At 66.8% G+C, this 218,567-nt stretch carries 202 protein-coding genes, 11 tRNA genes and 2 pseudogenes (1 of these 215 running past the window's edge); 82 read left to right on the plus strand and 133 right to left on the minus strand.

Annotated elements, in window-relative coordinates; genetic code table 11:
- The 4 genes from tig to SZ55_RS16345 form a co-directional block, all read right to left on the minus strand.
- Positions 1 to 76, minus strand: the start of a protein-coding gene (tig, locus tag SZ55_RS16330) for a trigger factor (protein ID WP_044408344.1). The gene continues 1,235 nt to the left of window position 1, outside the view; 76 of the gene's 1,311 nt are visible here — the first part of the coding sequence; it begins with the start codon at positions 74 to 76; its stop codon lies off the left edge, out of view.
- A gap of 369 nt (positions 77 to 445) precedes the next feature.
- Positions 446 to 530, minus strand: a tRNA-Leu gene (locus SZ55_RS16335).
- Between the two features lie 55 nt (positions 531 to 585).
- Positions 586 to 661 (minus strand) — tRNA-His (locus SZ55_RS16340).
- 34 nt (positions 662 to 695) lie between these two features.
- A tRNA-Arg gene (locus SZ55_RS16345) sits at positions 696 to 772 on the minus strand.
- A gap of 273 nt (positions 773 to 1,045) precedes the next feature.
- Here SZ55_RS16345 and folD point away from each other — a divergent pair.
- The 4 genes from folD to SZ55_RS16365 all read left to right on the plus strand — a co-directional run bounded on the left by folD (position 1,046) and on the right by SZ55_RS16365 (position 5,379).
- Complete coding sequence (gene folD, locus SZ55_RS16350) at positions 1,046 to 1,900, plus strand: bifunctional methylenetetrahydrofolate dehydrogenase/methenyltetrahydrofolate cyclohydrolase FolD (RefSeq protein WP_044408347.1); 855 nt, start codon at positions 1,046 to 1,048, stop codon at positions 1,898 to 1,900.
- Between the two features lie 148 nt (positions 1,901 to 2,048).
- Positions 2,049 to 2,705, plus strand: coding sequence for a gamma-glutamylcyclotransferase (locus SZ55_RS16355; protein WP_044408349.1), 657 nt, complete (start codon positions 2,049 to 2,051; stop codon positions 2,703 to 2,705).
- Between the two features lie 152 nt (positions 2,706 to 2,857).
- On the plus strand, positions 2,858 to 4,834 hold the full coding sequence (locus SZ55_RS16360; RefSeq protein WP_044408351.1) for a TonB-dependent receptor plug domain-containing protein: 1,977 nt from the start codon (positions 2,858 to 2,860) through the stop codon (positions 4,832 to 4,834).
- Between the two features lie 2 nt (positions 4,835 to 4,836).
- Positions 4,837 to 5,379 (plus strand): molybdopterin-dependent oxidoreductase, encoded by a 543-nt coding sequence (locus tag SZ55_RS16365; protein ID WP_052807620.1) that lies wholly within the window; start codon positions 4,837 to 4,839, stop codon positions 5,377 to 5,379.
- Between the two features lie 89 nt (positions 5,380 to 5,468).
- Here the strand turns inward: SZ55_RS16365 and bchE are convergent, their stop codons facing one another.
- Positions 5,469 to 6,995 (minus strand): magnesium-protoporphyrin IX monomethyl ester anaerobic oxidative cyclase, encoded by a 1,527-nt coding sequence (bchE, locus tag SZ55_RS16370; protein WP_044408354.1) that lies wholly within the window; start codon positions 6,993 to 6,995, stop codon positions 5,469 to 5,471.
- A gap of 130 nt (positions 6,996 to 7,125) precedes the next feature.
- A complete protein-coding gene (locus tag SZ55_RS16375) occupies positions 7,126 to 7,470 on the minus strand; it encodes a cupin domain-containing protein (RefSeq protein WP_044408357.1) in 345 nt (114 codons plus the stop codon).
- Between the two features lie 252 nt (positions 7,471 to 7,722).
- On the opposite strand from SZ55_RS16375, the gene SZ55_RS16380 reads away from it, so the two are divergent.
- Entirely contained in the window at positions 7,723 to 8,538 is an 816-nt protein-coding gene (locus tag SZ55_RS16380; RefSeq protein ID WP_044408360.1) for a DUF4344 domain-containing metallopeptidase, read from the plus strand.
- 55 nt (positions 8,539 to 8,593) lie between these two features.
- Here SZ55_RS16380 and SZ55_RS16385 read toward each other — a convergent pair whose 3' ends face one another.
- Complete coding sequence (locus SZ55_RS16385; RefSeq protein WP_044408363.1) at positions 8,594 to 9,352, minus strand: SDR family NAD(P)-dependent oxidoreductase; 759 nt, start codon at positions 9,350 to 9,352, stop codon at positions 8,594 to 8,596.
- 112 nt (positions 9,353 to 9,464) lie between these two features.
- On the opposite strand from SZ55_RS16385, the gene SZ55_RS16390 reads away from it, so the two are divergent.
- Both SZ55_RS16390 and SZ55_RS28885 read left to right on the plus strand, forming a co-directional pair.
- A complete protein-coding gene (locus SZ55_RS16390) occupies positions 9,465 to 10,385 on the plus strand; it encodes a LysR family transcriptional regulator (RefSeq protein WP_044408366.1) in 921 nt (306 codons plus the stop codon).
- Positions 10,386 to 10,492: 107 nt separating this feature from the next.
- Positions 10,493 to 10,675, plus strand: a complete 183-nt coding sequence (locus SZ55_RS28885) for a PSPA7_2676 family Cys-rich small protein (protein ID WP_082078258.1) — start codon at positions 10,493 to 10,495, stop codon at positions 10,673 to 10,675.
- Here the strand turns inward: SZ55_RS28885 and SZ55_RS16395 are convergent.
- Positions 10,608 to 11,495 carry a LysR family transcriptional regulator gene (locus SZ55_RS16395; RefSeq protein ID WP_236692443.1) on the minus strand — a complete coding sequence of 296 codons (888 nt, stop codon included), beginning with the start codon at positions 11,493 to 11,495 and terminating at the stop codon, positions 10,608 to 10,610. The two genes, SZ55_RS28885 and SZ55_RS16395, sit on opposite strands and share 68 nt — an antisense overlap.
- A 99-nt stretch (positions 11,496 to 11,594) precedes the next feature.
- Here SZ55_RS16395 and SZ55_RS16400 point away from each other — a divergent pair, with 99 nt between their 5' ends.
- Both SZ55_RS16400 and SZ55_RS16405 read left to right on the plus strand, forming a co-directional pair.
- Entirely contained in the window at positions 11,595 to 12,293 is a 699-nt protein-coding gene (locus tag SZ55_RS16400) for a CTP synthase C-terminal region-related (seleno)protein (protein ID WP_044408372.1), read from the plus strand.
- Positions 12,290 to 12,646 (plus strand): antibiotic biosynthesis monooxygenase family protein, encoded by a 357-nt coding sequence (locus SZ55_RS16405; RefSeq protein ID WP_044408374.1) that lies wholly within the window; start codon positions 12,290 to 12,292, stop codon positions 12,644 to 12,646. The genes SZ55_RS16400 and SZ55_RS16405 overlap by 4 nt, the downstream gene beginning before the upstream one ends.
- On the opposite strand, the gene SZ55_RS16410 is transcribed toward SZ55_RS16405, so the two are convergent.
- From SZ55_RS16410 to SZ55_RS16420, 4 genes and pseudogenes are all read right to left on the minus strand, one after another.
- Positions 12,610 to 13,230 (minus strand): tRNA-uridine aminocarboxypropyltransferase, encoded by a 621-nt coding sequence (locus SZ55_RS16410; RefSeq protein ID WP_044408377.1) that lies wholly within the window; start codon positions 13,228 to 13,230, stop codon positions 12,610 to 12,612. The genes SZ55_RS16405 and SZ55_RS16410 overlap by 37 nt on opposite strands.
- A 76-nt stretch (positions 13,231 to 13,306) precedes the next feature.
- Entirely contained in the window at positions 13,307 to 14,347 is a 1,041-nt protein-coding gene (locus tag SZ55_RS16415) for a methyl-accepting chemotaxis protein (RefSeq protein ID WP_373870807.1), read from the minus strand.
- A gap of 213 nt (positions 14,348 to 14,560) precedes the next feature.
- Positions 14,561 to 14,872: pseudogene (locus SZ55_RS29125) on the minus strand (PAS domain-containing protein); the annotation flags it as partial.
- Positions 14,873 to 15,021: 149 nt separating this feature from the next.
- The gene (locus SZ55_RS16420; RefSeq protein WP_044408384.1) at positions 15,022 to 15,915 is read right to left on the minus strand and encodes a LysR family transcriptional regulator; all 894 of its coding nucleotides are present in this window, start codon (positions 15,913 to 15,915) and stop codon (positions 15,022 to 15,024) included.
- Positions 15,916 to 16,196: 281 nt separating this feature from the next.
- Here SZ55_RS16420 and speB point away from each other — a divergent pair, with 281 nt between their 5' ends.
- From speB to SZ55_RS16475, 11 genes are all read left to right on the plus strand, one after another.
- The gene (gene speB, locus SZ55_RS16425) at positions 16,197 to 17,156 is read left to right on the plus strand and encodes an agmatinase (RefSeq protein WP_044408387.1); all 960 of its coding nucleotides are present in this window, start codon (positions 16,197 to 16,199) and stop codon (positions 17,154 to 17,156) included.
- A gap of 1 nt (position 17,157) precedes the next feature.
- Positions 17,158 to 17,565 (plus strand): nuclear transport factor 2 family protein, encoded by a 408-nt coding sequence (locus SZ55_RS16430; RefSeq protein WP_044408390.1) that lies wholly within the window; start codon positions 17,158 to 17,160, stop codon positions 17,563 to 17,565.
- A 21-nt stretch (positions 17,566 to 17,586) separates the two neighbouring features.
- Positions 17,587 to 19,098 (plus strand): purine-cytosine permease family protein, encoded by a 1,512-nt coding sequence (locus tag SZ55_RS16435; protein ID WP_044408393.1) that lies wholly within the window; start codon positions 17,587 to 17,589, stop codon positions 19,096 to 19,098.
- 134 nt (positions 19,099 to 19,232) lie between these two features.
- Positions 19,233 to 20,621, plus strand: a complete 1,389-nt coding sequence (locus SZ55_RS16440; protein WP_044408396.1) for a sodium:solute symporter — start codon at positions 19,233 to 19,235, stop codon at positions 20,619 to 20,621.
- 98 nt (positions 20,622 to 20,719) lie between these two features.
- Positions 20,720 to 22,321 (plus strand): 5-guanidino-2-oxopentanoate decarboxylase, encoded by a 1,602-nt coding sequence (locus tag SZ55_RS16445; RefSeq protein ID WP_044408399.1) that lies wholly within the window; start codon positions 20,720 to 20,722, stop codon positions 22,319 to 22,321.
- A gap of 179 nt (positions 22,322 to 22,500) precedes the next feature.
- On the plus strand, positions 22,501 to 23,226 hold the full coding sequence (locus SZ55_RS16450; RefSeq protein WP_044408401.1) for an MBL fold metallo-hydrolase: 726 nt from the start codon (positions 22,501 to 22,503) through the stop codon (positions 23,224 to 23,226).
- Between the two features lie 326 nt (positions 23,227 to 23,552).
- Positions 23,553 to 24,125 carry an FMN reductase gene (gene msuE, locus SZ55_RS16455; protein WP_044408403.1) on the plus strand — a complete coding sequence of 191 codons (573 nt, stop codon included), beginning with the start codon at positions 23,553 to 23,555 and terminating at the stop codon, positions 24,123 to 24,125.
- A gap of 17 nt (positions 24,126 to 24,142) precedes the next feature.
- On the plus strand, positions 24,143 to 25,330 hold the full coding sequence (locus SZ55_RS16460; RefSeq protein WP_044408406.1) for an acyl-CoA dehydrogenase family protein: 1,188 nt from the start codon (positions 24,143 to 24,145) through the stop codon (positions 25,328 to 25,330).
- 9 nt (positions 25,331 to 25,339) lie between these two features.
- A complete protein-coding gene (locus tag SZ55_RS16465) occupies positions 25,340 to 26,440 on the plus strand; it encodes a sigma-54 interaction domain-containing protein (protein ID WP_044408409.1) in 1,101 nt (366 codons plus the stop codon).
- A 74-nt stretch (positions 26,441 to 26,514) separates the two neighbouring features.
- Positions 26,515 to 27,645, plus strand: a complete 1,131-nt coding sequence (ssuD, locus tag SZ55_RS16470; protein WP_044408412.1) for an FMNH2-dependent alkanesulfonate monooxygenase — start codon at positions 26,515 to 26,517, stop codon at positions 27,643 to 27,645.
- A complete protein-coding gene (locus SZ55_RS16475) occupies positions 27,642 to 28,487 on the plus strand; it encodes an amidohydrolase family protein (protein WP_044408415.1) in 846 nt (281 codons plus the stop codon). Before ssuD ends, SZ55_RS16475 begins: the two co-directional genes overlap by 4 nt.
- 9 nt (positions 28,488 to 28,496) lie before the next feature.
- On the opposite strand, the gene dmeF is transcribed toward SZ55_RS16475, so the two are convergent.
- Entirely contained in the window at positions 28,497 to 29,516 is a 1,020-nt protein-coding gene (gene dmeF, locus SZ55_RS16480) for a CDF family Co(II)/Ni(II) efflux transporter DmeF (protein ID WP_044408418.1), read from the minus strand.
- A gap of 66 nt (positions 29,517 to 29,582) precedes the next feature.
- On the opposite strand from dmeF, the gene SZ55_RS16485 reads away from it, so the two are divergent.
- Positions 29,583 to 29,858, plus strand: coding sequence for a metal/formaldehyde-sensitive transcriptional repressor (locus SZ55_RS16485; RefSeq protein WP_044408421.1), 276 nt, complete (start codon positions 29,583 to 29,585; stop codon positions 29,856 to 29,858).
- Positions 29,859 to 30,004: 146 nt separating this feature from the next.
- Here SZ55_RS16485 and SZ55_RS16490 read toward each other — a convergent pair whose 3' ends face one another.
- From SZ55_RS16490 to SZ55_RS16500, 5 genes are all read right to left on the minus strand, one after another.
- Positions 30,005 to 30,535: a chalcone isomerase family protein gene (locus SZ55_RS16490; protein ID WP_044408424.1), complete on the minus strand. Its 531-nt coding sequence runs from the start codon at positions 30,533 to 30,535 to the stop codon at positions 30,005 to 30,007.
- Positions 30,536 to 30,638: 103 nt separating this feature from the next.
- The gene (sfnG, locus tag SZ55_RS16495; protein WP_044408427.1) at positions 30,639 to 31,742 is read right to left on the minus strand and encodes a dimethylsulfone monooxygenase SfnG; all 1,104 of its coding nucleotides are present in this window, start codon (positions 31,740 to 31,742) and stop codon (positions 30,639 to 30,641) included.
- Positions 31,743 to 32,024: 282 nt separating this feature from the next.
- A complete protein-coding gene (locus SZ55_RS28455) occupies positions 32,025 to 32,165 on the minus strand; it encodes a PA1414 family protein (protein WP_164707369.1) in 141 nt (46 codons plus the stop codon).
- A gap of 142 nt (positions 32,166 to 32,307) precedes the next feature.
- Entirely contained in the window at positions 32,308 to 32,466 is a 159-nt protein-coding gene (locus SZ55_RS28315; RefSeq protein WP_160298844.1) for a hypothetical protein, read from the minus strand.
- 120 nt (positions 32,467 to 32,586) lie between these two features.
- Positions 32,587 to 33,219 (minus strand): cysteine hydrolase family protein, encoded by a 633-nt coding sequence (locus SZ55_RS16500; protein ID WP_232060868.1) that lies wholly within the window; start codon positions 33,217 to 33,219, stop codon positions 32,587 to 32,589.
- 122 nt (positions 33,220 to 33,341) lie between these two features.
- On the opposite strand from SZ55_RS16500, the gene SZ55_RS16505 reads away from it, so the two are divergent.
- The gene (locus SZ55_RS16505) at positions 33,342 to 34,298 is read left to right on the plus strand and encodes a GlxA family transcriptional regulator (protein ID WP_044408432.1); all 957 of its coding nucleotides are present in this window, start codon (positions 33,342 to 33,344) and stop codon (positions 34,296 to 34,298) included.
- A gap of 40 nt (positions 34,299 to 34,338) precedes the next feature.
- Here the strand turns inward: SZ55_RS16505 and ptrR are convergent, their stop codons facing one another.
- Complete coding sequence (ptrR, locus tag SZ55_RS16510) at positions 34,339 to 35,211, minus strand: putrescine utilization regulator PtrR (RefSeq protein WP_044408434.1); 873 nt, start codon at positions 35,209 to 35,211, stop codon at positions 34,339 to 34,341.
- Between the two features lie 105 nt (positions 35,212 to 35,316).
- Here ptrR and SZ55_RS16515 point away from each other — a divergent pair, with 105 nt between their 5' ends.
- On the plus strand, positions 35,317 to 36,486 hold the full coding sequence (locus SZ55_RS16515) for a YbfB/YjiJ family MFS transporter (RefSeq protein ID WP_044408436.1): 1,170 nt from the start codon (positions 35,317 to 35,319) through the stop codon (positions 36,484 to 36,486).
- Between the two features lie 47 nt (positions 36,487 to 36,533).
- On the opposite strand, the gene map is transcribed toward SZ55_RS16515, so the two are convergent.
- The 9 genes from map to SZ55_RS16560 all read right to left on the minus strand — a co-directional run bounded on the left by map (position 36,534) and on the right by SZ55_RS16560 (position 44,511).
- Positions 36,534 to 37,337 (minus strand): type I methionyl aminopeptidase, encoded by an 804-nt coding sequence (gene map, locus SZ55_RS16520; protein WP_044408439.1) that lies wholly within the window; start codon positions 37,335 to 37,337, stop codon positions 36,534 to 36,536.
- A complete protein-coding gene (locus tag SZ55_RS16525) occupies positions 37,334 to 37,552 on the minus strand; it encodes a ParD-like family protein (RefSeq protein ID WP_044408442.1) in 219 nt (72 codons plus the stop codon). The genes map and SZ55_RS16525 overlap by 4 nt, the downstream gene beginning before the upstream one ends.
- 222 nt (positions 37,553 to 37,774) lie before the next feature.
- Positions 37,775 to 38,863: an extracellular solute-binding protein gene (locus SZ55_RS16530; RefSeq protein WP_044408445.1), complete on the minus strand. Its 1,089-nt coding sequence runs from the start codon at positions 38,861 to 38,863 to the stop codon at positions 37,775 to 37,777.
- On the minus strand, positions 38,860 to 39,900 hold the full coding sequence (locus SZ55_RS16535) for a histone deacetylase family protein (protein ID WP_044408449.1): 1,041 nt from the start codon (positions 39,898 to 39,900) through the stop codon (positions 38,860 to 38,862). The genes SZ55_RS16530 and SZ55_RS16535 overlap by 4 nt, the downstream gene beginning before the upstream one ends.
- 284 nt (positions 39,901 to 40,184) lie before the next feature.
- Positions 40,185 to 41,204, minus strand: coding sequence for an AraC family transcriptional regulator (locus SZ55_RS16540; RefSeq protein ID WP_044408452.1), 1,020 nt, complete (start codon positions 41,202 to 41,204; stop codon positions 40,185 to 40,187).
- A 153-nt stretch (positions 41,205 to 41,357) separates the two neighbouring features.
- Complete coding sequence (locus tag SZ55_RS16545) at positions 41,358 to 42,125, minus strand: SDR family oxidoreductase (protein WP_044408455.1); 768 nt, start codon at positions 42,123 to 42,125, stop codon at positions 41,358 to 41,360.
- A 24-nt stretch (positions 42,126 to 42,149) separates the two neighbouring features.
- Entirely contained in the window at positions 42,150 to 43,220 is a 1,071-nt protein-coding gene (locus tag SZ55_RS16550) for a phosphotransferase family protein (RefSeq protein WP_044408457.1), read from the minus strand.
- Positions 43,221 to 43,429: 209 nt separating this feature from the next.
- Positions 43,430 to 43,744: an SCP2 sterol-binding domain-containing protein gene (locus SZ55_RS16555; protein WP_021221784.1), complete on the minus strand. Its 315-nt coding sequence runs from the start codon at positions 43,742 to 43,744 to the stop codon at positions 43,430 to 43,432.
- Positions 43,745 to 43,800: 56 nt separating this feature from the next.
- On the minus strand, positions 43,801 to 44,511 hold the full coding sequence (locus SZ55_RS16560) for a histidine phosphatase family protein (protein WP_044408474.1): 711 nt from the start codon (positions 44,509 to 44,511) through the stop codon (positions 43,801 to 43,803).
- A 210-nt stretch (positions 44,512 to 44,721) separates the two neighbouring features.
- On the opposite strand from SZ55_RS16560, the gene sohB reads away from it, so the two are divergent.
- Both sohB and SZ55_RS28320 read left to right on the plus strand, forming a co-directional pair.
- Positions 44,722 to 45,747, plus strand: a complete 1,026-nt coding sequence (sohB, locus tag SZ55_RS16565; protein ID WP_044408482.1) for a protease SohB — start codon at positions 44,722 to 44,724, stop codon at positions 45,745 to 45,747.
- 231 nt (positions 45,748 to 45,978) lie between these two features.
- Entirely contained in the window at positions 45,979 to 46,152 is a 174-nt protein-coding gene (locus tag SZ55_RS28320) for a hypothetical protein (protein WP_160298845.1), read from the plus strand.
- Positions 46,153 to 46,174: 22 nt separating this feature from the next.
- On the opposite strand, the gene aceK is transcribed toward SZ55_RS28320, so the two are convergent.
- Together aceK and SZ55_RS16575 are read right to left on the minus strand one after the other, a co-directional pair.
- On the minus strand, positions 46,175 to 47,905 hold the full coding sequence (aceK, locus tag SZ55_RS16570) for a bifunctional isocitrate dehydrogenase kinase/phosphatase (RefSeq protein WP_044408484.1): 1,731 nt from the start codon (positions 47,903 to 47,905) through the stop codon (positions 46,175 to 46,177).
- Between the two features lie 113 nt (positions 47,906 to 48,018).
- Positions 48,019 to 48,933, minus strand: a complete 915-nt coding sequence (locus SZ55_RS16575; RefSeq protein ID WP_044408487.1) for a LysR family transcriptional regulator — start codon at positions 48,931 to 48,933, stop codon at positions 48,019 to 48,021.
- A gap of 106 nt (positions 48,934 to 49,039) precedes the next feature.
- On the opposite strand from SZ55_RS16575, the gene SZ55_RS16580 reads away from it, so the two are divergent.
- Both SZ55_RS16580 and SZ55_RS16585 read left to right on the plus strand, forming a co-directional pair.
- Positions 49,040 to 50,782, plus strand: coding sequence for an amidohydrolase (locus SZ55_RS16580; RefSeq protein ID WP_044408489.1), 1,743 nt, complete (start codon positions 49,040 to 49,042; stop codon positions 50,780 to 50,782).
- A gap of 101 nt (positions 50,783 to 50,883) precedes the next feature.
- The gene (locus SZ55_RS16585; protein WP_044408492.1) at positions 50,884 to 51,627 is read left to right on the plus strand and encodes a TorF family putative porin; all 744 of its coding nucleotides are present in this window, start codon (positions 50,884 to 50,886) and stop codon (positions 51,625 to 51,627) included.
- Between the two features lie 153 nt (positions 51,628 to 51,780).
- Here the strand turns inward: SZ55_RS16585 and SZ55_RS16590 are convergent, their stop codons facing one another.
- The gene (locus SZ55_RS16590) at positions 51,781 to 52,866 is read right to left on the minus strand and encodes a polyamine ABC transporter substrate-binding protein (protein WP_044408495.1); all 1,086 of its coding nucleotides are present in this window, start codon (positions 52,864 to 52,866) and stop codon (positions 51,781 to 51,783) included.
- A gap of 308 nt (positions 52,867 to 53,174) precedes the next feature.
- On the opposite strand from SZ55_RS16590, the gene SZ55_RS16595 reads away from it, so the two are divergent.
- Together SZ55_RS16595 and SZ55_RS16600 are read left to right on the plus strand one after the other, a co-directional pair.
- Positions 53,175 to 53,696 carry a GNAT family N-acetyltransferase gene (locus SZ55_RS16595; RefSeq protein WP_044408498.1) on the plus strand — a complete coding sequence of 174 codons (522 nt, stop codon included), beginning with the start codon at positions 53,175 to 53,177 and terminating at the stop codon, positions 53,694 to 53,696.
- Between the two features lie 210 nt (positions 53,697 to 53,906).
- Entirely contained in the window at positions 53,907 to 54,578 is a 672-nt protein-coding gene (locus SZ55_RS16600; protein ID WP_044408501.1) for a TIGR04211 family SH3 domain-containing protein, read from the plus strand.
- A gap of 39 nt (positions 54,579 to 54,617) precedes the next feature.
- On the opposite strand, the gene SZ55_RS16605 is transcribed toward SZ55_RS16600, so the two are convergent.
- From SZ55_RS16605 to SZ55_RS16630, 6 genes are read right to left on the minus strand one after another with little or no spacing between them, the layout of a single operon-like run.
- Positions 54,618 to 55,346, minus strand: coding sequence for an alanyl-tRNA editing protein (locus SZ55_RS16605; protein ID WP_044408503.1), 729 nt, complete (start codon positions 55,344 to 55,346; stop codon positions 54,618 to 54,620).
- A 4-nt stretch (positions 55,347 to 55,350) separates the two neighbouring features.
- Entirely contained in the window at positions 55,351 to 56,337 is a 987-nt protein-coding gene (locus SZ55_RS16610; RefSeq protein ID WP_044408505.1) for a serine O-acetyltransferase, read from the minus strand.
- A gap of 23 nt (positions 56,338 to 56,360) precedes the next feature.
- A complete protein-coding gene (locus tag SZ55_RS16615) occupies positions 56,361 to 57,275 on the minus strand; it encodes a PLP-dependent cysteine synthase family protein (RefSeq protein ID WP_044408507.1) in 915 nt (304 codons plus the stop codon).
- A gap of 9 nt (positions 57,276 to 57,284) precedes the next feature.
- Entirely contained in the window at positions 57,285 to 58,700 is a 1,416-nt protein-coding gene (gene moeB, locus SZ55_RS16620; RefSeq protein ID WP_044408510.1) for a molybdopterin-synthase adenylyltransferase MoeB, read from the minus strand.
- A 26-nt stretch (positions 58,701 to 58,726) separates the two neighbouring features.
- Complete coding sequence (locus SZ55_RS29130; protein WP_044408514.1) at positions 58,727 to 59,179, minus strand: Mov34/MPN/PAD-1 family protein; 453 nt, start codon at positions 59,177 to 59,179, stop codon at positions 58,727 to 58,729.
- A gap of 3 nt (positions 59,180 to 59,182) precedes the next feature.
- Positions 59,183 to 60,121, minus strand: a complete 939-nt coding sequence (locus SZ55_RS16630) for a DMT family transporter (RefSeq protein ID WP_044408517.1) — start codon at positions 60,119 to 60,121, stop codon at positions 59,183 to 59,185.
- A 98-nt stretch (positions 60,122 to 60,219) separates the two neighbouring features.
- Here SZ55_RS16630 and SZ55_RS16635 point away from each other — a divergent pair, with 98 nt between their 5' ends.
- A complete protein-coding gene (locus SZ55_RS16635) occupies positions 60,220 to 61,644 on the plus strand; it encodes an aminotransferase-like domain-containing protein (RefSeq protein ID WP_044408520.1) in 1,425 nt (474 codons plus the stop codon).
- On the opposite strand, the gene SZ55_RS16640 is transcribed toward SZ55_RS16635, so the two are convergent.
- From SZ55_RS16640 to SZ55_RS16655, 4 genes are read right to left on the minus strand one after another with little or no spacing between them, the layout of a single operon-like run.
- Positions 61,645 to 62,169, minus strand: a complete 525-nt coding sequence (locus tag SZ55_RS16640; protein ID WP_044408523.1) for a DUF2937 family protein — start codon at positions 62,167 to 62,169, stop codon at positions 61,645 to 61,647.
- Positions 62,170 to 62,182: 13 nt separating this feature from the next.
- Complete coding sequence (locus SZ55_RS16645; protein ID WP_044408526.1) at positions 62,183 to 62,956, minus strand: class II glutamine amidotransferase; 774 nt, start codon at positions 62,954 to 62,956, stop codon at positions 62,183 to 62,185.
- A gap of 3 nt (positions 62,957 to 62,959) precedes the next feature.
- Entirely contained in the window at positions 62,960 to 63,406 is a 447-nt protein-coding gene (locus tag SZ55_RS16650) for an HIT family protein (protein ID WP_044408529.1), read from the minus strand.
- A 39-nt stretch (positions 63,407 to 63,445) separates the two neighbouring features.
- Positions 63,446 to 63,937, minus strand: coding sequence for a hypothetical protein (locus tag SZ55_RS16655; RefSeq protein ID WP_044408532.1), 492 nt, complete (start codon positions 63,935 to 63,937; stop codon positions 63,446 to 63,448).
- A 99-nt stretch (positions 63,938 to 64,036) separates the two neighbouring features.
- On the opposite strand from SZ55_RS16655, the gene SZ55_RS16660 reads away from it, so the two are divergent.
- Both SZ55_RS16660 and SZ55_RS16665 read left to right on the plus strand, forming a co-directional pair.
- Complete coding sequence (locus SZ55_RS16660) at positions 64,037 to 66,073, plus strand: S9 family peptidase (RefSeq protein ID WP_044408535.1); 2,037 nt, start codon at positions 64,037 to 64,039, stop codon at positions 66,071 to 66,073.
- On the plus strand, positions 66,070 to 66,399 hold the full coding sequence (locus SZ55_RS16665; protein ID WP_044408538.1) for a low molecular weight protein tyrosine phosphatase family protein: 330 nt from the start codon (positions 66,070 to 66,072) through the stop codon (positions 66,397 to 66,399). The genes SZ55_RS16660 and SZ55_RS16665 overlap by 4 nt, the downstream gene beginning before the upstream one ends.
- On the opposite strand, the gene SZ55_RS16670 is transcribed toward SZ55_RS16665, so the two are convergent.
- A complete protein-coding gene (locus SZ55_RS16670; protein WP_044408541.1) occupies positions 66,396 to 66,713 on the minus strand; it encodes a hypothetical protein in 318 nt (105 codons plus the stop codon). The genes SZ55_RS16665 and SZ55_RS16670 overlap by 4 nt on opposite strands.
- A gap of 82 nt (positions 66,714 to 66,795) precedes the next feature.
- Between SZ55_RS16670 and SZ55_RS16675 the strand changes: the two genes are divergently transcribed.
- Positions 66,796 to 67,266 carry a DUF1456 family protein gene (locus SZ55_RS16675; protein ID WP_044408542.1) on the plus strand — a complete coding sequence of 157 codons (471 nt, stop codon included), beginning with the start codon at positions 66,796 to 66,798 and terminating at the stop codon, positions 67,264 to 67,266.
- 98 nt (positions 67,267 to 67,364) lie between these two features.
- The gene (locus SZ55_RS16680) at positions 67,365 to 68,045 is read left to right on the plus strand and encodes a type 1 glutamine amidotransferase domain-containing protein (RefSeq protein ID WP_044408544.1); all 681 of its coding nucleotides are present in this window, start codon (positions 67,365 to 67,367) and stop codon (positions 68,043 to 68,045) included.
- Between the two features lie 452 nt (positions 68,046 to 68,497).
- Here the strand turns inward: SZ55_RS16680 and SZ55_RS16685 are convergent, their stop codons facing one another.
- The 13 genes from SZ55_RS16685 to SZ55_RS16745 all read right to left on the minus strand — a co-directional run bounded on the left by SZ55_RS16685 (position 68,498) and on the right by SZ55_RS16745 (position 87,055).
- Positions 68,498 to 70,981 carry a TonB-dependent receptor gene (locus SZ55_RS16685; protein WP_082078260.1) on the minus strand — a complete coding sequence of 828 codons (2,484 nt, stop codon included), beginning with the start codon at positions 70,979 to 70,981 and terminating at the stop codon, positions 68,498 to 68,500.
- A 124-nt stretch (positions 70,982 to 71,105) separates the two neighbouring features.
- On the minus strand, positions 71,106 to 72,065 hold the full coding sequence (locus SZ55_RS16690; protein ID WP_044408547.1) for a FecR family protein: 960 nt from the start codon (positions 72,063 to 72,065) through the stop codon (positions 71,106 to 71,108).
- Complete coding sequence (locus SZ55_RS16695) at positions 72,062 to 72,595, minus strand: sigma-70 family RNA polymerase sigma factor (RefSeq protein WP_044408550.1); 534 nt, start codon at positions 72,593 to 72,595, stop codon at positions 72,062 to 72,064. Before SZ55_RS16695 ends, SZ55_RS16690 begins: the two co-directional genes overlap by 4 nt.
- Positions 72,596 to 72,793: 198 nt before the next feature.
- Entirely contained in the window at positions 72,794 to 75,169 is a 2,376-nt protein-coding gene (locus tag SZ55_RS16700; protein WP_044408553.1) for an efflux RND transporter permease subunit, read from the minus strand.
- 18 nt (positions 75,170 to 75,187) lie between these two features.
- Positions 75,188 to 76,273, minus strand: coding sequence for a WD40/YVTN/BNR-like repeat-containing protein (locus SZ55_RS16705; RefSeq protein WP_044408555.1), 1,086 nt, complete (start codon positions 76,271 to 76,273; stop codon positions 75,188 to 75,190).
- A gap of 201 nt (positions 76,274 to 76,474) precedes the next feature.
- Positions 76,475 to 77,842 carry a DUF1329 domain-containing protein gene (locus SZ55_RS16710; RefSeq protein WP_044408558.1) on the minus strand — a complete coding sequence of 456 codons (1,368 nt, stop codon included), beginning with the start codon at positions 77,840 to 77,842 and terminating at the stop codon, positions 76,475 to 76,477.
- A 61-nt stretch (positions 77,843 to 77,903) separates the two neighbouring features.
- Positions 77,904 to 79,883 (minus strand): DUF1302 domain-containing protein, encoded by a 1,980-nt coding sequence (locus tag SZ55_RS16715; protein WP_044408560.1) that lies wholly within the window; start codon positions 79,881 to 79,883, stop codon positions 77,904 to 77,906.
- 513 nt (positions 79,884 to 80,396) lie between these two features.
- Positions 80,397 to 83,057, minus strand: a complete 2,661-nt coding sequence (gene pepN, locus SZ55_RS16720) for an aminopeptidase N (RefSeq protein WP_044408564.1) — start codon at positions 83,055 to 83,057, stop codon at positions 80,397 to 80,399.
- A gap of 70 nt (positions 83,058 to 83,127) precedes the next feature.
- Complete coding sequence (locus tag SZ55_RS16725) at positions 83,128 to 83,964, minus strand: DUF2797 domain-containing protein (RefSeq protein WP_044408567.1); 837 nt, start codon at positions 83,962 to 83,964, stop codon at positions 83,128 to 83,130.
- A 14-nt stretch (positions 83,965 to 83,978) separates the two neighbouring features.
- Positions 83,979 to 84,239: a YeaC family protein gene (locus tag SZ55_RS16730; RefSeq protein WP_044408569.1), complete on the minus strand. Its 261-nt coding sequence runs from the start codon at positions 84,237 to 84,239 to the stop codon at positions 83,979 to 83,981.
- Positions 84,240 to 84,330: 91 nt separating this feature from the next.
- Entirely contained in the window at positions 84,331 to 85,194 is an 864-nt protein-coding gene (locus SZ55_RS16735; protein ID WP_044408571.1) for a rhomboid family intramembrane serine protease, read from the minus strand.
- Positions 85,191 to 86,165, minus strand: a complete 975-nt coding sequence (locus SZ55_RS16740; RefSeq protein ID WP_044408574.1) for a metallophosphoesterase — start codon at positions 86,163 to 86,165, stop codon at positions 85,191 to 85,193. The genes SZ55_RS16735 and SZ55_RS16740 overlap by 4 nt, the downstream gene beginning before the upstream one ends.
- On the minus strand, positions 86,165 to 87,055 hold the full coding sequence (locus SZ55_RS16745; RefSeq protein WP_044408577.1) for an NAD(+) kinase: 891 nt from the start codon (positions 87,053 to 87,055) through the stop codon (positions 86,165 to 86,167). Before SZ55_RS16745 ends, SZ55_RS16740 begins: the two co-directional genes overlap by 1 nt.
- A gap of 96 nt (positions 87,056 to 87,151) precedes the next feature.
- On the opposite strand from SZ55_RS16745, the gene SZ55_RS16750 reads away from it, so the two are divergent.
- The gene (locus tag SZ55_RS16750) at positions 87,152 to 88,090 is read left to right on the plus strand and encodes a DUF1853 family protein (protein ID WP_044408579.1); all 939 of its coding nucleotides are present in this window, start codon (positions 87,152 to 87,154) and stop codon (positions 88,088 to 88,090) included.
- Between the two features lie 18 nt (positions 88,091 to 88,108).
- Here SZ55_RS16750 and SZ55_RS16755 read toward each other — a convergent pair whose 3' ends face one another.
- The 5 genes from SZ55_RS16755 to SZ55_RS16775 form a co-directional block, all read right to left on the minus strand.
- Entirely contained in the window at positions 88,109 to 89,212 is a 1,104-nt protein-coding gene (locus tag SZ55_RS16755) for a cyclic nucleotide-binding domain-containing protein (RefSeq protein WP_044408582.1), read from the minus strand.
- The gene (locus SZ55_RS16760) at positions 89,209 to 90,183 is read right to left on the minus strand and encodes a 1-aminocyclopropane-1-carboxylate deaminase/D-cysteine desulfhydrase (protein WP_442963701.1); all 975 of its coding nucleotides are present in this window, start codon (positions 90,181 to 90,183) and stop codon (positions 89,209 to 89,211) included. Before SZ55_RS16760 ends, SZ55_RS16755 begins: the two co-directional genes overlap by 4 nt.
- A 62-nt stretch (positions 90,184 to 90,245) precedes the next feature.
- Entirely contained in the window at positions 90,246 to 91,616 is a 1,371-nt protein-coding gene (locus tag SZ55_RS16765) for a chromosome partitioning protein ParA (RefSeq protein WP_044408587.1), read from the minus strand.
- Positions 91,617 to 91,826: 210 nt separating this feature from the next.
- On the minus strand, positions 91,827 to 92,258 hold the full coding sequence (locus tag SZ55_RS16770; protein WP_044408590.1) for a nuclear transport factor 2 family protein: 432 nt from the start codon (positions 92,256 to 92,258) through the stop codon (positions 91,827 to 91,829).
- Positions 92,259 to 92,323: 65 nt separating this feature from the next.
- Positions 92,324 to 94,354, minus strand: coding sequence for an NADPH-dependent 2,4-dienoyl-CoA reductase (locus tag SZ55_RS16775; RefSeq protein ID WP_044408593.1), 2,031 nt, complete (start codon positions 94,352 to 94,354; stop codon positions 92,324 to 92,326).
- A gap of 205 nt (positions 94,355 to 94,559) precedes the next feature.
- Between SZ55_RS16775 and SZ55_RS16780 the strand changes: the two genes are divergently transcribed.
- Complete coding sequence (locus tag SZ55_RS16780; protein ID WP_044408595.1) at positions 94,560 to 95,630, plus strand: carbon-nitrogen hydrolase family protein; 1,071 nt, start codon at positions 94,560 to 94,562, stop codon at positions 95,628 to 95,630.
- Positions 95,627 to 96,664 carry an AraC family transcriptional regulator gene (locus SZ55_RS16785; RefSeq protein WP_044408597.1) on the plus strand — a complete coding sequence of 346 codons (1,038 nt, stop codon included), beginning with the start codon at positions 95,627 to 95,629 and terminating at the stop codon, positions 96,662 to 96,664. The genes SZ55_RS16780 and SZ55_RS16785 overlap by 4 nt, the downstream gene beginning before the upstream one ends.
- Positions 96,665 to 96,980: 316 nt before the next feature.
- Here the strand turns inward: SZ55_RS16785 and SZ55_RS16790 are convergent.
- From SZ55_RS16790 to gspE, 12 genes are all read right to left on the minus strand, one after another.
- Positions 96,981 to 97,057, minus strand: a tRNA-Asp gene (locus tag SZ55_RS16790).
- Positions 97,058 to 97,161: 104 nt separating this feature from the next.
- Positions 97,162 to 97,238 (minus strand) — tRNA-Asp (locus tag SZ55_RS16795).
- A 37-nt stretch (positions 97,239 to 97,275) separates the two neighbouring features.
- Positions 97,276 to 97,351: transfer RNA gene (locus SZ55_RS16800), tRNA-Val, on the minus strand.
- Between the two features lie 139 nt (positions 97,352 to 97,490).
- Positions 97,491 to 98,012, minus strand: a complete 522-nt coding sequence (locus SZ55_RS16805) for a type II secretion system protein M (RefSeq protein WP_044408599.1) — start codon at positions 98,010 to 98,012, stop codon at positions 97,491 to 97,493.
- Positions 98,009 to 99,151, minus strand: a complete 1,143-nt coding sequence (gspL, locus tag SZ55_RS16810) for a type II secretion system protein GspL (RefSeq protein WP_044408601.1) — start codon at positions 99,149 to 99,151, stop codon at positions 98,009 to 98,011. The genes SZ55_RS16805 and gspL overlap by 4 nt, the downstream gene beginning before the upstream one ends.
- Positions 99,148 to 100,122, minus strand: a complete 975-nt coding sequence (gspK, locus tag SZ55_RS16815; RefSeq protein ID WP_044408603.1) for a type II secretion system minor pseudopilin GspK — start codon at positions 100,120 to 100,122, stop codon at positions 99,148 to 99,150. Before gspK ends, gspL begins: the two co-directional genes overlap by 4 nt.
- The gene (gene gspJ, locus SZ55_RS16820) at positions 100,119 to 100,802 is read right to left on the minus strand and encodes a type II secretion system minor pseudopilin GspJ (protein ID WP_044408605.1); all 684 of its coding nucleotides are present in this window, start codon (positions 100,800 to 100,802) and stop codon (positions 100,119 to 100,121) included. The genes gspK and gspJ overlap by 4 nt, the downstream gene beginning before the upstream one ends.
- On the minus strand, positions 100,799 to 101,188 hold the full coding sequence (gene gspI / locus SZ55_RS16825) for a type II secretion system minor pseudopilin GspI (RefSeq protein WP_044408608.1): 390 nt from the start codon (positions 101,186 to 101,188) through the stop codon (positions 100,799 to 100,801). Before gspI ends, gspJ begins: the two co-directional genes overlap by 4 nt.
- Positions 101,185 to 101,730, minus strand: coding sequence for a type II secretion system minor pseudopilin GspH (gspH, locus tag SZ55_RS16830; RefSeq protein WP_044408610.1), 546 nt, complete (start codon positions 101,728 to 101,730; stop codon positions 101,185 to 101,187). Before gspH ends, gspI begins: the two co-directional genes overlap by 4 nt.
- Positions 101,730 to 102,116 (minus strand): type II secretion system major pseudopilin GspG, encoded by a 387-nt coding sequence (gspG, locus tag SZ55_RS16835; protein WP_044408614.1) that lies wholly within the window; start codon positions 102,114 to 102,116, stop codon positions 101,730 to 101,732. Before gspG ends, gspH begins: the two co-directional genes overlap by 1 nt.
- Positions 102,117 to 102,165: 49 nt before the next feature.
- Positions 102,166 to 103,383, minus strand: a complete 1,218-nt coding sequence (gene xcpS / locus SZ55_RS16840) for a GspF family T2SS innner membrane protein variant XcpS (RefSeq protein ID WP_044408617.1) — start codon at positions 103,381 to 103,383, stop codon at positions 102,166 to 102,168.
- Positions 103,384 to 104,871 (minus strand): type II secretion system ATPase GspE, encoded by a 1,488-nt coding sequence (gene gspE, locus SZ55_RS16845; RefSeq protein WP_082078262.1) that lies wholly within the window; start codon positions 104,869 to 104,871, stop codon positions 103,384 to 103,386. It abuts the gene before it with no gap.
- Between the two features lie 340 nt (positions 104,872 to 105,211).
- On the opposite strand from gspE, the gene SZ55_RS16850 reads away from it, so the two are divergent.
- Together SZ55_RS16850 and gspD are read left to right on the plus strand one after the other, a co-directional pair.
- Complete coding sequence (locus tag SZ55_RS16850) at positions 105,212 to 105,778, plus strand: type II secretion system protein N (RefSeq protein WP_236210278.1); 567 nt, start codon at positions 105,212 to 105,214, stop codon at positions 105,776 to 105,778.
- A 4-nt stretch (positions 105,779 to 105,782) separates the two neighbouring features.
- Positions 105,783 to 107,717 carry a type II secretion system secretin GspD gene (gene gspD / locus SZ55_RS16855; protein WP_044408626.1) on the plus strand — a complete coding sequence of 645 codons (1,935 nt, stop codon included), beginning with the start codon at positions 105,783 to 105,785 and terminating at the stop codon, positions 107,715 to 107,717.
- A gap of 57 nt (positions 107,718 to 107,774) precedes the next feature.
- On the opposite strand, the gene SZ55_RS16860 is transcribed toward gspD, so the two are convergent.
- The 16 genes from SZ55_RS16860 to leuC all read right to left on the minus strand — a co-directional run bounded on the left by SZ55_RS16860 (position 107,775) and on the right by leuC (position 125,950).
- Positions 107,775 to 108,551, minus strand: coding sequence for an SDR family oxidoreductase (locus SZ55_RS16860; protein ID WP_044408629.1), 777 nt, complete (start codon positions 108,549 to 108,551; stop codon positions 107,775 to 107,777).
- The gene (locus SZ55_RS16865; protein WP_044408633.1) at positions 108,551 to 109,762 is read right to left on the minus strand and encodes an O-succinylhomoserine sulfhydrylase; all 1,212 of its coding nucleotides are present in this window, start codon (positions 109,760 to 109,762) and stop codon (positions 108,551 to 108,553) included. The genes SZ55_RS16860 and SZ55_RS16865 overlap by 1 nt, the downstream gene beginning before the upstream one ends.
- An 83-nt stretch (positions 109,763 to 109,845) precedes the next feature.
- On the minus strand, positions 109,846 to 111,351 hold the full coding sequence (gene purF, locus SZ55_RS16870) for an amidophosphoribosyltransferase (RefSeq protein WP_044408636.1): 1,506 nt from the start codon (positions 111,349 to 111,351) through the stop codon (positions 109,846 to 109,848).
- 84 nt (positions 111,352 to 111,435) lie between these two features.
- Positions 111,436 to 111,948, minus strand: a complete 513-nt coding sequence (locus SZ55_RS16875) for a CvpA family protein (protein WP_044408639.1) — start codon at positions 111,946 to 111,948, stop codon at positions 111,436 to 111,438.
- Positions 111,949 to 112,042: 94 nt separating this feature from the next.
- Positions 112,043 to 112,699: an SPOR domain-containing protein gene (locus SZ55_RS16880; RefSeq protein ID WP_236692445.1), complete on the minus strand. Its 657-nt coding sequence runs from the start codon at positions 112,697 to 112,699 to the stop codon at positions 112,043 to 112,045.
- A 14-nt stretch (positions 112,700 to 112,713) separates the two neighbouring features.
- Positions 112,714 to 113,991, minus strand: a complete 1,278-nt coding sequence (gene folC, locus SZ55_RS16885) for a bifunctional tetrahydrofolate synthase/dihydrofolate synthase (RefSeq protein WP_044408645.1) — start codon at positions 113,989 to 113,991, stop codon at positions 112,714 to 112,716.
- Entirely contained in the window at positions 113,988 to 114,878 is an 891-nt protein-coding gene (accD, locus tag SZ55_RS16890; protein ID WP_044408648.1) for an acetyl-CoA carboxylase, carboxyltransferase subunit beta, read from the minus strand. The genes folC and accD overlap by 4 nt, the downstream gene beginning before the upstream one ends.
- A 272-nt stretch (positions 114,879 to 115,150) precedes the next feature.
- The gene (locus SZ55_RS16895; protein WP_044408652.1) at positions 115,151 to 115,774 is read right to left on the minus strand and encodes a phosphoribosylanthranilate isomerase; all 624 of its coding nucleotides are present in this window, start codon (positions 115,772 to 115,774) and stop codon (positions 115,151 to 115,153) included.
- 58 nt (positions 115,775 to 115,832) lie between these two features.
- On the minus strand, positions 115,833 to 116,693 hold the full coding sequence (gene truA, locus SZ55_RS16900; protein ID WP_044408655.1) for a tRNA pseudouridine(38-40) synthase TruA: 861 nt from the start codon (positions 116,691 to 116,693) through the stop codon (positions 115,833 to 115,835).
- A gap of 3 nt (positions 116,694 to 116,696) precedes the next feature.
- Entirely contained in the window at positions 116,697 to 119,519 is a 2,823-nt protein-coding gene (locus tag SZ55_RS16905) for a FimV/HubP family polar landmark protein (protein ID WP_044408657.1), read from the minus strand.
- A 152-nt stretch (positions 119,520 to 119,671) separates the two neighbouring features.
- A complete protein-coding gene (locus SZ55_RS16910; protein WP_044408911.1) occupies positions 119,672 to 120,676 on the minus strand; it encodes an aspartate-semialdehyde dehydrogenase in 1,005 nt (334 codons plus the stop codon).
- Between the two features lie 104 nt (positions 120,677 to 120,780).
- Complete coding sequence (gene asd, locus SZ55_RS16915; RefSeq protein WP_044408660.1) at positions 120,781 to 121,893, minus strand: aspartate-semialdehyde dehydrogenase; 1,113 nt, start codon at positions 121,891 to 121,893, stop codon at positions 120,781 to 120,783.
- Between the two features lie 57 nt (positions 121,894 to 121,950).
- Positions 121,951 to 123,033, minus strand: coding sequence for a 3-isopropylmalate dehydrogenase (gene leuB / locus SZ55_RS16920; RefSeq protein ID WP_044408913.1), 1,083 nt, complete (start codon positions 123,031 to 123,033; stop codon positions 121,951 to 121,953).
- Between the two features lie 51 nt (positions 123,034 to 123,084).
- Positions 123,085 to 123,849, minus strand: a complete 765-nt coding sequence (locus tag SZ55_RS16925) for a class I SAM-dependent methyltransferase (protein WP_044408663.1) — start codon at positions 123,847 to 123,849, stop codon at positions 123,085 to 123,087.
- A 20-nt stretch (positions 123,850 to 123,869) separates the two neighbouring features.
- Complete coding sequence (gene leuD / locus SZ55_RS16930; RefSeq protein ID WP_044408667.1) at positions 123,870 to 124,511, minus strand: 3-isopropylmalate dehydratase small subunit; 642 nt, start codon at positions 124,509 to 124,511, stop codon at positions 123,870 to 123,872.
- An 11-nt stretch (positions 124,512 to 124,522) separates the two neighbouring features.
- A complete protein-coding gene (gene leuC, locus SZ55_RS16935) occupies positions 124,523 to 125,950 on the minus strand; it encodes a 3-isopropylmalate dehydratase large subunit (RefSeq protein ID WP_044408670.1) in 1,428 nt (475 codons plus the stop codon).
- A gap of 205 nt (positions 125,951 to 126,155) precedes the next feature.
- Here leuC and SZ55_RS16940 point away from each other — a divergent pair, with 205 nt between their 5' ends.
- Together SZ55_RS16940 and SZ55_RS16945 are read left to right on the plus strand one after the other, a co-directional pair.
- Positions 126,156 to 127,037: a LysR family transcriptional regulator gene (locus SZ55_RS16940; RefSeq protein ID WP_044408673.1), complete on the plus strand. Its 882-nt coding sequence runs from the start codon at positions 126,156 to 126,158 to the stop codon at positions 127,035 to 127,037.
- 117 nt (positions 127,038 to 127,154) lie between these two features.
- Positions 127,155 to 130,826: a PAS domain S-box protein gene (locus SZ55_RS16945; RefSeq protein ID WP_044408676.1), complete on the plus strand. Its 3,672-nt coding sequence runs from the start codon at positions 127,155 to 127,157 to the stop codon at positions 130,824 to 130,826.
- A gap of 60 nt (positions 130,827 to 130,886) precedes the next feature.
- On the opposite strand, the gene SZ55_RS16950 is transcribed toward SZ55_RS16945, so the two are convergent.
- Entirely contained in the window at positions 130,887 to 131,342 is a 456-nt protein-coding gene (locus SZ55_RS16950; protein WP_044408679.1) for an Hsp20 family protein, read from the minus strand.
- A gap of 109 nt (positions 131,343 to 131,451) precedes the next feature.
- Between SZ55_RS16950 and SZ55_RS16955 the strand changes: the two genes are divergently transcribed.
- Complete coding sequence (locus SZ55_RS16955) at positions 131,452 to 132,198, plus strand: SDR family oxidoreductase (RefSeq protein ID WP_044408682.1); 747 nt, start codon at positions 131,452 to 131,454, stop codon at positions 132,196 to 132,198.
- On the opposite strand, the gene SZ55_RS16960 is transcribed toward SZ55_RS16955, so the two are convergent.
- Positions 132,156 to 133,151, minus strand: a complete 996-nt coding sequence (locus SZ55_RS16960) for a tRNA dihydrouridine synthase (RefSeq protein WP_044408685.1) — start codon at positions 133,149 to 133,151, stop codon at positions 132,156 to 132,158. The two genes, SZ55_RS16955 and SZ55_RS16960, sit on opposite strands and share 43 nt — an antisense overlap.
- Before the next feature lie 132 nt (positions 133,152 to 133,283).
- Here SZ55_RS16960 and SZ55_RS16965 point away from each other — a divergent pair, with 132 nt between their 5' ends.
- Positions 133,284 to 133,655, plus strand: coding sequence for a hypothetical protein (locus SZ55_RS16965; protein ID WP_052807621.1), 372 nt, complete (start codon positions 133,284 to 133,286; stop codon positions 133,653 to 133,655).
- Between the two features lie 2 nt (positions 133,656 to 133,657).
- Here the strand turns inward: SZ55_RS16965 and SZ55_RS16970 are convergent, their stop codons facing one another.
- The 8 genes from SZ55_RS16970 to SZ55_RS17005 form a co-directional block, all read right to left on the minus strand.
- A complete protein-coding gene (locus tag SZ55_RS16970) occupies positions 133,658 to 134,095 on the minus strand; it encodes an acyl-CoA thioesterase (RefSeq protein WP_044408688.1) in 438 nt (145 codons plus the stop codon).
- Positions 134,095 to 134,742 carry a bifunctional 4-hydroxy-2-oxoglutarate aldolase/2-dehydro-3-deoxy-phosphogluconate aldolase gene (locus tag SZ55_RS16975; protein WP_044408691.1) on the minus strand — a complete coding sequence of 216 codons (648 nt, stop codon included), beginning with the start codon at positions 134,740 to 134,742 and terminating at the stop codon, positions 134,095 to 134,097. Before SZ55_RS16975 ends, SZ55_RS16970 begins: the two co-directional genes overlap by 1 nt.
- A 272-nt stretch (positions 134,743 to 135,014) precedes the next feature.
- A tRNA-Glu gene (locus SZ55_RS16980) sits at positions 135,015 to 135,090 on the minus strand.
- 66 nt (positions 135,091 to 135,156) lie between these two features.
- Positions 135,157 to 135,232, minus strand: a tRNA-Ala gene (locus tag SZ55_RS16985).
- A 50-nt stretch (positions 135,233 to 135,282) separates the two neighbouring features.
- Positions 135,283 to 135,358: transfer RNA gene (locus SZ55_RS16990), tRNA-Glu, on the minus strand.
- Positions 135,359 to 135,403: 45 nt separating this feature from the next.
- Positions 135,404 to 135,479 (minus strand) — tRNA-Ala (locus tag SZ55_RS16995).
- A 232-nt stretch (positions 135,480 to 135,711) separates the two neighbouring features.
- A complete protein-coding gene (gene gltX, locus SZ55_RS17000) occupies positions 135,712 to 137,196 on the minus strand; it encodes a glutamate--tRNA ligase (protein ID WP_044408694.1) in 1,485 nt (494 codons plus the stop codon).
- Between the two features lie 25 nt (positions 137,197 to 137,221).
- A complete protein-coding gene (locus SZ55_RS17005) occupies positions 137,222 to 138,145 on the minus strand; it encodes a LysR family transcriptional regulator (protein ID WP_044408697.1) in 924 nt (307 codons plus the stop codon).
- A 104-nt stretch (positions 138,146 to 138,249) separates the two neighbouring features.
- Here SZ55_RS17005 and SZ55_RS17010 point away from each other — a divergent pair, with 104 nt between their 5' ends.
- The gene (locus SZ55_RS17010) at positions 138,250 to 139,287 is read left to right on the plus strand and encodes an HlyD family secretion protein (RefSeq protein WP_044408700.1); all 1,038 of its coding nucleotides are present in this window, start codon (positions 138,250 to 138,252) and stop codon (positions 139,285 to 139,287) included.
- A 62-nt stretch (positions 139,288 to 139,349) separates the two neighbouring features.
- Positions 139,350 to 140,846: an MDR family MFS transporter gene (locus tag SZ55_RS17015; protein ID WP_162484939.1), complete on the plus strand. Its 1,497-nt coding sequence runs from the start codon at positions 139,350 to 139,352 to the stop codon at positions 140,844 to 140,846.
- A 7-nt stretch (positions 140,847 to 140,853) separates the two neighbouring features.
- Here SZ55_RS17015 and uvrB read toward each other — a convergent pair whose 3' ends face one another.
- A complete protein-coding gene (gene uvrB, locus SZ55_RS17020; protein ID WP_044408703.1) occupies positions 140,854 to 142,869 on the minus strand; it encodes an excinuclease ABC subunit UvrB in 2,016 nt (671 codons plus the stop codon).
- A gap of 186 nt (positions 142,870 to 143,055) precedes the next feature.
- Here uvrB and SZ55_RS17025 point away from each other — a divergent pair, with 186 nt between their 5' ends.
- Positions 143,056 to 144,252 carry an amino acid aminotransferase gene (locus tag SZ55_RS17025; protein WP_044408706.1) on the plus strand — a complete coding sequence of 399 codons (1,197 nt, stop codon included), beginning with the start codon at positions 143,056 to 143,058 and terminating at the stop codon, positions 144,250 to 144,252.
- A gap of 69 nt (positions 144,253 to 144,321) precedes the next feature.
- Positions 144,322 to 144,397 (plus strand) — tRNA-Asn (locus tag SZ55_RS17030).
- 133 nt (positions 144,398 to 144,530) lie between these two features.
- Here SZ55_RS17030 and SZ55_RS17035 read toward each other — a convergent pair.
- From SZ55_RS17035 to mtnA, 14 genes and pseudogenes are all read right to left on the minus strand, one after another.
- Positions 144,531 to 144,848: a ComEA family DNA-binding protein gene (locus SZ55_RS17035; protein WP_044408709.1), complete on the minus strand. Its 318-nt coding sequence runs from the start codon at positions 144,846 to 144,848 to the stop codon at positions 144,531 to 144,533.
- 58 nt (positions 144,849 to 144,906) lie between these two features.
- Positions 144,907 to 146,904 (minus strand): polysaccharide biosynthesis protein, encoded by a 1,998-nt coding sequence (locus SZ55_RS17040; protein WP_044408712.1) that lies wholly within the window; start codon positions 146,902 to 146,904, stop codon positions 144,907 to 144,909.
- Between the two features lie 39 nt (positions 146,905 to 146,943).
- Positions 146,944 to 147,957: an MraY family glycosyltransferase gene (locus SZ55_RS17045; protein WP_177329733.1), complete on the minus strand. Its 1,014-nt coding sequence runs from the start codon at positions 147,955 to 147,957 to the stop codon at positions 146,944 to 146,946.
- Positions 147,957 to 148,937, minus strand: a complete 981-nt coding sequence (locus tag SZ55_RS27530) for an NAD-dependent epimerase/dehydratase family protein (protein WP_082078264.1) — start codon at positions 148,935 to 148,937, stop codon at positions 147,957 to 147,959. Before SZ55_RS27530 ends, SZ55_RS17045 begins: the two co-directional genes overlap by 1 nt.
- A gap of 504 nt (positions 148,938 to 149,441) precedes the next feature.
- On the minus strand, positions 149,442 to 149,726 hold the full coding sequence (gene ihfB, locus SZ55_RS17050) for an integration host factor subunit beta (RefSeq protein ID WP_044408715.1): 285 nt from the start codon (positions 149,724 to 149,726) through the stop codon (positions 149,442 to 149,444).
- Between the two features lie 146 nt (positions 149,727 to 149,872).
- Positions 149,873 to 151,011 (minus strand): annotated as a pseudogene (locus tag SZ55_RS27535) (IS3 family transposase).
- Between the two features lie 87 nt (positions 151,012 to 151,098).
- Positions 151,099 to 152,778 (minus strand): 30S ribosomal protein S1, encoded by a 1,680-nt coding sequence (gene rpsA, locus SZ55_RS17055; protein ID WP_044408718.1) that lies wholly within the window; start codon positions 152,776 to 152,778, stop codon positions 151,099 to 151,101.
- A gap of 122 nt (positions 152,779 to 152,900) precedes the next feature.
- On the minus strand, positions 152,901 to 153,584 hold the full coding sequence (gene cmk / locus SZ55_RS17060) for a (d)CMP kinase (RefSeq protein WP_082078265.1): 684 nt from the start codon (positions 153,582 to 153,584) through the stop codon (positions 152,901 to 152,903).
- Positions 153,584 to 155,812, minus strand: a complete 2,229-nt coding sequence (locus tag SZ55_RS17065) for a bifunctional prephenate dehydrogenase/3-phosphoshikimate 1-carboxyvinyltransferase (protein ID WP_082078266.1) — start codon at positions 155,810 to 155,812, stop codon at positions 153,584 to 153,586. Before SZ55_RS17065 ends, cmk begins: the two co-directional genes overlap by 1 nt.
- A 4-nt stretch (positions 155,813 to 155,816) precedes the next feature.
- A complete protein-coding gene (gene hisC / locus SZ55_RS17070) occupies positions 155,817 to 156,929 on the minus strand; it encodes a histidinol-phosphate transaminase (protein ID WP_044408725.1) in 1,113 nt (370 codons plus the stop codon).
- Between the two features lie 87 nt (positions 156,930 to 157,016).
- Positions 157,017 to 158,111: a prephenate dehydratase gene (pheA, locus tag SZ55_RS17075; RefSeq protein ID WP_044408729.1), complete on the minus strand. Its 1,095-nt coding sequence runs from the start codon at positions 158,109 to 158,111 to the stop codon at positions 157,017 to 157,019.
- Positions 158,111 to 159,196: a 3-phosphoserine/phosphohydroxythreonine transaminase gene (gene serC / locus SZ55_RS17080; RefSeq protein WP_044408924.1), complete on the minus strand. Its 1,086-nt coding sequence runs from the start codon at positions 159,194 to 159,196 to the stop codon at positions 158,111 to 158,113. The genes pheA and serC overlap by 1 nt, the downstream gene beginning before the upstream one ends.
- 95 nt (positions 159,197 to 159,291) lie before the next feature.
- Positions 159,292 to 162,054, minus strand: a complete 2,763-nt coding sequence (gene gyrA, locus SZ55_RS17085) for a DNA gyrase subunit A (protein WP_044408732.1) — start codon at positions 162,052 to 162,054, stop codon at positions 159,292 to 159,294.
- A 218-nt stretch (positions 162,055 to 162,272) separates the two neighbouring features.
- Positions 162,273 to 163,349 (minus strand): S-methyl-5-thioribose-1-phosphate isomerase, encoded by a 1,077-nt coding sequence (mtnA, locus tag SZ55_RS17090; RefSeq protein WP_044408735.1) that lies wholly within the window; start codon positions 163,347 to 163,349, stop codon positions 162,273 to 162,275.
- 119 nt (positions 163,350 to 163,468) lie between these two features.
- On the opposite strand from mtnA, the gene SZ55_RS17095 reads away from it, so the two are divergent.
- The 5 genes from SZ55_RS17095 (at position 163,469) to SZ55_RS17115 (ending at position 168,195) form a co-directional block, all read left to right on the plus strand.
- On the plus strand, positions 163,469 to 164,794 hold the full coding sequence (locus SZ55_RS17095; RefSeq protein ID WP_044408738.1) for a TRZ/ATZ family hydrolase: 1,326 nt from the start codon (positions 163,469 to 163,471) through the stop codon (positions 164,792 to 164,794).
- Positions 164,795 to 164,819: 25 nt separating this feature from the next.
- Positions 164,820 to 165,518 carry a bifunctional 2-polyprenyl-6-hydroxyphenol methylase/3-demethylubiquinol 3-O-methyltransferase UbiG gene (ubiG, locus tag SZ55_RS17100; RefSeq protein WP_044408741.1) on the plus strand — a complete coding sequence of 233 codons (699 nt, stop codon included), beginning with the start codon at positions 164,820 to 164,822 and terminating at the stop codon, positions 165,516 to 165,518.
- Entirely contained in the window at positions 165,515 to 166,195 is a 681-nt protein-coding gene (gene mupP / locus SZ55_RS17105) for an N-acetylmuramic acid 6-phosphate phosphatase MupP (protein ID WP_164707460.1), read from the plus strand. Before ubiG ends, mupP begins: the two co-directional genes overlap by 4 nt.
- Positions 166,196 to 166,282: 87 nt before the next feature.
- On the plus strand, positions 166,283 to 167,023 hold the full coding sequence (locus tag SZ55_RS17110) for a YciK family oxidoreductase (RefSeq protein ID WP_044408745.1): 741 nt from the start codon (positions 166,283 to 166,285) through the stop codon (positions 167,021 to 167,023).
- 242 nt (positions 167,024 to 167,265) lie between these two features.
- Positions 167,266 to 168,195, plus strand: a complete 930-nt coding sequence (locus tag SZ55_RS17115; RefSeq protein WP_044408748.1) for a GGDEF domain-containing protein — start codon at positions 167,266 to 167,268, stop codon at positions 168,193 to 168,195.
- A gap of 63 nt (positions 168,196 to 168,258) precedes the next feature.
- On the opposite strand, the gene rluB is transcribed toward SZ55_RS17115, so the two are convergent.
- The 6 genes from rluB to SZ55_RS17145 form a co-directional block, all read right to left on the minus strand.
- On the minus strand, positions 168,259 to 169,554 hold the full coding sequence (gene rluB / locus SZ55_RS17120) for a 23S rRNA pseudouridine(2605) synthase RluB (RefSeq protein WP_044408751.1): 1,296 nt from the start codon (positions 169,552 to 169,554) through the stop codon (positions 168,259 to 168,261).
- 87 nt (positions 169,555 to 169,641) lie between these two features.
- Positions 169,642 to 169,821 carry a DUF1289 domain-containing protein gene (locus SZ55_RS17125; protein WP_044408754.1) on the minus strand — a complete coding sequence of 60 codons (180 nt, stop codon included), beginning with the start codon at positions 169,819 to 169,821 and terminating at the stop codon, positions 169,642 to 169,644.
- A gap of 9 nt (positions 169,822 to 169,830) precedes the next feature.
- Positions 169,831 to 170,634, minus strand: coding sequence for an SMC-Scp complex subunit ScpB (gene scpB / locus SZ55_RS17130; RefSeq protein WP_044408757.1), 804 nt, complete (start codon positions 170,632 to 170,634; stop codon positions 169,831 to 169,833).
- Positions 170,635 to 170,637: 3 nt separating this feature from the next.
- Positions 170,638 to 171,336, minus strand: coding sequence for a segregation and condensation protein A (locus SZ55_RS17135; RefSeq protein WP_160480578.1), 699 nt, complete (start codon positions 171,334 to 171,336; stop codon positions 170,638 to 170,640).
- A gap of 119 nt (positions 171,337 to 171,455) precedes the next feature.
- Positions 171,456 to 172,091, minus strand: a complete 636-nt coding sequence (locus tag SZ55_RS17140; RefSeq protein ID WP_044408763.1) for an L-threonylcarbamoyladenylate synthase — start codon at positions 172,089 to 172,091, stop codon at positions 171,456 to 171,458.
- Positions 172,092 to 172,104: 13 nt separating this feature from the next.
- The gene (locus SZ55_RS17145) at positions 172,105 to 172,980 is read right to left on the minus strand and encodes a PHP domain-containing protein (RefSeq protein ID WP_044408766.1); all 876 of its coding nucleotides are present in this window, start codon (positions 172,978 to 172,980) and stop codon (positions 172,105 to 172,107) included.
- A 66-nt stretch (positions 172,981 to 173,046) separates the two neighbouring features.
- On the opposite strand from SZ55_RS17145, the gene SZ55_RS17150 reads away from it, so the two are divergent.
- The 6 genes from SZ55_RS17150 (at position 173,047) to SZ55_RS17175 (ending at position 177,051) form a co-directional block, all read left to right on the plus strand.
- The gene (locus SZ55_RS17150; protein ID WP_044408769.1) at positions 173,047 to 173,637 is read left to right on the plus strand and encodes a septation protein A; all 591 of its coding nucleotides are present in this window, start codon (positions 173,047 to 173,049) and stop codon (positions 173,635 to 173,637) included.
- A gap of 8 nt (positions 173,638 to 173,645) precedes the next feature.
- Positions 173,646 to 173,945 (plus strand): YciI family protein, encoded by a 300-nt coding sequence (locus SZ55_RS17155; RefSeq protein ID WP_044408772.1) that lies wholly within the window; start codon positions 173,646 to 173,648, stop codon positions 173,943 to 173,945.
- 35 nt (positions 173,946 to 173,980) lie between these two features.
- Entirely contained in the window at positions 173,981 to 174,418 is a 438-nt protein-coding gene (locus tag SZ55_RS17160; protein ID WP_044408775.1) for a hypothetical protein, read from the plus strand.
- A 16-nt stretch (positions 174,419 to 174,434) separates the two neighbouring features.
- Positions 174,435 to 175,112 carry a response regulator transcription factor gene (locus tag SZ55_RS17165; RefSeq protein WP_044408778.1) on the plus strand — a complete coding sequence of 226 codons (678 nt, stop codon included), beginning with the start codon at positions 174,435 to 174,437 and terminating at the stop codon, positions 175,110 to 175,112.
- Between the two features lie 123 nt (positions 175,113 to 175,235).
- Positions 175,236 to 175,667: a Spy/CpxP family protein refolding chaperone gene (locus SZ55_RS17170; protein WP_044408780.1), complete on the plus strand. Its 432-nt coding sequence runs from the start codon at positions 175,236 to 175,238 to the stop codon at positions 175,665 to 175,667.
- Positions 175,668 to 175,737: 70 nt separating this feature from the next.
- Positions 175,738 to 177,051, plus strand: coding sequence for a sensor histidine kinase (locus tag SZ55_RS17175; protein ID WP_044408782.1), 1,314 nt, complete (start codon positions 175,738 to 175,740; stop codon positions 177,049 to 177,051).
- Positions 177,052 to 177,081: 30 nt separating this feature from the next.
- On the opposite strand, the gene SZ55_RS17180 is transcribed toward SZ55_RS17175, so the two are convergent.
- Positions 177,082 to 177,639: a nitroreductase family protein gene (locus tag SZ55_RS17180; RefSeq protein ID WP_044408785.1), complete on the minus strand. Its 558-nt coding sequence runs from the start codon at positions 177,637 to 177,639 to the stop codon at positions 177,082 to 177,084.
- A gap of 167 nt (positions 177,640 to 177,806) precedes the next feature.
- Between SZ55_RS17180 and SZ55_RS17185 the strand changes: the two genes are divergently transcribed.
- Positions 177,807 to 179,261, plus strand: coding sequence for a TrkH family potassium uptake protein (locus tag SZ55_RS17185; protein WP_044408788.1), 1,455 nt, complete (start codon positions 177,807 to 177,809; stop codon positions 179,259 to 179,261).
- A gap of 94 nt (positions 179,262 to 179,355) precedes the next feature.
- Complete coding sequence (locus SZ55_RS17190) at positions 179,356 to 180,810, plus strand: TrkH family potassium uptake protein (protein WP_044408791.1); 1,455 nt, start codon at positions 179,356 to 179,358, stop codon at positions 180,808 to 180,810.
- A gap of 63 nt (positions 180,811 to 180,873) precedes the next feature.
- Here the strand turns inward: SZ55_RS17190 and SZ55_RS17195 are convergent, their stop codons facing one another.
- On the minus strand, positions 180,874 to 181,878 hold the full coding sequence (locus SZ55_RS17195) for an AraC family transcriptional regulator (protein WP_044408793.1): 1,005 nt from the start codon (positions 181,876 to 181,878) through the stop codon (positions 180,874 to 180,876).
- Positions 181,879 to 182,259: 381 nt separating this feature from the next.
- On the opposite strand from SZ55_RS17195, the gene SZ55_RS17200 reads away from it, so the two are divergent.
- From SZ55_RS17200 to SZ55_RS17215, 4 genes are all read left to right on the plus strand, one after another.
- Positions 182,260 to 182,469, plus strand: a complete 210-nt coding sequence (locus SZ55_RS17200; protein ID WP_044408796.1) for a cold-shock protein — start codon at positions 182,260 to 182,262, stop codon at positions 182,467 to 182,469.
- 74 nt (positions 182,470 to 182,543) lie between these two features.
- Positions 182,544 to 183,206, plus strand: coding sequence for a class I SAM-dependent methyltransferase (locus SZ55_RS17205; RefSeq protein WP_044408799.1), 663 nt, complete (start codon positions 182,544 to 182,546; stop codon positions 183,204 to 183,206).
- Positions 183,207 to 183,321: 115 nt separating this feature from the next.
- Positions 183,322 to 183,639, plus strand: a complete 318-nt coding sequence (locus SZ55_RS17210) for an Mpo1-like protein (RefSeq protein WP_044408802.1) — start codon at positions 183,322 to 183,324, stop codon at positions 183,637 to 183,639.
- 156 nt (positions 183,640 to 183,795) lie between these two features.
- Positions 183,796 to 185,184, plus strand: a complete 1,389-nt coding sequence (locus SZ55_RS17215; protein WP_044408805.1) for an adenylate/guanylate cyclase domain-containing protein — start codon at positions 183,796 to 183,798, stop codon at positions 185,182 to 185,184.
- 274 nt (positions 185,185 to 185,458) lie between these two features.
- On the opposite strand, the gene SZ55_RS17220 is transcribed toward SZ55_RS17215, so the two are convergent.
- Complete coding sequence (locus tag SZ55_RS17220) at positions 185,459 to 186,505, minus strand: glycosyltransferase family 4 protein (RefSeq protein WP_044408808.1); 1,047 nt, start codon at positions 186,503 to 186,505, stop codon at positions 185,459 to 185,461.
- Complete coding sequence (locus SZ55_RS17225; RefSeq protein WP_044408811.1) at positions 186,502 to 187,332, minus strand: UDP-2,3-diacylglucosamine diphosphatase; 831 nt, start codon at positions 187,330 to 187,332, stop codon at positions 186,502 to 186,504. The genes SZ55_RS17220 and SZ55_RS17225 overlap by 4 nt, the downstream gene beginning before the upstream one ends.
- A gap of 135 nt (positions 187,333 to 187,467) precedes the next feature.
- Between SZ55_RS17225 and SZ55_RS17230 the strand changes: the two genes are divergently transcribed.
- The 3 genes from SZ55_RS17230 (at position 187,468) to SZ55_RS17240 (ending at position 189,525) form a co-directional block, all read left to right on the plus strand.
- Positions 187,468 to 188,220: a helix-turn-helix domain-containing protein gene (locus SZ55_RS17230; RefSeq protein WP_082078268.1), complete on the plus strand. Its 753-nt coding sequence runs from the start codon at positions 187,468 to 187,470 to the stop codon at positions 188,218 to 188,220.
- Between the two features lie 82 nt (positions 188,221 to 188,302).
- Entirely contained in the window at positions 188,303 to 188,641 is a 339-nt protein-coding gene (locus SZ55_RS17235) for a tRNA-binding protein (RefSeq protein ID WP_044408814.1), read from the plus strand.
- Entirely contained in the window at positions 188,638 to 189,525 is an 888-nt protein-coding gene (locus tag SZ55_RS17240; RefSeq protein WP_044408817.1) for a DMT family transporter, read from the plus strand. Before SZ55_RS17235 ends, SZ55_RS17240 begins: the two co-directional genes overlap by 4 nt.
- Here the strand turns inward: SZ55_RS17240 and SZ55_RS28415 are convergent.
- Positions 189,518 to 190,024 carry a hypothetical protein gene (locus tag SZ55_RS28415; RefSeq protein ID WP_044408820.1) on the minus strand — a complete coding sequence of 169 codons (507 nt, stop codon included), beginning with the start codon at positions 190,022 to 190,024 and terminating at the stop codon, positions 189,518 to 189,520. The genes SZ55_RS17240 and SZ55_RS28415 overlap by 8 nt on opposite strands.
- Positions 190,025 to 190,142: 118 nt before the next feature.
- Positions 190,143 to 190,427 (minus strand): SelT/SelW/SelH family protein, encoded by a 285-nt coding sequence (locus SZ55_RS17250; RefSeq protein ID WP_044408823.1) that lies wholly within the window; start codon positions 190,425 to 190,427, stop codon positions 190,143 to 190,145.
- Positions 190,428 to 190,498: 71 nt separating this feature from the next.
- Between SZ55_RS17250 and SZ55_RS17255 the strand changes: the two genes are divergently transcribed.
- A complete protein-coding gene (locus SZ55_RS17255; RefSeq protein ID WP_044408826.1) occupies positions 190,499 to 192,691 on the plus strand; it encodes a patatin-like phospholipase family protein in 2,193 nt (730 codons plus the stop codon).
- 65 nt (positions 192,692 to 192,756) lie between these two features.
- Here the strand turns inward: SZ55_RS17255 and SZ55_RS17260 are convergent, their stop codons facing one another.
- From SZ55_RS17260 to recQ, 6 genes are all read right to left on the minus strand, one after another.
- Positions 192,757 to 194,961 (minus strand): FimV/HubP family polar landmark protein, encoded by a 2,205-nt coding sequence (locus tag SZ55_RS17260; RefSeq protein ID WP_052807622.1) that lies wholly within the window; start codon positions 194,959 to 194,961, stop codon positions 192,757 to 192,759.
- 252 nt (positions 194,962 to 195,213) lie between these two features.
- Positions 195,214 to 196,617 (minus strand): DHA2 family efflux MFS transporter permease subunit, encoded by a 1,404-nt coding sequence (locus SZ55_RS17265; RefSeq protein WP_044408829.1) that lies wholly within the window; start codon positions 196,615 to 196,617, stop codon positions 195,214 to 195,216.
- Entirely contained in the window at positions 196,617 to 197,051 is a 435-nt protein-coding gene (locus SZ55_RS17270; protein ID WP_044408832.1) for a MarR family transcriptional regulator, read from the minus strand. Before SZ55_RS17270 ends, SZ55_RS17265 begins: the two co-directional genes overlap by 1 nt.
- A 79-nt stretch (positions 197,052 to 197,130) precedes the next feature.
- Positions 197,131 to 198,141, minus strand: coding sequence for a DUF2804 domain-containing protein (locus tag SZ55_RS17275; RefSeq protein ID WP_044408835.1), 1,011 nt, complete (start codon positions 198,139 to 198,141; stop codon positions 197,131 to 197,133).
- Positions 198,142 to 198,240: 99 nt separating this feature from the next.
- Positions 198,241 to 199,410, minus strand: coding sequence for a GGDEF domain-containing protein (locus tag SZ55_RS17280; RefSeq protein ID WP_044408838.1), 1,170 nt, complete (start codon positions 199,408 to 199,410; stop codon positions 198,241 to 198,243).
- 175 nt (positions 199,411 to 199,585) lie between these two features.
- A complete protein-coding gene (gene recQ / locus SZ55_RS17285; protein ID WP_044408841.1) occupies positions 199,586 to 201,712 on the minus strand; it encodes a DNA helicase RecQ in 2,127 nt (708 codons plus the stop codon).
- Positions 201,713 to 201,850: 138 nt separating this feature from the next.
- Here recQ and SZ55_RS17290 point away from each other — a divergent pair, with 138 nt between their 5' ends.
- The 8 genes from SZ55_RS17290 (at position 201,851) to SZ55_RS17325 (ending at position 212,010) form a co-directional block, all read left to right on the plus strand.
- Positions 201,851 to 202,435, plus strand: a complete 585-nt coding sequence (locus SZ55_RS17290) for a UPF0149 family protein (RefSeq protein WP_044408844.1) — start codon at positions 201,851 to 201,853, stop codon at positions 202,433 to 202,435.
- Between the two features lie 8 nt (positions 202,436 to 202,443).
- On the plus strand, positions 202,444 to 202,845 hold the full coding sequence (locus SZ55_RS17295; protein ID WP_044408847.1) for a YbaN family protein: 402 nt from the start codon (positions 202,444 to 202,446) through the stop codon (positions 202,843 to 202,845).
- 145 nt (positions 202,846 to 202,990) lie between these two features.
- The gene (gene lapG, locus SZ55_RS17300) at positions 202,991 to 203,632 is read left to right on the plus strand and encodes a cysteine protease LapG (RefSeq protein WP_044408850.1); all 642 of its coding nucleotides are present in this window, start codon (positions 202,991 to 202,993) and stop codon (positions 203,630 to 203,632) included.
- Between the two features lie 3 nt (positions 203,633 to 203,635).
- A complete protein-coding gene (lapD, locus tag SZ55_RS17305) occupies positions 203,636 to 205,582 on the plus strand; it encodes a cyclic di-GMP receptor LapD (protein WP_044408853.1) in 1,947 nt (648 codons plus the stop codon).
- Positions 205,583 to 205,755: 173 nt separating this feature from the next.
- Positions 205,756 to 206,685 (plus strand): transcriptional regulator FeaR, encoded by a 930-nt coding sequence (gene feaR / locus SZ55_RS17310; protein WP_044408855.1) that lies wholly within the window; start codon positions 205,756 to 205,758, stop codon positions 206,683 to 206,685.
- Between the two features lie 169 nt (positions 206,686 to 206,854).
- Positions 206,855 to 208,969, plus strand: coding sequence for a PQQ-dependent dehydrogenase, methanol/ethanol family (locus tag SZ55_RS17315; protein ID WP_044408858.1), 2,115 nt, complete (start codon positions 206,855 to 206,857; stop codon positions 208,967 to 208,969).
- A gap of 82 nt (positions 208,970 to 209,051) precedes the next feature.
- Complete coding sequence (locus SZ55_RS17320) at positions 209,052 to 209,906, plus strand: transporter (RefSeq protein ID WP_044408861.1); 855 nt, start codon at positions 209,052 to 209,054, stop codon at positions 209,904 to 209,906.
- 103 nt (positions 209,907 to 210,009) lie between these two features.
- Positions 210,010 to 212,010: a TonB-dependent receptor family protein gene (locus SZ55_RS17325; protein ID WP_044408864.1), complete on the plus strand. Its 2,001-nt coding sequence runs from the start codon at positions 210,010 to 210,012 to the stop codon at positions 212,008 to 212,010.
- Between the two features lie 6 nt (positions 212,011 to 212,016).
- Here SZ55_RS17325 and SZ55_RS17330 read toward each other — a convergent pair whose 3' ends face one another.
- Positions 212,017 to 212,733, minus strand: a complete 717-nt coding sequence (locus SZ55_RS17330; protein ID WP_044408867.1) for a UTRA domain-containing protein — start codon at positions 212,731 to 212,733, stop codon at positions 212,017 to 212,019.
- A 302-nt stretch (positions 212,734 to 213,035) separates the two neighbouring features.
- Here SZ55_RS17330 and SZ55_RS17335 point away from each other — a divergent pair, with 302 nt between their 5' ends.
- From SZ55_RS17335 to SZ55_RS17360, 6 genes are all read left to right on the plus strand, one after another.
- Positions 213,036 to 214,094 (plus strand): ABC transporter substrate-binding protein, encoded by a 1,059-nt coding sequence (locus SZ55_RS17335; protein WP_044408870.1) that lies wholly within the window; start codon positions 213,036 to 213,038, stop codon positions 214,092 to 214,094.
- Between the two features lie 63 nt (positions 214,095 to 214,157).
- Positions 214,158 to 214,964, plus strand: a complete 807-nt coding sequence (locus SZ55_RS17340; RefSeq protein WP_044408873.1) for an alkaline phosphatase family protein — start codon at positions 214,158 to 214,160, stop codon at positions 214,962 to 214,964.
- Positions 214,961 to 215,803, plus strand: a complete 843-nt coding sequence (locus SZ55_RS17345) for an ABC transporter permease (RefSeq protein ID WP_044408876.1) — start codon at positions 214,961 to 214,963, stop codon at positions 215,801 to 215,803. The genes SZ55_RS17340 and SZ55_RS17345 overlap by 4 nt, the downstream gene beginning before the upstream one ends.
- Positions 215,790 to 216,587: an ABC transporter permease gene (locus SZ55_RS17350; RefSeq protein WP_044408879.1), complete on the plus strand. Its 798-nt coding sequence runs from the start codon at positions 215,790 to 215,792 to the stop codon at positions 216,585 to 216,587. The genes SZ55_RS17345 and SZ55_RS17350 overlap by 14 nt, the downstream gene beginning before the upstream one ends.
- Positions 216,584 to 217,570 (plus strand): ABC transporter ATP-binding protein, encoded by a 987-nt coding sequence (locus tag SZ55_RS17355; RefSeq protein WP_044408881.1) that lies wholly within the window; start codon positions 216,584 to 216,586, stop codon positions 217,568 to 217,570. Before SZ55_RS17350 ends, SZ55_RS17355 begins: the two co-directional genes overlap by 4 nt.
- On the plus strand, positions 217,570 to 218,223 hold the full coding sequence (locus tag SZ55_RS17360; RefSeq protein WP_044408884.1) for an HAD family hydrolase: 654 nt from the start codon (positions 217,570 to 217,572) through the stop codon (positions 218,221 to 218,223). The genes SZ55_RS17355 and SZ55_RS17360 overlap by 1 nt, the downstream gene beginning before the upstream one ends.
- A 6-nt stretch (positions 218,224 to 218,229) precedes the next feature.
- Here the strand turns inward: SZ55_RS17360 and SZ55_RS17365 are convergent.
- Positions 218,230 to 218,567: TOBE domain-containing protein (locus SZ55_RS17365; protein ID WP_044408887.1), on the minus strand; the 338-nt coding region annotated here is incomplete at its 5' end.

The following is a 218,567-nucleotide window of genomic DNA, read 5'->3' on the forward strand; positions in this document are numbered from 1 at the left end:
TCTCGATCCGCTCGGCCGGCACACCAACGGTCATACGGCGCTCGAGAGCGGAGGTGCTTTCAACAGAAACTTGCATGGATATTCCTCGTTGCAGACATTTGCCGGCCGGACCGGCCCCATAATCAAGGGTCGGCATTCTATTAGAGGAAAATGCAGAAGTCACCCCGCCAACCCATCGCTCTTCGCGCCCCTGCCTACAAGAGCCGACACCAATGGATTCGCACCTTATATAAGGAAGGACCGCCCTACCCGGCCAACATCCCTGCCCGATGCCTACGGCCGGGCGGGCAGCGCTCCGGCAGTACAGCACGCCCAAGGCCGGACGGCACTGCGGCCGGATGCCGCAAATGCAGACCCCGGAACGACGAAAGGCAGCCCGAAGGCTGCCTTTTCATTCCCTACCCGGTTCTTGCAAGTAAACCCAGGGGCAAGGGTCATCGAATAATGGTGCGGACGGAGAGACTCGAACTCTCACACCTTGCGGCGCCAGAACCTAAATCTGGTGTGTCTACCAATTTCACCACGTCCGCTTTCGACGCTGGAAACAAAAACGCCAGGCACTTGGCCTGGCGTCTTCGCAGAATATGGGGTGGACGATGGGAATCGAACCCACGACACCAGGAGCCACAATCCTGTGCTCTACCAACTGAGCTACGCCCACCATATTTCACTTTGCTTGTGCCAAGACTGCCAAATGGCACGCCCGGCAGGACTCGAACCTGCGACCATCCGCTTAGAAGGCGGATGCTCTATCCAGCTGAGCTACGGGCGCTCGATCATCTACCGGAGCAGACTCTTCGAAGCTTTCGGCTTCAGCAGAAGCCTTGAGACTTCTACGTTTGCCGTCTTACCCAGCTAGTGGCTGTGCTCGACAAGCGGGGCGCATGTTATAGCTGCCCCCACTACCCGTCAACAAAAAAATGAAAAAAATTTAGAAAGATAAAGGGGTTACGGGAAAATGCCCGGCAGCCGCCTTTGCCCCGCAGGCACGCCATGCGAGAATACGCGCCCTTTTTCGCTCCTTCCTAATGGTTAATCACGCGTCATGACCGCACAACTGATCGACGGCAAAACGATCGCCGCCCGCCTCCGCCAGCAGATAGCCCAGCGAGTAGCTGAACGCCGCCAGCAAGGACTGCGCATTCCCGGCCTGGCCGTGATCCTGGTGGGCAGCGATCCCGCCTCGCAAGTCTATGTTGCGCACAAGCGCAAAGACTGCGAGGAAGTCGGTTTCATTTCCCAGGCCCATGACCTGCCCGCCAGCACCCGCCAGGACGAACTGCTCGCCCTGATCGACCGCCTGAACCAGGACCCGGCCATCGACGGCATCCTGGTCCAGCTGCCCCTGCCCGCGCACCTCGATGCCTCCCTGCTGCTGGAGCGCATCAGCCCGGACAAGGACGTGGACGGCTTCCACCCCTACAACATCGGCCGCCTCGCCCAGCGCATCCCGCTGCTGCGCCCCTGCACCCCAAAGGGCATCATGACCCTCCTTGAAAGCACCGGCGCAGACCTCTATGGCATGGACGCGGTGGTCGTCGGCGCCTCCAACATCGTCGGCCGCCCCATGGCCCTCGAACTGCTGCTCGCCGGATGCACCGTCACCGTCACCCACCGCTTCACCAAGGACCTCGCCGGCCACGTCGGCCGTGCCGACCTGGTGGTGGTCGCCGCCGGCAAGCCCGGCCTGGTGAAAGGTGAATGGATCAAGGAAGGCGCCATCGTCATCGACGTCGGCATCAACCGCCAGGAAGACGGCAAGCTGGTCGGCGACGTCGAGTACGAGCCCGCCCTGCAGCGCGCCAGCTGGATCACCCCGGTTCCCGGTGGCGTCGGCCCCATGACCCGAGCCTGCCTGCTGGAGAACACCCTGCACGCCGCCGAGCACCTGCACGACTGACGCGAGCGCAAGGCACCGAACGGCACCCCAGGGTGCCGTTCTTCGTTTGGTCATGCAGAAAGCTGACGAACGTCATTCCCCAACCCCCTCCCGGCCTGCTAAAACGGAACCCGTATCGCTCCACCGCACCACCGAGGCCATCCACGCCATGCCCGGCCGCCCCGACGCCCCGCCAGCCCCCTACCCGCCCCAGCTCGAACAGCCGGTTCACCTAACCGCCGGCGAACTCCAGGCCTCCCTCGACGCCACCATGGCCCAGCACAAGGGCGGCCCAGTCTGGCTGTTCGCCTACGGCTCGCTCATCTGGCGTCCGGAATGCCCTGCCGTCGAACGCAGCCGCGCCCGCATCCACGGCTATCACCGCGGCCTCTACCTGTGGTCGCAGATCCACCGGGGCACCCCCGACGCCCCCGGCCTCGTGCTCGGCCTCGACCGTGGCGGCTCCTGCTCCGGCTTCGCCTACCGCCTGCCCGACGAACACCTCGAGCGACACCTGCTCGCACTCTGGCAGCGGGAGATGCCCGACGCCGCCTACCAGCCGCGCTGGCTGGACTGCCGCCTCGAAGACGGCCGGCGCGTCCAGGCCCTCGGCTTCGTCCTGCGGCGCAACTTCGCCTGCTACGCCGGCGCCCTGCCGGATCACGTCCTCACCCACGTCTTTGCCCGTGCCTGCGGCCATTACGGCACCACGCGCGACTACGTCGAGCAGACCGTCAACAGCCTGCGCGCCCACGCCATGCCCGACCGCCGCCTGGAGTCCGCCCTCCTGCGCTGCAGCAAGCAACCCCATCTCGATCTCGACTGACCATCGCTATACACAAAAATATATAGCGATTGGCGAAGCGCTCGGATAACCTGCGCCAGCCAGACGCCAACGCCGGCAAGAGACGCCCAGGCGAATGCCCGATGCGTCCCGTCACGCCCATCGCTATATAAAAAAACACACAGCGAGCAACCATGAACCTTCTCACCACACGCCTCCCCCTCCTGGTCCTGGGTGCCCTTGGCGCCGTCCTCCCTCCGCAGCCGGCCAACGCCGCCAGCCAGGTCTTCAGCCTGGGCGAACTGCTGATCAGCGCCCCCTCCAGCCAGGCCAGCGACTTCGGCGACCAGGTCGCCTCCTCGGTCGACGCCCGCGACATGCAGCGCTTCGAGCGCCACACCGTCACCGACGCCCTCAACCTGCTGAGCGGCATCAGCACCAGCACCAACGCCCGCAACGAAGGCACCATCAGCCTGCGTGGCTTCGACGCCCGCCAGGTGCCGATCTTCGTCGACGGCATCCCCGTGTACGTCCCCTACGACGGCTACGTCGACCTCGACCGCTTCACCACCAGCGACCTCGCCGCCATCCAGGTCGCCAAGGGCATGAGCTCCACCCTCTATGGCCCGAACACCCTCGGTGGCGCCATCAACCTCATCACCCGCCGCCCCGACAGCGCCTTCGAAGGCGACGCCAGCCTCGGCACCGGCACCGGCGGCCTGCAGCGCAAGAGCGTCAACCTCGGCACCAACCAGGGCAGCTGGTACCTCCAGGCCTCCGCCTCCCAGCACGAAGCCGACTACTACCGGCTCTCAGACGACTTCCGCAGCACCGTCCGGGAGAACGGCCACCACCGCGAGAACAGCGACTACGACGACCGCAAGCAGTCCCTGAAGATCGGCCTCACCCCCAACGAAACCGACGAATACGCACTCGGCTACGTCCGCCAGGACGGCCAGAAAGGCCAGCCCCCCAGCACCGACCCCGGCGCCACACAGCGTTACTGGCGCTGGCCCTACTGGGACAAGGAGAGCTACTACTTCATCGGCAACCACGCCCTCAGCGACTACGAGACCCTGCGCCTGCGCGCCTACGCCGACCACTACACCAACGGCCTCGACGGCTACACCAACGCCACCTACAGCCGCCTCGCCACCAGCGGCAACAACCCCCAGTCACTCTCCAGCACCGGCAGCAGCAACTACGACGACCACGTCATGGGCGGCTCCCTGCAACTGCAGACCGACCGCCTCGACGCCCACCAGATCAAGCTGCAGTACGCCTACAAGCAGGACCGCCACGAAGAGGACGACGGCCAGCGCACCACCAAGCGCCTGGAAGACCGGCTCACCTCCGTCGCCGTCGAGGACTACATCCGCCTCGAAGAGCGCTGGCACCTGGCCCTCGGCGCCAGCCGCGACACCCTCACCCCGGTGGACGCCGACACCTACGCCCGGCCCGACACCCAACACGCCAACAACTGGCAGACCGCCCTGTACTTCGATCCCACGCCGGACCACCGCCTCTACGCCAGCATCGCCCGCAAGAGCCGCCTGCCCACCCTCAAGGACCGCTACTCCCTGCGCTTCGGCACCTTCATCGAAAACCCCGACCTCGCCCCCGAGCACGCCACCCACTACGAGCTCGGCTACCAGGGCCAGCCCTGGGCCGGCGCGCACCTGGAGGCCGCCGTCTTCCGCAGCGACATCGACGACCTCATCCAGCGCGTCCGCAACGTCCAGCCCGGCCGCGACCAGATGCAGAACATCAACGAAGCCCGCCACCGCGGCGCCGAACTGAGCCTCAAGCAGCGAGTCGGTGAAGGCCTGGAGACCGGCTTCGCCTACACCTACCTCGAACGGCGCAACCTCAGCTCCCGCACCCGCCTCACCGACACCCCGCGCAACAAGCTCAACACCTGGGTCGACTACGCCCCCATCGAGCGCCTGCACCTCATCGCCTTCATCGAGCACGCCGACCAGCGCTGGTCCTCCGACACCGCCCAGGTCTCGCCCTTCACCCGCATCGACCTCAAGGCCAGCCTCGACCTCACCCACGGCGTCAGCGTCGAAGCGGGCGTCAACAACCTCAGCGACGAAGACTACGAACTGTCCGACGGCTACCCCGAGCCCGGCCGGCAGTACTTCACCAACCTGCGCTACGAGTTCTGACCATGACCCACCGACCGCTCCTGCCCCTCGCCCTCGGCCTGCTGCTCAGCCCAGCCCTGCACGCTGCCGCGTTCGTCCCAGACGACCCGTCCACCTACGTCACCGACACCCTGCAGGTCACCGGCGAGGTGCAGCACGCCCTCACCCTCGACGTCGACGCCCTGCGCACACTCCCCGCCCACGACTACGTCGACGTCGCCAAGGCCTGTGGCGGTGATGTCGCCAACGCCGAGTACAAAGGCTACCGAGGCGCCCTGCTGCGCGACGTGGTGCAACGGGCCGCCCTCGCCGGCGATGACCCCAAGGCCTGGAAACGCGCCTACCTCGTCGCCCACGCCAGCGACGCCTACATCGCCCTGTTCAGCTGGAACGAGCTGCTCAACACCTCAGTCGGCGACGGTGTCCTGGTGGTGTACGCCCAGCACGGCCAGCCCCTGCCGCCCGAGGTCGGCCACATCGCCCTGGTCTCCGGCTGCGACCGCCACCCCGGCCCGCGCCACGTCAAATGGCTCAAGGCCATCGAACTGAAGACTGTCCCGCTCTGATCCCCGAAGGGCTCGGTGGAGGCCGCCCCACAGCCACGCCTCCATCCCTTTTCAGGCCGTCCTCGCGACGGCCTCTTTTTGCCTCCCCGTCAGCGCACCTCCACCGGCTCCGCCCGCGCACGCTTGCGCACATCCAGCACGTACTCCCGCTCGGCCAGCGACGCCCCGAGAAACGCCTTGAGCGTCGGCCCGCGCCGCAGCAAGCGCGGCCCCAGTAGGAATTCCGCCACCTCGTGGAACCACACCCGCCGGCCGATGCGCGTGTACCAGCGCATCGCGTGGCGCACCTCGGCATCCCGGTGGAACAGCACCCGCCACAGCGCCTTGGGCCGCGCCTGCATCCCCAGCTCGATCAGCTTGAACCAGAGGAACACCCGCCACGCCGGCACCTGCCGCACCGCCAGCACCTGGTGCTTGTAGTCCCAGCGGCGGGTGTCGGTCTGGATCACCTCCCGCGTTTCGGCCAGGGCATAGAACGGCGTCCAGCGGTGCGGCGTGACGTACAGCAGCTGGATCTGGTCCGGGTCGTAGCGCAGCAGATGGCGGAACGAGCGCCAGTAGTCGCCATCCCGCTCCTCCTGGAACCCCACCACATAGGTCGCCATCGACACGATGCCGTGCTGGCGCAACAGGCGGATCGCCTGCTGGTCCTCCCTGGGCGTCGCCCCCTTGCGGATGGCCTTCAGGGTCGCCTCGTCGTAGCTCTCGATCCCCAGCAGGAAGCGGATCACCCCCGCCTGGCGATACAGGTGGAGGATGTCCGCATCGCGCACGATGTCCCCGGCACGGGTGGACCCCACCAGCAGCAACGGCACCTGCTCGGCGATCAGCGCTTCGAGGAAGGCCCGCCAGGCCTTGCGTGAACCGGTGGGCAGCTCGTCGGCGAAGTTCACCAGCTCCACCCCCTTCTCCCGGTGCAGCCAGGCCAGCTCGCGGGCCAGCCGCACCGGATCGCGATGGCGCCAGCGCGTCCAGAAGCCGCGCTGCCCGCAGTAGTTGCACAGGTGCGGGCACCCCCGGGAGAACTGCACCACCACCGCTCGCTTGCCACCCCAGTAGCTGTAGTCCGCGTGGTTGATCAGCTCCCAGCCCACCCGGTAGTCGTCCAGGTTGCGCAGCATCGGCGCATCCGCCGTGGCCTGCGGCACCCCGGCCACCAGCAGGGCGATGCCCGGCACCGCCTCCAGAGGCAGCCCAGCCGCCAGGGCCTGCATCAGCGACAACGCCGTCTGCTCGCCCTCGCCGCGCACGATCAGGTCGATCGCCTCCACCTCCCGGAGAATCTCGTCCCAGTGATAGGTCGGGTGCACCCCGCCATAGATGATGCGCAGCCCCGGCAACACCGCCTTCAGCGCCCGGCAGATCGCCACCACCGTCACATGGGCCGAACTGGAACCGGAGTGCCCCAGCATCACCACCGCCGGCGCCAGGTCCACCACCCGCGCCACGATGGCCGGCAGCGCCAAACCCTCCCGGTCGGCATCCAGCAGGCGCACGGCAAAGCCCGCATCCAGCAACGGGCCGCCCACGCTGAGCAGGCCGAGGGGCGGCAGGTGCTCGCGGGGCATGCGGCTGCCGATGGCGGTATGGGGCGGGTTGAGCAGCAGTACATCCATGGGAACACCCAGCGTCGGAAGAAGATGCGGGTGTTATCGCGCGCGCCTGTGAACGGCGCAGGGAGAGGGTGTGGGCATTGCGTGGCGATTGTGTGGCAGGCCGGACGCAGGACGCGTCCGGCCCGGTGGATCAGGCGAAGACGAAGTACTTGCGCACCGTCTCCACCACCTCCCAGGTGCCCTTCAGGCCGGGCTCGATGACGAACACATCACCGGCCCGCAGGTGCACCGGCGCCTCGCCTTCCGGCGTGATGATGCAGTAGCCATCGAGGAAGTGGCAGTACTCCCACTTCTCGTAGTTCACCTCGAACTTGCCGGGGGTGCAGATCCAGGTGCCCATGATCTTGCTGCCATCGGCCGAGGTGTAGGCGTTCAGGTTCACGGTGTGCGGGTCGCCGCCGATGCGCTTCCACTTGGTGGCGTCGAGCACGGGCGTCGGGCAGGTTTCACGCAGGACAGTGATGAAATCGGACATGAGCACTCCAGGCAGTGGGGAATCGAACACCCACCCTAGGGCCCCCGCACCCTGCCGGCTTGTCTGATACCGCCCCCCGCCTGTCCAGAAGCGCAGCCACCGGGCGCCCCCACATCAACCGTGACGGCCTTCCGGCCAGGCGCAGCCTGCGATAGACAGCCCACCACCTCCTCCCACTAGAATTCGCCACGCCCCCGGGAGCCCCCGGCTGGCGCCCCTTCCGAACCTCATCGCCTGCGGAGCCACCACGCAATGCGCGCCCTGTGTAGAAACGCCCTCGCCGTCCTCATGCTCAGTCTCGCAGGGCTCCCGGGTCCCGGTGGCCATTCGGCTGCAAGCACCCGGGAACCGGCTCGCACCGCCAAGCCGGACAGCGCCTCCGCCGGCCGCTTCATCCCGGTCTACAAGGCCGCCAAGCAGGACGACAACAAGGCGGAAGCGCGGCAGTGGCGCGAATGGAAGATTCTCGAAGACTTCAGCGAGGCCATGAACGACTACATCCGGATTCCCGACGACATCCAGGTGGTCGCCGAAGAGTGCGACGAGCCGAACGCCTTCTACCAAGCCAACGTCATTTCCCTGTGCTACGAGCTTGGCGTCAGCGAACGCGAGATGTTCACCCAGGCCGACAACGACGCCGACGAAGTCAACGACGAGCTCTACAAGAGCCTCATGGGCACCCTGTTCCACGAAGCCGGCCATGCCTTCATCGACGTCCTGGAGCTGAAGATCACCGGCAAGGAAGAAGACGTCGCCGACCAGCTCGTGGCCTACATGCTGACCAACGACGAGGTGGGCGAGGACTACCTGATGACCGTCTCCTACGCCTACAGCCTGTCCGCCGAGCAGGCCAGCTCCCTGGACGACCTGCCCTTCTACGACGCCCACTCGCTGGACGCCCAGCGGGCCGTCAACTTCCTCTGCTACATCTACGGCTCCAATCCGGCCAAGTTCCAGTACTTCGTCGACGACGAGCTGCTGCATGAAGACCGCGCCGCCGGCTGCGAGGGCGAGTACCGCCAGATGGTGGACGCCTGGGATGCCCTGCTCGAAGGCAAGGTGAAATAGCCTCCACACCGTGTGGCACAAGGGCCGGTCACCGCAACCGGCCCTGGCTCCGCCGTCAGAGGAACATGCCGCCCGAGGCCTCGATCCGCTGGCCGGTGATCCAGCCCGCCTCTTCCGCCAGCAGCAAGGCGACCGCCTGGCCGATGTCGTCCGGCAGGCCGACCCGCCCCAAGGCGGTGTTGGCGGCCACGAAGGCATTCACCTCGGCGTTGTCCCGCACCACCCCGCCGCCGAAATCCGTCTCGATGGCGCCCGGCGCCAGCACGTTCACCCGGATGCCGCGCGGCCCCAGCTCCCGGGCCAGGTAGCGGGTCCAGACCTCCACCCCACCCTTCATCGCCGCATAGGCGCCATACCCCGGCAGGCTGAAGCGGGCCAGGCCGGTGGACAGGTTGAGGATGCGCCCACCGTCGGCAAGCAGCGACAGCAAGTGCTGGGTGAGGAAGAACGGCCCCTTCAGCTGGATGCCCAGCAACTGGTCGAACTGCGCCTCGGTGGTCTCCGCACAGGGGGCATGGATGCCGATGCCGGCGTTGTTCACCAGGGCGTAGAGGCGCGCCCCGCCGAAGCGCTGTTCCAGGCATTCGGCCACCTGGCGGGCGAAGGCGGGGAAGCCGGACACGGCTCCCACATCCAGCTGCAGCATCTCGGCCCGCCCGCCCAGGCGCGCCACTTCATCCGCCACGGCCCGGGCCTCGTCCTGGCGCGAATGGTAGGTGCCGATCAGGTCGAAACCCCGGGCGGCCAGTTGCAGGGCGGCGTTGCGGCCCAGGCCACGGCTGGCACCGGTGATGAGTACGATCTTGCGGGTCATGGCGAAGTCCTCGGTTGGATGGAAAGGACTCCAGGCTATTGTTCGCGATTGATCAGATAAACACCGGAAAACCGCACATACTGATCGCCATCCACGAACAGAGAGCACCGCCATGGACACCCTCGACCTGCTGCGTACCTTCATGCGCGTCACCGAACTGTCGAGCTTCACCCAGGCCAGCGCCAGCCTCGGCCTGCCCCGCTCCAGCGTCTCCGAACAGGTACAGGCACTGGAGCAGCGGCTGGGCGTGCGCCTGCTGCAGCGCACCACCCGCCAGGTCCGCGCCACCCAGGACGGCCTCGCCCTCTATGAACGCAGCCAGTCCCTGCTGGCCCAGGTGGACGACCTCGAAGGCATGTTCCGTGAAGGCGGCGGCGCCCTGGCCGGCCGCCTGCGGGTGGACCTGCCCAACCGCATCGCCCGCCAGTGGGTGATGCCGCGCCTGGCCGAGTTCCTCCACGGCCACCCGGCCCTCGAACTGGAGCTGAGCTGCACCGATCGCCGTGTCGACCTGGTGCGGGAAGGCTTCGACTGTGTGCTGCGGGTCGGCGAGCTGATGGACCCGAGCCTGATCGCCCGCACCCTCGGCCAGTTGCCCCTGGTGAACTGCGCCAGCCCCGCCTACCTCGCCCGCCACGGCACGCCGCAGACGGCGGAAGACCTGGCCCGGCACCACCTGGTGCACTACCAGCCGGTACTGGGCGCGCGGCCGGTCGGCTTCGAATACCAGCAGGACGGACGCCTGGTGCGCCTGCCCATGGGCGGCTGCCTCACGGTGAACAGCACCGACGCCTACGAAGGCGCCTGCCTGGGCGGCCTCGGCATCATCCAGGCCCCGCGCCTGGGCCTGGCCGAGCTGCTGGCCAGCGGCGAACTGGTGGAAGTGCTGCCCCAGCTGAGCGCCCCGCCACTGCCCCTGAACCTGCTCTACGCCCACCGCCTGCAGCCCCGGCGGGTGCGCGCCTTCATGGACTGGCTGGACGACCTGCTGGCTCCCCACATCGACAGGCGCCCGCACCGTTCACCGGTTTAGGTTGTCGATTCTAGAGCGCCTCCACGAGTCTCCCGGGCACGGCATACAACCCCAACAACGCCGCATCACGCCTGATCATCGACGGGGGCCCTGCCCCGGGAGGTTCCATGCGACTGCACTGTTTCCTGCTCGGCTGCGTCTGGACGGACGGCTACGAAACCGAGGTCGGCGCCGAGCCGATGCTCTGCCAGCGTTGCCAACGCTGCGGCAGCCACCGCTACGTCAAACGGGCCGATCCGCCTCATCTGGCGACAGCCGCAGGTGCCGAGCCAGCTCGTCGAACAACGTGACCACCGCCCGCAGCCCCCGGCAGTCGGGCCGTGTCAGCAGCCACAGGGCACTGCCGCAGCCCTCGACCGGCAGGTCCAGCGGTTGCAGGCGCGCATCCAGCAGGAAGCGCGGCAGCACCGCCACCCCCAGCCCGGCGCGGGCCAGCTCCGCCACCGAGAGCATGCTGTTGCAGCGGTAGGCCGGCACCAGCGCCGGGAAGCGCTGACGGCGCCAGGCCACGCTGGCGTGGTCGGGCAGGAAGTCGTCCGGGGCGATCCAGGCCATCTGCGCCGGGTCGCTGCCGGCCTGGCTCGCCAGGTAGGTCGGGCTGGCACAGACCACGTAGGGCACCTCACCCAGGCAGCGGCCCACCAGGTGCTGCGGCGGCGAGCGGGTCAGGCGCACGGCGATGTCAGCGTCGCGCCGGCTGAGGTTGGCGAAGTCGTTGGAGGTGGCCAGCTCCAGGCGCAGCGCCGGGTAGGCCGGCATGAAGCGCGCCAGCACCGGCAGCACCAACCCCTGCAGCACCGTGTCCGTGCAGGTCAGCCGCACTGTCCCGCTGAGCACCTCGCGCCCCTGCTCCAGGGCCAGCTGTGCCGCCTCCAGGGCCTGTTCCGCCTGCTCGGCCTGTTCCGCCAGCAGCAGCGCCGCCGCGCCGGGCACATAGCCGCCACGCCCCTTCTGGAACAGTTCGCTGCCCAGGGCCTGCTCCAGCCGGCGGATGGAGCGGAACACCGTGGAAACGTCCACACGCAGCAGTTCGGCGGCCCGCGCCAGGCTGCCGCCGCGCACCAGCGCGAGCACCAGTGCCAGGTCGTCCTGGGCCAGCTTGTATTGCATCGGTGCAATCTTCATCGGTACGAATGCCCATTCTGCGTGCTGAAACGCAAGCATATAGTCCGTCCTGCCTGACACAAGGCCTCTCGACAAGGATCGGACATGATCGGCACCGCCCCCCTGCACATCGCCCTGCTGGGCGAACACGACCCCGCCATCACCGCCCACCGCGCCATCCCCCTGGCCCTGGAGGACGCCGCGGAGCGCCTCGGCATCCGCGTGCGCGCCGAGTGGATCGGCACCCAGGGCCTGGAACCCCGTCACCTCGCCGGCCATCACGGGCTCTGGTGCGTGCCCGGCAGCCCCTACGCCGACACCGAGGGCGCCCTGCGCGGCATCCGCCATGCGCGGGTCAGCGGGCTGCCATTCCTCGGCACTTGCGGCGGCTTCCAGCACGCGGTGCTGGAACACGCCCGCAACGTGCTCGGCTGGGTGGAAGCGGCCCATGCCGAGACCGACCCAGAGGCCGGCCTGGCGGTGGTCTCGCCGCTCAGTTGCGCCCTGGTGGAATGCATCGAGGCCATCCACCTGGCGCCCGGCTCCCGGCTCGCCCGCGCCTACGGCAACGCCATGGCCTTCGAGGGCTACCACTGCCGCTATGGCGTCACCCCGGACCTTCAACCGGCCTTGCTGAGCGCCGGGCTCAGCGCCTCCGCACACGGCAGTGAAGGCGCCCTGCGCGCGGTGGAGCGGGACGACCACCCGTTCTTCGTCGCCACCCTCTTCCAACCCGAGCGCGCCGCCCTGGCCGAGCGGCCGGCGCCCCTGGTGCAGGCCTTCCTGCGGAGCTGCGCGGCATGAGCGCCGCCACGCCACGGGCACAGCTGCCGGAACCGCCCTACTACGTGGTGATGTTCATCTCGCAGCGCACCGAGGGCGACGACGGCTACGCCGCCATGGCCGATCACATGGTGGAGCGCGCACGGCGGCAGCCGGGTTTCCTCGGAGTGGAGTCGGTGCGGGATGCCCAGGGCCTGGGCATCACCCTGTCCTATTGGCGCAGCGAGGCGGACATCCTCGCCTGGAAGCAGGACACGCCTCACCGCGACGCCCAGGCCAAGGGGCGCGCACAGTGGTACAGCCGGTTCGAGGTGCGCGTCGCGCGGGTGGAGCGCAGCTACGGCTTCGCGGCGGAAGGCCCGGCCCCGGCGTGATTGCGCTGGTAGGTCTCCGCCCCCATGGCGGAGATCTGCCCCTCGATCAGCGCCTCGAACGGGCGCAGCAGCGCCTCGAAGCAGGTGGCGGGCTCCAGCAGCTCCAGCGCGCGGGTGATGGCCTCCAGGGTGGACAACGCACCGGGGCCCGGCGCCTTGCGCAGGCGATAGCGGGAGGGCTCGCCCTCGGGCAGCGTCACCCGGGGCAACGTGGCCAGCGCCGGGTTGAGGTGCAGCAGCTTGCGCGCCTTGCGCCAGGTGCCGTCAGGCACCACCAGCAGCAGCGGGCGGGGCGCGTCCACCAGGCCGGCCGGCAGCACCTGGGCCTCCTCGCCGGGGAACAGCAGCCGCGCGTCCACCTCGGGGTCGGCCAGGCGCGCCGGCAGCTCCGCGAACACCTCGCCCACCCACAGCTCCGCCTGCTGCAGCCCGAGGGCAGCGAAGCGCGCGGTATTCAGGGCATGCCCGGCCTCGCTCGGGTGCTGCAACACGAGCACACGGGTGCGGCTGTCCAGCCGGGGGATCAGCGGGCACAGGCACAGGCGTTCGGGGCGTTGGCAACGGGGGCATTGGGGGCGTGACATGGGCGCGGATTCTGCCACAGCCGCAGGCGGGCTCCGAGCCCGGTGAGTGCCGTCCACTGGCACCCTGCGTGTGGAATCAGCGGTTGAAGCGTTCGGCCAGGCTGTGCAGGTACTCGGCCATGTGCTCCAGATCCTGGCTGATCTGGGCCCCTTCCAGGGCCTGGTTGGTGCTGTTGTCGGAAAGCTGGGCGATGCGGGTGATCTGCCGGCTGATGTCGTCCGCCACCTGGGTCTGCTCCTCGGCAGCGGCGGCCATCTGCTGGCTCATGCCGGTGATGCGCGTCACCGCACTGCTGATCCCCTCCAGCGCCTCGCGCACGGCCTCGACGCTGCCGACGCTGTCCCGGGAGATTTCCTGGCCACGGCTGGCGGTGACCACCGCACGGTCCGCACCGGAACGCAGGGAGGCGATGATCTGGTGGATCTGCTCGGTGGACTGGCGGGTGCGCGAGGCCAACGAACGCACCTCGTCCGCCACCACGGCGAAGCCCCGGCCCTGCTCGCCGGCCCGGGCCGCCTCGATGGCCGCATTCAGCGCCAGCAGGTTGGTCTGCTCGGCGATGGAGGTGATCACGTCGGCCACGCTGCCGATGGACTGGGTCGACTCCGCCAGCTCGTTCACCGCCTTGCCGATCTCGCTGACCGCATTGGCCATGTGCTCCATCGCCTCCAGGCTGTCGCCGGCAAGCGTACGGCCACGCTGGGCCAGGCGGTCGGCCTCCTCGGCTGCGTGGGCGGTGTTCTGCACGTTGGTAGAGACTTCCAGGATGGTGGCCGCCATCTCGTTGATGGCCGTGGCGGACTGGTCCGTCTCGCTGCGCTGCTGCTCCAGCAGGTCGGCGCTGGAGGTGGCCAGCCGGGACGAATCCATCGCCCGCGTGCGCACGCCGCTGGCGGCATCCTCCAGCCGGGTGAGCGCCGTCTGCAGCCGTGCCTCCTCGCTGATCATCGCCATGTCCAGCAGCGCCTGCTCACCCTTGTTGGTGGAATAGGTCAACGCCACCAGGCCGCTGGTGAAGGCCTTCGGGTGCTCGGCCAGGGTGCGGCGGATGGTCTGGCGCTTGTCGTAGCGCTGGAAGGCCGCGAGCACGAACATGGTCACCGCCATCAGCACCATCAGCCACGGACCTTTGACGATGTAGTGCCCGCCCAGGACGATGGCCGTGGCCAGGATCAGCGGCCAGGAATGCAGCGTGTCGTAGGCCCAGTAGTCGTACCAGGGCACCGGCGATTTGCCGGCCCGCAGCCGCGCATAGAGGGCATCGGCACGGCGCACCTGGTCACGGGTCGGCACCGAGCGCACCGACTCGTAGCCCACAACTCTGCCCCCCTCGTAGACCGGGGTGACGTAGGCGCTGACCCAGTAGAAATCGCCGTTCTTGGAGCGGTTCTTCACCAGCCCCATCCACGGCTTGCCCTGCTTGAGGGTGTCCCACATGTGCGCGAACACCGCCGGCGGCATATCCGGGTGGCGCACGACGTTGTGGGGTTGGCCCACCAGCTCCTCGCGTGAAAAACCACTGATTTCCACGAAGGCGTCGTTGCAATAGGTGATCTTGCTGCTGAGATCGGTGGTAGAGATCAAACGCTCGCTAGGAGAAAAAGTGCGCTCTCGTTGCGTCACGGGGAGGTTCTGGCGCATCGGTTGACGTTCTCTGGTGGTTGGAACGCGGCGGGCTTGTCACATCACCCTTGAATAACGGTCTAGCACAGTGATGGCGCGCCGCCAGAGGCGACGCACGAATCTTTTGACGTGGCTCAACACCCGTCGGGCTGGAGGTGATGGGGCGTTCAGCGCAGGTTCAGCTGGGCCCGCAGCAGGTCACGGAAGGTGACGATCAGGGGCTCCCGCGCCCGCCCGCGACGCAGGATCATCGAGAACGGCGCCTGGTAGCCGAAGGTCGCCGGCGACAGCGCACGCAGGCGCTGCTGGTCCACCCAGGGCTGGGCGTAGTGCTCAGGCAGGTAGCCGATGTAGGCGCCGGAGAGCACCAGGATCAGCTGCGCCTCCATCGACTCCACCGTCGCCGCGCTGTGCTTGAAGCCGTGCCGCGCCAGTTCCGCCTGGCTCCAGTAGCCCCGGCCGACCATGCGCTGCTGGGTGATGACCTCCGCCGGGATGCGCCGGTCGCTGAACAGCGAATGCCGGTCGCTGCAGTAGAGCCAGTGCTGCTCGCGGTACAGCGGCTGGTAGGCCAGGCCGTTCATGCGCGTGGAGAAGGCCCCGATGGCCAGGTCCAGGCGGTTGTCCAGCACCCCCAGCTGCAGGTCGTAGGGGCTCATCACCGACAGGTGCAGGTGCACGCCGGGGTGTTCGCGGCTGTAGGCGCCGATCACCTCCGCCAGGGGCAACGCCGGGTCGCTGACGGTGGAGTCCAGCACCCCCAGGTTGAGCGTCCCCCGCAGCTCTCCCTTCAGCGAGGCCGAGTAGCGCTCGAAGCTCTCCAGCTCGCCCAGCAGGCGCAACGCCTCCTGGTGGAACAGCTCGCCCTTGCTGGTCAGGCTGAAACCGCCCCGCCCCCGGTGGCACAGGGTGATGCCCAGGTGCGCCTCCAGCTGGCTCATGTAGGTGCTGATGGCCGAGGTGGACAGGTTCAGCTCCTGCTGCGCGGCGGCGAAGCCCTGGTGGCGTACCACGGCAGCGAACACACGCAGCAGCTTGAGGTCGGGAAGGGTGTTGGACATAGGGCTCCGGCAAAACTATCGACGACAGGGCTCCGTGGGAGCGAATTCATTCGCGATGCGGGCCACAGGCCCGCCAATCCGCCGCCAGGCGCCGCTTCGCGGCGTTTCGCGGATGAATCCGCTCCCACCACAACGGTGCTACTGCGACAGATCGGCGCAGTCTACCCGTTGCGGATAGTTTAGAAATCCTTGAAGTGATTATTTGCCCGTGGGGATTCTTCCCCCGCTGCCCACTCACCAGAATCGCCCCACGACAACCACAACAACCGTGAGGCCACCCCGTGGACAAAAAACTCCACCAGCCCCTGGGCGGCAATGAAATGCCCCGTTTCGGCGGCATCGCCACCATGCTTCGCCTTCCCCACATCCAGACCCCTGCCGAGCTCGACGCCCTCGACGCCGCCTTCGTCGGCGTGCCGCTGGACATCGGCACCTCGCTGCGCTCCGGCACCCGCTTCGGCCCCCGCGAGATCCGCGCCGAGTCGGTGATGATCCGCCCCTACAACATGGCCACCGGCGCCGCCCCGTTCGACTCGCTGAACGTGGCCGACATCGGCGACGTCGCCATCAACACCTTCAACCTGCTGGACGCCGTGCGCATCATCGAGCAGGAATACGACCGCATCCTCGGCCACGGCATCCTGCCGCTGACCCTGGGCGGCGACCACACCATCACCCTGCCGATCCTGCGGGCCATCAAGAAGAAGCACGGCAAGGTGGGCCTGGTGCACATCGACGCCCACGCCGACGTCAACGATCACATGTTCGGCGAGAAGATCGCCCACGGCACCACCTTCCGCCGCGCGGTGGAAGAGGACCTGCTCGATTGCGACCGCGTGGTGCAGATCGGCCTGCGCGCCCAGGGCTACACCGCCGAGGACTTCAACTGGAGCCGCAAGCAGGGCTTCCGCGTGGTGCAGGCCGAAGAGTGCTGGCACAAGTCCCTCGAACCACTGATGGCCGAGGTGCGCGAGAAGGTCGGCGGCGGCCCGGTGTACCTGTCCTTCGACATCGACGGCATCGACCCGGCCTGGGCGCCCGGCACCGGCACCCCGGAGATCGGCGGCCTGACCACCATCCAGGCGATGGAGATCATCCGTGGCTGCCAGGGCCTGGACATCATCGGCTGCGACCTGGTGGAGGTCTCCCCGCCTTACGACACCACCGGCAACACCTCGCTGCTGGCGGCCAACCTGCTGTACGAGATGCTCTGCATCCTGCCCGGCGTGGAGCGTCGCTGACATGGACGCCCGCCGCCAGGTCCTGGAGGCCGCCGATGCCCTGGTGGCGGCCTTCGCCCGCAACGACACCGAGGCCTACTTCGCCGCCTTCAGCGAAGACGCCACCTTCATCTTCCACACCACCCCCGGTGTGCTGGAGAGCCGCGCGGCCTACCGCGCGGTCTGGGACGGCTGGCAGCGCGACGGGCTGCGGGTGCTCGAATGCCGCTCCAGCAACCGCCACCTGAGCCTGCTGGGCCCGGTGGCCATCTTCACCCACGACGTCGCCACCCGCCTGCTGCTGGGCGGCGAAACCGTGGACAGCCTGGAACGGGAGACCATCGTCTTCCGCCAAGAACAAGAAAACGCCCCATGGCTCGCCTGCCATGAACACCTGTCGGCCATGCCGGACCATCTGCCCCCAACCTGACGCGTTCCCCGGGAGATGAACATGCATAACAACAACAATGAACACAGCCTGACGCGCATCGAGACATTCGGGGTCGAACAGATCCCGGACCACGAGCGCAACGCCGGACCGATCGATCTGTTCCGCATGATCTTCGGCGGCGCCAACACCTTCGCCACCGCCGTGCTCGGCAGCTTCCCCGTACTCTTCGGCCTGTCCTTCCAGGCCGGCGTGTGGGCCATCCTGCTGGGCGTCGTGGTCGGCTCGCTGATCCTCGCGCCGATGGGCCTGTTCGGCCCGCTCAACGGCACCAACAACGCGGTCTCCTCCGGCGCCCACTTCGGCGTCCACGGGCGGATCGTCGGCTCGTTCCTCTCGCTGCTCACCGCCATCGCCTTCTTCTCCCTCTCGGTGTGGAGCTCGGGCGATGCCCTCATCGGCGGCGCCAAGCGCCTGATGGGCCTGCCGGAAACCGACCTGACCCTGGGCCTGGCCTACGGCCTGTTCGCCGTGCTGGTCCTGACGGTGTGCATCTACGGCTTCCGCTTCCTGCTGTGGGTCAACAAGGTCGCGGTGTGGAGCGCCAGCGCGCTGTTCCTGCTGGGCATCTTCGCCTTCGCCGGGCCCTTCGACGCCAGCTACGCCGGCTCCGTGCAACTGGGCAGCCCGGGCTTCTGGGCCGCCTTCATCGGCGCCGCCCTGCTGGCCATGAGCAACCCGGTGTCCTTCGGCGCCTTCCTCGGCGACTGGGCGCGCTACATCCCCCGCGAGGCGAGCAAGGGCCGCATCATGGCGGCGGTGATCGGCGCCCAGCTGGCCACGCTGATCCCGTTCTTCTTCGGCCTGGTCACCGCCACCATCGTCGCCGTCCAGGCGCCGGACTACATCGCCCAGAACAACTACGTCGGCGGCCTGCTGGCCGTCTCGCCGACCTGGTTCTTCCTGCCGGTGTGCCTGATCGCGGTGATCGGCGGCATGTCCACCGGCACCACCTCGCTGTACGGCACCGGCCTGGACATGTCCTCGGTGTTCCCGCGCCTGCTCAACCGCGTGCAGGCCACGGTGATGATCGGGCTGATGTCCATCGCCTTCATCTTCATCGGCCGCTTCGCCTTCAACCTGGTGCAGAGCGTGTCCACCTTCGCCGTGCTGATAATCACCTGCACCAGCCCCTGGATGGTGATCATGATCCTCGGCCTGGTGATCCGCCGCGGCTTCTACTGCCCGGACGACCTGCAGGTCTTCACCCGTGGCGAGACCGGCGGCCGCTACTGGTTCCACAACGGCTGGAACTGGCGCGGCATGGGCGCCTGGATCCCCAGCGCGCTGGTGGGCCTGTGCTTCGTCAACCTGCCGGGACAGTTCGTCGGCCCGCTGGGCGAACTGGCCGGCGGCATCGACGTCAGCCTGCCGGTCACCCTCGGCATGGCCGCCCTGCTCTACCTGGCGCTGCTCAACCTGTTCCCCGAGCCGGCCGAGGTGTACGGTCCGCGCGGCCCGCGCTGGGTGCGCCTGAAACGCAGCGTCGCGCCCCTGCGGGCCGAGGCCGCCTGACCCTGAACCCACCGGGGCCCGGACGGCCCCGATCCTTGCGATGAATGGACCGGCCACGCGGCAACGCCGCGCGGCTACGCACGTCCCCGGATGCCCGTCCGGACTACAACAATGAGAAAGAGAGAGCTGATCTTATGGCCCTGGATATCTTCGTCGTACTGCTCTACGCCGCTGGCATGCTGGCCCTCGGCTGGTATGGCATGCGTCGCGCCAAGACCCGTGACGACTACCTGGTCGCCGGGCGCAACCTCGGCCCGGGTTTCTACCTCGGCACCATGGCTGCCACCGTCCTCGGCGGCGCCTCCACCATCGGCACCGTGCGCCTGGGCTATGTCCACGGCATCTCCGGCTTCTGGCTCTGCGGCGCCATCGGCTTGGGCATCGTCGGTCTCAGCCTGTTCCTCGCCAAACCGCTGCTGAAGCTGAAGATCTACACCGTCACCCAGGTACTGGAGCGCCGCTACAACCCGGCCGCCCGCCAGTCCAGCGCGGTGATCATGCTGGTGTACGCGCTGATGATCGGCGCCACCTCCACCATCGCCATCGGCACCGTCATGCAGGTGCTGTTCGGCCTGCCGTTCTGGGTCGCCATCCTCGTCGGCGGCGGTGTGGTGGTGCTCTACTCCACCATCGGCGGCATGTGGTCGCTGACCCTCACCGACATCGTGCAGTTCCTGATCATGACCGTCGGCCTGGTGTTCCTGCTGATGCCCATGTCCATCGCCGACGCCGGCGGCTGGAACGCCCTGGTGGAGAAGCTGCCGGCGCGCTACTTCGATTTCACCGCCATCGGCTGGGACACCATCGTCACCTACTTCCTGATCTACTTCTTCGGCATCTTCATCGGCCAGGACATCTGGCAGCGCGTGTTCACCGCCCGCAGCGAAGGCGTGGCCAAGGTGGCCGGCACCGCCGCCGGCCTCTACTGCGTGCTCTACGGCCTGGCCGGTGCCCTCATCGGCATGGCCGCCAAGGTGCTGCTGCCGGACCTGGAGAACGTCAACAACGCCTTCGCCAGCGTCGTCGAGCACAGCCTGCCCAACGGCATCCGTGGCCTGGTGATCGCCGCCGCCCTGGCCGCGCTGATGTCCACCGCCAGCGCCGGCCTGCTGGCCGCCTCCACCACCATCACCCAGGACCTGCTGCCGCTGCTGCGCGGCGGCCGCACCAGCGGCAACGGCGACGTGCATGAAAACCGCATCGCCACCCTGCTGCTGGGCGTGGCCATGCTCGGCATTGCCCTGGTGGTGAGCGACGTGATCAGCGCCCTGACCGTGGCCTACAACCTGCTGGTGGGCGGCATGCTGGTTCCGCTGATCGGTGCCATCTACTGGAAGCGCGCCACCACCGCCGGCGCCATCGCCAGCATGACCCTGGGCTTCCTCACCGTGCTGGGCTTCATGTTCAAGGACGGCCTGGACGCCAACACCCCGATCTACTACAGCCTGGCGGTCGGCCTGGTGAGCTTCGTGGTCATCAGCCTGGTGACCCGTCGCCCGGCCAGCCACACCAGCCTGGCCTGATCTTCCCGACTGGTCGCGGCCCACTCCCGTGACCCTTCTGAGCCCGGCAGGCCACCCTGCCGGGCTCGTTTTACACCCAGCCCAACAAGGAACCTGCCATGACCACCTGCGGTGAATTCCTCGTCAAGCAACTGGAAGCCTGGGGCGTCGACACCGTGTTCGGCATCCCCGGCGTGCACACCGTCGAGCTCTACCGTGGCCTGCCCGGCAGTCGCATCCGCCACGTCACCCCGCGCCACGAACAGGGCGCAGGCTTCATGGCCGACGGCTACGCCCGCGTCACCGGCAAGCCCGGCGTGTGCTTCATCATCACCGGCCCGGGCATGACCAACATCCTCACCGCCATGGGCCAGGCCTACGCCGACTCCATCCCCATGCTGGTGATCTCCAGCGTCAACGAGCGCCATCGCCTCGGCCTCGGCAACGGCTACCTGCACGAACTGCCGGACCAGCGCGGCCTGGTGGCCGGCGTCGCCGCCTTCAGCCACACCCTCATGAGCGTCGACGAACTGCCCGCCGTGCTGGCCCGCGCCTTCGCCGTGTTCGACGGCCAGCGTCCGCGCCCGGTGCACATCGAGCTGCCGCTGGACATCATCACCGCCCCCGCCGACCACCTGGAGCTGCGCCCCCGCGTGCGCCTGCCGCGTCCTGCCGCGCCCCTGGCGCAGCTGCGCGAGGCCGCCCAGCGCCTGCGCGCCGCCCAACGACCGCTCCTGCTGCTGGGCGGCGGTTGCGTCGAAGCCCAGGTGGAGGCCCGCGCCCTGGCCACCGCCCTCGACGCCCCCACCGCGCAGACCATCAACGCCAAGGGCCTGCTCCCCGGCGACCACCCGCTGCTGCTGGGCAGCAACCAGTCCCTGGTGCCGGTGCGCCAGCTGGCCGCCGACGCCGACCTGGTGCTGGCCATCGGCACCGAGCTGGGCGAGACCGACTACGACGTGGTGTTCGACGGCGGTTTCCGCATCGGCGGCGAGCTGATCCGCATCGACATCGACGCCCAGCAACTGGTGCGCAACCACGCCCCGGCCATGGCCATCCACTGCGATGCCCGCCAGGCCATGCGCGTGCTGCTGGCCGAGCTGCCGCCGCGCCAGGCCGACGCCAACAGCCCCGGCGCCCGTCGCGCCGCCGAAGCCCGCGCACAACTGGCCGAAGGCTTCGCCGGCTGGGAGCATTACCGTCGGTTGTTCGATTGCATCCTCGAGGTGCTGCCCGACGCGCGCTTCGTCGGTGACTCGACCCAGACCGTCTACAGCGGCAACCACCTGGTGGAGCTGGACGGCGCCCGCCGCTGGTTCAACGCCTCCACCGGCTACGGCACCCTCGGCTACGGCCTGCCGGCGGCCATCGGCGCCAAGCTGGCCGAACCGGGGCGCCCGGTGATCAGCCTGATGGGCGACGGCGGCATCCAGTTCACCCTGCCGGAACTGGCCAGCGCCGTCGAAGCGCGGGTCGGGGTCATCGTCCTGCTGTGGAACAACCAGGGCTACGGCGAGATCAAGCGCTACATGGAGCGCCGCGACATCACCCCGCTCGGCGTGGACATCCACACCCCGGACTTCATCACCATCGCCCGCGGCTTCGGCTGCCAGGCCGAGAAAGCCCGCGACCACGCCCACCTGCAGGAGCTGCTGCGCAACGCCCCGGAGGACCGCCCGCTGATCATCGAAGTGGCCGAAGCCCCGCCCTTCGCCCCGTGAACCCAACCCCGTAGCCCGGGCCAGCGCCCTGCCAGACCGTAGCCCGGACTTCAGTCCGGGACGCTTCAACCCGCAACCCCCGGGCTGAAGCCCGGGCTACGGATCGGAAGTCGCCCCTGCAGGTGCGGCGGGGCGCCGCCAGGTATGCTGCGCCCACAACCACAACAAAGGAGCCTCCGATGAAAATCGTCAGCCGAGACCGCTGGTTCGAGGTGGAGCACCTCTACGACGGCGTCAGCCTCATCAGCGAGCCCTACGTGCGGCCCTTCTACCGCTGCAACCTCTGGCACATCCAGGGGCGCGACCGCGACGTGCTGGTGGACTCCGGCTCCGGCCTGGTCAGCCTGCGCGAACAGCTGCCCTGGCTCACCCAGCGCCCGCTGCTGGCCGTGGCCAGCCACACCCATTTCGACCACATCGCCGGCCACCACGAGTTCGACGAACGCCTGGTGCACCCCGCCGAGGCCGACATCCTCGCCCGTCCCGACGGCGACAACACCCTGGCCCGCGCCTTCGTCGACGACGCCATGTTCGAAGCCCACCCCGACTGCCCGCTGTGCTACGCCGAGTACCGGGTCAAGGCGGCCCCGGCCACCCGGCTGATCGAGGAAGGCGACGTCCTCGACCTGGGCGACCGCGTGCTGGAGGTGCTGCACACCCCCGGTCATTCCCCCGGCGGCATCAGCCTCTGGGAGGCCCGCACCGGCACCCTGTTCAGCGGCGACATCATCTACGACGGCCCGCTGATCGAGGACGCCTACCACTCCAACCTCGACGACTACGCCCGCAGCCTGGCGCGTCTGCGCGAGCTGCCGGTGCGTACCGTCCACGGCGGCCACTTCCCCAGCTTCTCCGGCGAGCGCCTGAATACGCTGATCGACGACTGGTTCGCGCAACACGATTGATCCTGCCCGGGCGCCGTCCTGGCGCCCGACCCGCCCTCGGCGGCCCGCCACGCCTGGCTTATCCCTTATTTGAATAAGAATATTTATTCAAATTCCTTCACAGAATAAGACGCAGCGCCTAAAACGGCTTCAGCAGGCCGCCACTGTCCGCCGGGCAACAGCCGCTCCACTGCCCGCCAGGCAACAGCGCATCAACAGTTCGCTGGCCTGGCAGCAGCACCGCCCAGCGCCATGGCCTTCCAACTCATTGATAAACAACGCTTTACCGAACTGGAACGGGACTTGCTGAACCCTGGCTCCCACAGCACGCCAAAGGAACACCAACCATGAGCACTGCCCTCAACGTCGTCGCCGTCTCCGGTGGAGCCTACCGCCCGTCCCGCACCCTGGTGCTCACCGAAGCCCTGGTCGCCGCCCTGGGCGAACGCCTGGAGTTCAACGCCCGCATCATCGAACTGGGCGACATCGCCCGCCCCGTCGGCGGCGCCCTGTCCCGCAAGGAACTGCCGGACGACGTGGAAGCGCAACTGCGCGCCATTGAGGAGGCCGACCTGCTGGTGGTGGCCGCACCGGTGTACCGCGGCTCCTACCCCGGCCAGTTCAAGCACCTGTTCGACCTCATCGACCTGAACGCCCTGATCGACACCCCGGTGCTGCTGGCCGCCACCGGCGGCAGCGAACGCCACGCCCTGGTGCTGGATCACCAGCTGCGCCCGCTGTTCAGCTTCTTCCAGGCCCTGACCCTGCCCATCGGTGTCTACGCCAGCGAGGCCGACTTCCAGGACTACCGCATCACCAGCGCCCCGCTGCAGGCCCGCATCGAGCTGGCCGCCGAACGCGCCGCCGACCTGCTGCACAGCACCGCCGCCGGCAGCCGCCCGCTGCGCAAGATCGCCTGAGCCAGCGGGACGACACCATGAGCGCCCATCCGCAAACCACCGTCCTCGACCCGCTGCTGAGCGCCCGCCAGCTCGCCGCGCAGTTCGCCGAAAGCGCCGTCGAGCGCGACGCCCAAGGCGGCACGCCCAAGGCCGAACGCGACGCGCTGCGTGCCAGCGGTCTGCTGGGCCTGGCCATTCCCCGCCAGTACGGCGGCCTCGGCGCCAGCTGGAGCGAAACCCTGGCCGTCACCCGCGAATTCGCCCGGGTCGACAGTTCCATCGCCCACGTGTTCGGCTTCCAGCACCTGATGCTCGCCACCGTGCGGCTGTTCTCGCGGCCCGAGCAATGGCAACCCTGGTTCGAACAGACCGCCCGCAAGAACTGGTTCTGGGGCAATGCCCTCAACCCCCTGGACACCCGCACCCTGGTCAAGCGCTTCGACGGCTGGTGCGAGTTCTCCGGCAAGAAGAGCTTCTGCTCCGGCGCCAGCGACTCCGAGATGCTGATCGCCTCCGCCGTCGACGAAGGCAACGGCGGCAAGCTGCTGATCGCCGCCATCCCCAGCGGGCGCACCGGCATCACCCTGCACGGCGACTGGGACAACATCGGCCAGCGCCAGACCGACAGCGGCAGCGCCACCTTCGAGCGGGTGCGCGTGGAGCAGCACGAACTGCTGCTCGACCCGGGCCCGCTGAGCACGCCGTTCGCCTGCCTGCGCCCGCTGATCGCCCAGCTGCACTTCGCCAACCTGTTCCTCGGCATTGCCGAAGGCGCCTTCGACGAGGCCCGCCAGTACACCCTGCACGAGAGCCGCCCCTGGTTCCGTTCCAGCGCCCGCCACAGCGGCGAGGACCCGTACGTCCTGCGCCACTACGGCGAATTCTGGGTCGGCCTGGAGAGCACCCGCCTGCTGGTGGAGCGCGCCGCCGAGCAGCTGGACGCGGCCTGGGCCAAGGAACACGCCCTGAGCGCCGAGGAGCGCGCGCGCCTGGCCCTGGCCATCGGCACCGCCAAGGTCGCGGCGACCCGCAACGGCCTCGACATCTGCAACCGCCTGTTCGAAGTCACCGGCGCCCGGGCCACCCACGCCTCCCTGCGCTTCGACCGGCACTGGCGCAACCTGCGCACCCAGACGCTGCACGACCCCGTGGACTACCGCATCCACGAGCTGGGCGACTGGGCGCTCAACGGCACGCGCCCCACTCCGTCCTTCTACTCGTAAGGCAAGCCCATGCACCTGCTGACCCTCCCCCCGTCCCCGACACTGGCCACCTCGATCCGGGCGACCGCACAGGTCTTCGAAGACCCGCGCTCCCAGGCCCTGCTCGCCCACCTGCAACAGGTCGCCCCCAGCGAGGCGAGCGTGCTGATCATCGGCGAGACCGGAACGGGCAAGGAGCTGGTCGCGCGCCACGTGCACAACCTCAGCGGCCGGCGCAACGGCCCCTTCGTCGCGGTGAACTGCGGCGCCTTCTCCGAATCCCTGGTGGAGGCCGAGCTGTTCGGCCACGAGAAAGGTGCCTTCACCGGCGCCCTGGCCGCCAAGGCCGGGTGGTTCGAGGAGGCCAACGGCGGGACGCTGTTCCTCGACGAGATCGGCGACCTGCCGATGCCCATCCAGGTCAAGCTGCTGCGCGTGCTGCAGGAGCGCGAAGTGGTCCGCCTCGGCTCACGCAAGAGCATCCCCATCAACGTGCGGGTGCTGGCGGCCACCAACGTGCACCTGGAGAAGGCCATCAACGCCGGGCACTTCCGCGAGGACCTCTACTACCGGCTGAATGTGGTCAGCCTGCAGCTGCACCCGCTGCGCGAGCGGCCCGGCGACATCCTGCCGCTGGCCCGTCACTTCGTCGCCGAGTACAGCCGGCGCCTGGGCTACAGCGACGTCACCCTCAGCGAGGACGCCGCCCGCCGGCTGGCCAGCTACGACTGGCCGGGCAACATCCGCGAGCTGGAAAACGTCATCCACCACACCCTGCTGATCTGCCGCGACAAGCTGATCCGCGCCGAGGACCTGCACCTGTCCAACCTGCGCATCGAGCGCCCGGACGACAGCCGGCCCCGCGAGGAAAGCGCCGACGACCTGCTGCTGCGGGCCTTCGAGCGCCTGTTCGAGGAGCAGAGCGGCGCCCTCCACGAGAAGGTCGAGGACGCCCTGCTGCGCGCCGCCTACCGCTTCTGCCACCACAACCAGGTGCACACCGCCAGCCTGCTGGGGCTGTCGCGCAACATCACCCGCGCGCACCTCATCCGCATCGGCGAGCTGGTGGTGAACAAGCGCCGACCGGCCCAGAGCGCCCAGGGCGGACGGGTCATCAACCTGTCGATCTGAATTCCAACGACAACGACGCCACGCGTGCACCCAACGCCCTGACGGGCAACGACGATGGCAACGAGGACAACACCATGAGTCTGGATATCTTCTGGTTCCTGCCGACTTCCGGCGACACCCGCTACCTGGGCCACTCCGCCAGCGGCCGCCCGGCCACCAATGCCTACATGCGGCAGATCGCCGTGGCGGCGGACCAACTGGGCTACGACGGCCTGCTGATCCCCACCGGCGCCAGCTGCCTGGACCCCTGGGTGACCGCCGCTAGCCTGGTGCCGGTGACCCAGCGCATCAAGCTGCTGGTGGCCCTGCGCACCTCCCTCGGCAACCCCACCGCCTCGGCCCGCCAGGCCGCCACCCTGGACCAGGCCAGCGGCGGGCGCCTGCTGCTCAACGTGGTACCCGGCGGCGACGCCACCGAGCTGGAGGCCGACGGCGTGTTCCTCGCCCACGACGAGCGCTACGCCGCCTCCGACGAGTTCCTCAGCATCTGGCGACGCCTGCTGCAGGGCGAAACGGTGGACTTCGACGGCCAGCACCTCAAGGTCAAGGGCGCGCAGAACTTCTTCCCGCCGGTGCAGCAGCCCTACCCGCCGCTGTACTTCGGTGGCTCCTCCCCCGCCGCCCACGAGCTGGCGGCCAAGCACGTGGATGCCTACCTGACCTGGGGCGAGCCACCGGCGGCCGTCGCCGAGAAGATCGCCGACGTACGCGCCCGCGCCGCTCGCCATGGCCGCAGCGTGCGCTTCGGCGTGCGCCTGCACGTGATCGTGCGGGAGACCAACGCCGCCGCCTGGGCTGCCGCCGACGAGCTGATCAGCCACCTGGACGACGCCACCATCGCGGCCGCCCAGGCCAACTACGCGCGGATGGACTCCGAAGGCCAGCGACGCATGGCCGCGCTGCACGGCGGCGACCGCAACAAGCTGGAAGTGGCGCCCAACCTCTGGGCCGGCGTCGGCCTGGTACGCGGCGGCGCCGGCACCGCCCTGGTGGGCGACCCCGAGACGGTGGCTGCGCGCCTGCTGGAGTATGCGCAGCTGGGCGTGGACAGCTTCGTGCTGTCCGGCTACCCGCACCTGGAAGAGGCCTACCGCTTCGCCGAGCTGGTGTTCCCGCTGCTGCCCGGCAAGGGCAAGGTCACGGTGGACGGTGCCTTCACCGGCGGCGCCTTCGACATTCGCGCCGGCAAGGAGAAAGTCGCGTGAAGATCATCGACATGCGCTGCCGCCCGGCCTACCTGCACCCCTTCTTCGGCGGGGCGCCGGGCACGCCGGAACATGACACGGCCCGCTGGCTGAACCGCCGCGTGGGCACGCGGGGCGCGGACAACCACTTCGAGCGCTCGCTCACGCCCGAGGGCTTCCTCGCCGAGGTGCGCGACGCCGGGCTGTACCGCGCCGTGGTGGTGGGTCGGCATACCCCCTCCCAGCATCTGCCCAACGAACGCATCCAGGCCATCGTCCAGGGGCACGAGGCACTGATCGGCATCGGTTCGGTGGAGCCGGCCCTGCAGGGCATCGACGCGGCGCTGGCAGAGGTGGACCGCGCGGTGGACCAGCTGGGCCTGGCCGGCATCGACCTGGAGCCGGGGTTCGGCGACCCCGCCCGGCACCCGGACGATCCGCTGTACTGGCCGCTCTACGAGCACCTGCAGGCGCGCGGCATCCCGCTGTTCCTGATGAGCGGGCCGACCACGCCGGACCCGGCCTACAACGACCCCGGCCGCCTGGCAGCCGTGGCCCGGGCCTTCCCGCAGTTGCCCATCGTGGTCTACCACGGCTGCTGGCCCAACGTGCAGCAAGCCCTGGGCGTGGCCTTCCGCTACCCGAACATCCACCTGGTGCCGGACATGTACCTGTTCCTGCCCGGCAGCGAAGGCTACGTGCAGGCGGCCAACGGCTTCCTCGCCGACCAGTTGCTGTTCGGCTCGTCCTACACCTTCCGGCCGATCCGCCAGAGCATCGAGGATGCCCAGCGCCTGGGCCTGCGGGACGAGGTGCTGGAGAAGTTCTTCCACGGCAACGCCGCGCGCCTGTTCAACCTCTGAGCCGGCGCCTCAGGCTGGCAGCACGTGGTTGATCTCCACGGTCACGTGCGCCAGCTCCTCGTGCACGGCCAGGGCCGCCCGGACCTGGTCGGGCGCCAGCTCGCCGGACGTCGCCAGGCCCAGCACGCAGGCGTACTGGGCCTGGCCGACACGCCACAGGTGCAGGTCGGTGATCGCCGCCGGAACCGGCAGGCCCGCCACCACCTCGCGCACCTCCTCCACCAGCGGCGCATCCATCTCCGCATCCAGCAGCACCCGCGCGCTGTCGCGCAGCAGGCCCTTGGCCCACATCCCCACCAGCACCGCCCCCACCAGGCCCATCGCCGGATCCAGCCAGGCGGCGCCCCAGTACTTGCCGGCCAGCAACGCGATGATCGCCAGCACCGAGGTGGCCGCGTCGGCGATCACGTGCAGGTAGGCCGAGCGCAGGTTGAGGTCCTGGTGGGCATGGGCATGGGCATGGGCATGGGCATGGGCATGGGCATTGCCATGGTCGTGGTCGTGGTCGTGGTCGTGGTCGTGGTCGTGGTGATGATGATGGTGATGGTCGTGACCCGGGTGGCCGTGGTCATGGGGCGCGTCCTTCAGCAGCCAGGCGCAGAGCAGGTTGACGCCAAGGCCGATGGCGGCGATGGCGATGGCTTCGTCATAGTGGATCGCCCCCGGCGCCCACAGCCGCTCGGCCGACTGCACCGCCATCAACCCCGCCACGCCCAGCAGCAGGATGGCGCTGGAGTACCCGCCCAGCACCTCGATCTTCCAGGTGCCGAAGGCGAAGCGCCGGTCCTGCGCCAGGCGCCGGGCCACCGCATAGGCCAGCAGCGAAAGCCCCAGCGCCAAGGCGTGGGAGCTCATGTGCCAGCCGTCCGCCAGCAGCGCCATGGAGTTGAAGTACCAACCCCCGGCGATCTCCGCGACCATCATCACCGCCGTCAGCCAGACCGCCAGCCGGGTCCGCCGCTCGGCCCCGAGGTTGCCCTGGTGAAAGTGGTGGGTGTGTTGCCAGTGTTCCGGATGCTGGGCGGCCATGGCTATCATGCTCCGTATCGGTGAGATGCATACTATACCCCAGTATACCTAGCAGAGAGGATCACCATGGCCCACACGCTCAAGGGCAAGAAGCAATTGCTGACCCGCATCCGCAAGATCAAGGGCCAGGCCGGCGCCCTGGAAACCGCACTGGAAGAGGAACGGGACTGCCTGGCGATCCTGCAGCAGATCGCCGCCATCCGCGGGGCGGTGAACGGGTTGATGGCCGAGGTGATGGAGGGCCACATCCGGGATCACCTCGGTGATGACAGCCTCAGCGCCGAGCAGCGCCAGGTGGAGGTGGAACAGATCGCGACGCTGCTGCGCTCCTACATGCGCTAGGGCCTGTACGAAAAGTCGTCGAGCGAAGGTCAGGCAAGGCGAAAACGTTCGAAGAAGCGCAGTTTACGCGCTGTAAATGAGCATTCTGAGAGCGTTTTCAACGCAGCATCACCGAGCGCAGGCACTTTTCGTATAAGGCCTAGGGCTTAGCGCGAGGCGAGGCCCAGTAGTTCCTCGCGACGCTCCGGCTCGCGGGTGCGGGGCGAGAGCCAGATGTCGAAGAAGGCCCGGGCGAAGGCGCGGTCGTCGACGGCGTGGGTGAGCCGGTCGCCGAAGTAGAAGCGCGCGCCCTGCCCCGGCAGGAACACCCCGGTGATGCGCTGCCCCGGCTCCACGTCGACGAAGGCCTGGCGCATCTGCTCGGCCCAGGCCTGCAACTGCGCCTCGCTGACCCGATCCCCCGCCGTCCGGCGGATTTCCTTGAGGCTGGCGGCCACCAGGTCATCGCGCTCGATAGTGCGGTGGTAGGTGAGCTCCAGGGCGAACGGCGCGTCCGCCGCCAGCGGCGCCGTTGGCGACCACAGGCGGGCGCTGTAGAGGCGGAAGCCGAAGAAGCTGTAGTCCGCACTGCCCACCAGGCGCGCCTCGGGCAGGGCTTGGCGCCAGTCGGCCTGGGCCAGGCCGGTGGCAGTCAACAGGCAGCAGGCCAGCACGGCCCGGCGAAAGAAAGGATGCATGGCGTCACTCCGGTTAGGTGACGGCCAATATTGTACAAACTGACTATTTGTACAAGAACAACCGATCAACGCGGCAGCGCCTCCCGGCGCCGCCGCCCTGTGATCAGGCCACGGCCCTGGACTCGCGCTCGGCGGCGGCCTCGGCCTCCAGCTCGCGAACCAGTGGCAGCACGTGCTGGCCGAAGTACTCCACCTCCTCCTGGAAGTGCAGGAAGCCGGAGAGGATCAGGTCCACCCCCACGGCCTTGAGGGCGAGGATGCGCTCGGCGATCTGCCGGGGCGTCCCGATCAGGTTGGTCTTGAAGCCGTCGTTGTACTGCACCAGGTCCTCGAAGGTGGACTTGGCCCAGTTGCCTTCGTGCTCCGGGCTGGCCGCGCCGGCGTGCTTCACCTCGGCACCGAAGGCGTTGACTGCCTCGGGGTTGGCCTTGTCGATGATCTCCTGCAGCACCGCGCGGGCCTCCTCCTCGGTATCGCGAGCGATGATGAAGGCGTTCACCCCGATCTTCACGCTGTGCCCGTTGGCGGCGGCCTTGGCGCGGATGTCGTCCACCTGGGCCTTGATCCCCTCCACCGTGTTGCCGTTGGTGAAGTACCAGTCCGACACCCGGGCCGCCATGTCCCGCGCGGCTCGCGAACTGCCGCCCTGGAAGATTTCCGGGTGCGGTTGCTGCAGCGGCTTGGGCTTCAGGCTGTAGTCGCGGAAGCGGTAGAAATCGCCGTTGAAGGTGAAGCTGTCCTCGGTCCAGATGCCCTTCAGCGCGCGGATGAACTCCTCGGAGCGGCGGTAGCGTTCGTCGTGGTCCAGCCAGGGCTCGCCGATGGCGTGGAATTCGCCCCGGAACCAGCCGGACACAACGTTGATGGCGATGCGCCCGCCGGTGAGCTGGTCGATGGTCGCCAGCTGCTTGGCCGCCAGGGTCGGGTTCCAGGGCCCCGGCAGGATGGCCGCGATCACCTTGAGCTTGTCGGTCGCCGCCAGCAGTGCATGACTGATGGCCACCGACTCGTGCTGGTACTCGGCGCCATAGCCGGCGGTGAAGCGGATCTGCGACAGCGCGTACTCGAAGCCGGCCGCCTCGGCCGTGCGGGCCAGGGTGCGGTTGTAGTCGATGTCCCAGCGGGTGCGCTGCTCGATGGTGCTGACGACGAGGCCGCCGCTGACGTTGGGGACCCAGTAGGCGAACTTGATCGGTTGCTGGCTCATGGCTTCTCTCCTGTGCGAACGGACGGATGGCCGCACCGGCGGCCAGTTGCACAAGGTCTTCAGCAGCAACCATGCCAGGAGAAAAAAGCCTTTCCGAACAAAGAGTTGTATCAATCGGCAGACAACGGATGGCTGCCCGGACGAGGACAACCTGCTGATGCACTGTTGCCCGACCAACAGCCTTTCGGCCGTCAGCCACACGCAGGCAGCCGCCCGGCGCGAAGGCGCCGGGGGTGGCTGGGTCAGGTCATGACGGCGCGGGCAGAACGCCCCGCGCCAGGTTCACGGACGGCGCTGGCGCCGGGCCTCGGCCAGGCGACGCTGCTCGTCACTGCGGACAGGGATGGGTTGCAGGCGCGGGCGCTCGATCAGCCCAAGGGTCACGGACAACTGCCAGGCGAAACGGCTCAGCCAAGCTTTCATGGTCCCCTCCTCATCAGGACAGGCGGCGGAAGGATTCCGCTGCCAATTACAGCGTAGACCTGCCCCGGAAAGGGCGAACTGCGCTGAATCAAAATTTACAGGAGCCGGTCAGACGCCAGGAGCGGCCAGCGTAGGAAGCCGACTAACGGAGCCCGCCGGACGGAACCGCCTCGGCGCCACAGCACGCGGCGGGAAACGGGCCAGGGAACGGTTCGCCGCGCGCGTAGCCGGCCATGATGATGGCCAGGAACAGCACGGCCACTGCGCTGAACAGCACATTGAGGGGGTTGGGCTCGCCCATGGGTCAGTCCTTCGAGGTCAGGGAGCAACACAGGATCGACCGGCACCACGGGCAAGGGTTCAAGCATTTTTCACCGACGCTGAACGGCCACCGACCTGACGGACGGTCGCCACCGCAGGGTCAGCCGCGCGCCGCCACCGCGCGCTGGTTGGACGCCAGGATGTTGTCCGGCTCCAGCGCCCGGCCCGCCTCCACCGCCGCCAGCCAGTCCTGAGTGCTGGCCACGGCGCCGAAGCCGGCATGCAGCACCACGGTGACCACCCGATGGATCTCCTCGGCGGTGACCGAACCGGCGGCGTTGGCGTAGGGCAGCGAGCCGGTGGCGTCGTTCAGCAGCTCCACTGTCCAGCCCTCGTGGGCAGCCTGGCGCACCGTGGAGTCGTCGCAGTGGTGGGTCATGTAGCCGACCACCGTGAGGGTGTCCACGCCACGGGCACGCAGCCAGTCACCCAGGCCGGTGCCGTACAGGGCGCTGGCCTCCTCCTTGTCCACCAGCAGGTCATGGGGGCGACGGGCGATCTCCGGGTGCAGTTCGGCGGTGGCGCTGCCACGGGCGAAGATCGGCGTGCCTTCCGGGGTCAGGTGCCGCACCACCACCACCGGGATGCCGGCAGCGTGGGCCGCATCCATGGCGCGGGTGATGTTGGGCAGCGACTGGCTCACCGGCGGGTACTCGATCAGCAGGCTGCCGTTGAAGTACTCGTTCTGCACGTCGATGACGATCAGGGCGCGTTTCGGGGACTGGGACATCAGGGGCTCCTCGCAAGCTCAGGCAGTGAAGGTGGCGAGGATTGTTGGCCAGCCCCCCTGCGACGCACGAGCGGCCCAGTTGCCAAGTTCCGCTAAGATCGGGCCAAGCCAACCGGAGCCCCTCCATGCCAGCCCCCGTGATCGCCGTGGTCGCCTTCGACCACATCAGCCCCTTCCACCTGTCCGTGCCCTGCCTGGTATTCGGCGAGATGCAGCCCGATGCGCCGCCCTTCGAGCTGCGCGTCTGCGCGGCGGAAGACGGCCCGCTGCGCACCAGCGCCGGTTTCCAGATCAGCGTCAGCCACGGCCTGGAGGCCCTGGAGGACGCCCACACGGTGATCGTCCCCAGTTGGCGCGACCCCGACGAACGCCCGCCGCAGCCCCTGCTGGATGCACTGCTCGCCGCCCACCAGCGCGGCGCCCGCCTGGTGGGGCTGTGCCTGGGGGCCTACGTGCTGGCCGAAACCGGGCTGCTCGACGGCCAGCGCGCCACCACCCACTGGGCCTGGGCGCGGGACTTCAGCGCCCGCTACCCGGCCGTCGACGTGGACCCGGACGTGCTCTACCTGGAAGCCGGCAACCTGCTCACCTCCGCCGGCACCGCCGCCGGGCTCGACTGCTGTCTGCACCTGCTGCGCCAGCACTGCGGCGCCGAACGGGCCAACCGCGTGGCCCGGTTGCTGGTGGTGGCGCCCCACCGCAAGGGTGGCCAGGCGCAGTTCATCGAACAGCCGCTGCCCGCCAGCGCCCGCGATGACCGCCTCGCCGGGCTGCTCGACTGGGTGCGCGCCAACCTGCGCGAACCCCACAGCCTGGACAGCCTGGCCGAGCGCGCGCTGATGAGCCGGCGCAGCTTCACCCGGCACTTCCGCCAGCTCACCGGCACCACCCTGGGCGACTGGCTGCTGGCCGAGCGCCTGGCCCTGACCCAGCGCCTGCTGGAGAACACCGACCAGAGCGTGGAGCAGATCGCCACCCTCGCCGGCTTCGGCTCGCCCGCCTCCCTGCGGCACCACTTCGGTCGTCACTTCGGCGTCTCGCCGTCGGCCTGGCGACAGAGCTTCCAGGGGAGCGCTTCGTAGCAGCGCGGCCGGCATCCCCGGGCTGAAGCCCGGGCTACGGTCACGCCTGGGGTTTGGGCTGCAGGTCCATCAGCTCGATCCAGGCCTTCAGGTTCGCCCCCAGCATGCCCTTGCGCCACATCAGCCAGGTGGTGGCGGTGGCGAAGGGTTCGGCCAGCGGGTGAATCGTCACCGCCTCGCGCCCCGGCATGCTCTGCAACATGGAGCGCGGCATCAGCGCCACCCCGCCACCGGCCACCACGCAGGCCAGCATGCTGTGGTAGGACTCGATCTCCATCACCCGGCCCATGGCCACCCGCGACTCGGCGAACCAGCGCTCCAGGCGCTTGCGGTAGGAGCAGCGCGAGCGAAAGGTGTAGACCGCCGCCCCTGCCACGTCCGCCGCGCTGGCCACCGGCCCATGGCCGAGGGCGGTGATCAGCACCAGCGCCTCGTCGAACAGCGGGATGCCGTCCAGGTCGGCGTATTCCAGCGGGCCGTCCACCAGCGCCGCGTCCAGTCGACCGGCCACCAGCCCCTCCACCAGTTCGCCGCTGGGCTGCGTCTGCACCTGCAGGTTCACTGCCGGCCAGGCCCGGTGGTAGCGCGCCAGCATCGGCGGCAGGTGGATGGCCGCCGTGCTGTACATCGAGCCGATGAGGAAGTCCCCCGCCGGCTCGCCGACCTTGATCGCCGCCTCCGCCTCGGCCTGCAGGGCGAACAGCCGCTCGGCATAGCCCAGCAGCACCTTGCCCGAGGCCGATAGCTGCAAGCGCTGGCGCTCCCGCAGGAACAGGTCCACGCCCAACTGCTCCTCCAGTTGCCGCAGCCGCGTGGAGAGGTTCGACGGCACCCGGTTGAGGCGCTCCGCCGCGCGGGCGATGGAGCCGGATTCGGCCACCGCCTGGAAGATGCGCAACTGGCTGAATTCCATGGCATGCATTCTCTTTTGCTGAATGAGTTGTTCTTTATTATTCGTTTTTTATGAACACCGCAACGCCCTAGCATGGTCTTCCGATGTCCTGCATGGAGCCCTGCCATGGCCCCCTCGATCCGCATCCTCGCCAGTCTCCTGGCCCTCATCGCCGCCATGGGGATCGGCCGCTTCGCCCTGACCCCGCAGCTGCCGCACCTGATCGCCGAAGGCCAGGTGGACCTCACCGCCGCCGGCCTGGTAGCCGCCGCCAACTACCTCGGCTACCTGGTGGGTGCGCTGGACGCCCTGCGCGCCACCACCGCCCAGCGTGCCCGCCGACGCCTGTTCGGCGGGCTCTGGGTGGGCGTGGCGATCACCCTGGCCTCGGCCTGGGCCGAAGGCTTCTGGGCCCATGCCCTGTTGCGCTTCGCCGCTGGCGTCACCAGCGCCTGGGTGCTGGTGGTGGTGACCGGCCTGGCCGCCCAGGTGGCGGCAGACGCCGGACGGCCGCGCCTGGGCGGGCTGATCTTCACCGGGCCCAGCCTGGGGGTGATCCTCACTGGCCTCATCGCCCTCGGCCTGAACCTGCAAGGAGCGGGTTCGGCCCAGGCCTGGCTGGCCTTCGGCAGCGTGGCGCTGGTGCTGGCGGCCATCGCCCACCCGTTGCTGCCGCGTCCGCGTGCCGCCTCGGCGACTGGCGCGATGCAGGCCGGGCCGCGTCCGGCGGCCTTCTACCCGCTGCTGGTGGCCTACAGCCTGGTGGGGATGGGCTACATCCTGCCGGCCACCTTCCTTTCGCAGATGGCCGCCAGCCAGTTCCACGGGCACTGGCAGGCAGACCTGTTCTGGCCGGCCTTCGGCCTGGTGGCGACCCTGGGGGTGCTGCTGGTAAGCCTGCGCCGCCCCGGCATGGGCAGCACCGGTCGCTGGCTGGTGGGGGCGCTGTGGCTGCAGGCGCTTGGCGTGCTGGCCTGCCTGTTCCCGGGCATGACCGGGCTGGCCCTGGGCGTGGTGCTGTGCGGTGCGCCCTTCCTCGCCAGCATGTTGCTGGTGATGCAGCGAGCGCGGGAAATCGACCCCCAGGGCCACGCCCGCAACGTCGGCCTGCTGACTGCCGGCTTCGCCCTCGGCCAGCTCAGTGGCCCGCTGCTGGCGGCCCTGAGCAGCCACTTCAGCGGCGGCCTGCGCCCTGCCCTGCTGCTGGCCGCCGGCGCCCTGCTGCTGGCGGGCGGGTTGATGCTGAAGGCGCGGGAAGCCGTGAAGGTGAACAGCGTTGCGACGTGCCGGGGTTGAGCCGCAGGGCCCGGGTGCCACCTGACGGTCCCGGGCTGAAGCCCAAGCTACGCAGGGAGTACAGGATCAGCCGGGAAGGCCTCGCGCTCTTCCTCACGCAGGGTCAGCACGCGGAAGCCGGTCTCGGTGACCAGCACGGTGTGCTCGAACTGGGCGGAGAGGCTGCCGTCGCGGGTGATCACCGTCCAGCCGTCGGCCAGGGTGCGCACCTGGCGGCGGCCCTGGTTGATCATCGGTTCGATGGTGAAGGTCATGCCCGGCTCCAGGCGCAGCCCCTGGCCGGGCCGGCCGACATGCAGCACCTGGGGGCTTTCGTGCATCTGCCGGCCGATGCCATGGCCGCAGAACTCCAGCACCACCGAGTAGCCCATGCGCTCGGCGTGGGTCTGAATGGCATGGCCGACGTCCCCCAGGGTCGCGCCCGGGCGCACCACGCGGATGGCGTCGTACAGGCACTCGCGGGTCACCCGCACCAGCCGCTTGGCGTCCTCGCTGATGCGGCCGACGGCGTACATCCGGCTGGTGTCGCCGTAGTAGCCGTTCTTGATGACGGTGACGTCCACGTTGACGATGTCGCCCTCCTTCAGCACCTCGCTGGCCGACGGCCAGCCGTGGCAGACCACGTGGTTCACCGAGGTGTTGACCGTGTACGGGTAGCCGTACTGGCCCTTACTGCCGGGGATGGCGTCGAGGGTCTCGACGATGTAGCGCTCGCAGAAGGCGTCGATGTCCATCGTGGTGATGCCGGGCACGATGAACGCCTCCAGCGCCTCCAGCACCCGCGCGGCGAGCCGCCCGGCCACGGCCATGCGCGCGATCTCGTCGGCGGTCTTGATCGTCACCTTGCTCATTGCACCGCCTCTTCCGCTGCACCGGCGCCTTCCAGCTCGCGGGCCTCGCTCATCAGCCGGCGGATGATGTCGGCGTAGGTCAGCTCGGGATGCGCCTCGGCGAGCATGCCGATGCGCATCCAGTGCTCGGCCTGGGCGTTGATGGAACGGGACATGGCCCGGCAGGCGACGCGGGCCTCCTCGTGCAGGGAATCCGAGATCTTGACGATGCCCATGGCAAATACTCCATATACGAAATGCTACATAACATAGCACTTCGGATTGGCCCATGGGGTACACGCAACGATGAAACGAGGGCAGTCCGGCGCAGCCAGACCCGCCACCTTCTGGCCCCGAAACTCGCCAGGCCAGGCGAACCAGGCGGCCTCGGCTGAACCCGCGAATCAACCACTCACGGAATGAAAGGGCCGCATAGCGGCCCTTTTGCACTGCCCTGCTCAGGTCCCGGTCTTGATCTTGGTCCAGGTCCGCGTGCGGATGCGCTCCATCTTCGGCGGCAGCATCTCCACGGAGAACAGCTTGGCCTGCACCTCGGCCGGCGGGTACACGTTGGGGTTGTCCCGCAGCTCGGCCGACGTGAGCGCGTCGGCAGCCTGGTTGGGGTTGGCGTAGGCCACGTGGTCGGAGATCGGCGCCACCACTTCCGGCTGCAGCAGGTAGTTGAGGAAGGCGTGGGCCTGCTCGACGTTCTGCGCGTCCTTGGGGATGGCCAGGACATCGAACCAGGCGGCGGTGCCTTCCTTGGGAATGCGGTATTCCACCTTCACCCCGTTGCCGGCCTCGCGGGCGCGGGCGGCGGCCTGCATGGCGCCGCCGGACCAGGCCAGGGCCACGCACACCTCGCCGTTGGCCAGGTCGCTGACGAACTTGGAGGAGCTGAAGTAGCGCACGCTCGGGCGCAGCTTCTCCAGCAGCGCTTCGGCCTTCTTGTAGTCCTCCGGGTTGCGGCTGTTGGGCGGCAGGCCCAGGTAGTGCAGCACCTCGGGAATCACCTCGGTGGGCGAGTCGAGGAAGGCCACGCCACACTGCTTGAGCTTGGCCAGGTTGTCGGGGTTGAAGATCAGGTCCCAGGAGTCCACCGGGGCGTTGTCGCCGAGCACCGCCTTCACCTTGTCGACGTTGTAGGCGATGCCGTTGGTGCCCCACATGTAGGGCATCACGTACTGGTTGCCCGGGTCCTTGGCGGCCAACACCTTGAGCAACGCCGGATTGAGGTTCTTCCAGTTGGGCAGCTTGCTCTTGTCCAGTGGCTGGAACACACCGGCCTTCATGTAGTTGGGCAGGAAGCCGTCGCTGGGCACCACCAGGTCATAGCCGGAGTGGCCGGACAACAGCTTGGCCTCCAGCACCTCGTTGCTGTCGTAGACGTCGTACTTGGGCTGGATGCCGCTGGCCTTGTGGAAGTTCTCCAGGGTGTCGGGGGCGATGTAGTCGAACCAGTTGTAGATGCGCACCACCGGCTCGGCGGCCACGGCATTCAGCGAGGCGCCCAGGAGGGCGCCGGCGAGCAACAGGCGGGCGCTCATCGGGCAGCCCCTTCGTAGCCCTGCAGCACGTTCACCGCGTTGACGCCGATGGCCTCGACGGCGTAGCCGCCTTCCATGATGAACAGCGTCGGCAGACCGAGGGCGGCGATGCGCTGGCCCATGCGCAGGTAGTCCGGCGAATCCAGCTTGAACTGGGAGATGGGGTCGTCCTTGTAGGTGTCCACGCCGAGGGAGATCACCAGTGCGTCCGGGGCGTAGGCGGCGATGCGCTGGCAGGCATCCTCCAGCGCGGAGGACCACCCGTCCCAGGCGGTGCCATGGGGCAGCGGGTAGTTGACGTTGAAGCCCTCCCCCGCGCCCTCGCCGCGCTCGTCGGCATGGCCGAGGAAGTAGGGGTACTCCACCAGCGGGTCGCCGTGGATGGAGGCGAACAGCACGTCGTTGCGGGTGTAGAACAGCTCCTGGGTGCCGTTGCCGTGGTGGTAGTCCACGTCGAGGATGGCGACCCGCTTGGCGCCCTGGTCGAGGAAGGCCTGGGTGACGATGGCGGCGTTGTTGAAGAAGCAGTAGCCCCCCATGAAGTCGCTGCCGGCGTGGTGACCCGGCGGACGGCACAGGGCGAAGGCGGTGCGGGCGCCCTGGCGCATGTGGTCCTGGGCGGTCAGCGCCACCTGGGCGGAGCTGTACACGGCCTGCCAGGTGCCGGGGGTGATGGGCGCTTCGGTGTCGAAGCTGTAGTGGCCCAGCTCGCCCATCAGTGCGGTGGGGATGGGGCCGTCGCGACGCAGGCGACGGGCCGGGAAGGTGGTGGAGACCAGGTCGCCGCTGTGGCCTTCGGCCTCCCAGCGGGCCCAGGCGCCCTGGAGGAACTTCACGTAGCCGGCGTCATGCACACGGAGGATGGGGTCGAGGCCGAAGTCACGCGGCTCGATCACCTCGCCCAGCGCCTGCTGGCGCACGCGGGCGAGCACGGTGTCGGCGCGGCTGGGCATTTCGAAACAGGGCTGGAGCTTGCCGTCGACCAGTTCGGACTGGCCGAAGTGGAGGCGATGATCGTCGCTGTACACGGTCAGCATGGGGGCGTACCTCATCGGGGTTCTTGTTGTTGGTGAGCCCGATTCTCGGCCGCCGCCCCCGCTTTGAGCAGTGGGGGTAATGGCCAATAGGGGATCGAAATGGCCAACATGGCTGGCCACGTCAGGTCTTATACCCCGCCTACGGACCGGCTACCGCCCGTAGGATGCGGTGAGCTCGGCGAACCGCATCGAGCCCGCGTCGCACGGCCAACGATGGGCTTCGCACAGCTCAGCCCATCCTACGGTTGCCGTCGTAGCCCCATCGCCGGCCGGGTCGTGAGTCGTCAGCCTCGGAAGTGGCTGGGTGGCTGGCCGCTCCAGCGCTGGAAGGCGTGGCGGAGGCTGGCGGTTTCGCTGAAGCCGAGGATTTCGGCGATGCGGTAGATGGGCAGGTCGCCTTCGCGCAACAGGGCCTTGGCCCGTTCGAAGCGCAATTCGTCGAGCAGTTGCTGGTAGCTGGTCTGCTGCTGGGCGAGGTGGCGGCGCAGGCTGCGGGTGGAGGTGTTCATGGCGCGTGCGAGTTCGTCGAGCCCGGGCGGGGTGGCGAGGCGCTGGGCCAGGAGATCGCGCACCCGCTCCAGCCAGGCGCGGCGGGCGGCGAATTCAGCGTTCTGCCGGCGGCACTGTTCGAGCATTTCGCTGTGGGTGACCGGGTCGGCCAGGGGCAGCGGCCGGTCGAGCCAGGCGGCGGGGAAGCCGAACCCGCTGCGACCACGGGCGAAGCGCGGGGCGCGCTCGAATACGCGGCGGTAATAGGGCGCGGCTCCAGCCGGTTCGGGGTAGTCCAGCTCCAGGGCGGACACGGGCAGCGGCTGACCGAGCAGGTCGGCGCAGATGACCCGCAACGAGCCCAGGCACAGCTCGGTGTTGAACGGGCGCAGGGCTTCGTCCTCGCCGTAGCCGCTGGCCAGCAGCCAGGCCAGCTCGCCTTCGCGCTCCAGGCGCAGGTGGAAGTAGGTGCCGAGCAGCACGGGGTAGCCGAGGCCGATGCGCAGGGCGTCGCCGAGGGTCGGGGCGGAGAGCAGTGCGTAGCCCAGCAGGCCATAGGCGGAGATGCGGGTACGCTGCCCCAGCTCCAGCCCGAGGGCGGGCGAGCCGGCCAGGCGCACGGCGTTGGCGAACACCTGCTGCTCCTGCCCGGGGTTGATCAGCCGACGCAGGTCGCGCAGGTCGTCGACAGTGATGCCGCTGCCCTCCAGCACGGCATCGGCCGCCACGCCGCGCTCGGCCATGCAGGCGACGGTGAGGGTGGACATGTGCAGGGAGTTGAGCCAGCTGGCGCGGGAGAAGAGGGTCTCGGCCATGGCATCAGGTTTCGCGGGGCGGGTGGGCGTACGGCATGCAGGCATTCCAGGTGGGCTGGCGCTGTTCTGTATGCGTTTTCGCCGGGCAAGTCAAAGGGCCGGCCACGAAAAAGGGAGCCTGGCGGCTCCCTCTTCTGGCGGACCGGGCGGGGATCAGGACAGGAAGCCGCCGTCCACGTTCAGGGCCACGCCGGTGGTGTAGCTGGAGGCTGCGCTGGCCAGGTAGAGCACGGCGCCGGCCATTTCGCTCGGGTCGGCCACGCGCTTGAGCGGGATGCGCTGCAGGGCGACGTTGAGAATGGCGTCGTTCTTGGTCAGCGCCGAGGCGAACTTGGTGTCGGTCAGGCCCGGCAGCAGGGCGTTGCAGCGGATGCCGTACTGGGCGCATTCCTTGGCGAACACCTTGGTCATGCTGATGACCGCGGCCTTGGTGACGGAGTAGATGCCCTGGAACTCGCCGGGGGATACGCCGTTGATAGAGGCGACGTTGATGATGCTGCCGCCACCGTTCTGCTTCATCAGCTTGCCGCCTTCGATGGACATGAAGTAGTAGCCGCGGATGTTGACGTCGACGGTCTTCTGGAAGGCCGACAGGTCGGTGTCCAGGACGTTGCAGAACTGCGGGTTGGTGGCGGCGTTGTTGACGAGGATGTCCAGGCGACCGAACTGCTCGCGGATCTGCGCGAAGACGTTCTGGATCTGCTCCATTTCGCCGATGTGGCAGGCGATGGCGGTGGCCTTGCCACCTTCGGCGACGATGGCATCGGCCACGGCCTGGCAGCCGTCGATCTTGCGGCTGGAGACGATCACGTGGGCGCCCTGCTGGGCCAGCAGCTTGGCGATGGCTTCGCCGATGCCGCGGCTGGCGCCGGAAACGAAGGCGATCTTGCCGTCGAGGTCGAACAGTTGGGTCTTGGACATGGGGTTCCCCTTGTAGTGGTCCGGTTACAGCCGGGATTGGCCGATCACCTGGAGGCTCATCTGCTCCAGCAGCTTGTTCATGTGGATGAACTGGGCGAAGCGCTTGTCCTGGGTCTGGCCGTGGAAGAAGCGGTAGTAGATCTGCTGGACGATGCCGGCCAGGCGGAACAGGCCGTAGGTGTAGTAGAAGTCCAGGTTGTCGATGGGCGGCAGGCCGGCGCGCTCGGCGTAGTAGTCGGCGAATTCGCGGCGAGTGAGCATGCCCGGCAGGTGGCTGGGCTGGCGGCGCATGAGTTGCACCGGGGCCGGGTCCTTGGCCTCGATCCAGTAGGCCAGGGTGTTGCCCAGGTCCATCAGCGGGTCGCCGATGGTGGTCAGCTCCCAGTCCAGCACGCCGATGATCTTCAGCGGGTCGCTGGGGTCGAGGATGACGTTGTCGAAGCGGTAGTCGTTGTGGACGATGCCGGGCTTGCCGTGGTCGGCAGGCATCTTGTCCTTGAGCCAGGCGCGAACCGCTTCCCAGGTGGGCGCGTCGGGCGTCATGGCCTTCTCGTAGCGGTCGCTCCAGCCTTCGATCTGGCGGCGCACGTAGCCGTCGGGCTTGCCGAGGTCGCCCAGGCCGCAGGCGTTGTAGTCGACGTTGTGCAGTTCGACGAAGCGGTCGATGAAGGTCTTGCACAGGGCGCGGGCACGGGTTTCGTCCAGGCCCAGCTCGGCCGGCGCATCAGCCCGCAGGATCACGCCCTTGACCCGCTCCATGACGTAGAACTCGGCGCCGATCACCGAATCGTCGGTGCAGTGCACGTAGGCCTTCGGGCAGTACGGGAAGCCGGCATTGAGCTGGTTGAGGATGCGGAATTCGCGGCCCATGTCATGGGCGGACTTGGCCTTGTGCCCGAACGGCGGGCGACGCAGGACGAACTCCTGTTCGGGGTATTCCAGCAGGTAGGTCAGATTCGAGGCGCCGCCGGGGAACTGGCTGATGCGCGGGGTGCCGCTGAGCCCGGGGATGTGCGCCTTGAGATACGGGTCGATGGCCGCGGCATCGAGCTCTTCGCCGTCGCGGATGCGGGTGGACTGATCTGTAAGCGTCATGCTTATCCCTTCTACTTATGATTAGGACCCATGATTATTCGCAAGCCTAATGCCGCCGAGGGGGCGCCTCAAGCACGAACAACCGTTATAGGCAGGCGTGTTGCCACTCGATCAGGCTGCCTGATTGGCCCGGTGCAGAGCCTTCCGGGCGAAAAAAAACCGGAGCCCAGGGACTCCGGTTTCGGGTGTTTCCGGTTCGGCCTCGCCGATCAGACCGGGAACAGCTCGCCGAGCTTCATGGCGAGCATCATGTCGCCTTCGGCGCGCAGCTTGCCGCCCATGAAGGCCTGCATGCCGTCGGTTTCACCGGTCATGATGCCGACCAGGGTCTCGGTGCTCATGATCAGGGTGACGTTGGGGTTCGGGGCATCGCCCTGCTGTACGTCGCAGGTGCCGTCCTTGACGACCAGGTAGTGGTTGTCGCCGTCTTCGATGTTGAACTGGAATACCAGGTCCAGGCCAGCGGCAGCACCGGCGTTGAACTTGGACTGCATGTTTTTGACGATGTCAGCAACGGTGGTCATGGTTCGATCCTTTGTTTTTCAGGTTTTATAACGGCCTTGCGGCCGGTGGGCCGGGCTCATCGGTAGGTGATGAGTTCCGGCGCCCTCAACAGCTCCAGATGCACATGACTGTTGAAGGAAGCCAGCGCCACATCCCGCCCCCGGAACTTCAGGCGCGAGAGGGAAGTATTGACGATCTGCCAGTTGAGCTCGAACGCCCGGTCGGCCGGCACACCGGCCACCAGGTGGAGCAATGCGGTGATGGTGCCGCCGGAGGTGAACACGGCGATGTTCTGCTTGCTGTCCGCCCGCTCCAGCACCCGCTCCAGACCGCTGCGCACCTGGTCGACGAAATCGACCCAGCTCTGCAGCTGCGGGGCGTCGTAGTCGCCGGCCACCCAGCGCAATACCAGGCTGGAGAATAGCCGCTGGAACTCGGCACGGTTCTGCGCGGCGTTGCGCATGATGTGTAGCGCCTCGGGCTCCTGCTCCAGCACGCTGGGCAGCAGGGCGCGGATCACCGCATCGGCATCGAATTCATTGAAGGCGGGGTCGACGTCCACCTCGGGTGCGGCCAGGCCGGCGGCCCGCAGGCGCTCCAGGGCGGATTCGGCGGTGTGGCGCTGGCGCTGGAGGCTGCCGGCGACGCATCGATCCAGGCGCACGCCGAGGCGGGCGAAGTGCTCGCCGAGGACTTCGGCCTGGCGAACTCCGACGCTGGAAAGCACGTCGTAGTTATCGGCGCCGAAAGAGGCCTGGCCATGTCGGATCAGGTAGATGCTGCCCACGTACGCTGCCGTCCCGGGACGTTGAAAGTTTCGCGAGGTTATGGGGAAGCACAGGGGCTGTCAACGAAAAAACATACGCTTGTTTGAATGCATTCCCGCTGTTTATGACGCCGTTTTTCAGTTGCTGGTGGAGCCCTGCGCGGGGCGGGTATGCTTGGCCGGTTTTCGCGCCCGCAGACGGGGCGCGTGTCGATTCCTGAAGGGGGTTATGTGGAGTTCCTAGCCGATTACGCGGGCTTTCTCGCCAAGACGGTCACCGTGGTGGTGGCCATCCTGATCGTTCTGGTGATGCTTGCCGCACTGCGTGGCCGGGGCCGTCGTGGTGGCGGTGGCCACCTGGAAGTGACCAAGCTCAACGACTTCTATAAAGGCCTGCGCGAGCGCCTGGAGCAGAGCCTGCTGGACAAGGACGCGCTCAAGGCCCAACGCAAGGCCGAAGCCAAGGCGGAGAAGGCCGCGCGCAAGAATCCCCAGGCCAAGCCCCGGGTGTTCGTGCTGGACTTCGACGGCGACATCAAGGCCTCCGCCGCCGACCAACTGCGCCACGAGATCACCGCCCTGCTGACCCTGGCCACGCCCAAGGACGAGGTGGTGCTGCGCCTGGAAAGCGGCGGCGGCATGGTGCACAGCTACGGCCTGGCCGCCTCGCAACTGGCGCGCATCCGCCAGGCCGGCGTGCCGCTGACGGTGTGCGTGGACAAGGTGGCGGCCAGCGGCGGCTACATGATGGCCTGCGTGGGGGATCGCATCCTGGCGGCGCCCTTCGCGATGATCGGCTCCATCGGCGTGGTGGCCCAGTTGCCCAACGTGCACCGCCTGCTGAAGAAGCACGACGTGGACTACGAAGTGCTCACCGCCGGCGAGTACAAGCGCACCCTCACCGTGTTCGGCGAGAACACCGAGAAGGGCCGGGAGAAGTTCCAGGAAGACCTGGAGAGCATCCACGACCGCTTCAAGGACTACGTGGCGCAGTACCGCCCGCAGCTGGCCATCGAGGACGTGGCGACCGGCGAGGTCTGGCTGGGCACCGCCGCCCGCGAGAAGGCGCTGGTGGACGACCTGCGCACCAGCGACGAGTACCTGGCCGAGCGCGCCCGCGAGTCGGAGCTGTTCCTGCTCAGCTACGTGGAGAAGAAGAGCCTGCCGGAGCGTTTCGGCATCGCCGCCAGCGCCAGCGTGGATCGCCTGCTGATGAACTGGTGGGGCCGCCTGCAGCAGCAGCGCTTCTGGCAGTGAACCCTGCCCTCCCCGCCTGAATGAAGAACGCCGCGTTGATCGCGGCGTTTTTTATGAGCGCCTGCATCATCTAAGTGCCACACCTCCTTCACCGTGGTGGCTGCGCATAGCATTGCGCTGGGTGCTCATATTGGGTGGGGCGGGGGAAATTGCCCCTTCAGGAGGCCGAGCGGAGTCATTGCAAAGGGGATTGAGCGGCATGGATGCCGCGAAAGGAGCGCCAGGCCATGGATGGCCTGGCGCGACGCTCCCCGGCGCGATGATGAAGCGAGGGAAGTTTGGCGCAGCCAAACCCGCATGCAGGGGCGAGCCTTTTTGGTTTCTTTTTTGGCGACTGAAAAAAGAAACTCGCCAGGCAAGGCGAAACAAAGGCTGTCAGCAAAACGCGGCAATCAACTTGGCTAAGCGACTGCCGCCGCCCAGCAGATCACTGGATCGTGTCATCCCGCCCCTTGCGCCGGTACGGGAACACGTCGATCACCTTGCCCGCCCGGATGGCCTCCTGCAGGGACTTCCAGTACGCCGCGTCGTACAGCTCGCCATGCAGCTTGTTGAACAGCCGCCGCTGGCCGATGTCGGCGAACAGGAAGCGCGGGAACTCCTCGGGGAAGACGTCGTTCGGCGCCACCGAGTACCAGGGCTCGGCGGCCATCTCGTCCTCGGGGTAGCGCGGCGGCGGGATGACGCGGAAGTTCATCTCCGTCAGGTAGCCGATCTCGTCGTAGTCGTAGAACACCACCCGCCCGTGGCGGGTGACGCCGAAGTTCTTCAGCAGCATGTCGCCGGGGAAGATGTTGGCCGCGGCCAGCTGCTTGATGGCCAGCCCGTAGTCGTCCAGCGCTTCCAGCACCTGGGGTTCGCTGGCGTTCTCCAGGTAGATGTTCAGCGGGGTCATGCGGCGCTCGGTCCAGCAGTGGCGGATGAGCACGGTGTCGCCTTCCAGCGCCACGGTGGAGGGCGCCACCTCCAGCAGTTCGGCAAGGCAGTCCGGGTCGAACTTGGCGCGGGGGAAGCGGAAGTCGGCGAACTCCTGGGTGTCGGCCATGCGCCCGACGCGGTCGACGTTCTTCACCAGCCGGTACTTCTCGATCACGGTGTTGCGGTCCACCGTCTTGGCGTGGGCGAAACGGTCCTTGATGATCTTGAACACCGTGTTGAAGCCCGGCAGCGTGAACACGCTCATGACCATGCCGCGCACACCCGGCGCCATCACGAAGCGGTCGTCGGTGTTGGCCAGGTGGTTGATCAGCGCCCGATAGAACTCCGACTTGCCGTGCTTGTAGAAGCCGATGGAGGTGTACAGCTCGGCGATGTGCTTGCCCGGTAGGATGCGCTTGAGGAAGCCGACGAACTCCGCCGGCACGGCCACGTCCACCATGAAGTAGGAGCGGGTGAAGGAGAAGATGATCGACACCTCAGCCTCGTCGGTGATCAGCGCGTCGGCCTGGATGCCCCTCCCCTCGCGGTGCAGCAGCGCCACCACCAGCGGCCACTGCTCGTCACGGTTGTAGATGCGGCCCACCAGGTAGGCGCCCTTGTTGCGGTAGAGGGTGGAGGAGAACAGCTCGATGCACAGCTCCGGGTCCTTGATGACCCAGTCGGGCAGGCTCTCGCGCAACTGCTCCACCAGGCGGTCGAGGTCGCGCTCCATGTCCTCGAAGGGCACGTCGAAGCAGTAGTCGGCAAAGACCTCGCGCAGCACTTCGCGCAGATCACCGCGCGGGTGATAGCTGCGGGTCTGCGGGGCACGCTCCTGGCTGCGCAGGGAGGGCCGCGTGGTGTGGATGAACATGCAGCCGTCGCTGATCAGGTCGTGGCTGAAGAGGCTGCAGAAGATGGAGTTGAACCAGGTCTCGGCCAGTTCGTCGTCCAGGCGCAGGTCGATCTGCTTGATGTAGGCGCTCTTGACCAGCGGCCAGAGCTGCACGTCCAGCAGCACCTCGTCGTCGAAGGTGCCGCGCAGGCGTTCGCTGACTTCGCTGACCTTGTCTTCGTAGAGGGCGATGCGTGCCGCGGCGGCGCCCTGGATCTCCTGCCACTGGGCCTGCTCGAAGCGGCTGCGCGCGCCGTCGGTGATCTGGCGGAAATGCTCCCGGTAGTCGTCGAACCCTTCGAGGATCAGGCGCGCGATGTCGGCGGCCGGCCATTGCTGCGTCATGGACTCACACTCGGCTGTGGTGTCGGAACAGCGAGCTTAGCCACAGGCCGGGCCGAAAAAAAGCGCCGCCCCGGACTGACTCGCGGGTCGCGTTGCAGCCAGGCGAAGGGGGCTCAGGCCAGCCCGCGGTCGCGCAGGTAGGCCGCCAGGTAGTCGATGAAGGCCAGCACCTTGCCGGTGGCCCGGCGGTGACTGGGGTAGACGGCGAGGATGCGGTCGCCGAAGGCATCCGGGTCGATCTCGTGATCCGGCAGCAGGTTCACCAGGCGCCCGTCGGCCAGGTAGGGAGCGGCGCTCCACAACGGCGCGTGGATCACCCCCATGCCTGCCAGGGCGTTGGCCAGCAGCAGGTCGTAGTTGTCGCTCTCCAGCCGCGACACGCTCGGGTGCAGCAGGCGGGTGCGCTGGCCATCACGCTCGACCCACCAGAACTGCCGGCTCAGGGCCGGGTGGCGGTAGCTGAGCCAGTCGTGGGCGTCGATGGCGTCCAGGCTGAAGGGGCCGCGCCGCGCTACGTAGTCGGGGCTGGCGCAGAGGGCGATGCGGTTGCACCCGACCGGGCGGGCGATGAGCCCCGGCAGGTCGCAGGGGCCTTCGCGCAGGGCCAGGTCGTAACCGGCCTCTACCAGGTCGACGAAGGTGTCGGTCAGGTCCACCCGCAGGGTGATCTGCGGGTAGCTGGCGAGGAAGCCGGCGCACACTTCGTCGAGGAAGGCGCGGCTGAAGGCCAGCGGCGCGGTCATCCGCAGGCTGCCCTTGAGCCCGTGTTGCAGCTGGCCGATCTCTTCGCCGACATCGTGCAGGCGCTGCAGCAGCTGCCGCGCCGTTTCCAAATAGAGCCGCCCGGCCTCGGTGAGCACGATGCGCCGGGTACTGCGCTCGAACAGGCGCGCGCCCAGTTCCGCTTCCAGGTGGCTGACGGCCTTGGTCAGGGCCGAGGGGGTCTTGCCCAGGTGCTCGGCCGCCCGGCTGAAACTGCCGTGGTCGGCGGTGGCGACGAACATCGTGATGGCACCGAGCTTATCCATGGGACTTTTCCAACGGGGCAAAAGCGTTTTGCGTGACCTCGCCGTTATCCACGGCGGAACGAGCCGCTAGTCTCGCCGCCACACCTACAAAAACAAGGGGGCTCCCGTGAAAAACTTCGTTCCTCGACTCCTGGCCACGGCACTGGCTTTTGCCTCGTGGGAAGCCATGGCCGGCGCCGACATGGTGCTGCTCAACGGCAAGGTCTTCACCGCCGACAAGGCCCGGCCGATGGCGCAAGCCCTGGCCGTGGCGGACGGCAAGGTGCTGGCGGTGGGCAGCGATGCGGAAATCAGCGCCCTGGCGGACGCCGGCACCCAGCGCATCGACCTGGGCGGCAAGGCACTGATGCCGGGGCTGATCGACACCCACGCCCACGCCATCTTCGGCGGCCTGGAGATGTCCACCGCCAACATGGGCGATGAGCAGGTGGGCCTGGACGAGCTGGAGAAACGCCTGCGGGCCTGGCGTGACGATGGCACTGCGCGCCGGGGCGATGCGCTCTACGTGGGCGGGATGACCTCGGCCTACTGGGCTCAGGCCGAAGCGTTGGGCCAGCGCTTCGACCGGGGTGAGTGGGCCGGGGTGCCCATCGTCTTCGTCGGCAGCGACCACCACACCGCCTGGGCCAACGCCGCCATGCGCCAGCGCGCCGGCATCGACGCCAAGCTGCTGGCCAGCCTGCCCGAGGCCGAGCGCGGCACCATCGGCCTGGGCAAGGACGGCGCGCCCAACGGCTTCCTGGTGGATGCCGGCTGGGACCGCGTGGCCGCCGTACTGCCACCGCTGGAAGCCGCGACCCTGCTGCGGGCGGGCGAAAACGCCGTGAACACCTTCAATAGCCTGGGCGTGACAGCCTGGATGGACCCGGCCGCCAACGGTGCCCCGGGTGAGCCGCTGTTCGCCCTGAAGCCCACGGAGAAGTCCGTCGGCGTGCTGCCGGTGTACAAGGCCCTGGCGGACAAGGGCGAGCTGACCGCCCACGTCGCCGCGCTGCTGGTGGCCCACCCGAAGAGCCGCCCCGCCGACCTGGACACCCTGGACAAGGTGCGCCAACAGTTCCAGGGCATCGACAACCTGAGCCTGCCGGGGATCAAGGTCTTCGCTGACGGCGTGCTGGAGTACCCGGCGCAGAGCGCGGCGCTGATCGACCCGTACAGCAACAGCCACAAGCAGGGCGAACTGCTGATCGACCCGGCGCACTTCGGCGAACTGGTCAGCGCGGCGGATGCACGCGGCTGGCTCGTACACATCCACGCCATCGGCGACCGTGCGGTGCGTGAGGCGCTCAACGGCATCGAGCAGGCACGCCGAGACCGGCAGAGCGGCATCACCCACTCGATCACCCACCTGCAACTGGTGAACCCCAGGGAGTTCGCGCGCTTCAAGCCGCTCGACGTGATCGCCTCCATGCAGCTGCTCTGGGCCGCCGGGGACGACTACACGCTGGACATGGTCAAGCCCTACGTCAGCGCCTTCGCCTTCCGCTACCAGTACCCGGCGCACTCGCTGCTGAAGCAGGGGGCAACCCTCGCCGGCGCCAGCGACTGGCCGGTGTCCTCGCCCAACCCCTGGGCCGCCATGGCCCAGGCCGTGACCCGCGAGGGCGAGAAAGGCGTGCTCAATGCCGATGAGCGCCTGGACCGGGAGACGATGTTCTACGCCTACACCCTCAACGCCGCCCGAGCCATCGGCCAGGAGCAGCGCATCGGCTCGCTGGCCGTCGGCAAGCAGGCCGACTTCATCCTCCTCGACCGCGACGTGTTCACCGTGGACACCAAGGCCCTGGCCGAAACCCGGGTGCTGAAGACCTGGTTCGGCGGCCGCGAGGTCTACACCGCCGCCCGATAACAACACCGCTCCACCGCTGATGCCTGGCTCCCGCTGCATGGGAGTCGGGCGAAGCCTTGCCCTTCATCTGCCCATAACAATCACAAGATCGGGAATCCACCATGAAGCGTTCCACCACCCTCCTCCTCGCCGGCCTCGCGCTGGCCCCGCTGTGCAGCCAGGCCGCCTTGCCGATCAGCGAGGACCTGGCCGTCGAGATCGACCTCAAACTGACCAGCGACTACCGCACCCGGGGCATCTCGCAGACCCAGAGCGACCCGGCCGCCCAGGCCGGCGCCACGCTGCTGCACTCCAGCGGCCTCTACGCCGGTGCCTGGACCTCCAACGTCGACTACGGCTTCGGCCTCAAGACCCGCCAGGAGGTGGACTACTACGCCGGCTGGTACTGGCAGGCCACGGACGCGGTGAGCCTGGACCTGGGCGTGATCAAGTACGCCTACCCGAAGGAAAGCCAGTTCAACCAGAGCGAGGTGTACGCCGTGCTCGATGCTTACGGCTTCAAGGCCGCCGCCTACTATTCGGCCGATGCCCCGAACGCCATCGGCGAGGACCAGGACACCCTCTACACCTGGGTCGGCTACGAAACCCGGCTGCCTCTCGATGTCGGCCTGGAGCTGCGCTACGGGCGCATGGACTTCAAGGACCCGCTGCTGTGGTCCCGCAGCGGCACCGGCAGCGAGTCGTACCGCGAGTGGGAAGCCAAGCTGACCCGCGACTTCCTCGGTGTCACCTGGGGCCTCGCCTACGTCGACACCGACCTCTCGGAAAGCCAGTGCGCCAGCAACTACGGCTTCACCGACACCTGCAGCGCAACGGTGGTGGCAAGCGTCAGCAAGACGTTCTGAGGGCCGGGTGCAAGGTGGGCCACGCTTCATCGGTCCACCATCGGGGCCATCCGCAACGCCGCTGGTGGACGCTACGCATCGAGCAGCGCCCAATCTCGGCCCTCGTAACGAAAACGCCCCGGCAAGCCGGGGCGTTTCGGGTTCGGGTGCGGATTACTTGCCGGTCTTCACCGTGCTCCACACGCGGGTGCGGATGCGGTCGAGCTTCATGGGCATGGCTTCGAGGGCGAACAGCTTGGCCATGACCTCTTCCGGCGGGTAGATGGTCGGGTCGGCCTTGATGTCCGGGTTCACCTGGGCATCGGAGGCGCTGTTGCCGTTGGCGTACTTCACGTAGTTGCTCACGCCGGCGATCACTTCGGGGCGCAGCAGGTAGTTCATGAAGGCGTAGCCGGCCTTCTCATTCGGGGCGTCGGCGGGCATGGCCACCATGTCGAACCACATGGGCGAGCCTTCCTTGGGAATCGAGTACTTCACCTCGACGCCGTTGCCGGCCTCCTTGGCGCGGGTGGCTGCCTGGAGGATGTCGCCGGAGAAGCCGACGGCCACGCAGATCTCGCCGTTGGCCAGGTCGCCCACGTACTTGGAGGAGTGGAAGTAGCGCACGTAGGGGCGCACTTTGAGCAGCGCGGCCTGGGCGGTCTTGTAGTCATCGGCCTTCTGGCTGTGGTGCGGCAGGCCGAGGTAGTTGAGGGTGATGGGCAGCAGCTCGGGGCCGTTGTCGAGGATGGCGACGCCGCACTTGGCGAGCTTCTCCATGTACTCAGGCTTGAAGATCAGGTCCCAGGAGTCCAGCGGGGCGTTGTCGCCCAGCACGGCCTTGACCTTGGCGGGGTTGTAGCCGATGCCGGTGCTGCCCCACATGTAGGGGAAGCCGTGCTCGTTGCCCGGGTCGTTCACTTCCAGCGCCTTCATCAGCACCGGGTTGAGGTTCTTCCAGTTGGGCAACTGGGACTTGTCCAGCTTCTTCAGGGCGCCGGCCTGGATCTGCTTGGCCATGAAGTGGTTGGAGGGCACCACGATGTCGTAGCCGGATTTGCCGGTCATCAACTTGCCGTCGAGCGTCTCGTTGCTGTCGTACACGTCGTAGACGGCCTTGATGCCGGTCTCCTTGGTGAAGTTGGCGACAGTGTCGGGGGCGATGTAGTCGGTCCAGTTGTAGATCTTCACCGTATCCGCTGCCTGGGCCACACCGGATACGGCGAGGGTCAGGAGCATGGGCGCGAAGGAACGTCTCATTGTGGTTATTTCCTGGCTGTAGAAAGGGTGAACGAGGCACCGCAAGCGTAGAACGATACCGGCGTGTCGCCAGCTTCATCCGCAGGATGGGGACGAGACAATGTCTGCGCGGGGCCCATCCTTCCCTGCGGGCCCGCTGGCAAGAATGCGACTGGCGCGGGCGGCCTACAAGTACTTGCCGGCAGCCTGGCGCGCGGGCCGCGATACCCCGGCCGGGCCGACGCCGCGCCCTGCGGCGATTCGGGCGTTTACCGCCGGCTCGACCGCGACGAAAATACGCACCCCGCCTTCACTGCCACGAGTGCCCGATGCGCGACCTGCCTCCCTTCTCCGCCCCTGTCGTCGAGCTGGTCCAGACCGGCCCGGACCAGGCCGACCTGATCCGCAACCTCTACCAGTTCTATGCCTATGAGTCCTCGGACTGGGAGCAGGAGGACGTGGAGGCCGACGGCCGCTTCTACCTCCATGAAGAGCACCTGGTGCGCTACTGGCAGGAGCCCGACTGGAGCGCCAACCTGCTGCTGGTGGACGGCTTCATCGCCGGGTTCCTGCTGGTGGAGGCCAGCGAGCTGCCGGGGATGGACGCGCTGGAGCTGGCGGACCTGTTCATCCTCAAGAAGTACCGGCGCCAGGGCCTGGGGCGCGCACTGGTCACCCAGGTGCTGACCAGCGGGGAGCGCGATTGGCTGGTGCGCTTCTACCAGGACGATGCCACCGCCCTCGCCTTCTGGCAGGCCGTGCTGCAGGACCTGCCCCGCGCCGTTCAACAGATCGAGCTGGCGGACGAGCCACTGCTGCTGAACTACCGGGTGGTGCAGGCCACTCATTGAGTCACGGACGGGGCTGGAACGACGGGGCCAACCGTCTCGCTTTCCGGCCCTGAGTGAACTCCGGTGGGTCGCGAGCTGTCAGTTCGCTGTCGGCTCGCCGGGTGGACGGCATGGCCATGGGCCATCCGGACGCGGCTCTCCTGCGACAGGGAGCCGGCTTCCGTCATGCCCGCCCGGCGGGCCCGTCCATCACCCTATGAAGATTGCGCCATGTCCCGACCCCGTCCCCCGTTCGCCTTCCGCTCCCTGCTCTCCCCGCGCCTGCTCGGCGCCAGCCTGGCCACCGGCCTGCTGCTGGCCGGCAGTGCCGCCCTGGCCGAGGAGGAGAAAGCCGGCAACGTCCGCTGGATCAGCGACAGCCTGACCACCTACGTCCGCAGCGGCCCCACCGATGGTTACCGCATCGTCGGTACGCTGACCTCGGGGCAGAAGGTGGAGCTGCTCTCGACCCAGGGCGACTACAGCCAGGTACGGGGGGAGAACGGCAGCGCCGTGTGGATTCCCAGCCGCGACCTGCAGGAGGTGCCCGGCCAGGCCGAGCGGCTGCCACAGCTGGAACAGAAGGTGGCCGAGCTGAGCACGCAACTGGCCGGCATTGACGACACCTGGAAGCAACGGGTGCAAGGCATGCAGGAGACGCTGGATTCACGCAAGGCGCTGATCGACGAACTCCAGGCGGCCCGCGCCTCGCTGGACAGCGAGCTGAGCCAGGCCCGTTCGGACCTGCGCGAGACCCAGGCGCAGCTGGGGGATGAGAACAAGCAGGTGCTGATGCGCTACATGGTGTACGGCGGCAGCATTGCCGGTGCCGGCCTCCTGGCCGGGCTGGTACTGCCGACGCTGCTGCGGGTCAGGCGCAAGCGCAACGACCAGTGGATCTGAGGCGGGTGTTGGCCCGAGTCCATCCGGGCCGCTCGCGCTTCACGCGAAGCGCAGGGTGACACGCCGGTTGTGCCGGCTCTTCTTCTCGATCTTGTCGCAGACCACCTGGCCGACCTCGGCGGTGTTCTTCACATGGGTGCCGCCGCAGGGCTGGATGTCGACACCGGGAATGTCCACCACCCGCACCATGCCCTGCATGACCGGCGGCGCCACGGCCTGGGTGCGGGTCATCTCCAGCACGGTCTGGTAGTCGCTGGACGGCAGCATGTGGACGCGTACGTCCAGGGCGCCATTGACCAGCTCGTTGAGGCTCTGGGTGATCACCTCCTTGTCGAGGGTGGACTCGGGCAGGTCGAAGTCCAGGCGCCCCTTCTCCGCACCGATGCTGCAGCCGGTGACCGGTGCATCGATGATCGAGCAGAGCAGGTGCAGGCAGGTGTGCATGCGCATGTGCTGGTAGCGGCGCTCCCAGTCGAGGCAGCCCTGCAGCTCCATGCCGGTGGTGACCACCGGCGCGCCCTCCTCCAACTGGTGCCAGATGATCGACTTGAGCAGCGGGTCGCGCTGGGTGCCGATCACCGTCGCCACTGAGCCATCGGGCAGCAGGAAGTGCCCCTGGTCACCCGGCTGGCCGCCGCCGGTGGGATAGAACAGGGTCTGGTCGAGGGCCACGCCCTGCTCGCTGACGGCGAGGACGCGGGCAGTGAAGGTGCGCTGGTAAGGCGCCTCGTCGAACAGGGCATGGGTATGCAGGGTGAATACCGACATGAGGTCAGCCTCCTATGCTGATGAGGTGGGGTTGCAGCACGGACCTGACCAGGGCACAGAGGCCCGGCGGGTCCAGCAGGGTGATGTCCTGGACCGGCCCGACGATGCGCAGGTTCAGGGGGTAGCGCGGGGCCGGCACCACGGCGCCGAGGTTGCGCAGGCGGTACTGGCGGTGGTGTTGCTCGCTGAGGGTGCATTCCAGGGATAGGCAGCCGAGGCGGCGGTGGTCGGCGTCCAGCACCATCACCTCGCCCGACTCGGGCAGCTCGCCCACCAGGTGCAGGCGCTCGCCGAGGACGAACGCACCGAGGAAGCCGCAGCTGGACGACATGCTGGCCCGCTGCATCTGCAACTGGTTGACGATGCTCACCCGGGTGTTGGCGGGCACGTCCCGGGTGATGACGCAGGCGGGGCTGATGAACACGTTGTCGCCGATGCTCACCGCGCCGAGGATGCGCGCGCCGGCGCCGATCTCCACCCCATTGCCGAGCCGAGGGTGGCGCTTTCCGCCGGGGTTGTCGGCGATGCCGCTGGCGCCGAGGGTGACGCCCGCCAGCAGGTAGCAGTCGTCGCCGATCTCGCAGGTTTCGCCGATGACGGTGCCGAAACCATGATCCAGCACGAAGCGCCGCCCGATGCGCGCAGCCGGGTGGATCTCTGCGCCGGATTGCAGCTTGCCGACGCTGGCGAGCTTGTGGGCGATGATCTCGCGCTCGGCCAGCCCGCCATGGAGCCACACCTGGTGGGCCAGCCGATGGAAGAGGATGGCCTTGAACGACGCATAGGTCTCGAGGATCAGCCCGGTGCGCCCGCAGGACGCGGGGTCGCGCGCGGCATAGGCCTGGAGGTCCTCGGCCACCTGCTGCACGGCCACTTCCATGATGCCGTCGAGGTGCGGCATGAGCACACCCAGCTCATCGGAAGACAGGATGCGGACCAGGTGGTCCAGCAAGCCGTCATAGAGTTTCAACCGATCGAGATATCCCCACATGCTGTTAGCCCTCCCCTGGCTGGTCATTCGAAATGTGGCAGGTAGCTGTCGACACCGTCGTACACCAGAGTCAGGACCCGGGTGCCGGTGGGCAGCTCATGGGCCAGCTCGGCGATAGCCACGAGGTTGGCCGCCGAGGACAACCCCAGGCTGATGGCGTCGGTGCGCATGGTGTGGCGCACCCGCTCCAGGCAGGCGGCCTTGGAGACCTTGAGCATGCCGTCCAGCACATCAAAGTTGAGGATGCGCGGCACCAGCCCGATGGACAGGCCCTGGATCTCATGGGGGGCGTGGCGGTCGTTGAGCAGGTCGCACTGCTCCGGTTCGACGCCGAACACCCGCAGGTGCGGCCAGCGTGCCTTGAGGGTCTCCCCCAGGCCGGTGATGTGCCCACCGGTGCCGATGCCGGCCACCAGGCAATCCAGCGGCCGGTCGTCGAAGTCCCGGAGGATTTCCTGCGCAGTGGTGCGCCGGTGAATCTCCGGGTTGGCCGGGTTGCGCTGCTGGTTGAGCATCACGTAGCCGGGGTTCTCCAGCTGCAGTTCCATGGCCTTCTCGCCGTGGGAGTTGTTGCCACGGCGACTGTCGGAGAGCACCACCTCGGCGCCGTACAACCGCAGCAGCTTCTGCTTCTCGGGGCTGTAGTTGTCGGGGATGACCAGCACCACGCGGTAGCCGAGCAGGTTGCCGGCCATGGCCAGGCCGATGCCGGTGTTGCCGCCGCTGGGTTCGATGATGGTCTGCCCGCTGCCGGGCACCAGGATGCCGCGCGCCTCGGCGTCACGGACCATGGCCAGGGCGATGCGGGCCTTGTGGCTGCCACCCGGGTTGAGGGACTCCAGCTTGGCGTAGACCTCCAGACCGGTTTCGGCACTGAAGGCAGCGAGGCGGACGATGGGTGTCTCGCCGATAGCCTGAAGCAGCGATTCGTGGATCATCTCGGTCCCTCAGTACAGCGGCATGTCGTGGTCGACATCCCGGGCCCAGGCCTTGATGCCGCCTTGCAGCACCCGCAAGCCGGTGAAGCCGGCACTGAGCAGCAGCTGGGCGGCGCGCTCGGCACGCGTGCCGCCGTAGCAGACGATGCACAGCGGGCGTTCGCGATCGAGTTCAGCGAGGCGGGCTTCCAGCTCGCCCAGGGGCAGGTTGAGGCTGCCGGGCAGGCGGCACACTTCCAGTTCGTTCGGCTCGCGCACATCGAGCAGTTGCAGCTTCTCGCCCCGGGCCAGGCTCAGCTGCAGTTCGCGCGGGCTGACGAAGAAGTCGGCGGGCAGGGTCGACTCGCTCATCTGGCTGGAAGCACAGACCACCGGCTCCTCCACCTGCAGCTCGCGGTCGGTGCGGCTTGGCGAGCAGGTGGGGCAGTCCGCGCGGCGCTTGAAGCGGATTTCGGAGAACTTCATCGACAGCGCGTCGAAGCGCATCAGGCGGCCCACCAGGGGTTCGCCGATGCCGAGGATGAGCTTGATGGCCTCGGTGGCCTGGATCAGCCCGACCACGCCCGGCAGTACGCCGATGACGCCGCCGGCATTGCAGTTGGGGGCGAGTTCGGCAGGCGGGCTCTTGGGAAACAGGCAGCGGTAGCATGGGCCGTCCTGGTGGTTGAACACGCTCATCTGCCCGTCGAAGCGATGCAGAGCGCCGTACACCAGCGGCCGGCGCAGCAGCACGCAGGCATCGTTGAGCAGGTAGCGGGTGCCGAAGTTGTCGGTGCCATCCACCACCAGGTCGTAGTCCCCGACCAGGCGCATGGCATTGTCGGGGGTGATTGCGCAATCGTGGGCGTGGATCTGGATGCTGGGGTTGAGGTCCTCCAGGCGGCGCCGGGCGGACTCCACCTTCGGCAACCCGAGGGTGGAGGTGCCATGCACCACCTGGCGCTGCAGGTTGCTGCTTTCCACCCGGTCGAAATCCACCAGCCCTAGGGTGCCGACGCCGGCTGCCGCGAGGTAGAGGCTCACCGGAGAGCCCAGGCCACCGGTGCCGACCACCAGCACGCGGGACTTCTTCAGTCGCAGCTGCCCCTGGCGCCCAACGTCCGGCAGGGTGATGTGGCGCACGTAGCGCCGCACTTCGTCGTTGCTCAGCTCGTCGACATCCAGCCCGCCGGAGGTGGCGAGCATGATGTCCAGCTCGACGCCCGGGGCCAGTTCGCTGTCCACGTCCACCAGCTCGCCGTTGGCGGTGAGCAGGAAGTGCTCCTTGATCTGGGCGTTGCCGTAGAACAGGTGCTCGCGCAGGGCGGCATGCTGCTCGCAGATGCCCTCCACCAGCTCGCGCACCGTCCGGCCCTCGCCTTCCACCCGCGCGGCGGGCAACTTGGCGACCCGCGCCAGTACGTCGGGGAAGATCACCACATTCATAGCCAAACTCCTTTTCTTGCAGGTCGTTATGGGTTGCCGGGGAATTCCCGGCTGCAGACGAATCCTTCGCCGTTCCATTCGAATAACTTGGCGCCCATCGCCTCGCCGGCGCGCACGTCCACCACGAGGTAAGTCACGGGGTGGATGGGCTGTCCCATGAACAGCGCCTTGTCCTCGTCCTCACGGCTGAAATAGGCCCCCACGTCCGGGTGGGAGTGGTAGATGACGCGCACCGGGTTGTCCCCGCGCAGGCTGCGGTTGAGCAGCAGCGTGTCGGCGACCGCGAAGGTGTAGCCGTTGGCGGCACTGCGCCGATACACCTCGGGGCTGCGCTCGTTGAGCTGGTTCTGGATGTTCTCGCCACGGTGCACCCGGGCATCGGCGAACACGAAGCCACAGCACTCTTCGGGGTAGGTCTCGGCGGCATGGCGGTAGATGGCGCCGAGGACCTCGGCGCTGAAGACGTCCTGGTCAGCCATGGGTCAGTCCTTCTTCGCCAGGAACTTTTCCATGGGCACCTTGGTGATGGCGAAGCCGATCAACAGCAGCGAGGAATAGAACGCCAGGTCACGGGAGATGGTGTGGCCTTCGTACCAGGCCCCGATGATCACCGCGAACACCGGGAAGATGATGAAGACGAAGGACAGGATCACCGGGTTGAGGCGCTTGAGCAGGAAGAAGTACACGATGAAGCCCCCCACCGACGCGCACAGCCCCAGGTAGGCCAGCGCCCCCCAGGAACGACCGCTGATGGCGCCGAAATCCGGCTGCTCCACGCCCAGCCCCACGAGGAACAGCATCAGGCCGGCCAGGCCGATGGGCAGGGTGTTGTAGGTGATGACGCTGATCTCCGCGCCCTTCTTCTTGGTCACCACGTAGCACAGCGCATGCATCACGGCCGCCGCGAGGATGGCCAGCACGCCGACGGCCTCGGAGTGTTCCAGGCTCAGCCCCTGCCCGCGCAGGATCATGAACAGGCTGCCGAAACCGATGGCGATGCCCACCACCTGGGAGAGGTAGATGCGCTCCTGCAGGAACAGCGAGGAGAAGATCAGGATGAACACCGGCATGCAGCTGAACAGCAGCGCGGTGAGCCCGGAGGAGACGTGGGTCTCCCCGTAGTTGAGCAGGTAGTACGGCACGCTGAAGTAGCACAGGGTGACGAACACGAAGAAGCCGAAGCTGCCCCGGGGGAAGAAGATCGAGTCGCCACGGATCAGGGCGAAGCAGAGGAACAACGGGAAAGCGATGAGGAAGCGCAGGCCGGAGGCGGTGAGCGGTGGCACGGTTTCCACGGCGATCTTGATGCCCAGCCAGGTGGTGCCCCAGCTGAGGCACACGGTCAGGAACAGCAGGCTGGTGACCAATGCCCCCAGCCATTGCTTCCTGGATTTGCTGGTGTTTTCAATTACCGCGGACATTGGCATGATGACAATCCTTCGTAGTTGCTAAATTGACCCCTAAAATCCAGGTATCAATCACTGATTGACACGGCTCAATCAGGCTATTAGGACGAAAAATGGCTGTCAAACCAATTATTGACACGGTGTCAATCTTGAAAGACGCACTGAATTCCGGACAGGGCGCCAAGTACAAGCGCCTCGCCGGAGCGATGGAGATCAGGATCCTGGAAGGGACGATCGAAGGCGGCTCCAAGCTGCCGCCCCACCGCAACCTGGCGGACCGGCTGGGGGTCACCATCGGCACGGTGAGCCGCGCCTATGCCGAGCTGGAGCGAATGGGGCTGGTGGTGGCGCGGGTCGGAGACGGCACCTTCGTGCGGCGTCGCGGCCTGGAGCGCAAGCGCGACGAGGGCTTCCGCAACTTCATCGAGGAGGCGCCGGAGCTGTACGACATGAGCCGGAACATGCACATCCCCGGCCCTGAAACCGCCTTCCTCGCCCAGAGCCTGATGGACCTGGCGCGGGACCCGCAGACCCTGCGGGAACTGGCGCTCTATACGCCGGACGCCGGCTTGCCGCGCTACCGCCAGGCGGGCGCGCACTGGCTCGGCCACGGCGACTTCCAGCCCCAGGCGGACCAGGTGCTGTGCGTGAACGGCGGCCAGCACGGCCTGCTCTGCACCCTGATGGCACTGGTGCGGGCCGGGGACACCATCGTCACCGAGCAGCTCACCTACCCCGGACTGATCACCGTGGCGCGCATGCTCGGCATCAAGCTGCTGGGCGTGGACATGGACGAGGAAGGGCTGGTCCCGGAATCCCTCGACGAGCTGTGCCGCAGCAACCGGGTGTCGGCGCTGTACTGCACGCCGACCATCCAGAACCCCACCACGGCGGTGCTCTCACCGCAGCGGCGGGAGACCATCGCGCGGCTGTGCCGCGAGCACAACCTGCTGATCATCGAGGACGAGGCCCACGCCGTGCTGGTGGAGGACCGCCCGCCGCCGATGACCCACTACGCGCCGGAGCGCTGCATCCTCATCAGCAGCCTGAGCAAGGCGGTGGCGGCCGGGCTGCGGGTGGGTTACCTGCATGCACCGACCACGCTGGTCAGCCGCATTGCCGCCGCGTTGCGTGCCACCTGCTGGATGGCCACGCCCCTGGCGCTGGAGCTGTCCACCCAATGGATCGAAAACGGCACGGCGAGCAAGTTGCTGCACCAGCAGATCGCCGAGATCGGCCGGCGCAAGGCACTCGTGGAAGGTTTGCTGGACGGGCTGCAATACCGTACCCACCCACAGAGTCCGCACTTCTGGATCGAGGTGCCGGAGGCCTGGCGCGCCTCCGACGTGGAGGCCGACCTGAAGCTGCGCAACTACCTGATCACTGCCGCCGAAACCTTCGCCGTCGGCCGGGCGGCAGTGCCCCAGTACGTACGCGCCAGCGTCAGCAATGCCTCCACCAGCGACCAGTTGCTGTACGACGGTTTCCTCGCCCTCGCCAGCACCCTGCGCCACGGGGCGGAACGTTTCGAAGCCTGATCAGCGCCAGTGGCGCTGCTGAACCTTGCGGGCGCGGCCGACACCGGCCAGGCGCCCCAGGCCCAGCGCCAGGCTCTCCAGCAGCCAGGCCAGGAGGAAGGCGCAGGCCAGGCCCCAGCCAATGGCCTCGGGCACCAGCAGCACCTGGTAGCTGTAGGCATTGGCGGTCTCCAGCAGCAGCTCGCGGTCGGCCCCACTCAGCACGTGCCAGGTGCGTGCGTACCAGGCCCCTTGCATGGCCTGCCATTCCCGCTGCAGCAAGGCATCGCGGTTGACCAGGGTGGCGACGCTGTCGGCGTCGCTGCGCATCACCGGGTCGTCGCTCTGGCGGTAATGCGCCACCAGGGCGTCTAGGTTGCCGTCGAAGAAGCGCTTGGCCGTCTCGCGGAACCCGGCCAGGGCACGCTCCGCTTCCAGTCGGTGGGCCTCCACGCGCTTGGCGTAGTCATCGACGAAGCCGGGAACCTGCACGCCGACCAGCAGCCCCAGGGTGAACAGCACCAGCCTCAGGTAGCTCCTCAGCATCGCCCCTCTCCTCTCAGGTCTGGCCCGAGGCCAGGCATTCGCCGCGTCGCCACAGGGCCCAGGCCCCGGGCTGGTAGCGCGTCCAGGTTTCGTTGTCGGTGAGCGGCTCGGTGGCGATCACCGTCACCACGTCGTCCGGGGTGGTCTCGGCCTGGAAGTCCACCGTCAGGTCGGCGTCCTTCAACCGCGCCGGGCCGAAGGGCGCACGGCGGGTGATGTGGGCCAGCTTGGTGGAGCAGAAGCAGAACAGCCAGTCGCCGTCGCTGACCAGGGCATTGAAAACGCCCCGGGTGCGGTACTCGGAACAGGCCTGCACCAGCACCGGCAGCAGCACCTCCACCGGCACCGGCTCCGGGAAGCCCTGGCGCACCCGGTTGAGCAGGTCGCAGAAGGCCGCCTCGCTGTCGGTGTCGCCCACCGGGCGGTAGAAGCTGGGAGCGGGCTGGAAGTCGGCCAACTGGCCGTTGTGGGCGAAGCACCAGTTGCGCCCCCAGAGCTCCCGCACGAAGGGGTGGGTGTTGGCCAGGCAGACCTTGCCGACGTTGGCCTGGCGGATATGGCCGATGACGGTCTCGCTCTTGATCGGGTAGCGCTGCACCAGGCGCGCCACCTCGGAATCGACGCTGGCCGACGGGTCCTGGAACAGGCGCAGCCCCCGTCCCTCGTAGAAGCCGATGCCCCAACCGTCACGGTGGGGCCCCGTGCCGCCGCCACGCTGCATCAGACCGGTGAAGCTGAACACGATGTCGGTGGGGACGTTGGCACTCATGCCGAGCAGTTCGCACATGGATCAAGGCTCTCGTTTCATGGCCCGCCGCAACAGGTCGGCTTCCCGTTCCAGGCGCCCCTGGAGCGCAGTGCGCCCCAGGGGCAGGAAACGGGTCAGCGCCCGCCACAACAGGCCCGCCAGGTCACCCCGACGTCTTGGAATCAGGTGGAGGTGCAGGTGGGGCACGTGCTGGTTCGCATCCGGCCCGTCGTTCACCAGCATGTTGATGCCCTGTTCGCCAAGGCCAGCCCGGCGCATCGCCGCCATCAGCTCATCGGCCAGGGGCAGCAGGCGCGTGCGGGCGCTCTCGGGCAGGTCATGGAGATACGGCGCATGCTGCCGGGCGACCACCAGGACGTGGGCCGGGCGCAGGGGGAAGATATCCAGCAGCACCAGGAAATCCGCTTCCTCGTGCAGCACATGAGCCGGCGCATGGCCACCGGCGATGGCGCAGAACACGCAATCCATCGGGCACTCCCTGGCGAATGAAAGGGTCCTGCTGCGTGGCTAGAGGCGCGGTTCGATCCGCAGGCGGCGGTCGCCACGGGCATCGGTGCGGGTGTCGAAGCGGGCATCCCCTTCGCGCTCCATCAACTGGCGCAGGGTGGGCTCCTCATCGTCCACGGGCTCCTCGGCCGGCCGCTCGCGGGCCGCACGGCGAGCCTTGATCGCCCGCTCGATGGGCCAACGGATGGCCACGAAGACCAGGTACAGCACGAAGCCGATCATGCCGTACATGGCCAGGTCGGAGACCGCCTTCCAGGCGTTGTTGCCCACCTTGAACACCATGTCCAGCGCCGTCACCGCTACGGCGGGGGCGTACAGGTCGCGACCCGGGTCCACCGGCGTCGGGGTCAGCAGCAGCACCGCCACTACCAGGCGCACCGGCTCGCGCAGCCAGCGCCACATCCAGCCGGTCGCACGGAAGCACACCAGCAGGCAGCCGAGGGCCGCCACGGCGTAGGCACCCCAGGCAAGTAGGTAGTCGTGTTCGTTCATTGGCTTCCGTGGCATGGCGGGCAAAGGGGCGCTTATGATAGCGACTTTTCCCCGCTCCGGCGTCCCCCCGCCGTCGCCCGCCGCACCCGAGAGGACCTCATGTCACACGCCCCCATCGCCCGAGCCCAGGATGGCGCCGATCCCTACCGCTGGCTGGAAGAACGCGACGCTCCCGAGGTGCTGGATTACCTGAAGGCCGAGAACGCCTGGCTGGACGAGCAACTGGCCGACCAGGCCGACCTGCGCGAGCGCCTGTTCCAGGAAATCCGCGGCCGCATCCGCGAGACCGACCTGTCCCTTGCCACGCCCTGGGGCCCCTACCTTTATTACCAGCGCACCACCGCCGGCGATGAATACCCGCGCCACTACCGCTGCGCGCGCCCACAGGACGGCTCGCTGGACATCGACCCGGCCACCGAGCAGTTGCTGCTGGACCCGAACGCGCTGGCGGACGGCGGCTTCCTCTCGGTCGGCGCCTTCAGCGTCAGTCCTGACCACCGCCTGCTGGCCTACAGCCTCGATACCAGCGGCGACGAGGTCTACCAGTTGTTCGTCCGCGACCTCGTGGACGGCACCCTGCATGCCCTCCCCTTCGAGGACTGCGACGGCAGCATGACCTGGGCCAACGACAGCCGCACGCTGTTCTTCGGCGAGCTGGACGAGACCCACCGCCCCTTCCGCCTGCACCGTTACCGCCTGGGCGAGGCCCATGCTGAACAGGTCTTCGAGGAACCGGACGGACGCTTCTTCCTCGGCTGCCACCGAGCCAGCTCCGAGCGCCAGTTGCTGCTGGACCTGTCCAGCAAGACCACCAGCGAAACCTGGGTGCTGGACGCCGGAACGCCCGATGCCGACTTCCGTTGCATCGCCCCCCGCGAGGAAGGTCACGAGTACTACGTCGACCACGGCCAGGTCGACGGACGCTGGTGCTGGCTGATCCGCAGCAACCAGGCCGGCATCAACTTCGCCCTCTACCTGGCGGAGGAGGCGGACCCGAGCCGCGAGCACTGGCAGGAGCGTATCCCTCACGATCCGGAGCGCATGCTGGAGGACCTCAGCCTCAACAGCAGCGCCCTCACCCTCAGCCTGCGCGAAGGCGGCCTGCCGGTGATCGAAGTGCACCCTGCCGGCGGCACCGCCTACCGCGTGCAACTGCCGGATGCGGCCTACAGCCTCTACGTGCAGGACAGCCTGGAGTTCGACAGCCCGGTGATCCGCCTGCGCTACGAAGCCCTCAACCGCCCCGCCCAGGTCCGCGAACTGCGCCTGGCCGACGGCGAGCAGCAGGTGCTCAAGCAGACGCCGGTGGAAGGCCCGTTCGACGCCGATGCCTACGTCAGCCAGCGCCTCTGGGCAACGGCAGCGGATGGCACGCGCATCCCCATCAGCCTGGTCGCCCGCCGCGAAACCCTGGGCCGCCCGGCGCCGCTCTACCTCTATGGCTACGGCGCCTACGGCGCGAGCCTCGACCCCTGGTTCTCCCATGCCCGCCTGAGCCTGCTGGACCGTGGCTTCGTCTTCGCCATCGCCCACGTACGCGGCGGCGGTGAGCTGGGCGAAGCCTGGTACCGCGCCGGCAAGCTGGAGCACAAGGCCAACACCTTCGGCGACTTCATCGCCTGCGCCGAGCACCTACTGGCGGAGGGCCTGACGACCCGCGAACAGATGGTCATCAGCGGCGGCAGCGCCGGCGGACTGCTGATCGGCGCCGTGCTCAACCAGCGTCCGGAGCTGTTCGCAGCGGCCATCGCCGAAGTGCCCTTCGTCGACGTGCTCAACACCATGCAGAACCCCGACCTGCCGCTCACCGTCACCGAGTACGACGAGTGGGGCGACCCGAACCAGCCCGAGGTGTTCGAGCGCATCCGCAGCTATGCCCCCTACGAGAATGTGAAGCCCCAGGCCTACCCGGCGCTGCTGGTGGTGGCCGGCTACAACGACTCGCGGGTGCAGTACTGGGAAGCTGCCAAATGGGTGGCGAAGCTGCGGGCGACCCGCACCGACGACCACCTGCTGCTGCTCAAGACCGACCTCGGTGCCGGCCACGGCGGCATGAGCGGGCGCTACCAGGCGCTGCGCGACGTTGCCCTGGAATACGCCTTCCTGTTCAAGGTGCTGGGGCTGGCTGCTGCGTGAAGGTCCAGCGCCTGCTGTTCATCTGCGGCCAGAATCGGCTGCGCAGCCCCACCGCCGAGCAGCTGTTCGCCAGCTGGCTCGGCGTGGAAACCGACTCGGCCGGCCTCAAGGCCGAAGCGGAGACCCCGGTAACGCCCGAGGCCCTGGCCTGGGCGGACCTGATCCTGGTGATGGAGAGCAGCCATCGGCGCAAGCTGGCCGCACGCTTCCCCGCCGCGCTCAAGGGCAAGCGCGTGGTCAGCCTGGATATCCCCGACGAGTACGACTACATGGACCCGGCCCTGGTGGCGCTGCTCCAGGCCCGGGTACCGCCGCTGCTGCGCTAGGGCGCCGGCTTCTTCTCGCCGTTGCCCAGCCCCTTGCTGTTGCGGTCGAGCTGTTCCTGCAGCAGCGGGATGCGTTCATCACGCGGGTCTGCCTGGCGCGTGGTCGGCGGGTTCACCAGCAACGGCGGGCTGCCCGGCGGGGCGGCAGACGGAAAGCTCGGCGGACTGGGCTGGGAATAGGGCTGCGGCGTGGCGGTACCGGGCGAACCGGGTGCCGGCGTGCCGGGCGAGCGCAACAAGGGCGGCTGCTGGGCCTGGGCGGCGCAACTGATCGCGACCAGCGCGGAAAATGCGAGCACAATGGCGCGCTTCATCTGGACCTCCTGCCTTTCGGCATCGACGCCCCCAGTCTAACGGCCAGCTCACGGCTGCCCGACCACTCCGACGGAATGCCCCATGACCAACAACGACATACTGCGCAGCCTGCGCTACCTGCTGGACATCAGCGACGCCCGGGTGGTGGAGATCATCGGCCTGGCCGACCAGGAAGTGAGCCTGCAGGAAGTGGCAGCCTGGCTGGCCCGCGAAGATGAGGAGGGCTACCACGCCTGCAGCGACCGGCGCCTGGCCGGCTTTCTCGACGGGCTGGTCTACGCCATGCGCGGCAAGGACGAGAGCCGCCCGCCCTTCCCCCTCGAACTGCCGATGAGCAACAACCAGGTGCTGAAGAAGTTGCGCGTGGCCCTGGAGCTGCGCGAGGACGACATCCTCGACATCCTCCGCGAAGCCGACCTGCCCATGACCCGTGCCGAGGTGGGGGCGCTGTTCCGCAAGAAGGACCACAAGAACTACCGCCCCTGCGGCGACCAGGTGCTGCGCAACTTCCTCCGCGGCCTCACCGCCCGACGGCGACCTACACAGGGCTGAGAACCTGCATCGGCGCGTCTAGAATTCATCGGCCGGCCACCGGAACCTTGCCGTAACGGCGCCAGTCACACCCCTCGATGACCTCTAAGGAGTAGCCGATGAAAATCCTCATGGTGCTGACCTCGCATGACCGCCTGGGCGATACCGGCCAGCCGACCGGCTTCTGGCTGGAAGAGTTCGCCGCGCCCTATTTCGCCTTCCGTGATGCCGGCGCCGAGGTGGTGCTGGCCTCTCCCCGGGGCGGCCAACCGCCGCTGGATCCGAAGAGCGACGACCCGGCCGCGCAGACCGAAGCCACCCACCGCTTCCGCAGCGACCCGCAGGCCCAGCAGGCGCTGGCCAACACCCTGCCGCTGGCGGGACTGGTCTCGGCCGACTACGACGCCCTCTTCTACCCCGGCGGCCATGGCCCGCTGTGGGACCTGGTGGACGATCCCTTCTCCATCCGCCTGATCGAAGACCTGCACAACGCCGGCAAGCCGGTGGCGGCGGTGTGCCACGCCCCTGCCGTGCTGAAGAATGCCCGCGCCGCCGATGGCAACCCGCTGGTGCAGGGATGCGCGGTGACCGGCTTCTCCAACTCCGAGGAAGCGGCGGTGGGCCTCACCGAGGTGGTGCCCTTCCTGGTGGAGGACATGCTCCGCGACCTCGGCGCCCACTACTCCAAGGTGGCCGACTGGCAACCCCATGTGGTCGCCGACGGCCACCTGATCACCGGACAGAACCCGGCCTCCTCGGAGCCCACCGCCGCCGCGTTGTTGCAGTTGCTCGGGGAGTGAAGTCACGCCCGGTGAGCTGGCTTCAGCCACCTCGTCCGGGCGGATCTCAAGCACTTTGCGAGCAGACCTCGCTCCTACAGACCAGCGTGTCTTCGGTCGGGGGCGTCGGGTGGATGGCGCTTTTTCCATCCACCAATGACGTTCGCCGAGAGCCCACATGGTGGACCGATGAAGCGCACTCCACCCTACGTCCTGGCACGGATCACCTTTGCCGTCATGAGAAATCAGAAGCCCTATCTGACCTCGCGTCGCCACAGCAAATTGACATGGGATCTCCTGCGGAATGCACGAAGGGACAGGCCGTAGGGTGGGCTTCAGCCCGCCGCATCCAGGCGACTCATGGATGAGATGGACAGCGGTAGGCCCGTAGCCACATCACCTACACAAGCCAGAGCCACCTCAGAGTTCTGAACGCATCCCAGTCAACTCGTCGTTGCCGATGCCCTGTGTTTTCAGAAGAACTGCGAAACACTCAATTTTACGTTCCGCCCCACTCCCGAGACGGCTTCGCCAAGGTAGGGGTAGTACTCACGATTGAACAGGTTATCGACTGCCAACCTCGCTTCGAAGCCCTTGGCAAAGCGGGGCTTCCAACTGGCGAACACACCATGCAGGGCGTACCCCTGGCTTTCCGGCAGACTCCAGAGCGCGGCCCGGGGATCGTCGTCCGCTGGCGATCGGTCCTGCTTACGCACGAAGTTGCCGGTCCATCCCAACGCAAGATCTGCTTCAGGCACCTTCACCCCCAACGTAGCCACTGCCTTGCGCGGAGGAATTTCCGCGATCCATGTTTCAGAGCCCCACGGGTTAGATGGAGAGGCGTCGCGCTGGCCGCGGATGTAAGAGACCGAGAGACTGCCAAACACCCGGGCGCTATCGTAGAACGATTCGACCTCCAGCCCCTCAATGGTGTAGCCCGGCAGGTTGCGGTTGTTGGTGAGGGTACCCGGACAGTCGGCGCTGCTACTGAGCTTCTCGGCGCAATAGACCCCGGTCCGCTTGAAGATTTCATCCTTGCCACGGTTACGGAACAGAGTGGTGCGTATCTGCAGGCTGTCGCTGTCAACAAGCAGCCGGTCCACGTTGAAGATGCTGCCCAGGCGAATACCCGTGATGCGCTCGGGATCAAGGTTACGACTCGTACCCGGGACACTGCTGATCGCACTCTGCACTTCATACAATTCGTCGATCAGAGGCGCACGCCAGGTTTTGCTGTAGTCGGCGAACAGTGCCAGGTTCTCCGTTGCGGTCCAGAAGACGCCTAACCTCGGCGACCAACCGGTATAGCGGACCTGACTGTAGTCATGCCCAACCTTCGGATCAGGATTATTGAAGCGAGGTGCCAAGCTAGGCTCCCCCTTGCTGATTACCTGGTCGTAGCGCAGAGCAGGTGTAATGGTCACCGAGCCGATAGTGATCGCATCCTGCAGGAAGCCACTCCGCGTCTCCTGCTCACCAGAGGGCATGTAATAAGGCTGGTACAAGCCGAAGTTGTAGGCTGCATCACGAGTCTTGCTGAGGTCCTTCATCAGCGTATCGCGCTCATGCCCATGCCACTGCACACCCACCGTTGCGACATGAGCAAACGGCCCCGTATCGAACCGACTTTCGTTCTTCAACTCCGCCAGGCGATCGGTGTAGTTGACCCAGCTTTCATTGCCCAACGACGCTGCAAATCCGGGTGTGGCGTTGTCCGGTCGCTTGTCATGCTGATCGGTCTTGGAATAGGCGTAGCTGGCTGTGACGTTGATCCAGGGGTTGTCGAGTGGTGCGTAGTTCCATTTGAGGGAGTAGTTCTCATCGTCCTGGTCGCGGTAGACCAGCTTGCGCTTCCACGCACCATCCAACCCGTAGCGAGCGATCTCGGCCGCCGTGGGTGCGGCCATTTCATCGCGCTTGGCTGCGAACGGCTCCCAGGCCTGGCTTCCGGACTGCATCGCAGAAAGGGTGAGCACATGCTCTTCGTTGAGGCGCAGGTTGCTCTTGAACAGAAAGGCATCAAGCTGATTCTCGGAGTACACGAAGCGCGTGCCATCGGGACGCTTGATATTCCCACCGTCACGCCAGTTCATGAACAGCAGGCTGTCGAGCATCTTATCTTCGGTCTGGCCGTAGACGGCCCCGCTGTATATCTCCTGGCGGTCGTTGGTGTGGTAGCCGTACTTGATGAAAGCCCCGACGTCACGCCCCTCCTGCAGCAGGTCGGCAGGGTCCTTGGTGTCCACCTTGATCACCCCGCCGAAGCCGCCATTGCCGTAGAGCGTACTGTGGGGCCCCTTGTCGACCTCGACGTTCTTGATCAGCTCCGGCTCGATGAACACCGAGCCCTGGCGATACTTCTCGAAGCCCTTTGGGGCCCCATCGAGGATCACCTTGACGTCCTCGACATCCCCCATGCCCCAGATATTCAGGGTTTGCCCACCCGGCCTGGGCGAGCCGCTGGAGCTGACCCCAGGCAACGTATCCAATAGTTCGCCAATGTTGTCGGCCTGCTTGCGGTCGATGTCTTCCTGGGTCAGCACCGAGCGCCCCACAGTGCTGCTGTCGATGGCATCCCCCATGATGCTGGTGCTGCCCAGGTTGAGGACATTGTCATTAGCAGGTGCCTGATCGTTTCCCGGCAAGCGCCGTACCACGAACCCATCCCCCGCTTCCACCAGCTCCAGCCCCGTCCCCGAGAGCAACCGCTCCAGGGCCAGACGCGGGCTGTAGCGCCCCTTCAACGCCGGCGCACGCACATCGCGCAGCTGGGCTTCATCGAACAGCACCTGCAGTTGCCCCTGCTGGGCAAGGCTGGTCAGGGCGCTGGCCATGGGTTGGGCCGGCAGGTCGAAGTCGTGGTCCTGGGCCAGTGCCGAGGCGCTGGCCAGCCAGGTCGCCAGGGCGCTGCCGGCAACGAGCCGGCGCAGGACGAAGCGGGTGGTACGGGTGTTCATGCAGGTCTCCCCTTGTGCTGCAGGACCGCCACGGCAACTGGCGGTTACCGGGAGGAAGACGCACAGACGAGAAAAACCCACATATGCGAATGAAAAATATTTTTATTTGTAGCGAGCTAGGCCTTCAGCGCGGATGGATCAACGCCCGCCCATCCGCCAGGTACTCGACCTGGACCGGCAGCAACTGCGGCAAGGCAGCGAGGAAGGCATCCGGGTTGGCGAGGTTGAGGCTGCCGGAGACACGCCGCTGGGCCAGTCTCGGGTCCGCCAGGCCCACCGGGGCCGAGCGATAGCGCGACACCTCGTCGAGCAGCTGCGCGAGGGGGCGGTCCCGGAAGACCAGCTGCCCTCTGCGCCAGCTGGCGATCTCCTCAGGCCGGCGGTGGCCTTGTTCGAGGGTGGCGGTGCGGTAGTCGTAGTCGAGGCTGTCTCCTGCCAGCAGTTCCAGCGGCTGCGCCGTTCCTGGATGCGGCTCGACGGCCACGTGACCACTCTCCACTGCCACATCGAGCCGCTGCTCGCCGCGTCTCACGCTGAAGCGGGTGCCCAGTACCCGCACCCGCCCGTCTCCGGCGGTGACATCGAAGGGACGGGTTTCATCACGGGCAACGGCGAAGAAGGCTTCGCCTTCCAGCAGGTCCACCTCACGGTGGTCGTCATACAGGCGAACGCGCAGGCGCGTGGCACGGTTGAGGTCGATGCGGGTGCCGTCGGCCAGGGTCACCTGCTGCGTGGCGCTAAGGGGGCTGGCGAAGGTCTCGTCTACCTCGGGCCCACCCCGGGAGACCAGCACCAGGGCGCAGGCCACCAGCAAGGACGCAGCGGCAGCCAGGGGCAGGCGCCAGCGTCGCGGGCGCAGGGGCACCACCGGTGCTGACAGGCTCGGGCGCGGTACGCGATCGAGTTCTGCCCAGATCTGCTGCATCTCGGAAAAGGCGCGGGCATGCGCAGGGCTGGCGGCCAGCCAGGCCTGCAACTCGGCTTCGTCCCGCGTGCTGAACTGGCTACCTGAGCGCCGCGCCTGCCAGGTCGCGGCCTGCTCGTCGATCGAGGGGCGTGCTTCCATCCACGTGTTCTCGTTCATGGCACGTCCTCCTGTCCCGCATCGAGCAGGCGCTGCCTGCAATGCAGGAGGGCACAGGCGACGTGCTTCTCCACCATGCTGAGGGAAATCCCCATGCGCTCGGCGACTTCGGCCTGGGAGAGCCCGTCGAACTTGTGCAGGACGAAGGCCTCTCGCCGGCGCGGCGGCAGATCATCCAGCGCCCGGGCCAGGTGATGCAAGCGCTGGTGTTGCTCGGCCTTGTCCTGGGGGCCTGGGGCGGCATGCTCGAACAGCGCCTCATCGTGCTCGACAGGGGCCGGCTCCATCCCTCCCCTCACCTGCTGGCGTCGCCAGTGGTCGCGCAGGAGGTTGCGAGCGATCTGGAACAGGAAGGCGCGGGGCTGCGCCACGCGGGCGCGATCGCGGGAGCCCAGCCACTGGGCGAAGGCGTCCTGGGCGAGATCGGCCGCATCGGCCTGGCTGCCCAGGCGCTTGCCGAGGAACTTCAGCAGTTCGGCATGGAAGGCCCGGTAGGCGCCCGAGACGGTGCCACGGAACTGCTCATCCACGGCGGGCTTTCCCACCGGCCAGACCTGACTTCACGACACCCCCGACTGAAGGTGCTTCCCGCCCGCTCAAGGCTGACAGATAACGGGAAGCAACAAATGAGAATGCATATCATTAGATGTCAGACTTTTTCCGGCGTCAAGGCCAGCACCCAGAAACGAAAAACCGCGGCCGAGGCCGCGGTTTTCGAAGAGCACCGATCAGTGCGCGAGGAGTGAGCCCCCGGTCTTGCCGGCGAGCTTCTCGGGCTTGATCAGGAAGCGGGCCAAGGCCGGCAGCAGCCAGAGCGCGCCGAACATGTTGACGATGAACATGAAGGTCAGCATCAGGCCCATGTCGGCCTGGAACTTGATCGCCGAGAACATCCAGGTCGCCACGCCGATGGCCAGGCACAGGCCGGTGAAGAGCACGGCTTTGCCGGTGGACTTCAGCGTCTGGTAGTAGGCCTCCTGCAAGGTCAGGCCGGCGCGCAGGAAGCTTTCCAGGCGGCTGTAGATGTAGATGCCGTAGTCGACACCGATACCCACGCCCAGTGCCACCACCGGCAGCGTCGCCACTTTCACGCCGATGCCGAGGAAGGCCATCAGGGCGTTGCCCAGCACCGAGGTGAGGATCAGCGGGATGACGATGCAGATGGTCGCCGGGATCGAGCGGAAGGTGATCAGGCACATGGCCGCGACGCAGATGTACACCAGGATCAGGATGGTCAGCTCGGTCTGGGCGATCACCTCGTTGGTGGCCGCTTCGATACCGGCGTTACCGGCGGCGAGCAGGAACTCCAGCCCGTCCTTGTTGTGCTCCTGGGCGAAGCCCTGGACCGCCTTGACCGCGCGCTGCAGGGTCTCGGCCTTGTGGTCGTTGAGGAACACCAGCACCGGTGCGAGGGAGCAGTCGGTGTTGTACAGGCCGTCGGCGCGGCTGATGGAGTTGTTCAGCACGTCCTGGTTGCGGGAGAGGGTTTCCCACTTCAGGTTGCCTTCGTTCATCCCTTTGATCACCTGCTTGGAGACGGTGACCATGGAGATGGCGGACTGCACGCCCTGGGTGTTCTCCATCGTCCACATCAGCTCGTCGATGGGGGCCAGCGCCTCGTGGGTGGAGCACCCTTCAGGCTTGGTCTTGACCATCACCACGAGCACGTCGGAGCTGGTGGAGTAGTTGCTGATGATGAAGTTGTTGTCCTTGTTGTAGCGCGAGTCCGGACGCAGCTCCGGCGCGCCCTGGTCGAGGTCGCCGATCTTCAGGTGCTTGCCGTACCAGAGGCCGCCGCCGAAGGCCATGATGGCGATGACCACGGAGATGGGCGCCACGGTGGGGTGCGCGAAGTTGGACAGCAGGCGCCAGAACGGGTGCTCGCGGGTCGCGTCCTTCTTGCTGCGGTCGATGGCCTTCTTGCTGATGCCGACATAGGAGATGGCGACCGGCAGCAGGATCAGGTTGGTGAAGACGATCACCGCCACGCCGATGGAAGCGCCGATGGCCAGCTCGCGGATCACGCCGATGTCGATGATCAGCAGGGTGATGAAGCCCACGGCGTCAGCCAGGATGGCGATCATCCCCGGCAGGAACAGCTGGCGGAAGGTGCGCCGGGCCGCGGTCAGGGCGTTGTCGGCGTCGCTGGATTGCAGGGCGATACCGTTGATCTTCTGCACCCCGTGGGAGATGCCGATGGCGAAGATCAGGAACGGCACCAGCATGGAGTACGGGTCGAGGCCGAAGCCCACCGAGTGCATCAGGCCCAGCTGCCAGATCACCGCCACCAGGGTGGTGGAGAGCACGGCGATGGTGCTGCGGATACACCAGGTGAACCAGTAGAGCAGCACCAGGGTGGTGAGGAAGGCGATGCCGAAGAAGGCCACGACCATGATCAGGCCGTCGATCAGGTCGCCGACCTTCTTGGCGAAGCCGACGATGTGCACCTGGACGTTCGGGTTCTGGGCCTGGTACTTGTCGCGGATCTTCTCTTCCAGCTCATGGGAGAACTGGCGGTAGTCGAGCTTCAGCAGCTTGCCCTGGTCGTTGGGGTCCGGGTAGGACTCGAGCAGCGGCACGTCGATGATGCTGGACTTGAAGTTGTTGGCCACCAGGCGGCCGATCTGGCCGGACTTGAGCACGTTGTTGCGCAGCTCTTCCAGGCTGTCGGCGGAACCGTCGTAGGTTTGCGGGATGACCTCGCCGCCGGCGAAGCCTTCCTCGGTCACTTCGGTCCAGCGAACGCTGGGACTCCACAGGGACTTCAGACCGGAACGATCGACGCCGGGAATGTAGAAGACCTCATCATGGATCTGGCGCAGGGTCTCCATGTAGTCCTTGCTGAAGATGTCCCCGTCCTTGGCTTCCACCGAGATGCGCACGGTGTTGCCCAGGTTCGCCAGGTCGTTGCGGTGCTCCATCATCTTCTGGATGAAGGGGTGGTGCAGCGGAATCATCTTCTCGAAGCTGGTGGACGGGCGCACCTGGGTGGCCTGCCAGAAGAGGAAGATGCTGACCAGCAGGCAGATGACGATCACCGCCGGCCGGTTGTTGAAGATCAGGCGCTCCAGGAAGGTCGCCTTGTCCTGGTGATGGTTACTCATCGAAACTCCCCCACCTTGTTATTGTTGGCCCAGCTCGGCGCCAGTCGGCGAGGCGACACGCGCCCCACCCTGTCCCACCAGGATCAGGTTGCCCTTGCTGTCGACCGTGGCACTGGCCAGCGACAGACGATCAGCGCGGTTGACCACGCTGAAGGTGCGGCCAGCATCGGTGCTCTTCAACACGCTGCCGCCATGGCCGACCACCAGCAGGGTGCCGTCCTCGAGCAGGGTGCCGCCGGAAAGACCGAACTCCAGGGTGCCACCACGGGCGTTCTTGAGCGGGATGGTTTCCCAGGTCGTGCCGAAATCGGCGGAGCGGAACAGGTGGCCACGCAGGCCGTAGGCGATCACGACGCCGGGCTCTGCGGTACCGGACACGCCGAACAGCGAGCCCTCGTAGGGCCCTTCGAGGCGTTCCCAGGTCTGGCCCCAGTCGGGGGAGCGGAACATGCTGCCCATCTCGCCGACGATGAACAGGCCAGAGTCCTTCACCGCCGCAATGGCATTGATGTGGTACTGGTCTTCGTTGTCGAGGCGGTCGCTGACGTCTTCCCAGTTCTTGCCACCGTCTTCGGTGGCCAGCAGGGCGCCGTAGGAGCCAACGGCGAAGCCGGTGCTGGCGTCCTTGAACCAGACGTCCAGGAGCGGGGCTTCACGCTGCAGGTCTTCGAACTGGAGTGTCCAGGTCGCCCCGCCATCCTCACTGGCGAGAATCTGCGCGTCGTGACCGACGGCCCAGCCCTTCTTGTCGTCGACGAAGTAGACGGCGGTCAGCATCTGCCGGGTCGGCACCTTGGCCTGGGTCCAGCTCGTGCCGTCGTCGTCGGAATAGAGAATGTGGCCACGATCCCCCACGGCAACCAGGCGCTTGCCGGCGTGGGCAACGTCCAGCAGCAGGCTGGTGATGGCCTTGGGTGATTCGATGGAGTAGACCGGTGCTGCCTCGGCGGCATGCACGGTGGGCACCATGGCGGAAGTCAGGATGGACAGCACACTGAACAGCGAGAGCGCTTTGGCCAGCGGCGAGTGGAAGCGGAACGCCGGCTGGGCGGAATGACGCGCGCCACGACCGGACTGGGTGCGCCGCATGACGGGCTCACTCATACACCTTTCCCCCTTATTGTTATAGGTGGTCCTGCCCCTCAGGCAGGCGACTAATGCTATCCAGCTTTGGAAAGCGCTGACAATCGGCGGGACGTTATGTTTTGTTAAGCCAAACCCGCGTGATTGAGCCCTTATCAGGGCCTCTGATGAATGAAAAAGGCCGCTACCAGAGTAGCGGCCTTTTTCTGTCCTGCGAATCGATCAGCGAGTACCGCGACGACGCAGGGCAGACGGCTTGAAGTAGCCGTCGTCCGGGATCGGCTGGGTGAAGTCGATGGTGCTCGGCTCCTCGTTGTCGAGGTTCTGCACGTGGTAGCGGCGGGCCTGCAGATCATGGAACACGTCCAGCGCGGACCAGGTGGTCGGCAGGTCGTAGTAGTTCTTCAGGTAGGCCACCGAGACACGCCACAGCTCACCGCGACCGTCGTACTGGTCGACCACGGCAGCTTGCCAGCTGTCCTCGTCGAGGAACAGGGTGCGCTTGGAGTAGATGTGGCGGGCGCCCGGCTTCAGGGTGCCTTCCACGACCCACACGCGGTGCAGTTCGTTACGGGTGACGGCCGGGTTCAGGTGACCGGGCTTGAGCAGGTCCTTGTACTTAACCTCAGGGCTGGAGACCTTGTAGTTGTTGTACGGGATGTAGATTTCCTTCTTGCCCACCAGCTTCCAGTCGTAGCGATCCGGCGCACCGTTGAACATGTCGGTGTCGTCGGCGGTACGCAGGCCGTCGGCGGCAGCGATGGGGGTGTCGTAGGCCAGGTTCGGCGCGCGGCGAACGCGACGCTGGCCAGCGTTGTAGCCCCAGGCCTGACGCGGCTCCTTCACCTGGTCCAGGGTCTCGTGCACCAGCACGGCGCCGCCCGCCAGGCGAGCCGGGCTCTTGGTGAAGGACAGGTAGTAGAACAGAATGTTGTTCAGGTCAGCGTACGAACCCTTCGGGTTGTAGTACTTGAACAGGGCTTCCTGCTGCGAGGTGACCAGGGAGTAGTCGCCATTGCGCTGCACGGCCACTTCGGAAGCGCGACGCACGATGTAGGAACCGCGGTAGCGAACGATGTGGTTCCACAGCGCCTCGACGCCGTTCTGCGGGATCGGGAAGGGAATGCCGCCGTAGGCATCCGCAAAGCCGTTGCCGCCATCCAGCAGCTTGGCGGTGGTGGCGTTCTTGACGGTGTTGTCATAGACCCACTGCGGCGCGGAGCCAGAGCGACGGGTCGGGTAGACCGGCATCTGGAAGGTGTCCGGGTAGGCATTGAACAGGGCGATCTGACCGGGGGTCAGGTTGGCCTTGTACTGGTCCAGGTTGGCCTTGGTGATGGTGAACAGTGGCTTGTCGCCCGGGAACGGATCGACATGGTGCTGGCCCGGCTTGTAGCCGGCCGGGGCCTGGGTGATGCCACCGGTCCACTCGGGAATGGTGCCGGCCGCGTTACCGGCCTTCTCGGCACCGAAGGGGGTCAGGCTGGTGCCCAGCTTGGCGGCTTCCTGGGCGGACACTGCCGCCAGCGCGCTACCGGCGGACAGTGCGAACGCAACTGCCGCGCCAATCAGCGAAAGCTTTTTCAGCATGTTGAATCTCCGTGAGGGTTCAGCGGCGGGAGCCCATGAAGGCCCCCGCGTTCTTTTCTAGTTAGAAGGAGTACTTGACGTTGACGCCGATGTTGTCGCGGTCGCGGACAGAGTTGTTCTGGCCACCCCCGAAGAACTCGGTGTACTGGATCTCGCCTTCCAGGCTGTTCAGGTAGGTCGCCTTCAAGCCCAGGGTGTAGGCCTTGCGCCCTTCGATGAAGTTACCGGTCTGGTAGGAGTTGCCCTCGAAGTCATCCTTGTAGACAACGAACGGGGAGACGTTCACACCGGCGTACACGTCGTTCCAGGTACCGGACAACACCAGGGTATAGCCGTAGGCGTTCTTGTTGACTTGGTCATCACGATCACCACCGGACACGTAGGAGCTGTTGCCCCGACCGGAGTAGTAGCGAGTGCTGCCGTCATAGGCGGTGTACTTCAGGCTGCTGCCACGCAGGTGCTCAGACGCCAGCTCAGCCACACCGATCAGCGAGTCGAACGACATCGACGGGCCGAAGTTGTAGATGGTGCCCAGAGAGGTGTTGTAGGCCTCTACGCGCTCGTAGTTGTGGATGGAGTCGCCCAAGTGAACATTCTGACCACCGATATTAACTGTACGGCCACTACCCAACGCTGGGGCCTGGAGCAGCAGGTCACCCAGCAAGTCGTTCGTGGTCGCGACGCCAATAGGCAGGTTGGGACGATAGGCCAGCTCACCAAAGACAGATGCGTCACCGACCGTGGTATTGAAGCTGAAACCATACATGCGGATATCTTCCGCATATTCCCGGCGGGCATTGACCTGGTTGGCAACGTCTACCGTTGCAGCGCCACCCACAAGGCCCAGAAGCCTCTGGAGAGTCTGGTTATTAGGAGCACCGGCGGCCGCAGCAGCCAAACTGGAATAAGACGTGAAAGCCCCACTAGATGCAACTTGAGTAATGGTATCGAGATTAATGCCTTGGTAAGCACCGAGATCCGCATAAATCGTCGGTTCTTTAGCGTGGTAGTTCACGAAGTAGGCGCCAAACTCCGTAGAGTTCAGTTGCTCCGCGATATAACGGAAGGCCACACCAAATTGCCCATCATTCTTGGCATTCAGATCACTTCCTATGGAGGCAACCTTGAATACTCCGTTTGAGTCCAGATACTGAGTGCCCTGCAATCCGCCTGCATGGGCGCTGGAAAGGCCTGCATAGCCTGCTCTAAAGGCAGCGTCACCCAACCGTGCGTTAGTGCTGTAAGCAGTGTTCCCGCCGTCAGCGAACAGATCAGTCTCAGAGAAATATGTTCCCACAGGATCGACTGCGGTTTCCTTCCAGTTGAACTGGTAGAACGTCTCCATCGACAAGTTGTCGGTCAGGCCGATGTTGAAGCTCAGGGCTTCAACCGGCACCAGCACCTCCTTCAGCTCGGAACCCGGCAGGCGGAACTGCGCGGCGTTGACCGGGTTGGTGGTGTTGATGCCACCGCGATAGAAGATGCCCTCGCCCCAGTTGAATACTTGCTTACCGATACGACCGGTGACCGGCATATCGGCAATATCCCAGTTGCCATACAAGTAGGCGTCGAGGATCTGCGCATCGCGACCGGCCTTGTGGCGGGTCTCGCGGGTGAAGCTGCTGTCGTTCGGGTAGTTCTGGCTCGGCTGGCGCGGGCTGTTGTTATCCAGGTAGTCGTTGCGCTTGTCCATGATCTGGGTGTCATAGAAAGCGGTGCCACGGACGAACACGCCGTAGTTCTTGTAGGTCGCCTCCAGGTCGGAAGTGATCTTGTACACCTCGGAAACCAGGCCGGTGTCGAAGTTGCGGTTGCCGTCGTTGGTGTTGATGTCGTTGTTGGTCTTGTCCTGGCCCTGGACGCGCCACAGTTGGCCGTAGGAGACGGTGGTGTCGATGGAGCCGCTGATCTCGTCGTCGGCGAAGCTGAATTCAACCGCCTGGGCCTGGACGGCGCACATCAGGGGCAGGAGGCCGGCGAGGGCGAAACCGGCCTTGGCCGGTGCGAAACGCAATTGGGGCTTGCGGGACTTGAGTTCCATCGAGGTGTCTACTCCGTGGACAGATCATTTGTTATGGCTCCCGTCATGGGAGCTGTTTCGGCCACCTGGGGCGGCTCCGGCGTTGGCACTTCGAGGCCCCAACGCGTCTGGCCCGCACGTTCCAGCGATCAACTGCCGGTCGGACGAACCTGGATCGGATTGCGCACGTGCAACCAAGGTGCCAAATCCGTACGACTGAAGTCGAAAACCCGACTTGATCACCCGGGCAACTATCATTCAAACGTGTGACTGATCATCCACTGATCAAATCGGATAATTCGGCCGATTTTGTCCTACAAGCTGGCTCGATTTGTCACTCAAAACCACACCTTGAGCGATTGCCGATTCACACCTTCCCCGTGCGGTCAAGGAAAAGACGACGCCCTTCACGCTTTTTACGCCTAAGCAGAGGACGGATTATCCCCATGGGTAACAAAAAAGTGTTACCGGCAGTTTGCCAGTAACACTTTCCAGAGGGAGGAATCCGACATGGAGGGGCAAGCCCTCCTCGGATCAGGCGAGGCTCTTGCTGACCACCTCGAAGACATCGCTGGACAGCTCGCCAGAGGCGAGGATGCGCTCCAGCTCGGCACGCATCAGGGCCTGCCGGGCTGCGTCGTACTTGCGCCAGCGGGTCAGCGGCGCCAGCTGGCGCGAGGCGATCTGCGGGTTGAGCGCGTTGAGCGTGATGACGTGGTCGGCAAGGAAGCGATAACCCGCACCGTCGGCCCGGTGGAAGTTCACCAGGTTCTGGTTGGCGAACGCCCCGATCAACGCACGCACCTTGTTGGGGTTCTTCAGGGTGAAGGCCGGGTGGGCCATCAGCGCCTGGACCCGCTCCAGCCCGCCCGGCAGGGTGCAGCCCGCCTGGACGCTGAACCACTGGTCCATCACCAGCGGATTGTCCTTGAAGTAATCGGCGAAGCTCGCCAGCGCCTTGGCCTTCTCGTCCTCGAAGCTGGAGTTGACCAGCACCGAGAGCGCCGTCAGGCGTTCGGTCATGTTGTCGCACGCCTCGAACTGCTCCAGGCAGGCCTGGAGAACCTCGGCCTTGCCACTGAGCATCAGGTAGGACAGCGCGATGTTCTGCAGGGTGCGACGGGCAAAGTGCCCGGCGGAGGCGACATAGGGCGTCTCGCGCGAGAGGGCGCGATTGGCCTGGTAACGCGCCAGCAGCTGCGGGAACAGGGCATCACTGATCGAACGACGGGCGAACTCGCGGGCAGCGTGGATGGCGTCCACATCCGCCACCTCGCTGATCTCGGTCAGGTAGGCCTCGCTGGGCAGCGACAGCATCTCCGCCACCATCGCCTGGTCCAGGGACTGGTCCTCCAGCAAGGTGCGGAAGGCATCCAGCAGGCGGCTGTCCAGCACCAGTTGCTCGCCACGCTGGTGCTGCCCGATCAGCTCCTGCAGCACCTGCACGGAAAGCTGCTGGCCGGCATCCCAGCGGTTGAAGCCATCGCTGTCGTGTTGCATGAGGAACATCAACTGATCGCGGCTGTACGGGAAGCTCAGCTTCACCGGTGCGGAAAAACCGCGGAGCAGGGACGGCAACGGCTTTTCCGCCACATCGACGAAGGTGAAGGTCTGCTCGGCCTCGGTGACGGCTATCACCCGGTTGCCCCCCTCGGCCTTCGCCTCGCCTGCCAGGCGCAACGGCAGGTCGTTGCCGGCGGCGTCCAGCAGCCCCAGCTCGACGGGGATGACGAAGGGCAGCTTTTCTGTCTGGCCGGGGGTGGCCGGGCAGCTCTGGCGGAAGGTCAGGCTGTAGGTCCTGGCAGCGGCATCGTAGGCGTCCTCGACCACCAGGCGCGGGGTGCCGGCCTGGCTGTACCAGCGCTTGAACTGGGTGAGGTCGACGCCGTTGGCGTCCTCCATGGCCTTGACGAAATCGTCACAGGTCACGGCCTGGCCGTCGTGGCGCTCGAAATACAGGTCGGTGCCCTTGCGGAAGCCCTCGGCGCCCAACAGGGTGTGGATCATGCGCACCACTTCCGAGCCCTTCTCGTAAACGGTCAGGGTGTAGAAGTTGGAGATCTCGATGAAGGAGTCCGGGCGCACCGGATGAGCCATCGGGCCGGCATCCTCGGCGAACTGGTTGGTACGCAGGAAGGCCACGTCCTCGATGCGCTTGACCGTGCGCGAATTCATGTCGGCGGAGAATTCCGCATCGCGGAACACGGTGAAGCCTTCCTTCAGCGACAGCTGGAACCAGTCACGGCAGGTCACGCGGTTGCCCGACCAGTTGTGGAAGTACTCGTGGGCCACCACCGCCTCGACGCGCTGGTGGGCGGCGTCGGTGGCGGTTTCGGCACGGGCCAGCACACAGCTGGAGTTGAAGATGTTGAGCCCCTTGTTCTCCATGGCGCCCATGTTGAAGTCGTTGACCGCGACGATCATGAAGATGTCCAGGTCGTATTCGCGGCCGTAGACCTCCTCGTCCCAGCGCATGGACTTCTTCAGGCTGTCCATGGCGTGCTGCACCTTGTCGATGTTTTCCGGCTCGACATAGATGCGCAGGGTCACGTTGCGCTGGCTCATGGTGGTAAACACGTCTTCCACGCACCACAGGTCGCCCGCCACCAGGGCGAACAGGTAGGCCGGCTTCTTGAACGGGTCCTCCCAGGTCGCCCAGTGGCGCCCGCCCTCCCCGGCCCCACTGGCCACCGGGTTGCCGTTGGACAGCAGCACCGGGTAGCGATGCTGCTCGGCACTCACGGTGGTGGTGAAGCGGCTCATCACATCGGGGCGGTCGAGGTAGTAGGTGATCTTGCGGAAACCTTCGGCCTCGCACTGGGTGCAGAACATCTTCCCGGACTTGTACAGGCCTTCCAGCGCGGTGTTGCTTTCCGGGTGGATGCGCACGGTGCTGTCCAGGGTGAACTGCTCGGCAACCGGCTGCAGGGTCAGGTGGCAGTCGGTCAGCTGGTAGTCGGCGGCGCCCAGCTCGCGGTCATCCATGGACAGCGACAACAGTTCCAGTTGCTGGCCGTCCAGCACCAGCGCCGGCAGGGTGCCATCGGCACGCTCGGGGTTGCGGCGCATCACCAGTTGGGCATGGACCAGGGTGTGGTCCTCGTGCAGCTCGAAGGTCAGGGCGGTCTCGTCGATCAGGTAGTCCGGCGCCTGGTAGTCCTTGAGGTGGATGACGTTCGGTTGCTCGGTTCGCATGCTTGCCTCTCCGGTTCAGCGCGGGCTCGTGGCCCGCCTGCGCATGTTTGGATTGCTGCCTGCCAGTGGCTCAGCCTTCGCAGCTGGCCGCGACCTGGTAGGACGTGAACTTGCGGATGTTGATGACGCCGGTGTCGAGGATCAGGTACTGCCCCTTGATGCCGCGCAGGGTCCCTTCCACCACCGGTGTCTTGTCCAGGTCGAGGCTCACCACCTTGGTCGGGTAGGCCTCGACGGGGTAACGGATTTCCAGCGGCTCGACGTCATCGAGCGGCTGGATGGCCTGGAGGCCGAAACGCGACTGCAGGGCCTGGATGCCCTCGCCACAGGCATCGAACAGCGCCTCGCGCACCGCGATCAGGTCGAGCGCCTCGGCCTCGCCCTTGAGCAGCGCGCGCCAGTTGGTGCGGTCCGCCACCTGGGTGCGCAGCAGGTCCTCCACCAGGCCAGACTGCTGGCGTGTGGCGACCCGCAGGATGGGCAGCGCCTGGCGGGCGCCCTGGTCGATCCAGCGGGTGGGCACCTGGCTGGCGCGGGTGATGCCGACCTTGATGCCCGAGGAATTGGCCAGGTAGACGATGTGGTCGGTCATGCAGAACGACTCGCCCCAGCTCGGCTCGCGGCAGGTACCGGCCTCGTAGTGGCAGCGTTCCGGGCTCATGATGCAGGTGTCGCACTGGGCCAGCGAGGTGAAGCAGGGGTAGCAGTAGCCCTGGCTGAAGCTCTTGCTGGTCTTTCGCCCGCAATGGCTGCAATGGATGCCGCCGAGGTACTCCAGGCGGATGCGCTTGCCCAGCAGGGGGTTCACCGACACCTGCTCATCGCCCAGGCGGAAGGCGTACTGCACCACCGGGTCACCCAGTTGCGCCGACATCTTGCTCAGCGCACCGCGCCCCAGCTCCAGCATGGTTTCAGCCCCCATCAGTGGATGGAGTCGGATTTGAAGAGGATGTTCGGCACGGGCTCGGACTTGGAGCTGCAGACCTGCGGGCCCATGTACCCGGTGCGCTGGTCTTCCGGCAGGTTCTTGGCCTCCCAGGCGATGATGGCCTGCAGGCTCAGCTCCTTCTGCTCCTCGGTGAGTTTGCGACCATCGGCCCACTTGCCGATTTCCACGGCGAGCTTGAGGCTCTGGTAGACATCCTCGGTGATGTTGCTGATCAGTTGGGCGAAAGAGGACATGGCATGACTCGCTGCATTCGTTCGGGGGAACAAGGAGCGGCATTCTAGCAGGTCGCAGCAGGCGTCAGGCGAGGCCGCCGGCGCCCCCGACCTAGCGGCGCAGACGGGCCAGCAGACCACCGATCAGGCCGGTGGCGCAGCCCGCCAGCAGGCCGCCCACGTGGGCACCGTTGGCGATGGCGCCGAAGCCCAGCAGGCTGACCACGCCAGACAGGCACACCACCAGCCACACCAGCATCATCACCATCACCCCCGGCGGCAGCCGGTAGGCCGGGCACGGCGCCAGGCGCTGGAACAGCCAGCAGTGGCCAAGCAGGCCATAGAGCACACCCGACAGGCCACCGAACAGGCTCGGCCCGCTCACCTCGTACTGCACCAGGTTGGACACCAGGCTCAGCAGCAAGGTGAGCCCCAGCAGCATCCAGCCGCCCTGGCGGTATTCGATGCGCCGCCCCAGCTCCCACACCCACATGCCGTTCATGGCCAGGTGCAGGATGCCGAAGTGCACCAGCATGGGCGTCACCAGGCGCCACCACTGGCCGGCTTGCAGGCTGTCGGCCAGCGTGGTGAAGAGCACATAGTCGCCTTCCACACGGAAGTCGAGGAAGGTCAGCCAGCTGACGGCCTGGAGGTTGTCACCCAGTGCCGTCACACCGGCACAGACCAGGGTCACCAACAGCAGGGCCACGGTGGAGGGCGTAGCCTTGAGCCGCGCACCCCAGGACTCGCGTACCGGCTCGACCGGTGCGTGTTCCAGCACGAACTGCGGATCACCCTGGGGGAAGCGCGCATACAGGCCACGCACCTGCTCCGCCCAGTCCTCGCCCGGTACCCAGAGCACCTGCTCCTCGCGCTCCTCGCTGACCCGGTGCGGCACCTCCAGGCGTCGCAGCAGCGTGACGAATCCACTCAAGTCCACCGAGGCCGGCAGACGCATCGCGGCCACCACCGTCATCGGGGCTCCTCCGGGCGCTCCACCTCGACCCACACGAACTTCGCGGGGTCCAGGCGCAATTCATCGTCCAGCCGGTAGGCCACCAGCTTGCCGTACATCACGGCGCTGTAGTCCAGGCAGGCCAGGTTGGGGCGCAGCGGCGCCGGGCGTCCGCGGCGCCAGTAGTGCCCGACGAACAGCAGCGGCTCGTTGACGCCGTAGCTGAGCAGCGCCGAGCGGTGGGCGTCGGAGAGTGGCTGCCGCGCCACATCTTCCGGCAGCGCATCGGGCTGGAAGACCACGTCGCCGTAGGTACGCGGGTTGTCCTCCCAGAACTTGGTGCGGAACACCGAGCGGGTGAAGCCGTCGCTGCCAGTAAGGGTCATACCGCCGGGCAGCGGCAGGTCGGTCCCCCGCAGCAGGCGCTTGAACACCCGCTCGGCGAAGCCGCCGCGTTCGGCCGAGGCCTGGATGAAGGCGGCGTCGATCCGCCCGTCCGGGTAGTCGCGGCGCACCGCCTCGATCAGGTCGTGGTCCCAGCAGGCATGCACCAGGCGGAAGCGGCCGCCGTCAATGAACAGCGGCAGGTCCTGGAACCAGCGGAGGAAGTCATGCCAGTCGCCGGGGTGACCCTCGAACTGCTCGAGGGTCTCCTTCAACAGGCGGGTGTGGCGCGGCGTGTGGTCGTGGACGAAGGTCCGGCCACTGCCGGCCGGTGCCGGCGTCACCCAGCCGAGGGCGTTGTACTCATGGTTGCCCATGATGCAGCGGGCCTGGCCCGCCTCGACCATGGCGTGGACCAGGTGCAGCGCCTCGCGGATGCGCGGACCACGGTCGATGAGGTCGCCGAGGAACAGGGCCATGCGCCACGGATGGCGCCAGACATCGCCCTGCTTGCGATAGCCCAGCCGATCCAGCAGGCGCTCCAGGGTGTGCGCACACCCGTGGATGTCGCCGATCAGGTCGTAGCCACGCCCGGCGTCCAGTTCCATCAGTCGCCACCACCCAGGCGGCTTCCCCAGCCGAGCTTGGTGCGGCACACCTCGTAGTAGTTGTGGTCCAGCGGGTGGATCAGGCGCAGCTTCTGCGGCTTCTTGCGCACCGTGATGGTGTCGCCGGGGGCGCAGGTGAAGTGGTTCTGGCCATCGCAGGACACCAGCGGGTAGATCTGCAGATTCGGCGAGACCACGATCTTCAGCTCGCTGGTGCTGTCCACCACGATGGGCCGGCTGGACAGGGTGTGCGGGTACATGGGCACCACGACGATAGCGTCGAGTTTCGGGTGCATGATCGGCCCCCCGGCGGACAGCGCGTAGGCCGTGGAGCCGGTGGGCGTGGCGATGATCAGGCCGTCGGCCTTCTGGGTGCAGACGAACTGGCCGTCGATGTGCAGCTCGAACTCGATCATCCGGGTCGACTTGCCCGGGTGCAGCACCACGTCGTTCAGCGCGTCGCCCTGGCCGATGGCCTCGCCGTGCTGGCGGCGCACCTCGGCCTCCAGCAGGAAGCGCGTCTCGACGCTGTAGTGGCCGTCCAGCACCTCGGCCACCTTCACCTCCAGCTCATCGGGCTTGATGTCGGTGAGGAAGCCCAGGCTGCCACGGTTGATGCCCAGCACCGGGATGTTGTGGCGGGCCAGCGCACGGGCGGCGCCGAGCATGCTGCCGTCACCGCCGACCACGATCACCAGGTCGCAGACCTCGCCGAGGATCTTCCGCGACGACGTCTGCAGGCCGTGCCCGGGCAGCACTTCGGCAATGGTGTCCTCGAGGATCACGTGGAGGTGGCGATCCAGCAGGAATCGCTTCAGGCGGCGGATGGTATCGAGCACGTGGGGGCTCCCCAGGCGTCCGATGATGCCGATATTGCGGAATTGCTCCATGGGGCTCCAGCAAGGCTCTACGACGGGAGGAAATGCCGGCGATTATGGGCGAAAGCCCGTGGCAGCGGCAAACCGCTGCTCGGCTATGCTGCGTGCATGACGCCCTTCCCCACCCTCGCCGACCTGCCCCGTCACCTGCACCACCCTGCCGTGCGCGACCTTGCCTGGGCACTGCTCGCCCCGCCGCTGCTGGCGCGTCCGGGACTGGCCCAGCGGCATCCGCTGAGTGCCTCCGAGTGGGCCGCCGCGCCCCACCGGCTGGAAGCCTGGTTGCAGAGCCAGGAGCAGGCGCCGTACCCGCTGGAAGCATGGCTCGCCGGCCTGGCCTCCAGCCGCCTGGGGCTTCGCTTCGAGCGACTTTGGCAGTACGCCCTGGCGCAAGCACCGGGCGTGCGCCTGCTGGCCAGCAACCTGCCGGTGCGCCAGCAAGGCAAGACGCTGGGGGAAATGGACCTGCTGCTGCAGGACGACCACGGCATCCACCACGTGGAGCTGGCCATCAAGCTCTACCTCGGCCCCCAGACGGGTGGCGGGCATGACGCGGAGCACTGGTGCGGCACCGATGTCAGCGACCGCCTCGACCTCAAGCTCGCCCACCTGCGCGAGCGCCAGCTGCCCCTTTCCAGCCTCGCCGTCAGCCGCCTCGCCCTGGAGAGCGTCGGCGCCTGGCCGGCCCAGGCATCGGCCTGGCTGGGCGGCTACCTGTTCTATCCCTGGCCGGGAGGGTGCGAAGCGCCGACCATCGCCAACCCCGGCCACAACCGGGGCCTATGGCTGCATCGCCACCACTGCCAGGCCCTCATCGACCAGCATCCCGACGCCCGCTGGTACCCCCTGCCCCGCCCGGACTGGCTGGGCCACGCGCAGGTGCCGGCCGAGCAGGCCTGGCCTCGGACGCAGGTGATGGAGTGGCTGGCCGCGCAACCACCCGGCGGGCCGGCCTGGATGCTGGCAAGGCTGGCGCCGGAAGGCACCCACTGGCGGGAAGTGGAACGGGGGCTGGTGGTGAACGACGCCTGGCCCGCGACGGGCTGAGCCCGCCGCAGCGACCGGTCAGCGGCTGCGCTCGGTGCGCCCACCGGAACGGGCCAGGTAACCGGCACCGCTTTCGCACAACAGCGCATCGCGTTGCACCGCCGGCAGCGCGTCCAGGCCATCGCGCAGCGCATAGGCACGGAACCCCAGCTGGGACAGCAGGAACACCGCACTGGCGCTGCGCTTGCCGCTGTCGCAATAGCAGAGGTAGTCACGCGCCGGGTCGAGCAGGCGCGTCTTCAGCCGCAACAGGTGCAGCGGCATGTTCAGCGCTTCGGGGGCATGGGCCCGCTCGTATTCGTCCTGCAGGCGCACATCCAGCCATTGGCCGCCTGCCGCCAGCAGCCGCGACGCCTCACCGAGGGACACCTCGTCCACCACGGGGGCACGCAGGAGGGCGAAGAAATCCTGGCGGTCCAGGCGCATCACCACGCCGTCCTCCAGCAGGGTGACGCTGGCGTTGCGCGGCCGGTCGGACAGCAACGCCTCCTCACCGAAGCAGGCCCCTACCTCCAGCTCCGCCAGCACCTGGTGATCACTACCGGCCCCACGGATCACCTCCGCGCGGCCCTCGCGGAGGAAGTAGCAGCAATCCCCCGCTTCGCCTTCGCGCAGCACCTCGCTGCCCGCCGGCAGTTCGATGCGCTGCAGCCGCCCGACCATCTGCTGGACGTTGGCCGGCGGCACCTTGCTGAACAGCGGGTTCTCCAGCAGACGCTCCAGCCATTCGACGTCGTCGCTGTCCATCTGCAGCAACAGGTCCTGGTAGGCGGAACGCCAGGTGATGAGGCGCGCGAGGGTGGCGCTGTCGATGGCCAGCACGCTGACCTCGGTGAGCGCCACCGCCTCCTGCAGGCGCGGCAGGCTGGGCGAGAGCGGGTGGCAGCTGGCTTCGCTGCCAGCCACCAGGCGGATTTCCGCCCCCGAGGCGTCCCGCAGCAGCAGCTCGCCGGCCAGCAGGTAATAGGTCAGCCGGGCCTGGTCGCCGCGCCGGAACAGCACCTGGCCCGCCAGCAGGGGCTGGGGCACCAGTTGCCCACGCAGCTCCCGCCACTGCTGCTCGGAAAGCGCATTGAGCGGTGTCAGGCTGCGCAGCTGATCCGGATTGAGCGGTTCGGTCATCGGTTGATTTCCAGGGCATCGGCTGAGGTGGAAGTGTAGCCAGCCAGGTGGTGCAGGCGCGTTGAAAGGGCGCGGCGCCCCTGCAGCCCACCGGTGTGCAGCAGGACGATCCGACTGCCGGCAGCAAGGTAACCGGCCTCGATCTGCTGGCGCAACGCCAGCAATGCCTTGACGGTGTAGAGCGGGTCCAGCTCGATGCCGCCCTCCGCTTCCCAGGCGAGCATGGCGCAGGCCAGCTCGGCATCGACCCGGCCGAAACCGCCTCGGCTGGCGTCCAGCAGGCGGTAGCCGGCATCGGCCACGCCGGCTTCAACCAGCAGCGCGCGGACCTGCTCCGCCACCCCGAGGTCCGCCGGTACCGCCAGGGCACCCACCACCGGGTGGCGGCCAGCCTCGCCAAGCACCAGCCCCGCCAGGGTGGTACCGGTGCCGGCAGCGGTCCACAGCGCGTCGTAGTCGGCCCAGCCCAGCACCGGCAGTTGCCGTTGGATCATCGCCACCAGCGGCGCGCAGCCGAAGGCACCCGGCAATCCGCCGCCGCCCTCGGGCACGGGCATCAACGCGGGGTAGCGGGCCTGCCAGTCATCCCAGAAGCCCGGCGCGTGGCGGGCCCGATAGCCGCCATAGCCCAGCCAGTGCAGGGTCATGCCGAAGCGGCGCAGGTCCGCGACGGTCGGCGTGTCCTGGGGGTCGCCACGGAGCAGGCCCACGGTGCCGAAGCCGAAGCGCTGGCCGGCAGCGGCCACCGCATGCAGGTGGTTGGAATGGGCCCCGCCCAGGGTCATCACCCCGCCGAAACCCTTGGCAGCCGCCCGTTGAAGATGGGGCGCCAGCTTGAACCATTTGTTGCCGCTCACCAGCGGGTCGATGCGGTCGAGGCGCAGCATCGCCACCTCGACGCCCGCACGCCTCAGCCACCCCAGGCACAAGGGTTCGAGAAGGGCTTGCGGATTCCAGTCGGGAGGCGGCAACGGCACGGATGGGCTCGCTCGGAAAAGGCGCGGAGCTTACGGCAAGCGCCGCGCCATGGCGATCAGCCCACCGTGCGCAGGCGGGCGGTGGCCTTGTGGCGGGCGCAGCAGTTGGAGTCCCCGGCCACGAAGCGGCTGGGCGTGTCCACCCGGTCGATGGGCATGCCGCAGCGCTCGCCGCCCGGCAGGGTCGCCTCGCAGGTGGGCTGCTGGTAGTGGGCCAGCCACTGGCGGTACTGCGCCTCGGAGACGAAGCACTTGGCCGCTGCGTAGGCGTAGGGGTTGTCCTGGTAGCGGGCGATGTCCTGCAGCGGGATGGTCAGGTGGCCGGCGCCCGGGTGGTAGACCACGAACACCACACCCAGGCGGGCCAGGCGCTCGAGGATCTGGTCACCGCCCTGGTTCACCAGCTGCTCGCGCTCCTGCTTGAGGCGGTCGATCTCCTGCTGCAGCTGGGTGTCCAGCTCGTTGCGGTAGGCCAGCTCGACGTCACGGATGGCCAGCTGCTCCTTGTAGTCCATGACGGCGGCGGCCACCTTGGCCTGCAGCTCGCCTTCGAACTGGGAACGGAGGATGTCCACCTCGGTGCGCCCGTGGCGCTCCAATGCGCGCAGTTGCTGACTCATCTCCTCGCGGGATTTCTGGAAGCCCTCGGCCTGGACCTGCAGCTGGCGCTTGAGGTCGGCGTTCATGTCCTGCTGCTGGCGCAGTTCCAGCTGCAGGGAGTCGATGGTCTGCTGCAGCTCGCGCGCCTTCTCTTCGGCGACCAGGCGGTACTTGGCCAGGGCCTCTTCGTTCTGCTGGCCGAGGCTGGCGATGCGCAGGCGCTGCTGCTTGATCAGTTGGGCCGTCTTCAGGCGGTGTTCCTGCTCCAGCTGCTGCGCCAGCTTCTCGGCCATTTCGGCGGCGGCATCCGGCGGTGCGTACCACTTGTCCTCCGGCGCCATCTGCAGGCGCTGGGGCTCGACCACCTGGGGCGCGTCCTCCTCCACCATCAGGCCCAGGGCATTGCGGCGCACGGTATCGCGCACCAGGGCCAGGTCGTTCTGGCCGGGGGCGAGGTTCGGGTCCCACATGTGCATCTGATGCCAGGAGACCGGGCACTGGCTGCGGCAGGCGAGGCGGATGGGGCCGGCGCCCAGGTCGGGGCCGCGCCCGGCGCGTTCGGCCAGGTGGCGCAGGGGCATGTTCCAGCCGGTGTCAGCCTGCCCCTTCTCGTCGAAGTCGAGGTAGAAGAAGACCAGCGAGCGGACCATCAGGCGCGGGTTGATCAGGACGTAGACCAGGCGCATCTGCTGGTCGGCGAACTCGGGCATGTTCACCACGCCGTCGAGCATCGCTTCGAATTCGGGGAAGAGCATTTCCTTGCAGATGCCCCGTTCATTGAAGAACAGCACGGCCTCAACCATCTGCGGCTTGTTCTGCATGCTCATCGGGTTTACCTCTGGCCAACGCGGTGAGTCCCGGAGGGGACGGGCGACTTCCTTGTCGGTAAAACGGGGCCTTTATGACAGGCGCACCGGCTGATTGTCGGAGTCTAGGGTAAAAGCCGAGGCGGGCAATGTGACTGGGTTGGCACTCGCCCGGCCCCTGGCGGGAGGCGGACGAAGTGCACGGCCGTTTTGTGATGGGGTTGGAGAGTTTCAGCCTTTCATGGCGGCGAGATAGGGTGCCAGGCGCCGCCCCATCTCCTCGCCGAGGGCCGCCAGGCCGCTCATCGGGCGCACCATCACCTCGAATTCGCGGATCAGCCCCTGCTCGTCGAAGCGGATCATGTCGATGCCCTTGAGGTCGCGCCCGCCCACCCGCGCACTGAACTCCAGCACCACGTTGAGGCCATCGTCACTGGCCAGTTCGCGGTGGTAGGCGAAGTCCTGGAACACCTGCAGCACGGTATTGAGGATGAGGTTGACCGCCTGCGCGCCCGGGTAGGGCGTGTGGGCCATGGGCGAGCGGAACACCGCCTCGGGGTGCAGCAGCTCGGGCAGGCGGCTGAGGTCCTGGCTGGCGATGAACTGGTGCCAGCGCTGCAGGCTGGCGGCCGCGGCAGGGTTGAGTCGGGCGTCGAGGGACATCGGCTTCTCCTTGTTCTTATGAGCCTGTAAAGAGAACGCCCCGCATGAGGCGGGGCGTCTGTCGATCAGAGTTCGGCGGCGAGGCGCGAACCCTGGTTGATCGCACGCTTGGCATCCAGCTCGGCGGCCACGTCGGCACCGCCCACCAGGTGCACGGACTGCCCGGCAGCCACCAGGCCCTCGTGCAGCTCGCGCAGCGGGTCCTGGCCGGCGCAGACGATGACGGTGTCCACCGGCAGCACCTGGGGCTCGCCCTCGGCCACGCGGATGTGCAGGCCGGCGTCGTCGACCTTGAGGTACTCCACCGAGTTGAGCATCTGCACCTGCTTGTTCTTCAGGCCGGTGCGGTGGATCCAGCCGGTGGTCTTGCCGAGGCCGTCGCCCACCTTGGATTTCTTGCGCTGCAGCAGGAACACCTGGCGGGCCGCCGCGTGGGGCTGCGGCTTGACGCCGGCGATGCCGCCACGGGCTTCCAGCGCGCCGTCGATGCCCCATTCCTTCCAGAAGGCCTCGCGGTCCAGGCTGGTGGAGGTGCCCTGGTGGGTGATGAACTCGGAGACGTCGAAGCCGATGCCGCCGGCGCCGATCACCGCCACGGTCTGCCCCACCGGCTTGCGCTCGAGGATGGCGTCCAGGTAGCCGATCACCTTCGGATGGTCGATGCCCGGAATGGCCGGGGTGCGCGGGGCGATGCCGGTGGCCAGGATGATCTCGTCGAAACCGCCCTTGACCAGGTCCTCGACGCTGACGCGGGTGTTCAGGCGCAGGTCGACGCCGGTGGTTTCCAGCTTGCGCTTGAAGTAACGCAGGGTCTCGTAGAACTCCTCCTTGCCCGGCACACGCTTGGCCACATTGAACTGGCCACCGATCTCGGCGGCCGCGTCGAACAGAGTCACGCTGTGGCCGCGCTCGGCGGCGACGGTGGCACTGGCCAGGCCCGCCGGGCCGGCGCCGACCACGGCGATCTTCTTCACCTGGGTGGTGGGGATGTAGTTCAGCTCGGTTTCGTGGCAGGCACGCGGGTTCACCAGGCAGCTGGTCAGCTTGCCGCCGAAGGTGTGGTCCAGGCAGGCCTGGTTGCAGCCGATGCAGGTGTTGATCTCGTCGCTGCGGCCTTCGGCGGCCTTGTTGACGAAGTCCGGGTCGGCGAGGAACGGGCGGGCCATGGACACCATGTCGGCGTCGCCTTCGGCCAGCACCTGCTCGGCCACTTCCGGGGTGTTGATGCGGTTGGTGGTGATCAGCGGGATCTTCACCTCGCCCCGGAGCTTGGCGGTGACCTTGGTGAAGGCCGCGCGCGGCACCTTGGTGGCGATGGTGGGGATGCGCGCCTCGTGCCAGCCGATGCCGGTGTTGATGAGGGTGGCACCGGCGGCCTCGATGGCCTTGGCCAGGGTGACGATCTCGTCCCAGGTGCTGCCGCCTTCCACCAGGTCCAGCATGGACAGGCGGTAGATGATGATGAAGTTCGGGCCCACGGCCTCGCGCACGCGGCGGACGATCTCCACCGGCAGGCGCATGCGGTTCTCGTAGCTGCCACCCCAGCGGTCGGTGCGCTGGTTGGTGTGGGCGGCGAGGAACTGGTTGATGAAATAGCCTTCGGAGCCCATGACCTCGACGCCGTCGTACTCGGCCTTCTGCGCCAGCACGGAACAGTTCACGAAGTCCTGGATCTGCTTCTCGATGCCCGCCTCATCCAGCTCGTGGGGCTTGAAGGGGTTGATCGGCGCCTGGATGGCGGACGGCGCGACCGACTTGGGGCTGTAGGCGTAGCGGCCGGCGTGGAGGATCTGCATGCAGATCTTGCCGCCCGCCTCGTGCACGGCGCGGGTGACGATGCGGTGCTTCTCGGCCTCTTCCTCGGTGGTCAGCTTGGCCGCACCGGAGTAGACACCGCCCTCCTCGTTCGGGCCGATGCCGCCGGTCACCATCAGGCCGACGCCGCCACGGGCGCGCTCGGCGAAATAGGCGGCCATGCGCTCGAAGCCGTTGGGCTTCTCCTCCAGGCCGGTGTGCATCGACCCCATCAGGGTGCGGTTGCGCAGGGTGGTGAAGCCCAGGTCGAGGGGCGCGAGCAGGTGCGGGTAAGCGGCCATGGGGTGGTATCTCCAGCAGGCTTTTTCTCTCACGGGTGCCACGGCCTCGCGGGCCATGGTCGGTTATGGGCCAGACGATAGTCAGCGATACGAGGCCGCTCAATGATCGAAAGTGACAACTTACTGATCCAAACGCACAGCCGCCCTTGGCAAGCCGGGCCCGCTCCCCTACCCTGGCCGGCACCTTCACGATGACCGAGCCGACATGCGCAAACTGCTCTACACCCTCGCCTGTGCCCTGCTGGCCGGCCTGCTGGTGGCCTACTCGCTGTGGACCGACCAGCGCCCGGTCGGCCACTACCTGTCGGACCTGCGCAGCGAAGTGGCGGTCAACCAGGGTCAGCCCAGCGAGCACGGCAACCTGCTGGGCATCCAGCCCGAACTCTTCGCCGCCGACTACCAGAGCGTGGAGCGCCTGCGCCTGAAGCTGGCCGCCTACCTGGGCAAGGCCCGTGACCAGGGCCTGCTCAATGCGCGCACCATCGTCGTGCTGCCCGAACACGTCGGCACCTGGCTGGTGGCCGCCGGCGAGAAACCCCAGGTCTACGAGGCCCACCACCTCGACGAGGCGATGCTCTGGCTGGCCGCCGCCAACCCCCTGCGCCTGGCCCGCGCCCTGGCCAGCGGCCACGGCGACGATCGCTTCACCGATGCGGTCTTCCGCATGAAAGCCCGGCGCATGGCCGACGACTACCAGGCACTGTTCGGCGGCCTGGCCAGGGATTTCGGCGTAACCCTGGTGGCCGGCTCCATCCTGCTGCCCGCCCCCCGGGTCGAAGGCGGCACCCTGCTGGCCAGCGACGGCCCGCTGTACAACGTCAGCCTGGTCTTCGACGCCCACGGCCTGCCCATCGGCCAGCCGCAGCCCAAGCTGCATCCGGACCACCACGAGCGCGCCTACACCCAGGCCGGCACGATCACCGGGCTGAGCGCCCTGGACACCCCCGCCGGCCGCCTGGGTGTCCTCCTCGGTGAAGACGGCCGCAGCCCCGAAGGCCGGCAAGCCCTCGCGGAACAGGGTGCGGAGCTGCTGGCCTACCCGGCCTTCGCCCCCGGCAACGACAGCTGGGAGCATCCACTGGCCGACGGCGCGCACGCCCTGGATCTCTGGCGTGAACAGCTGCACGCCCCCCAAGCCCGCGCGGCGCTGGCGGTATTCCTGCGTGGCCAGCTGTGGGACCTGGGCAGCGATGGCCGCAGCCTGGCAGGCAGCGCCACGGACACGGCGGTGGCCGATGCCGGGCGCGGCGCCAAGCTGGTGAACATCTGGCTATGAAGGCGCCCCGGGTCAAGCTGGGGGACCTGTCCGTCGGCTTCGTGCAGAACCTGGCGGAAACCCTGCGCGCCCACGGCCATGACCCGGTGCCGCTGCTGGACCAGTACGGCCTGGACGCCGCGCGCCTGGCCGAACCCCGGGGCCGGCTGTCCATCCCCCGCTACATGCGCCTGGGCCACGCCGCCAGCCAGTTGCTGGACGAACCCGCCCTGGGCCTGGCCATGGGCCGCCTGGGGCGCTTCAGCCAGCTGGGCCTGGCGGGCGTCACCGCCGAACAGGCGCCGAACGTGCGCGAGGCGGCCCGCGCTCTGACCCGCTTCGAGCCGCTCTACGCCCAGAACTACCGGGGCCAGTCGAGCTTCCACGAGGACGCCAGCGGGGCCTGGCTGCGCTTCTATTCCATCAGCCCGTACAACGCCTACAACCGCTTCGTGGTGGACTCGGTGCTGGCCAGCTGGGCCTGCCAGCTCGGCCATCTCGCCGGCCAGGCGCTGCAGCCGGAACGGGTCGAGATCGAGTTCCCCGCCCCGACCTACGCCGAGCGCTACGGCGAGCTGTTCGGCTGCCCGGTGGAGTTCGGCGCCGCCACCAACCAGCTGCGCCTGTCACGGGCCACCCTGGCCCTGCGCAACCCGGCCCACTGCCCCAGCACCTGGCGCCAGTTGCTGGAACTGTGTGAGCGCGAGCTGGAGCACATGACCCGCACCCGCAGCCTGCGCGAGCGCATCGCACAACTGCTCGGCCCCCTGCTCCACGGCCGCGAGCCCGACCTGGAAGAGGTCGCGGCGCGCCTGCAACTACCCACCTGGACCCTGCGTCGCAAGCTCGCCGAGGAAGGCACGCAGTTCCGCAGCATCCTCAACGACACCCGCCGCGACCTGGCCATGGCCTACATCCGCGACACCGAGCTGGCCTTCGGCGAGATCGCCTACCTGCTGGGCTTCGCCTCGGCCGAGGCCTTCCAGCGCGCGTTCAAGCGCTGGAGCGGCAGCACTCCCGGCGAATTCCGCCGCGCCCAGCGCCAGGTAGGCTGATCACAGTTCGGTGGCGTCGTCGGCGGGCTCGGGCATGTCGCGCTCGCGGGCATTCAGGTCGAGCAATTCTTCCTGGTAATCATCCATCTCAGCTCCCTCCTTGGGCGGCCTTGTCCAGGCCCCTCTGGGAAGTAACGAACCGGCTGAAGCGAAATCAAGGAATCCCCCATGCAGCGTGCACCATGGCCCTAGGGCTGTGCAGCGGTTCTGGAAGGAAGGAAGGGAGCCCAGGCCAACCGGCCAGGACCTCGGCAGGCCTATAAAAGGCAGGCAAAGAAAAAGCCCCCAGGTATCGCTACCTGAGGGCTTTCGTATATGGCGCAGCGGACGGGACTCGAACCCGCGACCCCCGGCGTGACAGGCCGGTATTCTAACCGACTGAACTACCGCTGCGCGTCGGTTTGGACTTGCGTCCGGTGGAGCTTTGCTTTGGAGCGTCTGGCGCTGGCCTTTCGGCCTTTGCCTCATCCCGGGCAGGACCCTGGATGGAAAATAAGTGGCGCAGCGGACGGGACTCGAACCCGCGACCCCCGGCGTGACAGGCCGGTATTCTAACCGACTGAACTACCGCTGCGCGTCGGCCGGACTTTCGTCCGAAGTATCACAAGGAGTGGTGGGTGATGACGGGATCGAACCGCCGACCCTCTGCTTGTAAGGCAGATGCTCTCCCGGCTGAGCTAATCACCCATCGCCTTGCGAGGCGCGCAATTTACGCAGAGGGCTCACCTAAGTCAACACCCTGCTTGAAGTTTTTTTCATCGAGGGGATTTTTCGAGGGGCTGAGGGGACGTCTTCACCGCGTCCCTTTTCCCGCTCGACCGATGACTCAGCCGCCGACCCGCAGGGTCAGCCGGGCGGCAACGCGTCCTTCTTCCGCACGATCGAGCCCGGCTTCCTCGATGCGCACGCCCTGGGCCTCCAGCGCCACGAACCAGCGCAGCAGCTGGGGGAAGGCGGTGGGCTGCAGGCTGACCTGCACCTGGCCGGGTGCATCGCTGTCCATGCGTTCCACCGAAAGGCCCTGCTCTGCGGCACTGGCGGTGACCAGCCCCTGCAGGCGTTCGGGCTCGACACTGGCCTGGGGCCGCTCGACGCCGGCCCGCGCCTGGGGCGCCTGGGCCTGCATGTAGAGGTTCAGCGCGCGCTGCTGCTCGAAATACCGACGCGCCTCCAGCATCCCGTTGTGGGCAGGACGCCAGAGGGCCAGGTACAGCAGCACCAGCGCCAGGAAACCACTCAGCGCCGCCAGTGCCAGCCGGTCGCGGGGTGGCAGGGCTTGCCAGCGGGTCGCGGCGCTGGAGGCCTGCCAGTGGGTCTGCAAACGATCCCTGAGAGTGACCATGCTCATCCTCCGATCACCAGTCGCGCGCTCACACTGTCACCTTCTCGGCTGGCAGAGCCCATCTGCACGGCCAGCCCGGCGCCGATCAGCCGCTCGCGCAGCCGTTCCAGTGCGTCGAACCCGGGGGCCTGCACCTGCAGGGCCAGGTCGCCACGGGTTTCGCTGAAATCCAGTTGCTGGATGCGCACCACGGCGCCGTCCTCCAGCAAGGCCCCGGAGGCCTGCCCGAGGGTTTCCAGCAGCTTGCCCTGCCCGGGCCGGTTGCCGTCGGCCAGGTGCTGGTCGAACTGCGCCCGCAGGTTCACCAGCCGGGTGTCCTGGGGAAACAGCTCGCGGTACAGCGCCTCGTTGGCCTGGGCATAGGCATCCCCCTGGTGCCGCAGGTGCCAGCCCTGGGCCAGGTAGAAGCCGCACTGCAGGACCGCCCACAACCCCACGAGCCCCAGCGCCGGGCGCCACAGCGCCCACTGCCGGTTGGGCTGGCGGACCTCGAAGTCGCCCTGGGCCAGTTCGGTGCCCTGCCAGCGGGCCAGGTCGACGTGGCTGTCCTGCACGCCCTCCCAGTGTTCGATGCCCTCCAGGCTGCGGCGGTCGGCGCTCGCCTGGCCGATCCACGGGTGCGGACAGGCCTCGCGCAGCATCGACCAGTCCTCGTCCTGCACGCTCAGGCGGGAGACGCCCTCCCCGCCCAAGAGCCAGCGGCCATCCAGCCAGAACAGCCGGGTGCCTTCCAGCGGCAGCAGGTCCGCGTCCACCTGCAGGCTGGCCGGCGAGGTACCGCTCGCCGCCGCCAGGTCGATCCACGACGCCAGCCAGGCCCGGCGCACGGCCAGGACCCGGTGGCGACCGTCCTCCAGGGGTTCCCCCACAGCCAGGTGCAGGCCGTCCACGTCCTCGGCCAGCAGCTCCTCCACCGCGAACGGCAAGGCCTGGCGCAACCAGCGCGCCTTTTGCGTCGGCAGGCGCACGGCGCAGGCGGTCACCGCCTCCACGGGCAGCACCAGCCGCCAGTTGTTGCCTGCGGCTGCCACGGCGTCGGCGAACGGCAGTCGCCGCACCTCGCCCCCACTGACCAGTCGTACCTCCAGGTCACCCATGACCCACTGCAGGGCCTGGGGCGGGAGGAACACGCTCGTCTGAATCATTGTCTGTCCTGCTCCTTGTTGAGGGTGAGCGGCAGTCCGCCCTGTCCCAGGTCGCGCGCCAGCACCCGTACCCGACCGTCATTGCTGCGCTGCAGGGTGCTCACCAGCACCTGCCGGCGGTCTCCCAGACGGACTTCGCTGGTCACGCGGAAATATTCACTGCCCACCGCCAGGCCCTGGGCTTCGAGGCCGAGGCCCGCCAGAGCCGGCTGGCCGAGGAAGGCGTCCACCGTCTTGAACCCTTCACGGCCGCGGGCCGCCACCAGGGATTCGGCCACCGAGGGGCTGAGGGTGTCGCCCAGGCTGGAGAGCACCAGGGCCCCGGCGGTGTTGACATTGAGGGTGGCGTCGCTGGGCAGGGCGGTGACGAAGGGCAGCAGGCGACGGTAGTCGGCCTCCGTCATGCCGGCCAGCAGGCGCAGCTCGGATACGTCCGCCATCACGCGGTTGGCCGCGCGATAAGGCGGCTGGTTCAGCAGGTACTGGTTGTCTTCGGCGCCATTGGCACCGGTGGGCTCCTGGTCCTTGTCCAGCCAGTCCACCAGGCGTTCGCCGTAGGGCGCCTCGATGCCCAGGCGCAGCAACAGGCGACGGAACTGCTTGAGCCCCTGCTCGTTCACCCGGCCCTGGCGCACCACGCCATTGAGGTTGAAGCGTGCGGTGGCGTCCTCGATGCGCACCACCAGTTCACCGCCATCGTCCAGCGGGAAGCTGGTCAGGGGCCGCGCCCAGGCTTCACCCAGGTGGTCCACCGGGGTGCGCGGGTCGCCGGCGCGCAGATCACGCACCAGGATCGCCCGGGCCAGCGCCTCGCCCCCGAGGGCGTACTGCAACGCCTGGCGGGCGTGCAACTGGTTGGCACTGGAGCGAATGGCCAGCTCCTGGCGGGCGATGAGCCCGGCACAGACGACCGTCACCACGGCCACCACCAGCAGCACGGTGATCAGGGCCACGCCCCGTTGCGCTCTCACTGGGCGCCCTCCTCGGGAAGCGGTGTGTCCGAGTCGGGATCGGTGCTGTTGGGTACCGGCTTGCGCTCCGGCGGCTCGTCCACCAGCCGCAGGACACGGCGCAGCTCACCGTAGCGGCGGTGCTCCAGGGTCACCTCGACGGCCTTCGGTACTTTCTCCAGGCGCTTGCTGTCGCTTTCGCCATCCGGCGGCCAGGTCTCCAGCCAGTTGTCGTCCTTGTCCAGGTAGCGCAGGCGCAGCCGTGTGACGCCATCCAGCGCCTCCTGGACCCGGGGCTGACTGTCCTGGGCCTGGTCGAGCACTGTCCAGTAGCGGCGCTCGAGCTTTTCCCCGGAGAGCTGCCAGCGCACCCGCTGCAGGCCCGAGCGCAGCGCGCCCATGGGGTTGCGCCAGCCGCTGCGGGTGAATTCGACGCTGTCGTTGTCGGCGCGCTCGCCCAGCAGGGCGCTGCGCCATTCGCCATTGGGGTCACGCACCGGGCGCACCACCACCTGCTGCAGATCACGCTCCAGTGCGGCCATGGCGCGCACCAGCTCGCGCAGTTGCTGCTCCTGCACGCGGGTGGCACGGTCGGTGGCCAGCACGCTGTCGAGCATGCGGTAGGTGCCCAGGGCCAGCAGCGCGAAGATGGCGATGGCGATCAGCAGTTCCAGCAGGGTGAAGCCACGCTGGCGGGTCATGGTGCGGTCTCGATGAAGCCGACCAGGCGAGCCGCGGCGCGCTCTTCCAGCTTGCCGCGCTCGCTGCGCTCGGGCCGCTGCGCCACCCACAGGGTGACCCGGCGCAGGGCGGGGTCGGAGGTGGCCTCCACCTGGCTCTGCCATTCCCAGCGCCGGCCGGCCATCTGCACCTCGCCCTGGTCGCGGCCTTCAGCAGGGGGCGTGCGGCTCAACTGCATCTCGGTGAGGCGGTTGTCGGCCACCCACATGGCCAGGGTCTTGTCTTCCAGGCGAGCGGCGTTGCGCAGGCTGCGGCCACTGGCGGTGAGCACCGAGGCGGCGACCACGGCGAAGATCGCCAGGGCCACCAGCACTTCCAGCAGGGTGAAGCCGCGCAGCGCTTTCATCCGGCGCGCCCCCGCACGACCGGTTCGATTCGCGGCAGGCGGAAGCCGTCGCTGCTCAGTTGCAGGCGAATACCGTCCTTGCTGCGCTCGCCCATCTCCAGGCGGAACGGGCTGAGTTCGCCGCTGGATAGAATCAGCAATTGCGGCGCCCGGGCGTTCGGGCTGCCCTTCTTCTCATCCCCATCGGTAACGCTGCCCGGCAGCACCAGGGCATCGCCTTCCAGTTCGAGCTTCATCTCCGCCCAGGCGGGCAGCACGTGGGGCTGCTTGCCCACCGGTTCCCAGCGGGCCTTGGCTTCGTCGAAGCGCAGCACCTGGTAGCGGTCGTTTTCCAGGCGCAGGCCGTACTCGCGGTTGTCCAGCACGGCCTCGTCCACCAGCACGCCGATCAGGCCGGCCAGGCGCTCGGCTTCGTTGTTCAGTTCACGCGAGGGCCCGGCAATGCCGGTGCTGAAGACCGCCAGCCCGACCAGGCAGCCGATGATCACCAGGACCACCAGCAGCTCGATCAGGGTGAAGCCCCGGGCCCCGCGCGCGCCCATCAGTTGTCCCAGTTACCGATGTCGGCATCGGCGTCGGTACCGCCTTCCTTGCCGTCGGCACCGAAGGAATACAGGTCGTACGGGCCCTTGGTGCCCGGCGCCAGGTACTGGTAGGGGTTGCCCCACGGGTCGACCGGCAGGCGCTTGAGGTAGCCGTCCTTGTTCCAGTTCTTCGGCTGCGGGTTGCCGCTGGGCTTCTTCACCAGCGCCTCCAGGCCCTGCTGGGTGCTGGGGTAGGCGAAGTTGTCCAGCTTGTACATGTCCAGGGCGGCGCCGACGGCCTTGATGTCGCCCTTGGCGACGGTGATCTTGGCCTGGTCCGGGCGGTTCATCACCTGGGGCACCACCAGCGCGGCGAGGATGCCGAGGATGACCACCACCACCATGATTTCGATGAGGGTGAAGCCCCTCTGTAGACGGCTCGATTTCACGCGTTTACCCCACGAGTTGGTTGAGAGAAAGGATGGGCAGGAGAATAGCCAGGACGATGACCAATACCACGGCGCCCATGAACACCAGCATGAAGGGCTCGAACAGCCCCACCAGCAGCGCGATCTGCGCGGCCAGGTCGCTTTCCTGGTTGCGGGCGGTGCGGGCCAGCATCTGGTCCAGCTCGCCGGAACGTTCGCCGCTGGCCACCATGTGCAGCATCATCGGCGGGAACTGACCGGTCTGCTCCAGGGCGCGGGTCAGGCTGCCGCCTTCGCGCACTTTCTGTGCGGCCAGCACCACTTCGGCACGGATCACCCGGTTGGCGATGACCTCGGCGGCAATGCCGAGGGCCTCCACCAGCGGTACGCCGCTCCGGGTGAGGATCGCCAGGGTGGAGGCGAAGCGCGCAGTGTCGGTGGCACGCACCAGCCGCCCCACCAAAGGCACCCGCAGCAGGATGCCGTGCCAGCGCTGACGCGCCGCCTCCTGGCGCAGCGCCAGGCGGATCGCGGTGATGCCGGCCACCAGCAGCAGGATGGCCAGCCAGCCCCAGTGCTTGACCAGGTCGCTGAGGGCGATCAGGCCACGGGTGAGCAGCGGCAGGGTCTGCCCGGAATCGATGAATACCCGCACCACGTCCGGCACCACGAAGCCCAGCAGGAAGCCGACGATGCCGAGGGAGGCGCACATCAGGATCACCGGGTAGAGCAGCGCCAGCTGGATCTTCTGCCGCGACTGCTGGCGTTGCTCGGTGTAGTCCGCCAGTTGTTCCAGCACCGGGCCGAGGTGGCCGGCGTGCTCCCCTGCCGAAACGGTGGCGCGGTAGAGCTCGGGGAAGGCAGCGGGAAACTCGCGCAGGCTGCCGGCCAGGCTGTGGCCCTCCAGCACCTTGGCGCGCACCGCCAGCAGCATCGACTGGATGCGCGATGAGGTGGACTGGGCCGCCGCAGCGCGCAAGGCCTCCTCGATGGGCAGCGCCGCCTGCACAAGAGTCGCCAGTTGGCGGGTCACCAGGGCCAGGTCGCGGGCGGACAGCCCCCGGGCGAAGCCGAAACGCTGGCCGCCGACGGCCTGCTCGCGGGTGCGGGTGGCCTTGACCTCCAGCGGCGCCAGCTGCCGCTCGCGCAGCAATTGGCGGACCTGACGGGCACTGTCGGCCTCCAGCACGCCCTTCTGCTGACGTCCGCGGGCGTCCAGGGCGATGTATTCGAAGGCGGCCATTTATTCTTCCCGGGTTACGCGGAGGACTTCTTCCACGGTCGTCACGCCTTCCAGCACCTTGCGCTTGCCGTCGTCACGGATGCTCGGGCCGGAGCGGCGGGCGTGGCGGGTCATCTCCTGCTCGGAGGCGGCGTTGTGGATCAGGCTGCGCATGTGGTCGTCGAACACCACCAGCTCGTAGATGCCGGTTCGCCCGCGATAGCCCTGCTGGTGGCACTCACTGCAGCCACGTGCGTGATAGAGGGTGGCCGGCTGCGTCGGGTCGACGCCCAGCAGCTGGCATTCGGCGGCGTCGGCCTGGTAGGCCTCCTTGCAGTGCGGGCAGAGCACCCGCACCAGGCGCTGGGCCAGCACGCCCAGCAGGGAAGACGACAACAGGAAGGGCTCGACGCCCATGTCCACCAGGCGGGTAATGGCCCCGATGGCGCTGTTGGTGTGCAGGGTGGAGAGCACCAGGTGACCGGTGAGCGAGGCCTGCACGGCGATCTCGGCGGTCTCGTGGTCGCGGATCTCGCCCACCATCACCACGTCCGGGTCCTGGCGGAGGATGGCCCGCAGACCCCGAGCGAAGGTCATGTCCACCTTGGGGTTGACCTGGGTCTGGCCGATGCCTTCCAGGTGGTACTCGATGGGGTCTTCGACCGTGAGGATGTTGCGGGTGCGGTCGTTCAGGGTGGTGAGGCTGGCGTAGAGGGTGGTGGTCTTGCCCGAGCCAGTGGGGCCGGTGACCAGCAGGATGCCGTGGGGCTTGCGCACGGTCTCCTCCATCAGCGCCCGGTCCCGCGCGCTCATGCCCAGGTGTTGCAGGGTCAGGCGCCCGGCCTGCTTGTCGAGCAAACGCAGCACCACGCGCTCGCCATTGGCCGAGGGCAGCGTGGAGACGCGGATGTCCACCTCGCGGCCGGCCACCCGCAGGGAAATGCGGCCGTCCTGGGGGATGCGCTTCTCAGCGATGTCGAGCTTGGCCATGACCTTGATCCGCGACACCAGCAGCGCCGCCAGCTCGCGCTTGGGCTCCAGCACTTCGCGCAGGATGCCGTCGACGCGGAAGCGCACCACGAGGCGCTTCTCGAAGGTTTCCAGGTGGATGTCCGAGGCGTTCTCGCGGATCGCCTCGCCGAGGATGGCGTTGATCAGGCGGATGATCGGTGCATCGTCCTCCTGCTCCATCAGGTCGGTGGTCTCGGGCATCTGCTCGGCCAGCGCGGCGAGGTCCAGGCTGCCGCCCAGGTCCTCGGCCAACTGCATGGTGGCGGACGAATCGTGTTGATAGGCCTGGGCCAGGGCCTGATCGAAGGCCTCGGGGGCAAGCGCCCGGAACGGCAGGCTGCGCCCGACGAAGCGGCGGGCCTCGGCCAGGGCCACCAGCTCGGCGCCCTGGCGATGGGCCAGGCAGGGTTCGGCGCCATCCTGGAGGAAGACACCGTGTCGTTTGGCGAAACCGAATGGCAGGCGCCGCAGCGGCGCGTCCAGCGAAGAGGAATTCATCCGTGTCATGCCTTAATGAAATCACCCCGGAAACGTCTAGCACGGGGTCTTACGGTTGTTCGGCGAATCCCTGCCGAATTCTTTTCGTTGTGCTGCCGGATGCACGGCAAGTCGTAAAAAAACGGCGCTATCTTTAGCACATCGTCGCCGGTCGTACATCTTCCGGACGCTTGCAGCGTGATCCATTCGTGCTGCTATGATCAACGCACTTTTTCCCCGACGTACCCCCACAATCACCACTGACTCGCCTCGCGGAGACCCTCTTTTGCCCGTTCCAGGTGCCCGATATCGCTTGCAGGAAAAGGCCCCCGTCGTCGTCGGGGTGGCGCTGGTCGCAGCGATGAGCCTGAGCCTCGCCTGGCAGACCGCCGACTGGATCCGCCTGCTGCGCGCCCCCGCCCCCACCAGTAGCGACAGCCCGCAAGCGGCGGCGGTTCCGCCCAGCCTCGACCGCCTGGAGCGCCTGTTCGGCCCGGCCCGCATCCAGCAGGAGGGACCGCCGCCGGCGACCAACCTGCGCCTGGTACTGCTGGGCAGTTTCATCAACGCCGACCCGGCACGTTCCAGCGCCATCATCCGCGCGGACGACAACAAGCCGAGGCGGATACTGGCAGGCGAGTCGATCAGCGACGGCGTACGCTTGCACGCTGTCTACCGCGACCGGGTGGAGATCGAACGGGGTGGCCGCCTGGAGACCCTGACCTTTCCCCATACCCGCCCCAGTGCAACCGTTTCGCCGGTGATGGACGCAGCGCCCGCCGACGGAGCGATCGAGGCACTCGAAGGCCTTCAGGACGAGAATGCCGCCGAGCTGCGTGAGCGCATGGAAGCCCTCAGAAAACAGATGGAAGAATCCGGCGGCCTGCCCCCGGACTCACCGCCCGAACAGCCCATGGAAAGCGAATGAATCAATGCCCACAGCCCTCTCGCGCCTGAGTATTGCCGTACTGGTCGCCGGACTTGCGACCGCCCCGCTCCCCGTTTTCGCCGCCGAACCCGTTTCCGCCTCCAGCAGCAGCCAGCAGGACAGCTGGACGATCAACCTCAAGGATGCGGACATTCGCGAATTCGTCGACCAGGTGGCCGACATCACCGGGCAGACCTTCATCGTCGATCCGCGGGTGAAGGGCCAGGTCAGCGTGGTCTCCAAGGCGCCGCTGAGCCTGTCGGAGGTCTACCAGCTGTTCCTCTCGGTGATGGCCACCCACGGCTTCACCGTGATCACCCAGGGTGACCAGGCGCGGATCATCCCCAACGCCGAGGCCAAGGCCGAAGCCGGTAGCGGCCCGGAAGCGCCGGACACGCTGGAGACCCGGGTGATCCAGGTCCAGCACGCGCCGGTCACCGAGCTGATCCCGCTGATCCGCCCGCTGGTACCGCAGTACGGCCACCTGGCCGCGGTGACCTCGGCCAACGCACTGATCATCAGCGACCGCGCCGCCAACATCGCCCGCATCGAAGACCTGATGCGCCAGCTGGACCAGAAGGGCGACCGCGACTACACCGTGCTCAACCTGCAGAACGCCTGGGTGATGGACGCCGCCGAGGTGCTCAACAACGCCGTCACCCGCGGCCAGGCCAAGGGCACCAACGCCGCCCAGGTGATCGCCGACTCCCGCACCAACCGCCTGATCATCGTCGGCCCGCCTTCGGCCCGGGCCAAGCTGGTGTCCCTGGCGCAGTCCCTGGACACACCCACCGCGCGCTCGGCCAATACCCGGGTGATCCGCCTGCGCCACAACGATGCCAAGGCCCTGGCGACCACCCTCGGCGAGATTTCCGAGGGCCTCAAATCCCCTGAAGGCACCGAGCAGAAGGGCAAACCGCAGAACATCCTCATCCGCGCCGACGAGAGCCTCAATGCCCTGGTGCTGCTGGCCGAACCGGACACGGTGAATGCATTGGAAGACATCGTCCGCCAGCTGGACGTGCCACGCGCCCAGGTGATGGTGGAAGCCGCCATCGTGGAAATCTCCGGCGACATCAGCGACGCCCTCGGCGTGCAGTGGGCCGTGGACGCCCGTGGCCGCACGGGTGGTCTGGGCGGAGCCAACTTCGCCAACACCGGCCTGTCGGTGGGCACCGTGCTCAAGGCCATCCAGGACAAGAAGGTGCCTGACTCCCTACCGGACGGCGCCATCATCGGCGTCGGCACCGACCACTTCGGCGCCCTGGTCACGGCATTGTCGGCCAACAGCAAGAGCAACCTGCTCTCCACGCCGAGCCTGCTGACCCTGGACAACCAGAAGGCGGAGATCCTGGTGGGCCAGAACGTGCCCTTCCAGACCGGCTCCTACACCACGGGCTCAACCGGTGCCAGCAACCCGTTCACCACCATCGAGCGCAAGGACATCGGCGTGACCCTCAAGGTCACCCCACACATCAACGAAGGCGCCACCCTGCGCCTGGAGATCGAGCAGGAAATCTCCTCCATTGCTCCGACGGCCAGCGTCAGCGCCCAGGCCGTCGACCTGATCACCAACAAGCGCTCGATCAAGAGCACCATCCTCGCCGAGGACGGCCAGGTGATCGTGCTCGGCGGCCTGATCCAGGACGACATCACCACCACCGATTCCAAGGTGCCGCTGCTGGGCGACATCCCCCTGCTCGGCCGGCTGTTCCGCTCCACCAAGGACAGCCATGTGAAACGCAACCTGATGGTGTTCCTGCGGCCCACCGTGGTGCGCGACCGCGCCGGCCTGGCGGCGTTGTCGGGCAAGAAGTACAGCGACATCCGCGTACTTGGCGATCCGGGCCCGCAACGCAGCCGCCCGAGCATCCTGCCGTCCGAACCGGCCCAGCTGTTCGACGGCCAGGGCACCCCGGCCATCGACCTGCGCCCCTGAAACGCAAACGGGCGGTGACGCGCCAGCGCCACCGCCCGTTCAGGCCCCTCCCCGACGTCAGTCGAGGTAGACCATCTTGCGGGTCATTCCACCGTCGACACGGTAGTCCTGGCCGGTGACGAACGCCGCCTGGTCGGACAGCAGCCAGGCCACCAACGGCGCCACATCCTCCACCAGCCCGACCCGACCCACCGGGTGCTGGTCATGATCCAGTTCGGTGAGCGGCACGGCCTCGCGTTCGGCACGGTCACGGCTGTCGATCCAGCCGGGGCTGACCGCATTCACCCGGACATCCGGCCCCAGGCTGATGGCCAGGGCATGGGTCAGCGCCACCAGGCCACCCTTGCTCGCGGCATAGGCCTCGGTATCCGGCTCGGACTGGTGGGCGCGGGTGGAAGCGATGTTGACGATCGCGCCTTTGTGCGCCCGCAGGTACGGGGCGCAGTGCTTGGCCAGCAGCATGGGCCCGGTGAGGTTGACCGCCAGGGTGCGGTTCCAGGCCGACAGCTCAAGGCTTTCCAGCGGTGCGCCATGGGGATCGGCAACGGCGGCGTTGCACACCAGGGCATCCAGCCGGCCGAACTGGCCGAGGACCTCGGCAATGCCCACAGCCACCTGGCTTTCGTGGGCCACGTCCATGCCGACGAACCAGGCGTTGGGGCCCAGCGCCTTGGCGACCTTGGAACCCCGGGCCCGATCAATGTCGGACAACACCACCTGCCAGCCTTCGGCCAGCAGCCAGGCGGCGACGCCCAGCCCGATGCCCCGGGCCGCGCCGGTGACCAGCGCGACCTTGCCATTGTTGGCGAGGCAGGTTTCGACACTCCACTCCATCACAGAACCGCCAGGCCTCGCGCCAGGTCCGCCTGGATGTCGGCCACGTCTTCGAGACCGACCGCCACGCGGATCAGGTTGTCGGCGATGCCGGCATTGGCCCGCTCCTGGGGCGACAGCCGCCCGTGGGAGGTGGTGGCCGGGTGGGCGATGGTGGTCTTGGTGTCCCCCAGGTTGGTGGTGATGGAGATCATCCGGGTGGCATCGATGAAGCGCCACGCCGCCTCCTTGCCGCCCTTCACCTCGAAGCTGACCACGGCGCCGAAGGCCTTCTGCTGGCGCTTGGCGAGCTCATGCTGGGGGTGGCTTTCCAGGCCGGCGTAGTGCACCCGCTCGATGCCCGGCTGGGTTTCCAGCCAGCGCGCCAGCTCCAGCGCACTGGCGCTGTGGGCCTGCATGCGTACGCGCAGGGTTTCCAGGCCCTTGAGCATCAACCAGGCGTTGAAGGGGCTGAGGGTCGGGCCGGCGGTCCGCAGGAAGCCCACCACCTCCTTCATGTGCTCGGCACGGCCGGCCACCACGCCTCCCATGGCACGGCCCTGGCCGTCGATGTACTTGGTGGCCGAGTGCATGACGATGTCGGCCCCCAGCTTCAGCGGCTGCTGCAGCGCCGGGGTGCAGAAGCAGTTGTCCACCACCAGCAGGGCGCCCTTGGCGTGGGCGATTTCGGCCAGGGCGGTGATGTCCACCAGCTCGGCCAGGGGGTTGGACGGCGACTCGACGAACAGCAGGCGGGTATTGGGCTTGATCGCCGCTTCCCAGCCGGCCAGGTCCGACAGCGCCGGGTAGTCCACCTGCACGCCGAAGCGCTTGAGGTACTTCTCGAACAGGCTGATGGTGGAACCGAACACGCTGCGCGAGACCAGCACATGATCGCCGGCACTGCACAGGCTCATGGCGATGGCGAGGATGGCGGACATGCCGGAAGCGGTGGCCACGGCCTGCTCGGCACCTTCCAGCGCGGCGATGCGCTCCTCGAAGGTGCGTACGGTGGGGTTGGTGTAGCGCGAGTAGACGTTGCCCGGCACCTCGCCGGCGAAGCGCGCGGCGGCGTCGGCGGCGGTGCGGAACACGTAGCTGGAGGTGAGGAACATGGCCTCGCCGTGCTCACCTTCCGGCGAACGGCGCTGGCCGGCACGCACGGCGAGGGTGTCGAAGGAGGCGCCTTCGAGGTCACTGTCCAGCCTTCCGGCTTCCCATTCTTGCGTCATAACCCTATCTCTCCAGAAACGAAGCCCGGATCGGGTCCGGGCTGCGGGGTGTCACGGAGGGCGCGGCCCAGGCCGCGCCTGGCTCAGTTGTTGTACAGGTCGATGATGGCGCTGACCGCACTGGCCTTGACCTTGGCGAGGTCGTTGCGGGCCTGCTCGATCTTGTCCAGGTACTGCTCGTCGACGTCACCGGTGATGTACTGGCCGTCGAACACGGCGCAGTCGAAGTGCTCGATCTTCACCTTGCCACCGCCGACCGCTTCGATCAGGTCCGGCAGGTCCTGGTAGACCAGCCAGTCGGCACCGATCAGCTCGGCCACGTCCTCGGTTGTCCGGTTGTGGGCGATCAGTTCATGGGCACTCGGCATGTCGATGCCGTAGACGTTGGGGTAGCGCACCGCCGGAGCGGCGGAGCAGAAGTAGACGTTCTTGGCGCCGGCTTCGCGGGCCATCTGGATGATCTGCTTGCAGGTGGTGCCGCGGACGATGGAGTCGTCCACCAGCATCACGTTCTTGCCGCGGAATTCCAGTTCGATGGCGTTGAGCTTCTGGCGCACGGATTTCTTGCGCGCCGCCTGGCCCGGCATGATGAAGGTCCGGCCGATGTAGCGGTTCTTCACGAAGCCTTCGCGGAACTTCACACCCAGGTGGTTGGCCAGCTCCAGTGCCGCGGTGCGGCTGGTGTCCGGGATCGGGATGACCACGTCGATGTCGTGGTCGGGGCGCTCGCGCTGGATCTTCTCGGCCAGCTTCTCGCCCATGCGCAGGCGCGCCTTGTAGACGGAGACGCCGTCCATGATGGAGTCCGGACGCGCCAGGTAGACGTGCTCGAAGATGCACGGGGAGAGCTTCGGCGCCTTGGCGCACTGGCGGGTGTAGAGCTTGCCTTCCTCGGTGATGTACACCGCCTCGCCCGGGGCGAGGTCACGGATCAGGGTGAAGCCGAGCACGTCCAGGGCAACGCTCTCGGAGGCGATCATGTACTCGACGCCTTCGTCGGTGTGGCGCTGGCCGAACACGATCGGGCGGATGGCGTTGGGGTCGCGGAAGCCGACGATGCCGTAGCCGGTGATCATCGCCACCACGGCGTAGCCGCCCAGGCAGCGGTCATGCACGCCGGAGACGGCGGCGAACACGTCTTCCTCGGTGGGCTGCAGCTTGCCGCGGTGGGCCAGCTCGTGGGCGAACACGTTGAGCAGCACTTCCGAGTCGGAGTTGGTGTTCACGTGGCGCAGGTCGGACTCGTAGATCTCCTTGGCCAGCTGCTCGACATTGGTCAGGTTGCCGTTGTGGGCCAGGGTGATGCCGTAGGGCGAGTTGACGTAGAACGGCTGCGCCTCGGCGGAGCTGGAGGAGCCGGCGGTGGGGTAGCGCACATGGCCGATGCCCATGTGGCCGACCAGGCGCTGCATGTGGCGCTGCTGGAACACATCGCGCACCAGGCCATTGTCCTTGCGCAGGAACAGGCGGCCGTCATGGCTGGTCACGATCCCGGCCGCATCCTGGCCGCGATGTTGGAGAACGGTGAGCGCGTCATACAGCGCCTGATTGACGTTCGACTTGCCGACGATACCGACGATGCCACACATGTGACGCAACCCCTGCTAGTAGTTCGAGCCAATACTGGGCGCCGCACGGGGTTTACCCCGGGGTGGCGCCCTTCGTCTGGCAGCTCAGCCGGGTGGGCTGACGCTGCCGTTGAGCCACTGACCGGTCAGACCCAGGATCAGGTTCTTGGACCAGTCGGCGACCATAAGAAAGTGCGGCAGCAGCGTGGACTGCTGCCACCAAGGATCCTGTTGCACCGGCGCCAGGCTGAGCAGGCCGACCAGTACCACCACCAGCAAGGCCCCGCGCGCCGCGCCGAAGACCATGCCGAGGAAGCGGTCGGTGCCGTCCATGCCGGTGACCCTGATCAGCTCGCCGATCAGGAAGTTGACCAACGCCCCCACCAGCAGGGTGGCGATGAAGAGAGTGGCGCAGGCCGCGATGACGCGGGCCGAGGGCATTTCGATGAATTGGGTGAGATGCTGCGACAGCGCGCCCCCGAACATCCAGGCGACTGCACCGGCAATGATCCAGGTGAGCAACGAGAGGGCTTCCTTGACGAAGCCGCGCCTCAGACTGATCAAGCTGGAAATGGCGATGATGGCGATGATCGCCCAATCGACCCAGGTGAATGCCACGTATGCAGCCCACGAACGGAAAAGGCGGGCATTTTAACAGAGGCCTTGGACTCCGGTAACCCGCGAATCAGAAAGGTCCGACGGCGGTGCTGACTCAGCCCTTCTCCGGCTGGAACCGCACCACGAAACCGTTGAGCTTCTGCTGGCGGCTGAGGGAATCGCGCAGGCGCTCGGCTTCGGCACGCTCGATGACCGGCCCGACGAACACCCGGTTCATGCCGTCCGCGCTGCGGATGTAGGCGTTGTAGCCCTGGTTGCGCAGGGACTTCTGCAGGTTCTCGGCACTGGCCCGGTTGGACAGGCTGGCCAGCTGGATGGACCAGCTGACGGGCAGGCCGTTGGGGTCCAGGCGCTTTTCCTCGACCTTGGCCGCCGGCTGCGCCGGAGCAGCCTGGGGTTGAGCCTGGGCGACGGGCGGGGCCGCAACGGGCTGTGCAGGTGCCGGGGCCAGCTGCTGGCGCGGCGCCTGGCTGGGCGCCGGAGCGGCAGGGGGAGTGGCCGGCACCTGGGCCACGCCACCGTTGGCGTCCAGCGGGGGCACAGGCTCGTCCGGCAGGGCCTGGGGCTCGGGGACCTGGACGTCCTCCAGCTCGGTCGAGGGCATGGCCGGCGCCTGGGGCATCGGCGGTGCTTCGACGTGCACCTGGCGCAACTCGTCCTCGCGGGTGAACAGCATCGGCAGGAAGATCACGGCCAATGCCAGCAGCACCACGGCGCCGACGATACGTTGCTTGAGTCCCTTGTCCAGCACGGCTACCCCCACTATCAAGCCTGCTGCGCGAGCCAGGCCAGGGCCTCGGCCACGCAATAGAACGATCCGAACACCAGGATTTCATCCCCCTCCCCGGCCTGTTCGCACTGCGCCTGCAGGGCGGCGGCGACGGACTCATGGCCATGCACCCGCGCCCCCAGGGCATCGAGGGCAGCCTGCAGTTCGCCGGCCGGCCGGGAACGGGGCGACGGTAACGCAGTCACCGCCCAGTCCGCCAGATGCGTGTGCAGCGGGCGGAGCACGCCGTCGAGGTCCTTGTCCGCCAGCAGGCCGAACACGGCCAGGCGGCGCCCCGCGACAGGCCGCGCAACCAGGCGGCCGGCAAGGAATTCGGCGGCATGGGGGTTGTGCCCGACATCCAGCACCAGGGAGATGCGTTTGCCTTGCCACAGGATGTTGCGACGCTCGAGACGCCCACTGACCTGGGTAGCGGCCAGGGCCTGCACCAGGCGCTCGGGCTGCCAGGGCAGACCAAGCAGCGCATAGGCCTGCAGGGCGAGGGACGCATTCTCCTGGGGCAGGTCCAGCAGCGGCAGGTCGTGCAATTGCAGCAACTCGCCGGACGGCGAGCGGCCACGCCAGTGCCAGCTCTGCTCGGCCTCGGCCAGGTCGAAGTCGCGCCCCCGCACCAGCATCGGCGCACCGATCTCGGCAGCCCGGCCCAGCAGGGGGGCAGGCGGGTCGAGATCACCACACACGGCTGGCTTGCCCGGGCGGAAGATGCCGGCCTTCTCGAAGGCCACGCTTTCACGGGTGTCGCCGAGCCAGTCGGCATGGTCGATACCAATGCTGGTAACCAGGGCCAGGTCGGCATCGGCCAGGTTCACGGCGTCGAGCCGTCCACCCAGGCCGACTTCCAGCACCACGGCATCCAGGGCTCGGCACTGGAACAGCCAGAAGGCCGCCAGGGTGCCCATCTCGAAATAGGTCAGGGTGATATCGCCACGCGCCGCTTCGACTGCGGCGAAGGCCTCACAGAGGGCCTCATCGCTGGCGAGGCCGTCGTCGAACTGGACGCGCTCGTTGTAGCGCAGCAGGTGCGGCGAGCTGTAGACCCCGACGCGCAGACCCTGGCTGCGCAGCAGCGCAGCCAGGAATGCACAGGTGGAACCCTTGCCGTTGGTGCCGGTGACGGTGATCACCTTGGGGGCAAGCTGCCCGATACCCAGGCGCTCGGCCACCTGCCGGCTGCGCTCCAGCCCCATGTCGATGGCGCTGGGGTGGAGGTGTTCGAGGTAATCGAGCCAGTCGGCGAGGGTTCTCTGGGTCATGCAGTGGCCGGTGCGGGGGTGGGTTCGGGAGACGGCAGGTTCTGGAACTGGGCGAGCAGGCGCGACAGGCGGCTGCGCAGTTCCTGGCGGGGGATGATCATGTCGATGGCGCCGTGTTCCAGCAGGAACTCGCTGCGCTGGAAGCCTTCAGGCAGCTTCTCGCGCACGGTCTGCTCGATCACGCGCGGGCCGGCGAAGCCGATCAGGGCCTTGGGCTCGCCGACGATCACATCGCCCAGCATGGCCAGGCTGGCCGACACGCCGCCGTAGACCGGGTCGGTCAGCACGGAGATGAAGGGAATGCCCTCTTCGCGCAGGCGCGCCAGGACAGCGGAGGTCTTGGCCATCTGCATCAGGGAGATCAGCGCCTCCTGCATGCGCGCGCCACCGGAGGCGGAGAAGCACACCAGCGGGCAGCGTTTCTCCAGCGCAACGTTGGCGGCACGCACGAAGCGCTCACCGACGATGGCACCCATGGAGCCGCCCATGAAGGAGAACTCGAAGGCGCAGGCCACGATAGGGTTGCCTTCGAGGCTGCCGCTCATGGCGATCAGGGCATCCTTTTCACCGGTGTCCTTCTGCGCGGCGGCCAGGCGGTCCTTGTACTTCTTGCTGTCGCGGAACTTCAGGCGATCCACCGGCTCGAGGTCGGCGCCCAGTTCTTCCCGGCCTTCGGCATCGAGGAAAATGTCCAGGCGAGTGCGCGCATCGATGCGCATGTGGTGGTCGCACTTGGGGCAGACATTCAGGGTCTTCTCGAGCTCGGGCTTGTACAGCACGGCATCGCAGGACGGGCACTTGTGCCAGAGGCCTTCGGGTACCGAGCTCTTCTTAACTTCGGAACGCATGATCGAAGGGATCAGCTTGTCTACCAGCCAGTTGCTCATGCTCTCGTTCTCCATAGCTTCAGGCCCGAACACGCGCTAGCGGCTCGAAGCGCTGCGCCTGTTCCTGAGCGAAATCAAATTCATGGCCGGGTTCGCCCCGACCGCCGCCGCCATCCACGCCAATAGAACGCGCCGGCAGCACCTGGTTCCGGCCCGGCTCGCGGCGCTCCCGGGGAGCGTCCGAGCGGACAACTGGGTTATGGACGGCAGCCCGCTCGCCGTCGTCACATCCAGTCGAGCGCTGCCGCTCGACACGATGGCGGGAAAGACGATCACTCGGCAGAACGCACGGCATCGATGAAGGCCCGGATCAGCACAGGGTCCTTGATGCCCTTGGACGCCTCGACCCCGCCGCTAACATCGACGGCATAGGGGCGCACGCGCCGGATGGCATTGGCGACGTTGCCGGGAGTCAGGCCACCGGCGAGCACCACCGGGCGGGAAGGCGCGCTAGGCACCAGGCTCCAATCAAAGGCCTCGCCCGTGCCGCCGGGCGTGCCAGGCACGTAGGTGTCCAGCAGAACGCCGGATGCATCCGGGTAGCGGTCGATCAGCGCCGGGACATCGTCACCGGGACGCATACGCAGGGCCTTGAGATAGGGGCGCCCATGGCGCCGGCATGCCTCCGGCGATTCGTCGCCGTGGAACTGCAGCAGGTCGAGCGGCACCGTCGCCAGCACGCTGTCCAGTTCCTCCCCCGGCATGTCGACGAACAATCCGACCGTGGTCACGAAGGGCGGCAGAGCGGAGATGATCGCCCTCGCCTGCTCGGCGGTCACGGCCCGGGGACTGGGCGCGTAGAACACCAGCCCGATGGCATCGGCACCGGCGGCTACAGCCGCCAGGGCGTCCTCGACACGGGTGATGCCACAGATTTTGACGCGAACGGTAGACAACGTGCAGACACCTGCTGGGCAAAAAGTTGCTGGATGGTAGCAAAGGTCCGCTACAGCGTCAGCTTGCGTCTTCCGGCATCCAGGAGAGGAAATGCGGCCCCAGGTAACGCCTGGGAAGCTCGAACTCCTCCGGGTATTCCACCTTCACCAGGTAGAGCCCGTAGGGGTGCGCAGTGACACCGCCGGTACGCCGGCAACGGCTTTCGAGGATTTCCTTCGCCCACTCCGGCGGGCGCTCGCCGGCACCAATGGCCATGAGCACGCCTGCGAAGTTGCGCACCATGTGGTGGAGGAAGGCATTGGCTCGCACGTCCAGCACGATGAAACGGCCATGCTCGTGGATCTGCAGGTGATGGACCGTCTTCACCGGCGACTTGGCCTGGCACTGTTTGGCGCGGAACGAGGTGAAATCGTGGGTGCCCACCAGGTAGGCAGCCGCCTCGCGCATCCGCTCGACGTCCAGGGGCCGGTGGTTCCAGGTCACCTCTTCGGCCATGTGGGCCGGGCGGATCGGGTCGCTGTAGATGACGTACCGATAGCGCCGCGCCATGGCGCTGAAGCGCGCATCGAAATGCGCAGGCATGGCCTGGGCCCAGGTGACGCTGATATCGCCGGGCAGGTTCATGTTCGCGCCCATGGTCCAGGCGTGCATGGAGCGCGGGACCGGCGTGTCGAAATGCACGACCTGGCCGCTGGCGTGAACCAGCGCGTCTGTCCGGCCCGCGCAACTGAGGGTGACGGGATGCCCGCCAGCCACTTTGGTCAGCGCCTTCTCGAGGGCTTCCTGGATGGACGGCACACCGGCGATCTGGCGCTGGAAGCCACGGTAGCGGGAACCCTTGTACTCAACGCCAAGGGCGATTCTGGAAATGCCAACGGCAGCCTTTTCGGCTGCCGTTGCGGGTACTGCTTGTGTCATGGATCAGCTGATACGGGCGATCAGGTCGCGCGCTTCCTGTTGCTGGGTTTCGCTGCCTTCGGTCAGCACCTCGTCGAGGATGTCGCGAGCACCTTCGGTGTCGCCCATGTCGATGTAGGCACGTGCCAGGTCGAGCTTGGTGGAGGTTTCGTCGGTGCCCGAGAGGAAATCGAAGTCGTCGTCCCCTTCCAGGTCCGCAGCAGGTGCCGCGACTTCAGGAGCCGGAGCCGGGATGGGCGCCTCTTCGGCCGGCTGGTCGAGGCTCTCGGCGAGCTGGTCCAGTTCGGCGGTGACTTCGTCCAGCTTGGCGGCGAAGCTGTCTGCCTGCGGCTCGACGTGCGCCGGCTCTTCGGGCATGGACAGGTCGAAGTCGGAAGGCAGGTCGAAGTCACTGGTTTCGAGCTTGGCGGGCTCGGCGGCCGGCAGGTCGTCGTCCAGGCTCAGCAGGAAGTCGTCTTCCGCAGCAGCCGAGGGCTTGGCGCCTTCGTCCAGGTCCAGGCTGAAATCGGCCAGGTCGTCACCCAGAGAAAGGTTGTCCTCGGCAAGGGGCTTGCTGTCGAGATCCAGGTCGAAACCGAGGTCGTCGTCAGCGGCGGCGGGGCTGGAAGCCGGCAGGTCGAGGTTCAGATCGGCATCCAGATCCAGGTCGTCGAGGCTGGGCAGGGGCTCTTCGACCGGGGCACGGGCGGCCGGCGTGGCATCCAGTTCGTCGTCGAGGCTGAGGTCGAAGGCATCGTCCAGATCCTGCGGCTTCTGGGCCGGAGCAGCCGGCTCGTCCAGGGTCAGGTCGTCGAGGCTGAAGCTGTCCAGGTCGTCTGCAACCGAGGCAGCGGCAAAGCCGGCACCCGCGGCCGCCACGGCGGCCATGGCCGGGTAGCGGGACTTGAGCAGGTCCACGTCAGCCTGGGCACCACCGATTTCACGCAGCTCGCCTTCCTGACGGGCGAAACCGTCGCGATCACCGAGTTCGGCGTAGACCTCCATCAGCTTCAGGCGCAGGTCCGCGCGATGCGGCTCGTCGTTGATGGCGTTCTGCAGCAGCTCAGCAGCCTGGTTGAAACGGCCGTAGGCAATATAGATGTCGGCTTCGCTGAGGGCGTCGCCAGTCTGGGCGGTGACACGCTCCTCGGACGCGCCCTGGGCTGCGGCCGCTGGGGCGGCAGCCGGCTCGACGTCGAAACCGGAGAAGGCGTTGTCCTGCAGGTCGAGATCGCTGTCCGCATTCGCATCGCCATCCTGGTGGGCCAGGCTGTTCTGCAGCTCGGCTTCCTTCATGGCGTTACGACGGGAAAGGATCATCAGTACCACCAGCAGCACCAGCAGCGCGCTGCCGCCAATGATGCCCAGCAACAGGGTGTTGCCCATCAGCTCGTCGATGAAGCTCGGCTGCTCGGCCTCGACCGGGGGAACCGGCGCGGGAGCCGGGGCCGGGGTCGGCTGGGCAGCGGGCTTCTCAACGGCTTCAGCCGGCTCTGTGGCCGGCTGCTGGTTCTGGGTCTGGCTGGCCGCATCGGGTGCGGCCGGCTCCTGGTTGTAGTTGTAGTCCGGCGCGGCGCCGGCCGGCGGAGTCGCCGGGGCGCCCGCCTCGGCGGGCGCCTGGGTCTGCGGTGCAGGTGCGGGCTGCTCGACGGCAGGTGCCGGCGGTGTGGCGGAAGCCGGTGCTGCCGGAGCGGCGGCCTCGGGCTTCTTGGACAGATCGCCCTGCATCTTGGCGAGTTGATCGTCCTTGAGCTGGATCAGGCGCTGCAGCTTGTCGAGCTGGCTCTGCAGATCCGTCATCCGGCTCTTCAGTTCTGCGTTCTCGCGGCGGGTGGTGTCCAGGCTTTCCTGGGTGACCGCCAGCTTCTCGGCCAGGGCCTTGGCGTTACCGTTGGCGGCACCCTTCTCGCTGCCGGCGGTTGCCTTGCCACTCTCGGCGGAAACCAGACGCAGGCTGTCCTTGCTCTCGGCCTTGGCCGGGGCGGCACCTGCGGTGGAGCGCTTGGTGGCATCCAGCTGGCGCTGACCAGCGGTATCGGCCACGGCACCGCCGCTGCGCCAGGCAGCATTCTGGGCGGCGACCTGGGCAATGGCCTCGGACTGGGAGCGGCTGGCGATCTGCTGCTCGGTCGGCATGCGCAGGACCTGGCCGCTCTTCAGACGGTTGATGTTGCCGCCCACGAAGGCATCGGGGTTCAGGTCCTGAATGGCCAGCATGGCCTGGTGAACGCTGCCGCTGGCGCGGTTGCGCTGAGCGATGTCCCACAGGGTGTCCTTGCCGGTGGTGCGGTAATCGCCGCCACCTGCAACCTTGCTGGCACTGGCAGCCGGGGAGGCGGACGGAGCCGAAGCGACCGGTGCAGCAGCGCGCGGTGCGGCCGGGCGAGCCTGCTGGGCCGGCGCGGTGGCAGCCAGAGCAGGAGCGACAGCAGCGGTTTCAGGCGAATAGGCCGGCGGATCGAGCAGCAGGGTGTACTCGCGCAGCAGTCGGCCGTTGGGCCACAGCACCTCAACCAGGAAGTTGAGGTAGGGCTCGCGCACCGGCTTGCTGGAGGTCACGCGCACCACGCTCTTGCCGTTGGGCTTGAGCACGGGGGTGAACTTGAGATCCGTGAGGAAATACTGGCGATCAACGCCCGCCTTGCCGAACTCTTCGGCGGAAGCGAGGCTGGGAACGACTTCACTGGACGACAGATCGCGGACGTCGAGCAACTCGATCTCAGCATCCAGCGGCTGGTTCAATGCAGACTTGAGAGTGACTTCACCAAGCCCAAGGGCATGTGCCATGCCGGAAGACAGAGCCGAAGCTGCCGCAATTGCCAGTACCAGTTTGCGAACCCGAACCATAGCGTAATCCCTTGTTTTATCTTTTCTTCTCGCTCGAACGAGAGGGTAATTGATCGCCGCCACAACGCGCGCTTTGCGCTTCCCCGCCAGCGATCAACCAGATCAGTATTGTCAAGCTAGAAAAGTACTTCAAATTTTCAGGTAAGTATCTTTTACAGATAGTGTTTTATCAACAACTCGCCAGACTGTATGGCATTGAGCGCAGCGCCTTTTCGCACATTATCTGACGCAATCCACAAATTGAGTTGACGTGGATCTTCGAGGCCCTTTCTCACGCGGCCGACGTAGATCACATCCTGCCCAACAGCGTCACCTACTGCCGTGGGATAGTCCCCCAGCTCGACGCACTCCAGTGCATCGGCCTCTTCCAGTGCAGCGTTGACTGCACCGAGATCCACGTCCTTGGCGGACTGGATGCAGACACTCAGGCTGTCGCCGAAGAACACCGGCGCCAGGACGCAGGTCGCCGCGACGTCCAGCCCCGGCGAAGCCAATACCTCCTTCAATTCCCGTGCCAGGCGCCGTTCAAGCTGAGCATGGCCTTCCTCGTCCACCGCGTCGGGTTGCGCGAGGATGTTGAAGGCCACCTGCCGGTCGAAGAAGCGCGGCTCCAGCGGGCGCGCATTGAGCAATTCGGCCGTCTGGCGGGCCAGTTCATTCACACCCTCACGCCCCCGGCTGGATACCGAAAGACAGGCCGTCACGCAGATGCGCTCAGGCGTCAGGACTTCCCGCAACGGCGCGAGCACACTGGCAAGCGCGACGGCGGAGGGGCTGGGGCTGATCAGTGCGAACGGGGCCTGGAGCTGTGCCAGGGCCGAGTCGTTGGCCCCTGCAACCAGCGCCACGCCCTGCTCCAGCGCCCCGGACAGGTCGATCACCGAGCAACCGGCCTGCAGCGCACGGGAGGCAAAGCTGCGGGTCACCGCCTCGCCGGCGGCGAAGAAGGCCAGGCGGACACGGGCGAAATCGAATTCGGCGACATCCCGCACGCGCAGGTTCTTGCCGCGAAACGGCACGGAGGCGCCGGCAGACTCGATGCTGGCCAAGAGATGCAAGGTGGATACGGGGAACTCGCGCTCCTCAAGGAGCTGGACGAGGGTTTCGCCGACGGTGCCGGTGGCGCCGATCACGGCGATTTCAAGGGACGGGCTCATGGTCATTGCCTATGGCGAAACGGGGAGCGGCACTTTAACCGTCACCCCGTATGCAGGCAATCGGACCGATTGGCGCGGGCGAGCCCCGCCCGCGCCAGGCTCGATCAACGCTCCAACAGGATGCGCAGCATCCGGCGCAGCGGCTCGGCGGCGCCCCAGAGCAGTTGGTCACCCACGGTGAAGGCGCCCAGGTACTGCGAACCCATGTTCAGCTTGCGCAGGCGGCCGACCGGAACCGACAGGGTGCCGGTCACGGCAGTCGGGGTCAGCTCACGCATGCTGATCTCACGATGGTTCGGCACCAGCTTGACCCAGGGGTTGTGCTGGCTGATCAGCCCTTCGATATCGGCGATCGGCACGTCCTTGTTCAGCTTGATGGTCAGCGCCTGGCTGTGGCAGCGCATGGAGCCGATGCGCACGCAGATGCCGTCTACCGGGATGGGGCTCTTGAAGCGGCCGAGGATCTTGTTGGTCTCGGCCTGGCCTTTCCATTCCTCGCGGCTCTGGCCGTTGGGCAGTTCCTTGTCGATCCAGGGGATCAGGCTGCCGGCCAGCGGTACGCCGAAGTTCTCGGTGGGGAAGGCTTCGCCGCGCATGGTCTCGGCGACCTTGCGGTCGATGTCGAGGATGGCGCTTGCGGGGTTGGCCAGGTCATCGGCGACGGCCGCGTGGGTGGCGCCCATCTGCTTGATCAGCTCACGCATGTTCTGCGCGCCGGCGCCCGAGGCCGCCTGGTAGGTCATGGCGCTCATCCACTCCACCAGGCCGGCTTCGAACAAGCCGCCCAGGGCCATCAGCATCAGGCTGACGGTGCAGTTGCCGCCAATGTAGTTCTTGGTGCCGGCATCCAGGGAATGATCGATGACCTTGCGGTTGACCGGATCGAGGACGATGACCGCGTCATCCTGCATGCGCAGGCTGGAGGCGGCGTCGATCCAGTAGCCGTTCCAACCCGCTTCGCGCAGCTTGGGGAAGACCTCGTTGGTGTAGTCGCCACCCTGGCAGGTCAGGATCACGTCGAGGGTCTTCAGCTCTTCGATGCTGTAGGCATCCTTCAGCGGGGCAATGTCCTTGCCGACCGCCGGGCCCTGCCCACCGACGTTGGAAGTGGTGAAGAACACCGGCTCGATCAGGTCGAAGTCCCGCTCCTCAAGCATCCGCTGCATGAGCACCGAACCCACCATGCCGCGCCAACCGATCAGACCTACACGCTTCATGACAACTGCACCTTTCAGGAAAAAAGTGGGCCGCTGCCGCGCAGCGGGCCCGACAGATTACAGATTACGCAGGGCCTCGACCACTGCATCGCCCATGGCCTGGGTACCGACCTTGGTCGTGCCCGGGGAATAGATGTCACCGGTGCGCAGGCCCTGGTCCAGCACGCGGCTCACGGCCTGTTCGATGGCATCGGCAGCGGCGCCCTGGTTGAAGCTGTAGCGCAGCATCATCGACACCGAGAGGATGGTCGCCAGCGGGTTGGCGATGCCCTGGCCGGCGATGTCCGGTGCGGAGCCGTGACAGGGCTCGTACATGCCCTTGTTGTTGGCGTCCAGGGATGCGGACGGCAGCATGCCGATGGAGCCAGTGAGCATGGAGGCCTCATCGGAAAGGATGTCGCCGAACATGTTGTCGGTGACCATCACGTCGAACTGCTTCGGCGCACGCACCAGTTGCATGGCGGCGTTGTCGACGTACATGTGGCTGAGTTCGACGTCCGGATAGTCCTTGGCCACCTCCTCCACCACCTCGCGCCACAGCTGGCTGGAGGCGAGGACGTTGGCCTTGTCCACCGAGCACAGCTTCTTGCCGCGCACGCGGGCCATGTCGAAGCCGACGCGGGCGATGCGGCGGATCTCGCTCTCGCTGTACGGCAGGGTGTCGTAGGCCTGGCGCTCGCCATTCCCCAGCACGCGCTGCTCGCGGGGCTGGCCGAAATAGATGCCGCCGGTCAGCTCGCGGACGATGAGGATGTCCAGCCCGGCGACCACTTCCGGCTTGAGGCTGGATGCCTCGGCCAGTTGCGGATAAAGGATGGCCGGGCGCAGGTTGGCGAACAGACCCAGTTGCGAGCGGATCTTCAGCAGGCCGCGTTCCGGGCGGATGTCACGCTCGATCTTGTCCCATTTCGGGCCGCCCACGGCGCCCAGCAGCACGGCATCGGCCTTGCGGGCGCGCTCCAGGGTCTCGTCGGCCAGGGGCACACCGTGCTTGTCGATGGCGGCGCCACCGATCACGTCGTGCACCAGCTCAAAGCCCAGTTGGTACTTGTCGTTGGCCACCTCAAGCACCTTGACCGCCTCGGCCATGATCTCCGGACCGATGCCGTCACCGGGGAGAACCAGAATCTGCTTGCTCATGCTTTCCTCATCATTCATCTGTCAGCGCCTTGGCGCCGGGGTGTTCAGTGTTCAGCGCTCGGCCCAGAGCACCAGCACGTCGGTGCTGAAAGAGCCGTCCGCTGCAATCTCGAAATACTCGCGCACCTCGTCGCCCACCGAGCGCTGCAACGCCAGGATGGCCTCGCGGAATACGTCCGGCGTGCGCATGCGCTCGATCCAGGTGGCGAACTCCAGGCGCAGGCGCTGCCGCTTGGAAGCGGTCAGTACCAGCCCGGCCTCGCCGACCAGCCGTGCCCATTCGGAGGGCGAATAATCGCGCACATGGCTGGTGTCGCGCAGCACTTCCACCGTCTGCAGGTGGGTATCCAGCAACGGCAGGCCGGGCGCGACCACATCGATGAAGCACACCGCGCCGCCCGGACGCAGGACCCGACGCACCTCGCGCAGGGCCTGACCGACGTCCCGCCAGTGGTGGGCGGAATAGCGGCTGAAGACATAGTCGAAGACCTGGTCATCGAACGGCAGGCGCTCGGCAGCGCCCTGCTGGGTGCGGATGTTGTCCAGCCCGCGCTCGGCGGCCGTGCGGGCGACCACGTCCAGCATCTGGGTGGACAGGTCGTAGGCCACCACCTCGTCGCAGAACTCGGCGACCTGGAAGCTCACATGACCGGCACCGCAGCCCAGGTCGAGTACCCGGGCCCCAGCGTCAGCCGCCACCGTCTCCCGCAGCAGGACGAACTCCTCGCCCTGGGCGTGAACGGCACTGTTCAGATAGGCGGTGGCCTGGCTGCCGAACTGGCGCTGGACCACATCCTCGTGCTGGCTGGCGGTCATGGTGAGCCTCCTCTGGCTGATCAGCCCTGGAACAACCAGGGCTGGCGCTGGCGATAGCCGGCTTCGAAGGTGCGAATGGCATCGGCGTCCTGCAGGGTCAGGCCGATGTCGTCGAGGCCGTTCAGCAGGCAATGCTTGCGGAAGGCGTCCACCTCGAAGGCATAGGACTTGCCATCCGGACGGGTCACGGTCTGGGCCGCCAGGTCGACGGTCAGTTGGTAGCCCTCGGTGGCCTCGCACTGCTCGAACAGCTCATCCATCTCTTCATCCTTCAGCACGATCGGCAGCAGGCCGTTCTTGAAGCTGTTGTTGAAGAAGATGTCGGCGAAGCTCGGCGCGATGACCGCGCGGAAGCCGTACTCATCCAGCGCCCAGGGGGCGTGCTCGCGGGAGGAGCCGCAGCCGAAGTTCTCGCGGGCCAGCAACACGCTGGCGCCCTGGTAGCGCGGGAAGTTGAGCACGAAGTCCTTGTTCACCGGGCGCTTGGAGTTGTCCTGGTTGGGCTGGCCCACGTCCAGGTAGCGCCACTCGTCGAACAGGTTGGGGCCGAAGCCGGTGCGCTTGATCGACTTGAGGAATTGCTTGGGGATGATCTGGTCGGTGTCGACGTTGGCGCGATCGAGCGGGCAGACCAAGCCGGTGTGTTGGGTAAAGGCTTTCATGACTCTGCTCCTCAGGCCTGCATCAATTCACGAACGTCGATGAAATGGCCGGTCACCGCCGCGGCGGCGGCCATGGCCGGGCTCACCAGGTGGGTACGGCCGCCCGCTCCCTGGCGCCCTTCGAAGTTGCGGTTGGAGGTGGAGGCGCAATGCTCGCCACTTTCCAGCCGGTCCGGGTTCATCGCCAGGCACATGGAGCAGCCCGGCTCACGCCATTCGAAGCCAGCCTCGATGAAGATCTTGTCCAGCCCTTCCTGCTCGGCCTGGGCCTTGACCAGACCGGAGCCCGGCACCACCAGCGCCTGCTTGACGGTGGCGGCGACCTTGCGGCCCTTGGCGACGGCGGCGGCGGCACGCAGGTCTTCGATCCGCGAATTGGTGCAGGAACCGATGAACACGCGATCCAGGCGGATATCGGTGATCGCCTGGTTGGCGTTCAGGCCCATGTACTTGAGCGCGCGGACGATGGAATCGCGCTTGACCGGATCGACTTCGACGGCCGGGTCCGGCACGTTCTGGTCGACGGCCAGGACCATTTCCGGCGAGGTGCCCCAGCTGACCTGGGGCTTGATGTCCTCGGCACGCAGCTCGACCACGGTGTCGAAGTGGGCGTCGGCATCGGACACCAGGTCCTTCCAGGCAGCCACGGCCTTGTCCCAGTCAGCACCCTTCGGCGCAAAGGGGCGACCTTCGACGTAGGCAACGGTCTTCTCGTCCACCGCCACCATGCCGACGCGGGCACCGGCTTCGATGGCCATGTTGCAGAGGGTCATGCGGCCTTCCATGGACAGGTCGCGGATCGCGCTGCCGGCGAACTCCAGCGCATGGCCGTTGCCACCGGCGGTGCCGATCTTGCCGATCACGGCGAGGACGATGTCCTTGGCCGTCACGCCGAAGGGCAGCTGGCCCTCCACGCGGACCTGCATGTTCTTCATCTTCTTGGCCACCAGGCACTGGGTGGCGAGCACATGCTCCACCTCGGAGGTGCCGATGCCGTGGGCCAGGGCACCGAACGCACCGTGGGTGGAGGTGTGGGAGTCGCCGCAGACCACGGTCATGCCCGGCAGGGTGGCGCCCTGCTCCGGCCCGACCACGTGGACGATGCCCTGGCGAACGTCGTTCATCTTGAATTCGAGGATGCCGAAGTCATCGCAGTTCTCGTCCAGGGTCTTGACCTGGATGCGCGACACCTCGTCGGCGATGGCCTCGAGGCCACCCTTGCGCTCGGCGGTGGTGGTGGGGACGTTGTGGTCCGGGGTGGCGATGTTGGCATCGATGCGCCACGGCTTGCGACCGGCCAGGCGCAGGCCTTCGAAGGCCTGGGGCGAGGTCACCTCGTGGAGGATGTGACGGTCGATGTAGATGAGCGACGAACCATCGTCGCGGCGCTTCACCTCATGCATTTCCCAGAGCTTGTCGTAGAGCGTCTTGCCAGCCATCGGACTTTCCTCATCGGCGTGTTTCTATGCGGGGGCTCTGCAAAGGCCCCTTGGCTCGTGTGGGGATGCTAGGGGCTTGCATTGAATAACTCAAATTCATATTTTTTATCCGAATGATTCCTCACAGGAATCCATGACCCGGTAGCCGACAGGCACCGGAACACGCCCGCGATGCATCCGCCATCGCCGCCAGGAGCCGATACCGATGGACCTCGCCAGCCTCAACGCCTTTATCGCCATCGCCGAGACCGGCAGCTTCTCCGAAGCCGGCGAACGCCTGCACCTCACCCAGCCGGCGGTGAGCAAGCGCATCGCCTCGCTGGAGCAGCAGCTGAACGTCCGCCTGTTCGACCGCCTGGGCCGCGAGGTGGGGCTGACGGAAGCCGGGCGCGCCCTCCTCCCCCGCGCCTACCAGATCCTCAACGTGCTGGACGACACCCGCCGCGCGCTGAGCAACCTGTCCGGCGACATCAGCGGTCGGCTCACCCTGGCCACCAGTCACCACATCGGCCTGCATCGGCTGCCGCCGCTGCTGCGCGCCTTCACCCGCGCCTACCCGCAGGTGGCGCTGGACATCCAGTTCCTCGACTCCGAGGTGGCCTACGAGGAGATCCTCCACGGCCGCGCCGAGCTGGCGGTCATCACCCTGGCTCCGGAGACCGCCGACCCGGTCCAGGCCGTGCCGGTGTGGGACGACGCCCTCGACTTCGTCGCCGCGCCCGAACACCCGCTGGCCCGCGACAAGACCATCTTCCTCGCCGACGTCGCCAAGCACCCGGCGGTGTTCCCCGGCGGCAACACCTTCACCCACCACATCGTCCGCCGCCTGTTCGAGGCGGAAGGCCTGACGCCGAACATCGCCATGAGCACCAACTACCTGGAGACCATCAAGATGATGGTGTCCATCGGCCTGGCCTGGAGCGTGCTGCCACGCACCATGCTCGACGAGCAGGTGGTGCGCCTGCCGCTGCAGGACATCCAGTTGAGCCGCCAGCTCGGCTACATCTTCCATACCGACCGCACCCTCTCCAACGCCGCCCGGGCCTTCATGGTCCTGCTGGATGGGCAGCGCGACCCGCTTGCCTGATCCGGGGGGCTGGGGCTAACGTGAACGCCATAACGATAAGAAAAGGCCTTCCCATGCCTGCCTCGGTTCCAGGCCTCAACCGCGCCAATTCGTACCCTCCTGACAGACCCAGGCGCCATGACCCAATCTTCCGATAGCCCCCCGCTGCCCTTCATTCCAGCCCTGGACCCGGTCGAGTTCGAACAGAGCTGGCAGGACGCCCCGCGACTGATCGCCGCGCTCAACGGCGCACGGCTGGGGGCGTGGGACTGGGACCTGGCCAGCGGCCGGGTCAACTGGTCACGGGGTGCCCAGGCATTGTTCGGCTTCGATCCGCGGGTACCGCTGGCGCAGCGGGTCGACTACATGGAGCTGATCCCGGAGGACGACCGCGAACGGATCATCGGGCTGTTCAGGCTGGTACTGGAGAACCGCCCCATCTCCCACGCCTACCGGCACCGCATCCGCTGGCCGGACGGCAGCCTGCACTGGCTGGAGATCAGCGGCAGCCTGCAGCAGGACGACGATGGCCGTCGCCATGTCATCGGCGTGATCCGCGACGTCACCGCCCAGCAGGAGCGCGACGAGGCCCTGGCCAGCTCGCAACGGCGTTTCTCCACCCTGTTCCAGCTCAGCCCGGACGTGGTGATGCTGGTGCGCGTGAAGGACGGCCGGATCACCGAGGCCAACCAGCACTTCGAAACGCTGTTCGGCTGGCCCTCCTGCGAGGTGATCGGGCGCAACGCACTGGAGTTGGGCCTCTGGGTCGACACCCGCCAGCGCGAGCACCTCTATCGCATCGGCCCCGGCTCCAGCGAGCCCGTGGTGCAGGAAGTGCAACTGCGCACCCGTGACGGCCGCCTGCTGGATGGCGTGCTGTCCACCCAGTACGTGGAGCTGGACGGCGAGGCCTTCTTCATCAGCACCTTCCTCGACACCACCGAGCGTCGGCAGGCCGAAGCCGCCCTGCGCACCAGCGAGGAAAAGTTCGCCAAGGCCTTTCACAGCTCACCGGATGCCATCGTCATCACCGAGCGCGAGAGCGGGCTGTTCATTGAGGCCAACCCCAGCTTCGCCCGGCAGTTCGGCTGGACCAACGCCGAGACCATCGGCCACACCTCCACCGAGCTGGGCCTGTGGATCGACCCCGCGCAGCGCCGGCAGATGCTCCTCGGCCAGGACGACAACGGCCGGCTGATGGGCGTGGAAGTGGAACTCCGCCACCGCGACGGCACCACCAGCACCAACCTGATCTACGGCGACCAGATCCAGTTGCAGGGGCGCGACTGCCTGGTCCTCACCGTGCGCGACATCACCGCCGTACGCGCCCAGGAGCGTGCCCTGCGTGACAGCCAGGAACGCCTGGCGCTGGCGCTGGAGTCAGCCGACCTGGGCACCTGGGACTGGCACATCCCCAGCGGGCGGCTGTATGGCTCGGCACGGGCCTCGGCCCTCCACGGGCTGGCACCGGAACCCTTCGACGGCGACTTCCACCTGTTCTTCGCCAGCGTTCCCGCCGAGGACCGCCGGACGATGCGCAAGGCCTACCAGGAGCTGCAGGACGGCCAGCAGACGCGCTACCAGCTGATCTACCGCTCGCGCTTCGCCAATGGCGAGGTGCATTACCTGGAGAGCACCGCCAAGCTCTACCGCGATGCCAACGGCGCACCACTGCGCATGGCGGGCACCCTCATGGACATCACCGAGCGCGTGCGCCGCGAGCAGCGCCTGGCTGCCTCGGAGGAAAAGTTCTCCACCCTGTTCCAGGCCAGCCCGGACCCGATCTGCGTCACCCGCCTGCGTGACGGCGCCTTCATCGAGATCAACCCCAGCTTCACCGACGTGTTCGGCTGGAAACCGGAAGAGATCGTCGGCCGTTGCGCCCCCGAGATCCGCTTCTGGGCCAACCTGGAACAGCGCGAGCAACTCTCCGCCCAACTGATGCGGGACAAGGGCCTGGACAACGTCGAGGTGCACTACCTGAAGCACTCCGGCGAGCCGATCACCTGCGTGGTCTCCAGCCGCTTCATCCGCGTCGAACGGCAGCTGTGCATCACCACCACCTTCCGCGACGTGACCGAGCGCAAGCAGGCGGAAGCCGCGCTCAAGGCCAGCCAGGAGAAGTTCGCCAAGGCGTTCCACAGCTCGCCGGACGCCATCACCATCACCGAGCTGGAAAGCGGCCGCTACATCGAGGTCAACGAAGGCTTCTGCCGCCTCACCGGCTACAGCGCCGAGGAGGTGATCGGCCGTACCGCCGGCGAAATGCAGATCTGGTCGGACCCGGCCGAGCGCCGGCGGCTGCTGGAAGTGCTGGACCGCGACGGCCGCGCGCTGCACCTGGAAATGGTCGGCCGCCACCGCGACGGGCACACCAAGACGGTGGAAGTGTCGGTGGAGCGTATCGAGCTGGACGGCAAGGCCTGCCTGCTGCTCACCGCGCGGGACATCAGCGCCCTGAAGGACGCTCAAGAGCAGATCCACCACCTGGCCTACCACGACCCGCTGACCAACCTGCCCAACCGCGCCCTGCTGATGGACCGCCTCACCCAGCAGATCGCCCTGCTCAAGCGGCACGATCTGCGCGGCGCCCTGCTCTTCCTCGACCTGGACCACTTCAAGCACATCAACGATTCCCTCGGCCACCCGGTGGGCGACGCCGTGCTGAAGATGGTCACTGCACGCCTCGAAGCCAGCGTGCGCCTGGAGGACACCGTAGCCCGCCTGGGCGGCGATGAGTTCGTGGTGCTGCTCAGTGGCCTGGAGGGCAAGCGCTCGGAAGTGACCCGCCAGGTCCGCCAGATCGCCGACAAGCTGCGCAAGCTGCTGGCCGAGCCGATGCTGCTGGACGGCCACCACCTGCAGGTGACGCCGAGCATCGGTATTGCGCTGATCCCGGACCACGGCCAGACCCCGGCCGACCTGCTCAAGCGCGCCGACATCGCGCTGTACCGGGCCAAGGACTCCGGGCGCAACGCCATCCAGCTGTTCCGCTCCACCATGCAGGAAGCGGCCAGCGAGCGACTGCGCCTGGAGAACGACCTGCGCCTGGCGCTCGCCCGCAGCGAGTTCGAGTTGCACTACCAGCCCCAGGTGGACGCCCGCAGCAACCGCATCGTCGGCGCCGAAGCGCTGCTGCGCTGGGTACACCCGACCCTCGGGCCGCAGTCACCGGGTCAGTTCATCCAGGTGCTGGAGGAGAGCGGGCAGATCCTCGAAGTCGGCAGCTGGGTACTGGAGGAAGCCTGTCGCAACTGCGCCACGCTGATCGCCGATGGCCTGATCGACCCGAGCGACTTCAGCCTGTGCGTCAACATCAGCCCGAGGCAGTTCCGCCAGAACGATTTCGTCGAGCGCATCGAGAAGAGCCTGAGCAACAGCCACCTGCCCCGCCGCCTCCTCAAGCTGGAAGTGACCGAGGGCATCGTGATCCAGAACATCGACGACACCATCGGCAAGATGCGCCGGCTGAAGAAGCTCGGCGTGAGCTTCGCCATGGACGACTTCGGCACGGGGTATTCGTCCCTCACCTACCTCAAGCGCCTGCCGGTGGACGTGCTGAAGATCGACCAGTCCTTCGTCCGCGACGCCACCAACGACCCCAATGACGCCGAGATTATCCGCGCCATCGTTGCCATGGCACGCAGCCTCGGCCTGGGCATGGTGGCCGAAGGCGTGGAGCAGCCCGAGCAGCTGGAGTTTCTCGAGCAGCAGGGCTGCCACCTCTATCAGGGCTACCTGTTCAGCCGCCCCCTGCCCTTCTCCGCCTTTCGCACGCTGCTCAAACCGGCGACGGCCGCCAACGCCTGATTCCCGGACAAGAAAAAGGGCGCCACTCGGGCGCCCTTGTTTCACATGGCCAGGAGTCGATCAGTGCTCCAGCATGGCCGGCCCGCCATTGCCACCGATGGGAATGCGCTTGGGCTTGGCCTCTTCCGGCACGACACGCACCAGGTCGATGTTGAGCAGGCCGTTCTGCAGCGACGCACCCTTCACCTCGATGTGGTCGGCCAGGCGGAACGACAGCTTGAAGGCGCGCTGGGCGATGCCCTGGTGCAGGTAGGTCACGCTGCTCTCGGGGCCCTTGTCGCGCTTGCCACCGCTGACGGTCAGCACGCCACGCTCGACCTGCAGTTCGAGGTCGTCTTCCTGAAAGCCGGCGGCCGCGACCACGATGCGGTACTGGTCATCGCCATGCTTCTCGACGTTGTAGGGCGGGTAGCTGCTGCCCCCTTCGTTGCGCAGGGCCGACTCGAACAGGTCGTTGAAGCGGTCGAAACCCACGGAATGGCGGAACAGGGGGGCCAGGGAAAATGCAGTGCTCATAGTGTTCTCCTGAATAGATCAGCAAGGGTTCTACGGGTGCGGGACCCGACTTCGGCATCCCGCAGTACCCTAGATAGGGACAGGCCGAAACTTTTCAAGGGGGCAAATCATGCGCAAGGTCATGCTCGTCACGGGAGCCAGTCGTGGCATCGGTGCTGCCACGGCACATCTCGCCGCGCAACGCGGCTACGCCGTGGGCATCAACTACCGGGAGCGGCGCGAAGAAGCCGAAGCGCTGGTCAATGCCATATGCGCGGCGGGCGGCAAAGCGTTGGCGATCCAGGCCGACGTGGGCGTCGAAGAACAGGTCGAGCAGATGTTCCAGCGCCTGGACGAGGCGTTCGGCCGGCTGGACGTGCTGGTGAACAACGCCGGCATGCTGGAGCGGCAGATGCGCCTGGAGGCGATGGACGCAGCCCGCTTCGAGCGCGTCCTGCGGGCCAACGTGATAGGCAGCTTCCTGTGTGCGAAGCAGGCCATCCGCCGCCTGTCGACCCGGCACGGCGGCACCGGTGGCGCCATCGTCAACCTGTCCTCGGTGGCAGCCCGTATCGGCGCTCCCGATGAATACATCGACTATGCCGCCGCCAAGGGTGCCATCGACTCCATGACCCTGGGCATGGCGAAGGAACTGGCCGGCGAGGGCATCCGGGTCAACGCGGTTCGCCCGGGGGTGATCCACACCGACATCCATGCCAGCGGCGGCGAGCCCGACCGGATCGAACGGGTGCGCCACAGCGTGCCGATGAAGCGCGGGGGCGAAGCGGAGGAAATTGCAGCGGCCATCCTGTGGCTGGCCAGCGACGAGGCGTCCTACACCACCGGCGCCATTCTGGACGTTTCGGGCGGCCGCTGAATCGCGAGCAGATCGCAGCCCAGCAGGCTGTCGATGCGCAGGCAGTCATGCTCCCGGCGGATCTCGGCGAACAGCGCCACCGCCTCGGGGTAGGTCCGGGTCAGCATGCCCACCCATTGTTTGAGACGGCCGGGGGCGTAGCGCGGCGCGAGCTTGTGCCGGGCCTGGCGCCAGAAGTCCTGCAGCAGCGGGAAGAACGCTTCCCAGCTCATCTCCTCCGGCTCGCGACCATCGCGCACGGCTGCGATCTGCCGGGCCAGCGAGGGCCGCGAAACCAGGCCGCGACCAAGCATGATGTCCTCCACCCCGCTCACCTCCCGGCAACGTCGCCAGTCGTCCAGGGTCCACACCTCGCCGTTGGCGAACACCGGCACGTGCACCACGTCCTGCACCCGCGCGACCCACTCCCAGTGGGCAGGCGGCTTGTAACCCTCCACCTTGGTACGGGCGTGGACCACGATCTGCTGGGCACCGCCGTCGGCCAGCGCGCGGGCACAGTCGAGAGCGACCTCGGGGCTGTCGTAACCCAGGCGCATCTTCGCCGTCACCGGAATGGCCGCCGGTACCGCGCGCCGCACCTCGGAAACGATGGCATGTAGCAGCTCGGGCTCCTTGAGCAGGACGGCACCACCCCGGGACTTGTTCACCGTCTTGGCCGGGCAACCGAAGTTCAGGTCGATGACCGGCGCTCCGAGCTCGCAGGCAAAGGCAGCGTTCTCGCCCAGGCACACCGGGTCCGAGCCGAGGAACTGCACCCGCATGGGCGTGCCTGCACGGGTACGTGCACCGTCGGCCAGCTCAGGCGCCAGCTTCTGGTAGGTGGTAGCGGGCAACAAGCGGTCGCACACGCGGATGAACTCGGTGACGCACCAGTCGATGCCGCCCACGCGGGTGAGGACGTCACGCAGGATTTCGTCGACCAGGCCTTCCATGGGTGCCAAGGCGATTTGCATAGGAGCTGAAGGGGTGTGTTGAGGGGCGCGTAGTGTAATGGGCGGCCCCGAGGGTTAGAACCCTTGAATGGGCGGGAGCCGAAGCCGCTCGTCCGTGGTCCAAACCGCAGGACCAGAACCGCGAGCCGCCTTATGAAAGCATCCTGCCTAGCCCTCGCCTGCTGCCTGACCGCGGCCGCCACCAGCTTTGCGGACGCGCTGCTGCCTGCGCTGGACGCTCTGGCCGAACTGGAAGTCCGCCGGGACGAAAACGCCGCGAACGCCTGCGACATCAACCTCTACCTGCGGGATGAGGCCGTGGCGCAGCTCGCGCCGGGACAGGCGGTGGTACTGGAGGTACCGGCAGGCGAGCAGGTGCTGGCCTTGCGGCAAACGCCTTCGGGTTACTGCAGCGCCGGCCCGGTTGGGCGGCCGCAATCGATCCTCCTGCAACCGGGGGAGCACCGCAGCCTGCGCATCATGCAAAGCCCGACGGAGCTGTACCTGGCGCCCGCCCTGGAATGAGTTCAATCGGCCGGCAGCAGCGCCCGGCCGTAACCCTCTACGAACTCGACGGGCATGCGCTTGGGCCGACCGGTCGATAGCTCGATGCAGACGAAGGTGGTGCGCGCACGCAGGAGCGTCGCGCCATCTTCGGGGCGGATCAGCTGGAAGCAGCGGTCCATCTTCAGGCGCTGGTCCGATTCGACGATCCAGGTGCCCATCTGCAGCGCCTGCCCTTCATAGGCGGCGGCCAGGTAGTCGATCTCGTGGCGCACCACCGCCATGGCGCGGTCGAGGCGACGGTATTCGGCCAGGTCCAGGCCCAGGCTCTGGGAGTGGCGCCAGGCACAGCGTTCCAGCCAGCTGACATAGACGGCGTTGTTGGCGTGGCCGAGGCCGTCGATGTCATCGGCCGCCACGACCAGGTCGATCACGAATGGATGGGGTCGGTCCCAGTTCATCAGCCGTGCTCCGCCTTGTGCACCAGCTCCCGGGCCTCTCGCGCCAGCTGGGTGATCTGGTCCCAGGCGCGGGCGCGGATCAGGCTCGACGGCGCGATCCAGGTGCCGCCCACGCACGCGACGTTGGGCAGTTGCAGAAAACTCAGCAGGTTGTCCGGCGTGACGCCGCCGGTGGGGCAGAAGCGGATGCCGGTGAAGGGCCCCTTCAGGCTCTTGAGCATCTTCACGCTGGCATTGCCGTTGGCGGGGAACAGCTTCAGCGAGCGGTAGCCGTACTCCAGCGCCAGCAGCACCTCGGAGGGTGTCATGACACCGGGCAGGTAAGGCAGGCCGGAGTCCTCGGCAGCGGCGGCCAGGCGCTCGGTGCAGCCCGGGCTTACGGCAAAATGCGCACCGGCATCACGAACCTCCAGGAACTGCTCGGTGTGAATCAGCGTGCCCGCTCCCACCAGCAGGTCCGGGAACTCCTTGCGGATCGCCGCGACCGCGTCCAGCGCACGCGGCGTACGCAAGGTCACCTCCAGCACCTCGACCCCACCGGCACTCAGCGCACCGGCCAGGTCCAGCGCCAGGGCGGTGTCTTCGATCACCAGCACCGGCAAGACGGGGCGCGCCCTGCGCAACACCACATCCATCGTCAGACTCATTTGCCTCTATCCCCTCAATGCAGATGCCACGGCCCACCGGGCCGGCCATTCCAGATGTCGACCGACACCGGGCCGACGTGTTCCTTGGAAGCGAACAGCACTCAGCCGGTCACGGCGGCCGCCAATGGGCTGCCATCTTCCTGCACGAGCAGGCCGCCGCCAAGGGCCAGCCGGCCAAAGGCACGAGGGAAGGGAGGAATTTTTTCAGGCCCAAAAACAAAAGGGCCACTCCATGACGGAATGACCCTTGAAACCCCGCAGAGCGGGAAAAGTGGCGTCCCCTAGGGGACTCGAACCCCTGTTACCGCCGTGAAAGGGCGGTGTCCTAGGCCACTAGACGAAGGGGACAGTAACCTTCGAAAAGCAAGGCCAGCTAAGCGCTGGCCTTGGATTTGATGCTCGACGCATCAGATTTGGTGGAGCTAGACGGGATCGAACCGTCGACCTCTTGCATGCCATGCAAGCGCTCTCCCAGCTGAGCTATAGCCCCGAAAACCGCTTCGGTGCGCGATCTGCCTGGCGGCAATCGCTGCTGGAAAGTGGCGTCCCCTAGGGGACTCGAACCCCTGTTACCGCCGTGAAAGGGCGGTGTCCTAGGCCACTAGACGAAGGGGACTTAACCTTCGCGAACATGAAGCGTGCGCTTCACATTCCGGTAAATTGGTGGAGCTAGACGGGATCGAACCGTCGACCTCTTGCATGCCATGCAAGCGCTCTCCCAGCTGAGCTATAGCCCCAAAGTACCGCTGGATCACTTCGCTACGTTCAGTTCGTCGCGAAGACGGGGCGCATATTAAGGGCGACCCTGGAGGTCGTCAACAAATTTTTTCATCGAAATCRAAAATTTTTCGTCGGCAGAACAAACACTTACCCGCCTCTGCCATTGCCGCCCGGTAAAACCGAAGCCACCACCCTGCCCGCACATACGAAAAGGCCCGCATCAGGCGGGCCTCTTCGGTACTTGATCACTCAGCCTGGAATGGCGTCGCGGATCTTCTCCCACTCCTTGGTTTCCTTCTTAGACGTGCCCCCAAGCAGCTCAAGCGCCTGGCGCAGACGGAAACGGGTGAGATCGGCACCGAGGATCTCCATGGCATCCAGCACCGAGACCGAGCTGGATTGCCCGGTGATGGCCGGGAACATCAGCGGCATGACATCGCGCAGCTTCAGCCCGAGGTGTTCGGCCACAGCCTGGATGCAAGCGGTGATGCGATCCTTCTCCCACTGACGCAGCGATTCCAGCTTCCACAGCACCAGTTGCAGCACCTGACGCACCTGGTCGGGCGCGAGCTTCTTGTGTTCGAACAGCGATGCATCCAGGGGCAGCGCACCGGCGAAGAAGAAGCCGGCCAGCGGGGCGATCTGACTGAAGGTCTCGACCCGCCCCTGTACGTGGGGAGCGATCTTCATCAGGTAGTCGGAATTCAGTGCCCACTTCTGCACCTCAGCCGCGAAGCGCTCCACCGGCAGCTCTCGAATCCACTGGCCGTTGAGCCAGGAGAGTTTCTCCAGGTCGAAGATCGGGCCACCGAGGGAGACGCGCGACAGGTCGAAGTGCTCGATCATTTCCGCCAGGGAGAACTTCTCGCGCTCGTCCGGCATCGACCAGCCCATGCGGCCGAGGTAGTTGAGCATCGCCTCGGGCAGGTAGCCCATGCGCTCATAGAAGGTGATAGAGGTCGGGTTCTTGCGCTTGGAGAGCTTGCTCTTGTCCGGGTTGCGCAGCAGCGGCATGTAGCAGAGCGTGGGCTGCTCCCAGCCGAAATACTCGTAGAGCTTGATCAGCTTGGGCGCCGACGGCAGCCACTCCTCGCCACGGAGCACGTGGGTGATGCCCATCAGGTGGTCATCGACCACGTTGGCCAGGAAGTAGGTGGGCAGGCCATCGGTCTTCATCAGCACCTGCATGTCCATGCGGTCCCACGGGATCTCGACGTCGCCACGGAGCATGTCCGGAACCACGCAGACGCCCTCGGTGGGCATCTTCATGCGGATCACATGGGGCTCGCCCGCAGCGATGCGCTTGGCCGACTCCTCGCGGGGGAGGTGCATGCAGTGGCCGTCGTAGCGCGGGGTTTCCTTGCGCTCGGTCTGCTCGGCACGCAGCTTGTCCAGGCGCTCGGCAGTACAGAAGCAGGGGAAGGCATGGTCCTTGTCCACCAGCTCCTGGGCGTACTTCTTGTAGATCTCGCCGCGCTCGCTCTGGCGGTACGGGCCATGCGGGCCGCCCACATCCGGGCCCTCGTCCCACTCGATGCCCAGCCAGCGCAGGGCGTCGAAGATCTGCTGCTCGGACTCGCGGGTGGAACGCAACTGGTCCGTGTCCTCGATGCGCAGGATGAACTGGCCACCGTGCTGACGGGCGAAGCAGAGATTGAAGAGGGCGATGTAGGCGGTACCGACGTGCGGGTCACCGGTGGGCGACGGCGCGATGCGGGTGCGGACAGTGGTCATGGAAGGTCCTGATACAGAGGAACGGTCAAGGGCGCGATGTTAGCAGGCGCGAGCCGGCGGGCTCCAGCCACGCGGCCTCCTCCTCCATGGCCAACCGGGCCATGAGGAAATCCAGGAAGGCCTTGACCTTCATCGCCTGGAATCGCCGCGAGGGGTAGACGGCGTAGATCTCGCCACTGGGCAGTGGAATCCCAGGCAACAGCTCGACCAGTTCCCCACGGCGCACCGCCTGCTCGGTGATCATCAGCGGCAGCGAGGCAATGCCCGCGCCCCCCAGCACCGCCTCGCGGGCGAAGGTGATGTTGTTGCAGTGCAGCACCCGCTGGCAGGGCACGGACGTATCCAGCAGCGGCCAGTAACGCTGGGAGTCGATGGGCAGGAGCACGGCGCGGTGCTGGGCCAGGTCTTCGGCCGTACGCGGCACGCCATGGGCCGCCAGGTAGGCCGGGCTGGCGCATAGGCGTCGTCCGGCCTCGAACAACTTGCGGGCGATCAGGCTCGAGTCCTGCGGCTGGCCCACCAGGATGGCGATGTCCACCCCCTCCTCCAGCGGGTCCACTTCCCGGGAGGTGAGCTCCACCTGGGCGGTGATCTGCGGGTACTGGCTCATGAATTGCCCGAGCACCCGGCCGAGGAACATCTGGCCGAACTCGATGGGGGCCGTGATACGCAACAATCCGGACGGTGCCTGCTGCAGCTGCATCACTGCCTGCTCGGCCTCGGCGAAGTCGAGCATGATCTGGCGGCACCGGTCGTAGTACGCCTGCCCCACTTCCGTGAGCCGCAGCTTGCGGGTGGTGCGGTTGAGCAGGCGCACCCCAAGCCGCTCCTCCAGCAGTGCGATGCGCCGGCTCACCGTGGACTTCTGCATGCCCAGGCTGTGTGCCGCCTGGGTAAAACTGTGCAACTCCACGACACGGGTGAAGATCAGCGCATCATCCAGCCCCATTATTGTTCCCCATAAGCAACAAAGTTTACGAAGTGTACTGGCTACTTGCCTGACTGGAACAGTGCTAGATTCCCGCGTCTTTGATCACAGATTCGAGTCTGCCCATGCCTGCCCCGTTGAAACGCCGCCTGTTCATCTTCCTGACGCTGTTGGTGCTGGTGGCCGGTGGTTTCTTCGCGCATTGGCTGCTGATCGGCCGCTTCCTGGAGAGCACGGACAATGCCTATGTCCAGGGCGAAATCACCCGGGTCTCGAGTCAGTTGGGCGCGCGTATAGAAGAAGTGCTGGTGGGGGACAACCAGGCCGTCAAGAAAGGGGACCTGCTGGTGCGCCTGGAGTCGGCAGACTTCCGCGTCGCCCTTGAGCGTGCCCAGGCCACCCTGGCGACCCGCGAGGCCGAACTGGCCCAGGCCCAGAGCAAACTCACCCAGCAGTCCAGCCTGATCGCCGCCAGCGAGGCGGATGTCTCCGCGAGCCAGGCCACCCTGGGCCGCACCCAGATCGACTTGTCCCGCGCCCAGACCTTGCGCAAACCCGGCTACGTGTCGGAAGAGCGCGTCACCACCCTCTCGGCCGACTCCCGCGTCGCCCGCTCGCAACTGGCCAAGGCCGAAGCCGACCTCAAGGCCCAGCGCGTGCAGACCGACGCCCTGCGCGCCGACATCAAGCGCCTCGAGGCACAGATCGCCACCGCCCGGGCAGACATCGCCCAGGCCGAACTGAACCTGGCACGCACCGAGATCCGCGCCCCCATCGACGGCTTCGTCGGCCAGCGTGCGGCACGCAACGGCCAGTACGTGCAGGTGGGTGCCCACCTGATGTCCCTAGTACCGGACCAGGACATCTGGGTGCAGGCCAACTTCAAGGAAACCCAGATCGAACACATGCAGCCTGGCCAGAAGGTGGAACTGGTGTTCGACAGCTTCCCCAGCACGCCGATCGAAGGCCGCGTGGACAGCCTGTTCGCCGCCTCCGGCGCGCAGTTCAGCCTGCTGCCGCCGGACAATGCCACCGGCAACTTCACCAAGGTGGTGCAGCGCATCCCGGTGAAGATTACCTTCGACCGCGAAAGCCCCCTGAAAGGCCGCATCCGCCCCGGCATGTCGGTGCTGGTGAAGGTCTCCATCCAGCGGGATGAATGATCGTGGCCGCTGACGCGCTGCTGCGCCCCACCGGCGAGCCCAGCCGACGAGACTGGATCGCCGTGATGAGCGCCATGCTCGGCGCCTTCATGGCGGTGCTGGACATCCAGATCACCAACTCTTCGCTCAAGGACATACAGGGCGCGCTGTCGGCCACGCTGGAAGAAGGCTCGTGGATCTCCACCTCCTACCTGGTGGCCGAGATCATCATGATTCCCCTCACCGCCTGGCTGGTGCAGTTGCTTTCGGCACGCCGGCTGGCCGTGTGGGTTTCCCTGGGCTTCCTCGCCTCCTCGCTGCTCTGCTCCCTGGCCTGGAACCTGGAGAGCATGATCGTCTTCCGTGCCATGCAGGGCTTCACCGGCGGGGCACTGATACCCCTGGCCTTCACCCTGACGCTGATCAAGCTGCCGGAACACCACCGCGCCAAGGGCATGGCGCTGTTCGCCATCACCGCCACCTTCGCGCCTTCCATCGGCCCGACGCTGGGGGGCTGGCTCACCGAAAACTTCGGTTGGGAATACATCTTCTACATCAACGTGCCCCCGGGCCTGCTGATGATCGCCGGCCTGATGTACGGCCTGGAAAAGAAGGCGCCCCACTGGGAACTGCTCAAGCGCACGGACTACGCCGGCATCGTCACCCTCGGCATGGGACTGGGCTGCCTGCAGGTGTTCCTCGAAGAGGGGCATCGCAAGGACTGGCTGGAATCGAACCTGATCGTCGGCCTGGGCAGCATCGCCCTGGTGAGCCTGGTGCTGTTCGTCATCCTGCAGCTCTCGCGCCCCAACCCGCTGATCAACCTGGGCATCCTGGCCAACCGCAATTTCGGGCTCAGCAGCATCTCCAGCCTGGGCCTGGGCGTGGGGCTCTATGGATCCATTTATGTGCTGCCGCTCTACCTGGCGCAGATCCAGGGATACAACGCCCTGCAGATCGGCGAGGTGATCATGTGGATGGGCGTGCCCCAGCTGTTCCTGATCCCGCTGGTGCCCAAGCTGATGAAGATCATTTCGCCGAAGCTGCTGTGCGCCATCGGCTTTGGGTTGTTCGGCGCGGCCAGCTTCGCCTCGGGCGTTCTCAATCCGGACTTTGCCGGTCCGCAGTTCAACCATATCCAGATCATTCGTGCCCTGGGCCAGCCCCTGGTCATGGTGACCATTTCGCTGATCGCCACCGCCTACATCCTGCCCCAGGATGCCGGCTCGGCTTCCAGCCTGTTCAACATTCTGCGCAACCTGGGCGGCGCCATCGGCATCGCCCTGCTGGCTACGCTGCTGGACAGCCGCGCCAAGGTCTACTTCGACTACCTGCGTGAATCCCTGGTGCCCAGCAATCCCCAGGTCGCAGAGCGCCTCGCCCTGCTTTCCGAGAAGCTCGGCAGCGATCAGGCGGCGCTGGGCAAGCTGAGCGAGATCGCCCACCAGCAGGCGGCAATCATGGCGTACAACGACGCCTTCCATTTCATCGGCATCGCCCTCGGGGTCAGCATGATTGCCGTGCTGCTGACCCGCAGCCTGCCGACCGGTGGCAGCGGGGCCGGCGCTGCGGCCCACTGATACCCGATCAGACCTTCAGCAGCAGGTCGCGCAGCTTCTGGATTTCGTCCCGCAGCTGCGCAGCGGCCTCGAACTCCAGATCGCGGGCGAGCTGGAACATCTTCTCTTCCATCTGCCGGATGCGCTTGTTGATCTCGCTGGGCGAGCGCAGTTCGGCCTCGTAGCGGGCACTCTCTTCGGCCGCCTTGGCCTGGGCTTTGCGTTTGTTGCTGCGCGCCCCCGGTACGGTCGCGCCTTCGAGGATGTCCTTGATGTCCTTCTGGACGCCCCTGGGCACGATGCCGTGAGCCTCGTTGAAGGCGATCTGCTTGGCACGGCGACGCTCGGTCTCGTCGATTGCCCGCTGCATCGATCCCGTGACGTTGTCGGCATAGAGAATCGCGCGGCCGTGCAGGTTCCGCGCGGCGCGGCCGATGGTCTGGATCAATGAGCGCTCCGAACGCAGGAAGCCCTCCTTGTCCGCATCCAGGATGGCCACCAGCGACACCTCGGGCATGTCCAGGCCTTCGCGCAACAGGTTGATCCCCACCAGTACATCGAAGGCGCCGGTGCGCAGGTCGCGGATGATCTCGACCCGCTCGACGGTGTCGATGTCGGAATGCAGGTAGCGCACGCGAACGTCGTGGTCCCCCAGGTAGTCGGTGAGGTCCTCCGCCATTCGCTTGGTCAGGGTGGTAACCAGGACGCGCTGGTCCAGCGCGACGCGCTTGCGGATCTCCGAGAGCAGATCGTCCACCTGGGTCGCGGCCGGCCGCACTTCGATTTCAGGGTCCACCAGGCCGGTGGGGCGCACCACCTGCTCGACCACGCGACCGGCATGTTCACCCTCGTAAGGCCCCGGCGTGGCCGAGACGAAGATGGTCTGCGGCGCCATCAGCTCCCATTCATCGAAGCGCATCGGACGGTTGTCCAGGGCGGACGGCAGGCGGAAGCCGTACTCCACCAGGGTTTCCTTGCGGGAACGGTCGCCTTTGTACATGGCGCCGATCTGCGGGACGGTGACGTGGGATTCGTCGATCACCAGCAGGGCATTCGGCGGGAGGTAGTCATACAGGGTGGGCGGTGCCTGCCCGGGATCACGCCCGGACAGGTAGCGGGAGTAGTTCTCGATACCGTTGCAGTAGCCCAGCTCGAGAATCATCTCCAAGTCGAAGCGGGTGCGCTGCTCCAGTCGCTGGGCCTCCAGCAGCTTGTTGGCGCCACGCAACTGCTCCAGCCGCTCCTTGAGCTCCTCCTTGATCTTCTCTACCGCCTCGAGCAGCGTCTCGCGCGGCGTGACGTAGTGGCTCTTGGGGTAGAAGGTGAAGCGGGGCAGCTTGCGGATCACCTCGCCGGTGAGCGGGTCGAACGCGGAAAGGCTCTCGACCTCGTCGTCGAACAGCTCGACGCGGATGGCCTCCAGGTCCGACTCGGCGGGGAAGATGTCGATCACATCACCACGCACCCGGAAGGTGGCGCGGGCGAAATCCATGTCGTTGCGGGTGTACTGCAGATCCGCCAGGCGCCTAAGCAAGGCGCGTTGGTCGATGCGGTCGCCACGGTCCAGGTGCAGCACCATCTTCAGATAGGACGCGGGGTCACCCAGGCCATAGATCGAGGACACGGTGGCCACGATGATCGCGTCCGGTCGCTCCAGCAGCGCCTTGGTCGCCGAGAGGCGCATCTGCTCGATGTGGTCGTTGATCGAGGCATCCTTCTCGATGTAGGTGTCCGAGGACGGGACGTAGGCCTCAGGCTGGTAATAGTCGTAGTACGAGACGAAGTACTCGACGGAATTGTTCGGAAAAAAGGCCTTGAACTCACCGTAAAGCTGGGCTGCCAAGGTCTTGTTGGGCGCCAGAACCAGGGTGGGCCGCTGCACCTGGGCGATCACATTGGCGATGCTGAAGGTCTTGCCGGAGCCGGTCACGCCCAGCAGAGTCTGGTGCGAAAGGCCCGCTTCCAGGCCCTCCACCATCTGACGGATGGCCTCGGGCTGGTCGCCGGCGGGCTGGAAACGCGTGACGAGCTGAAAGTCTGACATGGCGATCCTCGGACTTGCGATGTGACCCCCTCGCGCAGAGGGCGTCAAAACTGGCGAAAAGCGGGCGTTTGATGTCGCCCCTGGCGACCGTGACCGCTATAATACCGGCCCGATTGCGCAACCCCAATGCAGACGCTCGGGGTTGCTCAGGCCCCCTCCCCTTCCCTCTCCTCGAGCAGCCGCATCATGAGTCTGTTTTCTGCTGTCGAAATGGCCCCACGCGACCCGATCCTGGGCCTTAACGAAGCATTCAACGCCGATACCCGCCCCACGAAGGTGAACCTCGGCGTAGGCGTCTACTACAACGAGCAAGGCCGTATCCCCCTGCTCCGCGCCGTAGCCGAAGCCGAAAAAGCCCGCATCGAAGCCCATGCACCCCGCGGCTACCTGCCGATCGAAGGCATTGCCGCCTACGACCAGGCCGTGCAAAAGCTGCTCTTCGGCGCCGACTCCCAACTGCTGGCTGAAGGCCGTGTCGTCACGACCCAGGCTGTAGGCGGCACCGGCGCGCTGAAAACCGGCGCAGACTTCCTCAAGCGCCTGCTGCCCGACGCCGTTGTGGCCATCAGCGATCCGAGCTGGGAAAACCACCGTGCGCTGTTCGAGTCCGCCGGCTTCCCGGTCCAGAACTACCGCTACTACGATGCAGCTACCCATGGCGTAAACCGCGCCGGCCTGCTGGAAGACCTCAAAGCCCTGCCCGCGCGCTCCATCGTGGTCCTCCACGCTTGCTGCCACAACCCGACCGGCGTCGACCTGGAACTGGATGACTGGAAGGCGGTACTGGAAGTCCTGCGCGAACGCGAGCACGTTCCGTTCTTGGACATCGCCTACCAGGGTTTTGGTGCAGGTATCGACGAAGACGCCTTCGCTGTCCGCCTGTTCGCCGAATCCGGGCTGCAGTTCTTCGTGTCCAGCTCCTTCTCCAAGTCGTTCTCGCTGTACGGTGAACGTGTTGGCGCGCTGTCTGTCGTCACCAGCTCGAAGGAAGAGGCCGGCCGCGTCCTGTCCCAGGTCAAGCGCGTCATCCGCACCAACTACTCCAACCCACCGACCCACGGTGCCACCGTGGTAGCCGGCGTGCTGAACAGCAATGAACTGCGCGCCATGTGGGAAGCCGAGCTCGCCGAGATGCGCAGCCGAATCCATAGCATGCGCCTCGCCATGGTCGAGCAACTCGCCGCCCAAGGCGCCAAGCGCGACTTCAGCTTCGTTGCTCGCCAGCGCGGCATGTTCTCCTACTCCGGTCTTACTGCAGAGCAAGTCGAGCGCCTGAAGAACGAGTTCGGCATCTACGCCGTCAGCACTGGTCGCATCTGCGTAGCTGCACTGAACGGCAGCAACTTGGACAGCATCACCCACGCCATCACCCAAGTGCTCTGAGCAAGGCAGGAGAAGCTCAAGCCAGGTGCTTGACTTCTCCTTTCTAATCAGTAAGATACGCACCGTTGTTCCGCGATAGCTCAGTCGGTAGAGCAAATGACTGTTAATCATTGGGTCCCTGGTTCGAGTCCAGGTCGCGGAGCCAAATTCAAAAGCCCTCGGTATGTGCCGGGGGCTTTTTCGTTTATGCACCCGATTCGTACCAGCCTCGCATTACGCTACAAAGTGCAGGCGCAAAAAAGCCGGCTATAAGCCGGCTCCCTTTTTGATCACGACGCTCATTCAACAACGAGTCTGTCGCGGTTAGCCTCCAGAGTCTTTGCACCGATCCCCTTTACCTGCAGGAGATCGTCCACGGAGGAAAAAGCACCGTTGGCCTCCCGGTAAGCCACTATGGCTTTGGCCTTCATCTCACCGACTCCAACCATTGCATCCTGCAAGGTAGCGGCATCGGCTTTGTTGATGTCTACTTTCTTTGTCACCTGCTGGGCCGCCGCTTTCGATGGCTCATCCTTGGCTGGCGCCTCAACAGCGATAGCAGAACCAGCGAAGCCGAGAAGTACGAACAGCAGGGAAAGAACCCGTACGAGCATCATCACTTAAATCTCCATGTGGCTAACGTGTGGGCGGTATTCCTTAATCCGCCGAGCCAAGCTAGTCATTCGGGAGCGTAGACTCAACTTCTCGTTGCTGATGGATCCAGTCAACAATTTCCTCCTGCGGAGAGTAACCATTTACGGTCTCGCGTAGGATTTGACGAACCACCCTGTAATCTTCTCTTTCGACGGCATCTAGCAGGCGCTCAATAACAGTCTTTAGATCTTCCCAAGGCAGATGCTCCTCATTAGCCCGCATGATCATTGGATGGTCGGTCGTGCTGACATTCTCACCAATAAGCAGCTCCTCATAGAGCTTCTCACCCGGGCGTAACCCAGTGAACTCAATGGAGATATCTCCGCTGGGGTCATCTTCATTACGGACACTGAGCCCCGATAAACGAATCATCCTTTCTGCCAGCTCGGCAATCTTGACCGGCTGCCCCATGTCAAGAACGAATACATCCCCACCCTGCCCCATCGATCCCGCCTGAATGACCAATTGGGCAGCCTCAGGGATCGTCATGAAGTAACGGGTGATATTGGGGTGAGTTACTGTGACCGGCCCGCCTCGCTTGATCTGTTCACGGAACAAGGGAATCACCGAGCCGGACGATCCCAACACATTACCGAATCGAACCATAGTGAACCGTGTCTTGTTTTGATTGCTGCGTGCCCCCTGGTTAAGCAACACAGGTGCCGCTTCGCAGCTCAACGCCTGCAGCACCATTTCCGCGAGACGTTTAGTACTGCCCATGACATTGGTGGGTCGCACCGCCTTATCGGTGGAGATCAACACGAAATGCTCCACGCCCGACTGGATAGCAGCCTGAGCGGTATTCAGACTGCCCAGTACATTGTTGAGCACACCCTCAGCGACGTTGTGTTCAACAATCGGAACGTGCTTGTAGGCGGCTGCATGGTAGACAGTCTTTACCCTCCAAGTACACATCACATCCAACAAACGCGAGCTATTGCGAATGCTGCCGAGAATGCCCACCAAGCGGACTGATAGGGAGTGCCGACGAATGCTCCTTTCAAGCTCACTCTGAATACTATAAAGATTGAATTCACTGTGCTCGAACAAGATCAGCGTGGTCGCACCTGACATAAGAATCTGACGGCACAGTTCCGAACCAATCGAGCCACCGGCACCAGTGACCATTACGGTCTGTCCACGGATACAACGCTCAAAAAGCTCCTGGCGAGGCGGTATCGCATCTCGCCCCAACAGGTCTATGATATCAACATCCTGCAAGTCATTGACCTTGACTCGTCCGCTCGCTAGGTCCATGAAGCCGGGAATGGTACGCACATGCAGTGGATAGGGCTCCAGCGAATGTAGAATCTCGCGACGCCGTGAGCGCGATACCGACGGAAGAGCCAGCAGTACCTCTTCCACCTCCGTCTCATTGATCATCTGCTCAATGTCTCGGGGCTTGTACACCTTAAGGCCCGCGATCACCCTACCCGAGATACTGTCATCGTCATCTATGAATGCGACGGGACGTATCGAGCGCCCCATTCGTAATGCAGCAAGCAACTGGTTGCCAGCCGCACCAGCACCATAAATCGCTACCTTTGGCAACTGGCTCCCATGGCGCATCTGGGCCTTCACGGCATACCAGCCCCCCATGAAGAACTGACGTAGCAGCAACCGCAGGCTTCCGACGAGCATCAGCGACATCCACCAATAGATGAAAACAAGCGAACGCGGTACAACCACACTAGGCTCGCGCACCCAGTAAGCGAATAGTGCCCATCCAGCAGAAGACAGCGTCACCGCCTTGAGAATGGTAATAAGTGCATCGTTGCCGAAGTAACGCATCACGGCGCGATACAAACCCATGCGCGTGAAGATAGGAATAGCGATCAAGGGCGCGGCGAGAAACAGCCACAGGTGGCTTCCGAGTGGATTGGCGGCGTCATCAACTCCCAACCGAATGGCGAATGACAACCACAAGGAAACCCAAAGTAAAACTACATCGACAGCAACTTGCAACAGGCGCTTCTGGCGACGAGAGAGACCGAGCAAATAGCTACGTAACCACTTCATGAGGCTTCCAGGTTTTTGATCTGTATAAAGACGGGCCCTTCACTCCGAAGAACCAGCGCGAAACTTAGCCGCTAATCCCAGTAGCGGCACATAGGCCAGGGTCAGACCAACAATACCACTCAACCCGCCCACACCAACCCAGAGCGCTAACGGCAACAGCCAGACAAGATTGATAGTCATCACCCCCAGAGTAACTGGCAAATGCCGACCGAAGCGCCGTGATGCAAACTGATAGGCGTGGCTGCGATGAGCCTCGTAGACCTTGTCACCACGTAGCAAGCGCCTCAGCAGCGTGTAGGTCGCATCCACGATGAAGACCCCGAGCATGATCAGCCACGCCCAGAGCAACGCAGCATCGGATGCTGCGGCCTGCAGCGACAAAACACCCAGGCTGATTCCTAGGAACCCACTTCCCGCGTCGCCCATGAAAATCTTCGCTGGCGGAAAATTCCAATACAGAAACCCAGCACTCGCAGCCGCCAAAAGCAATGGAAAGACGGCAAGATCGGCATATCCTTTCAGCCAGTAGAGCAACGCCCCGCCCAGGCACACAGTAATCACCTCGACTCCGGCGATACCGTCGATGCCATCCATGAAGTTATAGAGATTGAGTAACCAAACCAGATAGAACACCGCCAATATATGACCAATCCATCCAAGACCCACAGAGGCACCGAGAAGCTGCACAGGCGGCAGCCCTCCTAGCCATACCAGCGCCCACACTGCAGCACCAAAATGAAAGAGCAGGCGCCAGCGTGCTGCAATATGCCCATGGTCATCGAGAAAGCCAACTATCGCTACCAAAGCCCCTGCCCCCAGCAACGCCAGGGGCACTCCCCAAGGTAACCCCAGCGCTAGCGTGAGCAAAGGCAGGGCAACCAGGAAGCTCAACACGATGGCTATTCCGCCACCGCGTGGTGTCGGTGCGGAATGTGAGCTACGAGAGTTGGGTATATCCATAATGCTGCGCGCCAAAGCATAGCGACGCATCAATCCGGTGATACCAAGGGAAATGACCATAACAACGGGTAAAACCCACAAAACCACAATCATCAATCCTTCTTTGACGAACGCATACGCCGATACGCCCTACCCGCCTGGATCAACCCGGACTCGGTACTGATAAGCGGTTTCCAACATAATAGTCGGCGTACCTTAGAACCATCTACAGTCAGCGACTCGAACAACTGAGTGTAAATACCCCCTACCCCCAACGCCCGACAGACCGACGCAATCAGTGCCGCTGGAAACGAAAATAGGCGCCCGCGCTTACCCATTCCAACGGCTAGGTACCGGACCATGTCGGCAGTCGAAACCGGGGAGCCATCCGCGACCACGAACAGCTCATTTGCCGCCGCAGGATGGGTAAGGCAACAGCAGATAATATCGACAAGATTCTCCAGAGCTATAATGCTCCGCGAGTTAGCTACCTGCGCAAATGGCAAAGGCAGGCCCCAATCCACAATCCGCAGCAGCCACTTGAAGTTTCCAGGAGCATGCGCGGCATAGACCAACGGCGGACGAATGATCACTAACTCTGTAGTGGTACCAGCAAACAGGTCCTGCAAGGCCCGCTCAGCGTCAAGCTTGGAAACCGCATAAGCCGCATGAGGCTCTGGCGGACACAGTTCGTTGAACGGTTGATGCGCAGCATCTGTGCCATTTACACCAATCGAACTGATGAACACGAAACGCCGAACACCTGCTGCCAAAGCCTGCCTCGCTAGGCGGAGCGCACCATCGACGTTAGTCATGCGCAAGCGCGCAAGTTGATCACCCACACCGACGTTACGGACATGGGCAACAGCCGCCGTGTGGACCACGACATCTACGCCACTCAAAGCCCTCGACCAGTCGGTATCGGACCCGATATTACCGACCGGAAACACCTCGACACCCGGAGCAGGCGAAACACAATGACTGCGAACCGATACAATCACCTGCCACCGAGGATCAGCAACCAAACGCATTACTAAACCAGAACCAATAAAGCCGGTTGCCCCTGTGACCAAAACTTTAGCGCACTCAGCCATTATAACCCCCCCTAAAAATTAGCACCCAGAAAATATGGGCAAAAAACAATTTTCGTACAGCGACGATGACACTGCCAAGAATTTCATTTTTCCATCCACGCGAATCACAAAACAGCCACCTGCTCCGTCAGCCCTGGGGATGGAGTGATGAATACAGCCGAGGCGCGCTTATAATGCAGGAGCAGCATGCCGTGAGGTGCTCGCGACGCCTGAAAATACGGAAACGAGCTGGTAACTTGATCGCTTTTGATCTATCCCTCGTTTCAAGAACGGCAGGTGCCGAAGTCGCCCAACAGAGCAGGCACTATGGCTCAATATCGAGAAGCAAAAGCAACGTCCAGCACAAGATTCTTAAAATGCACTTTCATTAAACGCAATTTATAAAAACTCAGCACGCACCTTAAAGTGCCACGACACTCTTCGAGAGAGAGTTAGAGAAAAACTTTATAAGTGATTTACATCGGAAACCAGCAAACAAAAACACCAGGGGTGCGACAGAAAACCTTACTCGTCGTCATTAACTCGATCACGCAACTCCTTGCCTGGCTTGAAATGAGGCACAAACTTCCCGTCGAGTCGAACCGACTCCCCTGTCTTAGGATTACGCCCCACCCTCGGAGCACGAAAGTGCAGGGAAAAACTACCAAACCCTCGTATTTCAATACGATCACCAGTCGCCAATGCCTGGGACATCTGCTCAAGCATGGTTTTGATAGCGAGCTCAACATCCTTAGAGGAAAGCTGCCCCTGATGAGTGACGATTCGTTCGATCAACTCCGACTTGGTCATGGTTTTTCCCTTCTATATCAAGCGGCTAGATCAGCACTGAACGGTTTTAGCACGCAACCAGATTTTTGAATAGCCCTACTGGGACATACGAAGACAACTGTCCAGTCCTGAAATAGGCTTACACCCCTCAGACGAAGCTCCAGACCTCAAAGCGCCCGATGCACCGCATCGGGCGTTTTGTATTTCAGGGCTAGGTGAGGCTGCTCCGGTTATAGATATCGACAGCCTCGCACACCATGCGGCGCGCCTGTCAGAGGGCTAGGAGGATGCTCCAGCAACACGTTCTTCAGGATGCCGTTGACGCGCTCAGCCAGCGCATTCTGGTAACAGTCGTGACTATCGGTCATCGAGCAGGTTGCCCTGTGCTGCGCGTGCAGGCGTTGGTACAGTCCCGAGTAGCACTGCATGCCTCGGTCGGAGTGATGCGCCAAGGGGGTTACACGTCGTGCGGTACCGAAGCGCCTGGCTGTAGGCTCGAGCCACCGACTCGGCATGCAGGTTGTCGTAGAAGTGATGGCCGACGATCTCGCGCAAGTAGGCATCGGTGCGCCCTGACTCGGCAAATAGGTAATGTCCGCCCCCATACCTACTCAGGGGCGCAGGGCAACACCTGCTGCGGCCCAGGCTTGAGCAGATTCGAATAACGATAGAACCGGTGAAAGCTGTGGATGACCTTGCGGTACGCGCACTGGGCTTGGCCAGCAGGCGATGCTCTGCCAGCACCCGAAACAGGCGATCCCGCCCCACGCGGAACGGCGTCCGTCGCCAGACGGGGCTGCCGCATCCGTACCTCACGAATGACCTGAGCAATCAGCGAACCCTGCTCGGAGCGCCGGTCCGCCGAGCGGTTGCGCTGGTAATAAGCTTGGCGACTCAAGCTCATGAACTGACAAGCCCTGCTAACGCTCAGCGCTGGGACTTGCCTTCGCGTGAGGATTTGCCGAGAGGCTTTTTTCAACGGATATGCCAGTACATTCACGACCACCTCGAGGAACTGGGCCTTCTGACTCACGACCTCCAACTACTGCTACCCCCCCTTGATGCGCTGTTCCGGCGTCAGTGGCAGGCTGGGCCCGGACATCGACTTGCTCCTGGGAGATCGATGGAGCCCCCCCCTAACTCCAGTCCTGCCGGCCATGCTTGCCGTAGCGAGTCTGAGCCTCCTTGTAGCTCATTTCGCCTTTTTCGGCCTGATCGACCACTGCCAGCTTAAAGCCTGTGTGTAGTTACGCTGACTCGACGGATACCTTCTTCTGCCATCGAGGCTCTCCTGAAATAAGGGCAAAGATGCAAACTTTATTCAGGGCCGGACAACCAAAAACGAAAAAGGCGACCCGAAGGTCGCCTTTTTCTTGCGATGAACTACCCGAACTTAGTTCTGGTTTTCCATCTGCGCACGAATCAGATCACCAATGGTGGTCGGACCAGCGCTCTCGGATTCCTGCTTGCGCAGTTCCTTCATTGCGTCTTTCTCATCATCCACGTCTTTCGACTTGATGGACAGGCTGATGACGCGGCTCTTACGGTCGATGCTGATGATCTTGGCTTCGACTTCTTCGCCTTCCTTCAGCACGTTGCGAGCATCTTCAACGCGATCGCGGCTGATTTCGGAGGCTTTCAGGATGCCTTCGATATCGTTGCCAAGGGAAATCACAGCGCCTTTGGCGTCAACTTCCTTGACGGTGCCACGAACGATGCTGCCCTTCTCGTTCAGGGATGCGTAGTTGGAGAACGGATCGTCTTCCAGCTGCTTGATGCCCAGAGAGATGCGCTCGCGCTCCGGATCAACGGAGAGGATGACGGTTTCCAGCTCGTCGCCCTTCTTGAAGCGACGTACGGCTTCTTCGCCCACTTCGTTCCAGGAGATGTCGGAGAGGTGAACCAGACCGTCGATGCCACCCTCCAGACCGATGAAGATACCGAAATCGGTGATCGACTTGATGGTGCCGGAGATCTTGTCGCCCTTGTTGAAGCGGCTGGAGAAATCTTCCCACGGGTTGGATTTGCACTGCTTGATACCCAGGGAGATACGACGACGCTCTTCGTCGATATCCAAGACCTGAACTTCCACTTCGTCGCCGACCTGAACGACCTTGGACGGGTGGATGTTCTTGTTGGTCCAATCCATCTCGGACACGTGCACCAGGCCTTCCACGCCCTCTTCCAACTCGGCGAAGCAGCCGTAGTCGGTCAGGTTGGTGACGCGAGCCATGACGCGGGTGCCTTCCGGGTAACGAGCCTTGATGGCAACCCACGGATCTTCGCCCAGTTGCTTCAGACCCAGGGAAACGCGGTTGCGCTCGCGGTCGAACTTCAGGACCTTGACGTCGATCTCGTCACCAACGTTGACGATCTCGGACGGATGCTTGATGCGCTTCCACGCCATGTCGGTGATGTGCAGCAGGCCATCTACGCCGCCCAGGTCAACGAACGCACCGTAATCGGTGAGGTTCTTGACGATGCCCTTGACTTGCTGGCCTTCCTGCAAGGATTCCAGCAGCGCTTCGCGCTCGGCGCTGTTCTCGGCTTCGAGGACGCTGCGACGGGAAACGACAACGTTGTTGCGCTTCTGGTCCAGCTTGATGACCTTGAACTCGAGTTCTTTGCCTTCCAGGTGAGTGGTATCACGCACCGGACGCACGTCGACCAGGGAGCCGGGCAGGAATGCGCGGATGCCATTGACGTCGACAGTGAAACCACCTTTGACCTTGCCGTTGATAACGCCCTTGACCACTTCTTCGGCAGCGAAAGCCGCTTCCAGAACAATCCAAGACTCGGCGCGCTTGGCTTTCTCGCGGGACAGCTTGGTTTCGCCGAAGCCGTCTTCCACAGCATCGAGCGCAACGTGCACTTCGTCACCGACCTTGATGGTCAGCTCGCCCTGCTCGTTGTAGAACTGCTCGACCGGGATGACACCCTCGGACTTCAGGCCGGCATGGACAGTGACCCAGTCACCATCGATGTCGACCACGATGCCGGTGATGATCGCACCGGGCTGCATGTCGAGGGATTTCAGGCTTTCTTCAAAAAGTTCTGCAAAGCTTTCGCTCATGTTGATTCCTGTTGATCAAGGGCGAGGATTCGCCCAAAGCCACACTCCAGACAATGTGGGTTTGTTCATATAAAAAGAGTCTTGCGGGGCTTTAGACTGGCCTTCCCGCATGCCTCTCTGGGTTACCCGGCGAGATCGCGAATTGCGACCTCACTGAGAATACGTTCCAGCACCTGCTCGATCGAGAGATCGGTGGAATCCAGCAGGATCGCATCGGGCGCCGGCTTAAGCGGAGCCACCGCACGCTGCGTATCACGCTCGTCACGTGCGATTATCTCGTCAAGTAGACTCGGCAGATTAACATCCTCGCCTTTGCCCTTCAACTGGAGATAACGGCGTCGCGCCCGCTCCTCGGCGCTTGCGGTCAGGAATATCTTGAGTGGCGCATCGGGAAATACGACGGTTCCCATATCACGCCCGTCCGCAACAAGGCCGGGAGACTCACGGAACGCACGCTGGCGTTCCAGTAGCGCATCGCGAACCGCCGGCAAGGCAGCCACCTGGGAAGCGCCCGCCCCGACCACCTCGGTTCGGATCACATTGGACACATCCTCGCCTTCGAGCACGATGCGCTCACTGCCATCCGCTGCGGAAAGGAACTGCACGTCCAGATGAGCTGCCAGAACCGTCAGCGCTTCCTCATTGGTGAGGTCGACACCGTGGTTGCGCGCGGCAAATGCCAAGAGGCGGTAGAGCGCGCCCGAATCGAGCAGGTTCCAGCCCAGGCGCCTGGCCAGCAAGCCACACAGAGTGCCTTTGCCGGATCCCCCCGGTCCGTCGACGGTTATCACAGGTACGCCACTCATCACTTGCCCTCTTCCGCTACGCGGATTCCGACCTGCGAAGCCAACCCCAGGAAGTTCGGGAAGGAGGTCGCCACGTTCGCGCAGTCATGGATTCGGATCGGAGCCCCGGCGCGGAGCGACGCCACCGTGAAGGACATGGCGATACGGTGGTCGCCATGCGCCCAGACTTCACCACCGCCCATCGGGCCACCTTCGATAACGATGCCGTCCGGGGTCGGCTCCGCTTTCACGCCCAGGGTCTGCAGGCCATCGGCCATGACCTGGATACGGTCGGACTCCTTGACCCGCAACTCTTCCGCACCACGTAGCACGGTACGCCCCTCGGCGCAGGCAGCCGCGACGAAGAGCACCGGAAACTCATCGATGGCCAGGGGCACCAGGTCTTCGGGGATATCAATGCCCTTGAGCTTGGCTGCCCGAACGCGGATGTCGGCAACCGGTTCGCCACCCACCACGCGCTGGTTTTCCAGGGTGATGTCGCCGCCCATCAGCTTGAGAATATCGATCACCCCGGTACGGGTCGGGTTGATGCCGACATGCTCGAGCAGCAGCTCGGAACCTTCGGCGATGCTCGCCGCCACCAGGAAGAAGGCAGCGGAGGAAATATCGGCAGGCACCTCGATCTTGCAAGCCGTGAGCTTGTGACCACTCTCGACGCTCGCGGTATTGCCCTCCACCTTCACCGGGTAGCCAAAGCCCTGGAGCATGCGTTCGGTGTGATCACGGGTAGGAGCCGGCTCGGTAACGGCGGTCTCCCCGGCGGCATACAGGCCGGCAAGCAGCAGGCAGGACTTCACCTGGGCGCTGGCCATGGGCATGTCGTAGCTCATCCCGGTCAGGCGCTGGCCACCGCGGATGGTCAGCGGCGGACGCCCCTCAGGGCCGGTTTCGATCACCGCCCCCATTTCGCGGAGCGGCTTGGCCACGCGATTCATCGGGCGCTTGGAGAGAGAGGCATCACCGGTCAAGGTGGTGTCGAACGGCTGGGCAGCCAGCAGACCGCTGAGCAGTCGCATGGAAGTGCCAGAGTTGCCCAGGTAGAGGGGACCAGGCGGCGGCTTGAGGCCATGGAGGCCAACACCATGGATGGTCACACGACCATGGTGAGGGCCTTCGATGACGACGCCCATGTCACGGAAGGTCTGCAGCGTCGCCAGGGCGTCCTCACCTTCGAGGAAGCCTTCCACCTCGGTGGTTCCTTCGGCCAGGGAGCCGAGCATGATCGACCGATGGGAGATGGATTTGTCGCCAGGAACGCGAATACGGCCGGAAATTTGGCCACCGGGCTGGGCAAGGTAGATCAGATCGTTATTGTGCATGGCGTCCACATAGGCCCTGCGGGCCAGGATTTTGCTGAAATGCTCGCGGGCGAAGCGGGCGCGGGTGAACACGCCCAGCAACTCATGCCCATCCCCAGCGTCGACCGCAGCGCGCAGCGCGTCGAGGTCGGCGCGAAATACGTCCAGAATCCGCAGCACGGCCTCGCGATTGGCGAGGAAAATGTCGTGCCACATCACCGGATCACTGCCGGCGATCCGCGTGAAGTCACGGAAGCCACCGGCGGCGTAACGGAAAATCTCCAGGTTCTCGCTGCGCTTGCCGAGCGAATCGACCAGGCCAAACGCCAGCAGGTGCGGCAGATGACTGGTCGCAGCGAGCACCTCGTCGTGGTGCTCGACATCCATGTGCTCGACATCGGCACCCAAGGCCCGCCAAAGCTGGTCGACCTGCTCCAGGGCTGCCTGGTCGGTATTCTCTGCCGGCGTGAGGATCACCTTGTGACGACGGAACAGACCCGCGTTGGCCGCCTCCACCCCGCTCTTCTCCGAACCCGCGATGGGGTGACCGGGGACGAAACGCGCCGGCATCTGGCCGAACGCCACGCGTGCAGCGCGTACTACATTGCCCTTGGCGCTTCCCACATCGGTCAGCACGGCCTTTCCAAGGTCGAGCGCGGCCAACTGCCCCAGCAGCTTCTCCATGGCCAGTATCGGCACCGCCAACTGGATCACCTCAGCCCCGCGACAGGCGGCATCCAGATCGCTCTCGCAACGATCCACCACCCCTGTCTCGACGGCGATGCGGCAGGACTCCGGATCCTTGTCCACGCCCACCACCTCGGCGAACACTCCCTTCTCGCGCAAMCCCTKGGCGAAAGACCCGCCAATGAGACCGAGTCCAATCACCACCAGGCGCCCGAAGATAGGACCACCCCGTTGCAGGGTCATGACATCAGGCACGGGCGAGCACCTTGGCCAGCGCCTCCAGGCAACGGGCGTTTTCCGCCGGCAGGCCGATGGAGACACGCAAGAAGGTGGGCATGCCATAGCCACCCACCGGACGAAGGATCACACCCTCGCGCAGCAAGGCGGCATTGATGGGGGCAGCGTCACGACCGAAGTCGACAGCGATGAAGTTGCCTTTGGAAGGAATCCACGTCAGACCCAGGGCGCGGAACCCCTCTTCCAACTGAAGCATGCCGGCATCGTTGATCCGGCGGCTTTCAGCAAGGTAATCAGCATCGTCCAGTGCTGCGCAGGCCGCAGCCAGGGCCAGGCTGTTGACATTGAAGGGCTGGCGCACGCGGTTCAGCACATCGGCCACCTGGGCGCTGGAAAGACCGTAGCCGACCCGCAGGGACGCCAGGCCATAGGCCTTGGAGAACGTCCGCGAGACCAGCAGGTTCGGGTAGCGCGCCAGGTAATCGAGGCCATCGGGCAACTCGTCACCCTCGGCATACTCGATGTAGGCCTCGTCCAACACCACCAGAACGTTTTCCGGCACCTGGGCGAGGAAGCTCTCCAGGGCAGCAGGGCCGAACCAGGTACCGGTGGGGTTGTTGGGGTTGGCGATGAAGACGACGCGGGTGTTGGCGTCGATGGCCGCCAGCATGGCCGGCAGGTCATGACCAAAATCCCGGGCCGGAACCACCTTGCCGACAGCACCCACGGCCTGGGTGGCAATAGGATAGACGGCAAAGGCGTACTCGCTGAACACAGCATTCAAGCCAGGCGCCAGGTAGGCCCGAGCCACCAGATCGAGAATGTCGTTGGAGCCATTGCCGAGGGTCACCTGGGCCGGCGTGACGCCGCAGCGTTCGGCCAGGCGGCGCTTCAGCTCGAAGCCGTTGCCATCGGGGTAGCGGGTCAGCTCGGCCAGCTCGGCACGAATGGCCTCGAGAGCCTTGGGGCTCGGGCCGAGCGGGTTCTCGTTACTGGCCAGCTTGACGATGCCGGACGGGTCGAGGTCGAGCTCGCGAGCCAACTCATCCACCGGCTTGCCGGGCACATAGGGTGAAAGTTTCTGCACGCCCGGCTGGGCAAGGGCAAGGAAGTCACAGGACATAGCTGCACGCCTCAAGCTTTGGACCACAAGCCGGAAGCCACGCGCCGGATCTGTTCAGCAAGAGGCTTGCGGCCTGTGACCGTCGATTCAGAGAACCGCTTTGGGATAGGAACCGAGCACCTTCAGTGCCACGGCCTCCTGGTTGATCTTCTCCAGCACGTCCTTGATCAGCGGATCGCGGTGGTGGCCCACGAAGTCGATGAAGAAAACGTAGGTCCACTTACCACTGCGGGACGGGCGGGTCTCGATGCGGGTCAGGTCGATGCCGTTGTTGTGGAACGGCACCAGCAGCTCATGGAGCGCCCCCGGCTTGTTGCGCATGGATACGATGACCGAGGTCTTGTCGTCGCCGGTGGGCGGCACTTCCTGGCTGCCGATGATGAGGAAACGCGTGGAGTTGTCCGGGCGGTCCTCGATCTTCTCGCACAGCTTGGTCAGGCCGTAGAGGCTGGCCGCCATGTCGCCGGCGATGGCGGCGGAGTTCCACTCGCTCTTCACCCGCTTGGCCGCATCGGCATTGCTCGAAACCGCCACGCGCTCGACGTTGGGGTAGTGAGCATCCAGCCACTTGCGGCACTGCGCCAAGGACTGGGCATGGGAGTAGATGCGGGTGATGTTGTCGGTCTTGGTGTTCTCCCCCACCAGCAGGTGATGGTGGATGCGCAGCTCAACCTCACCGCAGATCACCATGTCGTGCTCGAGGAAGCTGTCCAGGGTGTGGTTGACCGCACCCTCGGTGGAGTTCTCCACCGGCACGACACCGAAGTTGACTGCACCTGCAGCCACCTCGCGGAACACCTCGTCGATGGCGGCCATCGGCGAGCTGATCACCGCATGGCCGAAATGCTTGAGGGCAGCCGCCTGGGTGAAGGTGCCTTCCGGCCCCAGGTACGCCACCTTGAGGGGCTGCTCCAGGGCCAGGCAGGAGGACATTATCTCGCGGAACAGCCGCGCCATTTCCTCGTTGTCCAGCGGGCCCTGGTTGCGCTCCATGATGTGCTTGAGCACCCAGGCCTCGCGCTCGGGGCGGTAGAAGACCGGCTTCTCGCCCTCCGGCAGGGACGCCATCTTCACCCGCGCCACATCCTGGGCGCAGCGGGCGCGCTCGCTGATCAGCTCGAGGATCTTCTCGTCAAGGCTGTCGATGCGCAGACGCAGGGCCTTCAGTTCCTGGTCGGACATCACGCGCGCTCCTTCTCGAACTCCGCCATGTAGGCCACCAGAGCCTCGACCGCATCCAGGCCCACGGCGTTGTAGATGGAGGCACGCATGCCGCCTACGGAGCGATGGCCCTTGAGGTTGAGCAGGCCACGGGCATCGGCGCCGGCGAGGAAGTCCTTGTCCAGGCGCTCGTCAGCCAGGCGGAACGGCACGTTCATCCAGGAGCGGGCATTGTGCGCGATGGGGTTGGTGTAGAAGTCGCTCTTGTCGATGTAACCGTAGAGCAGGTCCTTCTTGGCCTTGTTGCGTTCCTCCATGGCCTCGACGCCACCCTGCTCCTTCAACCACTCGAACACCAGGCCCGAGAGGTACCAGGAGAAGGTCGCCGGCGTGTTGTACATGGAGCCGTTATCGGCCGCGATCTTGTAGTTGAGCATGGTCGGGCAGGACGAACGGGCACGACCTAGCAGGTCCTCGCGCACGATCACCACCACCAGGCCGCTGGGACCGATGTTCTTCTGCGCGCCGGCATAGATCAGACCGAAACGGGAAACGTCCAGCGGGCGGGAAAGAATGTCGGACGACATGTCTACCACCAGCGGTACGTCGCCAACCTCCGGGATCCAGTCGAACTGCAGACCGCCGATGGTTTCGTTGGAGGCGTAGTGCAGGTAGGCCGCATCCTTGGACAGCTGCCACTCGTTCTGGCCAGGAATGGCGAAATAGTCGTAGCCCTTGGCGCTGGCGGCGACGTTGACGCGACCGAAGCGGCTGGCCTCTTCAATGCTCTTCTTCGACCAGATGCCGGTCTCGACGTAGTCGGCCACACCGTTCTCAGGCAGCAGGTTCAGCGGGATCTCGGCGAACTGCTGGCTGGCGCCGCCCTGGAGGAACAGCACCTTGTAATTGGAGGGAATGGACAGGAGGTCGCGAAGATCCTGCTCGGCCTTCTCGGCAATGGCCACGTAGTCATCACTGCGATGGCTCATCTCCATCACGGACAGGCCCTTGCCCTGCCAATCGAGGAGTTCGGCCTGGGCACGTTGCAGTACAGCGTCCGGAAGCGCGGCGGGGCCGGCGCAGAAATTATAGGCTCGCTTGCTCACATCCATTCTCACTGGGTAGCGCGAGGGCATAAGCGCCCCCGCAGGTTTTTCTTCTACCGAACGGACGGGCCGGCGAAGGCCCGCCCTTGCCACACTTACTCGTCAGCGACCTGCTCGGCGTCGCCCTCGACGCCATCAACCGCGGCCACAGCCTCTTCATCGTGGCCTTCGATCACGTCGTCCTCGCCATCGTCGGAAGGCTCCTGGACACGCTCGAGCCCAACCAGCGTCTCATCCTTGGCGAGCTTGATCAGGGTCACGCCCTGGGTGTTACGCCCGGAGCTGGAGACTTCGTCCACGCGAGTACGTACCAGGGTGCCCTGGTCGGAGATCAGCATGATTTCCTCGCCGTCCTGCACCTGGATGGCGCCGACCAGCTTGCCGTTGCGCTCGTTGGAAACCATGGCGATGACGCCCTGGCCACCGCGCCCACGGCGGGGGAACTCACCCAGGCGAGTGCGCTTGCCGTACCCGCGCTCGGAGGCGGTCAGGATCTGCGCATTGGCTTCCGGGATCAGCATGGAGATCAGGCGCTGGCCTTCCGGCAGGCGCATGCCGCGCACGCCACGGGCATTGCGGCCCATGATGCGTACGAGTTTTTCCTTGAAGCGGATGACCTTGCCGCCATCGGAGAACAGCATGACTTCCTTGGCGCCGTCGGTAATGGCCGCCGCGATCAGGGTGTCACCCTCTTCCAGCTTCAGCGCGATCAGACCGGCACTGCGCGGACGGCTGAATTGCACCAGCGGGGTCTTCTTCACGGTGCCGAAGGCGGTGGCCATGAAGATGTAGGCGCCGGTGGGCTCGTCGTTGGCCAGCTCGGTCTCGCCATCGTCAGCGCCTTCACTGGCGGCTTCCGGCTCGACCACTTCGCCCTCGATCACCACACCATCGGCTTCGTCCAGATCCTCGTCGCTGCCGCTCTGCTGCAGCGCTTCCAGGTCGATCTGGAGCATCGCGGTGATGCGCTCGCCTTCGTCCAGCGGCAGCAGGTTCACCAGCGGGCGACCACGCGCGGTGCGGGACGCCTCGGGAATCTCGAAGGTGCGCAGCCAGTAGACCTTGCCCTTGCTGGAGAACAGCAGCAGGGTCGCATGGCTGTTGGCGACCAGCAGGTGCTCGATGTAGTCCTCGTCCTTCACACCCGTGGCGGACTTGCCCTTGCCGCCACGGCGCTGGGCCTGGTAGACGGCCAGCGGCTGGGACTTGGCGTAGCCACCGTGGGAAATGGTGACGACGCGCTCTTCCTCGGTGATCAGGTCAGCGATGGTCAGGTCGACCTGGGACGCGACGATCTGGGTGCGACGGGCATCGCCGAACTCGGCCTTCACCTTCTCCAGCTCTTCGCGGATGACTTCCATCAGGCGCTCGGGGTTGGTGAGGATGCGGATCAGCTCGCCGATCAGGTTGAGGATTTCCTGGTACTCGGACAGGAGCTTCTCGTGCTCCAGGCCGGTCAGGCGGTGCAGGCGCAGTTCGAGAATGGCCTGGGCCTGCTCGGGGGACAGGTAGTACTTGCCATCGCGCAGGCCGTATTGCGGCTCCAGGTCCTCGGGGCGGCAGGCATCGGCACCGGCACGCTCTACCATGGCTTCCACGGCGCTGGATTCCCAGGCGGTGGCGATCAGGCGCTCCTTGGCTTCGGCCGGGGTCGGCGAGGCCTTGATCAGCTCGATCACCGGGTCGATGTTGGACAGCGCAACAGCCTGGCCTTCGAGGATGTGCCCACGTTCACGCGCCTTGCGCAGCTCGTAGACGGTACGGCGGGTCACCACTTCACGGCGGTGACGGATGAAGACCTCGAGCATGTCCTTGAGGTTCATCGTGCGCGGCTGGCCATCCACCAGCGCCACGGCGTTGATGCCGAAGACGCTCTGCATCTGGGTCTGGGCGTAGAGGTTGTTCAGCACCACCTCGCCCACTTCTCCACGACGCAGCTCGATCACCACGCGCATGCCGTCCTTGTCGGACTCGTCACGCAGCTCGGTGATGCCCTCGATCTTCTTCTCCTTGACCAGCTCGGCGATCTTCTCGATCAGACGCGCCTTGTTCAGCTGGTAAGGCAGCTCGGTGACGACGATCTGCTGGCGACCGCCACCCTTCTCCATGTCCTCGATCTCGGCGCGGGCACGGATGTAGATACGGCCACGACCGGTGCGGTAGGCCTCGATGATCCCGGCACGGCCGTTGATGATGCCGGCGGTGGGGAAGTCGGGACCCGGGATGTACTTCATCAGATCATCGACGGAGAGCTCCGGGTTCTCCATCAGTGCCAGGCAGCCGTCGATGACCTCGCCCAGGTTGTGGGGCGGGATGTTGGTCGCCATGCCCACGGCGATACCGCTGGAACCGTTGACCAGCAGGTTCGGGATCTTGGTGGGCATGACCGCCGGGATCTGCTCGGTGCCGTCGTAGTTGGGCACCCAGTCCACGGTTTCCTTGTCCAGGTCGGCCAGCAGCTCGTGGGCCAGCTTGGCCATGCGCACTTCGGTGTAACGCATGGCGGCCGCGTTATCGCCGTCCACCGAACCGAAGTTGCCCTGGCCGTCCACCAGCATGTAGCGCAGGGAGAAAGGCTGGGCCATGCGCACGATGGTGTCGTACACGGCGGTATCACCGTGGGGGTGGTACTTACCGATCACGTCGCCGACCACACGGGCCGACTTCTTGTAGGGCTTGTTCCAGTCGTTGCCCAGCTCGCTCATGGCAAAGAGGACGCGACGGTGGACCGGCTTCAACCCGTCACGCGCGTCCGGCAGGGCGCGACCGACGATCACGCTCATCGCGTAATCGAGGTAGGACTGTTTCAGCTCGTCTTCGATATTGACCGGGAGGATTTCTTTGGCCAGTTCACCCATGAGAAGCCTGATTCCTTTTTCTGATGAAACCCCGCGCCATCCATCCTGGACGAGGCGGGATCCGCCGCCCGGCCAGCACCAGGACGACACGAAAAATCAAAGAGTTACGCCGGGGTCGCGTGGATGCAGCCGCCCCGGCGAAGGGAAGCGCTAGAACTGGCGGAGATTACCACAATCCCCACCCGGCAGGCAGCCCCGCCGGGCGTGGGCAAAACGCCTCAGTGCAGGCGCTTGCGGCACATCAGCTGGGCCATTTTCTCGGCATCGGGACGCTCGACGATGCCGCGCTCGGTCACGATGACATCGATCAGGTCGGCCGGCGTCACGTCGAATACCGGATTGACGGCCTCGACATCCGCCGCGATTCGCGCACCGCCCACTTCCAGCAGCTCGCTGCCGGCACGCTCCTCGATCGGGATGTCCTCGCCGCTTTCCAGCCCCATGTCGATGGTGGAACTGGGCGCCACCACCATGAAACGCACGCCGTGGTGCATCGCACACACAGCCAGCTGGTAGGTGCCGATCTTGTTGGCCACATCACCATTGGCCGTGATGCGATCCGCCCCGACGATCACCCAGGTGATGCCACCCACCTTCATCAGGTGCGCAGCCGCAGAATCGGCGTTCAGGCGCACCGGCACCCCCTCATTCACCAACTCCCAGGCCGTCAGGCGGGCACCCTGCAACCAGGGACGGGTCTCGTCGGCGTAGACCCGCTCCACCAGCCCTTCCAGGTGGGCCGCTCGAATAACCCCGAGAGCCGTACCGAAACCACCGGTCGCCAAGGCACCGGCATTGCAGTGGGTGAGAAGGGCCTGGGGCGCACCCTGGTGACGCCGGATCACCTCCATGCCCAATTGCGCCATGGTCAGGTTGGCCTCGCGATCACTCTCATGGATCGCCACTGCCTCGGCCTCCAGCACCACCAGCGGATCCTCCGCATCCTTCAGGCGCTCGAGGCGATCACGCATGCGGTTCAACGCCCAGAACAGATTGACCGCCGTAGGGCGGGAGCCCGCCAGAAGCGCAAAGTCCTCCTCCAGCGACTGGCGCCAGTCACCACCGGCCGCCAACCGCTGACGCGCACCCAGCACCACGCCGTAGGCCGCACTGATGCCAATGGCCGGCGCACCGCGCACCACCATGTCACGAATGGCCTGGGCCACACCCGCAGCGGAGTCGTAGGACAGCCAGGTTTCCTCGCGCGGCAGGAGCCGTTGATCGATCAGCCGCAGGACGCCGTCCCGCCACTCGATGGCCGTGACCTTCTCGGCCGCCAACAGTCGCTCACGCATGCCACACCTCACCCCAGTCAACTTCGCGAAAAACCGCGGATTATAGCGATGCAGGGGCGGTCTGGCTTGGCTATTCGGGTATACTCCCGCGATATTTTCCGCGCCCAGGACGCGCCACCATGCCCCACGCCCGCCTCCCCCTCGACCTGCTCCTGCTGCCCACCTGGATCGTCCCGGTGGAGCCCGCCGGCGTCGTGCTTTCCCACCACGCCCTCGGGGTGCGCGACGGCCGCATCGCCCTGATCGCCAAGCGCGAGGAAGCCCTGGCCCATCCGGCCCGTGAGGTCATCGAGCTGCCCGGCATGCTGCTGGCCCCCGGCCTGGTGAATGCCCACGGCCACGCCGCCATGTCGCTGTTCCGCGGCATCGCCGACGACCTGCCGCTGATGACCTGGCTGGAGAAGCACATCTGGCCGGCCGAGGCCCGCTGGGTCGACGAGCACTTCGTCCGCGACGGCACCGAGCTGGCCATCGCCGAGCAGATCAAGGGCGGCATCACCTGCTTCTCTGACATGTACTTCTTCCCCTCGGTGGCCAGCGAAGCCATGCACGGCGCCGGCATCAAGGCGCAGATCACCATCCCGGTGCTGGACTTCCCCATCCCCGGCGCCCACGACGCCAGCGAAGCCGTGCGCCGTGGCCTGGAGCTGTTCAGCGACCTCAAGCACCACCCCCGCCTGAAGGTCGCCTTCGGCCCCCACGCCCCCTACACCGTCAGCGACGACAAGCTGGAGAACATCCGGGTGCTGGCCGAGGAACTGGATGCCGGCATCCACATGCACGTGCAGGAAACCGCCTTCGAGGTGCAGCAGAGCCTCGAGCAGCGCGGCGAGCGCCCCATGGCCCGCCTGGCCCGCCTCGGCCTGCTCGGCCCGCGCTTCCAGGCCGTGCACATGACCCAGATCAGCGATGACGACCTGGCCCTGCTGGTAGAAAGCAACACCAGCGTCATCCACTGCCCCGAATCCAACCTCAAGCTGGCCAGCGGTTTCTGCCCGGTGGAGCGGCTCTGGCTCGCGGGCGTCAACGTCGCCATCGGCACCGACGGCGCCGCCAGCAACAATGACCTCGACCTCCTGGGGGAAACCCGCACCGCCGCCCTGCTCGCCAAGGCTGTCGCCGGCTCCGCCACCGCCCTGGACGCCCACCGCGCCCTGCGCATGGCCACCCTCAACGGCGCCCGCGCGCTGGGCATGGAAGCGGACACAGGCTCCCTGGAACTGGGCAAGGCCGCCGACATGATCGCCGTCGACCTCAGCGGGCTGGCCCAGCAGCCGGTCTACGACCCGGTATCGCAACTTATCTATGCCACCGGGCGCGATCGCGTCCGGTACCTGTGGGTGGACGGCAAGCCGCTGCTGGAAGACGGCCGCCTCGCCCGCCAGGACGAAGACCGCCTGATCGCCACCGCCCGCCAATGGGGCCAGCGCATCGCCGGTCACTGAATTACGTTTGATAAAGGTGTTCACCATGAGCAACGTCGATCACGCCGAAATCGCCAAGTTCGAAGCCCTCGCCCACCGCTGGTGGGACCGCGAAAGCGAGTTCAAGCCCCTGCACGACATCAACCCCCTGCGGGTCAACTGGATCGACGAGCGCGTCCACCTCGCCGGCAAGCGCGTGCTGGACGTCGGCTGCGGCGGCGGCATCCTCAGCGAAGCCATGGCCCAGCGTGGCGCCACCGTCACCGGTATCGACATGGGCGAAGCGCCTCTGGCGGTGGCCCAACTACACCAACTGGAATCCGGCGTCCCGGTGGAATACCGCCGTATCACCGCCGAGGAGCTGGCAGCCGAGATGCCCGGCCAGTTCGACGTCGTCACCTGCCTGGAGATGCTCGAGCACGTGCCGGACCCGGCTTCGGTGATCCGCGCCTGCCACACCCTGGTCAAGCCCGGCGGCCAGGTGTTCTTCTCCACCATCAACCGCAACCCCAAGGCGTACCTGTTCGCCATCGTCGGCGCGGAATACATCATGAAGCTGCTGCCGCGCGGCACCCATGACTTCAAGAAGTTCATCCGCCCGTCCGAGCTGGGCGCCTGGAGCCGTGCCGCCGGCCTGGCCGTGAAGGACATCATCGGCCTGACCTACAACCCGCTCACCAAGCACTACAAGCTGGCCAACGACGTCGACGTCAACTACATGGTCCAGACCCTGCGCGAGGAGTGACGACCATGCGACTGCGAGCGGTTCTCTTCGACATGGACGGCACCCTCCTCGACTCGGCGCCGGACTTCATCGCCATCTGCCAGGCCATGCGCACCGAGCGCGGCCTGCCGCCACAGGACGAGAAATCGATCCGTGACGTGGTCTCCGGCGGCGCCCGCGCCATGGTTGCCGCCACCTTCGAAATGAACCCCGAAGCCCCGGGCTTCGAAGCCCTGCGCCTGGAGTTCCTCGAGCGCTACCAGCAACACTGCGCCGTGCTCACCCGTCCGTTCGACGGCATCGAGCCGCTGCTGGCCGACATCGAGGCCGCCAAGCTCATCTGGGGCGTGGTGACCAACAAGCCGGTGCGCTTCGCCGAACCGATCATGCAGCAGCTTGGCCTGGCCCAGCGCTCGGCCGTGCTCATCTGCCCGGACCACGTCACCAACAGCAAGCCCGACCCGGAGATGCTCCACCTCGCCTGCAGCCAGCTGGGGCTGGAGCCGGCCAGCGTGCTGTTCATCGGCGACGACCTGCGCGACATCGAATCCGGTCGCGCCGCCGGGACGCGCACCGCCGCCGTGACCTACGGCTACATCCACCCCGACGACAACCCCCATCACTGGGGAGCCGACGTGGTGGTCGACCATCCGCTCGAGCTGCGCGCCGTTCTCGACCGCGCGCTCTGCAGCTGCTGACCGGCTGGGGCCTGCCACGCAGCGCCCCCATGTACCGCCTACCCATTGCCTGAAGCGAGCCTCCACAGCGCTTCGAAGGAGTTCCCGATGTTCCAGTATTCCGCCCGCCCCGACCTGCTGAAGGACCGCGTCATCCTCGTGACCGGCGCCGGACGCGGCATCGGAGCCGCCGCCGCCAAGACCTTCGCCGCCCATGGCGCCACCGTCCTGCTGCTGGGCAAGACCGAATCCCACCTCAACGAGGTGTATGACGCCATCGAAGCCGCCGGCCACCCGCAGCCGGGCGTCATCCCCTTCAACCTGGAGACTGCCCAGCCGCACCAGTTCGACGAACTGGCCGCCCTGGTGGAGCGTGAATTCGGCCGCCTCGACGGGCTGCTGCACAACGCTTCCATCCTCGGCCCGCGCACGCCCATCGAGCAGCTGTCCGGCGAGAACTTCATGCGCGTCATGCAGGTGAACGTCAACGCCATGTTCATGCTCACCAGCACCCTCCTGCCCGTGCTCAAGCTATCCAGCGACGCCTCGGTGGTCTTCACCTCCAGCAGCGTGGGGCGCAAGGGTCGCGCCTACTGGGGCGCCTACGCCGTCTCCAAGTTCGCTACCGAGGGCCTGATGCAGGTCCTGGCCGACGAGCTGGACGGCATCGCCAACGTCCGCGCCAACAGCGTCAACCCGGGTGCCACCCGCACCAGCATGCGCGCCCTCGCCTACCCCGGCGAGAACCCCGCCAAGAACCCGGAACCCGAGGCCATCATGCCGGTCTACCTCTACCTCATGGGGGCGGACAGCACCGGCATCAACGGCCAGGCATTCGACGCACAGTAAGACCTTCCGGCGGCGGCCGCCCGGCCGCCGCCATCGCCCTGCCATTAAACCGGCGCGCCCCTCCGCAACAGGCATCAAATTGCCATCTCGCCCGTCAGACAACCGGCAACGCCTTGCCACCCCGCCGCCCCAGAAACGCATAAGCGACTGATAGAAAAGGGGTTTACCGGGGAATGTGAAACCTGGCACGGAAATAGCCTTAGGTCGGATGTCGTCGCTCGAAGCGTCAGAGGTTTCGCCAAATGGCTCCCCACACGCCCACCAACACCATTGATTTCGATGCCGCCAAGCTCCAGCGCCTGGGCTACAACACGCCCACTCCGCTGCAGCCGCCGCGCCAGGTCACCCTGCTGGAGCTGCGCCGCCAGCTGACCCTGCAACTGCAGACCAGCCTGGAAGTGGACCGCATCCTCGGCAGCTTCTTCCGCGAGGTGCAGCGCCTGGTACCGCTGGACGCGCTGGCCTACGCACACCAGGGCAGCGACCTGCGCCTGGAGTTCGGCGAGCGCGCCGCCCACTCCGCCGGCTATCGCCTGACCCACGAGGGCGAGTACCTGGGCGAGCTGGTGTTCCGCCGCCGCCAGCGCTTCGAAGAGACCGAACTGGCGCAGCTCGAATCCCTGCTGGCCTGCCTGCTGTTCCCGCTACGCAACGCGCTGCTGTACCGCACCGCCGTGCAATCCGCCCTGCGCGACCCGCTGACCGAGACCGGCAACCGCATCGCCATGGACCAGGCCCTGCAGCGCGAGGTCGACCTGTCGCGCCGCAACCAGCAGCCACTGTCGGTGCTGATGCTGGACATCGACCACTTCAAGCGCATCAACGACCAGTACGGCCACGGCACCGGCGACGAAGTGCTCAAGGCCGTGGCCACCACCCTGAAAGGCCGCCTGCGCAACGTCGACATGGTGTTCCGCTACGGCGGCGAAGAATTCCTCATCCTCCTCTCCAACACCTGCCGCGAGGCCGCTGCCATGGTGGGCGAGCGCCTGCGCCTGAGCGTGATGGAGATCCAGCACCTGGTGGCCGGCCAGCCGATCGAGCTGTCCGTCAGCCTGGGCTGCGCTACGCTGCTGCCGGCCGAGTCGGTGCAGAGCCTGCTGCGCCGCGCCGACAACGCCCTCTATGTCGCCAAGCGCGACGGACGCAACCGCCTGTCCATGGCGGGCTGATCCAGGCGACGGACATGAAAAAGGGGCTCATCGAGCCCCTTTTTCATTGCCTGTAACCCGGCCTCAGCGCTTGCGACCGAAGCCCGGGCGCTGGCCTTCGCCGGCCGGCGGATTGCTGCGGCGGCTCACCGGACGCTGCGGCTTGGGCTTGCGCTGCGGGCGCTCGGCCACTTCCACGGCATCACCCTGGGGGCGGGCCGGGCGCTGCGGCTTGCGACCGGAGTCCTTCGGACGCTCGGCGATCGGCGTACCACGCGGCTCACCACGCCCAGCCGGACGGGGCGCACGGGCCGGACGCTCAGCCCCTTCACCGCGCGGACGGCTCGGGCGCTCGGCCTTCTCGCCACGCGGGGCGCGTACCGGACGCTCATCACCCTCACCACGGGCCGGACGCGGCGAACGCACCGGGCGCTCCGCACCTTCGCCACGGGGACGGCTCGGACGCTCGGCTTTCTCGCCACGGGGCGCACGAGCCGGACGCTCGTCACCCTCGCTGCGGGCAGGACGCGAGCGCGGTGCCACAGGCTTGGCGGACTTGCGCTGCATGCGCTCCAGCTTCTCGCGGGACTTGGCCTTCATGGCCGGCAGAGCCACCGGGCGCAGGCCGACTTCCTCGCTGAGGATGTCCACTTCCTGCTGGCCCATCTCGCGCCAGCGTCCCATGGTCAGGTCGGAGGTGATGAACACCGGGCCGAAGCGCACACGCTTCAGACGGCTCACCACCAGGCCCTGGGACTCCCACAGGCGACGCACTTCGCGGTTGCGGCCTTCCATCACCACGCAGTGGTACCAGTGGTTGAAGCCTTCACCGCCCGGAGCTTCCTGGATGTCGGTGAACTTGGCCGGGCCGTCTTCCAGCATCACGCCGTTCTTCAGGTTCTCCAGCATCTCCTCGGTGACCTCACCGCGCACACGCACGGCGTACTCGCGGTCCATCTCGTAGGAGGGGTGCATCAGCCGGTTCGCCAGTTCACCGTCGGTGGTGAACAGCAGCAGGCCGGTGGTGTTGATGTCCAGGCGGCCGACGTTGATCCAGCGGCCGGAACGCAGGCGGGGCAGGCGCTCGAAAACGGTGGGACGGCCTTCGGGGTCGTCGCGGGTGCAGACTTCGCCTTCGGGCTTGTTGTAGATCAGCACGCGGCGGACGCTCTCGGCCTCTTCCTCGCGCTTGAGCAGGCGGCCGTCGACGCTGATGGCGTCATGGCTGTCGACCCGCTGGCCGAGGGTGGCAGCAGCGCCGTTGACCTTGACGCGGCCTTCGGTGATCCAGGCCTCGATGTCGCGGCGCGAGGCCAGCCCCATGCGGGCCAGGACCTTCTGCAGCTTTTCCCCTGCGGGGCTGTAATCGTCTTCGTTCATCTGGGCACCTCCCGGTGTATCGCTCGAAAAAGGTCGCGCATCATACGCGGCGGTAATCACTGAGGCTAGCCAGACCTGGCCGGGCCGTCAGCCTTTGCGCCGGCCGGTCGCCTGCAGCGCCAGCAAGCGCAGGTCGGCTTCGGCCAGCACCACCAGACGCTCGCCCTTGTCCAGCTTCTTCCAGGCCTTGATCTCTCGGCGGGTGCGGCCGCAGCCCCGGCAGACATCGTCGGAAAACTGGCAGACGCCGATGCAGGGGTCCTTCATCAGGTCACCTCAGTGCAGGGTCTCGCCTTCGTCGGCGAGCGGGGTGTCCTCATCCTCCGCCTCATCGACCGGGGCGGGCTCGTCGTCAGGCGGCAGGAGGTCGTCGAAGTCGGTCTTGAGCCCCTCCTCCATGGTGTCCAGCTCGGCCAGCAGGCTGCGGAAGCTGACCTCCTCGCGGGGCTCGCCGGCAGGCTCCTCGCCCAGTGCCGCGTCCGCGCGGGCCTGCAGGTCGGCCGGCACCGGCGCGTCGTCATCCAGGGCCAGCTCGGGCTCCGGCTCCAGTTCGCGCAAGGCAGCCAGGGGCGGCAGTTCGTCAAGGTTGCGCAGGTTGAAGTGGTCGAGGAAGGCCTTGGTGGTGGCGAACATCGCCGGCTTGCCCGGCACGTCGCGGTAGCCCACGACGCGGATCCACTCCCGCTCCATCAACGTCTTGACGATCTGGCTGTTCACCGTGACGCCACGGATGTCCTCGATCTCCCCCCGGGTGATGGGTTGCCGGTAGGCGATCAGCGCCAGGGTCTCCAGCAATGCGCGGGAATAGCGCTGCGGCCGCTCCTCCCAGAGGCGTCCGACCCAGGGGGCGAAGCGCTCGCGCACCTGGAGGCGGTAGCCCGAGGCCACCTCCTTCAGTTCGAATGCGCGGCCATTGCAGGACTTGGCCAGCACGGCGAGGGCGTCGCGGATCTTCGACAGCTCCGGGCGCTCGGCTTCCTCGAACAGCTCAGCGATCCGCTCCAGCGACAGGGGCTTGCCCGCGGCCAGCAGAAAGGCTTCGAGCAGGGAAGCCAGCTCCTTGGTGTCGTTGAGGTTCATCGGTCACTCGGCTCGGGCACGGACATGGATGGGTGCGAAGGGCTCATTCTGCACCAGTTCAACCAGTTGTTCCTTGATCAGTTCGAGCACGGCCATGAAGGTGACCACCACCCCCAGGCGCCCCTCTTCCGGTGCGAACAGCTGGACGAAGGGCACGAAGCCGCCGCCCTTGAGGCGCTCCAGCACCTCGCTCATGCGCTCGCGGGTGGACAGCGCCTCGCGGGTGACCTGGTGGCTTTCGAACATGTCGGCCCGGCGCAGCACCTCGGCCATGGAGAGCAGCACTTCCTCCAGGCTCACATCGGGCAGCAGCTTGCGGGCCCGCGCCTCGGGCGCATCCACGCGCGGCACGATGAGGTCGCGCCCCACCCGGGGCAGGGTGTCCAGGCCTTCGGCAGCCTGCTTGAAGCGCTCGTACTCCTGCAGGCGGCGGATCAGCTCGGCGCGGGGGTCTTCCTCTTCCTCCTCGCTCTCGCCGGAACGCGGCAACAGCATGCGCGACTTGATCTCGGCCAGCATCGCGGCCATCACCAGGTACTCGGCCGCCAGCTCCAGGCGCACCGACTTCATCAGCTCGACGTAGCCCATGTACTGGCGGGTGATCTCCGCCACGGGGATGTCGAGGATGTCGATGTTCTGCTTGCGGATGAGGTAGAGCAGCAGGTCCAGCGGGCCCTCGAAGGCTTCGAGGAACACTTCCAGGGCATCCGGCGGGATATAGAGGTCGACGGGAAGCTCAGTGACCGCCTGGCCATACACCAGCGCGAACGGCAGCTCCTGCTGGGCGCCGGCCTGAGGGTCGACGCCCGTCGGCTCGCCGCTCACGCGCCGGCGTCCGCCAGGAACGGAGTGGGGTCGCCACAGCCGACGCGGAAGATGCTCGGTTCGCCTTCGGACAGGTCCACCACGGTGGACGCTTCGACACCGCCGTAGCCGCCGTCGATGATCAGGTCCACGTGGTGCTCCAGCATCTGGCGCATCTCGTAGGGGTCGCTCATGGGCTGGGCCTCACCGGGGAGGATGAGCGACGCGCTCATCAGTGGCGCCCCCAGTTCGGCCAGCAATGCCAGGGCGATGGGGTGGTCAGGCACCCGCAGGCCGATGGTGCGGCGTTTCGGGTGCATCAGCATCCTCGGCACCTCGCGGGTGGCGTTGAGGATGAAGGTGTAGGGGCCGGGCGTATGGGCCTTGAGCAAGCGGAACGCCGCCGTGTCGACCTTGGCGAACAGCCCGAGCTCGGAGAGGTCGCGGCAGACCAGGGTGAAGTTGTGCTTGTCGTCCAGTCGGCGCAGGCGACGGATGCGCTCCACCGCCGACTTCTCGCCGATGGCACAGCCGATGGCGTAGGAGGAGTCGGTCGGGTAGACGATCACGCCGCCGCCCCGGACGATCTCCACCGCCTGCTTGATCAGGCGGACCTGCGGATTTTCCGGGTGGACCTGGAAGAACTGGCTCACGTTGGCTCCCTGTTCAATGTGCCGTGCTGAGGCTGCCGAGGCTGGGTGCATGGTCAAAACGTGCCGCGAGGGGCGGCAGGTCCTCTGGAATCGGTCGGTACATGCCCAGCTCCGACCAGTCGCCTGGGGCATGGAAGTCGCTGCCGGCGGAAACCAGCAGCCCGAACTCGCGGGCCAGGATGGTCAGCGTCCCCACCTGATCCGCCGGTTGCATGCCGTTGACCACTTCGATGGCGTGGCCGCCGGCACCGATGAAATCCGCAACCAGCTTGCGTCGCTTGGTTCTAGTGAAGTCGTAGTGGTAGGGATGCGCCAGGCTGATCCACGCCCCGGCAGCCCGCAGGGTCGAAACCGCGTCCGCCAGGCTCGGCCAGTGCTGCTTCACATCGCCGAGTTTGCCGGCCCCCAGCCACTTGCGAAACGCTTCGGCACGGTCGCGGACATGCCCGGCGCGCACCAGGAACTCGGCGAAGTGCGGACGGGCCGGCGCATTGCCGCTGTCGCCCAGCTCGCGCTGGATGGCCCGAGCCCCCTCCAGGGCGCCCGGCATGCCCTTGGCTGCCAGCCGCCGGTCGATCTCCTCGGCGCGGGCCCAGCGCCCGTGGTGCAGGTCCGCGATGGCGGCGGCAAGCGCTGGCGCATCGTCGCGGAAGCCATAGCCAAGCACATGGATGGTCGCCCCACCCCAGGTGCAGGACAGCTCCACGCCGTTGATCAGCTGCATGTCCAGACGAGCGGCGGCCGCGCGAGCCTCCGGCAGCCCTTCGAGGGTGTCGTGATCGGTCAGCGCCAGCACCCGGACACCCCGTTCGTGGGCGCGCGCCACCAGCGCGGCGGGCGCCAGGGCGCCGTCGGAGGCTGTGCTGTGGCAGTGCAGATCGATGTGCATGAGGCGCGCTTTCGCTGGAGAAATGGTTTGTTATTATGCCGCCACATCCCGCTTCTGGCTGCCGCCGTGAAACAATTCATCGACTTCATCCCCCTCGTTCTCTTCTTCATCGTCTACAAGCTCGAACCCCGCGCCATCGAACTCGCCGGCCACAGCGTCATGCTGGGCGGCATCTTCAGTGCCACCGCCGTGCTCATCGCCACTTCCGTGGTCGTCTACGGCGCGCTGTTCATCAGCCAGCGCCGCCTGGAGAAAGGCCAGTGGCTGACCCTGGTGGCCTGCCTGGTGTTCGGCGGCCTGACCCTGGCCTTCCACAGCGAGACCTTCCTCAAGTGGAAGGCACCGGTGGTCAACTGGCTGTTCGCCCTGGGCTTCGCTGCCAGCCACTTCATCGGCGACCGCCCGCTGATCCAGCGGATCATGGGCCATGCCGTGAGCCTGCCGCAGCCGATCTGGGTGCGCCTGAACCTGGCCTGGATCGTGTTCTTCCTGGTCTGTGGCTTCGCCAACCTGTTCGTGGCCTTCACCTTCCAGTCCATCTGGGTGGACTTCAAGGTCTTCGGCAGCCTGGGCATGACGCTATTGTTCCTGGTGGGCCAGGGCATCTTCCTGGCTCGCCACATGCATGATTCCGAACCGGACAAACCGCAAGAATAAGGACTCCCATGCTCTACGCGATCATTTCCACCGACGTTGCCGACTCCCTGGAGAAGCGCATGGCTTCCCGCCCCGCCCACCTCGCCCGCCTGGAGCAGCTCAAGGCGGAAGGCCGCCTGGTGCTGGCCGGCCCCCACCCGGCGGTGGACAGCAACGACCCGGGCAGCGCCGGCTTCACCGGCAGCCTGGTGGTCGCCGAGTTCGAATCCCTGAGCGCCGCCCAGACCTGGGCCGAGGCCGATCCCTTCCGCCTCGCCGGCGTCTATGGCCAGGTGGTGGTCAAGCCGTTCAAGCAGGTATTCCCCTGATCGCGGCGTTGCCGCCAGCCCCAAGGAATCCGCTCATGCGCCAGGTTCCGCTGCCCCTGCTGTTCGCCTTCGCCCTGTCCGCCGCCCTGGCCCATGCCGAAGAGCCTGTGCCCTCCGCTCCACCGCTTGCTCCGGCGGTAGAGCCGGCGCCCGTGGTGAACCCGCTGGCGGCGGAGCTTGCCCAACTGACCCAGCGACTGGCCGAAAGCGAGCGGCAGCGGGAGGCCCTGGCCGCCCAGTTGGCCGACCGTGGCAACGCCAGCGAACAGGACGGCGCCCAACTGACCCGCCTGCGCCAGGAAAACCAGCGCCTCAAGCTGCAGCTGCGTGAAGCCCAGGCCAACCGCAACCCGCCCCTCGTCAGCGAGGAACAGATGTGGTTCGCCGTGGGCGGCGGTGCCTGCCTGTTTTCCTTGCTCGCCGGCGTCCTGCTGCGTGGCGGCCGCCGCCAGCCGCGCCAATGGATCAATTGAAGACGACCCCCGCGACATGAGCGAACTGCTGCTTATCGATGATGACCAGGAGCTCTGCGAGCTGCTGATCAGCTGGCTCTCCCAGGAAGGCTTCAGCGCCCGGGCGTGCCACGACGGCATCTCCGCACGCGCCGCGCTGGCAGGCCACACCCCCGCCGCCGTGGTGCTGGACGTGATGCTGCCCGACGGCAGCGGGCTGGAGCTGCTCAAGCAATTGCGCAACGACCACCCCGAGCTGCCCGTGGTGATGCTGTCGGCCCGGGGCGAACCCCTGGACCGCATCCTCGGCCTGGAGCTGGGCGCCGACGACTACCTGGCCAAGCCCTGCGACCCCCGCGAGCTGACCGCCCGCCTGCGCGCCGTGCTGCGGCGCAGCCAGGGGCCCTCGCAGTCCAGCCAGCTGGAGCTGGGCGACCTGTGCTACAGCCCGATTCGCGGTGTGGTCAGCGTGGGCGGGCACGAGGTCAGCCTCACCCTCTCCGAAGGCCGTCTGCTGGAAGCCCTGCTGCGCCAGCCTGGCGAACCCCTGGACAAGCAGGAGCTGGCGCAACTGGCCCTGGGCCGCAAGCTGACCCTGTACGACCGCAGCCTGGACATGCACGTCAGCAACCTGCGCAAGAAGCTCGGCCCCCACGCCGACGGCCGCCCGCGCATCGTCGCCCTGCGCAGCCGGGGCTACTACTACGCCGTCTGACCTGCGCACCGCCTGCACGATCCTTTACCGAAGCTTTACCCAGGGCTGACCGCCCTTGACCTTGCGCTCCCTAGACTGGGCTCATCCGGCAACCGGCCGGTTCAAGAGACAAGGAGACAGACCATGCGCAAGACTATCGCCGCCCTGCTGTTCGCAGCCGCCCTGCCCACCGTCGCCATGGCCATGCCCGAAGGCGGCCCGCGTGGCGAGCCGGGCTTCGGCGGCCCTGGTGGCCACGGTGGCCCGCACCTGTTCAAGGAGCTGGACCTGACCCGCGAGCAGCGCCAGAAGGTCGGCAAGCTGATGGGCGAAAGCATGAAGGCCCGCCAGGACATCACCCGCAAGTACCTGGACAAGCTGCCCGAGGCGGAACGCAAGGCCATGGAGGCCGAGATCAAGGCCAGCGAAGACAAGAACCGCGCCGACATCCGCGCCCTGCTGACCCCGGAGCAGCAGAAGGACTTCGACGCCGAAGTGAAGAAGATGGACGAACGCCGCGCCGAGCGCGCCGAATTCGAGGCCTGGAAAGCCCAGCGCGCCCAGAAGGCCCAGTAACCGACCTGAACCGGTCATCGAACCCACCCGGCTTCCACCGGGTGGGTTTCGTCGTTGAAAGGAGCACCCCGTGCGTTCACTGTTCTGGCGCATCCTCGGCGCCTTCTGGCTGGCCCTGGCCCTGGTCGCCGGCCTCTCCCTGCTGCTCGGTCGCGCGCTGAACCAGGACGCCTGGATCCTCAGCCGCCACCCGGCCCTGCAGGGCCTGGCGGAGAGCCTGGTGCAGCGCTACGAGGTCAACGGCCGTGGCGAGGCCCAGCGCTTCCTCGAACAGTTCAAGCGCCGCGCTCGCATCGACGTGCAGATCCTCAACGACAACGGCCAGCCCGTGGTGCGCGGCACCTTCCCGCCCCGCGCCGCCGCGTTCGAAGCGCGCCAGCACGACGGCCACCTGCCGTGGCGACGCATCACCGAGGAATACACCAGCCCCCGCAGTGGCGAGAACTTCCTGCTGATCTACCGCATCCCCTTCCCGGAACTGGAGGCCTGGCACCGTGGCAGCCTGCTCTGGCCCCTCAGCGCCCTGGGCATCGCCCTAGTGGTGCTGACGCTGTTCAGCCTGATGCTGACCCTCTCCATTACCCGCCCCCTTGGCCGCCTGCGCAGCGCCGTGCACGACCTGGGGCAGACCGCCTACCAGCAGGACAGCCTGGCCCGGCTGGCTCGGCGGCGGGACGAACTGGGCGTGCTGGCCGGTGACTTCAACCGCATGGGCCAGCGCCTCCAGGGGCTCATCGGCAGCCAGCGGCAGCTGCTGCGCGATGTTTCCCACGAACTGCGCTCGCCCCTGGCCCGCCTGCGGGTGGCCCTGGCCCTGGCCGAGCGGGCGCCGTCGGCGGAGCGTGAAGGGCTCTGGCCACGGCTGGCCCAGGAATGCGACCGGCTGGAGGCGCTGATCAGCGAGATCCTCGCCCTTGCCCGCCTCGACGCCGAGCCGGGCGCACGCCACCCCATCGTCCTGCGGCCGATACTGGAAAAGCTCAGGGAAGACGCCCGGCTGCTGGCGCCCGAGCAGGAGGTGCGCATCCGCTGCGAAGGCGAACCGCACCTGCAGGGCTGGCCGGACATGCTGGAACGTGCGCTGGACAACCTGCTGCGCAACGCGCTGCGCTTCAGCCCGGCCGGGCAACCGGTGGACATCGAGGTGAAGGCATTACCGCAGCACGTGACGATCAGCGTGCGCGACCACGGCCCCGGGGTCGCCGCCGATCACCTGGCCCAACTGGGCGAGCCCTTCTTCCGTGCGCCGAACCAGAGTGGCGCCGGGCATGGCCTGGGCCTGGCCATCGCCCGTCGCGCCGTGGAGCGCCACGGCGGCAGCCTGACCCTGGCCAATCACCCACAGGGCGGCTTCATCGCCACCCTGTCGCTGCCGACCGCCTGATCGGCTGCCACGTTTTCAACGGGCCGCTGATCAGCCCCAGGTGCTGACGAAGTCCGCCGGCGCCAGCTCCGGCGCAGCGCGGCGCTCGCCCTCGACGCTGCCGAGGTAGAGGAAGCCGACCACCTGTTCGTTGTCCGCCAGGCCCAGCCCCTGGGCCACGGTGCGGTCGTAGGCCATGTCGCCGGTACGCCAGATGGCGCCCAGGCCCTGCGCATGGGCCGCCAGCAGGATGCCGTGGGCCGCACAGCCGGCCGACAGCAGCTGCTCCGACTCGGGCACCTTGTGGCCGGCCTGCAGGCGCGCCACCACCACCACCAGCAAAGGCGCACGCAGCGGCATGCCCCGGGCCTTGGTCAGCGCCGCCTCGGGGGCCGCCGGGTCCTTGGCCAGCACGGCAGAGGCGAACAGCTCGCCGAGCTTCTCGCGGGCGCCGCCCTCGATGGTGAGGAAGCGCCAGGGGCGCAGGTAGCCATGGTCCGGCGAACGCAGGGCCGCTCGGAACAGGTAGTCACGCTGGGCCGCATCCGGTGCGGGCTCCTGCAGCCGGGCCAGGGATACACGGTTGAGCAGAGCGTCGAGAGCCTCCATCGGCCACCTCCTGATTTCGGGAAGCGGCATTCTAGCCGATAACCCCGGCCACCCAAGGGCAGCGCGTGAACGCACCGGCGCCCTGTGAACGCCACTGGTGCGGAGCGTTTCACAGCGGTGAAGCAGCCCAGTAGAATGCCGCGCTCCCGTTCTCGCCCGGATCCCCCATGGCCCTGTCCACGCTGCGCACCATCGGCTTCATCATCGGCCTGTTCCTCATCACGCTGGCCGTGAGCATGGTGGTGCCGATGCTGGCCGTGCTGGCGTTCGACCGGACCGATGACATCGGCGCATTCAGCTGGTCGAGCCTGATCACCTTCATCGTCGGCCTGGCCCTGGTGGCACCGGGGCGCCCGGAACACCTGCACATGCGCCCGCGGGACATGTACATGCTCACCACCGCCAGCTGGGTGGTGGTGTGCATCTTCGCCGCGCTGCCGATGGTGCTGATCCAGCACATCAGCTACACCGACGCCTTCTTCGAGACCATGTCGGGCATCACCACCACCGGCTCCACCGTCATCACCGGGCTCGACCATGCCTCGCCGGGCCTGCTGCTGTGGCGTTCGATGCTGCACTGGCTGGGCGGCATCGGCTTCATCGGCATGGCGGTGGCGATCCTGCCGCTGCTGCGCATCGGCGGCATGCGCCTGTTCCAGACCGAGTCCTCGGACTGGGGCGAGAAGGTCATGCCGCGTTCGCACATGGTGGCCAAGTACATCCTGCTGGTGTACGTCGCCCTCACCCTGCTCGGCACCCTGGCCTTCTGGCTCGCCGGCATGACCCCCTTCGAGGCGGTCAACCACGCCATGTCGCTGATCTCCACCGGCGGCTTCTCCACCTCGGACAATTCCATCGCCAACTGGAAGCAGCCGGCCGTGCACTGGGTCGCGGTGGTGGTGATGATGGCCGGCAGCCTGCCCTTCACCCTCTACGTCGCCACCCTGCGGGGCCACCGCAAGGCGCTGGTGAAGGACCACCAGGTGCGCGGCTTCGTCGGCTTCCTGGTGGCGAGCTGGCTGTTCTTCGGCACCTGGCTGTGGCTGAACTCGGACTACAGCTGGCCGGACGCCTTCCGCATCGTCGCGGTCAACGTCACCTCGGTGGTCACCACCACCGGCGTCGCCCTGGGCGACTACACGCTGTGGGGCAGCTTCTCGGTGATGCTGTTCTTCTACCTGACCTTCGTCGGCGGCTGCTCGGGCTCCACCGCCGGCGGGCTGAAAATCTTCCGCTTCCAGGTGGCGCTGGTGATGCTGCGCACCAACCTCAAGCAACTGGTGCACCCCCGTGCGGTGATCCGGCAGAAGTACAACGGGCACAACATCGACGAGGAAATCGTCCGCTCGCTGATCACCTTCTCCTTCTTCTTCACCGTCACCATCGGCGTGATCGCCCTCGGCCTGTGCCTGATCGGCGTCGACTGGACCACCGCCCTCACCGGCGCCGCCACTGCCGTGTGCAACGTGGGGCCGGGCCTGGGGCCGATCATCGGCCCGGTGGGCAACTTCTCCACCCTGCCCGACGCGGCCAAATGGCTGCTGACCATCGGCATGCTGCTGGGCCGCCTGGAGATCCTCACCGTGCTGGTGCTGTTCACCCGGGGTTTCTGGAAACACTGAGCACGGATCGACTACACCTGAATCAGGCGCCCGTGGACAGGCTGCGGCACGTCGCTAGAATGGCGCCCTCATTCACCCGGACCGAGCACGCCCCATGGCTTTGCCGACCCTGCGTCTGATCGGCTTCATCATCGGCATCTTCCTGATCACTCTGGCGATCAGCATGGTCATCCCGGTCATGACCGTGATCGCCTACGACCGCCCGCAGGACATCCACGCCTTCGTCTGGTCGAGCCTGGCCACCTTCATCACCGGCCTCGGCCTGGTGATTCCCGGACGCCCGGAGCACGCGCACCTGCGTCCCCGGGACATGTACCTGCTGACGGTTTCCAGCTGGGTGGTGGTGGGCATCTTCGCCGCCCTGCCCTTCCTGCTCACCCAGCACATCAGCTACACCGATGCCTTCTTCGAGAGCATGTCCGGCATCACCGCCACCGGCGCCACGGTGCTCAGCGGGCTGGACAGCATGTCCCAGGGCATCCTCATCTGGCGTTCGCTGCTGCACTGGCTCGGCGGCATCGGCTTCATCGGCATGGCGGTGGCGATCCTGCCGCTGCTGCGCATCGGCGGCATGCGCCTGTTCCAGACCGAGTCCTCCGACCGCTCGGAGAAGGTCATGCCGCGCTCGCACATGGTGGCCAAGTACATCGTCGCGGTGTACGTCGGCTTCACCCTGCTGGGCACCCTGGCGTTCTGGCTGGCCGGGATGAGCGCCTTCGATGCGGTCAACCACGCCATGTCGGCCATCTCCACCGGCGGTTTCTCCACCTCCGACCAGTCCCTGGCCAAGTGGCAGCAGCCGGCGGTGCACTGGGTGGCGGTGGTGGTGATGATCCTCGGCAGCCTGCCCTTCGCCCTCTACGTCGCCACCCTGCGGGGCAACCGCAAGGCACTGTTCCGCGATGCCCAGGTGCGCGGTTTCATCGGCCTGCTACTGGTGATCTGGCTGGTGCTGGGCACCTGGTACTGGGCCACCACCGACCTGCACTGGCTGGACGCCCTGCGCCACGTGGCGGTGAACACCACCTCGATCCTCACCACCACCGGCTTCGCCCTCGGCGACTACAGCCTGTGGGGCAACTTCTCGCTGATGCTGTTCTTCTACCTGGGCTTCATCGGCGGCTGCTCCGGCTCCACCGCCGGCGGGGTGAAGATCTTCCGCTTCCAGGTGGCCTACATCCTGCTCAAGGCCAACCTGTATCAACTCATCCACCCCCGCGCGGTGATCAAGCAGAAGTACAACGGCCACCGCCTGGACGAGGAGATCGTGCGCTCGATCCTCACCTTCTCGTTCTTCTTCACCATCACCATCTGCGTGATCGCCCTGGGCCTGTCGTTGCAGGGGCTGGACTGGATCACCGCCCTCACCGGCGCGGCCAGCACAGTCTCCGGTGTCGGTCCGGGCCTGGGCGAGGTGATCGGCCCGGCGGGCAACTTCTCCACCCTGCCCGACGGCTCCAAGTGGCTGCTGTCGCTGGGCATGCTGCTGGGGCGGCTGGAGATCATCACCGTGCTGGTGATCTGCACGCCGTACTTCTGGAGGCATTGAGGCGGTGCGAGGGAGCCGTGGGCGACTAAAGGCTCTCCTACGCGCTCCGGCAGCCCTTGAGCGTCATTGCAGGCGGGCGCGGTACTCGCCTGGCGTGGCGTCGAACCAGCGGCGGAAGGCGCGGAAGAAATTGCTCGGATCGGCAAAACCCAGCAGGTAGGCGATCTCCAGCAGGGTCAGGTTCGGCTGCGCCAGGTATTGCTCGGCCAGCTCGCGGCGGGTGTCGTCGAGCAGTTGCTGGAAGCTGGTGCCCTCCTCCTGCAGGCGCCGCTGCAGCGTGCGCTGGGACAGGTGCAAGGCGCTGGCCACCACCTCGCGCTTGGGTTCGCCCTGGGGCAGCAGGCGGCAGAGCACCTGGCGGGCCAGGTGGGTCACCCGGCTGCCGGTGAAGCGCGCCAGGTACTCCCCGGCAAAGCGGTCATGCAGTTGCGCGAGGGATTCGTTGGCGGTGGGCAGCGGCATGTCCATGTCGGCCCGGCTGAAGCGCAGCGCATAGTGCTCGGCGCCGAAGCGCAGGGGCGCCTGGAATACCTGTCGATAGGGCTCCACGTCCGCCGGGGCCGGCCCCTGGAAGCGGATCTCCAGCGGGTTGATGGCGCGCCCGGTCATCCAGCGGCAGAAGGCCAGGCAGTAGGCCATCGACGCTTCCGCACTCTGCCGCGCCGGGGGCAGTCGATCACCGTGGATCGCCAGGCGCAATTCGTAGCCCTCCGGGGTCGGCCGGAAACTCAGGTCCGCCCCCTCGGCGATGATCCGCTGGTAACGCACCAGGCGAGCGAACCCCTCGTTCAGTGTGCGGCTGGACATCAGCGCGTAGCCCACCACATGGAAAGAGGCCGGCCGTACCACCTTGGCCATGTTCAACCCGATGGCCGGGTTGCCCGACAGCTCCACCGCCCGCAGCCACAGGCGGGTCATGCCGTCCTGGGGGAAGCGCGCGTCCGGGTCGGAGAGTGCGTCGTAGTCGAGCCCCAGCTCGGGGAACAGGCGGCGGCAATCGACCCCGCCCATTTCCAGGGCTTGCACGATCCCCAGGGCCCAGCTGGAGGAAGTGGTACGTTCGCTCATGGCGCCTTCTTGTTCGGGTGGGAGAAAGGCCCGACAGGGCCCGGCGGGGAAGGATACTCACCCCGGCCCGGGTTTGTCAGGTTCGTCACGCCCGGCTTTCCGGGCCACCAATCGACAAAAAGCAGGATGCCCTGAAAGCCTTGCCAGACGGGGCCTCTAGGCATTCCAGCGACACCCTGGCGAGTGATTCCACAAAATAAACCTGGGTTATTTCCACAATGGGTGTATGGTGTCGCCACTGGATGCAACGTGTCATTGCGATTTCTGACCTGATGTAACGATTCCCATCTTTCCATCTCCTCGGCTTACTTCGCTTTCGTTCTCAGTCTCGGCCCGGACAATCCGGCGTCGATGCCCCTTTTATTTCCCTGGAGATACATCATGTCCAATCGTCAACTCGGCACCGTCAAATGGTTCAACGATGAAAAAGGCTTCGGCTTCATCACCCCCCAGGAAGGTCCGGACGTCTTCGTTCACTACCGCTCGATCGAAAGCACCGGCTTCAAGTCCCTCGCTGAAGGTCAGAAGGTGAGCTTCCTGGTCGCCAAAGGCCCGAAAGGCCTGCAGGCCGAGCAGGTCCAGGTGGTCTAAGACCCCCTCTCGAAGAAAGCCCCGGTTTTCCGGGGCTTTTTTTTGCCTCCCCATTTTCCAGCGAGCACACCGACATGCCGGGCTATCTGATCAAGACCACCACCTTCCGGGTGGGCGGCCGCGACTTCCACATGCAGTCGCTGCTGGACGCCGAACAGTTTCATGACCCCGCAGGCGAAGCCGCCAGCCTCGGCATCACCGAGAGCACCTGGGCGTTGTTCGGGCAGGTGTGGCCGGCGGGCGAAGTCCTTGCGCAGATGGTTGCGCGGCGCGACCTCACCGGGCTGCGGGTACTGGAAGTGGGCGCCGGCCTGGGCCTGGCCAGCCTGGTGGGCCACCAGCGTGGCGGCGACATGACCGCCAGCGACATCCACCCGCTGATCCCCACCTTCCTCGCCGAGAACCTGCGCCTCAACGACCTGCCCCCCATGCGCTACGAAACCTGCGACTGGGCCGGCGCCGACAGCTTCGGCCAGTTCGACCTCATCATCGGCAGCGACCTGCTCTACGACGACGACAACCAGGAAGACCTGGCCGACTTCATCGACCGCCATTCGGCACGCTCGGTCGAAGTGCTGCTGGTGGACCCCAACCGGCAGGACACCCAGCCCTTCCATGACGAGATGGCCGAGCTCGGCTACGACATGGTCATCTCCCAGGCGGACTGCCTGCTGGCCAATGGCGAACGGTTCAGGGGCTCCTACCTGCACTACAGCCGGGACGCCGCCCGCGCCTGATCCGGCGAGGCGCGGCCAGGTGGGCGCAACGGGATACTAAACTGGCACTCATTGTCACTGGCCGGGGGAGCCGCCCCACCTACACTCCCCGGCACACAACAAGAAGGAGCCCGCCATGAGCAGCCTGCCCGCCGAGCGTTTCAACAGCTTCGCCGAGTTCTACCCCTACTACCTGCAAGAGCACAGCAACGACGTCTGCCGCCGCCTGCACTACGTCGGCAGCCTGCTGGTACTGGCCATCCTCGGCTACGCCCTGGCCACCCAGCAGTGGCTTTGGCTGCTGGCCATGCCACTGGCCGGCTACGGCTTCGCCTGGGTCGGCCACTTCGTCTTCGAAAAGAACCGCCCGGCCACCTTCAAGTACCCGCTGTACAGCCTGATGGGCGACTGGGTGATGCTCAAGGACGCCTTCACCGGCCGCATCCGCTTCTAGGTTGCCGACCACCCCGATCCCCCCGCCGTTCGGCGGCCCCGCTTGGCCGCCATGCTGGCACTTGGTTATGATCCGCACCCGCCATGCTGGCTCAGGTCTTGCAGGCTGGCGGGCACTCCAGCGAGTGCCAGAAAACCATCAGGGATCGTCGCAACAATGAAGTCAGCCTCCACCGATCGGCCTAGCAGTCTTCCGACGTTACCCCTGCGCGAGTACTACTCCCGCGTCCTGGCCTACATCGCCACCGCTGCCACCATCGCCGCCGGCAGCTACACCCAGCACTTCGGCTTCGACGTGCTGTGGATGGTCCCCTACGCCCTGCTCTACCCGCACCTGGCCCACCACCTGAGCCTGCGCTTCAAGCGCGAGCACCCGGAGAAGACGCACCTGGTGCTGCTGTTCCTCGACGCCCTGCACGCAGGCTCCGGCGCTGCCTTGCTGGGGTTCTCCACCGTGCCCAGCCTGATGTTCATGCTGACGCTCGCCTTCAGCGCACTGATCGTCGGCGGCCTGCGCCACCTCGGCCTGGCGCTGCTGGTAGCCGCCAGCGGCACGGTGCTGACCACCGTGGTCGCCCACCCCGACCTGAAGACCGGCACCCCCACGCTGGTGGCCTTCGTCAGCATCTGCTTCACCACGCTCTACGTCTGCATCACCGCCTTCTTCGTGCACCAGCAGGGCCTGCGCCTGGCGCTGGCGCGCAGCGAGATCAAGCAGGAGCAGGAAAAGGCCGCGCGCCTGGCCCGCAACCTCGCCAAATACCTGTCGCCCCAGGTCTGGGAAATGATCTTCAGCGGCAAGCGCCACGTGCGCCTGGAAACCCAGCGCAAGAAGCTCACCGTGTTCTTCTCCGACATCAAGGGCTTCACCGAGCTGTCCGAGGAGCTGGAAGCCGAGGCCCTGACCGACCTGCTCAACAACTACCTCAACGAAATGTCGAAGATCGCCCTCAAGTACGGCGGTACCATCGACAAGTTCGTCGGCGACTGCGTCATGGTGTTCTTCGGCGACCCCACCACCCAGGGTGCCAAGAAGGACGCCGTGGCCGCCGTGTCCATGGCCATCGCCATGCGCAAGCACATGAAGGTGCTGCGCCAGCAGTGGCGAGCCCAGGGCATCACCAAGCCCCTGGAGATCCGCATGGGCCTGAACACCGGCTACTGCACCGTGGGCAACTTCGGCGCCGACACGCGCATGGACTACACCATCATCGGCCGCGACGTGAACCTCGCCAGCCGCCTGGAAAGCGCCTCCGAAGCCGGCGAGATCCTCATCTCCCACGAGACCTACTCGCTGGTGAAAGACGTGATCATGTGCCGCGACAAGGGCCAGATCAGCGTCAAGGGCTTCGCCCGCCCGGTGCAGATCTACCAGGTGGTCGACTTCCGCCGCGACCTGGGTGCCACCTCCAGCTACGTCGAGCACGAGCTGCCGGGGTTCTCCATGTACCTGGACACCAACGGCATCCAGAACTACGACAAGGAAAAGGTCATCCAGGCCCTCCAGGCCGCCGCCGAAAAGTTGCGCGACAAGGTCATCCTCTGACCGAAACAGTCACCCGAAGGCCGCCCCAGGGCGGCTTTTTTCATGGCGCCGCCCGGCCAATTCGTTCGCGATCAGTCATCGCGCGGGGATTCGCGGTAGCCCCCCCACATTCCATGGCCAAGGCACACAGGGCCGGCCCGTAGGATGCGGTGAGCTCAGCGAACCGCATCAATGCCCCGTACGTAGCGGCCGGGATTGTCCCAACCCACCTGGCAACACCCGGTGGGAGCGAATTCATTCGCGATCAACCCTCGCCAGCACAACACACGCCCCGCTACGACGCGCCCTGAACCCCGGGCTGCGCCACGGCCTCGCCGCACAGCTCACCGTCCAGCAGCGGCTGCCGGGCCAGGAACTCCAGCGCCGACGCCCGCCAGGACAGCCGCGCCGCCCGCTCGGCGCAGACACCACGGTCCAGCTCCAGCGCGCGCAGGCAGGCGCCTTCCAGGTCCTCGTCCATCACCCCGGTGACGCCCGCCTCCAGCACGTCCAGCGGTCCCGGCACGGGGAAGGCCGCCACCGGCGTGCCGCAGGCCAGCGCCTCCAGCATCACCAGTCCATAGGTGTCGGTACGCGAGGGGAACACCAGCACGCTGGCCGACGCATAGGCCTCGGCCAGCGCCTCGCCATGGCGGTAGCCGAGGAAGCGCGCCTGGGGATAGGCCACCTCCAGCTCGGCGCGCTGGGGGCCATCGCCCACCAGCCACTTCTCGCCGGGCAGGTCCAGGTCGAGGAAGGCCCGCAGGTTCTTCTCCGGGGCAATGCGGCCGACGTAGAGGAACACCGGGCGCAGCGGCCTGGGCATCTCCGGCCGGGGATGGAAACGTGCCGTGTCCACGCCCTTGCGCCACAGCGAAAGCCGCGTCAGCCCGTGGCCGCCCAGCTCCTCGCGCAAACGCTCGGTGGTCACCAGCACCGTCTGGCTGGGCCGGTGGAAAGCCCGCAGCACCGCGTAGCCCCAGGCCAGCGGCACCTGCCGCCAGCGCGTGTGGACGTATTCGGGAAAGCGCGTATGCACCGCGCTGGAAAAAGCCAGGCCGCGCTTCACCAGCCAGCGCCGTGCCGCCCAGCCCAACGGCCCCTCGGTGGCGAGGTGCACGCAGTCCGGGCGGAAGTCGCGGATCGCCGCCCCCMCCCGCCACAGGTCCCACACCAGCGGAATCTCCGGATAGGTGGGACAGGGCACGGCGCGGAAGTCCCGCGGCGACAGCAGCTTGACCAGGTGGCCGAGCCCGCGCAGTTCGGCCACCAGTGCCTGCAGGCTGGTGACCACGCCATTGACCTGGGGTGCCCAGGCATCGCTGACGATGAGGATCCTCATGCAGCGGACTCGAGGGCCGGCGCCCGGGCCTCGGCCTGGCGCGCCTGGTCCTCGGCCAGGCGGTAGAGCTCGATGGTGCCGTCCCAGTGCTCGATCAGCGCCGTGCAGGACTCCACCCAGTCACCGCAGTTCATGTACTCCACCTCCCCCACCCGACGGATCTCGGCGTGGTGGATGTGGCCACACACCGCACCGTCCAGCCCGCGCTTGACGCACTCGTGGGCGATGGACTCCTCGAAGTCGCTGATGAAGTTCACCGCACTCTTCACCTTGTGCTTGAGGAAGGCCGACAGCGACCAGTAGCCGTAGCCCCAGCGCTCGCGCCAGTGGTTGAGCCAGCGGTTGAGGGTCAGGGTGAACTCGTAGGCCGAGTCGCCGAGGAAGGCCAGCCACTTGTGGTAGCGGGTGATGACGTCGAACTGGTCACCGTGGATCACCAGCAGGCGGCGGCCATCGGCGGTCTCGTGGATCGCCTCGTCCACCAGCTGGATGTTGCCGAGCATCAGGCTGGAGTAGCGGCGCAGGAACTCGTCGTGGTTGCCGGTGACGTAGATCACCTCGGTGCCGCGCTTGCTCATGGTCAGCAGGCGGCGGATCACGTTGGTGTGCGCCTGGGGCCAGTAGATGCCGCCGCGCAGCTTCCAGCCATCGATGATGTCGCCCACCAGGTAGATGCGGTCGGCATGGTGGCGCTTGAGGAAGCGCGCCAGGTGCTCGGCCTGGCAGTCCCGCGTGCCCAGGTGCACGTCGGAGATCCACAGGGTTCTCACCCGCTGCTTGCGGGGGCGTGCCGGGTCAACCGGCTCCAGGCGTTCGACACTGCTCATCGTGTGGCCTCCAGCGGCTTTTCCCGGATCTTGCGCGGAGGTGGTGAAGTGCAGGTGACCGGCAGGCTGCAAAACGATGACACTGCGGCCGCCAGCGCCAGCAGGTAGACTGGCCGCCTCGCCGAGGACCGCCCCATGAAGCCCATGCTGAGCCTGCGCCGCTACACCCACGACCTGCTCGCCCACAGCCACGACCACGCCCAGCTGGTGTTCGGCCTCAGCGGCAGCCTGGATTTCGAAGTGGGCAGCCTGGGCACCCGCGTCGAGCGCCAGCAACTGGCGGTGGTCCCGCCTGGCGAGCACCACGCCTGCGGCAGCCCGCGCGGCAGCCTGTGCCTGGTGCTGGACGTGCCCGACGATGCCTGGCTGAAACACACCCTCGGTCATCACTACGACGCCAGCCGGCGCCTGCTGGAGCGCCCCGGCGCCCTGCGCCTGGACCCGAACCAGAGCCAGCTGGTGGGCTGGCTGGCGGCCAGCCCGATCAACGACGCGGTGATCGCCAACCAGGGCGTCGGCCTGCTGCTGGCCAGCCTGGTGGCACCCAACGGCGCATGCGAGGCACCCGGCGAACTGCCCCTCGCGGCCCTGGATGCCCACCTCGACAGCCACCTCAACCGCCCGCTGCAGGTCGCCGACCTGGCGCGCCTCTGCGGGCTCTCGGTGGCGCGCTTCCACCGCCGCTTCCTCGATGCCACCGGGCAGACGCCCATGGACTACCTGCGCACCCGCCGCCTGCTGCAGGGGCGTCGCCTGCTGCTGGAGAGCAACCTGCCGGTGGGCGAGATCGCCGCGCGGGTCGGCTACAGCTCCCAGAGCGCCTTCACCGCCGCCCTCTCCCGTGGCCTGGGCACCACGCCCCGCGCCCTGCGCCGCCAGCGCGAGTAGCGCGACAAAGCCCGCGAGCCCCGCGACAGACATCGGCGGCACGAGCCTCTAGACTGCCGCCATCGTTCCACTGGGGATCAGCATGACCACCACCATCGAATGGGAAGACTTCCTGAACGTTGACCTGCGCGTCGGCACCATCCGCTCCGCCCAGCCCAATCCCAAGGCCATCAAGCCCGCCTACGTGCTGGAGGTGGACCTGGGCGAACTGGGCCTGAAGACCTCCAGCGCCCAGCTCACCGCCCACTATTCCGCCGAAGAGCTGGTGGGCCGGCAGGTGCTGTGCGTCTGCAACTTCGCCCCCAAGCGCGTCGCCGGCGTCCGCTCCGAGGTGCTGGTCACCGGCGTCTATGACGCCGAGGGGAAGGTGGTGCTGGCCAGCTTCGACAAGCCCCTGCCCAACGGCGCACGCCTGGCATGACGCCGCGCAACGCCCTGCTCGCCATCCACCTGGGCGCCCTGCTGTTCGGCCTTTCCGGCATCTTCGGCAAGCTGGCGGAAACCTCGCCGATGGTGATCACCTTGGGTCGCGCGGCGTTCGCCGTCCTCGCCCTGGCGCTGTTCGCCCGCTTCGTCGGCGGTGACCGCGGCGCACGGCCGGGGCGGCGCCAGTTGCCCGCGCTGCTGCTGGGCGGCCTGCTGCTGGGCGGGCACTGGGTGCTGTTCTTCCAGGCGGTGAAGGTCGGCGGCGTGGCCATCGCCACCCTCGGCTTCGCCAGCTTCCCGGCCTTCACCCTGTTGCTGGAGGCGTTGCTGTTCCGCGAACGCATCCACCTGCGCGAAGTGCTGGTGGTGGCCCTGGTGAGCGTCGGCCTGGTGCTGGTGACGCCGGAGTTCGATCTGGCCAGCGATGCCACCCAGGGGCTGATCGCCGCCGTGCTCTCCGGCTTGCTGTTCGCCCTGCTGTCGCTGCTCAACCGCGCCACCACCCGGGGGCTGGACCCGGTGCACGCCGCGCTCTGGCAGAACCTCACCATCGTCGGGCTGCTGGTGTTGCCGGTGTGGCCGAGCCTCGCCGAGCCCCGCGCGCTGGACTGGCTGTGGATCGGCCTGCTCGGCGTGCTCTGCACCGGCCTCGCCCACAGCCTGTTCGTGGCCAGCCTGAAGGTGCTCAAGGCACGGACCACGGCGGTGATCTTCGCCCTGGAGCCGGTCTACGGCATCGCCTTCGCCTGGTGGCTGTTCAGTGAGGAGCCGTCCCTGCGGATGCTGGTGGGCGGCGTGCTGATCATCGCCGCCATTGCCCTGCCCGCCCGGGCTGCACCGCCAGTGGACGGCGCAGCCAGGCAACGCCAGGTCAGTTGACGCTGTAGCCGCGCCCGGCCAGGCAGGCGCCCAGGGCCCGGCGGTAGCGCTCGGTGGCCTCGGCGCCCACCGGGCGCGTCGCGGTGGCGGGGTCGAAGCCACTCTGGCCGACGGCCCAGCCGTGGCACTCGTAGCGATCACGGCCCTGCTGGTCGACGCTCTGGCCGTTGGCCGGGTAGGCGATCACTTCGTAGCTGGCCACGCTGTTGCCCTGCACCGTGGGCGGCGGGGCGACCACCTCGTAGCGTTGTGCCGTGCTGTTCCACAGGTAGTAGGAACCGGCGGCAACGAAGTACAGCATGCTGCCGATCCACAGTTCGCGGGCTCCGTCCGGCAGCCCGTGGCCATGGCCGCCTCCCGGGCCTGGCCCCCAGTTGCCCCAGCCATGGCCGCCAGGCCCCGGCCCACCGGGACCGCCCGGGCCGGGCGGACCGGCCAGCACCTGGGTGGACAGACCCAGCGCCACGAGCGCCAGGACCAGGGTTCGTTTCACCGACATCGCTCACCTCATCGCAGGACAGCCGCATACGGCGGCCACGGGCGAATTATTCGCCGCGCCCGGTCGATACGCGGTCAGTGCTGTGTAAAGGGGCGGTAAACGTTCTGATACATGCCGCTCAGGGGCGGTCGTTGTGGCCCAGGTCACGGGCCGGGTCGATGCGGTCGCGGACCCGCTGCTTGAGCACCTTGGCCTCGGGGAAGCCGCCGTCGGCCTTGCGCTCCCAGATCTCCACGCCATCGCAGGTGATGCGGAACACGCCACCGGTGCCGGGCTCCAGCGCCACCCGGCCGAGGTCGTCGGAGAAGGTGCTGAGCAGCTCCTGGGCCAGCCAGGCGGCACGCAGCAGCCACTGGCACTGGGTGCAATAGGTGATGACGATCTCGGGCTTGGCAGCGCTCATTTCAGGCTCGGGGCAGTCGGGCGGGCGCCTATAATAGCGGCCTTTTTCCCCCGCCTGACCAGGGAAGCGTTATGCGCCGCGTGCTCCTCGCCCTCACCCTCCTGCTCACCACCTGCTGCGCCGTGGCCGATGCTGCACGGCCCCGCGTCGGCCTGGTGCTCTCCGGCGGCGCCGCCCGCGGGCTGGCCCACATCGGCGTGCTCAAGGCGCTGGAGGAGCAGGGCATCCACATCGATGCCATCGCCGGCACCAGCATGGGCGCGGTGATCGGCGGGCTCTATGCCTCCGGCTACAGCGTGGAGGAGCTGGAGAAGCTGGCGCTGACCCTGGACTGGCGCCAGGCCCTCTCCGACGCCCCCGCGCGGGAGGACGTGCCCTTCCGCCGCAAGCAGGACGACCGCGACTTCCTGGTGAAGCAGAAGCTCAGCTTCCGCGACGACGGCAGCCTGGGCCTGCCACTCGGGGTGATCCAGGGCCAGAACCTCGCGCTGCTGCTGGAGAGCCTGCTGGTGCACACCAGCGACACCCGGGACTTCGACCGCCTGGGGATCCCCTTCCGCGCCGTGGCCACCGACATCTCCACCGGCGAGAAGGTGGTGTTCCGCAAGGGCCACCTGCCCCAGGCCATCCGCGCCAGCATGTCGATCCCGGCGGTGTTCGCCCCAGTGGAAGTGGACGGGCGCCTGCTGGTGGACGGCGGCATGGTGGACAACATCCCGGTGGACGTGGCGCGGGAGATGGGCGTGGACCGGGTGATCACCGTCGACATCGGCACGCCCCTGCGCAGCCGCAAGGAGCTGACCACCGTGGTGGACGTGCTCAACCAGTCGGTGACGCTGATGACCCGGCGCAACTCCGAGGCGCAGCTCGCCACCCTCGGCCCCGACGACATCCTCGTGCAGCCGCCCCTGGCCGGCTACAGCGCTACCGACTTCAGCCACGCCCGCGAAGTGATCGACGCCGGCTACCGGGCCGCCACCATCCTCCAGGCCCGCCTGGCGACGCTGCGCCGGGATACCCGCCCCGGCCAGGACGCGGAACTGGTGCAGGCGCGCCAACCGGGAGAGCGACGCCCGGTGATCACCCGCATCCAGGTGGAGAACGACTCCAAGGTGGGCGACGAAGTGATCCGCCGGCAGATCCGCCAGGAGCTCGGCGAGCCCCTGGACCTCGCCCGCCTGCAGGCCGACATGGGCACCCTCTACGGCCTCGACTACTTCGAGCAGGTGCATTACCGCGTGGTCAAGCACAAGGACGGCAACACCCTGGTGATCAGCGCCCGGGGCAAGCGCAACGGCACCGACTACCTGCGCCTGGGCCTGAACCTCTCCGACGACATGCGCGGCGGCGGCACCTACAACCTCGGCGCCAGCTACCGGGTGAACGGCCTCAACGACCTGGGCGCCGAATGGCTGACCCGGGCCCAGATCGGCAGCGAGCAGGTGCTCTACAGCGAGTTCTACCAGCCGCTGGACTACGGCTCGCGCTACTTCGTCGCGCCCTACCTGGCGGCCTCGGCACAGAACATCGAAGCCGCGCTGGATAACGACCCCATCGCCGAATACCGCCTGCAGCGCTACGGCTACGGCTTCAACCTGGGCCGGCAGATCGCCAACAACGGCGAACTGCGCCTCGGCATCGGCCAGGAATGGGGCGAGGCCGACGTGCGCATCGGTGACCGGCGCCTGCCCAGCTTCAGCTTCAGCAACGGCTACTACGAGGCGAAGTACTCCTTCGACACCCTGGACAACGTCGACTACCCCCACAGCGGGGAGGACATCAAGCTCACCGTGCGCCAGTTCGACCCCAGCCTGGGCGCCGACGACCGCTACCGGCAGTGGGAACTCAGCCTGGACAAGGCCTTCACCCGGGGCCCCGACACCCTGGTGCTGGGCGGCCGCTACGGGCGCACCCTGGACAGCACCGAGGTGGTGCTCTCCAGCTTCCAGCTGGGCGGTGCGCGCCAGCTGTCGGGCTTCCGCGAGAACTCGGTGGCCGGGCAGAACATCAGCCTGGCGCGGGCGATCTACTACCGGCGCATGACCCAGCGCTCGTTCCTGCCGCTGGACTTCCCCTTCTACGTGGGCGCCAGCCTGGAGCGCGGCCGCGCGTGGAACCGGGACAACAGCTTCGACAGCGGCTACATCAACGCCGGCAGCCTGTTCGTCAGCTTCGACACGCCCCTGGGCCCACTGGACTTCAGCTACGGCCTCAACGATGCCGCCGAGCGGGCGCTCTACCTCAACCTGGGGCGGACGTTCTGAGCCAGGGCTGACGACAGCGCAAAGAAAACCGGCGCCCTGGGGCGCCGGTTGGAGGTGGGGCGTGATCAGGCGATCCGCGCGAGCAGCTCGCGGGCTTCCTGCTTCTGCTCCTCGTCGCCCTGGTCGATGACCTCGTTGAGGATGTTGCAGGCGCTTTCCATGTCGCCCTGGTCGATGTAGGCCAGGGCCAGGTTGAGCCGCATGATGTTCTCCTGGCGCGCGGCCAGGTGATCCAGGTCGTCGTCGCCCAGGTCGAACACCAGTTCCTCGTCAGCCTCGGCCAGGGGCAGCGGCTCGGCTTCTTCCGGTTCGCCCAGGTGATCCAGCTCGAACACTTCGGGCAGCTCGTGGAGGTTGCTCTTGAACGACGGGTCCACCACCGGCTCCGGTGCCTTCGCCGTGCTTTCGGCATCACGCGCCGCACGGCCCTTGGGCGCATCGGGCTTGAACGGGCTGAGGCTGTCCCAATCGGCATCCAGGGGCAGGTCGGCGAGGTTGAGCTGGAACTCGTCGGTGAACTCGTCGTCCAGGCCGTTGCGCGGGGCGCTGGGCGCTTCGTCGACCAGGGGCGTCTCGTTGAGGATGAAGGTGGTCTCCTCCAGCATCGGCGCCGCCTCGGACGGCACATCGACAGCGGGGTAGCGCGCCTTGATCGCATCGATGCGCGCCGGCTCCATGCCCATCTCGGCCAGGGTGTGCGCCTCGCTGGCGAACGCGGCGGACTCGCCCAGCTCACCCAGTACCTCCAGCAGGCGCAGGCGCAGGTCGGTGCGACGCGGCTCCTGGACGATGGCGGTGCGCAGCGCCGACTCGGCATCGCGGAAGCGCCCGTAGGCGATGTAGATGTTCGCGCCGTCCAGGGAATCGCTGGACGGGCGGGGTGCCGACAGCGGGGCTTCGGCCCGGGCCGCCGGGGCGACGGGGGCCTCCACCGGGGTGGCGACGGCAGGCGCAGCCGGGCGCACCAGCGGAGTGACGGTGGCGCGGGGACGCTGCTGCTCCGTTGCCGGGGCAATCACCGGCTCGGCCGGCGTGTCGTCAGGCGCGGGCCTGCGCCGACGCGCGACCAGCAGCAGAAGCGCCAGCAGGATGGCCGGCACGCCGAGGAACAGCAGGCTGTTGGGCCAGGTGAACAGGCCGGTGTCCTCGGGCTCGACGCTGGGCACTGCGCTCGGCTGGGCCGGCGCCGGAGCCGCTTCGGCCTGGGGCTGTGCAGCCGGTTGCTCGGCGGGGGGCGTATCGGTGGTGGCAGCGGGTGCGACGGGCTCGGCCGGAGGCTGCGCAACGGCGCCCTGCTGGAGGGCCCCTTTCAGGCTCGCCAGCTGGGCATCCTTTTCCGCCATCAGCTGCTGCAGCGATTCCAGCTTCAGCTGCAGGTCGGCGATGTCCTGGCGCAGCTGCAGGCGCTCGCTCTCGCTGTTGGCCAGTTCGGTGTCGACGCGACGCTGCACCTCGGCCAGTTGCTGCGGCAGCTCGTGGGGAGCCGGGGCATTGGGCGCGACCGGGGCATCGGGCTCGGACAGGCGCAGGCTGTCGGGGGCGGACACCGGGGCCACCGGCGCAGCCGGCTCGGCACGCGCGGCATCCGGCAGCAGCAGGCTCTGGCCGACGCTCAGGCGGTTCGGATCGCCATTGGCGAAGGCCGCGGCATTGAGGGCGTGGATGCCGTTCATCATCTGCGCCGTGCTCATGCCACTGCCGGCGCTCAGGCGCTGGGCGATGCCCCAGAGGCTGTCGCCACGGGCCACGGTGTAGCGCTTGCCCTGGGTGGCCGGGGGCGCCTCGCGGGGCGCGGCCGGCACTGCCTGGGTCGGCCGGGCGCTGGCGGTACGGGCATCCGCCAGGGGCGCAGACACCGGTCGGTAGGCCGAGGACTCCGGCGGATCCAGCAGCAGGGTGTACTCGCGCAGCAGGCGCCCGTTGGGTCGCGCCACTTCGACGATGAAATTCAGGTAGGGCTCGCGCACCGGCTTGCTCGACGCCACGCGAATGTGGCCCCGGCTGCCACGGATCATCGGGCTGAAACGCAGGTCGTTGAGGAAGATGAAGCGCTCGACCCCCGAGCGCTCGAACACCTCGTTCGGCGCCAGGCTGACCTTGATGTCGCTTTCCCCCAGGTCGCCCAGGTCCAGCAGCTCGATGTCCGCCTCCAGCGGCTGGTTGAGCGCGGAATGCAGGGTGATGTCGCCCAGGCCCAGCGCCGACGCCAGGCCTGAATAAAGCAGCGGTCCCGAGGCGAGCGCCACCAGGAACTTGTTGACTCGAGCCATGAGCCCTCCCCCGGTCATGCCGGCTCGAACGCCACGACGACTCCACGATCCATGGAATGGCCAAAGCGGGCGTTGGCATTGAACGATGTGATGTCGGGCCGATCCCTGTGTAACCCGGCTGAAACTAGTATGGATGCAATTTCCCGAAACGCCCTAAGTAAAGGCATCGGGCCATTACGGACGAATCTTACTGGATTTTCGTCATGAAAGTGACGGAATTCACACAACCGCTGGGCGGTTATAGCGGCTTCGTCAGGCTTTTGTCGCGCGCACGCCCAGGGCGGGCCAGATCGCCAGCAGGAAAAGCAGCGTTACCAGCCAAAAGGTCTGCTGGAAGGCCCAGGCATTGGCCGCGTGATCACCGCCGCCTGACAGGTGCCGCCACTCGAGGAAGAAGGTCACCAGGTTGACCCCGAATGCGCCGCCCAGCTGGCGCACGAAGGTGATGGCGCCGGCGCCCTGGGCCAGTTCCTCGGCACTCAGCACGTCCAGCGAGCCGGTGCTCAGGGCCGGCAGCAGCAGGCCCAGGCCGAGACGGCCGACGCAGGCCCAGAAGCACAGCACTAGGAAGCTCGCCCCCTCCCCCACCAGCCCCAGGCCGAAGCAGGACAGGGCGAACACCATCAGGCCGCCCACCAGCAACGCGGCGGCCGACAGCCGATCACTCAGCCAGCCACCGGCGAACGACGCCAGCCCCAGCACCACCCCGGTGGGCAACAGGAGCAGCCCGGCACGCCCGGCGCTGTAGCCATCGACGGTCTGCAGGTAGAGCGGGATCAGGTAGGTGGAGCCGTACAGCCCGAGGCCCAATGCCAGGGCCACCCAGCTGGCCTTGCGGAACGCGACATGACGCCACAGGCGCATCGGCAACAGCGGCCGGGTCGACACCCGGCTGCGCCAGGCAAATCCGCCGACTGCGGTGATCCCCAGCAGCCCGGGTACCCAGCACGACGGTGCCAGCCAGCCGAAGCGCTGGGCTTCGGCCAGGGCGCCGAGCAGGGCGAACAGCGCCACACAAAGGAAGCCGAAGGCCAGCAGGTCCACGCCCGGCGTCTGCCGGTTGCGGTCGCTGGGCATCAGCCATTGCGCGCCGACCAGCGCCGCCACGCACATGGGCAGCGGCAGCCAGAACACCGCCTGCCAGCCGAAGTGATCAATCAAGTAGCCACCGATGGTGGGGCCGAGGGTCGGCGCCACCATCACCCCCAGGCCGTAGCTGCCCAGGGCCATGCCGCGCCCGCCATCGGCGAACACGCGGAAGATCAGCACCATCGCCAGGGGCTGGATGACCCCGGCACAGGCGCCCTGGACAATGCGCAGTGCGATGAGTTGCCAGGCCGCCTGGGCCAGCAACGCGAGCAGCGAGGCGAGGATGAACAGCCCGATGCCGAGCTGGACGGTACGCCGCGCGCCCAGCCGGGCCTGGGCCCAGGCCGAGAGCAGGAGCCCTGCGGTCATCGCAGCGAGAAAGCCCGTGGCCAGCCACTGGGCCATGGGCCGACCGATGGCGAACTCCGTCATCAGGGTCGGCAAGGCCACGTTGATGCTGGTGGAGGCGAGGATCATCGCCATGCTGCCCACCATCAGCAGCGCCAGCAGCCAGTGGGGATAGCGGGAACCGTAGCGGGTGTGCAGGGCCTCGAGGTCCTGCGACATCAGCGCCGTTCCAGGTTGGCCAGGATCTTCGCGTGCACCTGCTGGCAACGACGCAGCTCGTCCTCGTCGATGCCGGTGAAGACCTCACGGCGCAGCTGGCTGGAGATCGACTCGATCTTCTCGATCAGCGGCCTGGCCTTGGGGCAGAGGGTGATCTTCTTCGCCCGGCGGTCCTCGGCCACGGCCAGGCGCTGGACCAGCTCCTGGGCTTCGAGGCTATCGAGCAGGCGCGCCAGCGTCGGGCCTTCGACGCCGACGCTCTTGGCCAGCTCGCGCTGGGTGGGAAGTTCTTCGAAGCGGGCCAGGTGCAACAGCACCAGCCAGCGAGCCTGGGAAAGGCCTAGGTCGACCAGACGACGGTCCATCTCCGCTCGCCAGGCCCGCGACATCTGCGCAAGCTGCATGGCGAAGCGGTGTTGATCGGTGTGGGACATGAAACGGACTCTGACAGCCAAAACTAATAATTAGCGAGCTAACCATAGGCGGCGATCCGGAGCAAGCCGCAGACTGTAACTACCACTTCACATATTGATCTTCGACAAAGCCCCACAACCCCTCCACCGGGATCGCCAGACGGCCGTGGGGGCGGAGAACGCCGTCGAAACGGCCGAAGATCTGCTTGAAGTTGCTGGCCAGGAATCCGGCGTTGAGGCGTTCCTTGTGCAGCCCCTCGCCACGGAAGCGCAGGTCCACCTGCCCGTCATGGGAGGTGATGTGCCAGGGCTCCAGCGGCTGCTGGCGATCGAAGGCGAAGCGCACGGTGTCGACCTTGACCAGCTCGCCGTCCAGCCAGAAGCAGTTCTCGGTGAAGCTGGTCTCGTTGACCCCGCAAGACAAGTTCAGGCCGAGGCGAATCCCCGCCGCCTCGCCGGACAGGCAGGCCCAGTTCCACACCGTTTCCGGGCGCATGTAGCCGGCCGACCAGTCGTGGTGGGCGTAGGCCCCCAGCGTGCCGAGGTCGAACTGCCCCAGCGCGCTCTCGATCCGCCCCTGGCAGGGCACACCGGCCACCTTGCGTGCGTAGACCCAGCCGTCCGCCCCGGCGGGGGTACACAACCCCATGGGCTGGAAGTCCTGCTCGGCGAACAGCGCGTCGATACGGGTGCCGTCGTCCAGTTCCACGCGCAGACGCTTTTCCCGGCGCTCGGCCTGGTTCTCCAGTCGCAGCAGGTTGCGGCCGACGCGCAGCTCGCAGGTGCCGCTGTCGGGTGACTGGGAGAAGCGCGTGCCCCAGCCCAGCGGCAGCTTGAACTGGCGTTCGATCATGCGCCCACTGGCCGGGTGGAACAGGTAGACGAAGCCAACCCCGAGCAGGCTCAGGTTGGCCAGCGCGCAGCCGCCGATCAGCTCGTTGCTGATGATCCCGAAGTACTGGAACTGGTGGAAACGCCGCCACTTGGCCAACGCGCCACGGCGACGCCCCATGGGCGAGCGGAAGTCGAAATCCCGGTAGTTGATGAGGGTCGGGGTGGTGTCGAACTGGCCGTAGCGGGGCTGGCCGTCCGGGCCGATCAGCATGTCCATGGGTCGGGCTCTCCGGTTCAGGGGCGAGGGATGCTAGCACCGCCCTCCCGGCGGCACAGTCACCCATGGCGCCAGCCGGAGCGACCATCTACGCCAGTCTCACGCCACCACCTGGTTGCGGCCGAACGCCTTGGCCTGGTACAGCGCCCGGTCGGCATGTTCGTAGAGGGCGTAGAGGTGGGCGATGGGGCTGTCGGCCTCGGGCGCCAGGCAGGCCAGGCCGATGGACAGGGTCAGCACCGCGCCGGTGCTGGAGCCCTCGTGGGGCACCGCCAGGGCCTGCACCGCAGCGCGGATGCGCTCGGCATGCTGGCGCGCCTCCTCTTCCGGGGTGCCGTAGAGCAGCACGGCGAACTCCTCGCCCCCCAGGCGCACCGCCATGTCCAGGGGGCGCCGCGCCGCATCCTCCAACACCCCGGCCACCCGCTGCAGCGCCACGTCACCGCGCTGGTGGCCATAGAGGTCGTTGTAGGCCTTGAAGTGGTCCACGTCGCACAGCAGCAGCGCCAGCGGCCTCGATTCCCGCTGTGCCTGCCGCCAGACCCGCTCCAGCTGCCGGTTGAAGCTGCGGCGGTTGTGCAGGCCGGTGAGGCTGTCGTGGTCGGCCAGCACCCGCATCAGCCGGCTCACCAGGAAATGCTCGCGGGACTTGTACTCCACCAGGTAGCCGCCCACCGCCCCCAGCAGGTTGCCGCAGACCAGGAACAGCAGGTTGTTCGCCAGCCGCGCCGGCGGCAGGCCCGCCCACAGCTCCAGCGCCACATAAACCGAGAGCACCAGCACCGCCACCAGCAGCGCCTCCCCCAGGCGCAGGCCCACCACGAAGTAGGCCGCCATGCACACCAGCAGCAAGCCTTCATAGGGAAACGACGGATCGACCCGATGGGCGATGGCCACCACCGCTGCCGCCCCCAGCCCCAGCGCGGCGACGCACGCCTGGCTGAGGGGCGCCAGCAGGTGCACGTGACGCCGTTGCAGCACCAGGCCGCCACAGATCACCAGCAGCACCAGCACCACCACCCGCACCGCCAGCATCCACCAGCGCTCCGCCGTGCTCACCAGCTGGAAATCCAGCACAGCGAAGGCCAGCCACATGGGCAGCGACAGCAGCAGCACGATGCGCTTGAGGTCGAAGGACTGTTCCAGGAAGAACTGCCGGTACTCGTACTCCAGGGGACGCACGAAACGCAGCTTGCGGAAGCCGACGGCGAGCTGGTCGGCATAGGGATTCGGACGCACATCGTCCAGCCAGGCATGGGGTGTGGTCACGGCCACCTCTTGTTATGGGGCCGGGACCTACTGCTGCGCCCGGCCATGCAGCGTCGGCGCGCTCCGGGCATCCACCTCACATGAATGACGAAGACTGCGCGCGCCTCGAAGGCTGCGCGCACGCCACGTTGCACATTAGTAGCCGGCGGGATGGCCTACAAGTGAGCGCCTGGCGTCAGGCCTCGAACTCCGCCTGCAGAGCCGCACGCACGCAATACAGCACGCCTTCCGGCACCCGGCCGCCCAGCAGCTGGGCCACTTCGGCCACCGGCGGCAGCTCGCCCTCGCCGTCGAGGAAGGCGTCCTGCACCTCGCCGAGGGTGTCCTCGGGCAGGTCGAGCGCCTGCTCCAGGCTGAGCTGTTGCGCGGCGATGGCTTCGGCCAGCAGCGCATAGACGTTCTTCTCGGTGCATTGCAGCTGGCGGGCGATCTGCGCCGGGGTCATGCCGGCACGGGCCAGGCTGACCAGCTCGTGGCGCAGGTCCGCCACGGCGCGGGGCGCCTCGGCTTCGGCGCCATTGAGCACCTCGAGGAAGGCCTGGCCGTAGCGCTCCAGCTTGCGTGCGCCCACGCCGCTGACCCGCGCCATGTCCGACAGGCTCGACGGCCGGCTGCGCAGCATCTCCAGCAGGGTCGCGTCGGGGAAGATGACGTAGGGCGGCACGCTGTGCTCCTCCGCCAGCTTGCGGCGCAGCGTACGCAGCGCCTCCCACTGCTCGCGCTCGTCGGCACGCACCAGCTGGCTGGCCGCACTGGCGGCCGGCTTGGGCGCCTTGGTGGACAGGTCGCGGCGCAGCTGCAGGGTCACCTCGCCGCGCAGCAGCGGCCGGCACGCCTCGCTCAGGCGCAGCCCGCCGAAGCCTTCGAGGTCGATGTCGGCCAGACCACGTGCCACCAGCTGGCGGAACAGCGTGCGCCACTCCGTCTCGGAAAAGGCCTTGCCCACGCCGAACACCGACAGGTGCTGGTGGCCCGCGGCGCGCACCTTCTCGTTGTCGCGCCCGAGGAGGATGTCCACCAGGTGCCCGACGCCGTAGCGCTGGCCACTGCGGTAGACCGCCGACAGAGCCTGGCGGGCCGGTTCGGTGGCGTCCCAGGTCTGCACCCCATCGACGCAGATGTCGCAGTGCCCACAGGGCTGCGGCAGCTCCTCGTCGAAGTAGGCCAGCAGCGCCTGACGGCGGCAGCGGGTCTCCTCGCAGAGCGCCAGCATCGCCTCCAGCTTGTGCTGCTCGATGCGCTTGTGCCGCTCGTCGCCCTCGGAGTTATTGAGCATCTGCTTGAGGAAGATCACGTCCTGCAGCCCATAGGCCATCCAGGCGTCCGCCGGCAGGCCGTCACGCCCGGCGCGGCCGGTCTCCTGGTAGTACGCCTCCAGGGATTTCGGCAGGTCCATGTGGGCCACGAAGCGCACGTTGGGCTTGTCGATGCCCATGCCGAAGGCAATGGTCGCCACCATGATCAGCCCCTCCTCGTTGAGGAAGCGCCGCTGGTGGTAGGCCCGCAGCTCGTTCTCCAGGCCCGCGTGGTAGGGCAGCGCCGGGAAGCCCTGCTCGGACAGGAAGGCCGCCACCTCCTCCACCTTCTTGCGCGACAGGCAGTAGACGATGCCGGCATCGCCCTTGCGCTCGGCGAGGAAGCCCAGCAACTGCTTGCGCGGATTGTCCTTGGGCACGATGCGGTAAAAGATGTTCGGCCGGTCGAAGCTCGACAGGAAGCGCTCCGCCTCCTGCAGGTGCAGGCGCTGAACGATCTCCTCGCGGGTGCGGCGGTCAGCGGTGGCGGTCAGCGCGATGCGCGGCACGCCGGGGAACAGCTCGGCCAATTGGCCCAGTTGCAGGTATTCGGGACGGAAGTCGTGGCCCCACTGGGACACGCAGTGGGCTTCGTCGATGGCGAACAGGGCGATGTCCAGGCGCTCCAGGAACGCCAGCATGCGCGGCTGCACCAGCCGTTCGGGGGCCAGGTAGAGCAGCTTGATCTCGCCCCGGCGGATGCGGTCGGCGATCTCCCGCTGCTCGTCCGCGCCGAGGGTGGAGTTCAGCGCCACCGCCGCCACGCCCAGCTCCTCCAGGGTCGCCACCTGGTCGTCCATCAGCGCGATCAGCGGCGAAACCACCACCGCCAGGCCCTCGCGCATCAGCGCCGGCACCTGGTAGCAGAGGGACTTGCCGCCCCCGGTGGGCATCAGCACCAGGGCATCGCCGCCACGGGCCACGCGCTCGATGATGGCGGCCTGGTTGCCGCGGAAGGCGTCGTAGCCGAATACGTCTTTGAGGATGCGCAGCGCGTGGTCGAGCATGGGGGTCTCCGAAACAAGCCGCGCATTATACGTCAGCCCGCCCGTCGCGATGCCCTCACCCATCGCCGCGGCTTTTGCCGCCTGCGGCGCACTGGACTAGAATCCACGCTCATTTATCCCCTCAAGGTAGTCCCCCCGATGTCCTTCGCTGAGCAACTGTCCCGCCTGCAAGCCTTTCTCGATGCCGACGACCTGCACGAGGAAGCCCTGGACTACGTGGCAGCCCACGGCTACCTGACGGCCCTGAACATCTCCCCCGAGCCGGTGCCGGACCGCGAGTGGATCGACGCCCTGTTCGCCGAGCCGCCGCACTACCGCGACGCCGCCGAGCACGAAGCCATCGAAGAAGCCCTCCTCCAGCTCAAGGCCCACATCGCCCGCCAACTGGCCAGCGACGAAGACCTCGAACTGCCCTGCGACCTGGACCTGGGCGACGAGCCCGACGACTCCGACCTGCGCGGCTGGTGCATCGGCTTCATGGAAGGCGTGTTCCTGCGTGAAGCCGCCTGGTTCGAACACGCCGAAGAGGAAGTCAGCGAACTGCTGCTGCCGATCATGGTGGGCTCGGGCCTGTTCGACGAGCAGCCGGAATTCGCCGACATCGCCGCCGATCGCAACCTGGTCGACGAAATGATCGAGCAGATCCCCGAACTGCTGACCGCCCTGTTCCTGCTCTGCCACGCCCCCGAAGAAAAGCCCGCCCTGCTCAAGCCGCGCCACTGAGTCACGCGATGGCCCACGGCGACATCCCCCGCGCCCGCAGCGCAGCGGTCCGCTATGGACTGCTGTGCATCGGCTGGCTGAGCGTCGCCCTGGGGGTCATCGGCATCTTCCTGCCGGTGCTGCCCACCACCCCCTTCCTGTTGCTGGCGGCGGCCTGCTTCGTGCGCAGCTCCGAGCGCTTCTACCACTGGCTGGTGGACCACCCCCACCTGGGCCCGTGGATCCGTGACTACCTCGAAGGCAACGGCATCCCCCTGCGCGGCAAGGTCTACGCCCTGGTGCTGATGTGGGCGAGCATCCTGTTCTCCTGCTACCTGGTGCCGCGCCCCTGGGCACAGGGCTTCATGCTCACCAGCGCGGTGCTGGTCAGCGTCTACATCCTTCGGCAGAAGACCCTGCACCGCGACTGACGCGGCCCCGACGCCCTCCCGAACTTTCCGACCGCCCTGCAAGGCAAAAGGCCAGGTGCCTGCCTAGACTGCATGAACCCAAGGGGCGGAGACCCTGACGATGCAGCTAGGGCACCACCAGCACTCCCGCACAGCCGGACCGCGCATGGCGTGGCTGCTGCTGGTCGCCTGCGCCCTGCTCAGCCTGCTCGCCCTGGCCGACTGGGACTTCGAGGTGATCCTCAAGAACGCCGAGAAGCGCTACGGCAACCTCGGCCCGGCGCGCCAGCGCATCCTCGACTGGAGCGACCTGATCCAGCGCAGCGGCGAGCTGCCGGAGAAGGACAAGCTCACCGCCGTCAACCGCTTCTTCAACGCCAAGCTGCGTTTCGTCGACGACCAGCGCAACTGGGGCCAGAACGACTACTGGGCCACCCCCATCGAGGCCCTGGTCAAAGGCGCCGGCGACTGCGAGGACTACTCCATCGCCAAGTACTTCACCCTGCGCCGCCTCGGCATTCCCGCCGAGAAGCTGCGCATCACCTACGTCAAGGCGCTGAACTACAACCAGGCGCACATGGTGCTCACCTTCTACGCCACCCCCACGGCGGACCCGCTGGTCCTGGACAACCTGATCAGCGACATCCGCCCCGCCTCCCAGCGCAAGGACCTGCTGCCGGTCTACGCCTTCAACGCCGAGGGGCTCTACACCGGGGGCAAGCGCAGTGGTGACAGCAAGAAGCTCTCGCGCTGGCAGGACATCCTGCAGAAGATGCGCGCCGAAGGCTTCCCGATCGGAGAGGGATAGACGATGTCGTTACTCAAGCAGCTGTTTCTGGCGATCTGCCTGTTCCTGGTGGTGGCCTTCACCGGGAGCTTCCTGGCCGGCGTGGAAAGCTCCCGCGAGCAGCTGCGCAGCCAGCTGCGCTCCCACGCCCAGGACGCCGCCACCGCCCTGGCGCTGTCCATGACGCCCCACGTGGACGACCCGGCCATGCTGGAGCTGATGGTCAGTTCCATCTTCGACAGCGGCTACTTCGCTCGCATCCGCGTGGTGCGCATCAGCGACGGCGAGGTGCAGGTGGAGCGCCAGACCGACACCGTCACCGGCACCGTCCCGCAGTGGTTCGCCCGCATCGTCGACCTCCGTCCCCAGGGCGGCGATGCGCTGATCATGCGCGGCTGGGAGCAGGCCGCGCGGGTCGAGGTGGTCAGCCACCCGCAGTTCGCCCTGGCCAAGCTGTGGGACAGCGCCCTGGGCATGCTCGCCTGGCTGCTGGTGTGCGGGCTGGTCAGCGCCGTGCTCGGCGGCTTCCTCCTGCGCACCCAGTTGCGCCCGCTGGACAACATGGTCCAGCAGGCCCAGGCCATCAGCCGCCGCGAATTCCTCACCCTGCCCCGCGTACCGCGCACCCCCGAGCTCAAGCGCGTGGTGCTGGCCATGAACCAGATGGTCGACAAGCTCAAGACCCTGTTCGCCGAAGAGGCCGCCCGCAGCGAAAAGCTTCGCGAAGAGGCCTACCAGGACACCCTCACCGGCTTGGCCAACCGCCGCCAGTTCGACGCCCGCCTGGCCAACCAGCTCGACCCGTCCGAGCAGAACGCCGACGGCTACCTGGTGCTGCTGCGGGTCAACGACCTCGGCGGGCTCAACCAGCGCCTGGGCGGCCAGCGCACCGACGCGCTGATCCGCGATGTCGGCGAAGTGCTCGGCCATGCCCTGGCCGAAAGCGGCACGCCCGACTGGTTCGCCTCGCGCAACCGCGGTGGCGAGTTCACCCTGCTGGCCCCCGGCCTTGAAGGCGACGGCGCCGACCGCCTCGCCACCGTGCTCAGCGCCGCCCTGGAGAACCTGCGCGCCACCGGCGCCAGCGACTGCACTCCGGTCGCCCACCTGGGCATCGCCGCCTTCCGCCCCGGGGAGAACCCGGCCGACGTCCTCGCCCGTGCCGACCAGGCCCTGGCCCAGGCCCAGAGCAACCCCTCGCGCCACTGGGAGCGCCTCGACGACTTCCAGGCCAACGCCGGCCAGGGCCTGCACGACTGGCGCGGCTGGATCGACCAGGCCCTCAACGAAGGCAAGCTGCAGCTCTACTTCCAACCCGTGGTGGAGTGCGCCGACACCGGTCGCCTGCTGCACCACAAGGTGCTCGCGCGCCTGCTCGACCCCCAGGGCGAAGCCGTCGCCGCCGGCCGCTTCCTGCCCTGGATCGAGCGCCTGGGCTGGGCCACCCGCTTCGACCTGGCGATGCTCGAGCACACCCTCGACCACCTCGATCTGCACCCCGCCCCGCTGGCCCTGAGCCTTTCCGCCGCCACCCTGCGCGATGCCGCCACCCAGGACCGCCTGCTGGCCGTGCTCAAGGCCCACCCGCAGCACAGCACCCTGATGACCCTGGAGGTGGACGAACGCCACCTGCCCCCGCCCGCCGAGCTGGAAGCCTTCAGCCAGCGGGTGCGCGACGCCGGCTTCAACATCGGCCTGCAGCACTTCGGCGGGCGCTTCAGCCTGATCGGCAACCTCACCCACCTCGGCCTCGCCTACCTGAAAGTGGACGGCGCCTACATCCGCCACCTGGACGTGGAGCAGGACAAGCGGGTGTTCATCGAAGCCGTGTACCGCGCCACCAACAGCATCGACCTGCCGCTGATCGCCGAGATGGTGGAGAGCGCCGGCGAACTGGAGGCGCTCAAGGCCCTCGGCATCCTCGGCGCCATGGGCCGCCTGGTGGGTGCGCCAGCGCCCTGGAAGGACTGATCCCGCCCCGGGGCACCGCCAGCACCCACCGGGTTTTCTGACGGTGTCCCCATTGCGCCCCGGTGACGGGGCGCCTCGTTCATGCCCTGACGCCCTCCCCTTCGCCGCGCTTTTTCCTTGCTCCATGCCGGCATCGATAATATGTTAACGAAAAACAAGAACAGGAGACGGCCATGGCCTTTCCGACTCGCACCCTTGCCGCGTTCGACACCTTCAGCCAGTCCCTGCGCGCGGTCTGCGGCAATTTCGAGACCCGCCCATCCACCCAGCACAACCAGTTCATCGGCGACATCCACGCGCATTGCATCGGCCCGCTGGAAACGGCGCACATCCGCACCAACGCCGGGCTGATCGCCCGGGAACGGGTGGGCGTGGACGGCGAGGACGACCGCCACTGCTTCCTGATCTTCCAGCGCAGCGGGCGCCAGTGCATCCGCCAGCGCGGGTTGGAACTGGAGCTGCACGCCGGGGACTTCGCCCTGGTGGATTCCGCCCTGCCCTTCGAGATCCGCCCCCAGGGCCTGATCGAAAACGTCTCGGTGCACCTGGCCCGGCAGCGGGTCATGGAGCACTTCCAGGGCCAGCAGCCCTTCGGCCGCCTGGCCCGCAACAGCCTGTCGAGCCGGATGATCCGCGCGCTGGTGGGCTCCATCGGCGACAGCGCCGGCACCCTCGACCCCAGCGCCGACGGCCAGGCCCTGCAGGACGCCCTGCTGGCGCTGCTGGTGCCGGCCCTGGCCGAACGTGTCGAGGCGCTGCCCGAGCACACCGGCGATCTCTACGGCGTGGCGCTGCAACTGATCGGCGAATCCCTGCAGGACGCCGAACTGTCCCCCGCCCTGCTCGCCGAGCGCCTGCACATCTCGGTGCGGCGGCTGTACCGGCTGTTCGAAGACCAGGGCGAGAGCGTCTGCCGCTACATCCAGCGCGCGCGCCTGGACAAGGTCGCCCAGGACCTCAGCGCCCAGGTGCTGCGCCACGAGTCCATCACCCAAATCGCCTTCAAATGGGGCTTCTTCGACGCCGCCCACTTCAGCCGCGCCTTCAAGCGCCAGTTCGAGCTGTCGCCCCGGGACTACCGCGCACGGGCCCATTGCGCCTGACCCTCCGCCCCGGCCTGGCAAGGAATGCCAAGAAAGAATGGCAGCCAGGGTCAAGCGACCGGCCGGGGCCAACCCTCTAATACCCCCAGGCACCCGTGCCGCTGCCACCCTGTGGTCCGCCGCGAGCGGGCCCCCATAACAAGAAACCCTGAGTCGGAGTACCACGACCGTGAAGACCCTTCCGCTGCTGATAGGGCTGCCCCTTCTGCTTTCCAGCCTGCCGGGCGTCGCCGCCGATGCCACCGGCCCCGCCCGTGTCGACGCCCAGCGCCTGGTCCAGGCCGACCGCGAGCCGGGCAACTGGATGAGCCACGGCCGCACCTACGACGAACAGCGCTTCAGCCCGCTGGACCAGGTCAACGCCGGCAACGTCGGCCAGCTCGGCCTGGCCTGGACCACCAAGCTGGAGCTGGACTTCGGCGTCGAAGCCACCCCCATCGTGGTCGACGGCGTGATGTACACCACCAGCGCCTTCAGCGTGGTCTACGCCCTCGACGCCACCAGCGGCGCCGTGCTGTGGAAGTACGACCCCCAGGTCCCGCCGGAGAACCTCGGCCAGGGCTGCTGCGGTCCGGTCAACCGGGGCGTGGCGGTGTGGAACGGCAAGGTCTACGTCGGCAACTTCGACGGCCGGCTGATCGCCCTCGACGCCGCCACCGGCAAGCCGGTGTGGAGCGTCGACACCATCCTCGACCGCAGCAAGAGCTACTCCATCACCGGCGCCCCGCGCATCGTCAAGGGCAAGGTACTGATCGGCAACGGCGGCGCCGAGTTCGGCGTGCGCGGCTACGTCACCGCCTACGACGCCGAGACCGGCCAGGAGGCCTGGCGCTTCTACACCGTCCCCGGCGACCCCAAGCTACCCCCCGAGAACAAGGCCATGGCCATGGCGCTGAAGACCTGGGACGGCGACGGCTGGGTCAAGTGGGGCGGCGGCGGCACCGTGTGGGACTCCATGGCCTACGACCCCGAGCTGGACCTGCTCTACATCGGCACCGGCAACGGCTCGCCGTGGAACTACCAGTTCCGCAGCAACGGCAAGGGCGACAACCTGTTCGTCTCCTCCATCGTTGCCCTGCGCCCGGACAGCGGCGAGTACGTCTGGCACTACCAGGTCACCCCCCAGGACCGCTGGGACTACACCGCCACCCAGCACATGATCCTCGCCGACCTGAAGATCGACGGGCAGCTGCGCAAGGTGCTGATGCAGGCGCCGAAGAACGGCTTCTTCTATGTGCTCGACCGCACCAACGGCAAGCTGCTCTCTGCCCGCAACTACGTCCCGGTGAACTGGGCCAGCGGCATCGACCTCGCCACCGGCCGGCCCATCCTCACCGGCGCCGCCGACTACGCCAAGGAGCCCAAGGTGGTGCAGCCCAGCTTCCTCGGCGGGCACAACTGGCACCCCATGTCCTTCAACCCCGTCACCGGCTACGTCTACATCCCCGCCCAGCACACCCTGGCCGAGCTGAAGGCGGCCAAGGAGCCGATGTTCCTGCCCAACAAATCGGTGGTGAACTTCGGCCTCGACGTGCCCAGCCTGCCGGAAGACCCCAAGGTGCTGGAGCAGATCCGCAACGCCTGGACCGGCGAACTGATCGCCTGGGACCCGGTGCGCCAGGCCCCGGCCTGGTCCCACCCCTACGCCGGCGCAGGTAACGGCGGCACCCTCAGCACCGCCGGCAACCTGGTGTTCCAGGGCACCGCCGATGGCCGCGTGGTGGCCTACAGCGCCGACAAGGGCGACACCCTCTGGGAGCACCGCGCCAACTCCGGCGTCATGGCCGGCCCGGTCACCTACAGCGTCAACGGCGAGCAGTACGTCGCCTTCTCCGTGGGCTGGGGCGGCATCATCCCGCGCCTCACCGGCCCGCTGACCAACAAGGGCAAGGTGCGCGCCGAAGCCCGGGTCATCGCCTTCAAGCTGGGTGCCAAGGGCGAACTGCCACCGCCGCGCGAAGCCCCGGTGTTCCCCAACGCCGACCTGCCGCTGAACGCCACGCCCGCGCAACTGGCCCAGGCCCGCGACCTGTTCAACGGCCTGTGCGCCGGCTGCCACGGCCTCAACGCCATCAGCGGCGGCGAAGTCCCGGACCTGCGCTACCTCACCGCCGACAAGCACGCCGCCTTCCCCGCCTACCTCAGCGGCGCGCTGATGCGGCGCGGCATGCCCAACTTCTCCGACATCCTCAAGCCCGAGGACATGGAGCTGATCCGCCAGTACCTGGTCAAGCGCACCCATGACCTCCAGGCCGAGCTGAAACAGGCCGACGCCCCCCACTGACACCACCGCTGTTCCCAGGCGACGCCCACCCGGGCGCCGTCCGGGCGCAGCCATGCCCGAAAAACAACAAGAGAGCCCCGCCATGCCCACACGCCACGCCCTTACCCTCGCCACCGGCCTGCTGCTGGCCGCCCCCTTCGCCCAGGCCGACGTCAAGCCCGATGCCGGCGACTACACCGCCCTGCCCAAGGGCACCGACGTGGTGGTGCTCTACCAGCAGAACCCACGGGGCGACGAGGTCTACTCCGGCGGCCACAAGGTGGCCGACAACCTCGACCTGGACATGACCGTCGGCGTGCTCAGGCTGATCCACTTCACCGACTTCTTCGGCACCGGCTACACCTGGGACCCGCAGATCGTCATCCCCTTCGGCACCCAGGAGGTGGGCGCCAGCGACACCCGCACCTCGGGCCTCGGCGACATCACCTTCGGCGGCACCCTGTGGACCATTGGCGACCTGGCGCGCAACGAGCACCTGGGCTGGTCGGTGTTCGTCACCGCCCCCACCGGCAGCGACAAGAACGACGGCTTCGCCCTCAGCAACAACCGCTGGGCGGTGGACTTCCAGGTCGGCTACATCAAGGGCCTCACCGAGCGCATCAGCTGGGACGTCATCGCCGAAACCGAGTTCTACGGCGACCAGCGCAGCACCGATGCCAGGAAGGACCCGCTGATCCAGCTGCACAACCACCTACGCTACAACTTCACCCCCGAAACCTACGCCGCCCTCACCTACCGGCATAACTGGGGCGGCCGCGAAACCCTCGACGGCCAGACCCTGGCCACCAGCCGCGACAACGGCACCGTGGGCGTCTCCCTGGCCACCATGGTCAACAAGCAGCTGCAGCTGATGGGCCAGGTGATGCACGACACCCAGGTGCGCGAGGGCGTGAAGATCGACAACTCCCTGCAATTCCGCCTCGCCTACTTCTATTGACCCCCACCGCCTCCTACCAAAGGCCCAGGGCCCGTGCCGTGCATCCCCCGGCACGGGCCCCTATGATCGGCACAGCCCGAGCCCGACATAAGACCGACACGCCATGAAGCCCGCCGCCCTGACCCTGTCCCTGCTCGCCGCCTCCAGCCCGCTGCTGGCCGAGGAAGTCGCCGAACTGGACCCGCTGGAGATCACCGCCTCGCGCACCCGCACCGACTGGCTCACGGCCCCGGTCGCCGTCAGCGCCGTGGAGACCGCCAACCGCCCCGGTGAACAGGGCCTGACCCTCGACACCCAGCTCGCCCAGGTGCCCGGCACCTACGTGCAGAGCCGCTACAACTTCGCCCAGGGCATGCGCATCGCCATCCGAGGCTTCGGCGCCCGCTCCAGCTTCGGCGTGCGCGGCGTGCGGGTGCTGGTGGACGGCGTGCCGCTGACCATGCCCGACGGCCAGACCGAAATGGACGGCGTCGACACCGCCCTGGTGGAAAGCCTCGAAGTGATCCGCGGCCCGGCCGCCAGCAGCTACGGCAACGCCGCCGGCGGCGTGCTGGCCATCCGCACCCGCGAACCGGGGGAAACGCCCTTCAGCCAACTGGATGTCAGCGCCGGCGGCCTCGGCTACCACCGCGTGCGCGCCGAGACCAGCGGCAGCGTCGACAACCTCGGCGGCCTGCTGGCCTTCAACAGCACCCAGCTGGACGGCTACCGCGACCACGGCCGCGCCGAAGCCAACAGCTTCACCGGCAAGCTCGCCTGGCAGGCCGAGGCCGGCCGCCTCGGGCTCAGCCTCAGCGCCCTGGACAACCGCTCCGAAGACCCCGGCGCCCTGACCCGCGCCGAAGTCCGCGCCGACCGCAGCCAGGCGCGGGCCCAGAGCCTGCGCTTCAACTCCGACGAACGCATCCGCCAGCAGCGCCTGGCGCTGACCTGGGAAGGCCAGGCCGCCGGCGACGACAGCTACCTGCTGCGCAGCTGGGTCGGCAGCCGCCAGTTCGGCAACCGCCTGCCCCTGCAGAACAACGGCCAGACCCGCTACGACCGCCTGTTCAGCGGCCTTGGCGCCCAGTACACCCACCACGCCGAGTGGTTCGGCCTGCCCCAGCGGCTCACCGGCGGCCTCGACCTGGAAGCCCAGCGCGACGACCGCGACCGCCACAACAACCTCGACGGCCGTACCGGCGCCCTGACCCTGGAGCAACGGGAACAGGCCCGCAGCCAGGGCCTGTTCCTGGAGGACGCGATCCAGCTCGGCGAGCGCTGGCAGGCCACCCTCGGGCTGCGCCGCGACAGCGTGAAACTGGAGGTGGACGACCGCTTCCTCAGCAACGGCGACGACTCCAGCGCCCGCACCTACAGCGACTGGAACCGCAGCCTGGGCCTGAGCTACCGGCTGGACGCGCACCACGTGCTCTACGCGCGCTACGCCACCTCCTTCGAAACGCCCACCGCCAACGAACTGGCCAACCCGGCCGGCGGCGGCTTCAACCCCGCACTCGGCCCGGCCCAGGCCACCAACCGCGAAGTGGGCCTGAAAGGCGAATGGAACGACCTGCGCTACGAAGCGGCGCTCTACCGCATCGACCTGGACGACGAACTGGTGCCCTACGGCAGCGGCATCACCTACTACGCCAACGCCGGCAAGTCCCGCCGCGACGGCGTGGAACTGAGCCTGGACTGGCGCCTCGACCCGCACTGGCGCCTGGCCGCCTCGTACAGCTACAACGACTACCGCTTCATCGAGTTCAAGAGCGGCAACGCCGACTACGGCCACAACGCCATCCCCGGCATCCCGCGCCAGTCGCTGTTCGCCGAAGTGGCCTACGAATGGGACGGCGGCTACGCCCGCCTCAACTGCGTCACCCAGGACCGGCTCTACGCCGAGAACGCTAACAACGTGCGGGTCGGCGGCTACACCCTGGTCAACGCCCGCCTCGGCACCCGCCTGGAATGGAACGGCCAGGCGCTGGAGCCCTACCTGGGCATCGACAACCTGTTCGGCCGGGACTACTACGACAACATCCGCATCAACGACGGCAACGCCCGTTACTTCGAGCCCGGCCCCGGCCGCGTTATCTATGCCGGCGCCAGCCTGAGCTTCTGAAGGGCGTTACTCCGGCACCTCGACGCTGACGTGGATGGCGTCGTGGCGCCAGAACTCCAGGTCGCAGTCGATCAACCGACCGTGCTGGTCGCGGTTGATGCGGGTGATCTTCAGCGCCGGGCTGCCGGCGGTCACCTTCAGGTGGGTGGCGGCCTCCGGATGCAGCGCGGTGGGCACCATGTCGAAGCGCACCCGCCCGTAGCGGATGGCGTACTCGCTGGCATACAGCTCGGTGAGCGAGCGGGTCAGGTCGAACTCGATGATGCCGGGGAAGTACGCCGGGTTCAGGTAATGCTCCACGTACAGCACCAGCCGCCCATCCACCCGCCGGGCCCGGCGGATCTGGTAGACGCTGGACAGTGCCGGCAACTCCAGCAGCTCGCAGATCTCCACGCTGGCCGGGATCAGCCGCGCCCCCAGCACCTCCGTCCCCGGCACCCGCCCCTGCTCGGCCACCATCGCGTGGAAGTGGCTGCGCACCAGCGGGTTGTAGGCCAGCCGCGGCGGCGAAACGAACCAGCCACGACGCTCCTCGCGGTAGATCAGCCCCTGGGCCTCCAGTTGCCCCAGCGCCTCGCGCAGGGTGATGCGGGTGGTGTCGAACAGCTCGCTGAGCCGGCGCTCGGCCGGCAGCTTGCCACCCAGGGGCAGCAGGCCGTGCTCGATCTGCGCCTGCAGTGCATGGCAGATGGCGGTTACGGTACGGGGCGCCTCATCGCGCATCGAAAGACTCCAGTCTGGAATAGACCAGCACCATAAAAGTGCGGTGCCGGCGGGGTCGTCGCCATCCTAGGCAGCCTGCATGACCGTTCCGTGACACCACCCCGCGCCTGCATGGCCCATGCCAGGAGCATAGCCCCAGCCCACGCGCCATCCACCTTGTAGCCATGGTCTACGCTTGCTCTCGCCGCGACCGCAGGCGAGGTCGCGGTGTGCCGTGAAATAAAACCGTCATCCAGGGCCATTAGATTGGCCTGGGTCTTGCTGATCTAGACCAACAACACAACCCCGCTAAGGAGCTTCATATGAAACGCCTGCTGCTGGCTTCACTGATTGGAACGACCCTGGCCATGAGCAACCTGGCCATGGCTGACGACGCTGCCCTGAAGACCCTCGAAGAAGCCGCCCGCAAGGAAGGCGCCGTGAACAGCGTGGGCATGCCCGACAGCTGGGCCAACTGGAAGGACACCTGGGTCGACCTGGAGAAGAAGTACGGCCTCAAGCACATGGACACCGACATGAGCTCGGCGCAGGAAATCGCCAAGTTCGCCGCCGAGAAGGACAACGCCACCGCCGACATCGGTGACGTCGGCGCCGCCTTCGGCCCCATCGCCAAGGAGCAGGGTGTTACCCAACCCTACAAGCCCAGCACCTGGGAGCAGGTCCCCGCCTGGGCCAAGGATGCCGACGGCCACTGGGCCCTCGCCTACACCGGCTCCATCGCCTTCATCGTCAACAAGCAGCTGGTCAAGGAAGTGCCCAAGTCCTGGGCGGACCTGAAGAAGGGCAAGTACAAGGTCGCCATCGGTGACGTCAGCGCCGCCGCCCAGGCGGTGAACGGCGTGCTGGCCGCCGCTATCGCCAACGGCGGTGACGAGAAGAACATCCAGCCGGGCCTGGAATTCTTCGCCGAGATCGCCAAGCAGAAGCGCCTGTCGCTGTCCAACCCGACCATCCAGACCCTGGAGAAGGGCGAGGTGGAAGTGGGCATCGTCTGGGACTTCAACGGCCTCTCCTACCGTGACCAGATCGACCCCAGCCGCTTCGAGGTGCTGATCCCCTCCGACGGCTCGGTGATCTCCGGCTACACCACCATCATCAACAAGTACGCCAAGAACCCGAACGCCGCGAAGCTGGCCCGCGAGTACATCTTCAGCGACGCCGGCCAGATCAACCTGGCCAAGGGCAACGCCCGCCCGATCCGCGCCGAGCACCTGACCCTGCCGGCCGAGGTGCAGGCCAAGCTGCTGCCCAACGAGCAGTACGCCAAGGTCCAGCCGATCAAGGATGCCAAGGCCTGGGAAGCCACCTCGAAGGCCCTGCCGCAGCAATGGCAGGAGCAGGTCATCATCGAGATGGAATAAGCCCGGTCGCCCGCCCCGGTGCGCCACGCGCGCCGGGGCGAGCCCCCGCTTGAGGCAGTCAGAATGAAGAGAAAAGCCGTCCTCGTCCTGCTCGACGGGCTGAACCACCCGGTGGCCAGCCACGCCATGGGCCACCTGCTCGCCTGGTGCGCCGCCGACCGTGCCGCGCTGTACCGCCTGGATTGCGAGCTGCCGGCGCTGTCGCGCCCGCTCTACGAATGCATCCTCACCGGCGTGCCGCCCATCGACAGCGGCATCGTCCACAACGACGTCTCGCGGCTGTCCCGCGAGCGCAGCCTGTTCCACATCGCCCGCGACGCCGGGCTCAGCACCGCGGCCGCGGCCTACCACTGGTTCAGCGAGCTGTACAACCGCTCGCCCTTCGACCCGGCCCGCGACCGCCACACCGAGGCCCCCGAGCTGCCCATCCAGTACGGGCACTTCTACTGGGCCGACCACTACCCCGACGCGCACCTGTTCGCCGACGCCGAGCACCTGCGCCTGCGCCACAGCCCCGACGTGCTGCTGGTGCACCCGATGAACATCGACGACGCCGGCCACAAGCACGGCCTGGACAGCGCCCAGTACCGCAACGCCGCGCGCATGGCCGACGTCATCCTCGCCGAGTACCTGCAGCGCTGGGTGGATGCCGGCTACCAGGTGATGGTCACCGCCGACCACGGCATGAACGCCGACCGCTCCCACAACGGCACCCTCCCGGAGGAACGCGAAGTGCCGCTGTTCGTCATCGGCGACGCCTTCAGCCTCGACCCGACCGCCCGCCCGCTGCAGACCGAACTCTGCGGCACCCTCTGCGAACTGCTGGGCATCCCCCACTACAAACCCTTCTGCCGGGAGCTGTTGAAGTGAATTCAGCCAACCGCGGCAAATGGCTGGCCCTCCTGTGCCTGCTACCCTTCGCCGTCTTCTTCGTGGTCTTCCAGATCGCCCCGCTGGCCTGGGTGGCCATCAACAGCCTGAACAGCCCCGAAGGCTGGGGCCTGGGCAACTACGCCAAGGTGTTCAGCTCCAAGTTCTACCTGCAGGCCATCAGGCACAGCCTGGAGATCGCCTTCTGGTCGAGCCTGTTCGGCATCGTCATCGCCGTGCTCGGCAGCTACTCGCTGCGCCAGGTGGACAGCCGCCTGCGTGACTTCGTCATGGCCTTCTCCAACATGACCAGCAACTTCGCCGGGGTGCCGCTGGCGTTCGCCTTCATCATCCTGCTGGGCTTCAACGGCGCGCTGACCCTGCTGCTCAAGCAGAGCGGGCTGATCGAGGACTTCAACCTCTACTCCAAGACCGGCCTGATCGTGCTCTACACCTACTTCCAGATTCCCCTGGGGGTGCTGCTGCTCTACCCCGCCTTCGACGCCCTGCGCCAGGACTGGCGCGAGTCGGCGGCGCTGCTGGGCGCCGGCACCTGGCACTTCTGGCGCTACATCGGCCTGCCGGTGCTGACCCCGGCGCTACTGGGCACCTTCATCATCCTGCTGGCCAACGCCCTGGGCGCCTACGCCACGGTGTACGCGCTGACTACCGGCAACTTCAACGTGCTGCCGATCCGCATCGCCGCCATGGTGGCCGGCGACATCGCCCTCAACCCGACCCTGGCCAGCGCCCTGGCCATGGTGCTGGTGGGGCTGATGGCGCTGATCACCGTCGTCCACCAGTGGCTGTTGAAGAGGAGCTACCATGTCGCGCGCTGAAACCCGGGCCGCCGGCCTGTACCACCGCCTGGTGGTCTGGGTGCTGTTCCTGATCCTGCTGCTGCCGCTGGCCGGCACCCTGCTCTATTCGCTGTCCACCAGCTGGTCGGCGACCATCCTGCCGGACGGGCTGACCTTCAAGTGGTACCTGGCGCTGTGGAGCGACGCCCGCTTCCTCGCCGCCTTCGGCCAGTCGCTGCTGGTGTGCTTCGGTGCCCTGGCGCTGTCGGTGGTGCTGATCCTGCCGCTGCTGTTCGTGGTGCACTACCACTTCCCGAAGCTGGACGCGCTGATGAACATCCTCATCCTGCTGCCCTTCGCGGTGCCGCCGGTGGTGTCCTCGGTGGGCCTGCTGCAGCTCTACGGCTCCGGCCCGCTGGCGATGATCGGCACGCCGTGGATCCTCATCGGCTGCTACTTCACCGTGGCCCTGCCGTTCATGTACCGGGCCATCACCAACAACCTCCAGGCGATCAACCTGCGCGACCTGATGGACGCCGCCCACCTGCTCGGCGCCAGCACCTGGAAGGCCGCCTTCCTGGTGGTGCTGCCGAACCTGCGCAAGGGCCTGATGGTGTCGCTGTTCCTGTCGTTCTCCTTCCTCTTCGGCGAGTTCGTCTTCGCCAACCTGCTGGTGGGCACCCGCTACGAGACCCTGCAGGTGTACCTGAACAACATGCGCAACAGCAGTGGCCACTTCAACAGCGCCCTGGTGATCTCCTACTTCCTCTTCGTGCTGCTGGGCACCTGGGCAGCCAACCGTCTGAACAAGGACAAGGCATGAGCTTTCTCTCCATCCGCGGCCTGCACAAACGCTACGGCCAGACCACCATCTTCACCGACATCGATTGCGAGATCGGCAAGGGCGAGTTCGTCACCCTCCTCGGCCCCTCGGGCTGCGGCAAGTCGACCCTGCTGCGCTGCATCGCCGGCCTCACCGAGGTGGATGGCGGGCAGATCCTGCTGGACGGCCAGGACCTGGTGCCGCTGTCACCGCAGAAGCGCGGCATCGGCATGGTGTTCCAGAGCTACGCCCTGTTCCCCAACATGACCGCTGCGCAGAACGTCGCCTTCGGCCTGCGCATGCAGAAGGTCGGCAAGGACGACAGCGCCCGCCGCGTGCAGGAAGCCCTGGCCATGGTGGAGCTGGACCAGCACGCCGAGCGCTACCCCCACCAGCTTTCCGGCGGCCAGTGCCAGCGCGTGGCCCTGGCCCGCTCCCTGGTGACCCGCCCGCGCCTGCTGCTGCTGGACGAGCCGCTCTCGGCCCTCGACGCACGCATCCGCAAGCACCTGCGCGAGCAGATCCGCAGCATCCAGCAGGACCTGGGGCTGACCACCATCTTCGTCACCCACGACCAGGAAGAGGCGCTGACCCTGTCCGACCGCATCTTCCTGATGAACGCCGGGCGCATCGTCCAGAGCGGCGATGCCGAAACCCTCTACACCGCCCCGGTGGACGCCTTCGCCGCCGGCTTCATCGGCAACTACAACCTGCTGGAGGCCGAAGCCGCCAGCCGCCTGCTGCAACGGCCGGTCAGCGCCCGCGTGGCGATCCGCCCGGAGGCCATCGCCCTGGGCGAAGGCGGCATCGAGGCCGAAGTGCGCAGCCACAGCCTGCTGGGCAACGTCATCCGCTACCGGGTCCAGGCCCAGGGCGTGGAACTGCTGGTGGACGTGCTCAACCGCTCCGCCGACGACCTGCACCCGGTGGGCCGGCGTATCGGCCTGCGCATCGACGCGGACGCTGTCCGGGAGGTGGCGTGATGACCCTGGCGATCTTCGACCTCGACGACACCCTGATCGACGGCGACTGCGCCAGCCTGTGGAGCGCGCACATGGCCGACCTTGGCTGGGTCGACCGCGACTCGTTCCTGGCCAGGGACCACGAGCTGATGACCCTCTACGCCGAGGGCAAGCTGGCCATGGAGGACTACATGGCCTTCAGCCTCTCGCCCCTGGTGGGCCGCACCGCCGAGGAAGTCGCCTCGGTGGTGGAACCCTTTGTCGAAGACGTGATCGAGCCGATCATCCACAGCGACGCCATGCGCTGCCTGGCCGGGCACCGCCAGGCCGGCGACCGGCTGCTGATCATCTCCGCCTCGGCGCACTTCCTGGTGAGCGCCATCGGCGAGCGGCTGGGGGTGGAGGAAGTCCTGGCCATCGACCTGGCCGAAGAACACGGCCACTACAGCGGCAAGACCCGGGGCGTGCTGACCTACCGCGACGGCAAGGTGACCCGCCTGAACGCCTGGCTGGCCGAACACGGCGAGCGCCTGGACGGTGCCTACTTCTATTCCGACTCGCGCAACGACCTGCCGCTGCTGGGCATGGTGGACAACCCCCGCGTGGTCAACCCCGATCCGGTGCTGCGCGCCCACGCCGAGCAGGCCGGCTGGCCGATCCTGGCCTGGCGCTGAGGCCGCTCAGGCCAGCAGCGCCACCGACTTGATCTGCGCCCAGACCGCCTGGCCCGGGTGCAGCCCGAGCTGGTCGTGGGAGTAGCGGGTGATGCGCGCCAGCAACGGCGTGCCTTCCACATCCAGGCGCACCAGCACGTGGGCGGCGTTGTCCGCCGGGATGCTGTCGCGCACCGTGGCCGGCAGCAGGTTGAGGATGCTGCTGTCCGCCTGCCGCTGCAGGCTCAGGCTGACGTCACGCGCGCGCACCGTGAAGCGCACCCGCCGCCCCGCMTCGGCGGGCGCATGGGCCACCCGCACGCTGAGGCCGCTATCCGGCAGGCCGAGGGTCAGCAGCTGGTAAG

The organism is Pseudomonas sp. FeS53a (assembly GCF_000931385.1).
GTDB classification, from domain to species: Bacteria; Pseudomonadota; Gammaproteobacteria; order Pseudomonadales; family Pseudomonadaceae; genus Metapseudomonas; species Metapseudomonas otitidis.

Excerpts from the sequence above, each read along its gene's own strand:
- folD (WP_044408347.1), top strand. The coding sequence starts at position 1,046 with ATGACCGCACAACTGATCGACGGCAAAACGATCGCCGCCCGCCTCCGC.
- SZ55_RS16355 (WP_044408349.1), top strand. The coding sequence starts at position 2,049 with ATGCCCGGCCGCCCCGACGCCCCGCCAGCCCCCTACCCGCCCCAGCTC.
- SZ55_RS16360 (WP_044408351.1), top strand. The coding sequence starts at position 2,858 with ATGAACCTTCTCACCACACGCCTCCCCCTCCTGGTCCTGGGTGCCCTT.
- SZ55_RS16365 (WP_052807620.1), top strand. The coding sequence starts at position 4,837 with ATGACCCACCGACCGCTCCTGCCCCTCGCCCTCGGCCTGCTGCTCAGC.
- bchE (WP_044408354.1), bottom strand. The coding sequence starts at position 6,995 with ATGGATGTACTGCTGCTCAACCCGCCCCATACCGCCATCGGCAGCCGC.
- SZ55_RS16375 (WP_044408357.1), bottom strand. The coding sequence starts at position 7,470 with ATGTCCGATTTCATCACTGTCCTGCGTGAAACCTGCCCGACGCCCGTG.
- SZ55_RS16380 (WP_044408360.1), top strand. The coding sequence starts at position 7,723 with ATGCGCGCCCTGTGTAGAAACGCCCTCGCCGTCCTCATGCTCAGTCTC.
- SZ55_RS16385 (WP_044408363.1), bottom strand. The coding sequence starts at position 9,352 with ATGACCCGCAAGATCGTACTCATCACCGGTGCCAGCCGTGGCCTGGGC.
- SZ55_RS16390 (WP_044408366.1), top strand. The coding sequence starts at position 9,465 with ATGGACACCCTCGACCTGCTGCGTACCTTCATGCGCGTCACCGAACTG.
- SZ55_RS28885 (WP_082078258.1), top strand. The coding sequence starts at position 10,493 with ATGCGACTGCACTGTTTCCTGCTCGGCTGCGTCTGGACGGACGGCTAC.
- SZ55_RS16395 (WP_236692443.1), bottom strand. The coding sequence starts at position 11,495 with ATGCAATACAAGCTGGCCCAGGACGACCTGGCACTGGTGCTCGCGCTG.
- SZ55_RS16400 (WP_044408372.1), top strand. The coding sequence starts at position 11,595 with ATGATCGGCACCGCCCCCCTGCACATCGCCCTGCTGGGCGAACACGAC.
- SZ55_RS16405 (WP_044408374.1), top strand. The coding sequence starts at position 12,290 with ATGAGCGCCGCCACGCCACGGGCACAGCTGCCGGAACCGCCCTACTAC.
- SZ55_RS16410 (WP_044408377.1), bottom strand. The coding sequence starts at position 13,230 with ATGTCACGCCCCCAATGCCCCCGTTGCCAACGCCCCGAACGCCTGTGC.
- SZ55_RS16415 (WP_373870807.1), bottom strand. The coding sequence starts at position 14,347 with ATGGTGCTGATGGCGGTGACCATGTTCGTGCTCGCGGCCTTCCAGCGC.
- SZ55_RS16420 (WP_044408384.1), bottom strand. The coding sequence starts at position 15,915 with ATGTCCAACACCCTTCCCGACCTCAAGCTGCTGCGTGTGTTCGCTGCC.
- SZ55_RS16430 (WP_044408390.1), top strand. The coding sequence starts at position 17,158 with ATGGACGCCCGCCGCCAGGTCCTGGAGGCCGCCGATGCCCTGGTGGCG.
- SZ55_RS16435 (WP_044408393.1), top strand. The coding sequence starts at position 17,587 with ATGCATAACAACAACAATGAACACAGCCTGACGCGCATCGAGACATTC.
- SZ55_RS16440 (WP_044408396.1), top strand. The coding sequence starts at position 19,233 with ATGGCCCTGGATATCTTCGTCGTACTGCTCTACGCCGCTGGCATGCTG.
- SZ55_RS16445 (WP_044408399.1), top strand. The coding sequence starts at position 20,720 with ATGACCACCTGCGGTGAATTCCTCGTCAAGCAACTGGAAGCCTGGGGC.
- SZ55_RS16450 (WP_044408401.1), top strand. The coding sequence starts at position 22,501 with ATGAAAATCGTCAGCCGAGACCGCTGGTTCGAGGTGGAGCACCTCTAC.
- msuE (WP_044408403.1), top strand. The coding sequence starts at position 23,553 with ATGAGCACTGCCCTCAACGTCGTCGCCGTCTCCGGTGGAGCCTACCGC.
- SZ55_RS16460 (WP_044408406.1), top strand. The coding sequence starts at position 24,143 with ATGAGCGCCCATCCGCAAACCACCGTCCTCGACCCGCTGCTGAGCGCC.
- SZ55_RS16465 (WP_044408409.1), top strand. The coding sequence starts at position 25,340 with ATGCACCTGCTGACCCTCCCCCCGTCCCCGACACTGGCCACCTCGATC.
- ssuD (WP_044408412.1), top strand. The coding sequence starts at position 26,515 with ATGAGTCTGGATATCTTCTGGTTCCTGCCGACTTCCGGCGACACCCGC.
- dmeF (WP_044408418.1), bottom strand. The coding sequence starts at position 29,516 with ATGGCCGCCCAGCATCCGGAACACTGGCAACACACCCACCACTTTCAC.
- SZ55_RS16485 (WP_044408421.1), top strand. The coding sequence starts at position 29,583 with ATGGCCCACACGCTCAAGGGCAAGAAGCAATTGCTGACCCGCATCCGC.
- SZ55_RS16490 (WP_044408424.1), bottom strand. The coding sequence starts at position 30,535 with ATGCATCCTTTCTTTCGCCGGGCCGTGCTGGCCTGCTGCCTGTTGACT.
- sfnG (WP_044408427.1), bottom strand. The coding sequence starts at position 31,742 with ATGAGCCAGCAACCGATCAAGTTCGCCTACTGGGTCCCCAACGTCAGC.
- SZ55_RS28455 (WP_164707369.1), bottom strand. The coding sequence starts at position 32,165 with ATGAAAGCTTGGCTGAGCCGTTTCGCCTGGCAGTTGTCCGTGACCCTT.
- SZ55_RS28315 (WP_160298844.1), bottom strand. The coding sequence starts at position 32,466 with ATGGGCGAGCCCAACCCCCTCAATGTGCTGTTCAGCGCAGTGGCCGTG.
- SZ55_RS16505 (WP_044408432.1), top strand. The coding sequence starts at position 33,342 with ATGCCAGCCCCCGTGATCGCCGTGGTCGCCTTCGACCACATCAGCCCC.
- ptrR (WP_044408434.1), bottom strand. The coding sequence starts at position 35,211 with ATGGAATTCAGCCAGTTGCGCATCTTCCAGGCGGTGGCCGAATCCGGC.
- SZ55_RS16515 (WP_044408436.1), top strand. The coding sequence starts at position 35,317 with ATGGCCCCCTCGATCCGCATCCTCGCCAGTCTCCTGGCCCTCATCGCC.
- map (WP_044408439.1), bottom strand. The coding sequence starts at position 37,337 with ATGAGCAAGGTGACGATCAAGACCGCCGACGAGATCGCGCGCATGGCC.
- SZ55_RS16525 (WP_044408442.1), bottom strand. The coding sequence starts at position 37,552 with ATGGGCATCGTCAAGATCTCGGATTCCCTGCACGAGGAGGCCCGCGTC.
- SZ55_RS16530 (WP_044408445.1), bottom strand. The coding sequence starts at position 38,863 with ATGAGCGCCCGCCTGTTGCTCGCCGGCGCCCTCCTGGGCGCCTCGCTG.
- SZ55_RS16535 (WP_044408449.1), bottom strand. The coding sequence starts at position 39,900 with ATGCTGACCGTGTACAGCGACGATCATCGCCTCCACTTCGGCCAGTCC.
- SZ55_RS16540 (WP_044408452.1), bottom strand. The coding sequence starts at position 41,204 with ATGGCCGAGACCCTCTTCTCCCGCGCCAGCTGGCTCAACTCCCTGCAC.
- SZ55_RS16545 (WP_044408455.1), bottom strand. The coding sequence starts at position 42,125 with ATGTCCAAGACCCAACTGTTCGACCTCGACGGCAAGATCGCCTTCGTT.
- SZ55_RS16550 (WP_044408457.1), bottom strand. The coding sequence starts at position 43,220 with ATGACGCTTACAGATCAGTCCACCCGCATCCGCGACGGCGAAGAGCTC.
- SZ55_RS16555 (WP_021221784.1), bottom strand. The coding sequence starts at position 43,744 with ATGACCACCGTTGCTGACATCGTCAAAAACATGCAGTCCAAGTTCAAC.
- SZ55_RS28320 (WP_160298845.1), top strand. The coding sequence starts at position 45,979 with ATGGCCTGGCGCGACGCTCCCCGGCGCGATGATGAAGCGAGGGAAGTT.
- aceK (WP_044408484.1), bottom strand. The coding sequence starts at position 47,905 with ATGACGCAGCAATGGCCGGCCGCCGACATCGCGCGCCTGATCCTCGAA.
- SZ55_RS16575 (WP_044408487.1), bottom strand. The coding sequence starts at position 48,933 with ATGGATAAGCTCGGTGCCATCACGATGTTCGTCGCCACCGCCGACCAC.
- SZ55_RS16585 (WP_044408492.1), top strand. The coding sequence starts at position 50,884 with ATGAAGCGTTCCACCACCCTCCTCCTCGCCGGCCTCGCGCTGGCCCCG.
- SZ55_RS16590 (WP_044408495.1), bottom strand. The coding sequence starts at position 52,866 with ATGAGACGTTCCTTCGCGCCCATGCTCCTGACCCTCGCCGTATCCGGT.
- SZ55_RS16595 (WP_044408498.1), top strand. The coding sequence starts at position 53,175 with ATGCGCGACCTGCCTCCCTTCTCCGCCCCTGTCGTCGAGCTGGTCCAG.
- SZ55_RS16600 (WP_044408501.1), top strand. The coding sequence starts at position 53,907 with ATGTCCCGACCCCGTCCCCCGTTCGCCTTCCGCTCCCTGCTCTCCCCG.
- SZ55_RS16605 (WP_044408503.1), bottom strand. The coding sequence starts at position 55,346 with ATGTCGGTATTCACCCTGCATACCCATGCCCTGTTCGACGAGGCGCCT.
- SZ55_RS16610 (WP_044408505.1), bottom strand. The coding sequence starts at position 56,337 with ATGTGGGGATATCTCGATCGGTTGAAACTCTATGACGGCTTGCTGGAC.
- SZ55_RS16615 (WP_044408507.1), bottom strand. The coding sequence starts at position 57,275 with ATGATCCACGAATCGCTGCTTCAGGCTATCGGCGAGACACCCATCGTC.
- moeB (WP_044408510.1), bottom strand. The coding sequence starts at position 58,700 with ATGAATGTGGTGATCTTCCCCGACGTACTGGCGCGGGTCGCCAAGTTG.
- SZ55_RS29130 (WP_044408514.1), bottom strand. The coding sequence starts at position 59,179 with ATGGCTGACCAGGACGTCTTCAGCGCCGAGGTCCTCGGCGCCATCTAC.
- SZ55_RS16630 (WP_044408517.1), bottom strand. The coding sequence starts at position 60,121 with ATGTCCGCGGTAATTGAAAACACCAGCAAATCCAGGAAGCAATGGCTG.
- SZ55_RS16635 (WP_044408520.1), top strand. The coding sequence starts at position 60,220 with ATGGCTGTCAAACCAATTATTGACACGGTGTCAATCTTGAAAGACGCA.
- SZ55_RS16640 (WP_044408523.1), bottom strand. The coding sequence starts at position 62,169 with ATGCTGAGGAGCTACCTGAGGCTGGTGCTGTTCACCCTGGGGCTGCTG.
- SZ55_RS16645 (WP_044408526.1), bottom strand. The coding sequence starts at position 62,956 with ATGTGCGAACTGCTCGGCATGAGTGCCAACGTCCCCACCGACATCGTG.
- SZ55_RS16650 (WP_044408529.1), bottom strand. The coding sequence starts at position 63,406 with ATGGATTGCGTGTTCTGCGCCATCGCCGGTGGCCATGCGCCGGCTCAT.
- SZ55_RS16655 (WP_044408532.1), bottom strand. The coding sequence starts at position 63,937 with ATGAACGAACACGACTACCTACTTGCCTGGGGTGCCTACGCCGTGGCG.
- SZ55_RS16660 (WP_044408535.1), top strand. The coding sequence starts at position 64,037 with ATGTCACACGCCCCCATCGCCCGAGCCCAGGATGGCGCCGATCCCTAC.
- SZ55_RS16670 (WP_044408541.1), bottom strand. The coding sequence starts at position 66,713 with ATGAAGCGCGCCATTGTGCTCGCATTTTCCGCGCTGGTCGCGATCAGT.
- SZ55_RS16675 (WP_044408542.1), top strand. The coding sequence starts at position 66,796 with ATGACCAACAACGACATACTGCGCAGCCTGCGCTACCTGCTGGACATC.
- SZ55_RS16680 (WP_044408544.1), top strand. The coding sequence starts at position 67,365 with ATGAAAATCCTCATGGTGCTGACCTCGCATGACCGCCTGGGCGATACC.
- SZ55_RS16685 (WP_082078260.1), bottom strand. The coding sequence starts at position 70,981 with ATGAACACCCGTACCACCCGCTTCGTCCTGCGCCGGCTCGTTGCCGGC.
- SZ55_RS16690 (WP_044408547.1), bottom strand. The coding sequence starts at position 72,065 with ATGAACGAGAACACGTGGATGGAAGCACGCCCCTCGATCGACGAGCAG.
- SZ55_RS16700 (WP_044408553.1), bottom strand. The coding sequence starts at position 75,169 with ATGAGTAACCATCACCAGGACAAGGCGACCTTCCTGGAGCGCCTGATC.
- SZ55_RS16705 (WP_044408555.1), bottom strand. The coding sequence starts at position 76,273 with ATGAGTGAGCCCGTCATGCGGCGCACCCAGTCCGGTCGTGGCGCGCGT.
- SZ55_RS16710 (WP_044408558.1), bottom strand. The coding sequence starts at position 77,842 with ATGCTGAAAAAGCTTTCGCTGATTGGCGCGGCAGTTGCGTTCGCACTG.
- SZ55_RS16715 (WP_044408560.1), bottom strand. The coding sequence starts at position 79,883 with ATGGAACTCAAGTCCCGCAAGCCCCAATTGCGTTTCGCACCGGCCAAG.
- pepN (WP_044408564.1), bottom strand. The coding sequence starts at position 83,057 with ATGCGAACCGAGCAACCGAACGTCATCCACCTCAAGGACTACCAGGCG.
- SZ55_RS16725 (WP_044408567.1), bottom strand. The coding sequence starts at position 83,964 with ATGCTGGAGCTGGGGCGCGGTGCGCTGAGCAAGATGTCGGCGCAACTG.
- SZ55_RS16730 (WP_044408569.1), bottom strand. The coding sequence starts at position 84,239 with ATGTCCTCTTTCGCCCAACTGATCAGCAACATCACCGAGGATGTCTAC.
- SZ55_RS16735 (WP_044408571.1), bottom strand. The coding sequence starts at position 85,194 with ATGACGGTGGTGGCCGCGATGCGTCTGCCGGCCTCGGTGGACTTGAGT.
- SZ55_RS16740 (WP_044408574.1), bottom strand. The coding sequence starts at position 86,165 with ATGGAACTGGACGCCGGGCGTGGCTACGACCTGATCGGCGACATCCAC.
- SZ55_RS16745 (WP_044408577.1), bottom strand. The coding sequence starts at position 87,055 with ATGGAGCAATTCCGCAATATCGGCATCATCGGACGCCTGGGGAGCCCC.
- SZ55_RS16750 (WP_044408579.1), top strand. The coding sequence starts at position 87,152 with ATGACGCCCTTCCCCACCCTCGCCGACCTGCCCCGTCACCTGCACCAC.
- SZ55_RS16755 (WP_044408582.1), bottom strand. The coding sequence starts at position 89,212 with ATGACCGAACCGCTCAATCCGGATCAGCTGCGCAGCCTGACACCGCTC.
- SZ55_RS16765 (WP_044408587.1), bottom strand. The coding sequence starts at position 91,616 with ATGAGCATGCAGAACAAGCCGCAGATGGTTGAGGCCGTGCTGTTCTTC.
- SZ55_RS16770 (WP_044408590.1), bottom strand. The coding sequence starts at position 92,258 with ATGTCCCTCGACGCCCGACTCAACCCTGCCGCGGCCGCCAGCCTGCAG.
- SZ55_RS16775 (WP_044408593.1), bottom strand. The coding sequence starts at position 94,354 with ATGGCCGCTTACCCGCACCTGCTCGCGCCCCTCGACCTGGGCTTCACC.
- SZ55_RS16780 (WP_044408595.1), top strand. The coding sequence starts at position 94,560 with ATGCGCAAACTGCTCTACACCCTCGCCTGTGCCCTGCTGGCCGGCCTG.
- SZ55_RS16785 (WP_044408597.1), top strand. The coding sequence starts at position 95,627 with ATGAAGGCGCCCCGGGTCAAGCTGGGGGACCTGTCCGTCGGCTTCGTG.
- SZ55_RS16805 (WP_044408599.1), bottom strand. The coding sequence starts at position 98,012 with ATGAGCATGGTCACTCTCAGGGATCGTTTGCAGACCCACTGGCAGGCC.
- gspL (WP_044408601.1), bottom strand. The coding sequence starts at position 99,151 with ATGATTCAGACGAGCGTGTTCCTCCCGCCCCAGGCCCTGCAGTGGGTC.
- gspJ (WP_044408605.1), bottom strand. The coding sequence starts at position 100,802 with ATGACCCGCCAGCGTGGCTTCACCCTGCTGGAACTGCTGATCGCCATC.
- gspI (WP_044408608.1), bottom strand. The coding sequence starts at position 101,188 with ATGAAAGCGCTGCGCGGCTTCACCCTGCTGGAAGTGCTGGTGGCCCTG.
- gspH (WP_044408610.1), bottom strand. The coding sequence starts at position 101,730 with ATGGGCGCGCGCGGGGCCCGGGGCTTCACCCTGATCGAGCTGCTGGTG.
- gspG (WP_044408614.1), bottom strand. The coding sequence starts at position 102,116 with ATGGTGGTGGTGGTCATCCTCGGCATCCTCGCCGCGCTGGTGGTGCCC.
- xcpS (WP_044408617.1), bottom strand. The coding sequence starts at position 103,383 with ATGGCCGCCTTCGAATACATCGCCCTGGACGCCCGCGGACGTCAGCAG.
- gspE (WP_082078262.1), bottom strand. The coding sequence starts at position 104,871 with ATGAATTCCTCTTCGCTGGACGCGCCGCTGCGGCGCCTGCCATTCGGT.
- SZ55_RS16850 (WP_236210278.1), top strand. The coding sequence starts at position 105,212 with ATGAGCCTGAGCCTCGCCTGGCAGACCGCCGACTGGATCCGCCTGCTG.
- gspD (WP_044408626.1), top strand. The coding sequence starts at position 105,783 with ATGCCCACAGCCCTCTCGCGCCTGAGTATTGCCGTACTGGTCGCCGGA.
- SZ55_RS16860 (WP_044408629.1), bottom strand. The coding sequence starts at position 108,551 with ATGGAGTGGAGTGTCGAAACCTGCCTCGCCAACAATGGCAAGGTCGCG.
- SZ55_RS16865 (WP_044408633.1), bottom strand. The coding sequence starts at position 109,762 with ATGACGCAAGAATGGGAAGCCGGAAGGCTGGACAGTGACCTCGAAGGC.
- purF (WP_044408636.1), bottom strand. The coding sequence starts at position 111,351 with ATGTGTGGCATCGTCGGTATCGTCGGCAAGTCGAACGTCAATCAGGCG.
- folC (WP_044408645.1), bottom strand. The coding sequence starts at position 113,991 with ATGACCCAGAGAACCCTCGCCGACTGGCTCGATTACCTCGAACACCTC.
- accD (WP_044408648.1), bottom strand. The coding sequence starts at position 114,878 with ATGAGCAACTGGCTGGTAGACAAGCTGATCCCTTCGATCATGCGTTCC.
- truA (WP_044408655.1), bottom strand. The coding sequence starts at position 116,693 with ATGACACAAGCAGTACCCGCAACGGCAGCCGAAAAGGCTGCCGTTGGC.
- SZ55_RS16905 (WP_044408657.1), bottom strand. The coding sequence starts at position 119,519 with ATGGTTCGGGTTCGCAAACTGGTACTGGCAATTGCGGCAGCTTCGGCT.
- SZ55_RS16910 (WP_044408911.1), bottom strand. The coding sequence starts at position 120,676 with ATGAGCCCGTCCCTTGAAATCGCCGTGATCGGCGCCACCGGCACCGTC.
- asd (WP_044408660.1), bottom strand. The coding sequence starts at position 121,893 with ATGAAGCGTGTAGGTCTGATCGGTTGGCGCGGCATGGTGGGTTCGGTG.
- leuB (WP_044408913.1), bottom strand. The coding sequence starts at position 123,033 with ATGAGCAAGCAGATTCTGGTTCTCCCCGGTGACGGCATCGGTCCGGAG.
- SZ55_RS16925 (WP_044408663.1), bottom strand. The coding sequence starts at position 123,849 with ATGACCGCCAGCCAGCACGAGGATGTGGTCCAGCGCCAGTTCGGCAGC.
- leuD (WP_044408667.1), bottom strand. The coding sequence starts at position 124,511 with ATGAAAGCCTTTACCCAACACACCGGCTTGGTCTGCCCGCTCGATCGC.
- leuC (WP_044408670.1), bottom strand. The coding sequence starts at position 125,950 with ATGGCTGGCAAGACGCTCTACGACAAGCTCTGGGAAATGCATGAGGTG.
- SZ55_RS16940 (WP_044408673.1), top strand. The coding sequence starts at position 126,156 with ATGGACCTCGCCAGCCTCAACGCCTTTATCGCCATCGCCGAGACCGGC.
- SZ55_RS16945 (WP_044408676.1), top strand. The coding sequence starts at position 127,155 with ATGACCCAATCTTCCGATAGCCCCCCGCTGCCCTTCATTCCAGCCCTG.
- SZ55_RS16950 (WP_044408679.1), bottom strand. The coding sequence starts at position 131,342 with ATGAGCACTGCATTTTCCCTGGCCCCCCTGTTCCGCCATTCCGTGGGT.
- SZ55_RS16955 (WP_044408682.1), top strand. The coding sequence starts at position 131,452 with ATGCGCAAGGTCATGCTCGTCACGGGAGCCAGTCGTGGCATCGGTGCT.
- SZ55_RS16960 (WP_044408685.1), bottom strand. The coding sequence starts at position 133,151 with ATGCAAATCGCCTTGGCACCCATGGAAGGCCTGGTCGACGAAATCCTG.
- SZ55_RS16965 (WP_052807621.1), top strand. The coding sequence starts at position 133,284 with ATGAAAGCATCCTGCCTAGCCCTCGCCTGCTGCCTGACCGCGGCCGCC.
- SZ55_RS16970 (WP_044408688.1), bottom strand. The coding sequence starts at position 134,095 with ATGAACTGGGACCGACCCCATCCATTCGTGATCGACCTGGTCGTGGCG.
- SZ55_RS16975 (WP_044408691.1), bottom strand. The coding sequence starts at position 134,742 with ATGAGTCTGACGATGGATGTGGTGTTGCGCAGGGCGCGCCCCGTCTTG.
- gltX (WP_044408694.1), bottom strand. The coding sequence starts at position 137,196 with ATGACCACTGTCCGCACCCGCATCGCGCCGTCGCCCACCGGTGACCCG.
- SZ55_RS17005 (WP_044408697.1), bottom strand. The coding sequence starts at position 138,145 with ATGGGGCTGGATGATGCGCTGATCTTCACCCGTGTCGTGGAGTTGCAC.
- SZ55_RS17010 (WP_044408700.1), top strand. The coding sequence starts at position 138,250 with ATGCCTGCCCCGTTGAAACGCCGCCTGTTCATCTTCCTGACGCTGTTG.
- uvrB (WP_044408703.1), bottom strand. The coding sequence starts at position 142,869 with ATGTCAGACTTTCAGCTCGTCACGCGTTTCCAGCCCGCCGGCGACCAG.
- SZ55_RS17025 (WP_044408706.1), top strand. The coding sequence starts at position 143,056 with ATGAGTCTGTTTTCTGCTGTCGAAATGGCCCCACGCGACCCGATCCTG.
- SZ55_RS17035 (WP_044408709.1), bottom strand. The coding sequence starts at position 144,848 with ATGATGCTCGTACGGGTTCTTTCCCTGCTGTTCGTACTTCTCGGCTTC.
- SZ55_RS17040 (WP_044408712.1), bottom strand. The coding sequence starts at position 146,904 with ATGAAGTGGTTACGTAGCTATTTGCTCGGTCTCTCTCGTCGCCAGAAG.
- SZ55_RS17045 (WP_177329733.1), bottom strand. The coding sequence starts at position 147,957 with ATGATTGTGGTTTTGTGGGTTTTACCCGTTGTTATGGTCATTTCCCTT.
- SZ55_RS27530 (WP_082078264.1), bottom strand. The coding sequence starts at position 148,937 with ATGGCTGAGTGCGCTAAAGTTTTGGTCACAGGGGCAACCGGCTTTATT.
- ihfB (WP_044408715.1), bottom strand. The coding sequence starts at position 149,726 with ATGACCAAGTCGGAGTTGATCGAACGAATCGTCACTCATCAGGGGCAG.
- rpsA (WP_044408718.1), bottom strand. The coding sequence starts at position 152,778 with ATGAGCGAAAGCTTTGCAGAACTTTTTGAAGAAAGCCTGAAATCCCTC.
- cmk (WP_082078265.1), bottom strand. The coding sequence starts at position 153,584 with ATGAGTGGCGTACCTGTGATAACCGTCGACGGACCGGGGGGATCCGGC.
- hisC (WP_044408725.1), bottom strand. The coding sequence starts at position 156,929 with ATGTCCTGTGACTTCCTTGCCCTTGCCCAGCCGGGCGTGCAGAAACTT.
- pheA (WP_044408729.1), bottom strand. The coding sequence starts at position 158,111 with ATGTCCGACCAGGAACTGAAGGCCCTGCGTCTGCGCATCGACAGCCTT.
- gyrA (WP_044408732.1), bottom strand. The coding sequence starts at position 162,054 with ATGGGTGAACTGGCCAAAGAAATCCTCCCGGTCAATATCGAAGACGAG.
- mtnA (WP_044408735.1), bottom strand. The coding sequence starts at position 163,349 with ATGCGTGAGCGACTGTTGGCGGCCGAGAAGGTCACGGCCATCGAGTGG.
- SZ55_RS17095 (WP_044408738.1), top strand. The coding sequence starts at position 163,469 with ATGCCCCACGCCCGCCTCCCCCTCGACCTGCTCCTGCTGCCCACCTGG.
- ubiG (WP_044408741.1), top strand. The coding sequence starts at position 164,820 with ATGAGCAACGTCGATCACGCCGAAATCGCCAAGTTCGAAGCCCTCGCC.
- SZ55_RS17110 (WP_044408745.1), top strand. The coding sequence starts at position 166,283 with ATGTTCCAGTATTCCGCCCGCCCCGACCTGCTGAAGGACCGCGTCATC.
- SZ55_RS17115 (WP_044408748.1), top strand. The coding sequence starts at position 167,266 with ATGGCTCCCCACACGCCCACCAACACCATTGATTTCGATGCCGCCAAG.
- rluB (WP_044408751.1), bottom strand. The coding sequence starts at position 169,554 with ATGAACGAAGACGATTACAGCCCCGCAGGGGAAAAGCTGCAGAAGGTC.
- SZ55_RS17125 (WP_044408754.1), bottom strand. The coding sequence starts at position 169,821 with ATGAAGGACCCCTGCATCGGCGTCTGCCAGTTTTCCGACGATGTCTGC.
- scpB (WP_044408757.1), bottom strand. The coding sequence starts at position 170,634 with ATGAACCTCAACGACACCAAGGAGCTGGCTTCCCTGCTCGAAGCCTTT.
- SZ55_RS17145 (WP_044408766.1), bottom strand. The coding sequence starts at position 172,980 with ATGCACATCGATCTGCACTGCCACAGCACAGCCTCCGACGGCGCCCTG.
- SZ55_RS17155 (WP_044408772.1), top strand. The coding sequence starts at position 173,646 with ATGCTCTACGCGATCATTTCCACCGACGTTGCCGACTCCCTGGAGAAG.
- SZ55_RS17160 (WP_044408775.1), top strand. The coding sequence starts at position 173,981 with ATGCGCCAGGTTCCGCTGCCCCTGCTGTTCGCCTTCGCCCTGTCCGCC.
- SZ55_RS17165 (WP_044408778.1), top strand. The coding sequence starts at position 174,435 with ATGAGCGAACTGCTGCTTATCGATGATGACCAGGAGCTCTGCGAGCTG.
- SZ55_RS17170 (WP_044408780.1), top strand. The coding sequence starts at position 175,236 with ATGCGCAAGACTATCGCCGCCCTGCTGTTCGCAGCCGCCCTGCCCACC.
- SZ55_RS17180 (WP_044408785.1), bottom strand. The coding sequence starts at position 177,639 with ATGGAGGCTCTCGACGCTCTGCTCAACCGTGTATCCCTGGCCCGGCTG.
- SZ55_RS17185 (WP_044408788.1), top strand. The coding sequence starts at position 177,807 with ATGGCCCTGTCCACGCTGCGCACCATCGGCTTCATCATCGGCCTGTTC.
- SZ55_RS17190 (WP_044408791.1), top strand. The coding sequence starts at position 179,356 with ATGGCTTTGCCGACCCTGCGTCTGATCGGCTTCATCATCGGCATCTTC.
- SZ55_RS17195 (WP_044408793.1), bottom strand. The coding sequence starts at position 181,878 with ATGAGCGAACGTACCACTTCCTCCAGCTGGGCCCTGGGGATCGTGCAA.
- SZ55_RS17200 (WP_044408796.1), top strand. The coding sequence starts at position 182,260 with ATGTCCAATCGTCAACTCGGCACCGTCAAATGGTTCAACGATGAAAAA.
- SZ55_RS17205 (WP_044408799.1), top strand. The coding sequence starts at position 182,544 with ATGCCGGGCTATCTGATCAAGACCACCACCTTCCGGGTGGGCGGCCGC.
- SZ55_RS17210 (WP_044408802.1), top strand. The coding sequence starts at position 183,322 with ATGAGCAGCCTGCCCGCCGAGCGTTTCAACAGCTTCGCCGAGTTCTAC.
- SZ55_RS17215 (WP_044408805.1), top strand. The coding sequence starts at position 183,796 with ATGAAGTCAGCCTCCACCGATCGGCCTAGCAGTCTTCCGACGTTACCC.
- SZ55_RS17225 (WP_044408811.1), bottom strand. The coding sequence starts at position 187,332 with ATGAGCAGTGTCGAACGCCTGGAGCCGGTTGACCCGGCACGCCCCCGC.
- SZ55_RS17230 (WP_082078268.1), top strand. The coding sequence starts at position 187,468 with ATGAAGCCCATGCTGAGCCTGCGCCGCTACACCCACGACCTGCTCGCC.
- SZ55_RS17235 (WP_044408814.1), top strand. The coding sequence starts at position 188,303 with ATGACCACCACCATCGAATGGGAAGACTTCCTGAACGTTGACCTGCGC.
- SZ55_RS17240 (WP_044408817.1), top strand. The coding sequence starts at position 188,638 with ATGACGCCGCGCAACGCCCTGCTCGCCATCCACCTGGGCGCCCTGCTG.
- SZ55_RS28415 (WP_044408820.1), bottom strand. The coding sequence starts at position 190,024 with ATGTCGGTGAAACGAACCCTGGTCCTGGCGCTCGTGGCGCTGGGTCTG.
- SZ55_RS17250 (WP_044408823.1), bottom strand. The coding sequence starts at position 190,427 with ATGAGCGCTGCCAAGCCCGAGATCGTCATCACCTATTGCACCCAGTGC.
- SZ55_RS17255 (WP_044408826.1), top strand. The coding sequence starts at position 190,499 with ATGCGCCGCGTGCTCCTCGCCCTCACCCTCCTGCTCACCACCTGCTGC.
- SZ55_RS17260 (WP_052807622.1), bottom strand. The coding sequence starts at position 194,961 with ATGGCTCGAGTCAACAAGTTCCTGGTGGCGCTCGCCTCGGGACCGCTG.
- SZ55_RS17265 (WP_044408829.1), bottom strand. The coding sequence starts at position 196,617 with ATGTCGCAGGACCTCGAGGCCCTGCACACCCGCTACGGTTCCCGCTAT.
- SZ55_RS17270 (WP_044408832.1), bottom strand. The coding sequence starts at position 197,051 with ATGTCCCACACCGATCAACACCGCTTCGCCATGCAGCTTGCGCAGATG.
- SZ55_RS17275 (WP_044408835.1), bottom strand. The coding sequence starts at position 198,141 with ATGGACATGCTGATCGGCCCGGACGGCCAGCCCCGCTACGGCCAGTTC.
- recQ (WP_044408841.1), bottom strand. The coding sequence starts at position 201,712 with ATGCTCGACCACGCGCTGCGCATCCTCAAAGACGTATTCGGCTACGAC.
- SZ55_RS17290 (WP_044408844.1), top strand. The coding sequence starts at position 201,851 with ATGTCCTTCGCTGAGCAACTGTCCCGCCTGCAAGCCTTTCTCGATGCC.
- SZ55_RS17295 (WP_044408847.1), top strand. The coding sequence starts at position 202,444 with ATGGCCCACGGCGACATCCCCCGCGCCCGCAGCGCAGCGGTCCGCTAT.
- lapG (WP_044408850.1), top strand. The coding sequence starts at position 202,991 with ATGGCGTGGCTGCTGCTGGTCGCCTGCGCCCTGCTCAGCCTGCTCGCC.
- lapD (WP_044408853.1), top strand. The coding sequence starts at position 203,636 with ATGTCGTTACTCAAGCAGCTGTTTCTGGCGATCTGCCTGTTCCTGGTG.
- feaR (WP_044408855.1), top strand. The coding sequence starts at position 205,756 with ATGGCCTTTCCGACTCGCACCCTTGCCGCGTTCGACACCTTCAGCCAG.
- SZ55_RS17320 (WP_044408861.1), top strand. The coding sequence starts at position 209,052 with ATGCCCACACGCCACGCCCTTACCCTCGCCACCGGCCTGCTGCTGGCC.
- SZ55_RS17325 (WP_044408864.1), top strand. The coding sequence starts at position 210,010 with ATGAAGCCCGCCGCCCTGACCCTGTCCCTGCTCGCCGCCTCCAGCCCG.
- SZ55_RS17330 (WP_044408867.1), bottom strand. The coding sequence starts at position 212,733 with ATGCGCGATGAGGCGCCCCGTACCGTAACCGCCATCTGCCATGCACTG.
- SZ55_RS17335 (WP_044408870.1), top strand. The coding sequence starts at position 213,036 with ATGAAACGCCTGCTGCTGGCTTCACTGATTGGAACGACCCTGGCCATG.
- SZ55_RS17340 (WP_044408873.1), top strand. The coding sequence starts at position 214,158 with ATGAAGAGAAAAGCCGTCCTCGTCCTGCTCGACGGGCTGAACCACCCG.
- SZ55_RS17350 (WP_044408879.1), top strand. The coding sequence starts at position 215,790 with ATGTCGCGCGCTGAAACCCGGGCCGCCGGCCTGTACCACCGCCTGGTG.
- SZ55_RS17355 (WP_044408881.1), top strand. The coding sequence starts at position 216,584 with ATGAGCTTTCTCTCCATCCGCGGCCTGCACAAACGCTACGGCCAGACC.
- SZ55_RS17360 (WP_044408884.1), top strand. The coding sequence starts at position 217,570 with ATGACCCTGGCGATCTTCGACCTCGACGACACCCTGATCGACGGCGAC.